The 230,686-nt window shown below is 42.7% G+C and carries 162 protein-coding genes, 1 tRNA gene, 13 pseudogenes and 1 riboswitch (2 of these 177 running past the window's edge); of the genes and pseudogenes, 80 read left to right on the top strand and 96 right to left on the bottom strand.

From position 1 onward, the window contains the following. Positions 1-71, top strand: partial view of a membrane protein gene (locus bslm_RS09790; RefSeq protein ID WP_004399414.1) — the 3' end only. It extends 235 nt beyond the left edge of the window; the window shows 71 of its 306 coding nt (coding positions 236-306); the start codon falls outside the window, past its left edge; the stop codon is at positions 69-71. Positions 72-411: 340 nt separating this feature from the next. On the opposite strand, the gene bslm_RS09785 is transcribed toward bslm_RS09790, so the two are convergent. Then, positions 412-1,095, bottom strand: coding sequence for an SOS response-associated peptidase (locus tag bslm_RS09785; protein ID WP_004399422.1), 684 nt, complete (start codon positions 1,093-1,095; stop codon positions 412-414). A 256-nt stretch (positions 1,096-1,351) separates the two neighbouring features. Next, on the bottom strand, positions 1,352-2,389 hold the full coding sequence (locus tag bslm_RS09780) for a polysaccharide lyase family 1 protein (protein WP_004399365.1): 1,038 nt from the start codon (positions 2,387-2,389) through the stop codon (positions 1,352-1,354). A 172-nt stretch (positions 2,390-2,561) separates the two neighbouring features. On the opposite strand from bslm_RS09780, the gene bslm_RS09775 reads away from it, so the two are divergent. Continuing rightward, a complete protein-coding gene (locus bslm_RS09775; protein WP_004399503.1) occupies positions 2,562-3,239 on the top strand; it encodes a YoaK family protein in 678 nt (225 codons plus the stop codon). 269 nt (positions 3,240-3,508) lie between these two features. After that, complete coding sequence (gene exlX, locus bslm_RS09770) at positions 3,509-4,207, top strand: expansin ExlX (RefSeq protein WP_003231419.1); 699 nt, start codon at positions 3,509-3,511, stop codon at positions 4,205-4,207. Positions 4,208-4,243: 36 nt separating this feature from the next. On the opposite strand, the gene hpaB is transcribed toward exlX, so the two are convergent. Then, on the bottom strand, positions 4,244-5,695 hold the full coding sequence (hpaB, locus tag bslm_RS09765) for a 4-hydroxyphenylacetate 3-monooxygenase, oxygenase component (protein ID WP_003231423.1): 1,452 nt from the start codon (positions 5,693-5,695) through the stop codon (positions 4,244-4,246). A 324-nt stretch (positions 5,696-6,019) separates the two neighbouring features. On the opposite strand from hpaB, the gene bslm_RS09760 reads away from it, so the two are divergent. Then, entirely contained in the window at positions 6,020-7,705 is a 1,686-nt protein-coding gene (locus bslm_RS09760; RefSeq protein WP_003231425.1) for a methyl-accepting chemotaxis protein, read from the top strand. Between the two features lie 115 nt (positions 7,706-7,820). Here bslm_RS09760 and bslm_RS09755 read toward each other — a convergent pair whose 3' ends face one another. Beyond that, the gene (locus bslm_RS09755; protein WP_003231427.1) at positions 7,821-8,114 is read right to left on the bottom strand and encodes a YozQ family protein; all 294 of its coding nucleotides are present in this window, start codon (positions 8,112-8,114) and stop codon (positions 7,821-7,823) included. 43 nt (positions 8,115-8,157) lie between these two features. After that, positions 8,158-8,280 (bottom strand): hypothetical protein, encoded by a 123-nt coding sequence (locus tag bslm_RS09750; RefSeq protein ID WP_003241887.1) that lies wholly within the window; start codon positions 8,278-8,280, stop codon positions 8,158-8,160. A 248-nt stretch (positions 8,281-8,528) separates the two neighbouring features. On the opposite strand from bslm_RS09750, the gene bslm_RS21775 reads away from it, so the two are divergent. The 5 genes from bslm_RS21775 (at position 8,529) to bslm_RS09725 (ending at position 14,055) form a co-directional block, all read left to right on the top strand. Then, positions 8,529-8,654, top strand: a complete 126-nt coding sequence (locus tag bslm_RS21775) for a hypothetical protein (RefSeq protein WP_257475318.1) — start codon at positions 8,529-8,531, stop codon at positions 8,652-8,654. A 317-nt stretch (positions 8,655-8,971) separates the two neighbouring features. Beyond that, positions 8,972-9,967: a LacI family DNA-binding transcriptional regulator gene (locus bslm_RS09740; protein WP_038829997.1), complete on the top strand. Its 996-nt coding sequence runs from the start codon at positions 8,972-8,974 to the stop codon at positions 9,965-9,967. A gap of 480 nt (positions 9,968-10,447) precedes the next feature. Further along, positions 10,448-11,377, top strand: coding sequence for a sugar phosphate isomerase/epimerase family protein (locus tag bslm_RS09735; RefSeq protein ID WP_038829981.1), 930 nt, complete (start codon positions 10,448-10,450; stop codon positions 11,375-11,377). Between the two features lie 17 nt (positions 11,378-11,394). Further along, complete coding sequence (locus bslm_RS09730; protein WP_038829982.1) at positions 11,395-12,561, top strand: Gfo/Idh/MocA family protein; 1,167 nt, start codon at positions 11,395-11,397, stop codon at positions 12,559-12,561. 39 nt (positions 12,562-12,600) lie between these two features. Next, the gene (locus tag bslm_RS09725; protein WP_080481020.1) at positions 12,601-14,055 is read left to right on the top strand and encodes a sugar porter family MFS transporter; all 1,455 of its coding nucleotides are present in this window, start codon (positions 12,601-12,603) and stop codon (positions 14,053-14,055) included. A 77-nt stretch (positions 14,056-14,132) separates the two neighbouring features. On the opposite strand, the gene bslm_RS09720 is transcribed toward bslm_RS09725, so the two are convergent. Together bslm_RS09720 and bslm_RS09715 are read right to left on the bottom strand one after the other, a co-directional pair. Continuing rightward, positions 14,133-14,453: a hypothetical protein gene (locus tag bslm_RS09720; RefSeq protein WP_003241898.1), complete on the bottom strand. Its 321-nt coding sequence runs from the start codon at positions 14,451-14,453 to the stop codon at positions 14,133-14,135. Between the two features lie 109 nt (positions 14,454-14,562). Continuing rightward, positions 14,563-16,605, bottom strand: a complete 2,043-nt coding sequence (locus bslm_RS09715) for a molybdopterin oxidoreductase family protein (protein ID WP_046381498.1) — start codon at positions 16,603-16,605, stop codon at positions 14,563-14,565. Between the two features lie 147 nt (positions 16,606-16,752). Further along, positions 16,753-16,844, top strand: a riboswitch (SAM riboswitch). 83 nt (positions 16,845-16,927) lie between these two features. On the opposite strand from bslm_RS09715, the gene bslm_RS09710 reads away from it, so the two are divergent. The 7 genes from bslm_RS09710 (at position 16,928) to bslm_RS09680 (ending at position 24,437) form a co-directional block, all read left to right on the top strand. Then, positions 16,928-17,962 carry a 2-hydroxyacid dehydrogenase gene (locus bslm_RS09710; RefSeq protein ID WP_003231435.1) on the top strand — a complete coding sequence of 345 codons (1,035 nt, stop codon included), beginning with the start codon at positions 16,928-16,930 and terminating at the stop codon, positions 17,960-17,962. A 17-nt stretch (positions 17,963-17,979) separates the two neighbouring features. Further along, positions 17,980-19,443: an FGGY-family carbohydrate kinase gene (locus tag bslm_RS09705; RefSeq protein WP_046381089.1), complete on the top strand. Its 1,464-nt coding sequence runs from the start codon at positions 17,980-17,982 to the stop codon at positions 19,441-19,443. Between the two features lie 96 nt (positions 19,444-19,539). Beyond that, positions 19,540-20,784, top strand: a complete 1,245-nt coding sequence (locus bslm_RS09700) for an MFS transporter (RefSeq protein ID WP_041335442.1) — start codon at positions 19,540-19,542, stop codon at positions 20,782-20,784. A gap of 405 nt (positions 20,785-21,189) precedes the next feature. Continuing rightward, entirely contained in the window at positions 21,190-21,741 is a 552-nt protein-coding gene (locus bslm_RS09695) for a MarR family winged helix-turn-helix transcriptional regulator (RefSeq protein WP_024571762.1), read from the top strand. A gap of 15 nt (positions 21,742-21,756) precedes the next feature. After that, positions 21,757-22,695: an ABC transporter ATP-binding protein gene (locus bslm_RS09690; RefSeq protein ID WP_046381088.1), complete on the top strand. Its 939-nt coding sequence runs from the start codon at positions 21,757-21,759 to the stop codon at positions 22,693-22,695. A gap of 9 nt (positions 22,696-22,704) precedes the next feature. Next, positions 22,705-23,451 (top strand): ABC transporter permease, encoded by a 747-nt coding sequence (locus tag bslm_RS09685; RefSeq protein ID WP_046381087.1) that lies wholly within the window; start codon positions 22,705-22,707, stop codon positions 23,449-23,451. Continuing rightward, the gene (locus bslm_RS09680; protein WP_052728187.1) at positions 23,445-24,437 is read left to right on the top strand and encodes an ABC transporter permease; all 993 of its coding nucleotides are present in this window, start codon (positions 23,445-23,447) and stop codon (positions 24,435-24,437) included. The genes bslm_RS09685 and bslm_RS09680 overlap by 7 nt, the downstream gene beginning before the upstream one ends. Positions 24,438-24,577: 140 nt before the next feature. Here bslm_RS09680 and bslm_RS09675 read toward each other — a convergent pair whose 3' ends face one another. From bslm_RS09675 to bslm_RS09665, 3 genes and pseudogenes are all read right to left on the bottom strand, one after another. Beyond that, positions 24,578-25,111: a GNAT family N-acetyltransferase gene (locus bslm_RS09675; RefSeq protein ID WP_046381085.1), complete on the bottom strand. Its 534-nt coding sequence runs from the start codon at positions 25,109-25,111 to the stop codon at positions 24,578-24,580. A 41-nt stretch (positions 25,112-25,152) separates the two neighbouring features. Beyond that, positions 25,153-25,925, bottom strand: a pseudogene (locus bslm_RS09670) (hypothetical protein). A gap of 70 nt (positions 25,926-25,995) precedes the next feature. Continuing rightward, positions 25,996-26,301 (bottom strand): DUF948 domain-containing protein, encoded by a 306-nt coding sequence (locus tag bslm_RS09665; RefSeq protein ID WP_032721975.1) that lies wholly within the window; start codon positions 26,299-26,301, stop codon positions 25,996-25,998. A gap of 152 nt (positions 26,302-26,453) precedes the next feature. On the opposite strand from bslm_RS09665, the gene bslm_RS09660 reads away from it, so the two are divergent. The 4 genes from bslm_RS09660 to proB all read left to right on the top strand — a co-directional run bounded on the left by bslm_RS09660 (position 26,454) and on the right by proB (position 29,990). After that, positions 26,454-27,170 carry a 3-ketoacyl-ACP reductase gene (locus bslm_RS09660; protein ID WP_046381083.1) on the top strand — a complete coding sequence of 239 codons (717 nt, stop codon included), beginning with the start codon at positions 26,454-26,456 and terminating at the stop codon, positions 27,168-27,170. Between the two features lie 298 nt (positions 27,171-27,468). Continuing rightward, positions 27,469-27,840, top strand: a complete 372-nt coding sequence (gene rtp / locus bslm_RS09655) for a replication termination protein (protein ID WP_046381082.1) — start codon at positions 27,469-27,471, stop codon at positions 27,838-27,840. Between the two features lie 144 nt (positions 27,841-27,984). Beyond that, on the top strand, positions 27,985-28,878 hold the full coding sequence (gene proC, locus bslm_RS09650) for a pyrroline-5-carboxylate reductase (protein WP_010886524.1): 894 nt from the start codon (positions 27,985-27,987) through the stop codon (positions 28,876-28,878). Beyond that, the gene (gene proB, locus bslm_RS09645; RefSeq protein ID WP_042975927.1) at positions 28,875-29,990 is read left to right on the top strand and encodes a glutamate 5-kinase; all 1,116 of its coding nucleotides are present in this window, start codon (positions 28,875-28,877) and stop codon (positions 29,988-29,990) included. Before proC ends, proB begins: the two co-directional genes overlap by 4 nt. Positions 29,991-30,040: 50 nt before the next feature. On the opposite strand, the gene gltC is transcribed toward proB, so the two are convergent. After that, the gene (gene gltC, locus bslm_RS09640; protein ID WP_046381081.1) at positions 30,041-30,943 is read right to left on the bottom strand and encodes a glutamate biosynthesis transcriptional regulator GltC; all 903 of its coding nucleotides are present in this window, start codon (positions 30,941-30,943) and stop codon (positions 30,041-30,043) included. A 146-nt stretch (positions 30,944-31,089) separates the two neighbouring features. Here gltC and gltB point away from each other — a divergent pair, with 146 nt between their 5' ends. Both gltB and gltD read left to right on the top strand, forming a co-directional pair. Continuing rightward, on the top strand, positions 31,090-35,652 hold the full coding sequence (gene gltB / locus bslm_RS09635) for a glutamate synthase large subunit (protein ID WP_046381080.1): 4,563 nt from the start codon (positions 31,090-31,092) through the stop codon (positions 35,650-35,652). A 16-nt stretch (positions 35,653-35,668) separates the two neighbouring features. Next, positions 35,669-37,150, top strand: coding sequence for a glutamate synthase small subunit (gene gltD, locus bslm_RS09630; protein ID WP_046381079.1), 1,482 nt, complete (start codon positions 35,669-35,671; stop codon positions 37,148-37,150). 56 nt (positions 37,151-37,206) lie between these two features. Here the strand turns inward: gltD and bslm_RS09625 are convergent, their stop codons facing one another. After that, positions 37,207-38,196: a zinc-binding dehydrogenase gene (locus bslm_RS09625; protein WP_046381078.1), complete on the bottom strand. Its 990-nt coding sequence runs from the start codon at positions 38,194-38,196 to the stop codon at positions 37,207-37,209. Between the two features lie 128 nt (positions 38,197-38,324). Here bslm_RS09625 and yofA point away from each other — a divergent pair, with 128 nt between their 5' ends. Next, positions 38,325-39,182 (top strand): LysR family transcriptional regulator YofA, encoded by an 858-nt coding sequence (gene yofA, locus bslm_RS09620; RefSeq protein WP_046381077.1) that lies wholly within the window; start codon positions 38,325-38,327, stop codon positions 39,180-39,182. Between the two features lie 181 nt (positions 39,183-39,363). Here yofA and ggt read toward each other — a convergent pair whose 3' ends face one another. Then, positions 39,364-41,127, bottom strand: coding sequence for a gamma-glutamyltransferase (ggt, locus tag bslm_RS09615; protein ID WP_046381076.1), 1,764 nt, complete (start codon positions 41,125-41,127; stop codon positions 39,364-39,366). Positions 41,128-41,311: 184 nt separating this feature from the next. Between ggt and bslm_RS09610 the strand changes: the two genes are divergently transcribed. The 3 genes from bslm_RS09610 to bslm_RS09600 all read left to right on the top strand — a co-directional run bounded on the left by bslm_RS09610 (position 41,312) and on the right by bslm_RS09600 (position 42,530). Next, entirely contained in the window at positions 41,312-41,542 is a 231-nt protein-coding gene (locus bslm_RS09610) for an excisionase family DNA-binding protein (RefSeq protein WP_003231472.1), read from the top strand. Between the two features lie 317 nt (positions 41,543-41,859). Further along, a complete protein-coding gene (locus bslm_RS09605) occupies positions 41,860-42,405 on the top strand; it encodes a site-specific integrase (protein ID WP_003231473.1) in 546 nt (181 codons plus the stop codon). Between the two features lie 52 nt (positions 42,406-42,457). Then, positions 42,458-42,530 (top strand) — tRNA-Arg (locus tag bslm_RS09600). 93 nt (positions 42,531-42,623) lie between these two features. Here the strand turns inward: bslm_RS09600 and iseA are convergent. After that, entirely contained in the window at positions 42,624-43,169 is a 546-nt protein-coding gene (gene iseA, locus bslm_RS09595) for a DL-endopeptidase inhibitor IseA (RefSeq protein WP_046381075.1), read from the bottom strand. A gap of 285 nt (positions 43,170-43,454) precedes the next feature. Between iseA and bslm_RS09590 the strand changes: the two genes are divergently transcribed. The 20 genes and pseudogenes from bslm_RS09590 (at position 43,455) to nrnB (ending at position 97,433) form a co-directional block, all read left to right on the top strand. Next, entirely contained in the window at positions 43,455-44,846 is a 1,392-nt protein-coding gene (locus tag bslm_RS09590; protein WP_004399508.1) for an MATE family efflux transporter, read from the top strand. A 133-nt stretch (positions 44,847-44,979) separates the two neighbouring features. After that, entirely contained in the window at positions 44,980-45,957 is a 978-nt protein-coding gene (gene galM / locus bslm_RS09585) for an aldose 1-epimerase (protein WP_046381074.1), read from the top strand. 33 nt (positions 45,958-45,990) lie between these two features. Continuing rightward, positions 45,991-47,466, top strand: coding sequence for a D-alanyl-D-alanine carboxypeptidase/D-alanyl-D-alanine endopeptidase (gene dacB, locus bslm_RS09580; protein ID WP_046381073.1), 1,476 nt, complete (start codon positions 45,991-45,993; stop codon positions 47,464-47,466). Positions 47,467-47,847: 381 nt separating this feature from the next. Next, positions 47,848-55,533, top strand: coding sequence for a plipastatin non-ribosomal peptide synthetase PpsA (gene ppsA / locus bslm_RS09575; RefSeq protein ID WP_046381072.1), 7,686 nt, complete (start codon positions 47,848-47,850; stop codon positions 55,531-55,533). A gap of 24 nt (positions 55,534-55,557) precedes the next feature. Continuing rightward, positions 55,558-63,240: a plipastatin non-ribosomal peptide synthetase PpsB gene (gene ppsB / locus bslm_RS09570; RefSeq protein ID WP_046381071.1), complete on the top strand. Its 7,683-nt coding sequence runs from the start codon at positions 55,558-55,560 to the stop codon at positions 63,238-63,240. 16 nt (positions 63,241-63,256) lie between these two features. After that, a complete protein-coding gene (gene ppsC, locus bslm_RS09565; protein ID WP_046381070.1) occupies positions 63,257-70,924 on the top strand; it encodes a plipastatin non-ribosomal peptide synthetase PpsC in 7,668 nt (2,555 codons plus the stop codon). A gap of 25 nt (positions 70,925-70,949) precedes the next feature. Further along, the gene (gene ppsD / locus bslm_RS09560) at positions 70,950-81,749 is read left to right on the top strand and encodes a plipastatin non-ribosomal peptide synthetase PpsD (protein WP_052728186.1); all 10,800 of its coding nucleotides are present in this window, start codon (positions 70,950-70,952) and stop codon (positions 81,747-81,749) included. A 7-nt stretch (positions 81,750-81,756) separates the two neighbouring features. Continuing rightward, on the top strand, positions 81,757-85,596 hold the full coding sequence (gene ppsE / locus bslm_RS09555; protein WP_082098079.1) for a plipastatin non-ribosomal peptide synthetase PpsE: 3,840 nt from the start codon (positions 81,757-81,759) through the stop codon (positions 85,594-85,596). A 107-nt stretch (positions 85,597-85,703) separates the two neighbouring features. After that, positions 85,704-86,096: a DUF1360 domain-containing protein gene (locus bslm_RS09550; protein WP_015251983.1), complete on the top strand. Its 393-nt coding sequence runs from the start codon at positions 85,704-85,706 to the stop codon at positions 86,094-86,096. Positions 86,097-86,231: 135 nt separating this feature from the next. Next, positions 86,232-87,764 (top strand): glycoside hydrolase family 10-like protein, encoded by a 1,533-nt coding sequence (locus tag bslm_RS09545; RefSeq protein WP_046381067.1) that lies wholly within the window; start codon positions 86,232-86,234, stop codon positions 87,762-87,764. 84 nt (positions 87,765-87,848) lie between these two features. After that, positions 87,849-88,001 carry a hypothetical protein gene (locus tag bslm_RS20680; RefSeq protein WP_128484044.1) on the top strand — a complete coding sequence of 51 codons (153 nt, stop codon included), beginning with the start codon at positions 87,849-87,851 and terminating at the stop codon, positions 87,999-88,001. Then, positions 87,991-88,295 (top strand): annotated as a pseudogene (locus bslm_RS09540) (DUF5367 family protein). The gene bslm_RS20680 and the pseudogene bslm_RS09540 overlap by 11 nt, the downstream one beginning before the upstream one ends. Before the next feature lie 90 nt (positions 88,296-88,385). Beyond that, positions 88,386-89,528 carry an acyl-CoA dehydrogenase family protein gene (locus bslm_RS09535; protein WP_046381066.1) on the top strand — a complete coding sequence of 381 codons (1,143 nt, stop codon included), beginning with the start codon at positions 88,386-88,388 and terminating at the stop codon, positions 89,526-89,528. A 43-nt stretch (positions 89,529-89,571) separates the two neighbouring features. Continuing rightward, complete coding sequence (locus tag bslm_RS09530; RefSeq protein ID WP_046381065.1) at positions 89,572-91,221, top strand: AMP-binding protein; 1,650 nt, start codon at positions 89,572-89,574, stop codon at positions 91,219-91,221. Between the two features lie 9 nt (positions 91,222-91,230). After that, positions 91,231-92,565, top strand: a complete 1,335-nt coding sequence (locus bslm_RS09525) for an acetyl-CoA carboxylase biotin carboxylase subunit (RefSeq protein ID WP_046381064.1) — start codon at positions 91,231-91,233, stop codon at positions 92,563-92,565. Positions 92,566-92,579: 14 nt separating this feature from the next. Beyond that, positions 92,580-92,801 (top strand): acetyl-CoA carboxylase biotin carboxyl carrier protein subunit, encoded by a 222-nt coding sequence (locus bslm_RS09520; RefSeq protein ID WP_046381063.1) that lies wholly within the window; start codon positions 92,580-92,582, stop codon positions 92,799-92,801. A gap of 14 nt (positions 92,802-92,815) precedes the next feature. Then, positions 92,816-93,715, top strand: coding sequence for a hydroxymethylglutaryl-CoA lyase (gene ldeG / locus bslm_RS09515; protein ID WP_046381062.1), 900 nt, complete (start codon positions 92,816-92,818; stop codon positions 93,713-93,715). A gap of 20 nt (positions 93,716-93,735) precedes the next feature. Continuing rightward, a complete protein-coding gene (locus bslm_RS09510; protein WP_046381061.1) occupies positions 93,736-94,518 on the top strand; it encodes an enoyl-CoA hydratase in 783 nt (260 codons plus the stop codon). Between the two features lie 10 nt (positions 94,519-94,528). Beyond that, entirely contained in the window at positions 94,529-96,064 is a 1,536-nt protein-coding gene (locus tag bslm_RS09505; RefSeq protein WP_080481021.1) for an acyl-CoA carboxylase subunit beta, read from the top strand. A gap of 169 nt (positions 96,065-96,233) precedes the next feature. Next, positions 96,234-97,433, top strand: coding sequence for an oligoribonuclease NrnB (gene nrnB, locus bslm_RS09500; protein WP_046381059.1), 1,200 nt, complete (start codon positions 96,234-96,236; stop codon positions 97,431-97,433). A gap of 48 nt (positions 97,434-97,481) precedes the next feature. Here the strand turns inward: nrnB and bslm_RS09495 are convergent, their stop codons facing one another. The 3 genes from bslm_RS09495 to bslm_RS09485 form a co-directional block, all read right to left on the bottom strand. Next, positions 97,482-98,078 carry an undecaprenyl phosphate transporter UptA gene (locus bslm_RS09495; RefSeq protein ID WP_003231529.1) on the bottom strand — a complete coding sequence of 199 codons (597 nt, stop codon included), beginning with the start codon at positions 98,076-98,078 and terminating at the stop codon, positions 97,482-97,484. Positions 98,079-98,150: 72 nt separating this feature from the next. Next, positions 98,151-99,044, bottom strand: a complete 894-nt coding sequence (gene galU / locus bslm_RS09490) for a UTP--glucose-1-phosphate uridylyltransferase GalU (RefSeq protein WP_014479952.1) — start codon at positions 99,042-99,044, stop codon at positions 98,151-98,153. 6 nt (positions 99,045-99,050) lie between these two features. After that, positions 99,051-99,497, bottom strand: a complete 447-nt coding sequence (locus bslm_RS09485) for a GtrA family protein (RefSeq protein ID WP_046381058.1) — start codon at positions 99,495-99,497, stop codon at positions 99,051-99,053. Positions 99,498-100,100: 603 nt separating this feature from the next. Here bslm_RS09485 and xynD point away from each other — a divergent pair. Both xynD and xynC read left to right on the top strand, forming a co-directional pair. Then, positions 100,101-101,642 (top strand): alpha-L-arabinofuranosidase, encoded by a 1,542-nt coding sequence (gene xynD, locus bslm_RS09480; RefSeq protein ID WP_046381057.1) that lies wholly within the window; start codon positions 100,101-100,103, stop codon positions 101,640-101,642. A 130-nt stretch (positions 101,643-101,772) separates the two neighbouring features. After that, positions 101,773-103,041 (top strand): glucuronoarabinoxylan endo-1,4-beta-xylanase XynC, encoded by a 1,269-nt coding sequence (xynC, locus tag bslm_RS09475; RefSeq protein WP_046381056.1) that lies wholly within the window; start codon positions 101,773-101,775, stop codon positions 103,039-103,041. A gap of 270 nt (positions 103,042-103,311) precedes the next feature. Here the strand turns inward: xynC and bslm_RS09470 are convergent, their stop codons facing one another. The 3 genes from bslm_RS09470 to bslm_RS09460 form a co-directional block, all read right to left on the bottom strand. Next, complete coding sequence (locus bslm_RS09470; RefSeq protein WP_033884057.1) at positions 103,312-103,575, bottom strand: YnfE family protein; 264 nt, start codon at positions 103,573-103,575, stop codon at positions 103,312-103,314. 66 nt (positions 103,576-103,641) lie between these two features. After that, a complete protein-coding gene (gene eglS, locus bslm_RS09465) occupies positions 103,642-105,141 on the bottom strand; it encodes an endo-1,4-beta-glucanase EglS (protein WP_046381055.1) in 1,500 nt (499 codons plus the stop codon). A gap of 302 nt (positions 105,142-105,443) precedes the next feature. After that, positions 105,444-106,841 carry an alanine/glycine:cation symporter family protein gene (locus bslm_RS09460; RefSeq protein WP_021479777.1) on the bottom strand — a complete coding sequence of 466 codons (1,398 nt, stop codon included), beginning with the start codon at positions 106,839-106,841 and terminating at the stop codon, positions 105,444-105,446. Between the two features lie 510 nt (positions 106,842-107,351). On the opposite strand from bslm_RS09460, the gene bslm_RS09455 reads away from it, so the two are divergent. Further along, on the top strand, positions 107,352-107,705 hold the full coding sequence (locus tag bslm_RS09455; RefSeq protein WP_003245190.1) for a hypothetical protein: 354 nt from the start codon (positions 107,352-107,354) through the stop codon (positions 107,703-107,705). A 25-nt stretch (positions 107,706-107,730) separates the two neighbouring features. Then, entirely contained in the window at positions 107,731-107,856 is a 126-nt protein-coding gene (locus tag bslm_RS21770; RefSeq protein WP_003231548.1) for a hypothetical protein, read from the top strand. A 45-nt stretch (positions 107,857-107,901) separates the two neighbouring features. Here bslm_RS21770 and parC read toward each other — a convergent pair whose 3' ends face one another. The 3 genes from parC to bslm_RS09440 all read right to left on the bottom strand — a co-directional run bounded on the left by parC (position 107,902) and on the right by bslm_RS09440 (position 113,099). Next, a complete protein-coding gene (gene parC, locus bslm_RS09450; protein WP_046381054.1) occupies positions 107,902-110,322 on the bottom strand; it encodes a DNA topoisomerase IV subunit A in 2,421 nt (806 codons plus the stop codon). A gap of 3 nt (positions 110,323-110,325) precedes the next feature. Further along, on the bottom strand, positions 110,326-112,293 hold the full coding sequence (parE, locus tag bslm_RS09445) for a DNA topoisomerase IV subunit B (protein ID WP_014479944.1): 1,968 nt from the start codon (positions 112,291-112,293) through the stop codon (positions 110,326-110,328). A gap of 398 nt (positions 112,294-112,691) precedes the next feature. Continuing rightward, positions 112,692-113,099: a CoA-binding protein gene (locus tag bslm_RS09440; RefSeq protein WP_014479943.1), complete on the bottom strand. Its 408-nt coding sequence runs from the start codon at positions 113,097-113,099 to the stop codon at positions 112,692-112,694. Positions 113,100-113,268: 169 nt separating this feature from the next. On the opposite strand from bslm_RS09440, the gene plsY reads away from it, so the two are divergent. Further along, positions 113,269-113,850: a glycerol-3-phosphate 1-O-acyltransferase PlsY gene (plsY, locus tag bslm_RS09435; RefSeq protein WP_003231560.1), complete on the top strand. Its 582-nt coding sequence runs from the start codon at positions 113,269-113,271 to the stop codon at positions 113,848-113,850. An 87-nt stretch (positions 113,851-113,937) separates the two neighbouring features. Then, positions 113,938-114,225, top strand: coding sequence for a HesB/YadR/YfhF family protein (locus bslm_RS09430; protein WP_003231562.1), 288 nt, complete (start codon positions 113,938-113,940; stop codon positions 114,223-114,225). 30 nt (positions 114,226-114,255) lie between these two features. Here bslm_RS09430 and bslm_RS09425 read toward each other — a convergent pair whose 3' ends face one another. The 7 genes from bslm_RS09425 to acnA all read right to left on the bottom strand — a co-directional run bounded on the left by bslm_RS09425 (position 114,256) and on the right by acnA (position 119,091). Then, the gene (locus bslm_RS09425; protein WP_014479941.1) at positions 114,256-114,555 is read right to left on the bottom strand and encodes a hypothetical protein; all 300 of its coding nucleotides are present in this window, start codon (positions 114,553-114,555) and stop codon (positions 114,256-114,258) included. Between the two features lie 15 nt (positions 114,556-114,570). Then, positions 114,571-114,987, bottom strand: coding sequence for a YbgC/FadM family acyl-CoA thioesterase (locus bslm_RS09420; RefSeq protein ID WP_014479940.1), 417 nt, complete (start codon positions 114,985-114,987; stop codon positions 114,571-114,573). Between the two features lie 84 nt (positions 114,988-115,071). Next, the gene (gene tlp, locus bslm_RS09415; protein ID WP_003231568.1) at positions 115,072-115,323 is read right to left on the bottom strand and encodes a small acid-soluble spore protein Tlp; all 252 of its coding nucleotides are present in this window, start codon (positions 115,321-115,323) and stop codon (positions 115,072-115,074) included. Between the two features lie 36 nt (positions 115,324-115,359). Beyond that, positions 115,360-115,506, bottom strand: coding sequence for an acid-soluble spore protein SspN (sspN, locus tag bslm_RS09410; protein ID WP_003231569.1), 147 nt, complete (start codon positions 115,504-115,506; stop codon positions 115,360-115,362). 64 nt (positions 115,507-115,570) lie between these two features. Further along, positions 115,571-115,696 carry an FbpB family small basic protein gene (locus tag bslm_RS20675; RefSeq protein ID WP_003244964.1) on the bottom strand — a complete coding sequence of 42 codons (126 nt, stop codon included), beginning with the start codon at positions 115,694-115,696 and terminating at the stop codon, positions 115,571-115,573. Between the two features lie 81 nt (positions 115,697-115,777). Then, positions 115,778-116,290, bottom strand: coding sequence for a redoxin domain-containing protein (locus bslm_RS09405; protein WP_003231571.1), 513 nt, complete (start codon positions 116,288-116,290; stop codon positions 115,778-115,780). Between the two features lie 71 nt (positions 116,291-116,361). Then, on the bottom strand, positions 116,362-119,091 hold the full coding sequence (acnA, locus tag bslm_RS09400; protein WP_003231573.1) for an aconitate hydratase AcnA: 2,730 nt from the start codon (positions 119,089-119,091) through the stop codon (positions 116,362-116,364). A gap of 227 nt (positions 119,092-119,318) precedes the next feature. Here acnA and sspO point away from each other — a divergent pair, with 227 nt between their 5' ends. From sspO to yneK, 4 genes are all read left to right on the top strand, one after another. Further along, positions 119,319-119,465 carry an acid-soluble spore protein SspO gene (gene sspO / locus bslm_RS09395; RefSeq protein ID WP_003244839.1) on the top strand — a complete coding sequence of 49 codons (147 nt, stop codon included), beginning with the start codon at positions 119,319-119,321 and terminating at the stop codon, positions 119,463-119,465. A 31-nt stretch (positions 119,466-119,496) separates the two neighbouring features. Then, positions 119,497-119,643 carry a small acid-soluble spore protein P gene (locus bslm_RS09390; protein ID WP_003221237.1) on the top strand — a complete coding sequence of 49 codons (147 nt, stop codon included), beginning with the start codon at positions 119,497-119,499 and terminating at the stop codon, positions 119,641-119,643. A gap of 80 nt (positions 119,644-119,723) precedes the next feature. Next, a complete protein-coding gene (cotM, locus tag bslm_RS09385) occupies positions 119,724-120,116 on the top strand; it encodes an outer spore coat protein CotM (protein ID WP_072592538.1) in 393 nt (130 codons plus the stop codon). 233 nt (positions 120,117-120,349) lie between these two features. After that, a complete protein-coding gene (gene yneK, locus bslm_RS09380; protein ID WP_003231580.1) occupies positions 120,350-120,778 on the top strand; it encodes a DynA interaction protein YneK in 429 nt (142 codons plus the stop codon). A 30-nt stretch (positions 120,779-120,808) separates the two neighbouring features. On the opposite strand, the gene bslm_RS09375 is transcribed toward yneK, so the two are convergent. The 3 genes from bslm_RS09375 to ccdA form a co-directional block, all read right to left on the bottom strand. Continuing rightward, positions 120,809-121,300 carry a CcdC family protein gene (locus bslm_RS09375; protein WP_010886519.1) on the bottom strand — a complete coding sequence of 164 codons (492 nt, stop codon included), beginning with the start codon at positions 121,298-121,300 and terminating at the stop codon, positions 120,809-120,811. Between the two features lie 78 nt (positions 121,301-121,378). Next, positions 121,379-121,741 carry a response regulator gene (locus bslm_RS09370; protein ID WP_003245707.1) on the bottom strand — a complete coding sequence of 121 codons (363 nt, stop codon included), beginning with the start codon at positions 121,739-121,741 and terminating at the stop codon, positions 121,379-121,381. Positions 121,742-121,829: 88 nt separating this feature from the next. Beyond that, positions 121,830-122,537: a cytochrome c-type biogenesis protein CcdA gene (gene ccdA / locus bslm_RS09365; RefSeq protein WP_003231585.1), complete on the bottom strand. Its 708-nt coding sequence runs from the start codon at positions 122,535-122,537 to the stop codon at positions 121,830-121,832. Positions 122,538-122,756: 219 nt separating this feature from the next. Here ccdA and ynzD point away from each other — a divergent pair, with 219 nt between their 5' ends. Beyond that, positions 122,757-122,930 carry an aspartyl-phosphate phosphatase YnzD gene (ynzD, locus tag bslm_RS09360; protein WP_010886518.1) on the top strand — a complete coding sequence of 58 codons (174 nt, stop codon included), beginning with the start codon at positions 122,757-122,759 and terminating at the stop codon, positions 122,928-122,930. Positions 122,931-123,003: 73 nt separating this feature from the next. Here the strand turns inward: ynzD and bslm_RS09355 are convergent, their stop codons facing one another. The 6 genes from bslm_RS09355 to yneA form a co-directional block, all read right to left on the bottom strand. Further along, positions 123,004-123,222 (bottom strand): YneF family protein, encoded by a 219-nt coding sequence (locus tag bslm_RS09355; RefSeq protein ID WP_003221221.1) that lies wholly within the window; start codon positions 123,220-123,222, stop codon positions 123,004-123,006. 85 nt (positions 123,223-123,307) lie between these two features. Continuing rightward, positions 123,308-123,754 (bottom strand): sporulation inhibitor of replication protein SirA, encoded by a 447-nt coding sequence (gene sirA, locus bslm_RS09350; protein WP_003231591.1) that lies wholly within the window; start codon positions 123,752-123,754, stop codon positions 123,308-123,310. Positions 123,755-123,906: 152 nt separating this feature from the next. Then, positions 123,907-125,910 (bottom strand): transketolase, encoded by a 2,004-nt coding sequence (gene tkt / locus bslm_RS09345; protein WP_014476936.1) that lies wholly within the window; start codon positions 125,908-125,910, stop codon positions 123,907-123,909. Positions 125,911-126,078: 168 nt separating this feature from the next. Continuing rightward, the gene (locus bslm_RS09340) at positions 126,079-126,312 is read right to left on the bottom strand and encodes a DUF896 domain-containing protein (protein WP_003231595.1); all 234 of its coding nucleotides are present in this window, start codon (positions 126,310-126,312) and stop codon (positions 126,079-126,081) included. Between the two features lie 63 nt (positions 126,313-126,375). Beyond that, on the bottom strand, positions 126,376-127,029 hold the full coding sequence (locus bslm_RS09335; RefSeq protein WP_014479938.1) for a YneB family resolvase-like protein: 654 nt from the start codon (positions 127,027-127,029) through the stop codon (positions 126,376-126,378). A gap of 18 nt (positions 127,030-127,047) precedes the next feature. Beyond that, positions 127,048-127,365, bottom strand: coding sequence for a cell division suppressor protein YneA (gene yneA, locus bslm_RS09330; protein ID WP_003231598.1), 318 nt, complete (start codon positions 127,363-127,365; stop codon positions 127,048-127,050). 149 nt (positions 127,366-127,514) lie between these two features. Here yneA and lexA point away from each other — a divergent pair, with 149 nt between their 5' ends. Then, a complete protein-coding gene (gene lexA, locus bslm_RS09325) occupies positions 127,515-128,132 on the top strand; it encodes a transcriptional repressor LexA (protein ID WP_003238209.1) in 618 nt (205 codons plus the stop codon). Positions 128,133-128,418: 286 nt separating this feature from the next. On the opposite strand, the pseudogene bslm_RS21650 reads toward lexA, so the two are convergent. Both bslm_RS21650 and fosB read right to left on the bottom strand, forming a co-directional pair. Beyond that, a pseudogene (locus bslm_RS21650) lies at positions 128,419-128,758 on the bottom strand (hypothetical protein). After that, a complete protein-coding gene (gene fosB, locus bslm_RS09320) occupies positions 128,682-129,101 on the bottom strand; it encodes a metallothiol transferase FosB (protein ID WP_046381053.1) in 420 nt (139 codons plus the stop codon). Before fosB ends, bslm_RS21650 begins: the two are co-directional and overlap by 77 nt. 207 nt (positions 129,102-129,308) lie before the next feature. On the opposite strand from fosB, the gene bslm_RS09315 reads away from it, so the two are divergent. Then, positions 129,309-129,758 (top strand): YndM family protein, encoded by a 450-nt coding sequence (locus bslm_RS09315; RefSeq protein WP_003245454.1) that lies wholly within the window; start codon positions 129,309-129,311, stop codon positions 129,756-129,758. Positions 129,759-129,784: 26 nt separating this feature from the next. Here the strand turns inward: bslm_RS09315 and pghL are convergent, their stop codons facing one another. The 8 genes and pseudogenes from pghL to bslm_RS09275 all read right to left on the bottom strand — a co-directional run bounded on the left by pghL (position 129,785) and on the right by bslm_RS09275 (position 137,085). Then, positions 129,785-130,543: a gamma-polyglutamate hydrolase PghL gene (gene pghL, locus bslm_RS09310; RefSeq protein ID WP_003245793.1), complete on the bottom strand. Its 759-nt coding sequence runs from the start codon at positions 130,541-130,543 to the stop codon at positions 129,785-129,787. Positions 130,544-130,768: 225 nt separating this feature from the next. Next, the gene (locus bslm_RS09305) at positions 130,769-131,083 is read right to left on the bottom strand and encodes a hypothetical protein (protein ID WP_003245621.1); all 315 of its coding nucleotides are present in this window, start codon (positions 131,081-131,083) and stop codon (positions 130,769-130,771) included. 87 nt (positions 131,084-131,170) lie between these two features. After that, entirely contained in the window at positions 131,171-132,811 is a 1,641-nt protein-coding gene (locus bslm_RS09300) for a YndJ family protein (protein WP_003231612.1), read from the bottom strand. Then, a complete protein-coding gene (locus bslm_RS09295; protein WP_003244960.1) occupies positions 132,808-133,425 on the bottom strand; it encodes a DUF4166 domain-containing protein in 618 nt (205 codons plus the stop codon). The genes bslm_RS09300 and bslm_RS09295 overlap by 4 nt, the downstream gene beginning before the upstream one ends. Before the next feature lie 4 nt (positions 133,426-133,429). After that, positions 133,430-134,236 (bottom strand): hypothetical protein, encoded by an 807-nt coding sequence (locus bslm_RS09290; protein ID WP_003231618.1) that lies wholly within the window; start codon positions 134,234-134,236, stop codon positions 133,430-133,432. A gap of 146 nt (positions 134,237-134,382) precedes the next feature. Beyond that, positions 134,383-134,964 (bottom strand): annotated as a pseudogene (locus bslm_RS09285) (Ger(x)C family spore germination C-terminal domain-containing protein); the annotation flags it as partial. 82 nt (positions 134,965-135,046) lie between these two features. Beyond that, positions 135,047-136,603: pseudogene (locus bslm_RS09280) on the bottom strand (spore germination protein). A 293-nt stretch (positions 136,604-136,896) separates the two neighbouring features. Continuing rightward, positions 136,897-137,085 carry a hypothetical protein gene (locus tag bslm_RS09275; protein WP_003231626.1) on the bottom strand — a complete coding sequence of 63 codons (189 nt, stop codon included), beginning with the start codon at positions 137,083-137,085 and terminating at the stop codon, positions 136,897-136,899. A 306-nt stretch (positions 137,086-137,391) separates the two neighbouring features. On the opposite strand from bslm_RS09275, the gene bslm_RS09270 reads away from it, so the two are divergent. After that, positions 137,392-137,826, top strand: coding sequence for an SRPBCC family protein (locus bslm_RS09270; protein ID WP_003231627.1), 435 nt, complete (start codon positions 137,392-137,394; stop codon positions 137,824-137,826). Between the two features lie 65 nt (positions 137,827-137,891). Here bslm_RS09270 and bslm_RS09265 read toward each other — a convergent pair whose 3' ends face one another. Continuing rightward, positions 137,892-138,290: a hypothetical protein gene (locus bslm_RS09265; RefSeq protein WP_009967329.1), complete on the bottom strand. Its 399-nt coding sequence runs from the start codon at positions 138,288-138,290 to the stop codon at positions 137,892-137,894. A gap of 16 nt (positions 138,291-138,306) precedes the next feature. Then, positions 138,307-138,465: pseudogene (locus tag bslm_RS21645) on the bottom strand (hypothetical protein). Between the two features lie 78 nt (positions 138,466-138,543). On the opposite strand from bslm_RS21645, the gene tatAC reads away from it, so the two are divergent. The 5 genes from tatAC to bslm_RS09240 all read left to right on the top strand — a co-directional run bounded on the left by tatAC (position 138,544) and on the right by bslm_RS09240 (position 140,918). Beyond that, positions 138,544-138,732: a twin-arginine translocase TatAC gene (gene tatAC / locus bslm_RS09260; RefSeq protein ID WP_003231634.1), complete on the top strand. Its 189-nt coding sequence runs from the start codon at positions 138,544-138,546 to the stop codon at positions 138,730-138,732. Between the two features lie 174 nt (positions 138,733-138,906). Beyond that, positions 138,907-139,107: a spore coat protein CotC gene (locus bslm_RS09255; RefSeq protein ID WP_014479921.1), complete on the top strand. Its 201-nt coding sequence runs from the start codon at positions 138,907-138,909 to the stop codon at positions 139,105-139,107. A 245-nt stretch (positions 139,108-139,352) separates the two neighbouring features. Then, positions 139,353-139,709, top strand: a complete 357-nt coding sequence (locus tag bslm_RS09250; RefSeq protein ID WP_014479920.1) for a YoqO family protein — start codon at positions 139,353-139,355, stop codon at positions 139,707-139,709. 159 nt (positions 139,710-139,868) lie between these two features. Continuing rightward, positions 139,869-140,588 carry a YrpD family protein gene (locus bslm_RS09245; protein ID WP_014479919.1) on the top strand — a complete coding sequence of 240 codons (720 nt, stop codon included), beginning with the start codon at positions 139,869-139,871 and terminating at the stop codon, positions 140,586-140,588. 42 nt (positions 140,589-140,630) lie between these two features. Beyond that, entirely contained in the window at positions 140,631-140,918 is a 288-nt protein-coding gene (locus tag bslm_RS09240) for a hypothetical protein (RefSeq protein WP_121509411.1), read from the top strand. A gap of 122 nt (positions 140,919-141,040) precedes the next feature. Here bslm_RS09240 and bslm_RS09235 read toward each other — a convergent pair whose 3' ends face one another. Both bslm_RS09235 and bslm_RS21300 read right to left on the bottom strand, forming a co-directional pair. After that, positions 141,041-141,880 carry a thymidylate synthase gene (locus bslm_RS09235; RefSeq protein WP_014479918.1) on the bottom strand — a complete coding sequence of 280 codons (840 nt, stop codon included), beginning with the start codon at positions 141,878-141,880 and terminating at the stop codon, positions 141,041-141,043. A gap of 274 nt (positions 141,881-142,154) precedes the next feature. After that, positions 142,155-142,319, bottom strand: a complete 165-nt coding sequence (locus bslm_RS21300) for a hypothetical protein (protein ID WP_003231643.1) — start codon at positions 142,317-142,319, stop codon at positions 142,155-142,157. Positions 142,320-142,725: 406 nt separating this feature from the next. Between bslm_RS21300 and cotU the strand changes: the two genes are divergently transcribed. Continuing rightward, positions 142,726-142,989 carry a spore coat protein CotU gene (gene cotU / locus bslm_RS09225; protein ID WP_033881937.1) on the top strand — a complete coding sequence of 88 codons (264 nt, stop codon included), beginning with the start codon at positions 142,726-142,728 and terminating at the stop codon, positions 142,987-142,989. A 600-nt stretch (positions 142,990-143,589) separates the two neighbouring features. On the opposite strand, the gene dutA is transcribed toward cotU, so the two are convergent. Both dutA and bslm_RS09215 read right to left on the bottom strand, forming a co-directional pair. After that, entirely contained in the window at positions 143,590-144,024 is a 435-nt protein-coding gene (gene dutA / locus bslm_RS09220; RefSeq protein ID WP_014479915.1) for a dUTP diphosphatase DutA, read from the bottom strand. Between the two features lie 29 nt (positions 144,025-144,053). Next, positions 144,054-144,514, bottom strand: a pseudogene (locus tag bslm_RS09215) (DUF2691 family protein). Between the two features lie 428 nt (positions 144,515-144,942). Between bslm_RS09215 and bslm_RS09210 the strand changes: the two are divergent. Beyond that, positions 144,943-145,368: a hypothetical protein gene (locus tag bslm_RS09210; RefSeq protein WP_014479913.1), complete on the top strand. Its 426-nt coding sequence runs from the start codon at positions 144,943-144,945 to the stop codon at positions 145,366-145,368. A gap of 410 nt (positions 145,369-145,778) precedes the next feature. After that, on the top strand, positions 145,779-146,963 hold the full coding sequence (alr, locus tag bslm_RS09205; protein WP_031600564.1) for an alanine racemase: 1,185 nt from the start codon (positions 145,779-145,781) through the stop codon (positions 146,961-146,963). A 101-nt stretch (positions 146,964-147,064) separates the two neighbouring features. Here alr and bslm_RS09200 read toward each other — a convergent pair whose 3' ends face one another. Continuing rightward, the gene (locus bslm_RS09200; protein WP_033881939.1) at positions 147,065-148,480 is read right to left on the bottom strand and encodes a sugar porter family MFS transporter; all 1,416 of its coding nucleotides are present in this window, start codon (positions 148,478-148,480) and stop codon (positions 147,065-147,067) included. A 412-nt stretch (positions 148,481-148,892) separates the two neighbouring features. On the opposite strand from bslm_RS09200, the gene yncB reads away from it, so the two are divergent. Beyond that, complete coding sequence (yncB, locus tag bslm_RS09195; RefSeq protein WP_014479910.1) at positions 148,893-149,528, top strand: endonuclease YncB; 636 nt, start codon at positions 148,893-148,895, stop codon at positions 149,526-149,528. Positions 149,529-149,742: 214 nt separating this feature from the next. Here yncB and bslm_RS20660 read toward each other — a convergent pair. The 3 genes and pseudogenes from bslm_RS20660 to xylA form a co-directional block, all read right to left on the bottom strand. After that, a pseudogene (locus bslm_RS20660) lies at positions 149,743-149,908 on the bottom strand (glycoside hydrolase family 11 protein); the annotation flags it as partial. Between the two features lie 104 nt (positions 149,909-150,012). Then, positions 150,013-151,512, bottom strand: coding sequence for a xylulokinase (gene xylB, locus bslm_RS09190; RefSeq protein ID WP_014479909.1), 1,500 nt, complete (start codon positions 151,510-151,512; stop codon positions 150,013-150,015). 150 nt (positions 151,513-151,662) lie between these two features. Next, positions 151,663-153,000 carry a xylose isomerase gene (gene xylA / locus bslm_RS09185; protein ID WP_014479908.1) on the bottom strand — a complete coding sequence of 446 codons (1,338 nt, stop codon included), beginning with the start codon at positions 152,998-153,000 and terminating at the stop codon, positions 151,663-151,665. 237 nt (positions 153,001-153,237) lie between these two features. Here xylA and xylR point away from each other — a divergent pair, with 237 nt between their 5' ends. Then, positions 153,238-154,392, top strand: coding sequence for a transcriptional repressor XylR (gene xylR, locus bslm_RS09180; RefSeq protein ID WP_046381052.1), 1,155 nt, complete (start codon positions 153,238-153,240; stop codon positions 154,390-154,392). Positions 154,393-154,529: 137 nt separating this feature from the next. Here the strand turns inward: xylR and xynB are convergent, their stop codons facing one another. Continuing rightward, positions 154,530-156,131 (bottom strand): xylan 1,4-beta-xylosidase, encoded by a 1,602-nt coding sequence (gene xynB / locus bslm_RS09175; RefSeq protein WP_014479906.1) that lies wholly within the window; start codon positions 156,129-156,131, stop codon positions 154,530-154,532. A 30-nt stretch (positions 156,132-156,161) separates the two neighbouring features. Beyond that, positions 156,162-157,553, bottom strand: coding sequence for an MFS transporter (locus bslm_RS09170; RefSeq protein WP_046381051.1), 1,392 nt, complete (start codon positions 157,551-157,553; stop codon positions 156,162-156,164). Positions 157,554-157,994: 441 nt separating this feature from the next. On the opposite strand from bslm_RS09170, the pseudogene bslm_RS21640 reads away from it, so the two are divergent. Continuing rightward, positions 157,995-158,264: pseudogene (locus bslm_RS21640) on the top strand (thermonuclease family protein); the annotation flags it as partial. Positions 158,265-158,349: 85 nt separating this feature from the next. On the opposite strand, the gene bslm_RS09165 reads toward bslm_RS21640, so the two are convergent. The 9 genes and pseudogenes from bslm_RS09165 to bslm_RS09130 form a co-directional block, all read right to left on the bottom strand. After that, positions 158,350-158,820, bottom strand: coding sequence for a hypothetical protein (locus tag bslm_RS09165; RefSeq protein WP_014479902.1), 471 nt, complete (start codon positions 158,818-158,820; stop codon positions 158,350-158,352). A gap of 139 nt (positions 158,821-158,959) precedes the next feature. After that, positions 158,960-159,124, bottom strand: coding sequence for a hypothetical protein (locus tag bslm_RS20655; RefSeq protein ID WP_014479901.1), 165 nt, complete (start codon positions 159,122-159,124; stop codon positions 158,960-158,962). A 110-nt stretch (positions 159,125-159,234) separates the two neighbouring features. Next, positions 159,235-159,508, bottom strand: a pseudogene (locus bslm_RS20650) (hypothetical protein). Positions 159,509-159,550: 42 nt separating this feature from the next. Next, positions 159,551-159,878: pseudogene (locus tag bslm_RS21295) on the bottom strand (hypothetical protein). Between the two features lie 109 nt (positions 159,879-159,987). Continuing rightward, a complete protein-coding gene (locus bslm_RS09150; RefSeq protein ID WP_046381050.1) occupies positions 159,988-160,629 on the bottom strand; it encodes a DUF3885 domain-containing protein in 642 nt (213 codons plus the stop codon). Further along, positions 160,626-160,856, bottom strand: a complete 231-nt coding sequence (locus bslm_RS09145; protein WP_014479898.1) for a helix-turn-helix domain-containing protein — start codon at positions 160,854-160,856, stop codon at positions 160,626-160,628. The genes bslm_RS09150 and bslm_RS09145 overlap by 4 nt, the downstream gene beginning before the upstream one ends. A 541-nt stretch (positions 160,857-161,397) precedes the next feature. After that, positions 161,398-161,778, bottom strand: coding sequence for a UPF0715 family protein (locus bslm_RS09140; RefSeq protein WP_029726895.1), 381 nt, complete (start codon positions 161,776-161,778; stop codon positions 161,398-161,400). A 77-nt stretch (positions 161,779-161,855) separates the two neighbouring features. Continuing rightward, positions 161,856-162,608 carry a CPBP family intramembrane glutamic endopeptidase gene (locus bslm_RS09135; protein ID WP_014479894.1) on the bottom strand — a complete coding sequence of 251 codons (753 nt, stop codon included), beginning with the start codon at positions 162,606-162,608 and terminating at the stop codon, positions 161,856-161,858. 227 nt (positions 162,609-162,835) lie between these two features. Beyond that, complete coding sequence (locus bslm_RS09130; RefSeq protein ID WP_046160431.1) at positions 162,836-163,372, bottom strand: GNAT family N-acetyltransferase; 537 nt, start codon at positions 163,370-163,372, stop codon at positions 162,836-162,838. Positions 163,373-163,558: 186 nt separating this feature from the next. Here bslm_RS09130 and bslm_RS09125 point away from each other — a divergent pair, with 186 nt between their 5' ends. Then, the gene (locus tag bslm_RS09125; RefSeq protein WP_224588665.1) at positions 163,559-163,762 is read left to right on the top strand and encodes a hypothetical protein; all 204 of its coding nucleotides are present in this window, start codon (positions 163,559-163,561) and stop codon (positions 163,760-163,762) included. A gap of 131 nt (positions 163,763-163,893) precedes the next feature. Here the strand turns inward: bslm_RS09125 and bslm_RS09120 are convergent. From bslm_RS09120 to spoVK, 10 genes and pseudogenes are all read right to left on the bottom strand, one after another. Beyond that, a pseudogene (locus bslm_RS09120) lies at positions 163,894-164,684 on the bottom strand (DUF7225 domain-containing protein). A gap of 70 nt (positions 164,685-164,754) precedes the next feature. Next, complete coding sequence (locus tag bslm_RS09115) at positions 164,755-165,189, bottom strand: SMI1/KNR4 family protein (RefSeq protein ID WP_080262658.1); 435 nt, start codon at positions 165,187-165,189, stop codon at positions 164,755-164,757. Positions 165,190-165,372: 183 nt separating this feature from the next. Further along, positions 165,373-165,625 (bottom strand): annotated as a pseudogene (locus bslm_RS09110) (SunI/YnzG family protein). A gap of 130 nt (positions 165,626-165,755) precedes the next feature. Then, positions 165,756-166,100 carry a hypothetical protein gene (locus bslm_RS09105; protein ID WP_042975843.1) on the bottom strand — a complete coding sequence of 115 codons (345 nt, stop codon included), beginning with the start codon at positions 166,098-166,100 and terminating at the stop codon, positions 165,756-165,758. 246 nt (positions 166,101-166,346) lie between these two features. Beyond that, entirely contained in the window at positions 166,347-166,640 is a 294-nt protein-coding gene (locus tag bslm_RS09100; RefSeq protein ID WP_046160430.1) for a hypothetical protein, read from the bottom strand. A 459-nt stretch (positions 166,641-167,099) separates the two neighbouring features. Beyond that, complete coding sequence (glnA, locus tag bslm_RS09095) at positions 167,100-168,434, bottom strand: type I glutamate--ammonia ligase (protein WP_003231737.1); 1,335 nt, start codon at positions 168,432-168,434, stop codon at positions 167,100-167,102. Positions 168,435-168,492: 58 nt separating this feature from the next. Continuing rightward, positions 168,493-168,900: a transcriptional repressor GlnR gene (gene glnR / locus bslm_RS09090; protein WP_003238341.1), complete on the bottom strand. Its 408-nt coding sequence runs from the start codon at positions 168,898-168,900 to the stop codon at positions 168,493-168,495. A 109-nt stretch (positions 168,901-169,009) separates the two neighbouring features. Continuing rightward, a complete protein-coding gene (locus tag bslm_RS09085) occupies positions 169,010-170,275 on the bottom strand; it encodes a methionine gamma-lyase family protein (RefSeq protein WP_046160429.1) in 1,266 nt (421 codons plus the stop codon). Between the two features lie 17 nt (positions 170,276-170,292). Then, positions 170,293-171,555 (bottom strand): GTPase HflX, encoded by a 1,263-nt coding sequence (gene hflX / locus bslm_RS09080; protein WP_015483254.1) that lies wholly within the window; start codon positions 171,553-171,555, stop codon positions 170,293-170,295. A 132-nt stretch (positions 171,556-171,687) separates the two neighbouring features. Beyond that, a complete protein-coding gene (gene spoVK / locus bslm_RS09075) occupies positions 171,688-172,656 on the bottom strand; it encodes a stage V sporulation protein K (RefSeq protein WP_003231746.1) in 969 nt (322 codons plus the stop codon). 623 nt (positions 172,657-173,279) lie between these two features. Here spoVK and cwlC point away from each other — a divergent pair. Continuing rightward, positions 173,280-174,047, top strand: a complete 768-nt coding sequence (gene cwlC / locus bslm_RS09070; protein WP_046381048.1) for a sporulation-specific N-acetylmuramoyl-L-alanine amidase — start codon at positions 173,280-173,282, stop codon at positions 174,045-174,047. Between the two features lie 63 nt (positions 174,048-174,110). On the opposite strand, the gene bslm_RS09065 is transcribed toward cwlC, so the two are convergent. The 9 genes from bslm_RS09065 to bslm_RS09025 all read right to left on the bottom strand — a co-directional run bounded on the left by bslm_RS09065 (position 174,111) and on the right by bslm_RS09025 (position 180,983). Then, positions 174,111-174,731 carry a hypothetical protein gene (locus tag bslm_RS09065; RefSeq protein ID WP_003245105.1) on the bottom strand — a complete coding sequence of 207 codons (621 nt, stop codon included), beginning with the start codon at positions 174,729-174,731 and terminating at the stop codon, positions 174,111-174,113. A 49-nt stretch (positions 174,732-174,780) separates the two neighbouring features. Next, a complete protein-coding gene (gene nrdF, locus bslm_RS09060) occupies positions 174,781-175,770 on the bottom strand; it encodes a class 1b ribonucleoside-diphosphate reductase subunit beta (protein ID WP_003231754.1) in 990 nt (329 codons plus the stop codon). A gap of 17 nt (positions 175,771-175,787) precedes the next feature. Then, complete coding sequence (nrdE, locus tag bslm_RS09055) at positions 175,788-177,890, bottom strand: class 1b ribonucleoside-diphosphate reductase subunit alpha (protein WP_014479842.1); 2,103 nt, start codon at positions 177,888-177,890, stop codon at positions 175,788-175,790. Beyond that, positions 177,850-178,242, bottom strand: a complete 393-nt coding sequence (gene nrdI, locus bslm_RS09050; protein WP_003231758.1) for a class Ib ribonucleoside-diphosphate reductase assembly flavoprotein NrdI — start codon at positions 178,240-178,242, stop codon at positions 177,850-177,852. The genes nrdE and nrdI overlap by 41 nt, the downstream gene beginning before the upstream one ends. Positions 178,243-178,484: 242 nt before the next feature. Beyond that, positions 178,485-178,715 carry a hypothetical protein gene (locus bslm_RS09045; protein WP_003245262.1) on the bottom strand — a complete coding sequence of 77 codons (231 nt, stop codon included), beginning with the start codon at positions 178,713-178,715 and terminating at the stop codon, positions 178,485-178,487. A gap of 81 nt (positions 178,716-178,796) precedes the next feature. After that, on the bottom strand, positions 178,797-179,069 hold the full coding sequence (locus bslm_RS09040) for a YmzC family protein (RefSeq protein WP_046381047.1): 273 nt from the start codon (positions 179,067-179,069) through the stop codon (positions 178,797-178,799). 195 nt (positions 179,070-179,264) lie between these two features. Then, a complete protein-coding gene (hfq, locus tag bslm_RS09035) occupies positions 179,265-179,486 on the bottom strand; it encodes an RNA chaperone Hfq (RefSeq protein ID WP_003221097.1) in 222 nt (73 codons plus the stop codon). 39 nt (positions 179,487-179,525) lie between these two features. Then, a complete protein-coding gene (gene miaA / locus bslm_RS09030) occupies positions 179,526-180,470 on the bottom strand; it encodes a tRNA (adenosine(37)-N6)-dimethylallyltransferase MiaA (protein WP_038429003.1) in 945 nt (314 codons plus the stop codon). A 99-nt stretch (positions 180,471-180,569) separates the two neighbouring features. Further along, positions 180,570-180,983: a YmaF family protein gene (locus tag bslm_RS09025; RefSeq protein WP_003231769.1), complete on the bottom strand. Its 414-nt coding sequence runs from the start codon at positions 180,981-180,983 to the stop codon at positions 180,570-180,572. 88 nt (positions 180,984-181,071) lie between these two features. On the opposite strand from bslm_RS09025, the gene bslm_RS09020 reads away from it, so the two are divergent. The 3 genes from bslm_RS09020 (at position 181,072) to ebrB (ending at position 182,167) form a co-directional block, all read left to right on the top strand. Then, a complete protein-coding gene (locus bslm_RS09020; protein WP_029317825.1) occupies positions 181,072-181,347 on the top strand; it encodes a hypothetical protein in 276 nt (91 codons plus the stop codon). Positions 181,348-181,482: 135 nt separating this feature from the next. After that, positions 181,483-181,800: a multidrug efflux SMR transporter subunit EbrA gene (gene ebrA, locus bslm_RS09015; RefSeq protein ID WP_015483253.1), complete on the top strand. Its 318-nt coding sequence runs from the start codon at positions 181,483-181,485 to the stop codon at positions 181,798-181,800. Positions 181,801-181,813: 13 nt separating this feature from the next. Beyond that, positions 181,814-182,167 (top strand): multidrug efflux SMR transporter subunit EbrB, encoded by a 354-nt coding sequence (gene ebrB / locus bslm_RS09010; RefSeq protein ID WP_046381046.1) that lies wholly within the window; start codon positions 181,814-181,816, stop codon positions 182,165-182,167. Positions 182,168-182,180: 13 nt separating this feature from the next. Here the strand turns inward: ebrB and bslm_RS09005 are convergent, their stop codons facing one another. The 3 genes from bslm_RS09005 to bslm_RS08995 form a co-directional block, all read right to left on the bottom strand. Beyond that, on the bottom strand, positions 182,181-182,633 hold the full coding sequence (locus bslm_RS09005) for an OsmC family protein (RefSeq protein WP_003231775.1): 453 nt from the start codon (positions 182,631-182,633) through the stop codon (positions 182,181-182,183). A gap of 69 nt (positions 182,634-182,702) precedes the next feature. Next, the gene (locus bslm_RS09000) at positions 182,703-183,410 is read right to left on the bottom strand and encodes a poly-gamma-glutamate hydrolase family protein (RefSeq protein ID WP_003245758.1); all 708 of its coding nucleotides are present in this window, start codon (positions 183,408-183,410) and stop codon (positions 182,703-182,705) included. Between the two features lie 279 nt (positions 183,411-183,689). Next, positions 183,690-183,923, bottom strand: a complete 234-nt coding sequence (locus bslm_RS08995) for a hypothetical protein (protein ID WP_014476869.1) — start codon at positions 183,921-183,923, stop codon at positions 183,690-183,692. Positions 183,924-184,147: 224 nt separating this feature from the next. On the opposite strand from bslm_RS08995, the gene aprX reads away from it, so the two are divergent. The 4 genes from aprX to bslm_RS08975 all read left to right on the top strand — a co-directional run bounded on the left by aprX (position 184,148) and on the right by bslm_RS08975 (position 188,295). After that, entirely contained in the window at positions 184,148-185,476 is a 1,329-nt protein-coding gene (gene aprX, locus bslm_RS08990) for a serine protease AprX (RefSeq protein ID WP_046381045.1), read from the top strand. Positions 185,477-185,587: 111 nt separating this feature from the next. Further along, positions 185,588-186,412, top strand: coding sequence for an MBL fold metallo-hydrolase (locus bslm_RS08985; RefSeq protein ID WP_080481022.1), 825 nt, complete (start codon positions 185,588-185,590; stop codon positions 186,410-186,412). 78 nt (positions 186,413-186,490) lie between these two features. Further along, positions 186,491-186,847, top strand: coding sequence for a protein YmzB (locus bslm_RS08980; RefSeq protein ID WP_029726464.1), 357 nt, complete (start codon positions 186,491-186,493; stop codon positions 186,845-186,847). Between the two features lie 230 nt (positions 186,848-187,077). After that, the gene (locus bslm_RS08975) at positions 187,078-188,295 is read left to right on the top strand and encodes a cytochrome P450 family protein (protein ID WP_046381043.1); all 1,218 of its coding nucleotides are present in this window, start codon (positions 187,078-187,080) and stop codon (positions 188,293-188,295) included. A 44-nt stretch (positions 188,296-188,339) separates the two neighbouring features. Here the strand turns inward: bslm_RS08975 and bslm_RS08970 are convergent, their stop codons facing one another. From bslm_RS08970 to pksL, 4 genes are all read right to left on the bottom strand, one after another. Then, the gene (locus bslm_RS08970) at positions 188,340-195,974 is read right to left on the bottom strand and encodes a beta-ketoacyl synthase N-terminal-like domain-containing protein (protein WP_046381042.1); all 7,635 of its coding nucleotides are present in this window, start codon (positions 195,972-195,974) and stop codon (positions 188,340-188,342) included. 14 nt (positions 195,975-195,988) lie between these two features. Then, positions 195,989-212,452 carry a non-ribosomal peptide synthetase gene (locus bslm_RS08965; protein ID WP_080481053.1) on the bottom strand — a complete coding sequence of 5,488 codons (16,464 nt, stop codon included), beginning with the start codon at positions 212,450-212,452 and terminating at the stop codon, positions 195,989-195,991. Positions 212,453-212,519: 67 nt separating this feature from the next. Continuing rightward, a complete protein-coding gene (gene pksM / locus bslm_RS08960; RefSeq protein ID WP_046381040.1) occupies positions 212,520-225,302 on the bottom strand; it encodes a polyketide synthase PksM in 12,783 nt (4,260 codons plus the stop codon). Between the two features lie 15 nt (positions 225,303-225,317). Beyond that, positions 225,318-230,686 carry the final stretch of a polyketide synthase PksL gene (gene pksL, locus bslm_RS08955; RefSeq protein WP_082098078.1) on the bottom strand. It continues 8,260 nt past the right edge of the window, so 5,369 of the gene's 13,629 nt are visible here — the last part of the coding sequence; the start codon falls outside the window, past its right edge — the gene reads right to left on this strand; the stop codon is at positions 225,318-225,320.

The following is a 230,686-nucleotide window of genomic DNA, read 5'->3' as shown; positions in this document are numbered from 1 at the left end:
CTGCATTCATCAACATATTATTAAGTATTACACTGGATAAACAAAAGAAAGAAGACCTTCATGTAAGATGAAAGAAATTTCATTTAATTCTTAGGAGGGAAAGTGTATGGATTTACCTCTATGGGCTTATATCATATTTGCAATCCACAGGTGCGGCAGGTTTCATAAGTTTAATGTGGTTCAGTTTTTTTGCTGACAAAATAGAAAAGTGAAGCGATTTTATAAAAATGTAAACTATTTTATATGAAAGGAATAACATTGCTTATTTAAGTTTACATAATAAAATTATTTCAAACTGATGCTAAAGATAACTAATTGATCTATGTACTAAATATTCATAATTACTAGAGGGATTGGCACCTAAGGAACAAAGCTATTTGACAAGTTCTTGCTAGAGAATTTTTTCAATCACTACATATGATTTTCTGCATCAAGAAGCTCAGCTGAATTATTTTTGGGTGAATTTACTAATGATGAAACCTGGTATGCTTCCATGTCATCAGCATCATAAGGCAGCAGCAAACTTTGCAGATAATCAGGGCTTGTATTTTTGGGGTTAAGCCACTCCTTTTCATGATCATGGGCCAATATAACCGGCATTCGGTCGTGTATATCTTTCATGAACTCATTAGGCTCAGTTGTTATGATGGTGCAGGTATAAAGAGGGTATCCTTGATGTGTGCTCCACTTTTCATATAAGCCAGCAAACGCAAAAAGAGCAGATGATTTCAATTTGATCCGCATTGGGATTTTGGTTTTGGAATCAAGCCGTTTCCATTCATAAAAACTGTCTGCTGGTATGATGCAGCGTTTGCTGACAAGCGGTCTTCGAAAGGCCGGTTTCTCGGTAATTGTTTCGGCTCGAGCATTGATCATTTTATAACCGATCTTTTCATCTTTTGCCCAAGGTGGAATAAGTCCCCATCTAAGCTTGCCTAAGCGATTATTTGATCCATCATTGATGATTGCAAGGATGTTTTGTGATGGTGCGACATTATAGCTTGGCTGGTATTCACCTTTAGGAAAAAATTGATCGATGTCAAACTGGTCAATAATATCATCAAATGCAGAGTACAAAGTAAACCTGCCGCACATATCCATCATCCTTTTTAGGGGTTTTTAAGTAGTTTGTGGGACGATCGTTCATTTAATACAGGTTCAGAACAATGATTTCTTTTCACTTGCGATAAACTGGTATAATAAGAAAGCCAGTTAAGAAGTTATTGTGGAAAAGAACATATGCTTTTTAGTTTGACCGACGCTGGATCTTGATGGAATTACAAGGATCGCTTAAAAATAGCCTATAGTATAAAAAGAGGCACAGCGTTTTTAACGCAGGGCCTCTTTTATATCAGTAGCCAAATACCAGAGTTGTACTTTGTGATCCGGCATATTTCGTGACAAATTCTTTTGTATATTCCGGCGTTTGGACACGATAGCTATAGTTTGACCCAGGATTCCAAGAAGTCAGCGGAGAGGTTTGCTTGTTGAGTGATGGATAGCTGCCTATGTCTTTGAAATAACCAGTGCCCTTGTCGTCAAGGATGCCGCCTTTTTCACTGCCTTTCCCAAAGTAATTATATTCGGAATATATTTTTGCTTTTGTAGCAATTGTAATCGCCTGGTTAAAATTATTGCTGTAATTGTTTTTAACATGAAAGTAACCGTATCTCATCAGACCTGGGCCTCTAACATACAAGTTCTCAAAATAATTATTGGCGATTGTCATGTGGGGGTAGCCGTCATATTGATGCTGAGAATCATCCGGGTATCCTAAAATCAAACCGTATTTATGATTCGCAAATTTTGAGTTGCTGATCGTGATATAATCTGCGGATTTTCCGATATACACGAGTTTGTCCAAATCGCTTCCGCTTGCATTATAGCTATGACCTGAGAATGTGACGTGATCAATCCAATAGTTCATACCGGAATCTAAATAAAGCTGGATATCATTATTTCCGTTAATCTGCGGACTGTGTTCAAACGTTAAATTTTGAAAAATGACATTTCCAGAAGCTGATGAAGTTGTTAAATAAATATTTTTCAGCGTTTTTTTCGCGTAAGAGCCCACGAGTGTTTTATTTGAGCCAATGGTAACTGTTGTTTTCGCAGATGCGGAAAGATCATTTTGAAGCACTAAAATTTTCGGAGTGGATCCTCCTAGATGGGTTTTTAAATCATTTACGCTTTGAATGTAAACAATCTGCCCGTTTTTTCCACCCGTTGTGCCCGTTTTAGAGATGCCTTTTTCATTTTTGGCATTTCCGGCAAAACCTAAAAGGCCATTTGTTGAGGTATTCGGAAAATCGACTGCACCTAATGCTTTTCCAGGCAAGAGAACCAAAAACAAGCTAAAGACGGTGAACCATAAACAAAGTCGTTTCATCACAATATGCTTCCTTTCAATTTTAATCATTTCCTTGCGGGGATTATTATTACAGTTAATGGAAAGGAATAATAGGTTCTATCTTCCTAATTAATGTTGGGTTACTTAAAAAATAGAGATTGCGCCAAAAGACATACTAACAATTGAAATAGAAGAAAGGATTGATACACCGTTGACTGCAGCAGCTTATCGAAACACCTTGCTATCACTTTTATGTTTAACAGCTGGAATCGTGGATGTAATCGGGTATTTAAGCCTGGGACATGTGTTCACAGCTAATATGACTGGAAACATTGTATTATTGGGGTTAGCTATCGGCAAATCCATTCAGGTCACTGTTTTTAATTCCTTGACTGCGCTAATCGGATTTATATGCGGCGTGATCATTGCTACATTGATGGTCGGAAAGGCGGAAAATACCCTTTGGCCTTCTGCTGTGACAAAAGCCCTCGCACTTGAAGCATTCATTTTGTTTGTCTTTGCTTGTCTTTCTTTTTACCGGGCATTTGTTCCTGTGCACATTCTAATTATACTCATGAGCATTTCTATGGGGATTCAAACTACAGCAGCAAAAAAACTGGGGATTGCAGGTATTTCTTCAACTGTGTTGACCGGCACTTTGGCTTCTCTTTTAGAGGATATATCCGGCCGTTTGTTTTTTAAGAAGCAAAAGAAGACTTTCTTAAGAGATACTGTGTTAAGAGCACTGGCTATTATTTTGTATTGTGTAGGGGCTATTATTGTTGCTCTGGCTGAGCCTGATTTTTATCACTTCATTATTTGGGTTCCGATTGTGCTGATCTTTGGCATCATGATGACAGCTAAGTTGAAACTGAGCGGGGAAAAATAGCTTTTCCTGTATAGCTGTTATCAGGCCAACAGCCTGTTTCATTTCGTTATTGAAATGCGAATTTTGAGAGGGAAAAATAAGACATTCGGCTGAAGTGCACATTCGTTCATTTGTATTGGCTTTTTCATAAGTACCTACATTTGATATATGAATGATAGTGAATTTGCCTTAAAATCAACTATGAATCTATTTCCTCTTTCAAACCAGATGGATTGAGTCTTATAATGATAATGATTCTCATTTGAAGTCTGGTTTGAGGAGGACCAAATATGAAAAAGATCATGAGTGCATTTGTTGGTATGGTTTTGTTGACGATCTTCTGTTTTTCCCCGCAAGCTTCGGCAGCATATGACGACCTGCATGAAGGTTATGCAACGTATACAGGGTCAGGCTATTCAGGAGGAGCTTTCCTGCTGGATCCCATTCCTTCCGATATGGAGATTACTGCAATAAATCCGGCGGATCTCAATTACGGAGGAGTAAAAGCGGCACTTGCCGGCTCTTATTTGGAAGTTGAAGGGCCAAAAGGGAAAACAACCGTATATGTTACTGATCTTTATCCCGAAGGCGCTCGGGGAGCTCTTGATCTGTCACCTAATGCCTTCCGTAAAATCGGCAATATGAAAGACGGAAAAATCAATATTAAATGGCGTGTTGTCAAAGCCCCAATCACCGGCAATTTCACGTACCGGATCAAAGAAGGCAGCAGCAGGTGGTGGGCAGCAATCCAAGTCAGAAATCACAAGTATCCTGTTATGAAAATGGAATATGAAAAGGATGGTAAGTGGATCAACATGGAGAAAATGGACTATAACCATTTTGTGAGTACGAATTTAGGTACTGGCTCTCTCAAAGTCAGAATGACTGACATCCGCGGAAAAGTTGTGAAAGACACCATTCCAAAGCTGCCTGAAAGCGGAACGTCCAAAGCCTATACAGTACCGGGCCATGTTCAGTTTCCTGAATAAAAAATACGAAACAGCGGATCTTTTCCCGCTGTTTTTTCAATGTTCTGTATCTGCATGTAAAAATGTTTTAATCATGTTCAACTGCTCCTGCTTTGGATAACTGGTATACAGCCTGCTTGAAATCCGAATAGGATCTCCGAAAAAATATCTTTCGTAGTGAGTTTGTCTAGTTCCGAATGAACTCATTGTTAAATCCCATGCCAAACGGAAAATTTTCACACGTTCTTCAGCATTTGTATTGGTTGCTTGAAGATATTGGTCAAGATCTTCCCGTATCTCTGAGTCAAATGCATTTTCGGTAGGCAGTGTCACCATTCCGCTAGCTCCAATTAATTGTATGATTTCAGTAAATCGAGGATATAGCTTAGGAATGATCGTACTGATGACTTGAAGAGGAATTAAACAGGGGCGCATATAGCCGAATTCATCTAACTGAGCATCATTTTCCGATTTGTCAATGAGGGCTTTGATTGTTTCCAATCCCACAATGATTTCTGAGAGCTTTTCTTGGATGTGCTGATATTCGGAAACATTAATGGTGTCGACAAGAAGCTGTGCAACACCTAATAGAAATTCAATTTTTATCATTTGCCTAATGACAACCTGGTGAAAGGTAAAGGCATGAAAAGAGCTTTTTGTCATAAAATCTTTAGCTGCTTCCACATTATCGTAAAAAAACACACGATTCCACGGCACTAACACATGATCAAAAACCACAATTGAATCCATTTCTTCATACCTTGAGCTTAAGGGATGATTAAAGGAAGAGTCGCTTAATACAAATGATTCTCTTGTGATGAATTTTACGCCTTTTGTATTAGAAGGGATTGAAAAAGCATAAGCTTCATCTGTTTCAAAGAAAAATTTAGGCGCTGAAAAAACCAAGATTTCATCGGTCAACCCGCCTTGTGTGGCAAGCAGTCGTGCGCCATGAATCATTAAACCTTTTTCGGTTCTATCAATGACTTTAGCAGATATCGGTTTTTCACTTAGCCCAAAATAGGACTGTGACCGGTTCACTTGCGGAGTAATGAATGTATGGGTAAAGGAAAGGTCATGCTTAGCAGCTTGTTCATACATATCTAGTATATGTTCAGGAAAGCAATTCTCTTTATCTTTTAGAAGCTCCGCTGACGAAGCAAAGCTCATCATAACCGTATTCATGTAATCCGGACTTCTCCCCATCATTCCATGAGTATGTCTAGCCCAATGTTCAATCATGGTCCTTCTTTTTTTCAAATCATTTTTTGTTTTAGGCTGGAGATAGGAAAGGCCGATTCGATTATGATCTCCAGGAAGGCAATAAGTCATTTCATGTATTAACTCATCCTTTGTTTGCAATTCATAAAGTGAGCTTTTTGTTTTGATTATTCCTTTAAATGCAGGATGCTCAGAAATGTTACCCTTTATTTTTTCGCCATCATACCATATTTCGTTTTCTAGTTTATTCAATCGGTCAATGAATTCTTTACCATTGATGATCCCCATTTAAGTTTCGCTCCTTCATATTATGCTGCGTATTGTATTATATTTTCGAGAAAACAGCCGGTTCAGCCAATTTGAGGTGGGAAAAGCCTTTTTTAGAAAAACGAATAAGAGTGACTTACATACCGCAAAAGACTGCAAATTTTACTTAAGGTTTTTCTGTAAGTTCAGAGACGTAAAGAATTTGCTTATTCATATAAGAATATCACTATAAAACTTGATAACACGTGTCGATATTATGGACATGAGCGTAAGCGAATTGGATTCAAACGCGCTTGAACATATTTTATTTCAGCCATTACATTGTGCGGAAAGGGAAAACGACACATGAAAGTGAAAACAAAATTGCTGGGGATTATATCAATATTAGTTGTTTCAATTATTGGAATTGGAGGCTCCTCAGTATTTATGATTTCTTCTACTGTGAAAAAGAATGAAGAACTTAAAGACAAAATGGAATTCCAAAAAGAGATAAAACACATCCAATATGAATTGACCGGGTTATCAAATGATGAAAGAGGCTTCTTGATTACCAGAGACAAAGAATACGACGAGGGTATGAAGGGAAAAGCAGACGATGTCTTAAAGAGCCTTGACCGGGTTAATGACTTGATTGATGAAGAGAAGTATCAATCCAATATTGAAGACATTAAGACAAGTTTTACTCAGTATAGAGCTTTGAATCAGCAAGTAGTAACAGCCTACTCTTCAAATCCTAAAAAAGCAGAAACCATCCATTTTGGAGAAGAAAGAACAATAAGAAAAGAAGGCGTAGCTCCGGCTGTCAATAAGCTGTCTGATCGCCTGGATCAAGAGGTAGAGGATCTAAAGGATGAAATACAGGGCAATGGGAAAATGAGTCAATCGCTCATTATCATTGTCACAGGGATATCAGTAATATTAGGCATTGTTCTAAGCATAATGCTGTTAAAGTCCATTATGGTGCCACTAAGAAGCATAAATAAGCAGCTGGAGGAAATTGCACACGGCGAGGCTGATTTAACCAAAAAAGTCATTGTGAAAAATAAAGATGAATTTGGCCAGCTTGCCCAATCTTTTAATTCTTTTACTCATTCATTAACTCAAATTGTGAAGCAGATCAGCAGCTCATCTGAACAAGTCGCCGCTTCCTCTGAAGAATTATCGGCAAGCGCGGAAGAATCGAAATCAACATCTGAACATATTTCACGAGCCATGCAGATGGCTGCCGACAGCAATGTGAAGCAAAGCTCAATGACAGAAAAGAGCGCAGAATCCATCACTGAATTATTAGACAGTATATCATCAGTCGCTTCAAATACAGGGAACATAGCGGATCTTTCTTCTTCGATGAGAGACAAGGCTGAAATAGGCTCTAAGTCCGTCAACAAGATGTTAGACCAGATGAAATTCATTGATAAATCTGTAGATTCAGCCGGCAATGGATTGCAAACATTGGTAGCGAGCACAGCAGAAATCAGCGATATCTCTTCGCTTATCACGACGATTTCAGAGCAGACAAATTTGTTGGCACTAAATGCAGCGATCGAGGCGGCCAGAGCCGGAGAGCAAGGAAAAGGATTTGCTGTGGTGGCAGAAGAAGTTCGGAAGTTGGCGGATGAAACAAATAAATCTGCAAACCACATCCAATCGGTGGTAGCGACCATCCAAAACGAATCGATAGAAACGGTAAATAATATTAAAGTTGTTCAAGAAAATGTGAGCTCAGGTATTGTTCTTTCTCAAGAGACAACAGGAAATTTCAATGAAATACTGAACCTGGTGGAACAGGTCACTTCTCAAATACAAGAAGTTGCAGCAGCAACTCAACAGCTTACTTCAGGCGTTGAAGTGATTCAGCACACAGTTCATACATTGGCTGCTGGTACAAAAGAAACGTCAGCAAATACAGAAGCGGTTGCAAATTCATCACAGGAACAGCTTCATTCAATGGGGGAAATCTCCTATGCCGCAGAATCTCTATCTCAGTTGGCAGAAGAACTTCAAACCGTCATTAATCGTTTTAAATATTAAACAGGCTACTTACGTGCAACCCCCATCTTATTCGGTGGGGGTTGGCTACTTTTACTGTGGTTGTTTCTAAAAACAGAGTTAACTGACTTCTTTTAAGTTAGTTCCGTTTGTATGGCTAGTCCAAATTTTGATCGATTGTCCCTTCAAAATAGTCATCGCTGACCTGTTCATGAGTTTCAGCCAATCCTTTTTCTAATTGCGTGCTTCCTTTATAATCTGAGGGCTCAAAGTATTTCCCGGCAACATCTGTTGTGTCATTTTTGTTTTCTTTGTTATGAGTTTGTGTTTCAGTGTTTACACTTTCTGTCTCAGTATTGCTGCGTATAGATTGCTGAAAATCATATTCCTTGTCTAATGAAGAAAATCTTTTATAATCATCAGGTCTGTCTGCACCGTTTTTTTGAGTCACTTTACTTCCTCCAGATTATTGATATTTTAGTGGGGGTAAGAACTTATTTCGTTCTTTTAGGATCGGAACCGTGTTTTTTAGGATCATCTGCTTTAAAAGCTGTTTCAGTCTCATGGTCATTTCTTATTTGTTCAATACTTGAATTTTGAATACCTTTCTTACTCATTGGTTTCACCCCTTTACGAAAAGTGTTGAAATATCAACTCTTCTTATTCTGTCTGTTGGGCAGGTATTCATTCGCTTTTTTTCGTTGACTCTTCCCCATTAGGAAAAGAGCCAGTTATGCCAGGCGTGCATTTGATTTTTGAAACCTTTTGTTAGTACATTGCGTATATGAAGAGGCTGTATAGAACTGGGAACAAATTTGTTAAGGTGAGTAACATTCTTTCTTATCATAAAGGGGAGATATGGGAGATGAGTCTGGTGAAAAATGGAGATTCGATAAAGGTTGTATTTGTGTTTCAAAAAAACGAACAGATTGAAGAAGTTGAGCTTAACTCAGCGCAGCTGTCTGCTTTATTACACTCAAAACAGGTATGAATCGAAACATTCAGCCAGAACCTCAAAATTGAAAACACCGTTTGGTCTTACGTCAATCGTCATGTATCTTTGCAAGTTTACTTAAAATAGAAAATGGTGTTTTGATTGAGAGGATTAGCAGCGATATTATTTGCTTAATGTGTCTTTATCCGTTAATGGGTTAGATAGGGGCTGGACAAGATATTGCAATGCTTCATAAAGTTAAAAAAGATTATTGAAATCTTCACAGTTATCTTTACAATAGCCTATATAGAGCGCTTTCCAAATCGTGCATTTTTTAGCTGGTTACTTGTATGGAGAAAGAGGTTTTTAGCAAAATGAAAACTACAATCTACGATGTTGCAGAAAAAGCCGGCGTGTCCATTTCAACAGTTTCAAAAGTGATCAATCATCAGCCGGTCGGGATGAAATCGAAACAAAAAGTGCTAGATGCCATGCAAGAGCTGAATTATAAGCCAAGTGTGCTCGCTTCAGCATTAACAGGGAAACGGACTTCGACAATAGGATTTCTTTTACCGGACATAGCTAATCCTCTGATTGCAGAAATGGCACGGAGAGTAGAGGATCGGGCACACGAATATGGATTCAATGTCGTCATTTGCAGTACGGATTTCAAGTCAGAGAAGGAAGAGAGATACGTCTCATTATTAAGGCAGAAGCGTGTTGACGGGTTTATTTTAGCTGGGGGGTTTAGGAATAAACAGGTTATTCATGAGTTAATCAGCGATAACATTCCTGTTATCCTTCTTTCGGAATCACAGCCATACTCATCTCTTACAACGGTTACAGTTGATAATTTCTTGGGAGGGTATGAATTAACAGCATATTTAATTTCGCTTGGCCACTCAAGGATTGCGGTGATTGCAGAAGACAATGCAAGCAGCAGAGAACGAATTCGCGGATATTCACAGGCATTACAAGAGTCTGATCTTGATATTCACGAAGATCTGATTGTTGTAACAGATTCAACGGCCGAGTCTGCACAGTCTTTGGCCTCTTCATTATTACAATCTTCAAATCCGCCCACAGCTATGATTTGTTGTAATGATATCTTAGCAATTGGTGCGCTCCTTGCAGCAAGGGAGGAACATGTGTTGGTTCCTGAAGAACTTTCTATCACAGGCTTTGATAATACACTGATATCAAAAAGTAGTGATCCCCCTTTGACAACAGTTGAAGTGCCTGTGCAAAGCATGTGTTCACAGGCAGTGGATTTACTAATTGATGAAATAGAAGGAAAAGCCTCTGAAAAACAAAAAATTTTAGTATTGCCGAAATTAATTGTCCGAAAATCAACAAGCCGTTTTCATTAAAGACGTGTGTTCCAAATCAATAATATTTGTTTAGCAGCTGGAAAGTCCCCGCTGCTTTTTTGTGTTTCATCATAGAATGACAAAAGGGAAGCAAGAAAAACTCAAAAAACAACATTGATAGGTCGGAATATCCTTTTTTAAAGTGGAAGGTGTATATATATTGGTATATTGTTGATTAATTTCTGAAAGTAATTTCAAAAAAACGTTTACAAAATATATTGAATATTATACAATCAACTCACAAAATATAAAGCGCTTTCTATATGCAGGGATATAATTAGTAAAAAAGAAATCTATTTGCTTTTAAAAACGGAGTGTAAAGCGCTTTATATGATTTGTTTCCGGTTTTAGATAAAGTGCACGATTAAGAAGAGAAGATCAACTCGGAGAACCGAAATGAACGTACTTTTAAATCCAGTTAAAAGAAAGCGCTTTATTTTTGGTTGCGATTCATAATTCATTTGATTAGAGGTGTCTTGGATGAGTATTCACATTGCTGGCGCGCCGTGCTGCTGGGGCGTTGACGATCCGAAAAATCCTTATCTTCCTCCATGGGAGAGAGTGCTGCAAGAAGCATCACAAGCTGGTTATAAAGGGATTGAGTTAGGTCCATACGGCTATATTCCGATGGATATCGAACGTGTCCAAGCAGAGCTTTTGAAAAACAATTTATCCATTATTGCCGGTACGATTTTTGATGATTTAGTATCAGAGTCGCACTTAGGAAATTTGCTGGAGCAAGTTGATGAGATTTGTTCTCTGATTACAAAACTACCTTTCTCTTTTCAGGATAAAGAGGAGCGCTTTCGCTTTTCACCTCCTTATTTGGTCCTGATTGACTGGGGGCATGACGAAAGAGATTATAAGGCGGGGCGTCCTGATCAAGCGAAACGGTTATCTAAAAAGGAATGGAACCGTATGATGTCTCATATTCGGACAATTGCGGAACGGGCGTGGAAGCAATATGGCGTACGAGCCGTCATCCATCCTCATGCAGGGGGATATATTGAATTCGAGGATGAGATTCAGCAATTACTAAAAGATATACCATACGATATTGCGGGGCTTTGTCTTGATACAGGACATTTATATTATTCAAAGATGGATCCGGAACAATGGCTGCGGGACTATGCGGACCGTGTAGACTATATCCATTTTAAAGACATTGATGAACATGTTTATCAACAAGTAATGGGTGAGCATATCCGCTTTTTTGATGCTTGCGCAAAGGGAGTCATGTGTCCGATAGGCCAAGGAATTATTGATTATGAAGCGATTTACAAGTTGCTAAAAGACATTCACTATCACGGCTATATTACGATTGAGCAAGAACGTGATCCGAGAAACTCTGATACTAGTTTAAGAGATGTCAGTCAAAGCCTTGCCTATTTAAAAAATGTTGGTTACTAGTGAGGGAGGAATTAAAAATGATTAATGGTGAAAAAAAGGTAGATAGACCGATACGCTGGGCAATGGTAGGAGGCGGCCGGGGAAGTCAAATTGGATACATTCATCGCTCGGCTGCCTTGCGTGATCATCACTTTCAGTTGGTTGCAGGGGCATTTGACATCAATCCGGAACGGGGAAAAGATTTTGGGATGAATCTTCATGTTACTCCGGAACGCTGCTACTTGGATTTCCAGCAAATGTTTGAAGAAGAAGCAAAACGAGAAGACGGTATTGAAGCTGTTTCTATCGCAACTCCAAACGGCACTCATTATGAAATTTGTAAGGCGGCCCTGAATGTCGGTTTGCATGTTGTATGTGAAAAGCCTCTTTGTTTCACGTTTGAAGAAGCAAAAGAGCTTGAGAATTTGGCAAAGAAAAAGAACAGAGTTGTCGGCATTACATATGGTTATTCTGGGCATCAAATGATTGAACAGGCGCGCCAGATGATCGCAAATGGAGAGTTGGGTGACATCAGAATTATTAATATGCAATTTGCACATGGTTTTCACTCAGATCCTGTAGAAATGAATAATCCAAGCACGAAATGGCGTGTAGACCCGAAATTTGCCGGTCCGAGCTACGTGTTAGGAGATTTAGGAACTCATCCGTTATTTTTATCGGAAATCATGATTCCGGAACTGAAAATAAACAAACTGTTATGTACTCGCCAGAGCTTTGTAAAAAGCAGAGCGCCTCTTGAAGATAATGCTTATACGATTATGGAATACGATAATGGGGCGGTCGGCACGGTGTGGTCTTCATGTGTAAATGCCGGATCAATGCATGGCCAGAAAATTCGTGTGATCGGTTCCAAAGCAAGTATTGAATGGTGGGATGAACAGCCTAACCAGCTGCGTTTTGAAATACAGGGAAAACCTGTACAGATTTTAGAGCGCGGAATGGGATATTTATACCCGGAAGCATTACAAGATGACCGTATTGGAGGCGGCCATCCAGAAGGTCTATTTGAAGCGTGGTCGAATCTTTATTCCCGATTCGCTGTTGCTATGGAAGCTGCTGATCGAGGGAAAGAATTGGAGCACATGTGGTATCCAGGAATTGAAGCGGGTGTGGGAGGTGTACGCTGGGTGGAAAACTGCGTTCGATCCGCGGATAAAGGCGCAGTATGGGTGGACTATCAATAACATGTAGCGATTGTAAGTCCTTTTAAAAGGAGGAGAAAAATGGACCAGCGTGAAAAAATGGATACTGCAGGCGGAAATACCTCGTGTAAACATAAAAAATTTTTCCGCAAGATTACCATCATTTCTACATTCGGAGGCCTTCTCTTTGGTTATGACACTGGAGTAATCAATGGAGCGTTGCCTTTTATGGCACAAAGAGATCAGCTTGATCTAACTCCCTTCACCGAAGGTCTCATCACAAGTTCCCTCCTTTTCGGAGCCGCATTTGGCTCCCTGGCTGGAGGACGGTTAGCAGATCGTATTGGCAGGCGGAAAACCATCTTAAATCTAGCTTTCTTGTTTTTTATTGCTACGATTGGTTGTTCGTTCGCACCAAACACATCTGTTATGATAATATGCCGAAGTTTACTTGGTCTTGCAGTAGGGGCAGCATCTGTCACGGTACCGGCCTTTTTAGCTGAAATGTCGCCAGCGGAACAGCGGGGCAAAACAATTACTCAGAACGATCTGATGATTATTTTAGGTCAGCTTCTTGCATTTACATGTAATGCAGTCATTGGTACATCAATGGGTGAATATGCGCACGTTTGGCGATTTATGCTTATCTTGGCAACACTGCCGGCCATTTTTCTGTGGTTCGGGATGCTTATTGTACCAGAGAGCCCGCGCTGGCTGGCATCGAAAGGGAAGGTGGGGGAGGCGTTCAGAGTTCTTAAGCATGTAAGGGAAGAAAATTGTGCCAAAGCTGAGCTGACTGAAATCAAAGCTTCAATCAATCGAGAGACTGAAATAAATCGGGCGACACTGAAAGACTTGTCAGTCCCATGGATTCGCCGACTTGTAGGTCTTGGAATAGGAATCGCTGTAGTGCAGCAAATAACCGGTGTTAACTCCATTATGTTCTATGGCACGCAAATTTTGCAGAAAGCTGGTTTTGCCAGAGACGCAGCACTTGTCGCAAACATTGGAAATGGCGTTATTTCAGTGATAGCCTGTACATTCGGCATCTGGATTGTAGGTAAAGTCGGGAGGCGGCCTCTTCTCCTTACAGGACTTGCAGGCACAACAGCTTCTATTTTGCTTATAGCGATTTGTTCCATCACACTTCAAGGAACTCCCGTGCTGCCGTTTATCGTGATTGGCCTGACAATTACGTTCCTGGCTTTTCAGCAGTCAGCGGTATCCGTGGTTACGTGGCTCATGATTTCAGAAATATTCCCGCTCAGATTGCGAGGGCTCGGAATGGGGATTTCAGTGTTTTTCCTTTGGATGATGAATTTTCTTATCGGCTTAACGTTTCCTGTGTTACTAGATCAATTGGGGATGTCGTCAACGTTCTTCGTCTTCGTTGTTCTGGGGGCTTCTGCGATTCTTTACGTGAAAAAGTATCTGCCGGAAACAAAAGGTCGTACTCTAGAAGAGCTTGAAAACGACTTTAGAAGCAATCAAGGTGTTCGAAAAGCATCATCGGGCAAAGGAGAAATAAATATGTAAACGCTCTCTTTTATTATGATTAAAAAGGCGTTGCTTTTGAAGCAAGCCTTTACTTTCAAATGTTTTCCATTAAACAACTAGCAAATCCCGTTTTTCTTAATACTAACTTCATCCTGTTGCTTTTTGACTAATGCAAATATCCATTCTATTAAACTTTGTTTTTGCACATACTTTTTCCCGTTGATTTTAATGTAAGGCAGGTCTGTCATGTCTCCGGCTAACTGTTTTGCCTCAGTTGTCGTTATTCCTAAAAAATGTCCGATGTAAAAGTAAATATCTCGTTCTTTTATAAGCAAGGTATCACTTTTTTCATATGCTTTTGGATGGTTCATTTGCTTTAAGCCTTCACCGATAAAATAGCCAGCCAAAGCAATACCGATTCCTAAAAAAACGTCCATATGCATGCCTCCATTATGTCGATGTTATGTTATACGGGCTTGGCATACTCCGGGTTTCATTATCAACCAAAAAAAAACCGCCAGAACATGTTCTGGGCGGTTTTTTCGTTTATGCTTTTTCAATCTGCACGCGTCCTGAAAAAAAGGTGGCGCCGCCGCCCATATCGGACAATCTGTCTGGGGTTAGCGCGTTTACAAGCTGTTTTTTTCCTTGTTCATCCGCCCATAATCCTTGGCTGACAACGACACCTGGCAGCACTTGTTCTCCAACTGCAGCGGTCAGCTCGCATTCTCCCCGGCTGTTCCAAATTCGTACAGGTGCCCCATCAACGATTCCGTGTTCTTCAGCATCTTTTGTGTTGATAAAGAGCTTTGGCGTCTTTTCAAGCTTGATGTGTTTTTCATTATTGGAAAATGTTGAGTTTAAGAAATTATGGTTTGGCCCCGGAACATACATAAACGGATGTTCATTATCGGTTACAAGAGGTGTATATGTCGGTAAAGCAGGGAAGCCGTCTTGTTTCATTTTTTCTGAATATAATTCTATTTTTCCGCTTGGCGTTGGAAGTTCGCCCGGAAACAGCGGCTTTTCACGTTTCGCTTTCATAAATGAATGCTTAGCAAGTGCATCGTAATCAATCTCTGCCATATGCGGATTATCTGGATGGTCAAGCGCCTGGCGGATTAATACTTCATCTGAATCTTTAAGCTCCTGGTCTGTGAATCCCATGGCTTCAGCCAGTAATCGGAACACCTCAGTGTTAGACTTGCTTTTCCCATATCTCTCAATCACCGGCTGCTGAAGCTGAATGTAATGATGCCAGTAGGAGGTGTAAAAATCAGTATTTTCAAAAGAGGATGTTGCAGGCAGTACAATGTCCGCATATGCAGCCGTTTCCGTTAAAAACAAATCATGAACCACAGTAAACAAGTCTTCCCGCAGCAAGCCCTGTCTGACTTTGTTTGCTTCGGGCGCGACGACGGCAGGGTTCGTTCCGTAAATAAATAGAGAGCGAATCGGCGGGTCTGTTTCCAAAAGCACCCTGCCAAGCTGATTCATATTAAACGACCTCGGGGTGCGCCCTTTCAATAAGTCGGGCCGCTGCAAGGCATTTGTGTTATATTCTAAAATTCCGCTGTTATGCTTAATTGCGCCGCCCCCTGTGTGCAGCCATTGGCCGGTGATCGCCGGAAGACAGGCAATCGTCCTTACAATCATCCCGCCGTTATCGTGATGCTGGGGTCCGTTTCCGATTCTGATAAAAGAAGGGGAGGTTTCCCCGTACATTTTTGCCAGTCGGTAAATATCTTCGGTACTGACACCGGTGATCGTCGATACCTTTTTAGGATCATATTGTTTCACGTGTTCACGGAGCTCTTCATAGCCAACCGTGTACTCAGACAGAAATGCTTCATCATGAAGGTTTTCTTTAAATAAAATGTGCATGACGCCAAGAGCAAGTGCACTGTCGGTTCCCGGCTTTATTGGAATAAACCAATCTGCGAGACGTCCTGTTTGATTTTTATGCACATCGATCACGACAATTTTGGCACCTTGTTTTCGCGCTTTTTGGGCGATCGTAATTTGGTGCATGTTTGTACTGACCGCGTTGATTCCCCAAAAAATAAATAGTTTTGTATGAATGGTTTCCTCAGGATCGATTCCCGCGCTTATGCCCATTGTATATTTATAGCCTTCAGATCCCGCTTTGCTGCAAATCGTCCGTTCAAGCTGGCTTGACCCCATGCGGTAAAAAAAGCGGCGGTCCATTCCTTCAGCTGTCAATTTCCCCATATTTCCGTAAAAGCTGTAAGGAAGTATGCTTTCAGCTCCCTCTTCATTAATCAGCTGTTTCCAGCGGGAGGTGATCGTATCGATTGCCTCTTTCCAGGAAATCGGTTCAAATATCGCTTGGCCTTTCGCACCTGTTCGTTTGAGCGGTGTAGTCAGCCGCTTTTCATCATAGATGCGCTCCGTCATATTCCGGACTTTGTTGCATATGTTTCCAGCTGTGACAGGATGATCAGGGTCTCCTTGCACTTTTACGATTTTCCCATCTTTTTTATGTATTAACAATCCGCACTGATCCGGGCAGTCCAGCGAGCAAACGGATTTGAAAATGCCGTTTTGTTGTGTGGCAAAAGATTTCATGGCCCAGTTCCTCTCTCTAGTTAGATATTTTGTAAGAATTATAACATTTCCGATGATAACGTCAATTCTGAAAAAAGAGATTGACATCAATCTGAGACTTCTTTATGATAAACGTATTCTTTATTCTGAAAATTACATACTCAACATTTTCTATCCAGAGAGGTGGAGGGACTGGCCCTATGAAACCTCGGCAACATTATTGTGCCAATTCCAGCAAGCGTCAGCTTGAAAGATAGGAAAGCAAGGTTTATACCGGCGTCTGCCTGTAACAGAGCGCGCCTATATATGAATCTCTTTCCATCTTCGGAAAGAGATTTTTTTTATGAAAAATACGATGAAAAGGATGTTTTGCACCATGACGGTTTTGGTTACAGCACCGTACAACGAAGAAGGACGAAAAGAGCTAGAAAACTTGTTTGGCTCAGTTGCTTATCAATCTTGGAAGGAACAAGGCCGGGCATATCGGGAAGATGAACTCATTCAGCTGCTAAAAGCAACAAATGCGACAGGCTTGATTACTGAGCTTGATCAGGTAACAGACAGCGTATTTGCTTCTGTTCCCGAATTTTCATTTGTCGGTGTTTGCAGGGGAATGCCCTCCAATGTGGATGTGGCAGCTGCCTCAAAAAGAGGCATACCTGTTTTTTATACACCAGGGCGGAATGCACAAGCCGTTGCTGAAATGTTTATTGGAAATGTGATTACCTTTCTCCGCCATACCAGCGTCTCGAATCAATGGCTGAAGGATGGAAAGTGGGACAGGGATTACTTACAGGCTTATGTCAAATTTAAAGGAAATGAATTATCAGGAAAAACGGTTGGCATGATTGGGTTCGGGGCGGTTGGCCAAAGGATTGCAAAACTGCTGACTGCGTTTGACTGTAAAATAAAGTATTACGATCCATACATTCAAGACGATCATCCGTTGTATGAAAAAGTATCTCTTAAAACGGTGTTTTCAGACAGTGATATCGTTTCTGTACATCTGCCTCGTACTGAGGAAACACTTGGACTTATTGATCGGAAGTATTTTGATCTGATGAAACAGAGTGCGATTTTCGTCAATACTTCAAGAGCAGTTGTTGTAAACCGTGAAGATCTTTTATCTGTATTAAAAGAACATAAAATCAGAGGTGCGATATTAGACGTTTTTTATCATGAACCTCCAGAGGAATCAGATTATGAATTGATTTCATTGCCTAATGTTCTGGCAACACCGCATCTCGCTGGAGCAACATTTGAAGTGGAGGATCATCACGTGACGATACTGAATAAAGCCCTCAAAAAGTGGAAGGGTGAAAAAACTCTTAATATTCCGACAATGTATAACAAGGACGAACTGAAAACAGGGGTATAAGAAAGGAGGCTAACAGAATGAAAAAACAAAAAGGCTATCTCGTTTTTGATATTGGCACAGGCAATGCGAGGGTAGCGGTCGTGAGTGTAACCGGCAGTGTTTTAACAGTTGAACGGGAGGACATCGTGTATTCCACAGAGACGCTTTACCCGGACAGCCGTTATTTTTCTCCTCAGGTGCTGTGGAAGCAGGTGATGAATTTGGCAAAACGTGTGCTATCCCGTTCGTGTGATATTGACATCATTGGTTTGACATCGACGAGCCAAAGACAGGGGATTGTTTTGATTGATCAAAACGGCAATCCTTTTCTCGGGCTGCCGAACATCGATAATCGCGGCCGAGAGTGGGAGGCGGGCATTCCCGATCGGGAAGAGATATACAGCAGCACAGGCCGCCTGCCAACTGCACTTTTTTCTGCGCTCAAGCTTTATGGATTAAAACAGCGCCAGCCCTCTTTATGGGAAAAGACTGCAAGCTTTACAAGCATCAGTGATTGGGTGACGTACCAACTGAGCGGAATATTAACATATGAACCATCACAGGCAACAGAAACCCTGCTATTTGATGTGAAGCAAAACACTTGGTCAGAAGAGATGTGCGACATTTTCGGCTTTTCTCCATCTATCCTTCCGCCTCTTGTAAGAGCGGGAACAGCAATTGGAACGATAGCAAATGAATATGCATCCGAATTAGGCCTTTCAATAAATGCTAAGGTTATAGCAGGGGGCGGGGATACACAGCTGGCTGTCAAAAGCACCGGAGCTGGACTTGAGGACATTGTCATTGTATCAGGGACAACAACGCCAATAACCAAAATTACTGCGGATCATGGCGACACAAAACATAAAGCCTGGCTGAACTGTCATGCAGATCAAGGGCATTGGCTTGTGGAAACGAATCCGGGAATTACCGGCTTGAATTATCAAAAATTAAAACAGATTTTTTATCCGAATGAAACGTACGAAGTAATGGAGGAGGAGATTTCTGCACTTGCAAAAGAAGACCATGCATGTGTAGCGGCTCTCGGCTCTTATTTATCGGATGAAAAGAATGCATTAACGAGAGGCGGTTTTCTTTTTGATGCCCCGCTGTCAGCACATTTAAAGAGGGCACATTTTGTACGTGCAGCGCTAGAAGAAATCGCATTTTCAATCAAATGGAACTTTGACATTTTAACAGAGGTTACTCCGTTTGAACGTGACTATGTTTGGGTGTGCGGAGGGGGATTCCAAAGCAAAGCGCTCACTCAATATATCGCGGATCTTCTTCAAAAAAAGGTCTATGTCCAAGAGGGATATCATCAGGCATCTGTCGTTGGTGCTGCAGTCATTTGCAATGAAACCTTTCAATCAACGGAGGAGATGTCAGCAAATGTCCGGGTGATTGAACCGAAGGACTGTCAGACAGAATTGGCTTTATATGAGAAATGGAAGCAAACACAGCGCTTTTTTTCAGGTTCAGAAAGCAAAGTATTGATTTAAGGCGGCAGCATTTTTGCTGTTTTGAGGAATCATTTAATTTTCAACTTTAATAAGGTAATACGGTAATGGATATAAGCATCTAAGGAGGAGACAGATATGTTGGATAAAATAGGAATACCGAAGCGGCTTGCCTGGGGATTTTTAGGGGTTGTTTTGTTTATGATGGGAGATGGCCTTGAACAAGGCTGGCTCAGTCCTTTTTTGATCGAAAACGGGCTCACCGTTCAGCAGTCCGCTTCTATTTTTAGTATATACGGAATTGCGCTTGCCATAGCTTCCTGGTTTTCGGGTGTATGTCTCGAAGCATTTGGCGCAAAACGAACGATGTTTATGGGGCTGTTGTTTTATGTGATCGGTACAGCTGCTTTTATCGTATTTGGATTTGAACAGCTGAACCTGCCAGTGATGTATGTGACTTACTTCGTAAAAGGGTTAGGTTACCCGCTTTTTGCTTATTCTTTCTTGACATGGGTCATTTACAGAACACCGCAAAGCAAACTGAGCACTGCTGTCGGCTGGTTTTGGATAGCATATTGCCTCGGCATGTTTGTGTTCGGCGCTTGGTACTCAAGCTACGCGATCAAAGCGTTCGGTTATTTGAATACGCTTTGGAGCTCTATTTTCTGGGTATGTCTCGGTGCATTCTTTGCATTGTTTATCAATAAAGACCGTTTTGAAAAGAAGAAAAGAAAAAGATCAGAAACAGCCGAGGAGCTTTTAAAAGGGGTTACGATTTTATTTACAAATCCGCGCGTGCTTACAGGCGGAATCATCAGAATCATCAACAGCATTGGTACATATGGTTTTCCAGTCTTTTTGCCGATGCACATGGCCCAGCATGGAATTTCAACCAATGTGTGGCTGCAAATTTGGGGAACGATTTTCCTGGGGAACATTGTGTTTAACCTTATCTTTGGTATTGTCGGCGATAAATTCGGCTGGAAAAATACTGTTATTTGGTTCGGCGGAGTCGGCTGCGGCATTTTCACCCTCTTATTATACTACGCACCTGTTTTCTCCGGCGGAAGCTTAGCGGTTGTCAGCGTGATCGGCTTTATTTGGGGCGGTTTGCTGGCAGGCTATGTGCCGATTGGTGCAATTGTGCCGACGGTGGCAGGAAAAGATAAAGGGGCAGCCATGTCTGTATTAAATTTGGCTGCAGGTTTATCAGCGTTTGTCGGCCCTGCACTCGCTTGGCTGTTCATCGGTCTCGTCGGCGCGCAAGGCGTCGTCTGGATCTTTGCGGTCCTTTACCTTGCAAGTGCGGTCTTGACGAAATGTATTCATATACCTGAGGAAAAAGCAGTTAAGGAGGAATCATCTCCTCAATATGCATCTTAATTAGAAAGCGCCCATTTTCCGGGGCGCTTTTTATCATTTGTTCAGCAATGTAAGGATTTCCGATACGGAATGACGCAAAAATGATTGATCTGGACGGGATTTCACCATAACAGTCAGCCGATAAGAAACAGAATATAAGTCTGAGCCGTTTGTTCCACGTTAATTTCACGTCTTAGCTCGCCCGAATGTTCTCTCAAAACAAATTCATAACGGTCTCCAATGCTTTATTCTTCATTGAATTCTCGATGACGAGCCATCAACATTACCTCTTTCTGAATCGATCAGTATATAACTATTCTATAAATTATCGAGGGAGTCTAAAGAAAAATAGACAACATATTGACAATGTAATGAGAAATGTTAAGATGTATAGACAATAAGTTGTCCATTCAAGGAGGGAACATCGTGGATTATTCTAAGGAACTGAAAGATTTATTTTTAATGCAACAGTCTTACGCTACATTTTTTTCCACTTTAAACAAAATCCAATCACGCGGAGACGATTATTATGAAAGCTTAACGTCGAGGCAATTTATGACGATGGTTGCCATACTGCATTTACCGGAAGAGGAAACGACATTCAACAACATTGCAAAAAAATTAGGCACTTCAAAACAAAACATCAACAGACTTGTCAGCGGTATTGAAAAAAGAGGTTATGTCATCACTGTACCAAGTAAACGCGACAAGCGTGCAGTTAATGTGAAGATTACTGATTCAGGAAAGCGTGTCATGGAGGAATGCGGTGAAAAAGCGGTGTATTTTATGGCCGATCTATTTAAAGGCTTTTCGACGGAAGAGCTGGAAACATTGTGGATTTTATTGAAGAAACTGTACAGTTTTGATGGAGAAGAACAGGATGGTTTTGAAGAAGACGCTGCTGATTTTGACATTGAACAAAATCGAGACAATTTGAAAACAAATTTATTGCAGGAATTCGCAAAACGGAGAAAGTAAAAAGGAGAACCAACTATGAACAACGTAGCAATAGTAGAAAACTTGAAAATGCAGTATAAAAACAAAACGGTAGTAGATGGGATTTCGTTCGAAGTGAGAGAGGGGGAAGTGCTTGGCTTACTAGGTCCAAATGGTGCAGGAAAAAGCACAACCATTCATATTTTATCAGGAGTATTGTCGGCCAGTTTCGGAAACGTTTCGATATTGGGCCATAGTGTGAAAAAAGGGTCAAAGGAAATGAAGAAAGGCATCGGGATTGTGCCTCAAGATATCGCGATTTATGAGGAGATTTCAGCTGAGAAAAATGTTCGTTTTTTTGCCAGTCTTTATTCTCTTAAAGGAGAAGAACTGAAAGCCCGAGTCAAAGAGGCTTTGGAGCTCGTACAGCTATATGAACGGAAAGATGACAAGCCAAAGACGTTTTCAGGCGGGATGAAAAGAAGATTAAACATTGCGTGCGCCATTGCCCATCAGCCGAAACTGATTATCATGGATGAGCCCACGGTAGGAATCGATCCGCAATCCCGGCATCACATTTTGGAATCGATAAAAGAGCTGAAAACAAAAGGCGCAAGCATCATTTACTCTACACATTATATGGAAGAAGTTGAGGCGATTTCAGATCGTATTATGATCATGAATGAAGGAAGAATTATTGCCAATGGAACAAAAGAAGAGCTGTACAGAGAAGTCAATAAAGAAATAACATACGCTTTTCAACTGGCGCATGTTCAGCGATTAAATAAAAACTCGATTAGAGAAATCATAGGAGTGACAGGAGTTGATTTCTCTGACCATCAACTAAATGTTACCGTTCAAAAGAACCAAGATCACCTGAGTGAAATCATATTAGAATTGAGTGCCCAAGGTTGCAGCATCCTAAACATGAACAAAAAAGAGGCATCGTTAGAAACGGTATTTTTAGAGCTGACGGGAAGAAATTTAAGAGATTAGGAGAGCAAAATGAGTTTGTTAAAATTGATAACATTTGATTTTATGAATATTTTAAGGAATCCGGTTCTTGTAATAGCCAATACGGCCTTTCCTTTCGTTCTCATTCTGGTCATGGGCTTTGTTACGAAAAGCAGCTTTGGAGCAGGCGGGGTAAGTTCTTATGATTATTACGGAGTGAATATGATGATTTTCACTGCAGCTCTGATTGCTATGACGAGCTCTAATACGTTTATGGAGGAAAAGGTGAAGAAAGCGAACCTTCGTATTGTGTATGCGCCGGTTTCGACAACTAGTATCTATCTTTCTAAATTACTATCAACCTTTATATTCAGTGGCATTATGTACAGCATGAATGTGTTGATAGCCCAAACGATTTTTCATTTGAACTTTGGAGGACAATATCTTACGTATTTCATGCTTTTATTGTATGTATTTTTATTTTTCGGTTGCTGTTTTGGCACAATGTTCTGCAGTTTGTTCAAGAATGAAGAACAGGCGAATGGGATTATGCAAATTCCGATAGCTTTTTTTGTTTTCTTTGGTGGCGTATTTTTCGGAATTCATAGATTTGGAGATACCGTCAATCAGATATCGATTCTTTCTCCGATTAAATGGGTAACAGAATGTTCATTTCGTCTCATTTATGATCATGATTTCAGTATGCTGCAGCCTGTTATGTCAGGACTAATATTGGCTTCAATCATTTGTATTGCCGTTTCTCATGTTGTATTTAAGCCGGAGGGATATATATGCTGAGTTTATTCCAAAACAGGTGGGAGCGAATCCTGACCAAAAAAGCCATTATTATCATTGCATTAATCATTATCCCTCTGATGATTGGTGTTGCGATTATGTTTTCCGGGAAGCCGGTTTTCAAAGAAACAATCGCTTTTGTTACAGAACTGGACGAAGTTCATCATTTGCCGAGTGATTCTGCATTTAGAGTGGTAACGGTAGATCAGAAGCCGAAGTTTTCTGATCTGATGTTAGGGAAATATGCAGCCATTGTAGAAAAAAATCAACTTGATTACAAAGTAACCACGTTGAAAAGTAAAGCGGATCAAAAAATGATTCAGCAATTTTTTGAGACTGGAGAAATGCCAGGCAGCTACCGGGGAGAGGATGAATTAAGGACTGAACGGGGAACGGGAACGAATATATTAGGCTTTATCATGATGCTTGTATTGATGCAAGGTGTGGCATTAGCTGCGTTATATCCAGAAGACCGGATGCTCAAAACCTTCAAAAGGATTTTAGTGTCTCCCGTGCATGTGGGGAAATATTTGTTGGTTCAGTTTATCTTTACTTTTTTATGTTTATACATACCCACTTACTTGGCCATCCTAATTACAAATGTACTCTTTCATGCTGAAATTGGTTTCCGTTTAAATATTCTTGCTGGGTTACTGGGTGTTCTTACAGTGCTTGCAACAGCATTCGCTATCTTTATGGCTTCTGTGATGGATCGAAACATCAGTTTGATGACGAGTGGTATCAGTGTGATCACGTGTGTATTGTCAGGCTGTTTTATTTCTTTTGCTCCACATCATCCAGTATTAAATGCCCTTTGTGCGATACTGCCACAAAAAGCGTATATGACTTTCATTCACGGGGTAGAAATGGGGGATTCAATGTGGGAATACAAAACTCAGGTTATTTATATTTTGATGTGGTCGGCTGCGTTTTGTTTCCTTGGGGATTTTATCACAAGAAGAAGAACCAATAAAGGGATTTATGAGTAGGGGAAAAAAGTTATTAGCATTGTTTTAAGAGATGAAAATCTTGTAGGGATTGATCAAGAATCAAAACGTCATAGCTGATGCAGGTCATGAATCGGACATTTTGAAGGAAAAGGGATGTGGCACAGACCAAGAGAATACCGTCATTCTCTTGGTTTCACAATAGAGTACACATTTGTATCATATGGAGTCCCATTTTGATACATGTACTGTCTTAAAACACCTTCTTTTTGAAAACCCATTTTTAGAAGCAGACGATTTGATGCTTCATTAGCAGTAAATACAACTGCGCCAATACGCGTCAGTCCAAGGGCAGAAAATCCGTAAGATACGACCTTTGAAAGCACTTCTGATGCAAATCCGTTTTGCCAATGCTCCGGGATGATTTCATAACCGATTTCCGCGCGCCTATGCTTTTGGGCCAGAGCGTGAAAGCCTATTGTTCCGATCAGTTCTTTAGTGTCCCGTCTTTCAATTCCCCACCGTATACCGCGTTTTTCTTGATAGAGGGCAGCAAACGTTTGAATCATTGAAATGGCCTGTTCTATAGATTCCAGGTTTTCAAGTCCGTAATAGCGTGTCACCTCATGGTTTGAGAAACAAGCAAAAATGGCTTCCGCGTCCTGATCTGTCATTTGTCTAAGTGTAAGCCGCTCCGTTTCTAAAACAGGAAACATTCAACCACTCCCCACGTTTGTTTCTGTTTATCATATCCCTTTTATTTCCTCTTTTCTATAGAAAATTCAAAACTGAGGAAGCAAAAGAATGAATTTGTCTTTCTAGTTGCTCTTTGTTTTTGGCGAATTGTTTTAAACGATGGCCGTTTGCGCCTGATGGGTGGGGAAAGCCGCTAAGGCAAATCAAATTCTGGAGTCTGTACTGTCTGATCAAGGTTTCACATACTGTTTCGGCGGCTTTTCCTAACGGAATAAGAAGAGCTGGCCCCACCACATGATTGAGCTCCACAGGGAAGTGATCAAAAGCATAGGTGCTTAGGATAGGAGAGCGAGTGATGGCCGGTTTGTATCCGGTATAGTTTTTTTGCTGGATAAAGACAGGATATTTAATAACGGAAGTTGTATGGAGCATATGCCGTAAGTCACCAAAAAGCTGCGCGGCGCTTTGAATGCCAAAAGCCTGTGGCAGCCCGCATAAATCCAGCATGGTAATAAGGTTATGTCTCATCGATCCGGAGAAACCCGCTGCTATTTTTGTGTCTACTACCATTTGCTCAAGAGTCCCGCCTTGCCGCAGGCTTTCGGCGGCTGTTTCGTACGCTGTCTTCATCTGGGAAAAACCAGGCGTGATCCCGGCAATCACAAGCGAGGCATCCCGATTGATAAATTCATTATGAGGTGAATAGTAGATGCCAAGTTCGTTTTCTTGATGGAGACGAAATGGATCAGTAAGTAAATCGGACTTTGTAAGTGAAGAGGGAAGAGAATGTAGTTTTTCTGCGAACTCTTTTAAGCAGCTGCGGTTTATAATCATGTGTAAGCCTCCTCGAAAAATGAGATCCCATTTGTCCATTCTGATCGTAACAACGGGATCTCATTCATCCTTATCTGCTATTAAAATGTCCTGCCTGCCACACCTCTTTGACTGCTTGGGGAACTTCTTTCACTTCAGCTGCTGTCTGCTGAAACGCGTATTTTTTCATTTGGACATCATGCTGAATCTTCTTTTGTTTTTGCGTCAGCAGCTCTGCTTCTGTTTTTAATCCCTCGATTTGTTTTTGCATAGCCTGCGTAACAGAAGTGAGCTCCTTTAGTGCGGGGTCTATTTTTTTCTTGTTTTGGATCACATTAAACCCTAAAAATATGATAGAAATAGCCAATACTGCCAGGCTGATATAAACAATAACCATATGTTCACTCCTTTTTTCTTTTGTCATTACCCTGTTTCCGCTTTTTTAATCCAAAGAAATGATGATTGCACAGTTCGTTTGATTTGCGTATTGGATTTATTCTACTTATAATGTGATATCGTACATAGGTAAACAAAGAAAGGGTGCTTCAATTGCAAAGTTTACAAAATAAAACCGCTTTAATCACAGGCGGAGGCAGAGGGATCGGCCGTGCTACAGCTCTTGCTCTTGCGAAAGAAGGCGTAAATATTGGGTTAATCGGCCGGACTGCCGCTAATGTTGAAAAAGTGGCAGAAGAAGTCAAAGCGCTTGGTGTAAAAGCTGCATTTGCTGCTGCAGATGTAAAAGCTGCCGATCAGGTTAACCAAGCTGTAGCTCAAGTGAAGGAACAGCTCGGTGATATCGATATTCTCATTAATAATGCCGGCATCAGCAAATTTGGCGGTTTCTTAGATCTGTCAGCCGATGAATGGGAAAATATTATACAAGTCAACCTAATGGGTGTGTACCATGTCACGCGCGCGGTGCTTCCGGAAATGATCGAACGCAAAGCCGGAGACATCATTAATATTTCATCTACAGCGGGCCAAAGAGGAGCAGCTGTAACAAGTGCTTACAGCGCTTCTAAATTTGCCGTTCTCGGGTTAACAGAGTCTCTTATGCAAGAAGTGAGAAAACATAATATCAGAGTCAGCGCGTTAACGCCGAGCACTGTCGCTAGTGATATGTCTATCGAATTGAACTTAACAGACGGTAACCCTGAAAAAGTTATGCAGCCTGAGGATCTTGCTGAGTACATGGTGGCACAATTGAAATTAGATCCACGCATTTTCATCAAAACAGCGGGATTATGGTCAACAAATCCTTAAAAATGAAAACCTGTCGAAAGACAGGTTTTTTTATTTGAATGAAATCCGTACCGGTAAAATGCGATATGTAAACCTGACAATCGTTTAAATTGAAGATAGCAGTGAATGCAGGCTATAATAGAACTAAGAAAACTATGTACCAAATGTTCAGTAAGAATTTATTTTCTCCGCTTCACCTATAATCAGTAAACATGAAATGACTGGACTATCAGTATTTAATATAAAGAAGGAAAACAATAAAAAAAAATTGAATATTTAGTACATAGTGTTGTCAGTGACAGAAGAAGGAGTGCATATGATGAAAGAAGAAAAAAGGAGTTCAACAGGCTTTTTAGTGAAACAGCGCGCATTTTTGAAGCTTTATATGATAACGATGACAGAGCAAGAGAGACTCTATGGGTTAAAGCTGCTTGAAGTACTTCGGTCTGAATTTAAAGAGATTGGTTTTAAACCAAATCATACAGAAGTATACCGGTCTTTGCATGAGCTTCTTGATGACGGGATATTAAAACAAATTAAAGTAAAAAAAGAAGGGGCTAAGCTCCAGGAAGTCGTCCTCTATCAATTTAAAGATTACGAAGCTGCCAAGCTATATAAAAAACAGCTGAAGGTAGAGCTGGATCGCTGTAAAAAACTGATTGAAAAAGCTCTCTCAGATAATTTTTATTAGAAACAAACACCCGGCGCAGCAGTATGAACCGGGTGTTTTCTGCTTTTCATTATACATATTTGTCGAAAAGAAACAATACAAATCAATGATGACCTTCAAACTTGACATCATTTCCTCACGTGGTAACATTTTAAACGTGTGAAAATGCGAACAAAAAAGCGAACAAAGGAGATGTTACCGATCTTTGATCAAAAGAAAGTAGCCTTTATAGGAGCAGGATCTATGGCGGAAGGAATGATATCAGGTATCGTTCGGGCCAACAAAATCCCGAAACAAAACATCTGCGTTACAAACCGCAGCAATACAGAGCGATTAACTGAACTTGAACTTCAATATGGAATCAAAGGCGCCTTGCCGAACCAGCTATGTATTGAAGACATGGATGTACTCATTTTGGCAATGAAGCCAAAAGACGCCGAAAACGCTCTGTCATCACTAAAATCACGTATTCAACCCCATCAATTAATATTGTCGGTCCTTGCCGGCATAACCACCTCTTTTATTGAACAATCATTGCTTAATGAACAGCCTGTTGTCAGAGTGATGCCCAACACTTCCAGTATGATTGGCGCTTCTGCAACAGCTATTGCCCTTGGCAAATATGTGTCGGAAGACTTGAAGAAGCTGGCCGAAGCATTGCTCGGATGCATGGGCGAAGTCTATACAATCCAAGAAAATCAAATGGATATATTCACCGGGATTGCAGGCAGCGGCCCCGCGTATTTTTATTATTTAATGGAATTCATTGAAAAGACAGGCGAGGAAGCGGGCCTCGATAAACAGTTATCTCGAAGCATCGGCGCACAGACACTTTTAGGTGCCGCAAAAATGCTCATGGAAACAGGAGAACATCCTGAGATCTTAAGAGATAATATCACGTCACCGAACGGAACGACAGCAGCGGGGCTGCAAGCCTTGAAAAAAAGCGGCGGCGGAGAAGCGATTTCTCAAGCAATAAAGCATGCGGCTAAGCGTTCAAAGGAAATCAGCGAAGATATCGAAAAAACTGCAGCGCCGCTATCAGGAGTGATAAAGTGACGCCTGATACAAGCATGAAAAGAGTCGTTGTGAAGATTGGAAGCAGTTCATTAACAAGCCTTCATGGAGAAATCAGCATTCGAAAATTAGAAGCGTTGGTCGACCAGGTCGTCAAACTCAAAGACGCCGGTTATGAAGTGATTTTGGTTTCCTCAGGCGCAGTGGCGGCAGGATATCGGAAGCTCGGATTTATCCAAAGGCCCGAGAAGCTTCCAGAAAAACAAGCATCAGCTTCAATCGGCCAGGGATTGCTGATGGAGGCTTATTCAAAGCTGTTCTTGGCACACGGCTATGTCGCATCCCAAATTTTAATTACGAGAAGCGATTTTTCTGATGAATATCGATACAACAATGTCAGGAATACAATGAATGTACTGCTCGAGCGCGGCATTATCCCGATCATAAACGAGAATGACACAGTTACTGTCAATCGGCTCAAGTTTGGCGACAATGATACGCTCGCGGCAAAAGTCGCAGGTTTGATTGATGCAGATATGCTTGTGATTTTATCAGATATAGACGGATTATATGACGGCAATCCGCGCACAAATCCAGAAGCGAAAAGGATACAGCGGGTAAGTGAAATAACACCTGACATCGAAGCATGCGCAGGTGACACTGGGAGCATCGTTGGCACCGGCGGCATGCGCTCTAAGCTTGATGCGTTTAAAATCGTAATGGCGTCTGGCATTAAAGGTTTCCTAGGTCAGGCAGATGCCGGCGATATTTTATACCACGCCGTTCATGAACAGGCGGAAGGCACCTATTTTGAAGCAGAAGGAACGCTTCCGTTGAATCAAAAGGAGCAATGGATCGCTTTTAATTCCGGCCCGGAAGGTGAAATGATTTTATCAGATGATTGTTCACGAAAAATAACAAACGGCCAATCGAGTTTATACCTGGACGGTGTACAGAAGATTAAAGGGAAATTTAAAAGCGGTTCAGTTGTTCGGCTGATGGATTCAAAAGGGACGGAAATCGGCCTTGGAATCGTCAATTACTCTTCTGTACAGCTTCAAGAACCGGAAAAGAAAAAGGAACTGACAAACAGAGCTCTAATTGATCAAGAAGCATTTGTTTGCCATGTGGATTTTTCTTTACCTGTAAATTAATTTGCAGAAAAAAACCCGAAGCTTCTATATAGAAGCTCGGGTTCATTTTTTTATTGATACTGCTCCAGCTTAGAGAAAAATTGAATGACAAACTCATAAAAATCATTCGCAGAAGGCGCAAGCTCTCTATTTTTCGGTTTAATGATTCCGACAGTCCGTTTTACTTGAGGGAACTCAATTGGAATTTTCACAGTAAAACGAGGTGTTGTTTCAGCAAAAGTACTTTCAGGCAGAAGGGTAACGCCCATTCCTGCGGACACTAACCCTTTGATAGCATCCAAATCCTCACCCTCCGTGGAAACGAGAGGAGCAAAGCCTGCTTGTTTGCAAGTATCAATTGCCATCTCTCTAAGTACAAATCCTTCCGGGAACAATACAAATTGGTCGTTGCGCAAATCGATTAAATGAACCTTTTTTTGTTTAGCAAGCGGATGATTTAATGGAACAAGCGCGTAAATTTTTTCAGTAAATAATATTTTTCCCGTTATGTCAGAGAAATTCGTCGGCACCGGCCCTAATAAGGCCAGATCAATATCGCGGTTTCTGACAGCTTCAATCAGAAACTTATAGGAGCCTTGGCGCAACAAAAATTCGACGTGCGGATATTCTTCTTTAAACGCTGAAATGACAGTCGGCAAAAGCTGGCTGGCGAGGCTTGTAGGAAAGCCGATCTTTACCGTTCCGCGATGCGGGTCAAGATACTCATCAATTTGTTCTTTCGCATAATCAATGGCTTTCATCGCCGTTTTCACATGAATCAAAAATTCTTTTCCGATTGGCGTGAGTTTGATATTTCTCCCTTCACGCTCAAATAAGGTCACATTTAATTCTTCTTCAAGATTGGCAATTTGTCTGCTGATTGCTGATTGGGCCACATGCAAATGATCAGCGGCTTCTGAAACGTGTTCTCTTTCAGCCACCTCCATAAAATATCGCAGTTGGCGCAGCTCCATGTTTGTCTCACATCCATCTATCTCATTTTGAGATTCTTTTGATCTAAATTATATATTGTTTATATCGTTTTGAAAACCTACAATGATTATAGAGTTGTTAGATTTTATGACCGGTATTATCGGAAATTGATCGGGGGAGAGGAATTATGACGTACAATCAAATGCCAAAAGCTCAAGGTCTCTACCGTCCTGAATTTGAACATGATGCATGCGGAATCGGCCTATATGCACACTTAAAGGGCAAGCAGACTCACGACATTGTCAAACAAGGACTTAAGATGCTTTGCCAGCTAGACCATAGAGGAGGGCAAGGCAGTGATCCGGATACAGGAGACGGAGCCGGCTTACTGGTTCAAATCCCTGATGCTTTCTTTAGAAAAGAGTGCAAAGACATCAATCTGCCAGAAAAAGAACGTTACGGGGTAGGAATGGTCTTTTTCTCACAGAAAGAAGATGAAAGAAAAAAAATTGAAAAGCAAATCAATGCACTGATTGAACAAGAAGGCCAAGTCGTTCTTGGATGGAGAACTGTACCTGTAAATGTCGGAAAAATCGGAACAGTGGCGCAAAAAAGCTGTCCGTTTGTCCGTCAGGTATTTATCGGCGCAAGTTCTGACCTAAAGGACAATTTATCTTTTGAACGAAAATTGTATGTCATTCGTAAACAGGCTGAAAATTGGGGAGTAACGGAAGGTCTTGATTTTTATTTTGCCAGTCTTTCAAGCCAGACCATTGTTTACAAAGGCCTTTTAACACCTGAACAGGTTGATGCATTTTATTCTGATCTGCAAGACGAAGCATTCGTTTCTGCTTTTGCGCTCGTTCATTCACGCTTCAGTACCAACACATTCCCTACATGGGAAAGAGCGCATCCTAACCGCTATTTGGTTCACAACGGTGAAATTAACACCCTTCGCGGAAATATCAACTGGATGAGAGCACGTGAGCAGCAATTTGTTTCTGAAAGCTTCGGTGAGGACTTAAACAAGATTTTGCCGATTCTCAATGCTGATGGCAGTGACTCTTCCATTTTGGATAACGCATTTGAGTTTTTTGTGATGGCTGGACGCAAACCGGCACATACGGCAATGATGCTCATTCCAGAGCCTTGGACGGAAAATACGCATATGTCCAAGGAAAAAAGGGCGTTCTACGAGTACCATAGCTCCCTGATGGAGCCTTGGGACGGACCGACAGCTATTTCATTTACTGACGGTAAACAAATCGGGGCGATCCTTGACCGGAACGGTCTCCGTCCGGCCCGTTATTATGTCACAAAAGATGATTATATTATTTTCTCATCTGAAGTAGGCGTTATTGAAGTTGAACAGGAGAACGTTTTATATAAAAACCGCCTTGAGCCTGGGAAAATGCTTTTAATCGACCTGGAAGAAGGCCGTATTATCTCCGATGAAGAAGTCAAAACACAAATTGCAACTGAGTATCCGTACCAAAAATGGCTTGAAGAAGAGCTTGTACAAGTAAATCCTGATCCGGAGTCAAGAGAAGAAGAACAATTTAGTGATCTTCTTACTCGCCAGAAGGCATTCGGATACACATATGAGGATATCCAAAAGTATCTAATTCCTGTTATTAAAGAAGGCAAAGATCCCCTTGGTTCAATGGGGAATGACGCTCCGCTTGCTGTACTTTCTGACCGAGCGCAATCGCTGTTTAACTACTTTAAACAGCTGTTTGCACAAGTAACGAACCCGCCAATCGACGCGATTCGTGAGCAGCTTGTCACTTCAACGATGACTTGGCTCGGTGCGGAAGGCGATCTTCTTCATCCAAGTGAACGAAATGTTCGCCGGATTAAACTGTATACACCTGTTTTATCCAATGAACAGTTTTACGCATTGAAAACGATTGTTCATCCTGATTTAAAAAGCCAAAAAATTGATGTGCTGTTTTCAGAGGATCTTGAACGCGGTTTAAAGGACATGTTCACACAGGCAGAGAAAGCCATCAGCCAAGGCGTAAGTTTGTTAATTTTATCAGACAAAAAGATGAACGAACGACTGACACCAATTCCGCCGCTTCTGGCAGTAAGCGCACTGCACCAGCACTTAATCCGCAAAGGGCTGCGTACGAAGGTCAGCATTATTGTGGAATCGGGAGAAGCACGTGAAGTGCATCACTTTGCAGCGTTAATCGGTTATGGCGCAGATGCGATTAACCCTTATCTCGCTTATGCGACCTACAAGCAGGAAATTGATGAAGGCCGTTTGGATATCAGCTATGAAGAAGCGGTTAGCAAATATGGAAAAAGCATTACTGAGGGCGTCGTAAAAGTGATGTCCAAGATGGGAATTTCAACTGTGCAAAGCTACAGAGGCGCACAAATCTTTGAGGCGGTAGGAATCAGCCGCGATGTGATCGACCGCTATTTCACAGGTACTGCATCACAGCTAGGCGGCATCGATTTACAAACAATTGCAGAAGAGGCACAGCGCCGCCACCGGGAAGCGTATCAGGATGATTACAGCAAAACGCTTGAACCGGGAAGTGACTTCCAATGGAGAAATGGCGGAGAGCATCATGCGTTTAATCCGAAAACGATTCATACTTTGCAATGGGCGTGCCGCAGAAATGATTACAATCTGTTTAAACAGTATACAAAAGCGGCTGATGAAGAACGCATCGGATTTTTGCGGAACTTGTTCGCATTTGACGGAAACCACAAGCCTTTGAAGTTGGAGGAGGTTGAATCCGCTGAATCGATTGTCAAACGTTTTAAAACGGGTGCGATGTCATTCGGGTCCTTGAGTAAGGAAGCGCACGAAGCTTTAGCAATCGCAATGAACCGTCTTGGAGGAAAAAGCAACAGCGGTGAAGGCGGAGAAGATCCCAAACGCTTTGTTCCAGATGAGAACGGCGATGATAGAAGAAGTGCGATTAAACAAATTGCATCCGGACGGTTTGGTGTCAAAAGCCATTACCTCGTCAATGCTGATGAGCTGCAGATTAAAATGGCTCAAGGTGCTAAGCCGGGTGAAGGCGGGCAGCTTCCTGGCAACAAGGTATATCCATGGGTTGCCGATGTCCGTGGGTCAACGCCAGGTGTCGGATTAATCTCACCTCCGCCACACCATGACATTTATTCGATTGAGGATTTAGCCCAGCTGATCCACGATTTGAAAAATGCCAACCGTGACGCAAGAATCAGCGTAAAGCTGGTGTCAAAAGCAGGTGTAGGAACAATCGCTGCAGGTGTTGCCAAAGCGACTGCAGATGTCATTGTGATCAGCGGCTATGACGGAGGTACAGGCGCTTCTCCGAAAACCAGTATTAAACATACAGGGCTTCCGTGGGAGCTTGGCCTTGCAGAAGCACATCAAACACTAATGCTGAACGGACTTCGTGACCGTGTTGTATTAGAAACAGACGGAAAGCTCATGACGGGCCGCGACGTTGTGATGGCTGCCTTGCTCGGCGCCGAAGAATTTGGTTTCGCAACGGCTCCGTTAGTTGTACTCGGCTGTGTCATGATGCGTGCCTGCCATTTGGATACATGCCCTGTCGGTGTAGCGACACAAAATCCAGAGCTTCGCAAAAAGTTCATGGGAGATCCTGACCATATTGTGAACTATATGCTGTTCATTGCCGAAGAAGTTCGTGAGTACATGGCTGCGTTAGGCTTCAAGACATTTGATGAAATGATCGGCCGCACTGATGTACTTCATGTAAGTGAACGGGCAAAGGAGCACTGGAAAGCAAGCCAGCTTGATTTGTCTACCCTTCTTTATCAGCCTGAAGGGGTGCGGACGTTCCAATCGCCGCAAAATCATAAAATTGATCAATCACTTGATATTACAACAATTCTCCCGGCCGTACAAGAAGCCATCGAATCTGGAAAAGAAGCTGATATTTCGATTGAAATCAATAATACAAATCGTGTAGCCGGAACGATAACCGGCAGTGAAATCTCAAAGCGTTACGGAGAAGAAGGTCTTCCTGAAGATACAATCAAGCTGCACTTTACCGGATCAGCCGGCCAAAGCTTTGGAGCTTTCGTTCCTAAAGGGATGACGCTTTATTTGGACGGAGACTCAAATGATTACGTCGGAAAAGGGCTTTCTGGCGGAAAAATCATCGTCAAGTCACCAGAAGGATTCAACTCTGCTTCGGATGACAATGTCATTATCGGCAACGTGGCTTTTTACGGTGCGACAAGCGGAGAAGCATATATTAACGGGCGTGCTGGTGAACGCTTTGCCGTTCGAAACAGCGGAGTGAACGTAGTTGTAGAAGGCATCGGCGACCACGGCTGTGAATACATGACTGGCGGCAGCGTTGTCGTTCTCGGTGATGTAGGCAAAAACTTTGCGGCAGGTATGTCCGGCGGAATCGCTTATGTACTGACCGAAGATGTCAAAGCGTTTAAACGCAAATGCAACCTTGAGATGATTTTATTTGAATCATTAGAGGATGAGAAAGAAATCCAGCAAATCAAAGCAATGCTTGAAAGACATACTGCGTATACAAACAGCCAAAAAGCAGAAGATCTGCTAGATCAATGGGAAGACAGTGTGAAAAAATTCGTCAAAGTCATTCCGAAAAACTATAAACAAATGCTCGCAAGCATCGAAGAGCAAAAAGCTGCAGGTTTATCAGATGAAGAAGCCATCATGTTCGCTTTTGAGGCCAACACGAAGCCAAAGCAGAATACAGCAGCATCGGGACAAAAACAAGCGGTAGTACAGTAAGGAAGGGGAGAGGAACATGGGGAAACCAACTGGATTTATGGAGATCAAACGAGAAAAACCTGCGGAGCGGGACCCTCTCACTCGCTTAAAGGATTGGAAAGAATATTCTGCTCCTTTTTCAGAAGAAGCATCGAAACGGCAAGGGGCGCGGTGTATGGATTGCGGTACACCGTTTTGCCAGATCGGTGCGGACATTAACGGATTTACATCCGGCTGTCCGATTTACAACTTAATTCCTGAATGGAATGATCTTGTCTACCGGGGCAGATGGAAGGAAGCATTGGAACGTCTGTTGAAAACAAACAACTTTCCTGAATTCACAGGGCGGGTATGTCCCGCTCCTTGTGAAGGATCATGCACTTTAGCGATTTCAGACCCGGCCGTATCAATTAAAAACATCGAGCGGACCATTATCGATAAAGGATTTGAGAACGGCTGGATTCAACCTAGAATTCCAAAAAAACGAACAGGCAAAAAAGTTGCTATCGTCGGGTCGGGCCCAGCCGGACTGGCGAGTGCTGACCAGCTGAATCAAGCGGGGCATTCTGTCACTGTTTTTGAGCGCTCAGACAGAGCGGGCGGCCTTTTAACATACGGCATTCCAAACATGAAGCTTGAGAAGGGCATTGTAGAACGCCGAATTAAATTGCTGACGCAAGAGGGAATTGATTTTGTCACGAACACAGAAATCGGTGTTGACATTACAGCTGATGAGCTAAAGAAGCAATTTGATGCTGTGGTCTTATGCACAGGCGCTCAAAAACAGCGGGACCTCTTAATTGAAGGACGCGACTCAAAAGGAGTCCATTACGCAATGGACTACCTCACACTTGCAACAAAAAGCTATTTAGATTCTAATTTTAAAGACAAGCAATTCATTGATGCCAAAGGGAAAGATGTCATCGTAATCGGAGGCGGAGATACAGGAGCTGACTGTGTGGCTACCGCTCTGCGTCAAAAAGCCAAAAGCGTGCACCAATTCGGCAAACACCCGAAACTTCCGCCAGCCCGCACGAATGACAATATGTGGCCTGAACAGCCACACGTCTTTACGCTTGAATATGCATACGAGGAAGCAGAAGCAAAATTCGGAAGAGATCCGAGAGAATACTCCATTCAAACGACAAAAATGGTCGCGGATAAAAACGGAAAGCTGAAAGAGCTTCATACCATCCAAATGGAAAAAGTGAAAAATGAGCATGGAAAATACGAGTTCCGCGAGCTGCCTGGAACGGAAAAAGTATGGCCTGCTCAGCTTGTCTTTATCGCTATCGGCTTTGAAGGCACAGAACAGCCGCTGTTGAAACAGTTCGGTGTTGATTCAGTAAATAACAAAATCAGTGCAGCATATGGGGATTATCAAACAAATATCGATGGTGTATTCGCCGCAGGGGATGCAAGAAGAGGGCAAAGCTTAATCGTATGGGCGATTAATGAAGGCCGTGAAGTGGCGCGTGAAGTGGATCGATATTTGATGGGGAGTTCAGTTCTTCCGTAAATAAAGGGGATTATCATATAAGAGAAACCGGTCTGGCTGCCAGCCGGTTTCTTTTTTTATTCCATTACGATCCCGATGTTTCCAAACTGTCTGCCTTCCTGCATTCTTTTATATGCTTCACATGCTTTTTCTAAAGGATATATCCGGTCAATTACAGGCCGCAGCTTATGTTTGTCAATGAAAGCGAGCATAGCTTGAAATTCCTCACCGCTTCCCATCGAGGTTCCCAAAACATTGACCTGAGGAAAGAATAGAGAACGCACCGGAAAACTGAGATTATCCCCTGAGCTTGCCCCAAAGCTGACAATACGGCCATTTGGTTTTACATGGCGGAAGTATTCCGAAAAGAGAGCAGGTCCTATGCTGTCAAGAACAACATCCGCCTTTTTTCCCTGCAACTGCTCATCCCAATTGCTGTAGCTGTCAAATGCGTAATCAGCACCTAATTGCAGCGCCTTTTTTCTTTTCTCCTCACTGCGGGAGGTCACGCTTACTGTTGCCCCAATCGCCTTAGCCATAAATAAAGCATAGGTTGCCACACCGCTGCCGATGCCGGGTATCAATAGATGCTCGCCTTTTTTTAATTGCCCCTTTGTAAACAGAGCCCGATATGCAGTTAAAGCGGATAAAGGTAAAACGCCCGCTTCTTCCCAAGATAAATAAGCAGGTTTTTTGATTGCATTTTGTGAAGGAATGATCACATATTCAGCAAGTGTTCCGTCCGAAGGACCTCCCAGAATCTCAGGTACAGGTGGTACATTCTCTGTTAAATCCCAGTTCAATGTCGGGAAAATGACTACTTCTGTCTGAACAGTAACATTTTTCACGCCTTCACCAATCTCTTCGATGATACCCGCGCCGTCAGAACCCAGTATCATGTGAGGATCTTGTTCCGATTTGTTTTTCATAAGAAACAAGTCACGATGATTCAGGCCCGCGGATTTTAATTTAACCTTTACCTCTCCGTATCCAGGCTTTGTTGATGGAACGTCCTCGACTGATAACCCCTGAAGGCCGGCTTTTCCGTTGTGAATTACAGCTTTCATGCTGTCTGCCTCCTCATTGAATTGTATTTTCATATCTTTACATATTTTACATAGCGGTTTTCTTCGAGTAAAATGAACAAATATGATAGCCAATATCACTTTTCATCATAGCAAGCAGGTGAGAGCGCGTGGAAAGCGGAGATTTAAAGATTTTTCAGGCTGTCGCCCGCGAAGGAAGCATAACGAAAGCAGCCCAAATGCTGAATTATGTTCAGTCGAATGTGACAGCCAGAGTGCATAACCTTGAGGAAGATTTGAATATCAGGCTTTTTCATCGAACGAATCGGGGGATGAAGCTGACTGCTGCAGGAGAAAATCTTTTACAATATGCAGATCAAGTATTATCGCTGTTAGACAAAGCTGAAAAATCGACCCGAATGAGCAGGCAACCAAAAGGGCCTTTGCGGATCGGATCACTGGAAACGACGGCGGTAACGCATCTGCCTGAGCATGCAGCATCCTTCCTCAGGCGTTTTCCTGAAGTGGATTTATCAGTGAACACAGCTGATACGCATCATTTGATTCAACAGGTTCTTGATCATAAAGTTGATGGCGCTTTTGTATATGGGCCGGTTGAACACGCTGCAGTTAGACAACTCCATGTTTCCCATGATGAATTAGTTTTGATTTCATCACGAGAAGGGACGGCAGAAGACATGCTTCAGCAGCCGATGCTCTTTTTTGGGGCTGGCTGTTCTCATCGTGACAGGGTCAAAAGATTACTAGAGGAAGCAGGCATACACAATCAAAAAATCATAGAGTTTGGCACATTGGAGGCTATTATAAAAGGTGTTTCCGCCGGGATGGGTACGGCGCTGCTCCCAAAGTCCGCTGTTGACGGCTCCGAGCATCGTACAAATGTATGGATTCATAAACTGCCGCCAGCATATCAAGACTTAGAGATCGTCTTTATATACAGGAAAGACTTTTTTATTACGAGTGCGTTTCAGACATTTCTTGATGAGATAAACGAAATGAAAAGATGAAGATAGACGTGCATTAGCAGAATAAAGACGTTTGTCAAAGAAGCAGTCATCATTCTGTCATTTTGGATTGCAATCAGGGATACAGAGCATCAGCAATGCCCGTTGCATCAGCAATGCCCGTTGTTATTAAAGATCTGCATGAAAAAACTGTACTCATTTGAAGCGAGTACAGTTTTTTTATTTATTTACGTTTTAAATTAATGCCGATCGCCGCGCCGTTTCTGCTTGAATCAGCTACACCTTTAAAGGTGCCGTTTTCATGGTCGATCGATATGCTTTGCACGTTTCCGATATCCACCGGACTTGTGCCGAATTTGTGGCCCATGCCGTTTAGCTTGCTGAGGACATCTTTAGGAACTCCGTCTTCGTAACGGTAAGAGCTCATGCTGTTTGTGTAAATTCTCGGCTCTTCAACAGCTTCTTTTAATTCCATACCATATTCAATGTGGTAGAGAATGGTTTGCAAAACGGATGAAATAATTGTCGCCCCGCCAGGAGATCCAACAGTGAGGACAGGCTTGTCATCCTTAAATAAAATCGTCGGGGTCATGCTGCTTAAAGGCCGTTTGTTTGGCTGTACTTCGTTAGCTCCGCCTGGTATCGCATCAAAATCCGTTAATTCATTGTTTAGGATGACACCGTAATCAGGGACCATAATACCCGTTCCGAATAGCTGTTCGATTGTTGTTGTATAGGAAACAACATTTCCCCAACGGTCAGCAACTGTAAAGTGGGTTGTTTGGCCTTCTACTTTGTCTTTCGGCTGTTCAACTTGTTTATAGTTTGCTGATCCTTCTTGGTATTTCCAAGGGTCACCGGCTTTCGGTTCTTTATTCACTTGATCTAGGTTGATTAATTGCTGGCGTTCTTTAATATAATCGGGGTGAAGCAAGCCTTTGAGAGGAACATTTACAAATTCGGGATCACCTGCGTAAGACGCACGGTCGGCATAAGACAAATGCATCGTTTCAGCAAGCAGCTGATATTTTTCCCATGAGCGGACATCGTATTGTGAAAGGTTAAAATCATCAAGGATTTTCAGCATTTGCAATAAGAAAATACCGCCGGAGCTTGGAGGAGGAGTAGTAGCGATTTGATAGCCTTGATAGTCTCCCCAAATCGGTTCATCAATTGTAATGTCGTAATTTTCTAAATCTTTTTCTGTCATTGATCCGCCGAAATCCTGGACAGTGTCAGAAAGCGTCTTGGCGAATTTTCCTTTATAAAAAGCGTTAGTGCCTTTGGAGCGAATAAGCTTAAATGTTTTAGCCAAATCCTTTTGAATAAGGGTATCTCCTTCTTTAAGCGGTTCGCCATTTGGTAAAAATACATCTTTTGCGGCAGTCCGTGAAAGTTTTTCCTGATAATCAGAAATGGCATCTGCCAACACAGAATCAATCGGAAAGCCTTTTTCAGCGAGTTTAATAGAAGGGGTAATTAATTGCTTCATCGAACGGGTTCCCCATTTATCCAAGGCTTCTTCCAGCCCTTTCAGAGTGCCTGGAACACCAACGGCAGTACCTTTTGTTACACGTTCAGAGAAAGGTATTGCTTTTCCGTTTTCGTCCAGAAACATATCAGGAGTTGCGCCTGCTGGAGCACGCTCACGGCTGTCGATTATCGTTGTATCCTTCGTTTTTCCGTCATACACCATCATAAAACCGCCGCCGCCAATACCTGACATCATCGGCTCTGTTACATTGAGTGCAAATTGAATGGCAACCGCTGCGTCAATAGCATTTCCTCCTTTTTTCAGCACATCAGCACCGATTTCAGAAGCAAGAGGATGTGCGGTCGCAACCATGCCGTCTTTTCCAACATCTACTTGTTTGTACTCATCGTAGCTTTTGGGCGGTTTTTTAGCTTCCGCGTGAAAAGGGACACTTCCAGCGACTAACAGAACACTAAGCAGAGCTGTTAAACAGACGTTCCACGTTCTTTTCATGTTCTCCCTCCTATATGAAGCTGTATTGTTACAATCTTAGCGTAAAAAAATTACAGCGTTTTCACAAGTGACAAATGGTATATTATATAGTGCATAAAGCCGTTTTTCTGTGCAAAATTGATTATATTGATATGAGCCATGTGCTATATTAGAATCAGCATACGGATTAAGAAGGGACTGCTATATGTATTTAACGATTGAAGAAACAGCAGAATATACAAATCTTTCAGAGGATTATATTAAAAGCTTGGTGCTCGAAGGGAAAATCAGAGCCGTTCATGACGGGGAGCAATTTTTGATTTATAAGGAGCAGTTCAAAACGCATCTTGAACAGCTGGAGAATTACAAAGCACTTGTGCAGGAAATATTAAATGAACCAATCCCGGAAGATATTGATGTAAAGGATGAGGATTAGGACACAATTTGAAATTGTGTCTTTTTTTGTATGTTTTTTTGCGGAAGCTCCTGAAAATTGGGAGCTTCAGATTTCGTTTTAAGAGGTTTTTTTATGATTGGCAGGGGGATAAGTATCCAAGAGGTTAAAAGCTTTATAAGAGGCTTTAAAGCTTATTTTATAGGGTGAAGGTTTGAAGAAGCTTTTTTAAAAGCTTATGTAACACTATGTATATTATGTTACATAAATGCCGCCGCACTTTGACATTCAACGTTTTCCAGCTATAATAGTAACATAAACCTCAAAATGTTACATAACGGTTTTTAAGGAGTTTTTTGATGCATATTGTACAGCCGATTCGCAGTCTAGAGAAAATCCAAGAAGTCAAACAGTATTTGCTTAACAAAAACAAGCGGGATTATTTTCTGTTTATTTTCGGCATCAACAGCGCGCTCCGCATTTCTGATATTCTGCCGCTGCAAGTGAAGGACGTTCAAAATAAAGATCATTTATGGGCGACTGAAAGCAAAACGAAAAAGAAAAGAAAGATTCTTATTTTAGAATCGCTGAAACAGGAAATATACGAGTATACGAAAGACATGAAGGAAAACGAATATCTTTTTAAATCAGTGCGGACCAGGAAGCCGATTTCCCGCATACAGGCCTACAGAATTTTAAGAGAGGCCGCTGCGGCGTGCGGACTTGAGGAGATAGGAACGCATACACTCCGGAAAACGTTTGGCTATCATTTTTATCAGCGAACGAAAGACATCGCCGAGCTGCAGAGAATACTGAATCATTCATCACCATCAATTACAATGCGGTATATCGGTATTGATGAAGATACGACAAGAGCCGCATATAAGGTTTTTGGAGGGCTTTAATACAAATCGCTTGAAAATATTGATCATCAGAGCTACTATATAAATACCAAAAGCTCTAGTAGCACAGCGGATAGTGCAGCAGTTTCCTAAACTGCAGGTCGGGAGTTCGAATCTCTCCTAGAGCGTTATATTCACAAAAAGACAACAGGCACTTTTCGCCTGTTGTCTTTCTTTATGCAAACCAAATAAAAAACGCCCGCTTATACCGGGCGTTTTTCTTATATAACTGCGTCAAATTGATTGACTTTCCATTTTTTATTTTCTTTCACAAATGTCACTTTCCGTTTTGCAGAAGGGGATCCGTCTAATGTAGGGACGGTAAATTCGTATGTGATTGTGCTGTCTTTTTTAGAGATCAGTTTAGCAGTTGATTTTTTCCAATTCAAAAGATTGTCTCCGTCACCGATTGGAACAGCAAGTTTTCCTTTTGAAACAGTGAAATGATAATCTTTAAAGCCTTTTTCGATTGCTGTTTTTGTAAAAATAGGAGTTAAATAATTCACCGCTTTTGCTTTAGTGCCTAGATCACTGCACATGTATACATATTGAAGATTTTGATACTCGAATGTGCCTGATGGGCAAACTGCTTTTTTCGCCTTCGGATTGTGGCCGCTCATGGTGTTCCAAAAATGTTCTCTAGCGGATAATGCCAACTGTAATGCTTGTTTTTGTGATAAATCGCCTGATGTATTTTTCGCAAATGCATTTGTGCTTAATGACAGAATAAGTGCAATGGTTGTTAGAAATAGAAGACATTTTTTCATTATCGCTCTCTCCTTCAAAATCTCTTTCTCTTATGTTACAAATGTTACAATAATTACGTATAGATTACAATACTTTTGCATAAATTATTTTTTATTCTTTTACTCACAAAAAATACGGCATTACTTGCTAGTTTATTCTTCATAAGCTAAAAAGATGTGTAAAATTAGAAGAATCGGGAAGGGTTTCATATGTGCAGTGATGAATAATAACATGTTACATATCCTGTTTTTGTCAAAAAATGAGGACATGTTTAAAAACGATTTCAAATAAAGGAGTCCTTTAATATGGAAACATCACAAGAACCTCTTGTAACTCAAAAGAAAAGCAAACCATCAGTTTGGCGGTCGATGTCACTCTTTTTGGTGCCGCTTCTGCTGAGCAATGTGCTGCAATCGGTCGGCCAGCTAGTCGGGATGATGGCTGTAGGCAGATGGCTCGGTGTTGATGCAGTGGCAGCTGTATCATCCTTTTTCCCGTTATTTTTTCTTTTAATCTCATTTACAATTGGGATCGGTTCAGGAAGTTCGATTCTGATAGGACAAGCTTACGGAGCGAAAAATGAGGAACGGCTAAAGGCTGTTGTCGGGACGACGCTCACGTTTACATTTTTATTAGGCGTTGTGTTAGCCGTTATCGGCAGTATTTTCACCCTGGATATCCTTCGTTTAATGGGAACACCTGAAAATGTCATTCATGTCAGCGCTAACTATGCACGTATTTTATTTTATGCTATGCCATTTATGTTTTTATATTTTGCATATACTACCTTTTTGCGCGGAACAGGAGATTCCAAGACACCGTTTTATACGCTGATTGTGAGCACGGTCATCAACATCGCGCTTTTGCCTGTTTTAATCCTTGGCATGTTTGGTTTTCCGAAACTGGGCATATACGGCTCGGCATATGCAACTGTCATTTCCACGATTGCGACTTTTCTCGTGTTAATGGTGTATTTACGAAAGCGAAAACACCCGCTGCAATTTGATAAAACAGTGCGTCGTTATTTGAAAATGGATAAGGAACTGCTGGTTCTTCTGCTGCGTCTTGGGGTCCCAGCAAGCATCAATATGATTCTTGTCTCATTATCAGAGATAGCGGTTATTTCATTCGTCAATCATTACGGCTCTAATGCAACAGCTGCATACGGAGTGGTCAACCAGGTGGCCAGCTATGTACAGATGCCGGCCGTCAGCCTTGGTATTGCGGTTTCTATTTTCGCTGCGCAATCGATCGGAGCAAACGAGTTTGACCGCTTAAAGCAGGTCATTCGCGTTGGGATTTGGCTGAATTATATCATTGGCGGCGTACTGATCATTCTGATCTATGTTTTTTCACATCAGATTTTATCGTTATTTTTAACCGAGCAAGAGACGCTTTACATTGCGCACCGTCTTTTGATGATTACATTGTGGAGCTATTTGCTGTTTGGAAATGCCCAAATTATTTCTGCAACGATGCGGGCAAGCGGAACGGTTTTATGGCCGACCGTCATCAGTATTTTTGCAATCTGGGGAGTAGAGGTGCCTGTCGCTTTCGTCCTTTCTCACTATACAAAGCTTGAAATACTCGGCGTCTGGGTTGGTTATCCAGCTGCGTTTGCCGTCAGCTTGCTGTTGATTTATGGGTATTATCAATTCGTCTGGAAAAAGAAACAAATCACACGTCTCATCCAATAGCCTCCGAATCACACCGTTCATAAGTTTGAACGGTGTTTTTTTATTTGATAGGGGAAAATATAAAATGGAGGAAATATGGTACAGTACATTGAATTCTTATACTAGCAATGAATCAAGGAGAGGTTGAGTAAACATGGCAAACTTTATTGAAAAAATGACTTATTTGGGAACACCGGCCATCAAAGCGGGCAACGAACATCTAGAAATGATTGTTGTCCCTGAGTGGGGGAGCAACGTCATTTCTCTCGTGGATAAAACAACAAATGTCCAGCTTTTGCGTGAACCGGAAACAGCAGAAAGTTTTCACGACACACCAACATTGTATGGCATTCCAATCCTGTTCCCGCCTAACCGCATAAGTGACGGTACATTCAGTTTCCGGGGCAGAACGTATCATTTTGATATCAACGACAAGGATAAACACAACCATCTTCACGGGTTTCTTTACCATGAAAAGTGGAATGTCGTGACCACGAAGCAAACTGATGAAGAAGTGATTGTTGAAACAGAAATTGATCTTTCTGAGCTTCCCCATGTGCAGAAGCAATTTCCTCATCATGCCGTCGTTCGGATGACATACACAATCAAGGAGAATACCCTATTTAAACATGCGACGGTCATGAACAAAGGAAAGGAAGCGTTTCCTTGGGGAATTGGTTATCATACTACATTTATATTTCCGGCAGAAAGCTCATTATTTTCCCTGACAGCAGATCAGCAATGGGAGTTGGATGAACGCCTGCTGCCGACCGGGAAGCTGATGGATGTCCCGTATAAAGAAGCTTTGCATGAAGGAATGGATTTGCGCCACAAGCAGCTGGATGATGTCTTTTTATCTTCTTATCAGAAGAGGGGCGGAGAAAACCAGGCAGTCATTTATCATCAGCATGCACATATCAGCATTATTTATAAGGCAGATGAACAGTTTAAACATTGGGTTGTATACAATGCGGACGGAAAACAAGGGTATTTATGCCCTGAGCCTTACACATGGGTGACAAACGCAGTGAATCTTGATTTACCTTCGTCACTCACTGGTTTACAAGTGCTGGAGCCGGGAGAAGAAACGACAGCTAAAAGCAGTATCACCATTGAACTGAATCATCAATAGCCAATGATGAAGCGCAGAGAGGCGGGGAAATTAATGAAAAAAAGCATAAAGCTTTATGTTGCTGTTTTACTGCTTTTCGTCGTTGCTTCGGTGCCTTATATGCATCAGGCTGCGCTTGCCGCTGAAAAACAAGATGCACTTTCCGGGCAGATCGATAAGATTTTAGCTGATCATCCTGCCCTCGAAGGCGCAATGGCCGGCATCACCGTTCGCTCTGCGGAAACAGGTGCTGTTCTATATGAACATTCAGGAGACACCCGAATGAGGCCTGCCTCTTCTCTAAAGCTTTTGACAGCGGCCGCGGCACTTTCTGTCCTTGGCGAGAACTATTCTTTTACAACCGAGGTCCGGACGGATGGAACACTGAAAGGGAAAAAGCTGAATGGTAACCTTTATTTGAAAGGGAAAGGCGATCCGACACTTTTACCATCTGATTTTGACAAAATGGCTGAGAAATTGAAACATTCCGGCGTAAAAGTAATTAAAGGCAATCTGATCGGTGATGATACGTGGCATGATGACATGCGATTATCACCTGATATGCCTTGGAGCGATGAATACACATATTATGGCGCGCCAATCTCCGCTCTAACAGCGTCTCCAAACGAAGACTATGATGCAGGCACTGTGATTGTTGAGGTCACCCCAAATCAAAAAGAAGGGGAAGAGCCTGCCGTGTCTGTCTCTCCGAAAACCGATTATATAACGATAAAGAACGATGCTGAAACGACTGCTGCCGGTTCAGAGAAAGACCTCACAATCGAAAGAGAGCATGGAACAAACACGATTACAATTGAAGGGAGCGTACCGGTTGACGCAAACAAGACAAAGGAATGGATTTCTGTCTGGGAGCCTGCCGGATATGCCTTAGATTTATTTAAGCAGTCACTAAAAAAACAAGGTATTACTGTGAAAGGGGACATCAAGACGGGTGAAGCACCTAGTTCTTCAGATGTGCTGCTCTCTCATCGCTCAATGCCTTTATCGAAACTTTTTGTGCCGTTCATGAAATTAAGTAATAACGGACATGCCGAAGTGCTCGTAAAAGAGATGGGGAAAGTGAAAAAAGGAGAAGGGAGCTGGGAAAAGGGGCTCGAAGTGTTAAACAGTACGCTTCCGGAATTTGGTGTTGATTCTAAATCACTCGTCTTAAGGGACGGATCAGGAATCTCACATATTGATGCTGTATCCTCAGATCAACTTTCACAGCTGTTATATGACATTCAGGATCAGAGTTGGTTCTCGGCTTATCTAAATTCTTTACCTGTTGCGGGCAATCCTGACAGAATGGTGGGCGGAACGCTGAGAAACCGCATGAAAGGCACTCCTGCACAAGGAAAAGTAAGAGCAAAAACCGGATCGCTCAGTACGGTAAGCTCTCTATCGGGGTACGCAGAAACAAAGAGCGGAAAAAAACTTGTTTTCTCTATTCTTCTAAATGGATTGATTGATGAAGAGGATGGAAAAGATATTGAGGATCAAATCGCTGTCATTTTGGCGAATCAATAATAGCGGCAGACCTGTTTTCCAAGAGAAAACAGGTTTTTTTATGTCTGTAATAATGCTTTGTCGAACCTTCCAACAATTAGAAGAATGATGCACAAAAGCAAATTAGTCCGATTAAAAAGTAGTGTATAAGACCTTATGTAAAACAATACTTTTATCACTTTATATCCGGAAATTTGATAAAAAAAGAAACGAAAAATAAAGAAATAATACTATATTCAAAAAAATGTTATAAAAATTTAATGTTTTTTATTGTACTTTAAAAAATATCCGTTAATATAGTGCATATATGGATTATATAGTCATATAATTTCTTTTATTGTCATTTTTCTGCTTTTTTCTACATTTTCTTATCCTCTTATTATGAGAACTGGAGGGAATCCGTTGAGCGAACATACTTATTCTTTAACCCATGCCCAAAGGAGAGTGTGGTTTACCGAACTGCTGGAGCCAGATACCAGCATTTGCAATCTTACAGCTTGTGTGAAATTCAAAGGCAATATTGAGCTTGATACTCTAGAGGGAGCGCTGAATCATTCCATCTCCCGCAACGACGCCATCAGATTTCAGCTGTTAGAAGGAGAAGAGCTTGAGCCGCGATTGCACCTTACTGAATATAAATATTATCCACTTAGAATAATTGATTTTTCAAATGTTGAAATGATAGAAATAGAGCAATGGATTCAGGATCAAGCGAGCATTCCATTTAAACTGTTCAACTCGCCTCTTTTTCAATTTTACCTCCTTAGAATTGACTCTCATGAAGTTTGGCTATTTGCGAAATTCCATCATATCATAATGGATGGAATCTCTTTAAATGTGATGGGAAATCAAATTATAGATCTTTATCAAAAAATGAAAAAGAAAGATCCTTTACCTGATCAGCCGGAACCTTCTTACTTGAGCTACATCGAAAAAGAGAGTCAATATCTACAATCTCCGCGGTTTGCAAAGGACCGTTTATTTTGGACACAAACCTTTGAGCACCCGTTGGAATACCACTCGTTAGCCGACCAGACGTCCTTACAAAAACAGAGCACATCTGCATCCAGAGACACCATCATTCTTTCACCTGATCTAGAGCAAACGATTCGAATCTTCTGCGAAGAACACAAGATCAATATCATATCCTTATTTATGGCTTCATTTTACATATGCATCAGCCGAATCACTTCTAAAAAAGATCTTGCCATTGGCACCTACTATGGCAACAGAGGGTCAAAGGCTGAAAAAGAAATGCTCGGCATGTTCGTTAGTTCTCTTCCAATCAGAATAACGGTTGATCCTGACACAGATTTTCTTTCCTTTGTCCGCACAATAGGCAGGGAACAGCTTTCTGTTATGCGTCATCAACGGTTTCCTTATAATTTGCTTGTAAATGAATTAAGAAATGAACAGAAGGATTTACACAACCTTATCGGTATATCTATGCAGTATCAGCCACTTCAGTGGCATAATGCAGATGATTTTGACTATGAAACAGCGCTTTATTTCAGCGGATACACCGCGAACGAACTTTCAGTTCAAATACAAGAACGGATAGACAATGGAACCATTCAATTAAATTTCGACTATCAAAATACCTTGTTTTCTCTTGAGGATATAAAACGAATACAATCTCATCTGCTTACCATACTGGAAAACGCCCTTCACCATCCGCACAGCTTTATAAGAGAATTAGATATGACGAATACAAGAGAAAAGCAAAAATTGTTGTATGAGTTTAACAAGACGGAAGCTGTTTCGCCTAAAGCTAACACCCTGCATGGGCTGTTTGAGCGACAGGCAGCTTTCACACCGGAGCGGCTGGCCATTCGCTTTTCAGGCGGTTCGCTGACATACGCTGAGCTTGATATGTACGCCAGCCGGCTGGCTGCGCACCTTGCGGCACGCGGCGTCACAAACGAAAGTATCGTCGGTGTCCTGTCTGAACGCTCACCTGACATGCTGATCGCTGTCCTTGCTGTATTGAAGGCCGGCGGGGCGTATTTGCCGCTTGATCCTGCGTATCCAAAGGAGCGGCTGAGCTACATGCTGAAAGACAGCGGGGCATCGCTCTTGCTGACACAGCCGGGATGCTCCGCACCGAACTTTTCTGGCGAAACGCTTGAAGTGGACATGACATCTCTTGCGAGCGAAAAAGCAGAAAACCATCTGTTTACTCCTGCTGACGGCGGATCTCTCGCCTATGTCATCTATACATCGGGCTCTACCGGGCAGCCGAAAGGAGTGGCCGTTGAGCACCGTCAGGCTGTTTCCTTTCTGACCGGTATGCAGCACCAGTTTCCGCTTTCGGAAGATGACATTGTCATGGTGAAAACCTCTTTTTCCTTTGATGCGTCTGTGTGGCAGCTGTTTTGGTGGTCGCTTTCCGGTGCTTCGGCGTATCTGCTTCCGCCCGGCTGGGAGAAAGATCCGGCATTGATCGTAAAAGCCATTCATCAGGAAAACGTGACAACGGCTCATTTTATTCCGGCTATGCTGAACAGCTTTCTCGATCAAGCGGAAATCGAAAGGTTGCGTGACAGCACAAGCCTGAAGCGTGTATTCGCCGGAGGTGAACCGCTTGCGCCGCGTACGGCAGCCCGTTTTGCTTCTATCTTGCCACAGGTATCATTAATCCATGGTTACGGGCCGACAGAAGCAACGGTAGACGCGGCATTTTACGTATTGGATCCAGAACGGGACAGAGATCATTTGCGGATTCCGATTGGGAAGCCCGTACCCGGTGCGCGTTTGTATGTTTTAGATCCGCATTTAGCCGTACAGCCTTCCGGTGTCGCCGGCGAACTGTACATTGCCGGAGCGGGTCTTGCCAGAGGTTATTTGAATCGGCCGGCATTAACGGAGGAGCGTTTTCTTGAGGACCCGTTTTACCCGGGGGAACGCATGTACAAAACAGGAGACGTGGCGCGCTGGCTCCCTGACGGGAATATTGAATTCCTGGGACGGTTGGATGATCAGGTGAAAATTCGCGGCTACCGGATTGAACCGGGAGAAATTGAAGCGGCACTAAGAAGTATAGAAGGTGTAAGAGAGGCGGCCGTTACCGTACGGACAGACAGCGGCGAGCCGGAATTATGCGCTTATGTAGAAGGGCTCCAAAGAAACGAAGTCCGAGCGCAGCTTGAGAGCCTGTTGCCGGGCTACATGGTCCCAGCCTATATGATAGAAATGGAACAGTGGCCGGTTACACCAAGCGGAAAGCTCGACCGAAACGCCCTGCCAGCTCTTAACGGAGCGGCAGATGCGGAGACCTACACGGCGCCGAGAAACGTGACTGAGATGAAGCTTTCTCAGCTGTGGGAGGACGTGCTGAAAAATGGCCCTGTCGGGATTCACGATAACTTTTTTGACCGCGGGGGGCATTCCTTAAAAGCAACAGCGCTTGTCTCACGGATCGCCAAAGAATTCGATGTACAGGTGCCGCTAAAAGATGTGTTTGCCCATCCGACGGTAGAAGGGCTGGCTACCGTTATCCGTGAAGGAACGGACAGTCCATATGAAGCGATTAAGCCCGCTGAAAAACAGGAAACCTATCCGGTTTCCTCTGCCCAAAAGCGGATTTATGTCCTTCAGCAGCTGGAAGACGGAGGGACAGGCTACAATATGCCGGCTGTGTTAGAGCTCGAAGGGAAGCTCAACCCTGAAAGGATGGACAGAGCTTTCAAAGAGCTGATCAAGCGCCACGAGTCGCTTCGAACCGCCTTCGAACAGGACGAAGGAGGCGATCCGGTGCAGCGCATCCATGACGAGGTGCCGTTTACGTTACAGACTACAGTTCTCGGCGAACGAACCGAACAGGAGGCCGCAGCCGCATTTATCAAACCGTTTGATCTCAGCCAAGCACCGCTGTTCCGTGCCCAAATCGTAAAGGTATCAGATGAGCGGCACCTGTTGCTGGTTGATATGCATCACATCATTTCAGACGGTGTTTCCGTCAACATTCTGATTCGGGAATTCGGCGAGCTGTACAATAATCGGAAGCTTCCGGCACTGCGCATTCAATATAAAGATTATGCCGTATGGCAAGAAGGATTTAAAACAGGGGACGCGTACAAAACGCAAGAGGCGTACTGGCTGAAGCAGCTCGAGGGCGAGCTGCCTGTGCTGGATCTTCCGGCTGATCATACCCGCCCGCCGGTGCGAAGCTTCGCGGGTGACAAGGTCTCATTTACGCTGGAACCAGAGGTTGCATCAGGCCTTCACAAGCTGGCACGAGAAAACGGAAGCACCCTGTACATGGTGCTCCTTGCGGCTTACACCGCGTTCTTGTCACGCTTAAGCGGACAGGAAGATATCATCGTCGGCTCGCCAATTGCCGGCCGGCCGCACAAGGATCTTGAGCCGATACTCGGCATGTTTGTGAACACGCTGGCGCTTCGGACGCGCCCGGAGGGCGGGAAGCCATTCGTACAGTATTTGCAGGAAGTGCGTGAGACAGCATTGGAAGCCTTTGAGCATCAAGATTACCCGTTCGAAGAGCTTGTCGATAAGCTTGAATTGACACGAGATATGAGCCGGAACCCAGTGTTTGATGCGATGTTTATCCTTCAAAATGTGGAAAAACAAGACATAGATCTGAGAGAAATAAAAGTCCGGCCTGCCAATTTCGCACATCACATTTCCTTATTTGATATCACATTAATAGCTACGGAAATAAGTGGATCTATTTGCTGCGAAATGGAATTTAGTACAGAAGTATTCCTGAAAGCTACGATTGAACGCTGGGCCGATCATTTTACCGAATTTCTGCATGCGGCACTTTCAACCCCTGAAACAAGCCTTGCACAAATAAACATACTTAGTGATAAAGAAAAACAAAAAATAGTCTTTGAATTTAACAAAACTCAGGTTGAATTTGCTCAAAAAGATGTTCCTTTTCATCGCATATTTGAAGCGAAAGCTGAAGAAATTCCAGAACATATAGCTGTTATTGATAACGAAATAGAGATTAGCTATCGACTTCTAAATGAAAGAGCCAATCGTCTGGCACGAACATTGCAAAAGAGAAAAGGACCGAAGCCAACTGTGGCTGTATTAGCCAAGCGGTCCATTGATGCAATTGTTGGAGTGCTGGCAGTGATGAAAGCTGGCGGAGTGTATATCCCAATCGATTCACATTATCCAAAAGCCCGTATTGAATATATTCTTCGTGATAGCGGGGCAGATATTCTACTTTCACAGCAGGAATTGAAGCATTTGATTTCAAACTTGCCTGAATCTGAGATGTCTCATATCTGCCTTGACGATGAAAGCACTTATGAAGAAAGTAACTGCAACCTTAACTTATCTCCTGCTCCTGAAGAGCCGGTATATATCATTTATACGTCAGGAACGACGGGTGCGCCTAAAGGTGTTATTGTCACCTATCAGAACTTTACTCATGCTGCTCTTGCTTGGCGTCAAATTTATGAACTGGATCGGAAGCCTGTCAGACTGCTTCAAATCGCGAGCTTTTCATTCGATGTCTTCTCAGGAGATTTGGCGAGAACATTGACCAACGGCGGGACTCTAATCGTTTGCCCAGATGAAACACGGCTGGAACCTGCTGAAATATATAAAATCATGAACTCTCAGAGAATCACGGTGATGGAGTCGACACCGGCTCTCATTATCCCGGTGATGGAGTATGTATACCGTAATCAGTTCAAGCTTCCTGACTTAGACATACTGATCCTTGGTTCCGACATGGTGAAGGCTCAAGATTTCAAAACATTGACAGATCGCTTTGACCAAAGCATGCGCATCATTAATAGCTATGGTGTCACAGAGGCAACCATTGATTCGAGTTTCTATGAAACCAGTATGGGTGGAGAGTGTACGGGAGATAACGTACCAATCGGCAGCCCGCTGCCGAATGTACACATGTACGTACTCAGCCAGACTGATCAAATTCAGCCGATCGGTGTTGCCGGCGAGCTGTGCATCGGCGGGGCAGGTGTTGCGAAAGGCTATCATCATAAACCTGACTTAACGCAAATGAAATTTACAGAAAATCCATTTGTCTCTGGAGAAAGGCTGTACAGAACCGGTGATCGAGCATGCTGGCTTCCAAACGGAACGATCCGGCTTCTTGGCCGAATGGATTATCAAGTAAAGATAAATGGATACAGAATTGAAACAGAAGAAATTGAAAGTGTTCTGCTTCAAACGGGGCTTGTCAGAGAAGCTGCTGTTGCCGTTCAGCATGATAAAAATGGACAGGCTGGTTTGGCAGCATATATTGTGCCTTCAGACGTCAATACGAATGCTCTCCGGGCTGCTTTAACAAAGGAGCTGCCAGCGTATATGATTCCTGCACATCTGATTCCTTTAGTAAACATGCCGCTGACCCTAAACGGAAAGCTGGACAGAAATGCCTTGCCGGCTCCAAATAATGTGTTATCGCGTCCATATACCGCACCAGTTAACGACTTACAAAAAACGATGGCGTATATATGGGAAGATGTACTGAGCATGTCACGAGTCGGCATTCACGATTCCTTTTTTGAGCTTGGCGGAGACTCAATTAAAGCATTACAAGTGGCAGCACGTCTGGCAGCTGAAGGCTGGAGCATGACAATACGCGACTTATTCCGTTATTCAACGATTCAGGAACTATGCGGACATATCACACCATTGGCATCTCAAGCGGACCAGGGACCTGCGGAAGGTGAAGCTGAACTCACCCCGATTCAGCGAAGATTTTTCGGACAGGTACATGCTTTTCACTATCATTACAACCAGTCCGTCATGCTTTTCAGTGAAAAAGGATTCAATGCTAACGCGCTTCATCTAGCGCTGCGTAAAATAACCGAGCATCATGATGCCATTCGCATGATTTTCCAACGTGACCAAAACGGCCATGTCATTCAGTTTAATCGCGGAATCAATCACAAGGATCATGAACTGTTTGGCCTTTATATTTCAGATTGGACAAAAGCATCCCTGGAAAGGGCTCATCTTGATGAAAAACTTGCCGCTGAGGAAACCGGCATTCAAAGCAAAATGAATGTAGAAAAAGGGCCTTTGCTGCAAGCAGGTTTGTTTAAAACGGCAGAAGGGGATCATTTGCTGATTGCACTTCATCATCTTGTGATAGATGGTGTTTCTTGGAGAATTCTGCTTGAAGATTTAGCTGCAGCATATCAACAGGCCTTAGAAAAGAAAGAAATCCAATTACCGCCAAAAACGGATTCTTATTTATCCTACGCCGATGGTCTTACCCAAATAGCTGAAAGTAAACAATTGCATTCAGAGAAAACGTATTGGCAAACGATTTTAGACGCTCACACTGCTTTTCTTCCTAAGGACATAGAAAATGTGCCGGACAGACTCCAAAAGAACAGCGACGCAGCAGCGTTTGTACTATCCGGGGACTGGACTGAAAAATTGCTGTTTGAAACCCAGCAAGCCTATGGTACTGATGCCAACGAACTTTTGCTTACGGCTTTAGGAATGGCGCTTTCTGAATGGACTGGGCATGACCAAATCGTGATCAGCACTGAGGGACACGGTAGAGAAGGGCATGTGCCAAACATTGATATTTCAAGGACAGTTGGATGGTTTACTTCCATTTATCCTATTCTGCTAGACATGGGTATTCCCGAGCCTTTCGAGGATCAGCTCGCATACCGAATTAAGATGACAAAAGATATGCTGAGAAGAGTACCGAACAAAGGAACTGGATACGGATTGTTAACACACATAGGAGAACTGCGGCATAAAGAGCCTGAGGTCAGCTTTAATTATCTCGGTCAATTTAGCGAAGAGAAGGAAGCTGAAACGTTTCAATTATCATATTACAAGCCCCGTTACGAAATAGCGGGTGAGAGAGAACGAGAGTATGAGCTGGACATCAACGCTCTCATTACGGACGGACGGCTTCAAGTAAAAGCGGTATACACCCAGGCGTTCAGCAAACACTCAATTGAGTGCTTTATGGATCGTTTTCACAGGCATCTTATCGAGACGATTGAGCATTGTTCGCAGAAAAAAGCACGCGAAAAAACATTGAGCGATTTCAGCAATAAAGAATTAACGTTGTCTGCATTATCTAGCATCGAAGATCTCGTGAAAGATCTTTAACTTTTGAAAAGGTGTGTGGAATTGATGGCACAATCGGCACAAATTCAAGATATTTATCCGTTATCGCACATGCAGGAAGGAATGCTGTTTCATTCACTAATGGATTTCAGCTCGAAAGCATATATCGAACAGACCTCGTTTACGATCACAGGGAATCTATGCGTCGACTCGTTTCAAAAGAGCTTAAACCTTCTTGTTTCTAGATATGATATTTTCAGAACGATTTTCATTAAAGAAGTACCAGATCTTACAGGTCCGCAGCAGGTAGTTCTATCAAACCGTGAATTGACAGTATATAGAGAAGATATTTCTCGCCTGGCTGATCAAGAACAGCAGACGCTGATTGATGCTTTTATGACTAAGGATCGGGAAAAAGGATTTGATTTGCAAAAAGATCCTTTAATGCGTCTTGCCCTTTTTGATAGAGGAGACAGCCAATATACATGTGTCTGGACACATCACCATATCATCATGGATGGGTGGTGTCTCGGCATTATTCTTAAAGAGTTTTTCAGCATGTATGATTCGCTCAAAAATAACTCACCTGTACAGCTTGGCAGCACGGTGCCGTACAGCCGTTATATTGAATGGCTCGGAGAACAAGATCAAGAAGAGACTGCTGCCTACTGGAGCGAATATTTGAAGGAGTACGGCAATACTGCTTCTATTCCCCGAATAAAGCGCCGCACGGCAGACGGGGATTATAAAGCCGACCAGGTCAGCTTTTCATTAGCGCAGGAAATGGTTGAGAAACTGACAGAGGCTGCCCAAAACTGGGGAGTGACATTAAACACGTTGTTTATGAGTATTTGGGGCGTGCTGCTCCATCGATATAATGCTGCAGATGATGCCGTTTTTGGCTCCGTCATTTCGGGACGCCCGTCAGCGATTGACGGGATTGAATCAATGGTCGGCTTGTTTATCAATACTGTTCCAGTGCGAATCCGATCTGCGGAAGGCATAACGTTTTCTTCGCTGGTCAAAGCCGTGCAGGAGGATATTTTATCATCTGAACAGCATGGGTATTATCCGCTTTATGAGATTCAAAACCATAGTCCATTGAAGCAAGGGTTGATCGATCATATTTTTGTTTTTGAAAATTACCCTGTACAGCTTCATCAGGCGTTAAGCGTGGAGAGTGAAAATGATGAAGGCGCTCTGAAGCTGAGTGACATTTCAATGTCGGAACAAACCAATTACGACTTTAATATCGTTATCGTTCCGGGAGAATCATTTTATATCAAATTCAGCTACAACGCAGACGTTTACGAGCGGGAGGAGATGCTGAGGATTCAGGGGCATCTAAAGCAAGCACTGGATTGCATTTTGACAAATCCCGATGTTGCCGTCAGTGACATCAATATCGTGCCGCCGGAGGAGCAACAGGTTATCCAATTGTTTAACGAAACTGAGCGTCCTTATGTGAACAAAACGATACCCCAATTGTTCGAGGAACAAGCTCACAAAACACCTGAAGCTGCTGCATTGAAAATGGGAGACGAATGCTGGACCTATCGCCAGTTACAAGTAAGAGCCAATCAGATTGCGCACGCTCTGATAGAAAAAGGCGTTGGATCTGGAGATATCGTTGCTGTAATGATGGGCCGGTCAATGGAAATGCCTGCAGCTCTGCTTGGGATTTGGAAAGCAGGCGGCGCTTATATGCCGCTTGATCCACATTTTCCAGCAGAACGTCTTTCTTTCCTGCTGAAGGACAGTCAAGCGGCTCAATTGCTGATAGAAGAAGACCTTATTTCCTTGATCCCTCCGTCCTATGAAGGAAATACGATAACGATAGAACATACAGAAAGTTACCAAACAGAAGCTCCAAATATGTCGCCAGGTGATCTAGCCTACTTGATCTATACGTCGGGAACGACGGGGCGCCCTAAAGGCGTTTTAGTTGATCATCACGGTATTGCCAATACATTGCAATGGAGACGGGAAGAGTATGGCATGGCCGAACAGGATATATCCCTCCATTTGTTTTCGTACGTGTTTGACGGCTGTGTAACGAGCTTATTTACCCCGCTTTTGTCTGGTGCGTGTGTGCTGCTGACAACAGATGACGAAGCGAAGGATGTGCTGGCCCTTAAGCGAAAAATAGCCCGTTATAAGGTCAGCCACATGATCATTGTTCCTTCCCTGTACCGGGTATTATTGGAAGTGATGACTGCTGACGATGCAAAAAGTCTTCGTATTGTGACATTTGCGGGTGAAGCGGTCACGCCTGATCTGCTTGAGTTGAGTCAAATGATTTGTCCTTCTGCTGAACTGGCAAATGAATACGGGCCCACAGAAAACAGTGTGGCAACAACAATATTGCGGCATCTGAATGAAAAAGAGAGGATCACGATCGGACACCCGATCAGAAACACAAAAGTATTTGTTTTGCACGGAAATCAAATGCAACCGATCGGCGCTTCGGGTGAACTGTGTATTTCCGGCGCGGGTCTTGCGAGAGGATACTACAAACAGCAAGAGCTGACACAGAAAGCATTCTCCGATCATCCATTCCTTGAAGGGGAGCGTTTATACCGAACAGGTGATGCAGGCCGCTTTTTGCCTGATGGAACGATTGAATATATTGGGCGTTTTGATGATCAAGTAAAAATTAGGGGTTACCGTATTGAACTGAGAGAGATTGAAACAGTTCTTCGACAAGCACCGGGGGTAAAGGAAGCCGCGGTACTGGCCCGTGATGTTTCTGCTGAGGAAAAGGAGCTCGTTGCTTATATCGTTCCAGAAAAGGGAAACAGCCTCCCAGATTTGTATCAGCATCTTGCCGGGACATTGCCGTCCTATATGATCCCAGCAAGTATTATCAACATCAGCCGGATGCCATTAACATCCAGCGGCAAGCTTGACAGGTTTGCGCTTCCTGAACCAGAAAACAATAAGAGTGTCACATATATGGCGCCCCGAACCTTAATCGAAGCTGATCTCGCACATATTTGGGAAGATGTGCTGAATAAACAGCACATCGCCATTCGTGATGATTTCTTTCAGTTAGGCGGACAGTCCTTAAAAGCGGCCGCACTAGTATCAAGAATACATAAAAAGCTTAATGTCGAGCTGCCGCTCAGTGAGGTGTTTTCATATCCGACGGTTGAAAGCATGGCGGTCAAATTGATGAGCTTAAAAGAACACGCTTTTACACAGATTGAACCTGCGGATCAAAGAGATGTCTATCCGCTGTCTTTCTCGCAAAAACGATTATATGCTCTTCATCAGCTGGCAGATGACAGCACAGGCTACAACATGCCAGCTGTACTTGAATTACGCGGAAATCTGAATCGCCAGCGGTTGAGAAGCGTTCTCACAGAACTTGTGAATCGGCATGAAGCATTACGGACTGTTTTTGTGCTTAACAGAGACGAGCCTGTGCAGATCATTTATCCAGAGATGGCTTTTGATCTAAAAGAGCTTGAAATGGAGTCAGAACAAATGCTTGAGTCTGCAATCGAGACCTTTATCAAACCGTTTGATCTATCATCCGGTCCGCTTTTTAGAGCATGTGTCATTACAATGGGCAATAATCGCGGATTTTTGCTGCTCGATATGCACCATATTATTGCCGACGGTGTCTCGATGAGCACTCTTGTCCAAGAATTTACTGACTTATATTGCGGAAAAGAGCTGCCAGCTTTAAACCTGCATTATAAGGATTTTGCTGTTTGGCAGCAAGAGAACTACCCGAAAGAGCTATACAAAAAACAGGAGGCCTACTGGCTCGGTCAGCTTGGCGGGAGTCTTCCTACACTAGAATTACCGCTTGATAAAACAAGGCCGCGTCTCCCTGATTTCAGCGGTGGAACAATTGAAGTCAACATTGATAAAGACATGGCTGATGAGCTGCACCGTTTAATGGCTGAAACGGGAACAACATTGTATATGATTCTTCTGGCTGTCTATTCTATTTTGTTATCTAAGCTAAGCGGGCAAGAGGATATTGTTGTCGGTTCGCCTGCTGCCGGAAGACCGCACGCTGATCTGGAGCGCGTCATCGGAATGTTCGTCAATACATTGGCGATGCGCAGCAAGCCCCAGGGCCACAAAACGTTCAGCTCCTATTTGCATGACATTCGCCACCTGGCTCTGACCGCTTACGAGCATCAGGATTATCCTTTTGAGGAGCTGGCAGATAAGCTCGATACAAATCGAGAGGTAAATCGCAACCCGCTGTTCGATGCGATGCTTGTGCTTCAAAGCAGTGAAGATTTCCGGTTCGAAGTGCCTGGTCTGTCGATTTCGTCTGTCACTCCTAAACATGATATATCTAAATTCGATTTAACATTACATGCTGAGGAGCATCTGAGTGGAATACGCTGCCGTTTTGAATACAGCACTGCTCTTTTTGAAGAAGAAACCATTACGCAGTGGGCATCCTATTTTATTGAATTGGTAAAAGGAGTAACGGCGGATACTGAGATGAGAATTTCGAACATGCAATTGCTTCCTGCTGCAGAGCGTAGGTTACTCCTTGAAAAAATGGGGCAGTATGCAGCTTATCCGAGAAATGAAAACATAGTAAGCTTATTTGAAAAGCAAGTAGCTCAGTATCCGGAGCATATCGCAGTGGTGTGCGGCCATTCTCAGCTTACGTATCGAGACCTGAATGAAAAAGCCGAGCGGGCAGCTGCTATGCTGATCAAACAAGGGGTCAGAACTGGCGATATCGTCGGTCTGATGCTCGATCGGTCACCTGATATGGTCATTGGCGTTTTATCGATTTTAAAAGCTGGCGGGGCCTATTTGCCGATTGATCCTGAATATCCCAAGGAGCGTATTAGCTTTATGCTCAATGACAGCGGAGCAAAACTGCTGCTGACAGAGCGCGGTCTAAACAAACCTGCAGACTACACCGGGCATATTTTGTATATCGATGAATGTGAAAACAACTCAATTCCGGCTGATGTAAACATTGAAGAAATAGTAACGGATCAGCCCGCATACGTGATATACACATCTGGAACGACTGGTCAGCCAAAGGGAGTCATTGTCGAGCACCGCAATGTGATCAGTCTCTTGAAGCATCAAAACCTGCCTTTTGAATTTAACCATGAAGACGTCTGGACGTTATTTCATTCTTATTGCTTTGATTTCTCTGTATGGGAGATGTTCGGTGCGTTATTGAACGGAAGTACATTAGTCGTGGTCTCTAAAGAAACAGCCCGTGACCCCCAAGCATTCCGATTATTGTTAAAAAAAGAGCGCGTCACTGTACTCAATCAGACCCCGACTGCTTTTTACGGCTTGATGCTTGAAGACCAAAATCATACAGATCATTTAAACATCCGCTACGTGATTTTTGGCGGCGAAGCCTTACAGCCCGGCATGCTTCAAAGCTGGAATAAAAAATATCCTCATACTGATTTGATTAATATGTACGGTATTACAGAAACAACAGTCCATGTAACATTCAAAAAATTGTCCGCAGCAGACATTGTAAAAAATAAAAGCAATATCGGACGGCCGCTTTCAACTCTGCAGGCTTATGTGATGGATGCTCATATGAATCTGCAGCCGATCGGAGTTCCAGGGGAGCTGTATATAGGCGGCGAAGGTGTGGCACGGGGATATCTCAACAGAGATGAGCTGACCGCTGACCGTTTTGTATCCAATCCTTATCTTCCGGGAGACAGATTATACCGAACAGGAGATCTTGCTAAGCGCCTGTCAAATGGCGAGCTGGAATACTTAGGCCGCATTGATGAGCAGGTGAAAGTCAGAGGGCACCGTATTGAGTTAGGCGAAATCCAAGCGGCACTTCTTCAGTATCCAATGATTAAAGAGGCGGCTGTCATTACCAGAGCAGACGAGCAAGGGCAAACAGCTATATATGCATATATGGTGATAAAAGATCAACAGGCTGCGAATATATCAGACATCCGAACTTACCTAAAAAACGCCTTGCCTGACTTTATGCTGCCTGCCCGTATGATACAAATTGACAGCATCCCGGTGACTGTTAATGGAAAGCTCGATCAGAAAGCCCTGCCAGAGCCTGAAAAACACGCTTATACAGCTGATGATATCAGTCCTAGAAATGAGATTGAAACGGTGATGGCTGAAATTTGGGAGGAGCTTCTTAATGTAGATGAGCTGGGTGTAAGCGCCAATTTCTTTGAGCTTGGCGGAGACTCTATTAAAGCGCTGCAGGTTTGTGCCAGACTGAAGCAGCGCGGATTTGAAACGACAGTACGTGAGATGTTTGAACATCAGACTCTTGGTGAACTGTCCGCCCGGGTTCGAAAAGACGTACGCGCCATTGACCAAGGCCCGGTCGAAGGCGAGATTACTTGGACACCTATCCAGCAGTGGTTTTTCTCGCAATCTCTGGAAAGCCATCATTTTAACCAGTCCGTTATGATCTACCGGGCTGAACGATTTGATGAGGCTGCGCTTAGAAAAGTACTAAAAAGCCTTGTGACTCATCATGATGCACTGAGAATCGTATGCCGGCATGAAGATGGCAGGCAGGTGCAGATAAACAGAGGGATAGATCTTTCAGATGAGGAGCTATATGCACTTGAACTGTTTGATGTAAAGGATAGCCTAACAGAAGCACGGTACACGATTGAGGAAGCAGCCAGCCGGATGCAAGAACATATTCGTTTGGAAACCGGCCCCTTACTTCACGCTGGATTGTTTAGAACCGAGAATGGTGACCATTTATTTCTGACGATTCATCACTTAGTTGTTGATGCGGTTTCCTGGCGCATTTTGTTCGAGGATTTTTCAGCTGCTTACAAACAGGCAGTCTCAGGAGAATCTATTAAACTGCCGCAAAAAACAGATTCATATTTAACGTATTCACAAAGAATAGTTGACTACTCTAAAAGCCGCCAGGTGCAGCGCGAAGCAGCGTACTGGGATGAGTGCGAGAGCCGTCACATCCAGCCTATTCCAAAAGACAATGACGCAGCATCTAACACATTCAAAGATACAGAAGTGATTGATTTTGAGCTATCTCGCCATCACACAGAATTACTACTAACGGCTGCACATAAAGCTTACAGTACGGAGATGAATGATATCCTTCTGACAGCTTTAGGTTTTGCTTTGCAGAAATGGACGGGAAATAACCAATTTAAAATCAGCATGGAGGGCCATGGAAGGGAATCATATCTTGAGGACATCGATATTAGCAGAACTGTTGGCTGGTTCACCTCCATTTATCCTGTGTGGCTTGATATGAGAGATTCCGATCATAAGGACAAAGAAGAGCGGCTGGGCCACCTTATTAAACAGACAAAAGATATGCTGCACCGTATACCGCATAAAGGCGCGGGCTACGGCGTGCTGAAATATATCAGCAAAAGATGGGGCTCTGAGAAAAACAGCCCAGAAATCAGCTTTAATTATTTAGGCCAGTTTGATCAGGATATTCAATCAAATGCCTTTGAGGTGTCTGACATCAAGCCAGGAAATGAGATCAGCCCGAACTGGGAGCGTCCTTATGCACTGGATATCAGCGGCGCCGTTTCTTCGGGGTGCCTGAACATGCACATCATCTATAACAGGGTTCAATTTGAGGAAAAAACAATCCAAACATTTTCCAGGCATTTTAAACAGACTCTGGAAAACATCATTGAGCATTGTACCGGCAAAGAAAACCGAGAGTGGAGCGCATCTGATTTCACTGATGAAGACTTAACGCTTGATGAATTGAGTGAGATCATGGGAGCCGTCAACAAACTATAGGAGAGGAGATTCACTGATGCCGCAGCAACCTGAAATACAGGATATATACCCTTTGTCATTTATGCAGGAAGGGATGCTTTTTCACTCATTGTATGATGAGCAGTCGAGAGCTTATTTTGAACAGGCTTCTTTTACGATCAATGGACAGCTTGACTTGGAGCGTTTCCAGAAAAGTATGGATGCTGTTTTTGACAGGTACGATATCTTTCGAACAGCATTCATCTATAAAAATGTAGCCAAACCTCGTCAAGTCGTGCTCAAGCAACGTCATTGCCATGTTCATGTTGAAGATATTTCTCATCTCAATGAAAAAGATAAAGAACATTGTACAGAGGCATTCAAAGAACAGGACAAATCAAAAGGCTTTGATCTCCAAACGGATGTACTGATGAGAATATCTATTTTAAAATGGGCGCCTGATCATTATGTCTGTATCTGGAGCCACCATCATATTTTAATGGATGGCTGGTGTTTAGGCATCGTCATTAAAGACTTTCTCCATATTTATCAAGCGCTTGGAAAAGGGCAATTTCCTGATTTGCCTCCCGTACAGCCGTACGGGACGTATATTAAATGGCTGATGCAGCAAGAGCGTGAAGAAGCAGCTGAGTATTGGAAAAAAAGGCTTCAGCATTTCGAAAAAGCTTCGCCTCTGCCAAAAAGAACAGATCAAATGTCGGACGGGACATTACAGCAGATCACGTTTACCATTCCTGAAAAAGAAACCTCCGAATTACAGAAAATCGCTGCAGCATGTGGTGCGACGCTTAACACTGTTTTCCAAGCTTTATGGGGAATCATGCTCCAAAAGTTCAATCGTCGCGACGATGCTGTGTTCGGATCAGTTATATCAGGCAGACCTTCTGAGCTAAAAGATGTGGAAAACATGGTCGGACTTTTTATCAATACCATTCCTATTCGAGTCCAAAGTGATTTTCTGTCTTTTTCTGACCTAGTCAGCGGAATGCAAAAGGACATGACTGAAGCAGAAGCGTATAGTTACTTCCCTTTATATGACATTCAGGCGCAGAGCGCTCTTAAACAAGAGCTGATTGATCATATTATCGTCTTTGAAAATACACCTACTCAACAAGAGATTGAAGAGCTGAATCAAGCTGGATCATTTGATTTCTCCGTGAAAGATTTTGAGATGGAAGAGGTAACTAATTATAGATGCAGTGTCAAAGTGATCCCAGGGCGTACTTTGTACGTTCGGATTCATTTTCATACAGGCGCTTATCAACCAAATATGATGTCTGAGATAAAAGATTATTTACAGCACATGATCTCTGACGTCATCTCTGATCCATCTCTTCCTGTGTCAAAGATGACATTGCTAGATGAGGACAAAACACGGAAAATCGTTTCTCAAAATAACAGGACAGTATCTGTTTCACCTGAAGCCCCAACCCTGCATGGGCTGTTTGAGCGACAGGCGGCAGTCACACCGGAGCGGCCAGCGATTCGCTTTTCAGGCGGTTCGCTGACATACGCTGAGCTTGATATGTACGCCAGCCGGCTGGCTGCTCACCTTGCGGCACGCGGCGTCACAAACGAAAGTATCGTCGGGATCCTGTCTGAACGCTCACCTGACATGCTGATCGCTGTCCTTGCTGTACTGAAGGCCGGCGGGGCGTATTTGCCGCTTGATCCTGCGTATCCAAAGGAGCGGCTGAGCTACATGCTGAAAGACAGCGGGGCATCGCTCTTGCTGACACAGCCGGGATGCTCCGCACCGAACTTTTCTGGCGAAACGCTTGAAGTGGACATGACATCTCTTGCGAGCGAAAAAGCAGAAAACCATCTGTTTACTCCTGCTGACGGCGGTTCTCTCGCCTATGTCATCTATACATCGGGGTCTACCGGGCAGCCGAAAGGAGTGGCCGTTGAGCACCGCCAGGCTGTTTCCTTTCTGACCGGCATGCAGCACCAGTTTCCGCTTTCAGAAGATGACATTGTCATGGTGAAAACCTCTTTTTCCTTTGATGCGTCTGTGTGGCAGCTGTTTTGGTGGGCTCTTTCCGGTGCTTCGGCGTATCTGCTTCCGCCCGGCTGGGAAAAAGACTCCGCATTGATCGTAAAAGCCATTCATCAGGAAAACGTGACAACGGCTCATTTTATTCCGGCTATGCTGAATAGCTTTCTGGATCAAGCAGAAATGTTAGCGCTTGGTGACGGGACAAACCTAAAGCGTGTATTCGCCGGAGGTGAACCGCTTGCGCCGCGTACGGCAGCCCGTTTTGCTTCTGTATTGCCGCAGGTATCATTAATCCATGGCTACGGGCCGACAGAAGCAACGGTAGACGCGGCATTTTACGTGTTAGATCCAGAACGGGACAGAGACCGTTTGCGGATTCCGATTGGGAAGCCCGTACCTGGTGCGCGTTTGTATGTTTTAGATCCGCATTTAGCCGTACAGCCTTCCGGTGTCGCCGGCGAACTGTACATTGCCGGAGCGGGTGTTGCCAGAGGTTATTTGAATCGGCCGGCATTAACGGAGGAGCGTTTTCTTGAGGACCCGTTTTACCCGGGGGAACGCATGTACAAAACCGGGGATGTGGCGCGCTGGCTCCCTGACGGGAATGTTGAATTCCTCGGGCGCACGGATGATCAGGTAAAAATCCGCGGCTACCGGATTGAGCCGGGAGAGATTGAAGCGGCACTAAGAAGTATAGAAGGTGTAAGGGAGGCGGCCGTTACCGTACGGACAGACAGCGGGGAGCCAGAATTATGCGCTTATATAGAAGGGCTCCAAAGAAACAAAGTGCGGGCACAGCTTGAGAGACTGTTGCCGGGCTACATGATCCCAGCCTATATGATAGAGATGGAACAGTGGCCTGTTACGCCAAGCGGAAAGCTTGACCGAAACGCCCTGCCAGCTCCTGGCGGAGCGGCAGATGCTGAGACCTACACAGCGCCGAGAAACGTGACTGAGATGAAGCTTTCTCAGCTGTGGGAGGACGTGCTGAAAAATGGCCCTGTCGGGATTCACGACAACTTTTTTGACCGCGGGGGACATTCCTTAAAAGCAACGGCGCTTGTCTCACGGATCTCAAAAGAATTCGATGTACAGGTGCCGCTAAAAGAGGTGTTTGCCCATCCGACAGTAGAAGGGCTGGCTACCGTTATCCGTGAAGGAACGGACAGTCCATATGAAGCGATTAAGCCCGCTGAAAAACAGGAAACCTATCCGGTTTCCTCTGCCCAAAAGCGGATTTATGTCCTTCAGCAGCTGGAGGACGGAGGGACAGGCTACAATATGCCGGCTGTGTTAGAGCTCGAAGGGAAGCTCAACCCTGAAAGGATGGACAGAGCTTTCAAAGAGCTGATCAAGCGCCACGAGTCGCTTCGTACCTCCTTCGAACAGGACGCAGGAGGCGATCCGGTGCAGCGCATCCATGACGAGGTGCCGTTTACGTTACAGACTACAGTTCTCGGCGAACGAACCGAACAGGAGGCCGCAGCCGCATTTATCAAACCGTTTGATCTCAGCCAAGCGCCGCTGTTCCGTGCCCAAATCGTAAAGGTATCAGATGGGCGGCACCTGTTGCTGGTTGATATGCATCACATCATTTCAGACGGTGTTTCCGTCAACATTCTGATTCGGGAATTCGGCGAGCTGTACAATAATCGGAAGCTTCCGGCGCTGCGCATTCAATATAAAGATTATGCCGTATGGCAAGAAGGATTCAAAACAGGAGACGCGTACACAACGCCAGAGGCGTACTGGCTGAAGCAGCTCGAGGGCGAGCTGCCTGTGCTGGATCTTCCGGCTGATCATGCCCGCCCGCCGGTGCGAAGCTTCGCGGGTGACAAGGTCTTATTTACGCTGGATCAAGAGGTTGCATCAGGCCTTCACAAGCTGGCACGAGAAAACGGAAGCACACTGTACATGGTGCTCCTTGCGGCTTACACCGCGTTCTTGTCACGCTTAAGCGGACAGGAAGATATCATCGTCGGCTCGCCAATTGCCGGCCGACCGCACAAGGATCTTGAGCCGATACTCGGCATGTTTGTGAACACGCTGGCGCTTCGGATGCGCCCGGAGGGCGGGAAGCCATTCGTACAGTATTTGCAGGAAGTGCGTGAGACAGCATTGGAAGCCTTTGAGCACCAGGATTACCCGTTCGAAGAGCTTGTTGATAAGCTTGAATTGACACGAGATATGAGCAGAAATCCGCTGTTTGACGTAATGTTTGTTCTTCAAAACATGGATCAGGAATCGTTGGAGCTGGATGAACTTTGTCTCAAACCTGCAGCAAACAATGGGCATCAAACGTCCAAATTTGATTTAACCCTATATGCCCAGGAACAGCCCCGCGGTTTGCTGATGTTCCAAATGGAGTTTAGTACTGACTTATATAAGAAAAAAACGATAGAAAAGTGGCTTCAATACTTCATCAATATGTTACTCGCCATCATCAAAGACAACAAAGCCGCTCTCGGAACAATAAATATCCTGAATGAGGATGAGACCCATTACCTTATCCACGAGCTCAATCGTACAAAAATAGATTATCCAAGAAATGAAACCATCAGCAGACTCTTTGAAATGCAGGCTGAACAAACGCCTAATGCTGTAGCAATTGTCAGCGACACCCAAGTATTCACTTACGAGGACCTGAACAGCTGGTCAAATCAAATTGCCTCAGTTCTACAGATAAAGGGCGTAGGGCCTGATAGTGTTGTAGCCTTGTTGACAGGCAGAACACCAGAACTCATTGCAGGAATGCTGGGCATTCTAAAAGCCGGGGGAGCCTATCTGCCTATTGCTTCTGATCTGCCTGTTGAACGAATAGCTTATATGCTGTCAGACAGCGGGGCGGCATTACTCCTTCAATCTGAAAAAACAGAAAAACAGCTATTAGACATTGAATGTGAACAAATCATAATCGAAGATATTCAAAAGCAAGGAGAAACGAAGAACGTTGATTCTTCAGCAGGGCCACATTCACTTGCATATATCATTTATACCTCTGGATCAACCGGTAAACCAAAGGGTGTCATGATTGAGCAGCGAAGTGTAATTCGTCTTGTTAAAAATAGCAATTATATTACATTTACACCTGAAGACCGCCTTCTTATGACATCATCAATCGGTTTCGACGTTGGGTCATTTGAAATTTTCGGACCGCTGCTAAATGGTGCCGCTTTGCATCTGTCCGATCAACAAACATTTCTCGATTCCCATCAGCTTAAGAGGTACATAGAACATCAAGGAATCACAACGATTTGGCTGACATCTTCTCTATTCAATCATTTGACAGAGCAAAATGAACAAACATTTTCACAGCTGAAACATTTGATTATAGGCGGAGAAGCTTTGTCGCCGAGCCACGTCAATCGAATCAGAAATGTCTGCCCTGAAGTATCGATATGGAATGGATATGGCCCTACCGAAAATACAACTTTTTCGACATGCCTTCACATTCAAAAAACATATGAACTTTCCATTCCGATCGGGCGGCCGGTTGGTAATTCCACCGCTTATATCTTAAATCAATGGGGAGTGCTGCAGCCGGTCGGAGCTGTCGGTGAACTTTGTGTCGGCGGAGATGGCGTCGCCAGAGGATATTTGGGCCGTCCTGATTTAACGAAAGAGAAATTTGTCCCACATCCATTTGCACCTGGCGATCGACTGTATCGCACAGGTGATCTGGCGCGCTGGCTTCCTGATGGCACAATTGAGTACGTTGGCCGTATTGATGATCAAGTAAAAGTCAGAGGCTATCGTGTGGAGCTGGGTGAGATCGAATCAGCACTTCGCCAAATAGACGGAGTCAAAGAAGCGGCGGTGTTGGCACGTACAGGACAGTCAGGGAGCAAAGAGCTGTTTGGCTATATCAGCGTAAAAGCAGGCACGAATGCTGAACAAGTGCGTTCTCTTCTTGCGCGTTCGCTGCCAAACTATATGATCCCGGCGTACATTATTGAAATGGAGACTCTTCCGCTCACATCAAACGGCAAATTGAACCGAAAAGCACTTCCTGAACCAAATTTCACATCTAAACAAACGTACGCTCCACCTCGAAATGACCTTGAAGACCAACTTGTGTTGATCTGGCAGGAAGTTCTCGGCATCCAGAGGATCGGAATAGAGGATTCGTTTTTTGAATTGGGCGGAGATTCAATCAAAGCCCTTCAAGTTTCTGCACGCCTTGGGCGCTATGGACTAAGCTTGCAGGTAAGTGATTTATTCCGTCATCCAAAGATAAAGGACTTATCACCATTTATCCGTAAGTCAGAGAGAATCATAGAGCAAGGACCCGTTCAGGGAGACGTTCCTTGGACGCCTGTTCAGCAATGGTTTTTTTCACAAGATATTGAAGAAAGACACCATTTCAATCAGTCTGTCATGCTATTTCATTCTGGACGTTTGTCTGAAAACGCCCTTAGACCAGCCTTGAAAAAACTGGCGGAGCATCATGATGCGCTTCGGATGGTTTATCGCAACGATGATAGGCGATGGATTCAAATCAACCAAGGCATTCATGAGTCACAGCTATACAGCTTAAGAATCTCTGATCTTTCACAGTCAGAAAGCGGCTGGGAGACGAAAATCAAACAAGAAGTTGCAGATCTTCAGCAAAGCATCAATTTGCAGGAAGGACCATTGTTGCACGCCGCTTTGTTTAAAACACTGACCGGAGATTACTTGTTCCTTGCGATCCATCACCTTGTCGTTGATGGTGTCTCATGGCGGATTTTGCTGGAGGATTTGTCAGCCGGATATCAACAAGCTGCTGCAGGCCAGACGATCCAGCTTCCACCTAAAACGGATTCCTACCAGGAATACGCAAGATGCATACAGGAATATGCCCAAAGCAGTAAGCTGATTCGCGAAGAGGCGTATTGGCGAAGTGTAGAAGAACAGCAAGCCGCAGAACTGCCATATGAAATACCGCATCATGTGAACATCGACTTCAGCAAAAGGGACTCATTAAGCTTTTCACTGACTGAAGCAGACACCGCCGTCTTGCTGCAAAACGTCAATCACGCCTATGGCACAGATACACAAGATATTCTGTTAACCGCAGCATCCTTGGCGATTTGTGAATGGACAGGAGGAAGCAAGCTCCGTATCGCTATGGAAGGACACGGGAGAGAACACATTCTGCCAGAGTTAGATATCAGCAGGACGGTCGGCTGGTTTACATCCATGTACCCGGCCCTCATAAGCTTTGAAAATCATAGGGATGAGCTCGGAACCTCAGTAAAAACCGTTAAAGATACACTGGGCCGGATACCAAACAAAGGGGTAGGTTACGGTATGCTGAAATACCTTACACACCCTGAAAATAAAATTATTACGTTTTCAAAAACACCTGAAATCAGCTTTAACTATTTGGGCCAGTTCAACGACATCGAAAGACAGGACACCTTCCGCCCATCAAGCCTTGGTAGCGGAAAGGATATCACTCATACATGGAAGCGTGAGCAAATCATCGAGATGAGCGCAATGGCAGCAGACAAAAAGCTCCATTTCAATCTTAGTTATCCGCCAGCCCGCTTTCACAAAAACACAATGGAGCAGCTTATTAACAGGATTGAACACTTTTTGCTGGACATTATGAAACACTGCGCCGGTCAACAGAAAGCAGAAAAGACACTGAGCGATTTCAGCAGTCAATCATTAACGGCAGAGGACTTGGACAGCATATCCAGCTTGGTAGAAGAATTGTAGAAAATCGTGACAGGGAGACATGAACATGACAAAAGCGAATTCAATTCAGGATATTTATCCGCTGTCTTACATGCAGGAAGGGATGCTTTTCCATTCCCTCCTGCAAAAAGATTCACAGGCGTATGTTGAGCAAGCTTCTTTTACAATAGAAGGAAAAGTCAACCCGCAGTTTTTTCAAAACAGCATCAACGCTCTTGTAGAAAGACATGATATTTTCAGAACGATTTTTATCAGCCAAAATGTTTCCTCCCCCCAGCAGGTTGTTCTGAGAGAACGAAATATCATCGTCCTGGAAGAAGACATTACTCATTTAAACGAGGCGGAGCAATCACAGTTTATCGAGCAATGGAAAGAAAAGGACCGGGACCGGGGGTTTCATTTGCAAAAGGATGTGCTCATGCGCATCGCTCTGATTCAAACAGGAGAGAGCCAGTACTCTTGCATTTGGACCTTTCATCATATCATGATGGACGGTTGGTGCCTCAGCATTGTGCTAAAGGAGTTTCTGCATATTTACGCATCTTATGTAAATGCATCCCCTATAACATTGGAGCCGGTCCAGCCATACGGAAAGTATATCAAATGGCTGATGGAGCAAGACAAAGAGCAGGCGGTTTCTTATTGGGACCATTATCTTTCCGGCCATGAACAGCAAACCGTGCTCCCGAAGCAGAAAAAAACAAAGGGAAGAAGCAGGCAGGAACACGTTACATTTTCATTCTCTAAGGAAGAAAGCAGCAGGCTTTCAGAGCTTGCTGCTAGAGAAGAAGTGACACTCAGTACGATTTTTCATACCATTTGGGGCATTCTGCTACAAAAATATAATAATAACGATGACGCCGTATTCGGTTCTGTCATTTCAGGAAGACCCGCAGAAATCGAAGGCATTGAACATATGGTAGGTCTTTTCATTAATACGATGCCGATTCGGGTGCAGGGGGCAAAAACGCCATTTCTTCAACTTATAAAAGATATGCAAAAAGACCGTCTTGCCGCTGAAGCGTACAGCTACCACCCTTTGTATGAGATTCAATCCCGCTCAGCTGTTAAGCAAGGGCTGATTGATCATATTCTCGTATTTGAAAACTATCCGGTGCAGCAAGAGATTCAAATGCTGAACAAACAGGAACATGCTTCTGATCTTTTTCAAATTCATAATTTCACTGTCGCAGATGAAACCAACTACAGCTTTTATCTTATGGTGGCGCCAGGGGAAGAAATTCATATCAAAATGAACTATGATGCGGAGCAGCACGATCGGTCTTTTGTGCTCTCTGTCAAAGAGCATCTTCTGAATGCTGTATCACAAATCTTAAATAATCCGAATCTTCCACCTGAAGAAATCGATATCACGACAGATACTGAAAAGCGGCAGCTGATTGGAGAAATCACAGATCAAACACCAGTTTACGAAACCATCCATGCCATGTTTGAAAAGCAAGCGGAAAAGACACCAGATGCTCATGCTGTAATTGATCAAGCCTGCTCATTAACATACAGAGAACTGAATAAAGCGGCTAACAGATTGGCACGGCATTTACGAATGAAAGGCGTTGTGAGACAGGAACCCGTTGCGATTATGATGGAACGCTCAGCGGCGTTTATCACAGGTGTTCTTGGTATCTTAAAGGCAGGCGGCGCCATTGTTCCGGTTGATCCGCATTACCCGGCTGACAGAATCCGTTATATTCTGCATGATTGCGGCTGTTCGCATGTTGTTTCACAAGCGCATCTTTCCTCATCGTTAGAAGACAATTACATTATCACTCATCCAGAAGATATCGAAAGCAAAGTAGACGGCAGTAACATAAAGTCAGTCAACAATGCTGACGAGCTGCTGTATATGATTTATACATCAGGCACAACAGGTAAACCAAAGGGTGTTCAATTTGAGCATCGAAACATGGCTAACTTGCTGAAGTTCGAATATACTCACTCCGGCATTGACTTTGAAGCAGATGTTCTGCAATTTGCGACGCCTTCCTTTGACGTCTGCTATCAAGAAATATTTTCTGCGCTTCTAAAAGGCGGCACACTGCACATCGTGCCAGAAGCCATAAAAAGAGATGTGCCTCAGCTGTTTGCATTTATAAACAAGCATCAGACGAATATTGTGTTTCTCCCAACTGCTTTTATCAAAATGATTTTCAGCGAGCGAGAACTTGCGAACTCGTTTCCTGATGGCGTCAAACACCTGATCGCAGCCGGGGAACAATTAATGATTTCAGACCTTTTCCAAGATGTGTTGCGTGAACGCGGCATACACCTGCACAATCATTACGGACCTTCAGAAACTCATGTGGTATCTACGTATACCATTCATCCTGGAGACCCTATTCCTGAGCTTCCGCCAATCGGTAAACCGATAGGCTGTACTGATCTATATATTTTGAATCATCAAAAACAGCTTCAGCCATGCGGCGTACCAGGCGAACTCTATATTTCCGGCGCAAGTGTTGCCAGAGGATATGTCAATCACGATAAACTGACAAGCGACAAATTTTCATCCGATCCATTCAAGCCTGATGTGATCATGTACCGGACAGGTGATTTGGCCAGACGGCTTGAAGACGGCAACATCGAATATATCGGACGGGCAGACAATCAAGTGAAAATCAGAGGTTATCGAATTGAGCCGCAAGAAATCGAAGTCACGTTAATGAATCATCCGGACATTAGTGAGGCTGCCATTCTCATCTGGCAAGATCAAAACGGTGAACATGAATTATGCGCTTACTATTGCAGTGTACAAAAGCTGAATGCAATAGATTTACGCAGTTATATGGCTAGTGAGCTCCCAGAATACATGATTCCGGCGAAATGGATATGGGTTGACAGCATACCTCTTACCCCAAACGGAAAAGTAGATCGCGCAGCACTTCCGGAGCCAGATGCTTCAATCAGCGGAAACCCATATACTGCCCCTCGAAATCTGTTAGAGGCAAAGCTTTCGCAACTATTTGAAGATGTGCTAAAGAATGGACATATAGGCATCCAAGACAACTTTTTTGACAATGGCGGTCACTCGTTAAAAGCAACAGTGCTTATGTCACGGATCGCAAAGGAATTCCATGTGCAAGTTTCACTTAAGGACATCTTTGCTCATCCGACTGTTGAAGAATTAGCTTTAATTATTCGAGAGGCAGAACAAAATCTGTATGCAGCAATTGAACCAGCAGAAAAAAGGGATACATATCCTGTATCTTCGGCCCAAAAACGAATCTATGTGCTTCAACAGCTTGATGAGGGTGTCGCCTATAACATGCCTGCGGTCTTAGAACTGGAAGGTGCACTGGATGTCGCCAAACTGTCTGCTGTATGCAAAGAACTGATCAGTCGGCATGAGCCGCTTCGAACTTCCTTTGTATCCGGAGCTGATGACGAGCCGGTTCAGCGTATCCACACCGAAGTGCCGTTTACGTTAAGTAAAGAGACCACTATCGAGGGATTTGTCCGTCCCTTTGATCTCAGCCAGGCGCCATTATTTAGAGCAGGCCTTATAGAAGTGTCAAACGAGAAGCATGTATTGCTGGTGGATATGCACCATATCATTTCAGATGGTGTATCCGTTCAGCTCCTAATCCGAGAATTTACCGATCTTTATGCAAACCGGCAGCTTAAGCCATTGCGGATCCAATATAAAGATTACGCCGTATGGCAGCAGAAATTTAAAAAGGGAGACTCGTACCAAAAGCAGGAGACTTACTGGCAGCAGCAGTTTAGCGGGGATCTTCTTATACTGGAGCTTCCAACAGATAAACGACGTCCGGCAGAACGGCAATTCATAGGCGGAAAAGTAACCTTTCAATTGGACAAAGAGATCACGGCCCGCATAAAGCGGCTCGCCCATAAAAACAGAAGCACGCTTTATATGACGCTTCTCGCTTTGTATTCAGCCTTTTTGTCTCGGTTAAGCGGTCAGGATGATATCGTGATTGGTTCACCAATCGCCGGACGGCCCCATGCCGACCTTGAAGCTGTTCTTGGGATGTTCGTCAATACACTGGCTCTCCGCACACGCCCAGCGGGTAATAAGACATTTGAGGAATTTCTGAAAGAAGTCAGACAGACGGCATTAGAAGCGTATGAGCATCAGGATTACCCGTTTGAAGAGCTTGTGGACAAACTCGGTGTGCAGCGGGAAATGAGCCGGAATCCTTTGTTTGACACAACGCTAGTCCTTCAGAATATGGAACAGCAAAAGCTAAAAATGAATGATGTACAGCTTCAGTGGAACGACTTGGAGCACCCAATATCAAAATTTGATATTTCCCTATACGTTACAGAACATGATTCCGAGCTTTTCTGTCAGTTTGAATACAGTACAGCTTTGTTTGAGAAAGAAACCATCCAAAGGTGGGCCAGCCTTTTCACCACGCTTGTGGAACATACAGCTGCCAGTCCTGAAACAGAATTGGACGATATTCCAATCTTAACAAAAGAAGAAGAGAGAGATTTCATTGAATCATGCCATCCGTTTGAGGAGACGGGCTATTCAATGAATCAAACGCTCCACTATGCACTCGAACAGCAGGCAGCAAAAACGCCTGATCAGGCGGCCGTTATCTTCGAAGATGGAGTGATGACCTATAAAGAATTGAACGAACAGGCTAACCGTATCGCCTGGGAGCTAATTGGACGGGGGGTAAAACCCGAAACGACTGTTGCCATTATAGGAAAGCGTTCACCTGAAATGCTGCTTGGCATTTATGGCATTCTTAAAGCTGGCGGCGCTTATCTGCCCATCGACCCGGATTATCCGGAAGAACGAATCAGCTTTCTGCTGGAGGACAGCGGTACAAACATTCTCCTGCTTCAGTCTGCCAGCCTTCATATTCCGGCATTTACAGGAGAGATTGTCTATCTCAATCAGACAAATAGCGGACTGGCACATCGTTTGTCCAATCCGAATGTGGATGTTCTCCCGCAATCTTTAGCCTATGTCATCTATACATCCGGCTCTACCGGGATGCCTAAGGGTGTTGAAATTGAACATCGATCAGCGGTGAATTTTTTGAATTCCCTACAGTCCCGCTATCAGCTAAAGCATTCAGATATGATTATGCACAAAACATCATATTCATTCGATGCTTCAATATGGGAGCTGTTTTGGTGGCCTTATGCCGGAGCTTCTGTTTATCTGCTTCCTCAGGGAGGCGAAAAAGAACCTGAAGTGATCGCGAAGGCCATAGAAGAACAAAAGATCACAGCTATGCATTTTGTGCCTTCAATGCTCCATGCATTTTTAGAACATATAAAATATCGCTCTGTACTGATTAAGACAAACAGACTCAAGCGAGTGTTTTCTGGGGGAGAACAGCTGGGGACCCATCTTGTCTCCCGATTTTACGAGTTGCTTCCAAATGTTTCAATAACCAATTCCTATGGGCCAACGGAAGCAACCGTAGAAGCTGCATTCTTTGATTGTCCGCCACATGAAAAACTTGAACGGATTCCAATTGGAAAACCTGTTCATCATGTCAGATTATATATCCTGAATCAGAATCAGCGGATGCTGCCTGTTGGATGTATCGGCGAACTATACATTGCCGGAGCGGGTGTTGCCAGAGGTTATTTGAATCGGCCGGCATTAACGGAGGAGCGTTTTCTTGAAGACCCGTTTTACCCGGGGGAACGCATGTACAAAACAGGAGACGTTGCGCGCTGGCTCCCTGACGGGAATATTGAATTCCTCGGGCGGTTGGATGATCAGGTGAAAATCCGCGGCTACCGGATTGAACCGGGAGAAATTGAAGCAGCACTAAGAAGCATAGAAGGCGTAAGAGAGGCGGCTGTTACCGTACGGACAGACAGCGGGGAGCCGGAATTATGCGCTTATATAGAAGGGCTCCAAAGAAACGAAGTGCGGGCACAGCTTGAGAGACTGTTGCCGGGCTACATGGTCCCAGCCTATATGATAGAGATGGAACAGTGGCCAGTTACGCCAAGCGGAAAGCTCGACCGAAACGCCCTGCCAGCTCCTGGCGGAGCGGCAGATGCGGAGACCTACACAGCGCCGAGAAACGTGACTGAGATGAAGCTTTCTCAGCTGTGGGAGGACGTGCTGAAAAATGGCCCTGTCGGGATTCACGACAACTTTTTTGACCGCGGGGGGCATTCCTTAAAAGCAACGGCGCTTGTCTCACGGATCGCCAAAGAATTCGATGTACAGGTGCCGCTAAAAGATGTGTTTGCCCATCCGACAGTAGAAGGACTGGCTGCCGTTATCCGTGAAGGAACGGACAGTCCATATGAAGCGATTAAGCCCGCTGAAAAACAGGAAACCTATCCGGTTTCCTCTGCCCAAAAGCGGATTTATGTCCTTCAGCAGCTGGAGGACGGAGGGACAGGCTACAATATGCCGGCTGTGTTAGAGCTCGAAGGGAAGCTCAACCCTGAAAGGATGGACAGAGCTTTCCAAGAGCTGATCAAGCGCCACGAGTCGCTTCGAACCGCCTTCGAACAGGACGAAGGAGGCGATCCGGTGCAGCGCATCCATGACGAGGTGCCGTTTACGTTACAGACTACAGTTCTCGGCGAACGAACCGAACAGGAGGCCGCAGCCGCATTTATCAAACCGTTTGATCTCAGCCAAACGCCGCTGTTCCGTGCCCAAATCGTAAAGGTATCAGATGAGCGGCACCTGTTGCTGGTTGATATGCATCACATCATTTCAGACGGTGTTTCCGTCAACATTCTGATTCAAGAATTCGGCGAGCTGTACAATAATCGGAAGCTTCCGGCGCTGCGCATTCAATATAAAGATTATGCCGTATGGCAAGAAGGATTCAAAACAGGAGACGCGTACAAAACGCAGGAGGCGTACTGGCTGAAGCAGCTCGAGGGCGAGCTGCCTGTGCTGGATCTTCCGGCTGATCATGCCCGCCCGCCGGTGCGAAGCTTCGCGGGTGACAAGGTCTCATTTACGCTGGATCAAGAGGTTACATCAGGCCTTCATAAGCTGGCACGAGAAAACGGAAGCACACTGTACATGGTGCTCCTTGCGGCTTACACCGCGTTCTTGTCACGCTTAAGCGGACAGGAAGATATCATCGTCGGCTCGCCAATTGCCGGCCGGCCGCACAAGGATCTTGAGCCGATACTCGGCATGTTTGTGAACACGCTGGCGCTTCGGACGCGCCCGGAGGGCGGGAAGCCATTCGTACAGTATTTGCAGGAAGTGCGTGAGACAGCATTGGAAGCCTTTGAGCATCAGGATTACCCGTTCGAAGAGCTTGTCGATAAGCTTGAATTGACACGGGATATGAGCCGAAATCCAGTGTTTGATGCGATGTTAGTTGTTCAAAATAATGATTACGAGCGATTGCATCTTCATGATTTGCAAATGAAGCCGGCACAAGTTTCTCATCTCGTTTCTAAATTCGATTTGACACTACAGGCATCTGAGGGCGACGGAAACATTCATTTCCTTTTTGAATATTCAACCGCATTGTTCGAGAAAACCACCATTGAACGCTGGGCATCGCATTTAACAAATGTACTTAGCATCATCGGCAAAAACCCGAAGGTGACACTCAACCATATCGACATCCTGACCCAAGAAGAGCGGCACCAGCTACTTAATGAGTTTAACACCGGGCAAGCGAATCAATACGGAGTTCAAACAATCAGTCAATTGTTTGAGCAGCAAGCTGCACGAACACCAAAAGCTTCTGCACTTGTCAGCGGAGACAAAACACTCACTTATCAGGAGCTTGACGAGTGGTCCAATGGAATCGCACGTGCATTGCGCAGCCGTGGTGTTAAGCCGGACACACCAGTAGGCATCATGATGCATCGTTCGTTCAGTATGATAGCATCCATACTTGGTGTGTGGAAAGCCGGAGGCTGTTACGTTCCCATTGATCCTGAATACCCGAAAGAACGGAAACGCTATATCCTCAGCGACAGCGGAACGAAACTGCTGATGACAATAAATGAAGCGGATCTGGGAGTACTTGCTGACTTTGAAGGAGAGATCTTGACGATAGAAAGCGCGGAGGCATATGACAAATCGCCGCTGCCGCAAATGTCGTCTGCTCATCATTTGGCCTATATCATTTATACCTCTGGAACGACGGGCCGTCCAAAAGGGGTAATGGTCGAGCATAAAGGGATTGCCAACACTCTTCAGTGGCGGCGAAACGCTTATGCATTCAACGAGACAGATACCATTCTGCAGCTCTTTTCTTTCTCATTTGACGGCTTTATAACTAGTATGTTTACACCGCTTTTGTCAGGTGCAAAAGCCGTTTTGCTTCATGAAGAGGAAGCGAAGGATATTCTGGCCATTAAGCATCAGCTGTCTCGTCAACGGATTACACATATGATTATTGTGCCTGTTTTATATCGAGCGCTTTTGGACGTAGTGCAGCCGGAAGATGTAAAGACGCTTAGAGTCGTCACACTGGCGGGAGAAGCGGCTGACCGCGAATTGATCGACCGCAGCTTAGCTATATGTCCGCATACCGAACTCGCCAACGAATATGGACCGACAGAAAACAGCGTGGCGACTACCGTCATGAGACATATGGAAAAGCAGGCATACGTAAGCATCGGCCAGCCGATTGACGGGACTCAAGTGCTGATTTTAAATAGCAATCATCAGCTTCAGCCAATCGGTGTTGCGGGAGAGCTTTGTATAGCAGGAACAGGGCTTGCAAGAGGGTACGTCAATCTTCCAGAACTGACAGAGAGAGCATTCACGCAGAATCCATTTAAACCCGAAACACGAATGTACCGAACAGGAGACGCCGCCAGATGGATGGCCGACGGTACACTCGAATATCTCGGAAGAATCGATGATCAAGTCAAAATCAGAGGATACCGTGTAGAAACGAAAGAAATTGAATCGGTCATCCGGTGTATAAATGGTGTAAAAGACGCCGCAGTAGTTGCTCATGAAACAGCGTCAGGACAAACCGAATTAAGTGCTTATGTGGTGACAAAACCAGAGTTGAGCACAAATGCTGTACGCTCAGAATTACAAAACAAGCTGCCGGTGTTTATGCACCCTGCGTTTATTGAAAAACTGGACTCACTTCCATTGTCACCAAACGGCAAGCTGGATCGCGGAGCACTTCCAAAACCTGTATACAACCACGAAGGTGAACGTCCATTCCTCCCGCCAGCCAGCAAAATGGAACAAATACTGGCAGATATATGGAAAGAAGTACTGGGGGCAGAAAAGATCGGAACAGCTGATTCGTTCTTTGAACTTGGCGGAGATTCAATCAAAGCGTTACAGGTATCTGCGCGGCTTCACCGGATAGGCAAGCAAATGGCAGTGAAAGATTTGTTTAGCCATCCGACCATTCAAGAATTGGCAGCTTATATCCGTGATTCAGATACAAGTTCCAGCCAAGCTGCGGTTGAGGGAGACGTACAATGGTCGCCTGTTCAAAAATGGTTTCTTTCTCAAGATATAAAAGAAAAACACCATTTTAATCAGTCCGTAATGCTGCATCGAAGCACCTCTGTACAAGAAGACGCACTGCGAAAAACGTTAAAAGCAATAACGTGTCATCATGATGCGCTGCGAATGGTGTTTACACAGAATGAACAAGAAAAGTGGGATCAATATAATCGGCCGCTCAGTCATTCGGACGACGCGTTGTACGGCCTTCAGATGATTGATTTATGCACTGATGGAAATAGAGCGTATGAGCCTATTATCAAACGCCATGTACTTGATATTCAGCAGAAAATGGATTTGAAGAATGGTCCGCTGCTGCAAGCCGGTCTTTTCCACACAATTGACGGTGATTTCTTATTTTTATCGGCTCATCACCTTGTCGTTGACGGCATCTCATGGCGGGTTCTGCTTGAAGATTTGGCTTTAGGGTATCGACAAGCTGCTGGCGGGGAGGATATCAAACTGCCGCCTAAAACAAGCTCATTTAAAGCGTATACGAAAAAGCTCTCTGACTACGCTGAAAGCCAGCAGCTCATGAAACAGCTCAAGTATTGGCGCGAAGCCGAAGAGTATCAAACAGAGGCATTGCCTTTTGATCACATTGATGGAACTAGAGCACACGAGGGACAACGGTCCACGATTTCGTTTACCTTAAACGAGAAAGAGACAGCAGCACTCTTAAAAGACGCCAACAGCGCATATAACACTGATACGCAGGACATGCTGCTCGCTTCTGTCATTCTTGCGCTGCGCCATTGGACCAATCAATCCGCCTTCAAACTATCATTAGAGGGCCACGGGCGAGAGGATGTATTAGAAGGAATAGATGTGAGCCGAACGGTTGGATGGTTTACCGCCATTTATCCGTTATTGGTTAAATTGAACGCAGACTTGCCAGATTCGGAAGAATACATGGTTCATGTGCTAAAAACAACAAAAGATACACTGAGACGTGTACCTGACAAAGGATTCGGCTACGGTGTCATCAAATATTTGACGCCTCCTGGCAAAAAAGACATTAATTTCACAGGTGCACCAGAAATCAGCTTTAATTATCTTGGTCAATTTGAAAGCGGCCGCTCAGCTGAAGTACCTGAGGAGGACGCCTTCTCATTCTCTCCGCTTGGTGCCGGAGGTGATATCAGCACAACATGGAACCGTGAACAGTCGCTGGATATCAGTGCAATCGCTGCAGAAGGGAAAATAACTGTCAATATGACTTATGACACTACCCGTTTTCAGCACAAAACCATCGAACAGCTTAGCGAAACATGCCGTCAATTTTTATTACAGATGATCGAACACTGCCAGAACAAAAGCGAAACAGAAAAAACGATCAGCGATTATGATGATCAAGAACTGACCGAGGACGCCCTGCAAGAGATTGCTGATATGCTCAGTTTTCACTAATGAAACCGTGAAGAAAGGTGCAGACACTATGGATACCATTAAAAAAATCAAGAACATTTATCCTCTGAGTCACATGCAGGAGGGAATGCTCTTTCATTCCTTCCTCCGTAAAGAGGAGGGGGCATACGTTGAGCAGTCGCTCTTCACCATTAAAGGAAGCCTCAGCTATAAATGGTTTCAGCGCAGCATTCAAGCCATTATCGACCGCCATGATATTTTCAGAACCGTGTTTTTGCCGCACGTCCCGCATTTGTCGGGACCTCGGCAAGTCGTGATGACAGAACGTGAATTCCATTTGTACAGCGAAGACATTTCTCATCTGCCAACAAACGACCAGAATGAGTATATTGAACGCTTTAAGGAGAAGGACAAGCAAAAAGGCTTTGATCTGCAAAAAGACATGCTGATGCGGATTTCTCTATTCAAGACAGCTAAAGATGAGCATGTCTGTATCTGGAGTCACCATCATATTTTAATGGACGGATGGTGCCTAGGTATCGTTATGCAGGAATTTATGCAAATTTATCAATCGATTCATGCAGGAAAACCGCTTTCATTAGACCCTGTCCGTCCGTACAGCACCTATATTTCCTGGCTGACAAACCGAGACAAAGAAAAAGCAGCGGCCTACTGGGATACCTATTTAAAAAACTACGGCACTCCATCACCTCTGCCTCGTGTGTCTGATAAAGAAACAAAAGAAGGTTATCACCGTGAAGATTTGATATTTTCATTAAATAAACCACTGACAGACAAGCTGAAAGAGACTGCCAAACAACACGGCGTCACGCTCGCTACCCTTATTCAGGCAGTCTGGGGTGTGATGCTGCAGCAATATAACCGCACAGACGACGTTGTGTTTGGCGCAGTTGTATCAGGAAGACCGTCAGAAATCCCAGGCGTGGAGCAAATGATAGGGTTGTTTATCAATACCATACCGATTCGAATTAAAACACACCAAGACGAAACGTTTCACGAGCTGCTCATACGCTGCCAGAAAGAAATGCTGGAAGCTGAGCCGTTTACCTGCCAGCCTTTATTTGATATTCAGGCAAACACCGCATTAAAACAGGAACTGATTGATCACATTATCGTCTTTGAAAACTATCCGTTACAGCAGAAAATCGCCGATTCCGCTGATCAAACCGATTCACCGCTGCAAATCGATCAAGTTCAAGTATCCGAGCAATCAGGATATAACTTTAATCTTGTCGTTGCTCCCGGCGAAGAGCTTGTCATCAAGTTCAGCTATAATGCATTCGTTTACGATGCTGCCTGGATCAGCTGTATCAAGAGGCAATTTACGCAAGCGCTTAGCACAGCTGCACAGCACCCTCATATGCCAATTGCTGATTTTTCTTTTCTTGATGCAACAGAAAAAGAGCAGATTGTCACACAGTTCAACAATACAAAAACGGAGTATCCAAAGAATCATACAATTATTGATTTATTTCGCGAACAAGCAGAAAAGACGCCAGACCATACCGCACTTGTGTATGGCAATATGTCTATTTCGTATAAAGAGCTTGATAAACGCTCTAATGCGCTCGCCAGAGAGTTAATTCAAAAGGGATTTCGGAAAAACGAGACAGCCGGAATATTGGCTGCACATTCTCCCGAATTCATGATCAGTGTGCTTGCCGTATTAAAAGCAGGGGGAGCATACCTCCCGCTTGATGCGGAGCTTCCGCCTGAACGAGTCAGCTTTATGCTTGAGGAAACGCAGGCAAAAATGCTGATTGTTCAAAAGGGATTGGAGCAAAACGCTGCGTTCTCAGGAACATGTATCATTTCAGATGCGCAGGGATTGATGGAAGAGAACGATATCCCTATTAATATCAGCTCCAGCCCGGATGATCTTGCGTACATCATGTATACCTCAGGATCAACAGGCCGGCCGAAAGGGGTCATGATCACGAATCGCAATGTCGTGTCCCTTGTCAGAAACAGCAATTACACGTCTGCGTCCGGTGATGACCGGTTTATTATGACTGGATCTATCAGCTTTGACGCCGTCACCTTTGAAATGTTCGGGGCACTTTTAAATGGCGCAAGCCTTCATATCATTGATAAATCGACAATGCTGACACCTGATCGGTTTGGAGCGTATTTGCTTGAAAATGACATTACAGTGCTATTTTTAACGACAGCTCTTTTTAATCAGCTGGCACAGGTACGAGCTGACATGTTTCGCGGACTCCATACGTTATATGTCGGAGGAGAAGCACTCTCTCCTGCCCTGATGAATGCCGTCAGACACGCCTGTCCAGATCTCGCGCTTCATAATATTTACGGGCCAACGGAAAACACGACTTTTTCAACCTTTTTTGAAATGAAGAGAGACTATGCGGGGCCGATTCCGATTGGAAAACCAATCAGTAATAGCACCGCTTACATCTTAGATACAAAAGGACGTCTTTTGCCAATAGGCGTTCCCGGCGAGCTTTGTGTTGGCGGTGATGGAGTCGCTAAAGGCTATTTGAACAGAGTAGATCTGACAAATGCTGTGTTTTCTCCTCATCCTTTCTTGCCTGGAGAAAGAATATACCGTACCGGTGATTTGGCGCGCTGGCTGCCTGATGGAAACTTAGAATACATCAGCAGAATTGACAGGCAAATGAAAATCCGCGGAAAACGAATTGAGCCTGCCGAAATAGAAGCGCGCCTGTTAGAAATGGAAGGCGTTCAAGAAGCAGCAGTGACATTGAGAGAAAAAGATGGAGAGGCGCAGCTGTACACTCATTACGTCGGTGATCACAAAAAAACAGATACGGATTTTCGCGCCGATTTGGCGCGTGTGCTTCCAGACTATATGATCCCGCAGCACTGGGTGCGTGTGGAGCGGATGCCGCTTACCGGAAACGGAAAAATAGACCGCAGCGCGCTGCCTATTCCAGAAAATAAGCCTGCCAAACGACAGAACATCATATTGCCAAGAAACTTGGTTGAAGAAGAATTGGCGAACATTTGGAAGCAAGTCCTCGGTGTTAACACAATCAGTATTGATGATGACTTCTTTGCTATTGGCGGACATTCACTAAAAGCACTGCAAGTCATACATACACTAAAACATCAGCAGAACATTGATATACCGATTGATTTCTTGTTCGAACATCCGACAATCGCTCAGCTTGCCGAAAAACTTTATTCTAAACAGCTGAGAGCGGCAGATGAACAGCATGTGATCAAACTGAACCAGCACGGCGCGCAAAATCTTTTCTGCTTCCCGCCGATATCGGGATTTGGCATTTATTTCAAAGACCTTGCTTTATTGCTGAATGAGAAGGCAGCCGTATACGGGTTTCACTTTATTGAACAAGACACCCGCATTGAACAATATGTTAATTGCATGACGGACATACAGCCTGAGGGCCCATACGTTTTATTAGGCTACTCTGCAGGCGGAAACCTGGCTTTTGAAGTGGCACAGGCTATGGAGCGCAAAGGATTAGAAGTCAGCGACTTCATTATCGTGGACGCTTATCTAAAAGAACAGCCTTTGCCTATCGATACCGGTAATGACGAATCTGCAGCATATCTGCCTGAAGCAGTCAGAGAAAAGGTGATGAAGAAAAAAAGAAACTATCAGGAATATTGGGCACAATTGCTGAATGAAGGGCACATCAAAGCAAGCATTCATTTCATCGAAGCTGGAATCCATCCCGAAACCAGCAAGAATACAGGCTTAACGAAATGGGAAGGCGCCTGCGGAAACTATAGTGAGTACACGGGTTTTGGCGCTCATAAAGACATGCTGGAAGGAACATATGCTGAAAAGAATGCTGACATCATCCTCGACATTTTAGAAAAGATCACTTCAAATAAAGCAATCCCGCACAAACAATAGAGCGGATTCGCGGACAGAGGCATTCTCTGTCCGCTTCTTTTTGTATCAAAGAATGGATCGATGACACTAGGGAATGATAACATCATCCTTTTTCTTGGAGGCTTGTCATGGAGCATTTATCTTTTCTTACGTTTATCATGCTGATTCTAGCCAGTTACAGGCTGACACATTTGATTGTATTCGACAAAATCACAGAATTTATCCGAAAACCTTTTATGAAAAAGAAAAGGATTGTTGATCAAAACGGGCATGTAGATGAAAAAAGCGTGCCGGCTTCTAACTTTGGATACATGCTCAATTGCTACTGGTGTGCCGGTGTTTGGTGTGCCATCTTGATCGGACTTGGCTATCTTTTTTTGCCTCGTATTGCAATACCGCTGATCTTTATTTTAGCCATTGCCGGAGCACAAGCGATCCTTGAAACGGCTGTCGGTGTCGGCGTAAAACTTATTGATGTGTTAAAAAGTCTGCAAACCATGATGAATGATAAAAAGTCCTAAAAGCGGTTCACAACATGCTTTAGGACTTTTTTCGTTTATTTAGTGAGATAGACATTCTGTTAATCACCCTTTTAAAGCCCGGGAATACCGTAATAGCGAATAGTGAAAGTGATGTAATGGGGGAGAAGAAACAGAATGAAGGTTTGCCAAAAGTCGATTGTCCGTTTCCTTGTCAGCTTGATCATCGGAACGTTTGTCATTTCCGTTCCGTTTATGGCCAATGCGCAGTCTGACAGGGAGCTGAGAGCCGTATGGATTGCTTCCGTATTAAATATTGATTGGCCGTCCAAAAAAGGGTTATCTGTGAAAGAGCAAAAACAGGAGTATATCAAACTGCTGGACGATGTGCAAAAAATGGGAATGAATGCCGTTATCGTTCAGATTAAACCGACGGCTGATGCCTTTTATCCGTCAGCTTACGGACCTTGGTCGGAATACTTAACCGGTGTCCAAGGGAAGGACCCGGGCTATGATCCTCTTGCATTTATGATTGAAGAAACCCATAAACGAAATTTGGAATTTCACGCGTGGTTTAATCCTTACCGTATTACAATGAATCATACAGATCTTAATAAATTGTCTGAGGATCACCCGGCAAGAAAACATCCAGATTGGGTTGCCGCCTACGGAAAACAGCTGTATTATCACCCAGGCATTCCAGAAGCGAGAGATTTTATCGTCAAAGGCATTGAAGAAGTCGTAAAACATTATGATATCGATGCTGTTCATATGGATGATTATTTTTACCCTTATAAAATAGCAGCACAGGAATTTCCTGATCAAGCACAGTACGAACAATACGGAAAAGACGCTTTTTCTAATATCGATGACTGGCGGCGGGACAATGTGAACCAGCTTGTCAAACAAATCAACCAAACAATTAAAGCTGCAAAACCGTATGTCAAATTCGGCATCAGTCCCTTTGGAGTATGGAGAAACGCAGCAGATGACCCGACCGGATCGAATACAAAAGCAGGCGTCAGAAATTATGACGATCTATATGCAGACACAAGACATTGGATCCAAGAAGGCGACATCGATTATATTGCTCCGCAAATTTATTGGAGTATCGGCTTTAACGCAGCGGCTTACGACGTGCTGGCTGATTGGTGGAGCAATGAAGTCAAAAATAGGCCTGTTCACTTATATATTGGCCAGGCAGCATATAAAATCAATAACAATTTTGATCCGCCTTGGTCCGACCCTGAGGAATATGTGCGGCAAATCACTTTGAACCGCCAGCTTGAACTGGTGAAAGGAAGCATGCATTTCAGCCTCAAGGACCTCAACAAAAATCCGCTTGGCATCAAAGAAAGGCTCAGCACTGATCTTTACAGCAAGCCTGCACTGGTTCCGCAAATGCCTTGGCTGGACAGTACCGCCCCAAAAAAACCGAAGCTTACGAAAGTCACCGAAGACAAAAACGGCAATCTTCTGCATATTAAAGATCACCCATCAAATCAAAAAACGAAAGAAACAGCCTATTATGCGATATACAGAGCCGAAGGGAAAAAGCAGAGAACATTGCTGGCAACGCAAAGAAAAACACATGAGCAGCAAACCTTCTTAGATAACACGGCAGATCCTAACAAGAAATATACGTATTATGTCACTTCAGCAGACCGGCTTCATAACGAAAGCAAGGCTTCCAAACGAACAACAAAATAAGAAATGAGAAGGACGGCTTTCTAAGTCGTCTTTTTTAAAAAAGTGATTTTGGAGACAGGAAACGATAGTAAGCCGCTGTAGGCGGTGTTTGGACATTTTCCATTATTGGAATCTGAGAAACTAGTACTAAGTAAAATCGAAGAGAAACACGTACAGGACGTGTTTTACGTTTTCATTTCTCGTCTGGTTAGGTGCCACATTATTTTTTGTGCTGTTCGAAGATGCTGTGTTGACTGATCCGGCTGAAGAAGCCTTTTTGACGAACTTTCTTCTCTTGGAAGCGGGCACCGCTCTTGTTTTATGCCTTGTGTTCTTTCTCTATCAAAAACTCGATCAATCACAGTTCGCGGTGATCAAGCTAGGTATATGGGGATCAGCGGTCGGTTTATTGATTGATACGATTTCCCTTTGGAATCTCCCCTCATCTTCCCGGCTTTATCAAAGGGCCAAGTTTTTGCGTTTGCGATATGGATGGTATGCGCTTACTGCATGTATTTGCTCATTCCGCTGAAATTATCACATAAAAAATGATCCAGTTTTAATTTTCAGACTTTTCTTGTCAGGGAATGATTATAGAACTCGCCTAATAGGATGTTACAAAGATGTGAAGGAGGAAACGATGTGAATTTTGAGCTGACAAAAGAACAACAAATGGTGCGTGAAATGGTAAAAGATTTTGCGAAAAAAGAAATTGCTCCTCACGCTGAACATGTAGATCAAACAGGCGAGTTCCCGATACAAACATTTGAAAAAATGGGTGAACTCGGTCTGATGGGTATTCCATTTTCAGAAGAATACGGCGGATCTGGCGGTGATACGATTTCATATGCCTTAGCGGTTGAAGAAGTCGGCAAAGCCTGCGGCAGTACTGGATTAAGCTATGCTGCAGCGGTCTCGCTAGGTGCAAGCCCTCTTTACTACTTCGGAACAGAAGAGCAAAAACAGACGCATTTGACGCCGCTGGCTTCAGGCACAGCACTCGGATCATTCGGCCTGACGGAGCCAAATGCCGGCTCAGATGCAGGAGGCACTCAAACAAAAGCGATTTCAAATGGTGACGAGTATGTAATCAACGGCGAAAAGTGCTGGATCACTAATGCAAGCTACGCACGCACAGTTATTGTAACCGCCGTAACAGGCAAAAACAAAGACGGAAAAAACATCATCTCCGCATTAATCGTGCCAACTGACACACCAGGACTTACGATTACGAGCCCGTACGATAAAATGGGCGTCCGCGGATCGAATACAGCGGAAATTTTGCTTGAGGATGTAAGAGTGCCTGCGGCCAACTTACTTGGCGATCCAACAAAAGGGTTTAAACAGTTTCTATATACGCTGGACGGAGGGCGAATCTCCATCGCTGCTCTTGCAGTCGGCATTGCCCGAGCGGCCCTTGACGCATCATTGGCATATGCGAAAGAACGAAAGCAGTTTGGACAGCCGATTTCTTCCTTTCAAGCGATTCAATTTAAGCTTGCTGACATGGCGATGGAAATTGATCTGGCACGGCAAATGGTGTTAAAAGCCGCCTGGCTGAAAGACCATAACCGCCCGTTCACCAAAGAAGCGGCGTACGCCAAGCTATTCGCATCTGAAATGGCGACAAGAGCTTGCAATCAAGCCATTCAAATCCATGGAGGTTCAGGCTATATGAAAGAGTATGGGGTGGAACGGATGCTGCGGGACGCAAAATTAATGGAAATCGGTGAAGGCACATCTGAAATTCAGCGTCTCGTGATCGCCAGACAGCTTTTAAAATAAAAATGTAAACGCTTTCCTATCATTAAGAAAGGAGGAACAATGAATGGCTGAACTCATCCATTCCACAATCGGCAGGCTGCTGGAACAAACAGCTGATGCGTATCCCGATCGAGATGCTGTTGTGTATCCAGACCGAAATATCCGCTATACGTACGCTCAATTTGACAGTCTGTGCCGTCAAACCGCTAAAGGTCTCATGCGGATGGGGATTGGAAAAGGAGACCACGTCGCCATATGGGCTTCTAATATCTCTGAATGGCTTGCCGTCCAGTTCGCAACTGCGAAGATCGGAGCCGTGCTCGTGACCGTCAATACCAATTATCAAGCACACGAGCTTGATTACTTGTTAAAGCAATCGGATGCCGCGGCGCTTATTATCATGGATTCATACAGGGGCACTTCTTATCCAGACATCGTGAACAGTTTAATTCCAGAACTGCAAGAAGCAAAGCCCGGCCAACTGAAATCTGAACGCTATCCCTTTTTAAAAACGCTGATCTATATTGGCAATAAACGATTGTCTGGCATGTATCATTGGGACGATACAGAGATATTGGCGAAAACAGTGACAGATGCTGAGCTTGAAGAGAGAATGAACAGCCTGGATAAAGACAATGTGATTAATATGCAATACACATCAGGAACGACAGGGTTTCCAAAAGGCGTGATGCTGACCCATTTCAATGTCATCAATAACGCTGCTAATATCGCTGAATGTATGGCTTTAACCTCTCAAGACCGCATGTGCATCCCTGTTCCGTTTTTTCACTGCTTTGGATGCGTCCTTGGGGTTTTGGCATGTGTATCCGTCGGGGCAGCCATGATACCCGTGCAAGAATTTGATCCCGTTACCGTCCTTAAAACGGTAGAAAAAGAGAAATGCACAGCGCTCCATGGTGTGCCTACCATGTTTATCGCCGAGCTGCATCATCCGGATTTTGATGCATATGATCTATCGACGCTCCGAACAGGAATCATGGCCGGCTCTCCCTGTCCAAGTGAAGTGATGAAAGCTGTGATTGAAAGGATGGGCATGAAAGACATTACGATCGCCTATGGACAAACCGAAGCCTCGCCAGTCATTACACAAACGAGAGCAAATGATTCCTTCATAAGAAGAGTCGAAACAACCGGCCGTGCCCTGCCACATACTGAGGTGAAAATTGTAGAACCCGGGACATGTCAAGAAGTTCAAAGAGGCATGCAGGGAGAACTGTGCACCCGTGGCTATCACGTCATGAAAGGCTATTATAAAGACAAAGAAGCGACCAGAAAAGCAATCAATCATGACGGATGGCTGTTTACAGGAGATCTTGCTGTCATGGATGAAGACGGGTACTGCCGCATCACTGGAAGATTAAAAGATATGCTCATCAGAGGCGGCGAGAACATTTATCCGCGGGAAATTGAAGAATTTTTATACCGGCATCCCGCTATTTTAGATGTACAGGTCGTTGGTGTGCCTGACGCCAAATTCGGGGAGGAAGCTGCAGCCTGGATTAAACTGAAAGACGGGAAAAGCGTTTCACCTGATGAGCTTAAAGCCTATTGCAAAGGGAAAATCGCCCGCCACAAAATTCCGCGTTATGTTATTTTTACGGATGACTATCCGATGACGGCCTCAGGCAAAATTCAAAAATATAAACTGCGAGAAAAAACGATTGAAATGTTCAACCTATCATCAAGTCAATGAGGTGAAATCATGTTTACAAAAGTACTGATCGCCAACCGCGGAGAAATTGCAATGAGAATTATCCGAACATGCAGCCGTCTCGGCATTAAAACGGTCGCTGTTTATTCAGAAGCAGACAAGGACGCGCCCCATACAAAAGCCGCTACAGAGGCATATTTGATCGGGGAATCGAGAGTCAGTGAAAGTTATTTAAATATAGAGAGAATCATAAAGACGGCGAAAAAAGCAAAAGCCGACGCGATCCACCCGGGATATGGATTGTTATCAGAAAACAGCCGGTTCGCTGAACGCTGCAAGCAAGAAAACATCGTGTTTATCGGACCTTCCCCTGATATCATCGCAAAGATGGGCAGCAAAATTGAAGCGCGAAAAGCAATGGAGGCTGCTGGTGTCCCTGTGGTGCCGGGCGTTTCTGAATCCCTCGGAGATATAGAGGCAGCCTGCCGCACCGCAGGTCAAATCGGCTATCCTGTCATGCTGAAAGCTTCAGCGGGCGGAGGGGGCATCGGAATGCAGCGTGTTGAAAATGAAGAAGCATTAAAAAAAGCGTACGAGGGAAACAAAAAACGCGCAGCAGATTTTTTCGGTGACGGGTCGATGTATATAGAAAAAGTTATTGAACATGCGCGCCACATCGAGGTTCAGCTTTTGGCCGATCAACACGGCCATACAGTACATCTGTTTGAACGTGATTGCTCTGTTCAGAGGCGCCACCAAAAAGTCATTGAAGAGGCACCGTCTCCATTTGTAGACGATGAACTAAGAATGAAGATCGGGCAAACAGCGGTAAAAGCAGCGAAGGCAATCGGCTATACGAACGCAGGCACCATCGAATTTATAGTTGACCAGAAGCAAAATTTTTATTTCCTCGAAATGAATACGAGACTGCAAGTTGAACACCCCGTGACTGAAGAAATAACAGGCCTGGACTTAGTTGAGCAGCAGCTGCGGATTGCTGCGGGCCATACACTCACATTCTCCCAAAAAGACATCAAACGGAACGGGCATGCGATAGAGGTTCGAATATACGCGGAAGATCCCAAGACCTTCTTCCCGTCACCAGGTACGATCACTGCGTTTTCACTTCCTGACCAAAAAGGAGTCAGACACGAATGTGCGGTAGCAAAAGACAGCACCGTTACCCCTTTTTATGACCCGATGATCGCTAAGATGATTGTCAAAGGCCAAACCAGAACAGAAGCAATTGAAAAACTAGAGACAGCGCTTCGCGACTATCGTGTAGAGGGAATCAAAACAAATCTTCCGCTTCTCATACAGGCTGCGGCAACAAAGGCATTTAAAGAAGGGGATGTCACGACTGACTTTTTGAAACAACACCTATAAAGGAGGCAGTTGTCATGACGGTTAGCATACAAATGGCAGGAAACCTGTGGAAAGTCCACGTCAAAGCCGGCGACCAAATCGAAAAGGGCCAGGAGGTAGCCATTTTGGAATCGATGAAAATGGAAATCCCGATCGTTGCAGATAGAAGCGGAATCGTAAAAGAAGTCAAAAAAAATGAAGGCGACTTTGTAAATGAAGGAGACGTACTGCTCGAACTGAGCGATTCCAGTCAATAATTTGGAGGAAGACCATGTCATATCCTAAAAAAGTGACAATCAAAGAAGTCGGCCCGCGTGACGGCTTACAAAACGAGCCCGTATGGATCGCAACAGAGGATAAAATAACCTGGATCAACCAGCTTTCCCGGACAGGGCTTTCGTATATTGAAATCACATCCTTCGTTCACCCGAAATGGATTCCGGCGCTTCGAGATGCTATCGACGTAGCAAAAGGCATCGACCGTGAAAAAGGGGTAACGTACGCGGCACTTGTCCCGAATCAAAGAGGACTGGAGAATGCGCTTGAAGGAGGCATTAACGAAGCTTGCGTTTTTATGTCCGCCAGCGAGACGCACAACAGAAAAAACATCAATAAATCCACTTCTGAGTCCCTTCATATACTCAAACAAGTAAACAACGACGCAAAAAAAGCAAACCTCACAACAAGAGCCTACCTCTCGACTGTTTTCGGCTGTCCGTACGAAAAAGATGTCCCCATTGAACAAGTCATTCGCCTTTCAGAAGCTCTATTTGAATTCGGGATTTCTGAACTGTCGCTTGGAGATACGATTGGAGCGGCTAATCCCGCCCAAGTGGAAACTGTACTTGAAGCTCTTTTGGCACGATTCCCGGCTAATCAAATTGCCCTGCATTTTCATGATACGAGAGGAACCGCTCTGGCCAACATGGTCACAGCACTCCAAATGGGCATCACGGTGTTCGACGGCTCGGCAGGCGGGCTTGGGGGATGCCCATATGCGCCAGGTTCATCAGGAAACGCCGCAACTGAGGATATCGTGTACATGCTTGAACAGATGGATATCAAAACAAATGTAAAGCTCGAAAAACTGCTATCTGCGGCAAAATGGATTGAAGAAAAGATGGGCAAACTGCTGCCGAGCAGAAATTTACAGGTGTTTAAATCATCTTGATAAAAGGGAGGACGCATACAATGGGAGACTCTATTCTTTTTACTGTTAAAAATGAACATATGGCGTTGATCACCTTAAACAGGCCTCAGGCAGCAAATGCTCTTTCAGCGGAAATGCTTAGAAACCTGCAAATGATTCTTCAGGAAATTGAATTCAACTCAAACATCCGCTGCGTCATCCTCACAGGCACCGGTGAAAAAGCGTTTTGTGCAGGGGCAGACCTAAAGGAACGGATAAAACTGAAAGAAGATCAGGTTCTGGAAAGTGTATCTCTCATTCAAAGAACGGCGGCTTTACTTGATGCCTTGCCGCAGCCGGTCATAGCTGCGATAAATGGAAGCGCATTAGGCGGCGGACTAGAATTGGCATTGGCATGCGACCTTCGAATCGCAACTGAATCAGCTGTGCTGGGACTTCCGGAAACAGGGTTAGCTATTATCCCGGGCGCTGGAGGGACCCAAAGGCTGCCCCGGCTGATTGGCAGAGGAAAAGCAAAAGAATTCATTTATACAGGCAGACGCGTGACCGCACACGAAGCAAAAGAAATCGGTCTTGTAGAGCATGTCACGGCTCCTTGTGACCTTATGCCAAAAGCAGAGGAACTGGCCGCAGCTATTTCTGCCAACGGGCCGATCGCTGTCCGTCAGGCTAAATTTGCAATCAATAAAGGATTGGAGACAGATCTCGCTACAGGCCTTGCGATTGAACAAAAAGCGTATGAACAAACCATCCCGACAAAAGACAGGAGAGAAGGGCTTCAGGCCTTTCAAGAAAAAAGACGGGCCGTATACAAGGGAATATAAAAGGGAGGCAATGCTCATGGATTATGAAAAGGAACGAACAGAACGGGCTGAACGGATTCGAAAAGGCGGAGCGGAAAAGTATCATCAAAGCAATCGGGAAAAAGGCAAGCGCTTTGTCAGAGAGCGGCTTTCCCTTCTCTTTGACGATGACATTGAGCTAGAAGACGCTTTTTTTGCGGAATGTATGTCAGACGGGCTCCCCGCTGACGGAGTTGTAACCGCTATCGGCAAAATCGGCGGCCATACCGTTTGCGTCATGGCGAATGATTCAACAGTGAAAGCGGGGTCATGGGGAGCAAAAACAGTTGAAAAAATCATCAGAATTCAAGAAACCGCCGAAAAATTAAACTGTCCGCTCATTTATTTAGTCGATTCGGCAGGCGCCCGAATTACCGACCAAATCAATGTCTTTCCAGGGAGACGCGGTGCAGGAAGAATTTTTTACAATCAAGTCAAATTATCGGGACGCATTCCGCAAATCTGTCTGCTTTTCGGACCATCTGCAGCAGGTGGCGCTTATATTCCGGCCTTCTGTGATATCGTCGTTATGGTAGACGGTAACGCCTCCATGTATTTAGGCTCGCCAAGGATGGCGGAAATGGTTATTGGCGAAAAAGTGTCTCTTGAAGAAATGGGTGGCGCCCGTATGCATTGCTCAATCTCCGGCTGCGGAGATATTCTTGCAGAAACTGAAGAAGAAGCCATACAGCTGGCGCGGGCTTATTTGTCTTACTTTCCGGCAAATTTTCAAGAAAAAGCGCCCATTCATAAGAAACGCCCGCCAAAACACTTCGACACTCCGCTTGCCGACGTCATTCCGCAAAATCAAAACGCACCTTTTGATATGCATGAGCTGATTGAGCGGGTCATAGATGAAGACTCATTTTTTGAGATCAAAGCCTTATTTGCACCGGAATTATTGACGGGCCTCGCACGAATCCACGGACAGCCTGTCGGCATTGTTGCAAACCAGCCGAAGGTAAAAGGAGGCGTCTTATTCCACGATTCAGCTGACAAAGCGGCTAAGTTCATTACCTTATGTGACGCTTTTCATATCCCATTGCTGTTCTTAGCCGATATCCCCGGTTTTATGATTGGCACAAAAGTAGAACAGGCTGGGATTATCAGACACGGAGCGAAAATGATTTCTGCGATGTCGGAGGCAACTGTTCCAAAACTCTCTGTCATTGTCCGAAAAGCTTACGGGGCGGGGTTGTATGCAATGGCAGGGCCGGCATTTGAACCGGATTGCTGTCTAGCGCTCCCAACCGCCCAAATCGCCGTCATGGGCCCTGAGGCCGCTGTAAACGCTGTCTACGCTAAAAAAATCGCCGAGCTGCCAGAAGAAGAGAGAGCCGCATTTATCAGCAGCAAACGGGAGGAATACAAAGAGGACATCAATATCTACCGTCTGGCTTCAGAAATGATCATTGATGCTGTTATCCCAGCCAATTCGCTGCGTGATGAGCTGGCCAAACGGCTCAAGGCATACATGACAAAGGAAATGACATTTACCAATCGAAAGCATCCGGTTTATCCGGTGTAAAAGAAAGAACTTAGGAGCGCAAAAAAAGCGCTCCTTTATATATTTACAATAACAACATTATGTCAACTAATTACCATTGCATAAAACGCTTGGTTTTTTAGAATAGTAAATAAAGGCTGCCGCACCTCTAGCGGCAATTGTCAGTTTATCATAAAAAGGGGCCTACATTATGTATCATTTATATTCACATAACGACTTGGACGGAGTAGGGTGCGGAATCATAGCAAAATTTGCGTTCGGAAAAGACGTAGAGGTCCGGTATAACTCTGTCAACGGCTTAAACGCACAGGTGCAGTACTTTTTAGAAAAAGCGAAGGAGAGCAACAGACAGGACGCGTTATTCATCACCGATCTCGCCGTCAATGAAGAAAACGAAGAGAGATTGAATGAGTATGTTCATGCAGGGGGCAAAGTGAAGCTCATTGACCATCATAAAACAGCCCTTCATTTGAATGAGCATGAATGGGGATTTGTCCAGGTGGAATACGATGATGGAAGGCTCACATCCGCGACATCGCTTTTATATGGCTATCTAGTTGAAAATGGCTTCATGAAACAGACAAACGTCTTAGATCAATTCACAGAGCTCGTCCGCCAATACGATACATGGGAGTGGGAGCGGTACGATCAAAAACAGGCGAAGCGGCTTAATGATCTTTTCTTTTTGCTGTCAATCGATGAATTTGAAGCAAAAATGATCCAGCGCCTTTCCGCGCATGACGAATTTTTCTTCGATGATTTTGAAGAAAAACTGCTTGATTTAGAAGACGAAAAAATCGAGCGCTACCTCCGCAGAAAGAAAAGGGAAATGGTACAAACCTTTGTTCACGAACACTGTGTAGGCATCGTTCACGCTGAATCGTACCATTCAGAGCTGGGGAACAGGCTAGGGAAAGATAATCCGCACCTCGATTACATTGCGATTTTGAGCATGGGGTCAAAACGAGTCAGTCTCCGCACCATTCATGATTACATCGATGTGTCAGAAATCGCCGGCCGATATGGCGGCGGAGGGCATGCAAAAGCGTCCGGCTGTTCAATAACCGATGAAGTATACGAGTTGTTTGTAGCTGAAGCTTTCCGTATTGATCCTGTACGGCCGGATGCCTTCCGTAACATCTATAATCTAAAGGGATCTGCGAATGGATCATTATATGAAAATCGCGCACAAATGAGATTTTTTCTTTTCCCTTTAGACAACGAATGGAATATTCAAATTAACGGAGAAACCCAAGACGAAACATTCGCAGCGTTTGAAGAGGCAGAATGGTTTATTAAGAGAAATTATGCTGCATCGCTCGTGCGGGATGAAGTGTTTGTCGCATTTTTAGCGGAGAATCTGAAGCTGGCAAATCAACATCGGAAGTAAAAAAATATGCATAGGGGAGCGTCAGTCACCCCTATGCATATCTGCTAGCTATCGTTTAAATATGGCTGTACGTTTCTTAATCACAAAATAAAGGGCTATCACGACAACAGCCAATATCATAATCGGTGTTGTATAAGTGCCTGCTATATTCTCAACATCATCCCACTGGCTTCCTAGCTGTATGCCTAAATAAACAAACAGAATAGACCATGGAATGATAGCAAGCACAGTCAGTACCACAAATTTGAGAAAAGGCATTCTGGCAATACCTGCCGGAATAGATATGGCATGTCTGACAACCGGTATAAAACGAGCCGAGAAGACAACTCCGGCGCCGTATTTCTGAAACCAGTTTTCCGACATGTCGATATGATGCTTTTTAATCAATAAATACTTCCCGTATTTGTCCAGAAATGGCCTGCCGCCATAGCGACCGATCCAGTAAATAAAGATCTGGGCAATGGTACCCCCGATAACACCCGCAATAATTGCGCCAATAAATCCAATCGTGCCTTCCGATACCATATAGCCGCCATAAGCTAATACAATCTCACTCGGAATGATTTCAATCATTAACCCAATCGCAATACCCGCATATCCCATGTTCGTCAGCCATGTTAAAATTTCGCTTATCAAACTGCCCACATTCTTCACAACCTGTCCTAATCTTTTTCACTATTATATGACTGATTGACGAGCAAGATGGTTACAATTTTTTTACCGCAGCATTTCTTTCGTTTCCCGTTTGATCACATCTTCTAAATAGGCCAAAAGCTGAGATCTCATTTCGGAACGCATTAAGCCGATTTCGGTGCTCGCTTTAAAACAGCCTAGCTTATCGCCAATGTCATATCGATTTCCTTCCAGCAGCCGGGCGTGGATCGGCTCCTTACGGCAAACCTCACGAAGCGCATCTGTCAGCTGAATTTCGTTGCCCGCGCCTCTGCCAATTGTCTTCAAAACGGAGAAGATCGAAGAATTCAGCACATAACGTCCCATCACTGCGATTTCCGAAGGTGCTTCTTCAGGAGAAGGCTTTTCCACTAAATCGTTCACTTCGTATACATGCCCTTGAGACCCTGATGTATTTATAATACCATATTTGCTGACATCCTCAGGGAGAACTGACTGTACACCGACAACCTCTGTGCCATAAACGTCATATACATCCATTAATTGCCGAAGAGCCGGTGTTTCAGACACCATAATATCATCACCTAAGAGAACGGCAAAAGGCTCATCTCCGATAAAATGCTCCGCACACAGCACCGCATGGCCTAATCCGAGCGGTTCTTTCTGGCGGATGTAATGAATGTTGGCCAAATCGGCAATCTGCTGCATTTCCTTAAGTGTCTCCGTCTTGCCTTTTTCCCGGAGATTGAATTCCAATTCCGCCGACCGATCAAAATGATCTTCAATCGAGCGTTTGTTTCTCCCTGTAATAATCAGTATATCTTCAATTCCTGACTCTGCGGCCTCTTCTACAATATATTGGATTGCTGGTTTGTCGACGATTGGGAGCATTTCTTTAGGCTGCGCCTTTGTCGCCGGCAGAAATCTCGTTCCTAAACCCGCTGCGGGTATAACCGCTTTTCTCACTTTTTTTCTCATTCATCTTCACTCCTGATCCTGTATGTTTTTCAGCGAATCTCCAAATACCCAGATTCGGTTTCCGATAAAATTCATCATCATTCCGCCGATAGTGGCGGCGAGCTTACTCACCAAAAGCGAGCAGCCGCAATTTTGAAACAAATAAAGCAGCAAAAAGGTGATCCCCGACGCGGCAATATTAATCATGAGAAAACGCACGATCTCTTTCCCGTCAGCCTTACCTTTCACACAAAACGTCCAATTCCGGTTCCACACATAGCTGTTGACGATACCTGCAGTATAGGAGCAGATCTGCGCCGGCAGATAAGAGACATGACAAGCGGTAAGAAGAAAGAAGACACCAAAATCTATCAGCGTATTGCCGACGCCTACGGTGCAAAAACGGCCTAATGTCTTTATTTTTTCTTTCAGCGTAACGAACCTCCCTTCATAAAAGATGCGAGTGGCAGTCATATTTGTTGATATGGATTACTATAGCGGACAGTGTTGAATAAACAATTAATAAAATATGAACAAAACATGAAAAAGCGGGTATACCGCTCAATAGTTCTTATACTCTTGAAAAAACAGCCGCATTGACGGCTGTTTTTTTGTGTCTGAAAACTATCTTTACATAAAAATATAAAAGGAGTGTTAGCCCCATCTTATCAATGAATAAATGTATCCAGTTCCTTTGTAGAATCGAACACTAACTCCTCCAAAAGTTTCTATACACAATTTTTTTAATGATGTAGGATGTTAGATAAAGGGATATATTGGATAATGATGTAATCTCCGTTCAATGTGATTAGTGGGAGGCCATGAACAATCCTGTCTTTTTATTTTCTGGACAATGGTCGCTAGGAATGGGGAAGTTTTTTTGAACAATTTTGAAGGAGTGGTGCGATCTCCTCGAAGAAAAGAGAGAATGGAGACACATGAAGATGAGCTTTCAGAACAACTGGGAACATTGCTAAACAGCTTCCGGCTACTTTATGCGTGCAATCTTCGTGACCTGTTGTCATCAAATTCCAAAAGAAAATCCCCCATTTTAAGGAAAAAGGAGGATGTGAAGTGATGAGGAAAAAGTGTAGCGTATGTTTATGGATTCTAGTTTTATTATTGAGCTGCTTATCTGGGAAGTCTGCGTATGCTGCCACAAGTACTACAATTGCAAAACATATAGGGAATTCAAACCCGCTTATCGACCATCATTTAGGAGCAGATCCGATTGCGCTGACCTATAACGGAAGAGTCTACATTTATATGTCAAGTGATGACTATGAATATAATAGCAACGGAACGATTAAAGATAATTCATTTGCCAATTTGAATAGAGTATTCGTCATATCTTCAGCGGATATGGTGAACTGGACAGACCACGGAGCCATTCCGGTAGCAGGTGCCAATGGAGCTAATGGAGGCCGTGGAATTGCAAAATGGGCAGGTGCGTCATGGGCACCGTCAATCGCAGTTAAAAAAATCAATGGCAAGGATAAATTCTTCCTTTATTTCGCAAACAGCGGCGGAGGTATCGGGGTTCTCACCGCAGACAGCCCGATTGGTCCATGGACCGACCCAATCGGAAAACCGCTCGTAACGCCAAGTACGCCAGGAATGTCTGGTGTTGTATGGCTTTTTGATCCGGCAGTATTTGTAGATGATGACGGAACCGGTTACCTGTATGCAGGGGGAGGCGTTCCTGGCGGTTCAAATCCAACGCAGGCACAATGGGCCAATCCTAAAACGGCTAGAGTCATAAAATTAGGGCCTGATATGACGAGTGTTGTTGGAAGTGCATCTACAATTGATGCGCCTTTCATGTTTGAAGATTCGGGATTGCACAAGTATAACGGAACATATTACTATTCCTATTGCATCAATTTCGGCGGCACGCATCCGGCCGATAAACCCCCGGGTGAGATCGGCTACATGACAAGTTCAAGTCCCATGGGCCCCTTTACATATAGAGGGCATTTCCTGAAAAATCCGGGTGCATTTTTCGGAGGCGGCGGAAACAACCATCATGCTGTTTTCAATTTTAAAAACGAGTGGTATGTGGTGTACCACGCGCAAACTGTCAGTTCCGCTCTGTTCGGGGCCGGCAAAGGATACCGTTCTCCCCATATTAATAAGCTGGTGCATAACCCAGATGGATCCATCCAAGAGGTAGCAGCAAATTATGCAGGTGTAACACAGCTTTCCAATTTGAATCCTTATAACCGGGTAGAAGCTGAAACGTTTGCTTGGAATGGACGCATTTTGACAGAGAAGTCCACAGCACCCGGCGGGCCAGTAAATAATCAGCATGTAACAAGCATTCAAAATGGAGACTGGATTGCTGTAGGAAATGCAGACTTCGGAGCGGGCGGTGCCAGGTCATTTAAAGCAAATGTAGCATCCACTTCAGGCGGGAAAATAGAAGTGCGCCTCGACAGTGCAGACGGTAAGCTTGTTGGAACTCTGAATGTACCTTCCACAGGCGGAGCGCAAACGTGGAGAGAAATAGAAACTGCAGTAAGCGGGGCAACCGGTGTGCACAAAGTATTCTTTGTATTTACTGGAACAGGTACAGGAAACTTGTTTAATTTTGATTACTGGCAGTTTACGCAAAGATAGGACTCGTAATGGGACCGCTTAAAAACGAGGCGGGTGAAGTACGGGCCAGCACCGGAACAGCCCGCCATTATGGATATGCCATGCAGATTTTTTAATACCGTAAAAGACACATGACGAAGGAGAGGAATAAATGATTCCACGCATAAAAAAAACAATTTGTGTACTATTAGTATGTTTCACTATGCTGTCAGTCATGTTAGGGCCAGGCGCTACTGAAGTTTTGGCAGCAAGTGATGTAACAGTTAATGTATCTGCAGAGAAACAAGTGATTCGCGGTTTTGGAGGGATGAATCATCCGGCTTGGGCTGGGGATCTTACAGCAGCTCAAAGAGAAACTGCTTTTGGCAATGGACAGAACCAGTTAGGATTTTCAATCTTAAGAATTCATGTAGATGAAAATCGAAATAATTGGTATAAAGAGGTGGAGACTGCCAAGAGTGCGGTCAAACATGGGGCAATCGTTTTTGCATCTCCCTGGAATCCTCCAAGTGATATGGTTGAGACCTTCAATCGGAATGGTGACACATCAGCTAAGCGGCTGAAATACAACAAGTACGCAGCATACGCGCAGCATCTTAACGATTTTGTTACCTTCATGAAGAATAATGGTGTGAATCTTTACGCGATTTCGGTCCAAAACGAGCCTGATTACGCTCACGAGTGGACGTGGTGGACGCCGCAAGAAATACTTCGCTTTATGAGAGAAAACGCCGGCTCGATCAATGCCCGCGTCATTGCGCCTGAGTCATTTCAATACTTGAAGAATTTGTCGGACCCGATCTTGAACGATCCGCAGGCTCTTGCCAATATGGATATTCTCGGAACTCACCTGTACGGCACCCAGGTCAGCCAATTCCCTTATCCTCTTTTCAAACAAAAAGGAGCGGGGAAGGACCTTTGGATGACGGAAGTATACTATCCAAACAGTGATACCAACTCGGCGGATCGATGGCCTGAGGCATTGGATGTTTCACAGCATATTCACAATGCGATGGTAGAGGGGGACTTTCAAGCTTATGTATGGTGGTACATCCGAAGATCATATGGACCTATGAAAGAAGATGGTACGATCAGCAAACGCGGCTACAATATGGCTCATTTCTCAAAGTTTGTGCGTCCCGGCTATGTAAGGATTGATGCAACGAAAAACCCTAATGCGAACGTTTACGTGTCAGCCTATAAAGGTGACAACAAGGTCGTTATTGTTGCTATCAATAAAAGCAACACAGGGGTCAACCAAAACTTTGTTTTGCAGAATGGATCTGCTTCAAACGTATCTAGATGGATCACGAGCAGCAGCAGCAATCTACAACCTGGAACGAATCTCACTGTAACAGGCAATCATTTTTGGGCCCATCTTCCAGCTCAAAGCGTAACAACATTTGTTGTAAATCGTTAAGAGCACAAAGACACACATAAATAATAGAGTGTCTGAATTGGCGATTTTCCGATTGGGAAATCGCTTTTTTATTTTGTTGCTGAATTACAGGAAGGAAGAAGAAAGGATGTACACAAAAACAGCAAAGCTTTAATCTTCATCTTTTCTAGTTTACATAATATATATTCTAGGAAGTAAACAAAATAAATAAATTTCTGTCTCAATATCAAAGTATACTTAAGTTAGTGAGACAGAAATTGAAATTTTGAAATTTTACTGCTGAATGACAAATCAAAAAAATGGTGTTGTCAATCCATAATAAACTGCTTCTAAATCTTCCAGCGTCATATCGCCATATGCGCATTTGATAACAGAATCAGCAAACACATCATAGTCATAATCTGTAGAAAATCCTTGCTGCAGCTGTTTTTCGTAAACTTCGATCTGATCTTTTTGATGCTGGATGTCTTTTTCCTTACCTGGATAGTCGGGACCATTTATCATATTACTCATTTCTTTGTACAGCACCATATACTGTTTCAGTATTTCATCCACAACGCAAACCTCCTATTAGATGATAAAAACGGACATCGTTACTGATGTCCGCCAAAAAAAGCTTAACTAATTTGGTTCTGTTCCCCAAATCAGTTTTCCTTGATCATATAATGTGATTTTTTTCGTTGTTTTAAACGTATTTGATTTAAAAAAGGAATAATCGCCGCTTTGTGCATAATTGCTCCAGTCATCATTGTGAAGACGGAGCTGAATATTCCCTGTGCTTGCTCCCGGTGCCAGCGTTCCGTTTTTAAACCCAAGTTCCAGATAGGTATCTGCACCTTGCTTTGGTTTATGCAACGTCACAAACTTGTGTGTCACATTGCCGCATCCAATCTGCGCGTAGTCACAGTCAAAATTTTGGCCTTTGTTTTTCGCTTTATACCAGTAACGGGCAGTGACATCTTTTAAATCAACCGTGGTATTGCCGTTATTTTTTATTTGAAGCTGCGGACGGATTTGGTTGCTGTTCATACTCCCATCCCCTGCTCTGTATTGTACAGAAATACCGTTTTCCTGTGTGGGTTTATCTTTTGCTGGCGTTTCAGGAATGTCCTTCGTCGAATCTTTGGTGCCGAGAATGTTTTCTCTAACGAATGTTCCTGAAGCAGATAAATCTGACAACTGCCAGCCGCCTGTTTTAGATGCCCCCGGCTTTAAAGCTGAGGATGATTCCTGCTTATCAGAAAGATTCCAGTTCACCCAGCTAATGGTCTTGCTATCGAGATATTTCAGCCATTCCCGCGATTGATCAAGGAATACACCGCCATTTCCGGAAGCATCACTTGTCCCCCATTCTGTCACAAAAATAGGCGCTCCTTTGCTGAGTGCATAGTTTGCTTTATCCCGTAAAAACTGGCCGTGTGTGCCGGCATAAAAATGAAGTGCGTACATAACGTTTGCATCTTTTAGCTGGTCATCGGCAGCATCATTTACATCCTGGCTCCATGTACCGGTTCCGACAATGATGATGTTGTCTGGATCATTTTTGCGGATAACGGAAATCACTTCTTCCGCATAGGGTTTAATATCACGCTTCCAGTTCACATCACCGTTTGGTTCGTTTGCAATTTCATAAATGACGTTTGGCGTGTTTCCGTAAAGACTTGACATTTCCTTGAAGAATTCTTTTGCCTTCTCTTTATTATGGTTTGGATTACCGTCATTTAAGATATGCCAGTCAATGATGACATATATCCCAAGCTCTTTTGCCGCTTCAACCGCTTCTTTTACTTTATTTTTCACGGACGGGTTGTCAATATAACCGCCATCTGCTGTATACATCGCTGCACGGAAAACGGTGATACCCCAATCGTCCCTCAGCCATTTTAAGCTGTCTTTATTGACATATTCTCCATACCATTGCAATCCGTGTGAACTGATCCCCTTCAGCTGTACCGCTTTACCGTCTCGGTTAACGAGCTGTGTACCTTTTATGCTAAGCTGGCCATTCTTGGCTACTGGCGTTTTTGTCCCTGCTGCTGATGCCGGCGAAGCCAGCATGCCGCCCATTGTCAATAACGTAATCAATAAACACGTAATAAAAATCGAGATTGACCGTTTCATATCTGATCTTTTCCTCCTTCGCATCATTTTGGCTCTCCACTTCTTATGAGCACGAACTCATTGTAAAAATCTTTCTCATGATTGTCTATCAACCTAATTTCTTGTTTTTGGGAGGTTTAAAAGCCTGTCAATTTACTCTATCTCCATTGAATAAGACACACATGACACATATAGAACAAAGAAAACTGGACTGAATTGGGACTTTACACGTCATTTTTCATTCGAGTCGAAAAATTAAATTTATTTCCAATAATGAAAAAGCTGCATTCAACTATTGAATGCAGCTTTGTTTTATATTTATATTATGCTTCTTGTTTCTCATCTTCCCATGTTTCAGCGTTTTTCAGCCCTGGGATGTTTTTCGCTTTAAACACAGGATCAAGTCCTTGCTTACGCTGTTTCGCGTAATCTTTATACACTTTGTAAGCAACGTTTGACAGCAGCGTAATCACAATTAAGTTGATCAGCGCCATGATACCCATAAAGAGGTCCGCCATATCCCAAACGATTTGGAAGCCTGATAAAGATCCATACACAACCATAGCAATTACAGCGATACGGTAAATGTTCAGCCATGTTTTGCTTGTTTTAATAAATTCAATGTTTGTCTCGCCATAATAATAGTTGCCGACAACTGAACTGAATGCAAACAAGAACATTGCGACTGCGATGAAAGTCGGCGCCCAGCCTCCAATATGATGGTTAAGAGCAGCCTGTGTGACTTGGATGCCGTCGCCTTTTGGCGTTACACTGTACAGCAAAATAATAAATGCTGTGGACGTACATATGATAAATGTATCGAAAAATACGCCTAATGTTTGAATAAAGCCTTGCTTTGCCGGATGGGATACATGAGCCGTCGCAGCCGCGTTTGGTGCGCTCCCCATTCCTGCTTCGTTTGAAAAAAGTCCGCGTTGCGCACCGATAACGATGATGCCGCCTATTCCGCCGCCGACGACTTGTTCAAAACCTAAAGCATTTTTAACAATTGTAGCGATAACGCCAGGGAAAGCCGTAATATTCGTGATGACAACAAATAAAGCGATAAGAATATAAATGCCTGCCATAACCGGCACAATTAGCTGTGAAACAGCGACAACACGTTTTAAACCGCCGAAAATGATAAACGCAGTTAAAACCGCCAGAACTATGGCTACAACTATTTTATTCACATGGAATGCGCCATCCAATGCTCCAGCAATTGTATTTGTTTGAACAGCGTTAAAAATCAAGCCGAATGAGACGGTAATTAAGATTGCAAAAACGATGCCAAGCCATCTGGCTCCAAGACCCTTTTGAATGTAGTAAGCCGGGCCTCCGCGGAAATCCTCCCCGTCTCTCACCTTATAAAGCTGCGCTAACGTACTCTCAACAAAGCTTGAAGCCATACCTACTGCAGCTACTACCCACATCCAAAATACAGCGCCTGGTCCGCCTGTCGCAATTGCTAAGGCTACACCAGTCAAATTCCCTGTACCGACTCGGGATGCGGCCGAAATAAAGAATGCCTGCATAGATGAAACACCTTTATTTCCTTCCGGCTTCTCCCCTACTATTCTGAACATTTCAATAAAATAACGGAATTGGATAAAACCAAAACGTATGGTAAAAAATAATCCAAGCCCTATTAAAATATAAAATAGGTATTTCCAGATGAAATCACTTGGAATATTAATCAAACTATTGAAAAAAGACTCCATATTTACCTCCCGTTTTCATCAATTCAATACGAATTCGATTTTGATGTTAGATTTTTTAACATAACGAGTTTTATTATATCACAATATGACGAATTAGGAAGTTTTTTCGAGAAGAATATTGTCATAGCCAGATGTTACTCTGTCGACCCCTTCTCTATTATTTTCCTACGAATAAAAACATTCCTTGCAAGCTGGCTTTTAAAAAAGAGTGCCCTATTAACAATGTAATCATTTCTTCCCATTCTCTTGCCTTTCTCTTTGATTTAGCACATAAATAAAGTAATAAACCCTAAACAACAAACATATCATTTAAAATATGTTTTTATTCACACCATAAACCGGGTATACATACGCTAATAAAAGAAGTTTTCTCTTTCAAAAATAAGCAAAAAGATATATACTTAACAAGGTTAAATTTATTTTTAAATTTAATAAATCACGTTTACTTTTAGGATGGATTGGGGTATTATTATAAAAATATTCAGTAATATTAAAGGAGGGGGAGATCATTTGAAAAAAGTAACGATATTGAAAGCGTCCATCTTATTCTTGGCGATTGCCAGTTTTCATTTGTTCTCAATTCCCCACGCCTTTGATATCGGCCATCATTATAAAGCCGTAGCCGACCAGCAGGAAATGCATGAGATGAAAGCCGGCCAAAATGCTGATGATGAGAAGAAATCCATCACAGGGGCATTTACGCTGACCGCTTTATGGGCAATGGCTGTTCTGCTGCTGACCGCTGAAAGCAAAAGTACGGGATACTCCCGCAGACGTCAGCGGAAAAAAAGCTTTATACTGGCCAAATTTTATCAATCGTCTTATTTCGGCAAACTTCATGTTCAACATCACCCGATTATGTAACGAAAATATGAGGAGGCTGTTAAACATGTTGTTTATCTTAAGAATGGTGATTTTAGGCTTATTTTCTTTCACAGCGCTGAATTTATTTGTATGGCAGGGGATTGAAGTCATTCATGCTGTAACAGATCTATTCACCAACCATGAAAGCTGATAAAAACAAACGAAACCCGCTCATATAGTATGAGCGGGTTTTTTATTATTGTTCTGTATGAAGGCGCCAAACAGCTGTAACCTTGCCTGATTCCTCTTCATCAAAAAAGAAAGAGCCATTGCTGTATCTGTCGTTTGTCCGCAACTCTTTTGTCTGCAGTTCTTTTCTGTCGCCTTTTTCTGTTTCTGCCATTAGTCGCTGTTCAAGACCGCAAGCGAACAGTGCTACAACACGGTGAGGATTCTTTTTCAGTTCCCTTAGCATTACGACACCGCGTTTTGCACGGGATGTCTTCTCGAACTCAGAAAGACTCATGCGTTTAACCGCTCCCCGCTGTGTGAACAAGACAATTGAATCAGATTGCTGAAGAATCTCACCGGAGACAACAAAGTCATCCTCTTTTAAGTTAATCCCTTTGACACCTGCCGCACGCGCGCCAACTACATTCACTTCGTCTTCTCCAAACCATAGACCATACCCTAAGTGAGTGGCCATAAAGATCTGGCTTTCCCCATTTGTTACATGTACATCAATCAGTTCATCTTCACCCTTCAGATTTAAGGCTACAAGTGCCTTAGAATAACGCTGTGCTTTATAATGAGTGAGCTCTGTCTTTTTCACCATACCGTTTTTCGTAAAGAATAGAAGATATGCCGACGGATCAAATTCTTTTATCGGTATAGCCTTTACAATCGTTTCATCACGGTCAATAGTGATTAGATTTGAAAAATGCTGGCCCATGTCCTTCCATCTGATATCAGGCAGCTGGTGAACAGGACAATAGATGTAGCTTCCTTTGTTCGTAAAGAGCAGCAGCACGTCTGTCGTATTCATTTCAAACTGATGCAGCATCCTGTCCGTATCTTTCATTCCGAAGTCCTGACCGTTGGAAGCGGCAAATGAGCGCTGGCTCGTCCGTTTTAGGTAACCATCCTTCGTAACGGTTACATATACATCCTCAGATGCAACCATGACTTCGAGATTGATTTTAATTTCTTCAATTTTTTCTTCAATCACGGAGCGTCTCGTATCTGCATATTTCTTTTTCAGTGCTTTTAAGCTGTTTGTAATCACTTTTAGCAGTTTTTTATCATTGCTCAGAATAGATTCGAGCTCTTCAATTTTTTTACCGAGCTCTTCTGCCTCTTCCTTAAGCGCTGTGATATCGGTATTGGTTAAACGATATAGCTGCAATGACACGATGGCTTCAGCCTGAGGCTCTGTAAATTCATATTTCGCGATCAAATTGTTTTTAGCGTCACGTTTATCGCTAGAAGAACGGATTGTTGCAATCACTTCATCCAAAATAGACAAAGCTTTCATGAGCCCTTCTACGATATGATGTCTGTCTTTTGCTTTTTGAAGCTCGTAAATGGACCGGTTTGTGACAACTTCCTTTTGGTGTCCGATATATGCATCCAAAATAGACGGCAGGCTCATCAGCATCGGACGGCGGTTATGGATAGCCACCATATTGAAGTTATATGTGATCTGCAAATCAGTATTTTTATATAAGAAATTCAAAATGCCTTTGGCATCAGCTTCTTTTTTCAGTTCAATGACCACTCTCAGCCCTGTTCGATCCGTTTCATCACGAACCTCTGAGATGCCTTCAACCTTTTTATCAATACGGAACTCGTCCATTTTTTTTACAAGGTTTGCTTTATTTACTTCAAATGGAATTTCAGTAATGACAATTTGTTCTCGTCCGCCTCTGATTGTTTCAATTTCAGCCTTTCCGCGGATAATGATTTTTCCTTTTCCGGTTTCGTAAGCTTTTCTTATCCCGTCAACGCCCTGAATAATACCGCCTGTCGGAAAATCAGGCCCTTTAATAACTTCCATGAGTTCGTCAACAGAGCAAGAAGGCATTTGAATACGCTTAATGACAGCATCAATGACTTCTCCCAGATGATGAGGGGGAATGTCGGTCGCGTATCCTGCTGAAATCCCGGTAGATCCGTTGACCAATAGGTTAGGAAACATCGCCGGGAGTACGACAGGCTCCTTGCTTGTATCATCGAAGTTCGGCACAAATTCAACCGTGTTTTTGTCAATATCCCGAAGAAGCTCAGATGCAATCGGAGATAATCGTGCCTCTGTATAACGCATGGCTGCCGGGGGATCTCCGTCGATGCTTCCATTGTTTCCATGCATTTCGATTAACACATTACGAACTTTCCAATCCTGGCTCATCCGCACCATTGCTTCATAAACCGAGCTGTCACCGTGCGGATGATAGTTACCGATGACGTTACCGACCGTTTTGGCCGCTTTTCTGAAGTTTTTATCAAACGTGTTTCCATCTGTATGCATCGCATACAGAATTCTGCGCTGTACCGGCTTTAATCCGTCTCTTGCATCGGGCAGCGCCCTGTCTTGAATAATATATTTACTGTAGCGTCCAAAACGGTCGCCGATCACCTCTTCTAATGGTAAATCATGAAATAATTCTGGCTGTGACAATCATTAAACCTCCTCAGCGACCGATAAGTTTTCATTTTCTAAGATATTGCTTTCTTCATCTAAGCCAAAAGCGACGTTTTTCTCAATCCACTTTCTGCGCGGCTCTACTTTGTCTCCCATTAACGTCGTCACACGTCTTTCTACACGTGCCGCATCGTCAATTTTGACCCTAACAAGTGTGCGGGACTCCGGATTCATCGTCGTTTCCCACAACTGGTCTGCGTTCATCTCTCCAAGACCCTTATATCGTTGAATGGTATAGCCTTTGCCGACTTTTTTCAGGACATCACCCATCTCTTCATCAGACCATGCATATTCAATGATTTCCTTCTTCCCGCTTCCTTTACTGACCTTATATAAAGGTGGCAGCGCAATGAACACCTTGCCATGCTCAATGAGCGGTTTCATATAGCGATAGAAAAAGGTAAGAAGCAGCACTTGAATATGGGCGCCGTCAGTATCGGCATCGGTCATAATGATGATTTTGTCGTAGTTGATGTCATCGATTGAGAAATCTGCCCCGACTCCCCCGCCGATCGCATGAATGATCGTATTGATCTCTTCATTTTTAAAGATATCAGCAAGCTTAGCTTTTTCTGTATTAATGACTTTACCGCGTAAAGGCAGAACCGCCTGGAATCTGCGGTCTCGTCCCTGCTTGGCTGACCCGCCTGCTGAATCTCCCTCAACGAGATACAATTCATTTTTTGCCGGGTTTCTTGAACCCGCAGGCGTCAGCTTTCCGCTTAAAGTCGCTTCTGATTTTTTTCGTTTTTTGCCGCTTCTTGCTTCTTCACGGGCTTTGCGTGCCGCTTCGCGCGCCTGGCTCGCCTTGATTGCTTTTTTGACAAGAAGCGTTGCGGTGTCCCGATTTTCCTCTAAAAAGTAAGCAAGCTGCTCTGAAACAATCGCATCCACCGCTGATCTTGCTTCACTGGTACCGAGCTTTCCTTTTGTTTGTCCCTCAAATTGAAGAAGCTCCTCAGGTATGCGGACAGAAATAATGGCTGAAAGCCCTTCCCTTATATCGGTGCCTTCAAGGTTCTTATCCTTTTCTTTCAGCAAAGCCACTTTTCGCGCATATTCATTAAAAGCACGCGTCATCGCAGTTTTTGCACCTGACTCATGTGTCCCGCCGTCTTTTGTTCTGACATTGTTGACAAACGACAAAATATTTTCAGAATAACCATCGTTAAACTGGAACGCAAAGTCCACTTCTATAGAATGATGCTCACCCTCAAACGAGACCACTTCAGACAAGACGTCTTTTTCTTCATTTAAATAAGCAACAAACGCTTCTATGCCGTTTTCATAATAAAAGACCTCATGCTGGTCATTGCGTTCATCAATCAGCTCAATTTTCAATCCTTTTAACAAAAACGCAGACTCTCTTAAGCGCTCAGAGAGCGTTTCAAAATTATAAGTGGTTGTGCTGAACATCGTTGGATCTGGCTTAAAGTGTGTAAGAGTTCCCGTCTTTTTTGTTTTGCCGATCTTTTCGAGAGATGTAACCGGTTTTCCTCCATTTTCAAATCGCTGCTGATAGACAAAACCGTCCCGCTCAATGGTAACCGTCAGCCATTCAGATAAAGCATTCACGACTGATGCACCAACTCCGTGGAGCCCGCCGCTTGTCTTATAGCCGCCTTGGCCGAATTTTCCTCCGGCATGAAGCACCGTTAAAATCACTTCAGGGGTTGGTTTGCCGAGCTTATGCATTCCGGTCGGCATGCCGCGGCCTCTATCCTGTACAGAAATACTATTGTCTTTATGTATTTTGACGATTATGTGATCTCCATGGCCGGCAAGCACCTCGTCGACAGAGTTATCTACAATTTCATAAACCAAGTGGTGCAAACCCCGCGCGTCAGTAGAGCCAATATACATACCCGGCCTTTTCCTGACAGCCTCAAGGCCTTCGAGCACCTGTATGGCATCTTCGTTGTAATCAAATTGCTGTTTTCTAGCCAAACGTACAAACCCCTTTCAAAAACTAACATTGTCTTTCTCTTTTCAGTGTTACACATCATTTGTATATAAGATATTTTTTATAAACCTCGCCTCGAGCCAGTACTGCCTTGGACTCCTCATTATAACCAATATGTTTGCAATCGCAACATAGAGCTAACGAATCAGTTCTTCTCAAAACATCGGCTAGTGCTGTTTTTACACTATGAGAACGTATGTTTGTTTATTATATATAAAGCAGCAGACCTTCGCAAATCGAACGGCCGAAACCCAGCTGGACAAGGTATTCAAAAAAAGCTGTTCAAGCTTTATTGTATCTGTTTCACCGTAATACGCAAACAATATCTTAAAATTAAAAAGCAAAAATCCTTGAATTTACAAGGATTTTTGCAGTTCTGCACCTATTTTGTTACAGCGTGTGCCACTTTTATGCACAGATCCATGATAACCGTTCTGCCTTTTTCTTTTAGCATCTGGTATGCTTCCTCATTAACTAGCCCTTGCTGTGCCCAAAATACTGGCGCATCTGTCTCTAAAAACTCTTCCGCCACTCCAGGAAGCTGTTCTGATCGCCGGAATACATTTACGATGTCAATCGGACCGTCTATCTCTTTTAAAGATGAAACGGCTTTGATACCTAGCGCCTCATCAATTGTAGGGTTCACAGGGATAATTTCATAACCCGCGTCCTGCATTGCTTTTGAAACCATATGTGACGTTCTATCCGGACGGTCTGAAAGCCCTACTACCGCTATACGTTTGCTTCTTTGAAGAATCTCTTTAATTTCCGCTTTAGAAGGATTTTGCATCGTGTGTCACTCCTTTTCCACTTATTTTACACGATCAAAACAGGAGAAATCAAAATATGATGCATGTTTGATTGGATTTGTAAGCAAACTTTACAAAAAAACTTATCATCAGATCATGACATCTCATGTTAAAATAAAAAGAAGGGAATTTGAAAAAGGAGAAATGTAGATGTTAATTGCTTTATTGATTATTTTGGCCTACTTGATAGGCAGCATTCCGTCTGGCTTAATTGTGGGCAAGCTTGCCAAGGGAATTGATATTCGGGAGCACGGAAGCGGCAACTTAGGCGCTACCAATGCATTCCGTACATTGGGTGTAAAAGCTGGTTCGGTCGTCATAGCCGGAGATATTTTGAAAGGGACACTGGCAACTGCATTGCCTTTTCTCATGCATGTTGATATTCACCCGCTTCTTGCAGGAGTCTTTGCGGTTTTAGGCCACGTGTTTCCCATCTTCGCCAAATTTAAAGGCGGTAAAGCCGTGGCGACATCAGGAGGCGTTTTGCTATTTTACGCACCCCTGTTATTTATCACGATGGTTGCGGTATTCTTCATCTTTTTATACTTGACTAAATTTGTTTCTCTCTCATCGATGTTAACAGGGATCTATACTGTTATATATAGTTTCTTTGTCCATGATACGTATTTATTGATTGTCGTTACCCTGCTCACTATTTTTGTGATATACAGACACCGAGCGAACATTAAACGAATTATCAATAAAACAGAACCTAAAGTAAAATGGTTATAAGCTTAAAAAACTTCTCTTTTGACACAGAATAGCCTAATACGTTTATAATAGAGAAAATTCAAATGAAGAACAAAGGGGTGTTCTGTTATGAATATGACAATTAACGAAGACGCATTGAACTGGTATAAAGAAGAACTCGATTTGGAAAGCGGAGACCAGGTTCGCTTTTTCGTCCGCTATGGAGGCTGCAGCAACGTTCAAAAGGGTTTTTCTCTCGGTGTAGCGAAAGATGCCCCACAAGAGGCTGGAGTCACTGCAGAAGCTGACGGCATTACCTTCTTTATTGAAGAAAGTGATTTATGGTACTTCGATAACCACGACCTTCTCGTCAGCTATTCAGAAGACGCTGATGAACCGGTTTTTGAATACCAATAAAAAAGAACGCACTTCATGTGCGTTCTTTTTTTACAAATGAAATCGTATAAGATGATCGGTTAGGTTTTCTTGTTCCAAAACATATTTTTGTGTTTCACCCAGCAGATCAAAGTGAGGAAATTCACTTTTCTTATGGATCCATTCTTTTTTTAACCCGTACGCCGCTCCCCACTGAACCAGCTTATCAATGTCTGCACATCCGGCTTTTGTCACAGTCTTTGCTTCTGGAAATCGGTCATCCAGCCAGTAATGTGTTAAAAATGCGATTTCTCCTCTTTTCACTGCTTGTTTCCACCGGTTAAGTTCCTCCCGTTTCACACCAAACGCCATATCCCATTCACTTCCCTATTTTTTGGCCTTTTCATATGATGTGTGCCAATCAGGAAAAGCTTTGCGGAATTGAATTGGCTTAAAGCTTTCTTTATCCACACAAATATGAGATGAGGTGGCTTTGATGGAAAGCTCACCGGCCGGATTATAAATGTGATAACCATAGACGGTTTTAAAGCCGTTATATTCCTCTATCCATGTATGTACAACCGCGGTTTCTCCGTAATGAAGCGGCTTTTTATAGGAAATATTGATATCAACGACTGGGGACAGAATGCCTTTTTTTTCCATATCACTATATAAAAAGCCTAAGTCCTTAATCAAGGCCGTTCTGCCGACCTCCATCCACACAAGATAATTTGCGTGATAGACAATCCCCATTTGATCTGTTTCTGCATAACGCACTTCTATTTCTTTTTTTGATACATGCAAGATTACTCTGCTCCCTTAACGTCAATTTAGCCCCATTTTACCATAATCAAATCAGAAAGAAAAAAACCAGGTTTCCCTGGTTTTTTAAGAACGGTATCCGTTTTGTCTCGCTGCAGATTCGTCCTGTATTTCATTACGAAACGCTTCAATGCTCTGTTCGCGCCTTGCATTTTTTTCTTTGATACGCTGTTTATCTTCTCCTGAAGCAAACTCCATTGATGCTTCTGCTTCTTCTATATTTTCAATTGTATTTTGAACCATATCCTGCAATTTTTCCACATTGTCAGAACGATCATCAGGATTAGGCTGCTGATATTGATTTTGGTTCTTTGTCATTCGGATGTACCTCCTAGAAATAAACTCGAATTTTCGCTACTCGCCTTTTGTCTGCATGATAATCGGCCGCTGTCCTGAAGTATCATGCATTTTTTCCCCTTTATTGGCTTTATATTTTACAGGCTTTGTACCCAAGTGGCTTGGAGCATATTGAGGCTGACCGTTTTTCTTGTTGTTTCCCATGTTTATCCCTCCTCAACAGATAGGTTTCTCAAAAGGAGGGGTAAACATGAATACAAATTAAAGGTTATTTTTGCTTAAATCGCTGTTCAAGCTTTTCCTCAAGCTGATTTAAATACTCTGTATTGGTCATCAGCTCTTTTTTGTTTTCCATGACGAGCTCATGAAAAGAACGTTTTCTCATCTTCTTCACGCTTCTCACCTCCGCATATTCTTTTATTTTTTCCAATTCTGAAAACTTGTAAGCATATCTGAGCATAAAAAAAAACTGAATCTAATCAAGATCCAGTTTTTGTTCCATTTCTTTTTTTGTCATGGTGCCAACATGTATGTCTTGGATAACACCTTTTTCATCTAAGATATATGTCGTTGGATATGACATCACGTTATAGTCAGCATTGATCCCTTTTTTATCAATCAGAATGGGGAACGTTAAATCATACGTATCAGCAAACGCACGGACCTGTTTCTCACTTTTCTCAGCTGAAGTGAAATTTACCGCAACAACCGCAAGTTTGTCGGCGTACTCTTTTTGCAGCTTTTCCATCGCAGGCATTTCCTGACGGCACGGCTTACACCAAGTTGCCCAAAAATTGAGCAGCACTTTTTTGCCTTTTGCATCCTGTAAAGAGCTTTTCTCTCCTGACAGCGTTTTCAAAGAAAAATCAGGTGCTTGTTTCCCCTCTTGAATTCCGACTTCTTTTTTGCTGTATGTTTGATATAAATTCCATCCCGTATAACCAGCAAGCATGATAAGCAGGATCCCTGCGAGCCATTTTTTCAGCATATGCCACCTCCGCAGCACATTGTGTCATAAAAAGAAGAGAAAGCGAAATGCCTTCTCTTCCTATTGATTCATCAGGACTGCTTCATTTTTTCACGAAGCACCATTTGAAGGATGCCGCCATGGCGGTAGTAATCAATTTCAACTTCACTATCAAAGCGGACGACTGCTTCAAAAGTTGTTACATTGCCGTCTTCATTGATTGCTCTTACAGTCACAAGGTCACGAGGACGAACTGTTTCATCAACATCTACCTCAATGACTTCTTTACCCGTTAAGCCGAGTGTATCCGCATTTTCACCTTGTTTAAACTGAAGCGGCAGCACACCCATGAATACAAGATTGCTTCTGTGAATTCTTTCGAAGCTCTCTGCAATGACCGTTCTGATGCCGAGAAGGTTTGTTCCTTTTGCAGCCCAGTCACGTGAAGATCCCATACCATAGTCTTTTCCTGCTAATACGACAAGACCAGTTTTATCTTCTTTGTATTTCATGCACGCATCATAGATGGATGTTACTTCACCAGTCGGCCAGTACGTTGTAAATCCGCCTTCTGTACCCGGTGCAATTTGGTTTTTGATGCGAATGTTTGCAAATGTTCCTCTCATCATGACTTCATGGTTTCCGCGGCGGGAACCGTAGGAGTTAAAGTCACGAGGAGAAACACCTTTTTCTTGCAAATACTTTCCGGCAGGCGTATCTTTTCCGATTGCCCCCGCAGGAGAAATATGGTCAGTTGTGACTGAATCGCCGAATTTACCGACAACACGCAAACCTTTTAATGGTTCAACCTTGCCTGGCTCAACAGACATTTCTTCGAAGAATGGCGGATTTTGAATGTAAGTTGACTCGCTATCCCATTTATATAATGCTTCATCTGTTGTTTCAATTTCGTTCCAGCGCTTGTTGTCATCAAATACTGTTTCATACTCTTTGCGGAATAGCTCTGGCGTAACAGTTTGCTTAACAAGTGCATTGATTTCGTCCATTGACGGCCAAATATCATTAAAGTATACGTTTTGACCATCCTTGCCCACACCGATTGGATCGGTTTTCAAGTTAATGTTTACCGTTCCAGCCAGCGCATATGCCACAACAAGCGGCGGTGAAGCAAGATAGTTGCCTTTAACAAGCGGGTGAATACGTCCTTCAAAGTTACGGTTTCCGGAAAGGACAGACGTAATCAGAAGATCATTTTTCGCAACCGCTTCTTCGATTTCCGGTGAAAGCGGACCTGAGTTCCCGATACATGTTGTACAACCGTAGCCAACGAGGTTAAAGCCAAGCTCTTTCATGTATGGAAGAAGGCCTGAATTCACAAGATATCCTGTAACAACTTTAGAACCCGGTGCAAGTGACGTTTTCACGTAATTAGGCACCTTAAGCCCTAACTCAACCGCTTTTTTCGCTACCAGTCCGGCGCCGATCAGAACGTATGGGTTTGATGTATTTGTACAGCTTGTAATCGCAGCAATGGCGATCGCACCCGTTTTCATAACTGTTTCTTCGCCGTTAAGGAGTTTAAACTTAATTTCTTTATTTTCTTCCTCAGCATTTAAACCGAATCCTTGGTTACCTGCAGGGCTGACTAATTGCTTTTTAAACGTTTCCTGCATAGCAGATAGCGGGATCAAATCCTGAGGACGCTTTGGACCCGATAAGTTTGCTTCAATTTGAGACAGGTCAATTTCAACCACATCAGTAAATTGAGGGTCTTCCGCATCTGGAGTGTAGAACAAGCCATTGCTTCTGCAGTATGCTTCAACAACATCAATATGTTCAGGATCACGGCCAGTCAGGCGCAGGTAGTTAAGCGCTTCTTCATCTACTGGGAAGAATCCGCATGTAGCACCGTATTCCGGAGCCATATTCGCAATTGTTGCGCGATCTGCAAGCGGCAGTTCAGCAATTCCCGGTCCGAAGAATTCAACAAATTTACCGACAACGCCTTTTTCACGCAGCACTTGTGTTACTTTTAACGCCAAGTCAGTAGCTGTTGTTCCGTTTGGAAGCTTGCCGACAAGTTTCGCGCCGATTACCTCTGGAACTGGGAAGTAAGAAGGCTGTCCAAGCATTCCCGCTTCAGCTTCAATTCCACCGACACCCCAGCCGAGAACACCGATACCGTTAATCATTGTTGTGTGTGAGTCTGTTCCGACAAGCGTATCAGGATACGTTACAAGCTCGCCGTCTTCTTCAATGGCATGGACAACACTTGCCAAGAACTCAAGGTTGACCTGGTGCACAATACCTGTTGCAGGCGGCACTGCCTGATAATTATTAAACGCTTTCTTTGCCCAGCTTAAAAATTTGTAGCGCTCTGCATTTCTTTCGAATTCCAAGTCCATATTTACTGCTAATGCATCTTCTGTACCCGCTTTATCTACCTGTACAGAGTGGTCGATAACGAGATCAACAGGAATTTCAGGGTTGATTTTATCAGGATCTCCGCCGACAGCTGCCATTGCTTTACGCAGTGAAGCCAGATCTACTACTGCCGGAACCCCTGTGAAGTCTTGTAAAATAACTCGAGACGGTTTGAACGGAACGTCGATATCCTTTAATTCGGCAGTTCCCCATTTTGCCAAATTTTCCACGTGTTCTTTTTTGATAACGAAGCCGTCAACTTGACGCAATACTGATTCTAAAAGAACTTTGATGGAATAAGGAAGCTTCGAAACCTTTCCTATACCTGAATCTTCTAACGCTTTTAAAGAGTAGTAATGATATGTTTTCCCATTTGTAGTAAACGTTTTTCTCGCTTGGAAAACGTCTTTTGCTGCAGTTTTTTGCTCGTTTGCCATTCTCCAAAATCCCCCTTCAGATCAGATCATTCTCAGATGAACATTACATTCCATCACAATTTTCTCACAATTTCATATTAAAACAAAATCATACATAAGTAAATATCAATGTTTTTATTAAATACAATAAGTTCGACTTATGAGAAAAATGTACCGGTAATTTTTACTGTTTACGCTCTCTCATATAACACAATAAAAGAAGCCATATTATGATTGAGGTGATAATGATGGTCAAAAGAAAAGCGAATCACGTCATTAACGGAATGAATGACGCAAAAAGCCAAGGCAAAGGCGCCGGCTATATTGAAAACGACCAGCTTGTACTGACTGAAGCAGAACGCCAAAATAACAAAAAAAGAAAAACCAATCAATAACACCGAACTCTTTTAAGGAGGTTCTCATTTTATGACCAATAAGAATACAAGTAAAGATATGCATAAAAACGCCCCTAAAGGACACAATCCCGGCCAACCTGAGCCTCTAAGCGGAAGCAAAAAAGTAAAGAACCGAAACCATACAAGACAAAAGCACAACTCAAGCCATGATATGTAAGAAAAGCAGACCTTAGTGTCTGTTTTTTTATGCGTTCACCCATTTATAATCCACCGCATATGATGTAAAGCAAGGTTGATATGTGGAGGAATGCTTCCATGAACCATTCAAAACGCAACGATGCGAATGATTTCGATAGTATGGATGAATGGCTTCGGCAATTTTTTGAAGACCCCTTCGCCTGGTACGACGAAACATTGCCTATTGATTTATATGAAACAAGTCAGCAGTATATTATAGAAGCGGATCTGACTTTTTTACAGCCTACACAAGTAACAGTTACCCTTTCTGGATGCGAGTTCATCTTAACTGTCAAATCGTCAGGACAGACTTTTGAAAAACAAATGATGCTTCCTTTTTATTTTAATGACAAAAACATTCAAGCCGAATGCGAAAATCAAATACTCACAGTCGCCGTCAATAAAGAAACAGAAGATGGCTCTTCTTTTTCTCTTCAATTTCCTCTCAGCTAAACATAAAAAGTCACTTTCATCCCCTATTATGAAAGTGACTTTTTTTCCGTCCATTTATCGTCAAATACCCTCTAGTGACTCTCCCATGGCCAAATAGCAGATTCACTATACAATAGAATATGATCTACTATCTCTTTTGACTAGACGTCTATCACTTTTTTCTATTCTTTTTTTACTGTGTTCTTCTAATCTCTCTTCGTATACAATATGGTTAGAATAAGGGGGAATGATTGATGCTGGAAGGATGGTTTTTATGGTTTATTCTGTTTTGGGTGATCATGATGGTAGTCTTATTATCAATCGGCGGTTTTTTCATGTTTCGAAAGTTTTTAAAGCGTTTACCAAAAGAGGACGGCAGATCAGAGCTTGATTGGCAGGATTACTATATTGAAAACAGCAGACATTTATGGAACGATGAAAACAAACAGTTTCTAGATGAATTGACTGCGCCCGTGCCAGAGCTGTTCAGAGATGCAGCAAAAGCTAAAATCGCAGGCAAAATCGGTGAGCTTGCATTAAAAGAAAAGGTAGCAAAGATTGATCAGCAACTTATGATCAAAGGCTATATTCTCGCAACTCCTAAAAGAGACCATACCTTCTTAAAAAGGCATCTGCGGGACAAAAAAATCGATTTGGAACCTTATCAGACCCTTCTCAAATAAAAAACCTTTCCTGACAAGAGGAAAGGTTTTTTAATTCATTTGAATATTAGATGACTGCAGCTCGTTATGAAGTTTTCGATATGATAAATACATGGCGATTCTCCAAGGCACAATCATACCGAAAGCCAGAATCCAAAACATTCCGCTCAGTGCACCATAATCAATTGATGTGCTCAAGATCGATTTCATCACGATTCTGATCACCAAAAGACCGACTAATATAAAAACAAATGCTTTAGAGCGTTTCATGTAAATTTCATTATTTTTAATTTCGAACTTAGAAGTTTTGATTAGAAAAATAGAGAAAATCACACCTAAAGTGAATGCTTCCAAAAACTCTGCTCCAGTTACCCAAAATACCGGAAATAAAAACATTAACGCTCCCGTACTCATAAAAATCGGCGGAAGAATGATTTTTTTTGGTGAAACAGGCTTGTCAGAGGACTTTATTCTGACCACCATCACAGCTACAGCCATTAACACAGCAATAATCGATGAAACTATAATCATCATACTTATCATTCCTTTGTTTCTCGGAGTGTTGATACTATATACTATACTCCAAAACAATAAAAAAAACCATTTTGAAAAGAAATGACTTTAATGTCCCATAACGCGGCTTACAGCTTCCAGCACTTTTGTTTCCTCAAACGGCTTAACAATAAAATCCTTTGCCCCCAGCTCAATTGCTTCCGTTACAATTCTTTGCTGGCGCATGGCGGTGCACATGATGACCTTCGCTTTAGGATCAAAGGTTAAGATATCACGAAGCGCTTTTATGCCGTTTTTCACCGGCATTGTAATATCCATTGTCACAAGGTCCGGGCGCAGTTTTTTATACAGGTCAGCTGCTTGTTCACCGTCCGCCGCTTCGCCTGCGATTATGTAATTTGCCTCTTCCAAGATCTCTCTGATTTTCACTCTCATGAACTTGGCGTCGTCTACAACTAAAACTCTTGTCATATTCCCCTCCAACAATCGATTTCCACAGATAATAGTCTTATTGTACCAAAAACAAAAGGATTAGTAGTAGTACGAAAGTAATTTACCGTCAAAAACCAGTAAAGCCTCCAAAAAGATCTGACAGCAAAATAATGATCAGGCTCATCCAATTAAAGAATAACAGCACACCAATCACAATCATCAAAACGCCACCAGCTTTCATAATGAAAAGCTGGTTCTTCCTTATCCACTTCAGCTTTGTGATAAAAAAAGACAATAAAAGAAACGGTACCGCAAAACCGAGTACATATAACATCATGTATGGCACCGCTGAGCCCGGATTGGTGCCTGCAAGTGTGATAACAGCAGCTAATATCGGACCGGTACATGGTGTCCATCCAGCTGCAAATGCCATTCCGATTAAGACCGACCCTAAAAACCCGCTTGGTTTATGCTTAAAATGGATTCTCCGCTCTTTCATCATAGCCTCAGGCCGGAACACACCGAGTGTAATGAAACCGAACAAAATAATAAGCAACGCGCCAATTTGCCGAATCGCATCGTGATAATCCCTAAACAGGCTGCCAATAAAAGATGTTCCATAGCCTAAAGCAATAAAAATGACTGAAAAGCCAAGCAAAAAACACAAAGTATGAAACAAGCTTCTTTTCTGCAGCAGCAGCTTTTCAGTTTTTACATCGTCCATGCTGACCCCTGTAATATATGACAAAAAAGCTGGGTAAAGCGGCAGGCAGCAAGGCGAAATAAAGGATAAAAACCCCGCTCCGAATGTCAAAAAATAATTCACGTCTCCCATGTCATCATCCCTTCATGATTTGACATTCCTTCAAGTTATGACAAAATCATTTCATTTTTTTAACACTTTCACTTGAAGGATTTCTATTTTCAGAAAAAACTTATATAATTTAATTTGACATTGAGACATTATACTCCTTCTCATTTGAAAATTAGTATAAATATGGATATAATATAAACATTCACTTTGAAGATCTAATGTATGAAAGGATACATCCCTGTGATTAGAGAGCATCTATTAAAAGAAATTGAAAAAAAAAGAGCAGAGCTGCTGCAAATTGTCATGGCGAACGGAATGACATCTCATATTACGATAGAGCTCAGTCAGGAGCTTGACCATCTTCTCATACAATATCAAAAGCAGCGCCTTCGAGCAGTAGCGGGTGATGAATGATTGCAAAATAAAAAACCCGTATAAGGGTTTTTTATTTTATAACCATGTTTCTCTATATCATAATCTTTACGTATTATTTCGTTTGATTATTCATGGCTTTCATCATTTGATTGATTTTCTTTTGAGAAGGTTTCATTCCCATTTGCATCATCATCATGCGTAACATTTGTTCATTAATAGGCGGATTCTTTTTCAGGTAGCTCATCATATATTTACGAGCAATAAAAAACCCGAGTGCAACACCTATGAGCAATGCAACAACGCCCACTAGGATGCCAACCCATAAAGTCATTTTATTTCCTCCTTCATGTTGTCTAGTTTAAAGTGTACTAAACCAAAAGCTATTATACAACATTTACATCTCTTTTTCTTCGGTTTTAGACAAAATTTCTTTCTTTCACCGGATTTAGCCATCCGTAACGCTTCGAATTGAAATCCATTGCTAAAAAGCAAGGGCTTACTTTTCTTAACACTTCAAAGAATATCGTTTCTGCCTCGTAATCTCCCGAAGCCACAATTTCTATCATGTGCTCCTTCATCATAAACGTCGCGTGGCCTTTTGCTTTCGGCAAAGCTATTCTATAAATATAATCCAGCTGCCTGTAATCCGTCTTGTTTAAATTCATTTTTAACCGCTGATGCATATGTAAAATCGGGATTGGTTGTGTAATATATTGAATCTGTTTCTCTGTCATTTCATACTGCTGCTTTTCAAGGCTTGTCCAATGATAGTCTTGAAACAGCTCAAACATAACCGATTCCCGGCCGAAATAGTGATTGGCAAATTCCTCTTTGATCAGGTACGTATAGTAGTGACGTTCCATCTTTTCATCCCCTTTTCCAGCAGCATTTCATTTGCTCTCTATTATACAAAAGAAGAAAAGAAAGAATTGTCTATTACTGTTAAACAGCCAATACTATTTTTGTCGGATAAACAAGAAAAAGAGGATGATTTGACTCATCCTCTTTCAAAAGCTTACTTATTGATTAATGCCTTAACTCGATTCACTACGTTCGGAACTGAGAAGCCGTATTCGTTAATGATGGTTTCACCTGGAGCAGATGCACCGAATCGGTCTATGCCGAGAACGTCACCTTCAAGCCCCGTGTATTTGCCCCATCCAAATGATGAGCCCATTTCAATTGCAAGACGTTTTTTCACATCTGCAGGAAGGACTTCGTTTTTGTATTCATCAGATTGTTTCTCAAAACGGTCCATTGAAGGCATGCTGACAACAGAAACATCGATATTTTCTTTTGCCAATTCAGCCTGCGCTTCAATTGCAAGACCTACCTCTGATCCGGAAGCGATGAGAAGAGCGTCAGGTGTTTCGTTTTTAGATTTAGAAACGACATATGCACCTTTTTCTACTCCTGCCAATGCTTCTTCAGCTGTTTGATCGATGGTAGGAAGGTTTTGACGTGTAAGCACTAGCGCTGTTGGGTGGTCAGTGCTTTGCACTGCAAGCTTCCATGCTGCTGCTGTCTCATTGCCGTCTGCTGGACGGATCAAAGAAAGGTTAGGCATCGCACGGAGTGAAGCAAGCTGTTCAACAGGCTCGTGCGTCGGACCGTCTTCACCAACCGCAATACTGTCATGTGTGAAGACATATGTCACAGGAAGGCCCATTAACGCTGCAAGGCGAATCGCAGGACGCAGGTAATCAGAGAAGACAAAGAAAGTTCCGCCGAATACACGAAGACCGCCATGAAGCGCCATACCGTTTAAGGCTGCACCCATCGCAAATTCACGTACACCAAACCAGAAGTTTTTGCCTGAGTAATCAACCGCTGTAAAATCACCGGCATTTTTAATAGTCGTTTTGTTCGATCCCGCTAGGTCAGCAGAACCTCCGACAAAGAAAGGAATTTTTTTCGCAAGTCCGTTGAGAACTTCACCGGAAGATGCACGGGATGCCAGGCTGCTTCCTTTTTCATACACAGGAACCTCTTGATCCCAGTCCTTCGGAAGCTCTCCTTTGATTGCCAGTTCAAGCTGTTCAGCAAGTTCAGGATAAACTTCTTTATATTTAGCGAATTGAGCATTCCATTCTTGTTCTTTTTTCTCACCTGATTCTTTAACAGCTGCAGCGAAATGCTCATAAACTTCTGACGGAACGTAGAAGTCTTCTTCATATGTCCACGCGTAAGCTTCTTTTGTTAATTTGCTTTCCTCTTTACCAAGCGGCGCACCGTGAACACCGGATGTACCGGCACGGTTAGGTGAACCGAATCCGATTGTCGTTTTCACTTCAATTAATGTAGGTTTCTTTTCATTTTGGCGTGCTTTTTCGATAGCCGCTGTTAATTCTTCAATATTGTTTCCATCCTCAACATAAAGAACTTCCCAATTCATTGCTTCAAAACGCTGTTTCACGTTTTCAGAGAATGAACGGTCGAGGTCTCCATCAAGAGAGATGTCATTAGAATCGTATAGTACGATCAGACGGCCAAGCTGAAGATGGCCTGCGAGTGAAGCGGCTTCAGAAGAAATACCTTCCATTAAATCACCATCACCGCAAATACTGTATGTATAATGATCGACTACGTTAAATGAATCGCGGTTGTATGTTTCCGCTAAATGGCGTTCAGCAATTGCCATACCGACTGCCATGGCAATTCCTTGGCCAAGCGGACCTGTTGTAGCATCAACACCGGCAGTATGTCCGAATTCCGGATGTCCTGGTGTTTTGCTGCCCCACTGGCGGAATCCCTTAAGATCTTCAATACTAAGATCAAACCCGCTTAAATGAAGCATGCTGTATAATAGTGCTGACCCGTGTCCAGCAGATAAAACAAAACGGTCACGGTTAAACCAGCCAGGGTTTGCCGGACTTACGTTCATAAATTTTGTCCACAGCGTGTATGCCATTGGAGCGGCTCCCATCGGCATCCCTGGGTGACCAGAATTTGCTTTTTCAATAGCGTCTATTGACAGTGTGCGAATGGTAGCAACTGATTTCTTTTCAATTGTATCCATAAAAATCCCCTTCCTTATGTGTTGTACCCTTACATCATAAATGTCTGACGACTTTTTCTCAACTGTTTCAGCTTAAATTTGAGAGAAACTTGTTGAATTTTGTCACATAAGAGTTTTGATTATAGTATATGCAAAAGAGGAATACGATATTGCCGTATTCCTCTTATATTAGTGAAGTTTGTTATTTCTTTGTTCTCTTTTTAGCTTTTCTGGTGTAACATCATTGCCTTCTGGGTCAATGATTTTCACACTTTTTAACGTGTTCTTCATAGAAGAACGAAAACCTTTCAAGTACTCTTGACGGAGCTTTTGCTGTTCGGCTTTTTCTTCTTCTGTAATAACGCCAGCTTTAGCTTTGGCAGCAAGTTCATTAATTCTGGCAATTTTCGCGTTTGAAATCATGTTAAACTCCTTTATTGCATTTTGTCTATATAGTACTAGATCAAAAAAAGTTTTACAACTGATTCACTCTGCTGTCTCTTCATTCTCTATGTATTCCTGAAAACGCCGGTGAACGGTTGCTTTAGAGACATCATAGCCAAACCCTCTTAGGGTAGCCGCGATTTCAGCAAACGTCAGTTTATTCGCTCTTAGGCGGACGATCTCAGAGATTGGCACCTCTATTTTTTCTTTTCCACTGTTCCCATGTTGGTTTTTTAAGTTTTTTTGCGGTTTAAAACCGTTTTTTACTGCACGTTTCATTCCCCGTCTGATTTTCATGTTGTGAATCTTTCGCTGATACTCTTCCACAATGCTGACGATTTCCAAGACCATTGAGTCAGCCTCCGATAACTCCAGTTCACCTCTATGAGCCGTTGTATAGACTTTCACACCTTCTCTATAAATGCAATGAAGCAGTGCGATTTTTGCGTTTCCCCGTCCGAGCCTTGTCTCATCCTGAACCAAAATGACATCAATTCCAGCGTTCTTAATCTCATCAAGCAGCTCAAATACACCATCCCGATCCATTTCATATCCGCTGGCTTTTTCTGAAATCACTTTGACCACTTCCATGTCGTTCTCCGCTGCAATGGCCGTAAGCTCCTCCTCCTGCCGCTTTAATGACGTTTCCTGCTGTTCTTTATTTGTGCTTACACGGGCATAAATGAGTGCTTTCATTTTATCTCTCTTTCCTCTCTATCTTACAGTTGCCAATTCATATGCATCCTGATGCTTCTTTTTCAATGGGATCACTAACTCATCACCCGGCTGGATATCAGAGGTTTGAAGTTGATTTTTATCAGCTACCCATTCAATAAAATCATTTTTGTTTATCTTTTTTGTATCTGCTACCTGATCAGCAATTGACCAAAGTGTGTCGCCTTGCTGGACTTCTATTTTAACATACTGATTAAGCTCTTGGCCGCTGCTTGTATATGACAGCATAAGGATAACCGCGCTCAAAATCACTGTGAACAGACCGACAAAAATAATAGATTCTTTACTCATGATCATAACCTCCAACAGGAATGTTTGTTCGCATTTTTATAATTTCAGTATATACGAACAAACGTTTCTGTCAATTGTTTTTTCGAACCTATGTTTGTACTGTAAGGAAAATCATGCTATAATCTTCTTAAAATCGACGTTTTGAGGTGCGAAAAATGACGAAGCTATCAAAAAGGCAACTTGATATCCTCCGTTTTATTAAAGCAGAGGTTAAATCAAAAGGATATCCGCCTTCCGTGAGAGAGATCGGAGAGGCTGTCGGGCTTGCGTCCAGCTCTACTGTCCACGGCCATTTGGCCCGCTTGGAAACAAAAGGGCTGATCAGACGAGATCCGACAAAACCAAGAGCAATAGAAATTCTTGATGAAGAAGTAGACATTCCGCAAAGCCAGGTCGTTAATGTACCGGTCATCGGGAAAGTCACGGCGGGATCTCCTATTACAGCAGTAGAAAATATTGAAGAATATTTTCCGCTCCCAGACCGCATGGTTCCTCCAGACGAGCATGTATTTATGCTGGAGATTATGGGAGACAGTATGATAGATGCTGGTATTCTCGATAAGGACTATGTCATCGTTAAACAGCAAAACACAGCGAACAATGGGGAAATTGTAGTTGCAATGACAGAAGATGATGAAGCAACTGTAAAACGATTCTATAAAGAGGATACCCACATTCGCTTGCAGCCTGAGAACCCAACGATGGAACCTATCATTTTGCAGAATGTCAGCATTCTAGGGAAAGTGATTGGCGTGTTCAGAACCGTCCATTAATCTATTGATCTATCAGATGCATAAAATAACCCCCTCTTCCTTTACGGAGAGGGGGTTTGTTGTTCAAAAAAAGCAGGCTCGCCCTGACTTTTGGGTGCGAGCCTGAATAGGAGGAAAAAGAACATCATGTTTACACCATAATTATCCACCAAAAGATTGTTGAAGTCAAGAAATTTTCTTTCCTTTAGGAAACTTTTATCAAAATATGAACATTTAAAATATTAGACGCCATCTTCTTAAAAACGTTTCATTTTTTAGGTCGTGGAAGGATACGGTTTCATATTTATTAAGGGGCGAAGCAATTGAAATATACTGAAAATTTAGTACATAGTTTAATTAGTTCAACATTCTGATAAAACAGCTCGCTTTCTTCATATAAAATGTAATATGTATTTCAATTTCACCTTCACCCAATCACTTGTCCAGTTCAAAAGATATGGCATCGTTGAACAAGTCGGGTAGAAACCTTCCCCAAACATAAAGTCTCCACCAACACCCTTCTTTAAATTTAACCTTATATGAAATATGGTTGTGATATCAAAAGTTTCATCATAAAAAGTGCATATGCGTTTTTTCTTGTTTGTAATATCGAAGCCTGTCTTGAAGGGTTCCGGTATGAAATTCAAATTTGTGGCCGTCAGGGTCGGTAAAATAAATTGATTTTCGATCGCGTTCATCTCGTTCTCTGCCAGGCAGAATATTGACATGAAGTCTTTTTAATTTAGCTGACATCTCCTCAAATTCATGATCTTCAATTGTAAAAGCAATATGGGTATAAGAAAGCTTAATGTCATTTCTCGGGATGTCTGGTTCTTCATTAAGCGCTAGCCAGATGCCGTTCATATCAAAATATGCAGTTGTTCTTCCCTTTACCAAAAGCTTTGCACCAAACACTTTTTGATAAAAATCAATCGATGTATCCAAATGCGAAACTGAAAATAGCAAGTGATTGATTCCTTTTATCTCCACAAATCATTCCCCCCTTGAAAGCTGATCATCCACATATACGACTTTTTTCATAAGAAAGTTTCATACAGCTGAAAAAAATACCAGTGTAAACAAAAACGGACTGTTTAAAATAGTAACATGACCATTATGAATGGTTTTGAATTGCATTATTTATCATTTGTTTACGCCCAAGAATTTTCTTCAAAAAATAACAATTTAGGTGGTCAAATGAAACATATCATTGCGCTTGCTTCAAAGATTGCTTTCACTCTCGCCCTTTTATATGTGATTTTGGACAGAGTCTATCACGCATCCTTTTTAAGTGTGATGTTTATTGCACTTTTCTTAGGTTTTGTTTCCTATCTTTCTGGTGACATGCTCGTCTTACCCAGAACAAACAATATTACAGCTTCATTGGCTGACTTTGGCCTTTCATTCGTTATTCTTTGGGTATTTGTTTTAACCCAAACAAGAAACGATTTCTCACCATTTGGAGCGGCTCTCCTTTCCGCTGCCTGTCTTACTGTTTTTGAATACTTTTTTCATCGGTATTTACTGAAAAATGTGCTTGATGAAAATTTCCGAAATGAACTGTCAGCGAGAGATAACACGTTGCAGTATCAAACGGAAGCCGCGGACGAGCTGTTTCCCGAAACGAAAGAGAAGCATAAGGAATAGGAGGCTGTCTTATCGCCTCCTATTTTTCAGTAGCTATTTTTGAGAAAACGGAACATCACTTCTGTAAACTCATAAAACCTCTCATTTTGAGTAACAGCTCTGCTTTTTAAAGAAAAGATGCCGAACAAAGACTTTCGAAACCCTGTGCTCATTTCTATCTGAATACTTAAACCTGTTTTTGATTTATTTGCAATGTTATTCGGACTAACGCCCGCATGCGGATGGTCCATATTGAGCAATACAGCAGGAAAACCGGCATGCTGCAATTTCTCAACTAAATCTGCCGCTCTTACGCGATCTGTACCGCCGACTTCGATCTGCTGATCTTCTTCTGCGTACCCGTGTAATGAAATGACATATTCATGATTTCCCGTCATTTTAAGGGCCCGAGGTTCATCAAAGTGTGTGCTCGTAATGTGCAGGACTGAGTTTCCTGCCGATTTTAAGCCTTCAAATAAATACATCGAGTACTCTTTGCTGAGCTCTCTCGCTACTTCACTTGTCCCGCCTTCAATACCTCCTCCGTGAATAGCTAAAACAAGAACAGGGCTTCCGGTTTCTTTCGTAACAACGCCATAATCAGAAGGATCTTCATTGTTTTTTAATTCCTCAAAATTCTGATATACATCTTCAGCATAAATTGAAGAAATCGGAGTAAACACCATAAAAATCATCAATAATTTTACAATTTTAATAGTTGATGGAAAACGTTTGGCTATGTTACAATCAACATGCTTCAAGGAATGGAGCAAACGGCGGAGCAGGGATACTTTGGCCGGTTTCATCTACTCCGCCTCTAAGTCCAAATCAACAGAATGTAGGTCTCTTTGAGGCTTTAGCACGAATTCTCTCGTCCTCCTTGTTAAATTTTTGTTAAATTCACAATATTATATACCATTAGCCCGGGCGCTGTTCTTCTCATTTTTGAATTTATGAAAAGTAAGCTGGCACCACCTCCCCCATTTTCCATACAAAACAAAAATGCACCTGCCCTTTGGCCTGTGCACTTTTTATTTTCTCTTCATTCTTCGTTTTTTTGCTTGATTTAATTTCATGATGTTTTTTTCAATTTTTCTTATGTTTCGCCTTTGCGGGATTGTTTTCATTTCATAATAAACAGAAATAAACCCGCTTACTGTCACTGCTGCAATATAAAGGACGCGCTGTTTGATCATCCGGTCAGCATGTCCATGATCATTCGCTTCTTTTTCCAGTCTTTCGATCACAGCTTTATCAAACAGCTGATCGACATACACTTGTTTCATTCCCACTGCAAACCCAGCAGCCAGCCAAAGAATCAGAAATAAACTGATATAAAACACCATAAACCCTTCCTTTCCTGTCTTGATGCGGTGCAGAATTTTAAAACAGTTCATCTCATTACAACTGGCAGACGAAGCTTCTTCTTTGTGTTAGGTTCTTTCAATAGGCTGGTTAATATGTGTAATGCTGTAATGAACAGTTAGAAATTTTATTCCAAACAGCCACATATGATGAACAGCGGTTAATTTGTTGTCATGTACAGCTTCTATCAGAAAGGTTTCAGATAAAGGAAGCGGACAAGTTCCCGCTCTTGTTTGCAGATAAATCCCCTCATCCCCCGCTCTGCTTTTTCTCCGCCTGCTTGTTAAAACCAGCTTCTCCTGATGATGATATGGTTTTAAAATACCTGTCATGCTGCTGAATGGAAGCGGTAAAGAAATATTCATATACCCCTCTCCATTTGAACGATACACTGAATAAAGAGCGGTAAAAATGGTTTCGTTTTTTTCATTTGTTCTAATCCAGGCACGTACTCTTTCCCTTCCGTCTTTTTTCGAATGAACACCTTTTATCTTGCTGTACATCCTATACCAGTCAGGGTTCGTCGAAAGATGTATTTGGCCGATTCTTCTGCTGAACCATTCGTAAATAATTGCAAGCGGCCGAAACCACGTGCTCCATGTTACTTTTGCTTTAATATTGTATTCGATGGTTTGTTCATAAAACGAAAGAATGAGCGGCGCCAGTTTTTCTGGTGAAAAATCTTTTGAACGCAGGCTGCCCATATCATCCACAAGTCCGCTGTACCGAGCGTTATTTTCAGCTTGAATGTTAGCTAAAAATTCTTCTCCAATCTTTCTTTTTCCGTAGATACGGCTGAATGTCTTTACACTGTCTGCATCAAAAGGTTTCGCATCCTCTATTCTCCACCCTATGAGAGCGGGCAAGATAACACCAAACGCGTTGACAAAACCGTGAATCCAAATCATCTGATTGATGGTCAATGTAACTTCTTGCCGAAAGACACCAAATGAATAAATCATCGAGAAAGCAATCGTTATCATTAAAACAGCGGAAGAAAGCCGAATAAGAAATGTCCCCGTCTTGGTGCGAAAAGCTGCCGTGAACACCAAAAATGCATGAAGATAAATCGCCGCCATATAAATGCTAACCGCAATGACATCAAGTGTTTTTGAATATGTGATGCCCAGTGCGATAAGAAGGGGCGAAAGCAAAATCACCCATGTTATCCAACTGTACAACATCCGATGTTTTCTAATGGTTCTGCCGAGTAAACCGTTGAAGATCGGGATCAGAAAAGCAGAATAGTGAAAGTGGACAGCAGTCAGCAAAATGATGAGAGGGCCAAATTGCATGATCTGCAAATGGGCAGCATAAGCAAAAAACCAAAATCCTCCTCCCGCCAAATAAATAAGACCGAACAAAACTGATGTCTCTTCGATTCTATGTATCTTTGTTTCCCAAAGGCGGAGGATCGCATACAATGCATTAAAAACTGTGTACATCCACCAGATAAGTGCGAAACCCCCAACCTCCGTCACTAGAGCCAGCACCGCAAAGAATGCGGCTACAGGATAGCACTGGATTAGCCCGTTTTCCATAAACTGAGCAGCACGAACCGGAGATTGACGAAAAACAAAAGGAAAAATTCCCGGCACGAAAAATAGAATGGATAACAAAACGAGTGCCTCTGCCACTGAAATATCCGGTGCTTCTGCTGCAAGAAATCCAATAAAACAAAGCGCACTGACTATGCCATTTCGTTTCATGATTCTCTCTCTTCCTCCTGAAACGTTCCCTTATAAAAGAAAAGAGTGCCAAGAATTGTATTTTGCACATGCACTTCAATGGTGAAACAATTCTTTTTTTCATCAAACGTTTCGCAAACTTCGGATGTACCGGTCAGCCATTTCGGCAGCGGGATTCTTTTTCCGCATATCAATAGCCATTGCTTTCCCGATGTGATCGTAAGAGAGCCGTCAAGAGATGCCTCAAACGTCAAAACAGACAGCAGCAGATGAGGTTTGCCGAAGAAATCAAGTATTCTATTTTCTTTCTCGTCATATATCATTAACGCATCAAAGAAACGTTTTTTGCCTTTAAAGAAAAATGTACGATTCCATTCTATTCCTGTATGTTGCGATTTCAAAAGACAAGTTCTATTTTGTATTGTAAATGGAATGTCTTTGCCTCTTTCTGAAAAGAAGCATCTGAAAAAAACACCCAGCTTTAACAGCATTCTAACCAGAAAAGAGCCTCCGCTTATTTCTGACATCGTTCCCGTCCCGCTGAATGTATGAGACCCGTCTAATTGGTACCGTTTCTGCAGCTTGGGATGCAGCAAATGATAGTTAATAATTGATTTTTCATAAATCGAACTCACAATGTCACTTCTTTCTCTTTCGTTTTGTGCGCCTGGCACTGGGGAGCTGCAGGCTAAGAGCGCCGCTTGCAGCGGAAAACACACTCAATAGAACCCACATGAATATTTCGGAACCTAGACAAGCAAACCCAGCAAAAATACAAGCCTGGACACCATGAATGATCCATTTTCTTTTTAAAGGAAGCAGCCACAAAATAGCTAAGCCTATCTCCGCTGTTCCTGTCAATATGCTTGTCTTAACACCTGCAAAGCCTTGATAGAACCAAAACAGGCTGAAAAACAGACACATGAACACATAGATGATAGCAGATCGAATGAAGCGCTTCGGATGTTTATTTTGCTCTACCCAAAGCCTTAATGCATCAAAGCTCCAGGCAGTCGCCCAGCCAAGCAGCGGCCGAAATAATAAACGATCAATCCATCTTCCCAGCAGTCCGTAGGCTGTTTTGTATTGGTACTGTGTTAAAAACGTCATTTTCCCATTTTCTCTCTGTATATACTTCCAGTAGCCGCTTCCATGCCGAATCAGAGATAATGGATGATCAGAGCCAAAAGCCAGTGAAGAAGACCTTTCAGATGAACATTTGTTGAAAACACCGACGGTTTCTCCTGTACCTGACACCTTTAATCCAAAGCCTACCCTTGTTTCGTAAAGAAACTTCTGTTTTTCGCATGGCTGACTATTCAAATACGTAATATTTGAAAACCGGAGATCCCATTCCTTATGCAGTGATGGGTTTTGTGTATATTCCCAGAGTGTATCCAGATCAGATTTCATTTCGATTTCTACATAAATCGGTTTCTGCCTCACAGCCCCTTCTCCCTTCTATTTCAAGCAATTCCTATATTAGCATATTGGTCGATTTGAAAAGTGTATATCTCTCCAAAAAAAGTATCTTTATCCTAATAAATGCATAAAAAAGAGAAGAGAGGTTTCCTTCTCTTCCTTGGGATTCATTACTGAGTTTTAACCGTGCCGAAATGAGTAATTGTGACGTTCACACTGTATGTGATGTCGGCTTTACTGAAGGTGTCATCCCAGTTATTTTTCACCCTTTTCCATAAGTGAGGATATGTAAGTCTAAAAGATTCATCAAAACCCGCAACATCTGCTTTATAATCATGCTGAATTTTTTTTAATACCTGACCAACTATTTTCTTTACCTCGTTTTCAATAGTCGTTTCGAGACGATCTATAAACTGGGTGTCCAACGCCTCTTTTGTGTTCCAGTTTTCAACCAAATCGCCTTCTGATTCAATATCGACATGGAATGAAATATCTTTCCCTTTTACGATTGGCTGAATTCTGCTTTTGATTTTATTGATATCGTACGCTAACGTCTGTTGGCTCTTTTTATCATGACTTTTGACAACTCCGCCTTTCCCTTCTCCTCTAATCCATGTAATCCCCTCAGTTTCATATTCATTTAAGGTGCCTATCATTTTTTTCGATTTTCCGTTGATTACAGCTGCTCCGGAATACTTGACCGCTCCATTCGCCGCAACCACATTTTGCAGTAAAAAGCTGCTGCCAGAATAATGATGATAATCGTTGCCTGAGCGGTTGTGATTTTACTGGTTGGGCTGAACATGAGACTTTATCACCATCCTGTCGAGTTCATCACTTCACCCGTTTTGTATTATCTGTATTCATCATTTTAGGCCGGCGCTTCATGACTAAAAGAGGCATTCTGATAACAAAGTCTTTCCAATCTTTTAAGTGATAGGGCACTGCCGGACTTGCGTATGGCACACCAAAGCTCTTTAACTTTACGACATGGCTGCTTAGCAGCAGATAATACATAATGACTCCAAACAATCCAAACACCGCCGCACAAAACATCGCGCCAAACCGAAGCATCCGAAGTGCTATACCTGTGCTATAATGCGGGATGGCAAATGAAGAAATTGCTGTGAGCGCAACAACAATGACCATGATTGGACTGACAATCCCCGCCTGCACAGCTGCTTCCCGATGATTAATCCGCCAACTATGCCAATTGCGGGTCCAATCGGTTTTGGCAGACGAAGCCCCGCTTCTCTTAAAATTTCGATCGCGACTTCCATAAATAAGGCTTCAATGAGGGATGGGAACGGAACACCTTGGCGCGTCCCGGAAATTGAAATTGCCAGCTTGGTCGGAATTAACCCCGGATGAAAAGAAATAAATGATATATATAAAGCGGGTGCGAATAATGTTATCATTGCTGCGATGAACCTCAGCAATCTGATGAGCGAGCTCGGGAACCACCGTTCATAATAATCTTCAGGCGATTGAAGCATCATGCTGAAAGTGACTGGAACAATCAAAGCAAACGGAGTGCCGTCTAGCAGAATAGCTACTCTTCCTTCCATTAATTCGCTTATGACGCGATCAGGACGTTCTGTACTCTGTACTTGCGGGAACGGGCTCAAATAATTATCCTCAATTAACTGTTCAACGTAGCCTGACTCCGGCAAATGATCGATCTCAATCCCTCTCACTCTTTTTCTTACTTCCTCGACTACTTTTGGGTCTGCAATGTCATTCATATAAGCGATAATTAAATCCTTTTTTAATCGTGTTCCTACTTCAAATCTCTGCAATGTTAATTGATCATTTTTTCCTTGCTGTCTCAAAAGAGCTGTATTCGTACTCAACTCTTCTGTAAAGCCTGTGCGCGGTCCTCTGACAAGCGCTTCTGAAAGCGGCTCCTTGATACTTCGATTTTGTTTTTTTACAGTTCCCAGAAGAAACGCCTGCGGTATTCCATCGATGAGAAGCGCTGTCGAACCCATGAACACATTCAACACGATATCACTGATTTTCTCTGATTCTATGACATCACCGATTGATTTGATTTTTTATCTGTTTCGAAGTTAAAGTACCTTTGCCGGATTGAGAAATTTCATCGCTTACCTGATTAGGTTGATTCATAACTAACACTGATAGACCTTTATTAATCAATTCCTGATCAGACAGTCCTTCAACAAAGATCAATGCCGCTTTTACATGTAAATGAGTGATTTCAAACTCACTGAAGTGAACGTCCCCGTTATGTCCTATTTTTCTTTTTACATTTTCTAAATCGTATCCGATGTTACCGGTTAACACATCCTGATCCTGCTTTTCAGCTGTCAAATAATCTGATTTATGCTGCTTCTGTGTTTTGTATTGATTGTTCCGCCACCTCATCATTGCACCTTCTTATACATGAATCCAAGTAAACACTTTATAGATTACATATGGAACGAGAAATACTACTAACGCTTGAAACCACACATTCCAGTCAGTAAGTGTTGATATCATGTTATCCATCTGTCATTTCCCCTCTCTCTAATAGGATTATTTTTCCCGTATACCTATTTTTTATGTTCGTCTTTTTTCTCAATAAAAAAAGCATGATGAACATTTCATCATGCTTTTAAAGAAATCAACCTGACCATTTTGCATAATTAACACAAAATGAGCCTTTTAGCAGTCTGGGAAAACTAAAATTCCAGCTTGAAGCTTTCTGCCTGATCTGAAACTTCCACAGGAATCCCCATTATCGTTTTCGGTTTGGAAACGTAAACAAAGCGCATTTCCTCCTCTAATTGCTGAAACGCTTTTTCACTAACTAAAATTCTGGCCGGCTTCCCTGGACTGTTATCAATGGCTGCTTTGATTTTTCCAAGCATAAAAAACCTCCTGTTTTAGAAAATGGATCATTTACTATTAAAACAAAAATCGCAAAATAAATTGCCTGAACAGGAATTCCGGTTCAAACATAGCAGTTGCGGCTGCAAACAAGAATGAACGAAATGACAACATACACCTCTCTCTCTTTTTCGCGCATGCAGAATTCTCCCATTCACAGATCAGACTGGCGACTGACACGCTGTTCAACAGCAGCTCTAGCATAAATAATGCACGCTATGGACATGATCTTATTAGTTATTATATGATTGAATTGAAAAAACATCATATGTCAAGAGGTAAACGAAATGGCTCAAAACAACGAAAATGCATTACCGGATATTACAAAAAGCATTACTCTGGAGGCTCCCATTCAGAAAGTCTGGGAGACAGTCTCTACTTCAGAAGGCATTGCCAAGTGGTTTATGCCCAATGACTTTCAGCTCAAAGAAGGACAAGAATTTCACTTACAATCGCCGTTTGGGCCGTCCCCTTGTAAAGTTTTGGCTGTTCAAGCTCCAACTGAACTTTCTTTTGAATGGGATACAGAAGGATGGGTCGTTACCTTTCAATTAGAAGACTTGGGGGAAAAGACAGGGTTTACCCTTATTCACAGCGGCTGGAAAGAGCCGAATGAAGTGATCGGCAAAGCAAACGAGAAAAGCTCCGTCGTTCGCGGTAAGATGGATGGCGGCTGGACTGGCATTGTAAATGAACGGCTTCGTAAGGCTGTCGAAGAATAAAAAAAGAGAGAGGTATCTCTCTTTTTTGTTCTTTCCCAAGGGTTATACTTCACAATTTGAGTCCATCAATCATAAAACGTAACAGTTTTAGATTTACCAGAGTAATCGGTAACAAAGAACTCGGCCTTGTTATTGCTCCCATCTACAAATTTTCCAATACTGCCAAATGTGTGGCATTCTCCGGGTGAAAAATAGTTTGCCCCTACATAATCATCAGGATTGTCACCGGGATCATCCTCATATAAGTGCAGTGAAACAGAAAAAGGAGTGCTTCCTGAAAGGCAAACTCTAAAATCTCCTCCGGTCGAGTATACCGTCGGACTTGAGTAAGTATATGTGTAAGTCCCCAACTTATCCCACTCTCCAGCCCCCGCAGTTCCGGCTTTTTCTGCTTGTGCCGTTAATGGAAAAACCGCAGCCAACCCTAAAACAGACAAAAATCCAACTACCTTAGTGAATCTCATCAACTACACCACTCCTCTATTTCAATGATAGCCGCAGATACGTTTGTATCATTTCCGGCAGAGCTACATAATTGATCCAGCCTGCCTCCCTGCTTCTTAGGCAGGTGGCATTGGACATTATATTCAGCAGCAGCCGTTTTATGAATCCGTCTTTGTCTGGTTTTAAAATGTTCAAAATAAATGCATTCCCATTTGTACTGCTATCTCTTATAATTTGTTTAAAAGGTTGTACTTCAATCAGGGGGAAAAGGATATGGAATTAAGCTTCACAAAAATACTCGTTATTTTGTTTGTAGGTTTTTTAGTATTTGGGCCTGATAAACTGCCGGCGCTTGGCCGTGCAGCAGGAAAAGCCTTATCAGAATTTAAACAAGCAACAAGCGGACTGACTCAGGATATCAGAAAAAATGACTCAGAAAACAAAGAAGACAAACAAATGTAGGATAAATCGTTTGGGCCGATGAAAAATCGGCTCTTTATTTTGATTTGTTTTTGTGTCATCTGTCTTTTTCTATCATTTGGACAGCCCTTTTTTCCTTCTATGATTTTAACTGTCCAAGCCGCAAAATCTACTCGCCGTATAATAAAGCGTAGTAAAAATAAAGGAGGAGTATATATGGGTTATTACAAAAAATACAAAGAAGAGTATTATACGGTCAAAAAAACGTATTATAAGAAGTATTACGAATATGATAAAAAATATGATGACTGTGATTACGACAAAAAATACGATGACTATGATAAAAAATATTATGATCACGATAAAAAAGACTATGATTATGTTGTAGAGTATAAAAAGCATAAAAAACACTACTAAACGCCATTAACATCTCCTCGTTTTTACTTTCCCCCGGCTATTGCCGGGTCTTTTTTGTTTGTGCACTATATGTATATTTCTGAAGCTTCCCTTTATATGAAAACCTTGGTGACTGAATCTGAAAAAGAATAGTGAATATTTAGTACATAGTTTAGTTAGTTCATAAGTGAGCGCATTCAGTTTATTGCAGTTACAAAGAAACTTTTATAAACTCTTTGAGGATCATACATAAAAGGAGAGGTTTTTTGTATAGAAACATCGTATTTTATCTCATTTTACTTTGTCTATTTATATCAGTTGTCATGAAAAGCTTTGAGGTGATAAGCACAATAGCCAATGTTATCTGCTTTGTTTTCGTATTGCTGTATTTTAAAGATGAAATGAAAACATACTCACGTAAAGCGTTAGCAATCCTAAGTATTTGTTTTCTTTTCTTAGTCGGTATCTGTGCTTTTATCATTTTACAAGGACAGACATTGATGAAACGTCACCTCTTTTTTACAGGCAGGGAAACGATAGCGGGCATTCTTTTAATAATCGTTTCTTTAAGCATTTGTACTTTTATTTTGAGGAGAATTTCAAATCGGTTAAAACGATTGTGATCTCATTCTTTCCTCTGATAAAGGTATATAGCTTTCAGATTGGCGAAGCGTTTCGTCCCTTACTTCACTCAAAATGAAATATTTTGTCGATTATATACATCAATACAGTTCCAAAATAAGGTATAATAAATGGCCAAACCACTATCAAAAGGGGGAATTTTGGTGAAAAAAGTATTGATTGCAGGTGCAGTAGGAACAGCGGTTCTTTTCGGAACCCTTTCATCAGGTATACCAGGCTTACCCGCGGCAGATGCTCAAGTCGCAAAAGCAGCATCACAGCTGCCTAAGGGAATCGGCGGCCGCGCCTATCTGAATAGTACAGGCGCCGTTTTTACAGCTAAAATCAATCTTCCTGACACTGTAAAATATGATACGGTCTCTACTCCTTATATTTATTCAGGATTTAGGGCAACAAGCGGAACTGAGGCCGATATCGGGCTTCAGTACAGCAAACAATACAACGTCTGGAAGCCCCTCATGAAGGTTGGGTCCAAAAATGAAGAAACGTACATCGAAGGAAAAGACAAATTCACATACAATAAAGGCTTCCGCCCTGGAAGCACAGTCCAAATGACAATCCATAAAAATTTAAGCGGCAATACGCGCATGACCCTTTGGGGAACGAACAATGACGGCTACACCGGACGGATTATCACAGAAATTCAAGGAACCAACATCGGCACGATTTCAAAATGGAAAACCCTTGCTACCGCGGCTGTTTCGTATGAAAGCCAGCGTGATGCGATCAAAGCAACCTTTTCGACATCTTTTAACAACATCACAATCGACAATAAAGCCGTCACTCCTGTGGTAGATACACAGGATTTCGCAAAGGTTTCTGTTGCAGGAAATAACGTTACGATCTCTGTTAATAAATAAACGAAGCAGCAAAAATCCGCCAGCATTGTCTGGCGGTTTTCATTGGAGCATACTGGTCATAGTTCGTTTCTTCAGCTCTTTTGTTTAAACCTAACTTTAATAAGGGTGGAAATTGGTATGAAATATGAAAAAACAAGTCTTTTTGGAATGATTTTAGTTATTGTAGCACTTCTAATATCTATATATTTTATGTGTAATACAAATGCGTTAGTACCTGCTGGATATGATCTAGCTATTCATGGAATTGTAATATCTAGAACTATAATGATTGCTTTTACTTTGTATTTAGTTTCAAAGTTAGGATATTTTCTTCTGAATAAAAAAGATTAACTGTAGAGTTAATCTTTTTTATGTATTATACGTGTTTGTCCTTCGATTTTTATTCATCTTCCAGATTGCTTAATGAAATTAGGATACCTGCTATCCATTCACTGCACAATAAAAAGGCAGCATTAAACCGCTACCTCAAATAAAAGCTTGTCCCCATGTTTATAGTTGATTAACTTGAAATCATCAATGGTAAAGTTATAAAAATCTTTCACTTCAGGATTGATCCATAGTTCAGGTGCTTCAAACTGTTCTCTTTCCATTTGAATTTTCAAATTGTCTATATGACGTGTGTACACATGGCAATCCCCAATGTTAAAGATATATTCACCAAGCTCATAACCAGTCACTTGAGCAATCATGCGCTGCAACACATTGTACTGGAATACATTGAAGGGATTTCCTAATGCCATATCATTGCTCCGTGCTCTTACCTCAAGGTGGAGTTTCCCATGTTTAACGTACCATTGTGTCTCGTATACACATGGCGTTAAGGACATTGCGTCTAAATCATCAGGATTCCACAGCATTGTAATATGTCTGCGTGAAGACGGGTTGTTCTTCAATTGATGAAGAAGATAGTCTACCTGATCCACTTTTTCTCCGTTTAGACTTCTGTTTTTCTTCCCCAGCTGAAATCCATATGCATGTCCGATGGTGCCGTCTTCTTGTTTCCACTGATCCCAAATATGTACGCCCATCTTGTTTAAATCATTAACATCATTAGATTTCAGCTGCCAAATCCAGAGCAACTCTTTAATGGCTGTTTTCCAGGCAACCTTTTTTGTCGTTAAAATCGGAACCTCTGAGTTGTCGAATCTCATTTGCTTACTCATTACACTTAGAGTATGTGCCGGTGTTCCATCTGAGTCCCACTTGGTTCTTACATCAAACTCTTCGTCTGAGATTCCATTATTGATAATATCCTTTATAATTGAATTGTATTGTTTATCGAATTGCGTCATGACTATTCATATCCTTCTTTCATTTTCAGTTGCTAAGCATAATTTATTACGAATGCAATATTATCGCAAATACTAAGCACTTGCAGATAAAGTGAGGATCTTATTCCACTCACTGTGTGTTTAAAGAGGAGTTAATCCCCCCTCTTTTACACCTGTATTTCTCCATAACATAGTCTGTCACATAGCTCATAGTTACCGCCAGTTTGGTACATACACCGTTGATAACATTGTTGAGGATTATAAGAAATGGTTTGATATTGCGGCACATAAAAATTCAAATAGTTAGGTGTTTGTGTATACCAAATTGGAAATTGTCTAAACACATTAAATCCTCCAATAGCTTTTTCTGATTTAATGCATTGTATTTTACCTCAATATCAATTGTCATTTGTCCATGTGCAATTGGGCTTTCTTTAAAATAAATTCTCTCTAATTTCATTCATTTGATCATTAACAACTTTTTTATGATATTTGGCAGCGGTTCATTCCTTATATGATCTGTTTCTGACCGGTTTTGCTGTTTGTTTTTGATGTCTAACTTTAAATCCTTCAAAAGCAGTGTTAAAAAATCACATCATAGAGCTCTGAATCTTAACCATAACGTTCAAATATTCTTCAATTAGAGAAAGTCCCTCTTTACGTATATTAATCTTCTCTATACACTTTACTATTATTTTACAGTGGTTGAGTGCTTTCTCTCGCTTTTGTTTTAATAAACAGCTATCCGTTTTGTTTTTCAGAAAGTGTTTTAAACAGCCTCTTTTTACTATTCTTATTTCATTTGACCATACCATATCATTTAAACTTCATAAATTAAATTCGAATAACATAAAGGAGGAATTTAATTGGGTTATTATAAAAAATATAAAGAAGAGTATTACACTTGGAAAAAAACATATTACAAAAAGTATTACGACAATGATAAGAAGCATTATGATTGCGACAAGTATTATGATCATGATAAAAAACATTATGATTACGACAAAAAGTATGATGACCATGATAAAAAGTATTACGATGATCACGATTATCATTACGAAAAAAAGTATTATGATGACGATGATCATTATTATTATGATTTTGTCGAATCATATAAAAAACATCACTAAATCTCTTAAACGTCTATTTATTCCCCGGCGACATACCGGGGGCTTTTTTATGATATTTATCGACGATACTCAGATTTTTTTGTGCTCATGGCTGCTGTAAATTCAATTATTAATGAACACAAGTCATTTAACTTGGCTTATTATTAGTGGCATTACTAGTTTTTAGTTGCCTTCCCCTACTTATAAAAATTTAGATAAAAGTATTTCTTTATAGAGATGCTTGTTTCATCGACAACTCAATCCTAAAGTGGTAAAATCAATAAAATGTAAAAACTGTAAATATAATAAAAGGAGCATCTATATGTATATAAGTATTATAATTTTAGCATCCATGCTTTTATGGGGCGCAGTTATCCACGAGCTAAGTAAACCTTCAAAAAAGCAAAGCACCAGAAAAATTGTTTCTTTGACATCTTTAGGTTCTTTATCGACTTTAGTTATTACTATTTCACTTTTTCAAAACTTCCCTTTTTAAAATTTGTTTTTAATTAAATCCTTCGTATTAAAATATTCATTTTATACATAATATTTATATGTACCTTGGCTGAAACCTCCATTGATCAATCACACAGCATGAAGACAGCCAAGGATTTATTTTGTTTACTTCGTACCTGTTGAACCGAGTCCTCCTCTATCCTCGTTTCCCAAATGCTCGACTTCAACCAATTCAACCGCCGGCATTTTCTTCATGATTCTAAACTGGCAGATACGATCACCCTTCTTAATTTCAGTATCACGCAATGCATAAGCAGGAAAGAACCAGAAATCGTTGTCTCCCTTATATGACTCATCGATAACACCCATTGAATTTGTTTGAATAACGCCAAAGTTCTTATATGTACTTGAACGAGGGACGACATGTGCTTCGTAACCTTCAGGCAGTTCCATTGCAACACCTAATGGGACAAGCTTAAATTCATCTTTTTTGATTGTTACATCTTCAGCTGCCCGAAGATCAATCCAGTCTCCCTGCTCAATTTTGCTGATTCTTGTTTGTGTTTCATCTAGATACTTGATTTTAATTTTCATTGTCATGTACTAGCTCCTTTAATTTTTATTGACTATCATACAGTAAGGCTTGTTCTTGTGTCATTTTCATCAGTGATAAATTGAACGTCTTCAAAATCATTCTGTAAAGCATTGAAGTAAAGTTTTTCAATGAATTTTTTGTTTTTACAGTAAATCGAAACGTAGCTATTATCTGCTATCAACAGGACAAGTTCGCAATCACTGTCAGCAAACTCTTCATATGTATTGACTTGATTAACCATTTTTCCATATGGAAATGCTTTCAGTTCAACGAAAATGGTATAGTACTGATTCGTTTTTAATTGTTGCTCAAAAACTGCCCCTTCAACAATTGCGTAGTCATGAAAAAGCTCCTCATCATCGAGCTCTCCTTCTACAACAAAATAAGATTCCCCACTCGTTTGCCACCTATAATTAGCTATTTCTACCGGCCGCAGTATTCTCCATAGAAAATTTCCATATTCATTCGGTATTTAAAACTAACTCCCCTATTCATGTATACCCCTTACTTAAACGATTTTTGTGAATACGAGTTTAATTATATACTCTGATGTTAGGTTTATGGAACAAGGAATCGACTGCCTTTTCAACCGATTATCTTTTACAGAATTTCCTCAGCCCTCCTCATTTAAAAGGTTCTTCAATGTTCATAACAATAGACGCCCTCTTGTTCTCTTGTCTTTGTCGAGAAAAGTTAGCCAGTCAGTGCCTTCATATGTAGTGTCCTGCTTGTCTCAGACCGTACTTGATTACGCTTTAATCATCCTGATGTTATGACATGTTTACTCCGTCATAAATATTCACCAGAAATAAACATACCCTTTTTGTATTTCTTGTGAATTATAGGATTTCCCAAAGGTCTTTCCAACTCTTTACCGAATGTATAAATTTGTAATTTATTTCTTATATAGGAGATGAAGAAAAGTGTTTAAGAAAATTGTGGTAGGTTCGATTTTAGTTAGTTCAATTACAGGATTAAGCTCTACTTATGCTTCAGCTGCATCAATTGACCACACACCTAAAAAAGTCACTGCGTTTGCCGCACAATCCGATATTATACTAGAAGAGGAAGAAACGTTTAGAGGTGACGGAAAATTTTATTTTGATTATTATGGAAGTGAAGATGGCGAAATCAGAGTTTTTGTTGAGAATACAGGAAGCAATCCATTTGAATTCAAAATTGTAAAACCAGGTGGTGGAACAATCGCTTCCGGCTATACAGTTAAACCTGGCAAAAGTGTAACTCTAACTCTTGACGTATCACACTATAAAACCGGAACATATTATATTCGCTGTCAAAATGATGATGGAGCTAAGATAAAAGCTTTTGCAAAAGTGCGTGCTCTCTAATAGGAATACAATGGAGCAAGGAAGCTTGTTGTTACTTCCTTGATTTTTTCTGTGCTTCTATACTGCAAACATCACTAATTCTAACCTGTATCCTTTGTATTGATGAACGGTAAGTTTTTCCTGATTAGATTTCTCGTTATCATCTACCCTTAGAAAAAAATGTCCCGAAACAAATAATCATTTTTGTAATCCTCGGTCGCCGTACCCATTAACACCCCACTTACAAGCCTCATGTATCCCGTACTTGCTTTTATTCGAACATTGATAGGCACCTTCTCGTATCACATGGATTTGCTGTTGAATGATTTCAAATAAAGTTGAATAAAATAAGATCGAATCATCCAACAATTAACATTTATTCTTGCGGCAATAGGTGGTATTTATAATCCATAAGAAGGAAGGAAGCGTTGATGATAAAGCTTTGCCGAGAAGTTTGGATCGAAGTCAATCTTGATGCCGTTAAAAAGAATTTGCGAGCGATCCGCCGTCATATTCCACATAAGAGCAAAATTATGGCTGTCGTAAAAGCGAACGGTTATGGTCACGGGTCTATAGAAGTGGCACGCCATGCACTGGAACACGGGGCGAGTGAGCTTGCTGTTGCCAGTGTGGAGGAAGGAATCGTTTTACGTAAAGCTGGGATTACAGCACCTATCCTTGTGCTTGGTTTTACATCCCTTAGTTGTGTAAAGAAGTCAGCAGCTTGGAATATAACATTATCAGCATTCCAGGTTGATTGGATGAAAGAAGCAAACGAGATATTGGAAAAAGAAGCGAGTGCTAACCGGCTGGCCATTCATATTAACGTGGATACCGGCATGGGACGATTAGGTGTACGCACAAAGGAAGAACTTTTAGAAGTAGTGAAAGCCTTAAAGGCAAGTAAATTCCTCAGATGGACAGGGATTTTCACACATTTTTCGACAGCTGATGAACCGGACACAACACTCACAAAGCTGCAGCACGAAAAATTCATCAGTTTTCTCAGCTTTTTAAAAAAACAGGGGATTGAGCTGCCCACCGTGCATATGTGCAACACGGCTGCAGCTATCGCTTTTCCGGAATTTAGCGCTGATATGATCCGTTTAGGTATCGGCTTATATGGTTTATATCCTTCAGCCTATATTAAACAACTAAATCTCGTTAAGCTTGAACCTGCGTTAAGTTTAAAGGCGCGCATCGCTTATGTGAAAACCATGCGGACAGAACCCCGAACCGTTAGCTATGGTGCTACATACGTCGCAGAGCCTAATGAAGTAATTGCTACACTCCCGATTGGCTATGCTGACGGCTATTCTCGTGCCCTTTCCAATCGCGGGTTTGTTCTTCATCGCGGAAAACGAGTGCCAGTGGCAGGAAGAGTAACAATGGATATGATCATGGTCAGTTTAGGAGAAAACGGTGAAGGTAAACAAGGAGATGAAGTCGTGATTTACGGTAAGCAAAAAGGAGCCGAGATTTCCGTTGATGAAGTGGCTGAAATGCTCAATACGATTAACTATGAAGTCGTGTCTACATTAAGCCGCCGCATCCCTCGTTTTTATATAAGAGATGGCGAGATTTTTAAAGTATCAACTCCAGTATTATACGTATAGAACATCTTAAAATGCTGAATCAAGATCCCTCTACCAGGGGGATTTTGTTTTTTCTGAAACTAAAAAAATCCCTCCTATAAGAAGAGAGATTTTCAACATATTTATACCTCAATAACTGATTGTTCAGGAGTATTATGATCGTGTCGAGAACGAAAATGCTCTTCTAATTCTTCAAGTGTACGCCCTTTTGTTTCCGGCATGAATTTGTATACAAAACCGATTGCCAATACACCTAAAGCCACAAATATAAAGAATGTAAAAGACAAACCTACAGAGCTAAGCAAGATCGGGAAAGCAAAACCGATCACAAAGTTTAATATCCAAAGGAAAAAAACACTTATCCCAGAACCAAGTCCTCTTAACCTTTGAGGGAATATTTCCGCTATGACAAGCCAAGTCACAGGTCCTACACACCCTTGCATAAAGGCAAGAAATAAAACGGTCAAAGAAAGCACTACATAAGGAAGTGCCATAGATCCATCAAGCACAATTGAGAAAATCGCAATCAATAGGAGAGCTGTAGTCGTCCCCGCCAAACCAATCAATAATATTGGACGCCGTCTCACTTTTCCGACCAGCCAAATCCCAAATATAACTGCAATAACTGATATCAGCCCATTTCCAATATTAGCGATTAAAGCCGCTTTTGTACCAAAACCAGATTCTTTAAGGATTTGTGTGCCATAATACATAATCGAGTTCACACCTGTAATTTGATTCACTATGGCAACACCGATTCCAATCCATAAAAGACGGCGCAGCCATGGTGTAGAAAAGTCCTTGAGTGATGCCTTTTCTAGTGCTGTATCTTTTTCTACCGCTTCTTGAATTTCTCTACATTCAGCTTCTGCACGTTTATCTTCTCGAATTTGTTTAAGAACTCGCAGCGCCTCACTGTTTTTGCCTTTGGAGATTAGCCATCGGGGGCTTTCTGGTACCTTAAGCATACTGGCAAATAACATGATAGCCGGTACAGCACAAATGACAAGCATGTATCTCCAAACATGTCCCGTATTTGCCATTGTTACACCGAGGATCGCATTAAAAACATATGCTAAAAATTGCCCGCCAACAATCATTAGTTCATTTTGGCTTACCATACGCCCTCTCTTCTCATGCGGTGCCATTTCTGCTAAAAAGGCCGGCACCATCGCCGAGGCTCCTCCAACAGCCAGCCCCAGTAAAAAACGAAAGGCCACCATGATGAAAACATTAGGTGCTAACGCTGTTCCCAGTGATGCCAGGAAAAATAAAAAGGAAAGATTAAGGATCATTTTACGGCGGCCATAACGATCAGCCAATCTTCCGCATAACAACGCTCCAAACGCGGCTCCTAATAAAAGAATACTCGTAACAAGCCCTTCTGTAACCGGTGTTAAATCAAGCTGATCTGGCCTTGCCATAAAAGGTAAAGCTCCATTTATAACTCCGGTGTCATATCCAAAGAGAAGCCCTCCAAAAGTTGCTGAAATCATTATTAATTTCAACCTTCGATTTCGATGTTCATTCATATCCATTTCCCCTGCCTTTATTAAGAATACTTAATAAGCTCTTTCAGTGTGGATATTGAGTCAAAACTAAAGTCATCTCTATCTTAGATTTTCGCCTCTGGATTTGTAACCGTTTACATTTTAGCCAATAGAATAAACCTAAGCTATTAGTTGTTATGTTGTAGTAATGTTTTTGTCACATTATTGTCATTTCTCATATTATCATAATTCTAAAAGCATTTTCAGTCAATATTATTTTCAGGATTATTTATTTCCGCTATGTGATGGTGATGTTTTGATCATCTCGTTGTGAAGTTAACTATTGGCAATTTGGAGTGTTATAAGTTCCCTTGAAGTTTTCCATTCACAAAAAATGTCCATATCGTTATAATGATGATGTTTAATCGCAAAAAGAGAAAATGATAAAGAGGGAATCAATATGAAGAAGATTTTGATCAGTATGATCGCAATCGTTTTAAGTATTACTTTGGCAGCTTGCGGATCAAATCACGCAGCCAAAAACCATTCAGATTCTAATGGGACGGAGCAAGTCTCTCAAGATACTCAATCTAATGAATATAGTCAGACAGAACAAAAGGCTGGCACGCCTCATTCAAAAAATCATAAGAAATTGATCGATGTTACATTAGATAGAGCAATAGATGGAGATACGATTAAGGTTATTTACAACGGAAAGAAAGACACAGTTCGCTACTTGCTCGTTGATACACCTGAGACGAAGAAACCAAATTCTTGTGTTCAACCATACGGTGAGGATGCGTCGAAACGAAATAAAGAATTGGTCAACAGCGGTAAGCTACAGCTGGAATTTGATAAAGGCGATCGCAGAGATAAGTATGGAAGACTGTTAGCATACGTTTATGTTGACGGCAAATCTGTTCAAGAGACATTATTGAAAGAGGGATTGGCCAGAGTAGCATATGTATATGAGCCTAACACAAAATACATAGACCAATTCAGACTAGATGAGCAAGAAGCAAAGTCAGATAAACTGTCAATTTGGAGTAAGAGCGGTTATGTGACGAACAGAGGATTTAATGGCTGTGTGAAATAGAAAAACACTGTTTGTTAAAAAAAGCAGCAAACCTAGCAGAATGCAGTTTCCAAAGAATTAGAAAGAGATGATGGCGTGTCTAGTTTCCATTCTGCTTATCAAGCTAAAATCATGCAACTAGCCTGTAAAATTTCCACTGTATAGTAACAATAAAAAACACCCCTTCACGTCAATGTGAGGGGGTTATTTGTGTGTAAACATCCTTCCTATTTCATCATAAATCAAGAGATCCCTCTACCGTCGTTAGCACAGTTTCATATATCTTACCCATTGGCATTCCTAAGCTTTCTCACTTCTTGAAGTGTTCGCTGACAGAATACGGTTCCGCTCGTTCGTTTTGTCTGCTGGACACTCCAATACTGTTTAAAGGTTGCGATACCTTATTCTCACCATCTTTTCAAAAGAAGGCAGCCATGTCATCAAAGGCCTTTGATGATGATTGATCATTAATTGTTCTTCGGTTGATCTCCAGACAATAACATCATTAGTTTTTTCGAAAGCTCTTCAAAGCTTGATTGAGATCCTTTGTGTGAGTATAAATGTTCTTATACAAATCAAATAGTGTTTTATATTTTTGAACATTTTGCGCCTTTGGATAAAATGCAGCAGCCTCACGAATGAACTGCTCTGCACATTCTTCAAGGGATTCAAACCATCCGCTTCCAAAGGCAGCCAGCATTGCAGCCCCCATAGCTGGCCCTTGTTCATTTTCTAACTTAATTACCCTCGTATTGAAAATATCAGCTTGCATTTGCAGCCACGTATCATTTTTAGCTCCCCCACCAATAGAAACAACAGTATGAACTGATTTTCCCGCTTCGCGGAATAGCTCAATTGATTCATGTAAAGAGAATGTGATACCTTCCATTATTGCCCTCAAAAAGTGCTTTCTATTGTGGGCTCCATCCATTCCGATCAAGCTTCCCCGAATAGAAGAATCAGCATGCGGCGTTCTTTCACCAACCAAATAAGGAGTGTATAGCAGTCCATTGGCTCCTATCGGAATAGCTTCCACCCCCTGCAATAATTGCTCAAACGATTCGTTTGGTGCAAACGTTCTTTTAAACCAGTCCAAGCTGTATCCTGCAGCGAGCGTGACGCCCATCGTATAAAAAGAATCCTTTTTTCCATGATTAAAAAAGTGGACTTTGCCTTTAAAGTCTCTTTCTTTTTCTTCTTCGTAGGAAAGTATGACCCCTGAGGTCCCAATACTGCATAAAGTTTTTCCGGAAGAAAGGATACCTGCTCCAATAGCGCCGCAAGCATTATCTGCTCCCCCAGCGTACACTTTTGTTTTTTCTAATAGTCCGGTCTTGGCGGCAACGTGCGGAAGCAGCGACCCTACACAATCATGAGATTCAACAAGCGGAGGACAAATATCTGCAGAAATACCAATTTGATTGCAAATATCATTGCTCCACTCCTTGCGAGTAATATGTAAAAGTAAAGTTCCTGCTGCATCGGAGTATTCCGTGTGAATGGCACCGGTCATACGGAATCTCACATAGTCTTTCGGAAGCAAAAACACAGCAGTTTTTTTAAAAAGTTCAGGTTCATGTTCCTTCACCCATAACATTTTAGGTAATGTAAACCCTTCTAAAACACGGTTTTTTGTGATGTCAAGAAGATGATCGCCAAATTTCTCGGTCATCCTTATACATTGAGGCGTTGTTCTGGTATCATTCCAAAGAATTGCATTACGTAACACCTGACAATCTTTATCAAGCAGTACTAATCCATGCATTTGTCCCGAATAGCTTATCCCGTCAATATCCTTGGCTTGAACATTGGATATAGAAACCAATTCAGCCAATGCTTCAATTGTTTGCTGCACCCAGTCTTCAGGATTTTGCTCACTATATCCCGCCTTCTCTTGGATAAGCGGATACCTTTTGGACGTTTCTGCACAAACCTTGCCGTTTTGGTTAACTAAAATGGTTTTAACAGCACTCGTTCCAAGATCTATTCCAATGACATACTTCATTTTTTCACTCCTTGCCCTTTTAAAAAACCATTCACTCTAAATAAATCCTAATTATAGAAGTTACCCGTCATAACAACAAGCAATAGGAAAGGAATCATGACGGGTAATTCAGTGACTTGGTATTGATAGCAGGATCTGGAGCTTATCCTGTTATACTTCTAAAATGTATTGGTTCAATATCGCTTTTAATTTCTCCTGTCTTCCAGATTCGTTTTTAATTAATTTATGATTTAGCGCATATTGCTCAAGTGTGTGAAAATTAGCTCTTCCTTCTATAATTTCAAGACCAATCCCTTCAGTAAAGCTGCGGTAACGATGTTGAATCACATCTTCAAACACACGATCTTCGATTAATTTGTGGGCAACTTTCAATCCTCTTGCAAATGCATCCATCCCTGCAATATGGGCATATATTAGATCATCAGGCTCAAAAGAAGATCTTCTGACCTTCGCATCAAAGTTTAATCCGCCGCTTCCTAGGCCGCCATTTTGCAGGATTTCGTACATTGCTAATGTCGTAGAATATAAATCCGTCGGAAATTCATCCGTGTCCCAGCCTAAAAGAGGATGACCCTGGTTTGCGTCAACAGAGCCAAGCAGACCATGTACTCTTGCCATGCGTAATTCATGTTCGAATGTATGCCCGGCTAATGTGGCATGATTGGCTTCAAGATTTAATTTAAAATGATTGTCTAAGCCATATTGCTTCAAAAAGGCAATGGTTGTTGCTGCATCTGTATCGTATTGATGGGTGGTCGGCTCTTTTGGTTTTGGCTCAATCAAAAACTGCCCTGTGTACCCGATTTCCTTCGCATAATCCACTGCCATATGCATAAATCTAGCCAAATTATCAAGCTCAAATTTTAAATCGGTATTTAACAATGTTTCATATCCTTCACGGCCGCCCCAAAATACATAGTTCTCAGCGCCAAGCTCTTTTGCTGTTTCTAACCCTTTTTTCACTTGTGCTGCAGCATACGCAAACACATCTGCATTGCAAGAAGTCGCGGCACCATGGACGAAACGGGGATTCGTAAACATGTTTGCGGTATTCCATAATAGCTTAACGCCGCTATTTCTCATGTAATCTTTAATCATGCCCACGATCATATCTAAATTTTGGTTTGTCTCTTTTAGCGTACTGCCTTCTGGTGCAATATCCCGGTCATGAAAAGCAAAGAATGGTGCATCTAGTATTTCAAACATCTCAAATGCTGCTTCTACTCTCATCTTCGCTAGATCCATGCCTTTATAGTGATCCCATGGTCTTTGCATCGTAGCTGATCCAAAAACGTCCGTACCATCAGCAGTAAATGTATGCCAATAGGCAATAGAAAATCGCAAATGCTCTTTCATCGTTTTTCCGCCGATTACTTCTTGAGGATTATAATATTTAAATGCTAAAGGATTAGTCGAATCTTTCCCTTCGTAAACCACTTTGTTTGCGCTTCCAAAATAGTTAATTGAACTGGAATGAGATTGAGCCATGTGATTTCCCCCTTAAAAATAAATTCATTCAAATACAAATTCATTTTATTTCATCTTGTAAGTTACCTATTAGTTTGTTGTTTAAACAAACTAACTTATTTTCATCTTATATAACCTCATCAGTATTTTCAATATTTTTTTTAGTTTTTTATGAACACATTAGATATAATAAAGGGAAGATTCGCTATGTACTATGTTCATACTTAATTTAAAGATTAAACAAATGGAGTGGATGAAGTGGATATCGCTGATCAAACCTTTGTCAAAAAAGTAAATCAAAAGTTATTATTAAAAGAAATCCTTAAAAATTCACCTATTTCAAGAGCAAAATTATCTGAAATGACTGGATTAAATAAATCAACTGTTTCATCACAGGTAAACACGTTAATGAAAGAAAATCTGGTATTTGAAATAGGTCAAGGACAATCAAGTGGCGGAAGAAGACCTGTCATGCTTGTTTTTAATAAAAAGGCAGGATACTCCGTAGGAATAGATGTTGGTGTGGATTATATCAATGGCATTTTAACAGACCTTGAAGGAACGATCGTTCTTGATCAATACTGCCATTTGGAATCCAATTCTCCAGAAATAACGAAAGACATTTTGATTGATATGATTCATCACTTTATTACGCATATGCCCCAATCTCCGTACGGGCTTATTGGTATAGGTATTTGCGTGCCTGGACTCATTGATAAAGATCAAAAAATTGTTTTCACTCCGAACTCCAACTGGAGAGATATTGACTTAAAATCTTCGATACAAGAGAAGTACAATGTGCCTGTTTTTATTGAAAATGAGGCAAATGCTGGCGCATATGGAGAGAAAGTATTTGGAGCTGCAAAAAATCACGATAACATTATTTACGTAAGTATCAGCACAGGGATAGGGATCGGTGTTATTATCAACAATCATTTATATAGAGGAGTAAGCGGCTTCTCTGGAGAAATGGGACATATGACAATAGACTTTAATGGTCCTAAATGCAGTTGCGGAAACCGAGGCTGCTGGGAATTGTATGCTTCAGAGAAGGCTTTATTAACATCTCTTCAGACTAAAGCGAAAAAACTGTCCTATCAAGATATCATAGACCTCGCCCATCTGAATGATATCGGAACCTTAAACGCATTACAGAATTTTGGATTCTATTTAGGAATAGGCCTTACCAATATTTTGAATACTTTCAACCCACAGGCCGTAATTTTAAGAAATAGCATAATTGAATCGCATCCTATGGTTTTAAATTCAATGAGAAGTGAAGTGTCGTCAAGGGTTTATTCCCAATTAGGCAATAGCTATGAATTATTGCCATCTTCCTTAGGACAGAATGCACCGGCATTAGGAATGTCCTCCATTGTGATTGATCATTTTCTGGACATGATTACAATGTAATTTTTTATGGAATGTACAGCTCATCTTTAAAGATGAGCTTTTTTATTCTAGGGGTATTTCTGAAGCAATAGTGACATAGGCACCTTCTCATATGAAAAAAGAGTTCTAAAATAGAAATCTCCTTTTTCATGTGCAAATTATTTTTCTTTATAACGAAAATATCTAAAGTCGGCCGGAATATGATTACCACTGGTATCTTGGCATTGCATCCCTACAAAGGCCCCTGTGAAGAATCCTCCCCCACGGATGTAATCATCTGATAATTTTTTCGATTCCAGTGCTATGTCAATTTTGTGCCAATCTTCTTTGTTAAAAGAATAAAAATAATAATATTTGTCTTTTTCAATATTTACTCTTAAATATACATACTTTACTTCACGAGGAATAACAATTTTATTATTTAATGGCTGTGAAAAAGAAAAGTTGTCACATATTGTTAATTCAAGAATGCGGCCAAGTTCTTCATCATGCGTGACTTGAAGAGCCGTCCAGTTCTCTGTATTGTAGTAATTCACCAATCCAGCGGCTTGTTGAAAATTTTCCGGATAAAACTCAACAGCAGTTTCGGCTTCAAAATGGAGACTTTGCCAGCGTCTGGCTACAAATGCCTGAGTAAATGTCGAGGTCAATGATTCATGACCGAATAATCGTAAATGATTTGGCGCTTGAGTCAATGAACCTAATTCATTCGTGAATGGAATCCTTAAAGTTTGAAAATTTATATTTAATGTTGAATCCTCAAATTCATCAACTTCCGGGTACGTTGCTTCAAATATTGTTTCGGGTATAGAAGGTGCATCTACCTCCAAGCTTCCTTCTTTTCCACCTACTACATAGGGCCATTCATCTTTCCAGTAAAGTTTTTGAATAGCTGTTTCTCTGCCCAAAGGACAGTATCCTCTCTGCTGAAAAATTGAATCATCGTCAGGATGAATAGGACGTCCCGTTAAATGAGCTAAATACCACTCATCTGTATGTGTTTGAACAATGGATGCATGACCACATTTTTGCAATGGATTTCCTGGGTCATGCCATGACGTTAAGATTGGATTATCGGGATGAACTTCATATGGCCCCTCAATATTTGCAGAACGGGCAATTGTAGCAGCATGTTCGTACCGTGTTCCTCCTTCTGCAGTTAATAAATAATAATAGTTCCCGATATGATAAAGATGCGGAGCTTCTGTCAGTTTTCTATCCGTTCCTTCAAATATAACTTTTGGTTTACCGATTAATTTTTGCTCTTTATCAGAATATTCCTGTATAACAATTCCTCCAAATGAGTGCCGATCAATACGGTGATCCCATAACATATTTAATAAATACTTTTTTCCATCCTTATCATGGAACAAAGAAGCATCAAATCCCGAGCTATTTAATGTAATCGGCTCACTCCAATCACCATTAATCGTTTCACAAGTAACTAAATAATTGTGACAATCTTTCCATGCGCCATCTACTACCTTAACATCCGTATAGATAAGCCAAAACTTCCCATCACTATAGCTTAAACATGGTGCCCAAACCCCACCTGAATTTGGATTTCCTTTCATGTCTAATTGTGAAACTCTCTGTAATGGATGTGCAACTAAGTGCCAATTTACTAAATCTTTTGAGTGGTGTATCTGGACTCCCGGAAACCACTCAAATGTAGATACAGCGATATAATAATCCTCTCCTGCCCTACAAATACTTGGATCGGGATTGAATCCTTTAAGTACGGGATTGGTAATCTTCATTTGGGACTCCTCCTCAGTTAATTTTCTTTTTTAAGCTTTGAAATCATCAATATGATCCAAATAAACTTTGTCTCTATTCTCTAATTCTCGAACCATGTTTTTATATTTTTTCTCATCTAAGTTATAGAAATTAATATCAATTAAAGCTAGAACAAGCAAGAACACGGGAATAATCGTTGTTGTAATTAAAATCCCCATTAATGCCGCCGGGGTTTGTGCCTGATTTGCTACATATCCAAACTTATCAAGAACCAGACCCGGAACAACTCCTCCTAAGGCCATACCAAACTTAAAGAAAAATCCGATGATAGCGTAAATGAGCCCACCCATTCTTTTCCCAGTCCTGTACTCTCCATATTCAATTGTTTCAGGAATAAGCGCCCACATATATCCCCCGGCAGTGAGACTTCCAGCAGCAGCGATTAATCGACAGACAAGTATGAGGTATACATTACTTGGCGGAGCAAACAGTAAAGCTAAGAGGCCGATAATATTCAGTAATAATGCATAGTTTAGTAATTTCTTCTTCCCCAAAAATTGATGAAGCCTTGGAATAAACGGTAAAATGACCAAAGCGGGCAAACTTCCTATCAAACCGTACCACTTCACCAAATCCTCTCTTTCTAAGTTATATGTTACGTAATAAATGCCAACCGAATTACTGATGGAATTCACTCCAAAAATAATAATAAAGAAAATACTTAATACAACAAGTGGACGATTAACACGAAACTGCTCAAATATATCCGTAAATTTAATTTTTTCTTCGGATTTTTGAAGAGTGACCCGCTCTTTTGTGCTTTTAAAACAAAAGATTAAAAGGCACCCGCCTATCATTCCCAAAATACCCATGGTTAGTTGCCAGCCAAGAGACTCGTTGCCGGAAGTATCGCTTAAATAAGCAGCCAGTAAGGGAACAAAAAATGCAACGACAAGTCCCCCAAGATTCGCAAATAACATGCGAACAGAAGTTATACTAACAACTTCTTGATTATTTCTAGTCATTGCAGAAGTTAACGCGCCATATGGAACGTTTATCGTTGTGTATGTAAGCGACAAGCCAACATAGGTTATATAGGCATATACTAATTTCCCCATATCCGAAAAGTCTGGTGTTGTAAAACAGAGTATTGCCAGTATGACAAATGGAAAAGCTCCGAATAAAAGATACGGTCTAAAGCGTCCAAATCTGCTGTTCGTTCTGTCAACTATTGTTCCGATAAAAGGATCAGCGAGAGCGTCGATTATTCTAACCACTAAAAACATAGTACCGGCTGCTGCTGCCGATAAACCAAAAACATCTGTATAGAAGAACAAAAGATACGTAGACACTGTTGCATAAATTAAATTACAAGCAAAATCTCCAGACGCATATCCAACTTTTTCAACCATGCTAATCTTCTTTACATTTTCACTGAGCATGATTTCTCCCCTTTTCGATCCTTTAATATGGAACAGTGTGAAACGGTATAACAATTTCTCCAATTTACGGTCAGTAAACTTTTATAAAAGCGCTTTCAAAACAGTGCAAAAAAATATGGTGATCAGCAAGCAAAAAATTCATCTTTTTTCGTCATACCTTATATACCTGGAAAAGGATAAAAGCCTCATTCTTTCGTTTCTTATATTGTTTAGCTCCATTAAATCGATCCTCTTATCCCCCTTCCATCCATATTCAGTAAGACCTTATCTTTGTGGACAATGAAAGTTCATCTTGTTAGTTTGTTGACCGAACAAACTAACTTGTTTTAATATTATAAAATCCTTTCAACTTTTTCAACATCTTTTTCAGAAAGTTTAAGCATTGTCTCGAATAATATTTAAGAATGCACGTATCAATTAATGACACCCAGTCTTTTTGTTACAGTTTGTTACTTACTCATAATCATTCCAAAGACTAAGGAAACAGGATTCTTATGTTCAATCATATGGCAACAATGTGAACTATGCGAAACAAGGAAGTGGTTAGCAGCGGTAAGCTGCAATTAGAGTTTGATAAAGTTGATCACAGATAATTATAGAAGACTGTTAGCCGTGCGTTTTGGTTAATGACAAGTCTGGTCTTGAAACATAATTGAAAGAAGGATTGGCCAGAGTGGCTTATGTTATGAGCCAAACACTATTTATCTAAATATTAAATTAAGAATCCAAGCAAATTCCATGTTGTCTTTTGATGCGACTTTGTTATTGAAATTGGAACAAAAGAGGAATACAGAAATCAGTTCTGTATTAGTTTATTCAATATATTGATTTTCCTTTGGTCTTTATAGTTCTTCTTTGTTCTTCTATAGCCATCTAATAAAGACTTTTTATAAACCTTGAGGTAATCATCAATCGTTAGCAAATGATATTTCGCTCCACCATCCTCAAATACCTCTAAGTTATTATAGTCTACATCTGCAAATGGTTTTAAATCCTCGATGTAAGCAATGCCTATTTTAGTATTAGTTTTCTTAAATTCATGCTCATGTAAATCAACCATTTTGTATCCATGCAGTTCCATCACTTTTTTTAGTTTTTCCCACTTTTCCTCTAAAAAAATTAAAGGAATAAGGAGATCAATATCTTCTGGAGAAAAGTCTAACCCAGTTACCTTTTCAAGACCTAAAGATCCATATAATAATGGAATTATGTCTAACTCTTTATTAAACGTTTTAGCTATATTGATAAATTCATTATACAATTTCATTTTTCATCCCCATTATTTGGTGATTAATTATTAAGATTCAACTGGCTCTTGAATTTTCATAAGTCCTTCAATACTTTCATGTGGTATATATCTCAAAGGGTAATTTTTTCAAACATCCTGAAAGTCATCTGTACAATATCTAAAAAGCCTTGAAAACTGAATTAAAGAAAAACATCAAAATGATAATGGCTAGCACAACAACAATTTCAAAAGTATGTGAACTGCCATCTTCTTTTTCTCGTTCTTTCTTCTCCCTCATTTGTTCCCTATATTTTCTTTGTATTTCATTCTTTTTCCTATCCACCTTACTCGACCCCTTTCAACATAAAGTAAAGGCAAGCAATTCTGAAATTTTTTTATTCCTTCTTTTGACAAGTTCGAAAATACCAATGTATAAGCGTAATGCCTAATGGATTAAACTCCAAATAACAAAGCCCCTCCGATAAACCAAAAAAAGGAAATGGAAACATAATTGCATTTAAGACAATCCCATATAAAGCACACCGTTTATTTGTCTTTATTGAAACGAACGCTAAAATGATTCCTATAGGAGAAAGTAATAATGGAAAAAACACCGGCATTCCTTGCCATGGAATTGACATAACTCCCGTAAAAAAATTAATAATTAGGATAGCTGAGATAATTGGAATCGTGATTGAAAAAACAGCTGCAGTTTTTTAACATTCATATTGAAAGCAAGTCTCCGTTCTCTTTAAAATCGTAGTTTTATTTAATCTTGAGAAAGTTTGTCAAAATCTCTTTCTTTCATTTCAGGCAGAGTTATATCAATCCCTAACATTTTTATTAATTCTTGTACATAGCTTTTTATTGCAAGCATATTAAATGGGAAATCGAAATCAAATTCCTCTTTAGCGCTTAGAATATCCATTGCATACGAACAGTTATGCTTCATACCCAAAAGAATACGATTGATCAGATAACTCAAAGTGAGTAACTAAATAAACACTAATAAGGTTTCCACCTTGAGAATCAAAATCCACTAATCTTTTATCAACTACTAATAAAAATGCAGATCTCTCATCATCACATAATACCAACTGAAAAAATTCTAAGTTTCTCAGTTTCAATAACCGTTTACATCTTGTATGTAAGGCCCTCATAATCTAATTCTGCCTTTCCTGATATAAATCGTTTTATAAAAGAGTATTACATGCACTTATACTCTTCTACCCAGTCGTGATATTTTTCATAAAGTGGACGTATTCGTTTGAAATCAAGAGCTATGACTTCACATCCACGATCATCATAGATAAAGAAAATAATGTCTTTTGTAATGTTCACAAAGAAAACATCAGGGTAATCAATAGAGTAACCTCCGAATTTCGGTTTTAATGGAAAATCCTCGTTACTGGCTGCTTTAAGTAATTCAGTTACACGTAAGTCTCGAGGTTTGCATAACAAGGAAAATTGTTGCATCTCGTATTCTTCAGCTTTATTGATTTCGAAAGGATAGGGATATGTCTTCACCATAATTTGATTCAAATGATTTTTACATTTTAGAAACGGTTGATACACCTTTAATTTTCTTATACATTTCTCTTTCTTTTTGTGCTTATACATATTCGTCACAAGGAATATGTCATCATTTTGTTCAAATAATTCATTAAAAATGATTGAGGTTTGTTCATATACAATCCGAAACATCTTTAAATTCAATTCTTCATTTGCTTTGAGTTGATAGATATTTTCCCCAAGACAAAAATGGATTCCTATGCCCCATTGATTATAGATGCTAGGAATGAATTCGAGGTTTTGAAACCTTTCCTCCATATACTCCATTATCTTCATTTAGACATTCTCACTTTAGAAATATGATCTTTTTGGAATATCAACAACTCATGCAGTTCGATGTTTTGATAGGGACAGACTTTATCAAACAGCTCTCTCGGATACCGCTCCATTTCGTCATTATATAGCTTTCTGACAGTTGGATACTCATGATCAATATCTCTGGAAAGTTTCCGGATACTGATCTTTCTTTGGTCTATAATCGTTTTTAACTTTGATTTAATCATATTCTCACCTTTTAGTTATTTTTGATCACTTAAAATGATCATTAAGTTTATAATGGATCCTTGACCTCGCTGAATTTAATAATCCCGCTCTTCATGTTCAAATCCATAAGTACCTTTTATCCACACATCGCCGCAGTCTGGACTTTTTGTTATTTCCAACTGATCACCTTCTACTCGGTCTGCTGCACTGTAGTCCAAATAACTTCCTGTGAATTCTTTCTCGCTCCTTGATAATATCCATCAGTTAGAGCTATTCTGCTAAGTTTCATATTTAGAGTACAGTCTTTATTATTGTGTATTGTGAATTTAACCAAGTGAGGTCAAAATTCCGGTCGATCAAAACAAAGTCTACATTTGTTTAATCCACCGTTAGCTTTGCTTCAGCATTCGGAAGAGTAAAACTTGAGACTAAGCCTAAGCAAACCAAAGTTAAACGATTAACCCTTTTCATCCCTCTCTCCCTTACCCATTTATGGCATAATTCGGTAAATAAAAGGGGCTTTTTGACCGTGCATAAGGAAAAGGATTGTGATGATTTAAGCTACGCTGCTACCCTCCCAATGTTTTGCAGAAAAACCGAGTCCCAGATCCAAAATATTACGGCAAATGAGACGCTAAACAAGTAAATTTCATATCCCATCAGAAAGTTTAAGGTGTTTTTTGGATCAGTAATGAAAGCGAAGAATAACCATACTAAGAAGGAAAAGAATATGTATATGAGTAAATATTTCGCGTTAAACCTTTTTGGATTGCGATTTAAGAAATATTGAACAGGTGCAGCAAAGATTAAATAAAAGATAAAGAGAAGAACACTTATTAGGAAGTATGGTATGTAGCCGTCATAACCAATGCCAAAAACATAAACAACAGCAGCTGATAACGCGGACAAGACATGAACAAATATGATCCTTAAAACTTGCATGTTTATAACCTCTTTCTTAATGAATGCTTCTTAAACATTGTCTAGATCCTCCTTAAAACTACTGTTCTACTTAGAAATTAAACATCTTGGTCGCATTTCTCATTCTTCCGCCATTGAATAGTATTTCGGCGAGTTATTGCAACAGTTATTAATAGTAGAGTACCGACAATAAGCAACATAAAAAAGATCACAAACAGCGAACCTGTTCCCGGAACAATTTCTTCATAGGTAATAAAGCGCTCCTCCCCCTGCAGGACGAAGAACCGAGAATTTTCAAGAAAGGCTAGATGAAAAGCGATAGACGTCCATAAGCTTCCTGTTACAATACGGAGGAGTTGAAGGATGAATCCAAAACCCAACAATAAAACAATGTAATCTAATGTGATAGCAGATGATTCAACTCCAGCTATATATTGTAAACCACTTACAATTATTGGTGCAAGCACAAACAGGATTGGCTGTAGGAGTAAGGCCATAAAACAGTTCCAACGCTTATTTAGAGCATAGTACACCGTCCCCCGAAAAGTTAATTCCTCTGGAAAAGCTTCATAAAAGAAAGCGATAATCATATTTAAGAGCAATACTGTCACTAAATGGACAGAGAAGTGAAATTGTGTAATTTTGATCCAGCCTAATAAATGGGCGATAGCGAAACCAGACCCGGATAATACAATCACATATATTGCTCCTATTATGGCATTCGGAATGGCTTGCCGCCACCCAGACAGTCCTATAGAATAAAAGGGTCTACTAGACATCCGTTTAAGAAGAATGTAGAGCAACGGGACAGTTATTAATGTGACTAAACCTGCTTGGATGCCTTGCTTCAAAAGCTTGGAAGCTCCTGCTTGGCTAGCCATTGAACCGACTAAAGTAGCAAAAAACAAAGCAAATACGAATGTTCCCCAACTGAGCAAGACAGTTCCTAACCATTTATGATGATTGTCTTGTTTTCCGCTTTTGGTGAGATGAATTTGATTTGGATACCCCTCTCACATCATTCATATTAAGCACTATAAGCCCTACTATCACTATACGTTCTATAGCTGTTATGGTTTCAATTTCCTGCATTCCCCCTCTTACAATTCCACTCTTCCTCTAAAATAGCGTAATAATATTCATCCCACCATTCATTGCCTTTTGGAATACATTTTTTAAAAAAGCCTTCTCTTCTCATTCCAATCTTCTCCATAACTCGGTATGAGGGAATATTCTCAGGTTGACACGTAGCTATAATCCTATGTAAGTTGATTTCTTTAAATCCATATTCCAAGATAGCTTGGGCTGCCTCAGAAGCATACCCTTTATTTTGATAATTGGGATTAAACACCCACCCAATTTCATATGTATGTTCACCAAAATACTTATAAAAAACAATATGGCCTATAAGACAGTCTTCATCTCTTAGTATGACAGGGAATTTTTCAGCGTTATCACCTTTGTTTTTATTTACAAATGCCTTTGCATCTTCTTCAGTAAAAACCCCTTCAGGTATATACTTCATTACATTACTATCAGATGTATACTCATATACAGCCTGCCAATCTGTGAATGCAAATTCACGTATCAATAACCTTTTTGTTGTGATATGCATTAAAGTAACTCCCCTCTAATATACTTAGTCTTTATTTCAATATGAAGACAACAATAACCTCTTTAAAACTATTCTTATTCAACAATATTGCCTCTTGCTAGAACAACTCAAGGATTACTGACTGTGAACAAGCAATGGAATATGATTCTCCAAAATAATCCCCCTACCTTTCCCTGAGGGATAATTATGAAGGAACAATACAACAAAAAAATGGAAGTCCAAGTAGCTCTGCAAAAAGAAGAGTTGTATTCATTGGCTAATGACTGGCTTGGCTTTATTAAAACAAACGATAAAGATATTGAATCAATTGATTACGATTACACTGATGATTATGAGGTTAACCCAATGAGCGGCATTGAAATCAATGGTTATCTCAATAGAAAAAAGTAACACGGGGAAAAGACGAAGTAAGATCATTTACTGCGGATGCAACTCGTAAGCCAGATTGCGAAGATAAAATAAGGATTAAACAAACATCCCCTTACAATAAGTAAGAGGATGTTTGTTATCAACAAGATTGTTTAATTTAATTGGTATTCCTTATTAAGCTTTTTAAGAAGTGAAATTTCAACTTCGTATTGGCTTCCATAAACTCTGCTAATTTTTTGCACTTCTTCCTTTGAGCTGAAGAAAATAACTTTAAAATCATCATTTACGTATTGAACTACAAAAAAACATCAAAATCATCAAATGTATTTTTATTTATCGAAATAAAACCACTTGATTGAGCTGTTGTTTTTACACTAATCCGCCTGCCATCATTCACAACATCAAATCCATGCTGATTAGTTTGACGTGCCAGAGTGCCGTTGGTTTGGATTGCACAAATGAATTCACCGATTCTGCCAATTAAATGCCTCAATTCTGTGGGCTTACAGTTCAATACATTCATTTCATATCTCAGGATTTGGTTATATTCATTATAAAGGTTTACAAGTTGTTCTTTACTAATGATTTCAGCTTGATCATGTATTTGGTTATTAGTAATAGGTACTTCTCGGAGTGATTTAACACCGTTTACCCATTCGCCTACGATAACTTCCTTATCTTCCCCTTTTGATTTTCTGAAAATAAGTCCTGTATAAAGAGAGTTTTCACCTAAGTATTTGTAAGAACTTCTATTCACATATTCAAAGAGGTGCTTATTAAAAGAAATCCCCTTATTATACCGGTTATAACAATAATCTGATAAAATAATGCTATCCGGATTAGTTCCGTATTTTTCTTGAAGGGTTTTCTTTACTTCTTGAGGTGAAACCAACTCATTGATCTTATTTTTTAAAGCATCTTTAATTTGCTCGTAAATTGTCATTATACTTCCCTCAAATTTGCAGTTTCTTTGGTTGTTAAAATAAGTCATAATTTTTTCTTTTGCCGAAGTGTTATTCTGAAACCAGTTTATAATACTCTTGGAGATTCGGATTTACTTCCCAATATTTCGTTCCATTAGAAGACACTAGCATATCAAACCATATCTCAAAATTAGAATTTAAGTTAATCGCATCTTCAATATCGTCAATTGAGTCTAGATATAACATATAACCTAATCCTTTTTTTGATTTGTTTGTGTCTATGACATACCTTCCATCAAAATGATATCCTATTAATAAGTATCCCTCTGGGAAATCTTGAACCTCATTATATTCAACGATTCCCTCTAAGCTAAGTATTTCAATGCCATCAAACATTTCCATCCCATTGTGTTGTAACAAAAACTCTTTAAAGTCATTAGGAAAAGTAACACCTAATTTCTTTTCTAAGCCGCTAATTTCTTGAGGAGTTGCTGGATTTTTGAAATGAAAAGTAGCATCTTCCAAGACATAACCCCCATGATGGAACACAGGAAATGTACCATATTTAGTAACTGCTTTCTTAATACCATCTAATGTCATGTGAACTAACTTTCCTTCTTCCATAAATGCTCCTCCTCCTTAAATCATCTCACTAAATTTTACCACACAGAACATTAAGATAAATTTAAAAGGGACATAAACTGTTTATTAAGAAACAATTTTACTCATAATTAAAGCAGGATTAGTGGTGAACAAAATGTAAGTGTTATATGCTGTTTTAATTACTACCCTATCTGTTGAGCCATAAGGAAACCCAATCCTTACTGCCTCTTTTCTCCTCTCCCCCATAGTTTGGATCAAGAAATACATCATTGATTTCTTTGATTGGAATTTCAATTTTGGATAGCTGCCAATTGATAATTAAGTTTTCATTTGATTTTTCAACGTTGATTCCAAGCATAAAAACATTCCCCTTTTGACTATGAATTCAGTGAAACAAACACGCTTTAAAATTTAATAAATCCAAAAAGTAATACTTACGGGAAATATGACTATAAGCAAAAGAGCCCTTTCAGGCCCTTATTTTTCTTTTACCCTTGGTATGAATTTGTTACAAACTCTTTTGCTTTATTAGCAACAGTTTCCCAAGTGGCGGCAGCATGATCAAGATCCGCAGAAAGCTTATTGATATCCTCATTCTCAAACCCTTGGGCGAGTGAATAAAATTGATTTGCTATAGAATGCCAGATGCCTTCGATTTGTCCTATAAACTCCTTAGACTTTTCTGCTTGAGCTATTAAATTAACCAAGTCTATATTGATACTGTGAAGCATCCCCAAAACTTTTACTTCTAATTCTGGAATCTGTATATAATCTTCATCGCTTGGACTTTGATTTTTCTGTTTCTTGAGTAATTGACTTAAAGCTTTCCACACAGTATTGTCCTCCTATGATAGCTTCTTTAGACGTGCCTCTATGAAAATGGTCATTTGGTGATCGGCTTCACGAAATGTCTCAGCAAATGTTTCAATTCCGGTATCCTAGAAACATGGCGTTCGATAATCATGCCCACGGAAGCCCCAGCTGTGTGGACCAGTTGCAAGCATAAGCATTCTGCGATTCATTACCGACCTTGTCAAAGAAATACTAAATAAAAAAAGAACCTTTATTTTACCATTGGCTTACTTTTGGCTTACTTTTGAAAATTTATAAATTATTATTATATTGAACAGTGTTGGTATGATGTATACAAGACCAGTTCCAAGTAGACCTATTACTGAACTAGTAATTAATAATATGCTGAAGACTGGTTTATTATTTGTATGGATTGAAGCAAGCATGGTTATAATCCCCGCCAAAGCACCTAAAAACCATAAGTTCCCCAAAGTGTAAGAGTCATCTAAAACCGCAAACAGTTGAGCCAGTACAGAAAAAACCGCTCCTAATCCCCCGGAGAAGATAGTCAATTTTTTCATAGAAATCTCCTTTTTGAAAATTGATTTAGATTTCAACGTAATTATGGATTTATTTGGTTATGATGTCAATGATAAACATCCACCTTACTCATCTTATTATTGCTGGTAGAAGTATTGAACAATGGAATTATCATAGAGTTTGTCGAATTATTTATGCGTATTACTTCCTTAAGCGTGGAATTATTTCCCTGATTGAAAATTTAGTACAAAGAAAAAGACTTATCCATTTCGATAAGTCTTGAAATTCATTCTTTACTGGCAACACTTTTTTAAATTCATTTGTGACAGACGGTGTACTTTGCTGTAAATTGTGATCTTTGTTTAAAAATTATCTGGCACCTGTAAGAGATGTCTCCCCAATTATTATTGATTTTTTGTGGATGTTTTGTGGGGTCGCACATGATTTATATTATAAATCAAAAAATCCCCTGACACCAATAGTGCCAAGGGATTGAGAGATTAATATTGAGACATATATTGTTCGCGCTCCCAAGGGTGAACTTGTGTGCGGAACATATCCCATTCGATTTCTTTTGCTTCGATGAAGTGTTCGAATAGGTGCTCGCCCAGCGCTTTGACCATGACTTCGTTTGATTTGAATTCTTCTAGTGCTTCCGCAAGTGTTGCTGGAAGGTCAACGATTCCGTTTTCCATGCGCTCTTCTTTGCTCATCACATAGATGTTGCGGTCGATTGGAGCCGGCGCTTCCAGTTTGTTTTTGATTCCGTCTAATCCTGCAGCAAGCAATACGCTAAGTGCAAGGTACGGGTTTGCAGCTGGGTCTACGCTGCGTACTTCAACACGTGTGCTGATGCCGCGGGAAGCCGGGATACGGATAAGCGGGCTTCTGTTTTGCGCGCTCCATGCTACATAGCAAGGTGCTTCATAGCCAGGAACAAGACGTTTGTAAGAGTTTACTGTCGGGTTTGTTACTGCTGTAAAGCTTGTTGCGTGCTTCACGATACCTGCAATAAAGTGTTTCGCTGTTTCACTTAACTGAAGATCTGCGTTTTCGTCAAAGAATGCGTTAACACCATTTTTGAAGAGTGATAGATTGCAGTGCATACCTGAACCGTTCACACCGAACAATGGTTTTGGCATAAATGTCGCATGCAGGCCGTGTTTGCGGGCAATTGTTTTGACAACTAGTTTAAATGTTTGGATGTCATCACAAGAGCGGACTGCTCCAGCATATTTAAAGTCGATTTCATGCTGACCAGGTGCTACTTCGTGGTGAGACGCTTCGATTTCAAAGCCCATCTCTTCAAGCTCAAGTACGATATCGCGGCGGCAGTTTTCTCCTAAATCAGTTGGAGCTAAGTCGAAATATCCGCCTTTGTCGTTTAGTTCAAGCGTTGGCTCGCCTTTTTCGTCCAATTTGAATAAGAAGAATTCAGGCTCAGGTCCAAGGTTAAAATCACTGAAGCCGAGGTCTTCCATTTCTTTCAGAATCCGTTTTAAGTTGTTTCGCGGGTCACCTTCAAAAGGTGTGCCATCCGGATTGTAAATATCACAGATGAAACGTGCTACTTTACCTTTTTCAGCTGTCCATGGGAAGATAACAAATGTATTTAGATCTGGATACAGGTACATGTCTGACTCCTCGATACGAACGAATCCCTCAATAGAAGAACCGTCAAACATGACTTTATTATCAAGCGCTTTTCCAAGCTGGCTTACAGGAATCTCAACATTCTTGATTGTTCCAAGAATGTCAGTAAATTGAAGGCGGATATACTTCACGTTTTCTTCTTTTACTAATTTTTCGATATCTTCTCTAGTGTACTTTGCCATTTGGTAAAATTCCTCCTCTTAAAAGGTAAATGTATATAGCAAAACAGTTGCTAACGGATTAATGAAAGAAGCGGGACATGTCGCCTTGACGGAATGTATTCCCTCTTTGAAAACGGCCGGCTTGCATGAGCTCGTTTTTCAGGAGCTGTCTCAGTTCGTCATCGGACAGATCATGTTTCATTGGTTTTTTCGTCTTCTCGTTTTGTTTTTGTTCTGGCTCGGCTTCGGCTTTCGCCAGAATCTGTTTAATTCCTGCCATGTTTACACCTTGTTCTATCAGGTGCTTGATTTCTAACAGTTTATCTACATCATGAAATGAAAATAATCGTCTATTCCCTTCACTTCTGGCTGGAAATATCAGTCCATTTTCCTCATAATATCGAATTTGTCTTGCTGATAACTCAGTTAACTGCATGACAATTCCTATTGGAAATAAAGGCATTGAGCGGCGAATATTATCACTCATCTCAATTTCCTCCTTTTCTTAACTTAGTTTCATTATAGGTGATGTTATATTATGTGTCAATACGATGTAAGGATTCTTAACATCAAATCCAGAGAAATTTTTAAAAAATTTAAATTAATTGCTTTTCCATCAATGAATCCACTGCACTGCATATGGCATTCTTCACATGCGAATAGGTTAATCCTCCCTGAACATACGCTACATACGGCGGGCGGATAGGGCCATCAGCTGATAATTCGATGCTTGCTCCTTGAATAAACGTGCCTGCTGCCATAATGACATCATCCTCGTATCCCGGCATGTAGGCTGGATACGGCGTCACATGAGCATTGATTGGCGATGCATATTGAATAGCCTGGCAAAAAGCAATCATCTTTTCTCTGTCAGAAAACTCAACGGATTGTATCAAATCCGTTCTTTTCGCATCCCATTTCGGGTTTGAAGTGAAGCCCAGTTTTTCAAGGAATCTCGCTGTAAACACCGCTCCCTTTAAACTTTGAGACACAACGTGAGGCGCCAAAAAGAAGCCTTGGTACATTTCTTGGAGCGAGTAAAGAGATGCCCCCGCTTCTCTGCCGATACCGGGTGACGTCATACGGTATGAGCAAGCTTCAATCCATTTCGCTTTTCCGACGAGGTAGCCGCCTGTTTTCGCAAGGCCGCCGCCGGGATTTTTAATGAGAGATCCCGCCATCAGATCGGCTCCGACATGGCAAGGCTCAAGCTCTTCCACAAATTCTCCGTAACAGTTGTCCACAAAGACGATCAGGTTTTCATTGATTTCTTTTACAAAACGGATCATTTCTTTTATTTCACTAATTAAGAAAGAAGGGCGATTCGCATATCCTTTTGAGCGCTGAATGCCTATTACTTTTGTCTTCGGATTGATCGCAGCGGCGACTGCATCATAGTCTATCTTTCCGTCTTTCGTCAGTTCAACCGCATTATAGCCGATTTGAAAATCCTTTAACGATCCAGCGTTTTCTCCACCCCTGACGCCCACAATTTCCTCTAGCGTATCATACGGCTTGCCCGTGATATAAAGGAGCTCGTCCCCCGGTCTGAGGACACCGAACAAAGCAATTGAAATGGCATGTGTGCCTGAAATGATTTGCGGCCTTACAAGCCCCGCTTCTCCGCCAAACACATCCGCATATATGCTTTCAAGCGTGTCTCTTCCGATATCATCATAGCCGTATCCAGTAGACGGCGTGAAATGAGTGTCGCTTACTTTGTGTTTTCTATAGCTTTGAAGCACTCTCCACTCATTTCGCTCGCTGATTTCTTCTATTTGTTTATGAATGCCGGCAATGTCCGCTTCCACTTCCATTGCCGTTTTCTTCAATAATTCTCCGTGTGTTAATGTGTCAAACATGTCTTTATATTTCCTTCCTACATATACTTCTTTAATTCACCGATGATACTTTGCTCTTCTTGGACATAGCCGGATATGTCATACTGTTCATTTTCTTCATTAAAATAGAAGCGGTCTACCATCGTTTCCGATTTGATTCTGGAAAGGAGCTTCCCTTCACTTGCCGGCACATGTGCTTCAAAAGACGTTAACAGTTCTTGGCGCAAATAGCGCTGAATCGCTTCTTTAAAGGCTGCAGCGTCGTCCTCAAATTTCGCACTGACCATAATGTGATCCCTTCCGGCGGACGGTATAAAATCAGGCAGTTTTTGATCACGTTTATTGTAAGCCGTCAGCATCGGGATATCATCTGCTTCAAGCTCCTCGAGAAGCCGAAGCACTGTTTTTTCATGTCCCGCATAATCCTCATTTGAAGAATCAATTAAATGCAGGATCAAATCCGCTTCTTTTACTTCCTCAAGCGTTGAGCGGAATGCAGCAATCAATGTCGTCGGAAGATCCTGAATAAATCCTACTGTATCTGAAAGAAGAACACTGTAGCCGCTTGGCAGGACCATTTTTCTGGTCATCGGGTCCAGCGTGGCAAACAGGAGATCTTCTTCATAGCTGTCAGCACTCGTCAGGCGGTTGAACCATGTTGATTTCCCTGCGTTTGTATAGCCGACAAGCGCAATTTGAAGCACACCGTTTTTCTTTCTTCTTTCACGGTATCGGCTTCTATGGCGAATGACAGTGGAAAGCTGTGTGTTGATTTCATGAATGCGATTTCTGATATGGCGGCGGTCGGTTTCCAGTTTCGTTTCCCCGGGACCTCTTGCCCCAATTCCTCCGCCTTGCCGGGAGAGATTGATCCCTTGTCCCGTCAGACGCGGCAGTGCATATTGCAGCTGAGCCAGCTCAATTTGAAGTTTGCCTTCTCTCGTTCTCGCCCGCTTTGCAAAAATATCTAATATCAATTGCGTGCGGTCAATCATCTTCACTTCAATTGCTGTTGCCAATGACTTCAGCTGACTTGGCGACAGTTCATCATTAAAGATGAGGAGATCAGCTTCAAGCTCTTCCACCAGTGCCTTCAGCTCTTCTACCTTCCCTTTTCCTATATATGTAGCGGCGTCAGCCCTGTTCCGTTTTTGTGTGACGCTGGTCAGTACTTTTCCGTCTGCTGTTTTCGTCAGAGATGCTAGCTCTTCCATAGAATTTTCAAAATGCTCATCCGTGATATGCGGCAGCTGACATCCGACTAAAATGGCTTTCTCCTGAATCGTTTCTTGTTCGTTCAAATGGATGTTCCTTTCTTTTGCATATTGGGCAGTAGTATTATCATACCAAACCCTGCATGTGTATACCACAAATCGATTGCTTTGAAAAGCGGAAATACGAGCAAAAAACAGACCTCTCAAAAACTGAGAGGTCTATGCAGATCCAGATGCTTCTTCTTTAATGGAAAGATCTTGGCTTTTGATGGTCATCAAGTCGCTTTTTAAGTATTGGTCTCCCATTAAAAGCCTCATGGCTTGTGCTCTGATCGATTTTTCGATCACATTTCTGACAAAACGTCCATTGCTGAATTTAATGGGGCTTGTCGTGCTTTTCACTGTCATTAAGTAATCTTTCAATTTCCATTCCGCTTCTTGACTGAGCTGGTATTCCCTTTCATCGATCATTCGTTTCGCAATCTCCATGAGCTGGGTCACAGAGTAATCCGGAAAATCAATGGAGATGGGAAATCTTGATTGGAGTCCGGGATTTAACGAGAGAAAATGATCCATTTCCCGTGAATATCCGGCGAGTATCAAAATAAACTCATGCTGTTTGTCTTCCATATGCTTTACAAGTGTGTCGATCGCTTCTTTCCCAAAGTCCTTTTCGCCGCCTCTTGCCAGCGAGTAGGCTTCGTCTATAAACAAAATGCCACCTAATGACTTTTTGATTAAATCTCTCGTCTTTTGGGCGGTGTGTCCGATATACTCCCCGACCAGGTCAGCCCGCTCCGCTTCTATTAAGTGGCCTTTTGACAGGACATTCATTTCAAAGAACAGCTTGCCGATGAGCCGTGCAACCGTCGTTTTTCCCGTTCCCGGATTTCCTTTAAACATCATGTGCAACGCTTGCTTTCCAACCTTCAAGCCTTGCTCCGCGCGTTTTTGGTTCACAAAAATCCAGGCGTATATTTCCTTGATGTTGCGTTTCATTTCCTCCATCCCAACTAATGCGCTCATCTCTTTTTCGATTTCCTTCAAAATGCCGTGCTTTGCTTCGTTTTTTTGCAATGCAGCCTGATATTCCGCCTCTGCCTCAGCATTCGTCAGCACCTGCTTTTGCCCGTTCAGAATAATGTTGATCTGTCCGTTGTTTTTATAAGTCACAGCGCGCTCCAACATCTTCACCTCTCTGTTCTCTCTATATGATATTCAAGCGGATGCCGATTGTGACAAACGCCTATCATGTGTCGAAACAATTGCTTTTTTCGGGAACAATAAGGAATCCTGCGCTTTCCCGAGAAATACTTTATTTCTTATTGTATTCACGGACATGGAGTGGACAAACCATGAGATTTTGTTTTTAATCATTTTGTCAGAGTATTATAGTGAGCTTCTTTCTCATTATTTCTTTTTCATACAACGGGCTGTTTTTTGTACGAAGCGTATTACCCGCCCTAAGATACCTGAAGTGTTTTTCTTTTTTTCGATTTATAAAGCGGTGTCTTTAATGAAAGGAGCTTTCCTCATCAATTTACGTTTTAAATGCTTGATTTAATATGAACGCAAAGCTTAAAACCAGCAGGAATCAGTGCAGGTTAACCGAACCCATAGTACATACAAACATATGGCGTATGCACAGATTTCATGTCGGACCGTATCTGTTGTCGCTTCATGTTGAATTGTGCGCTTTCCCGAGAAATAATTTCTGGATGTGAAAGGGTTATTTCCTCATTTTTCAGTTGAATGATAATCGTACAAGCAGAAGCCGTGTTTTTTCATATCCTGTAATGAGGTGATGAAAAATGGTTAAAATTTTTATTGATCCTGGCCATGGCGGGTCTGATCCAGGCGCAACAGGTAATGGCCTTCAGGAAAAAACGTTAACCCTGCAAATCGCTTTAGCCTTACGTACGATATTAACTAATGAATATGAAGGCGTTTCTCTGCTGCTGAGCCGGACAAGCGACCAATATGTCAGCTTAAACGACCGGACAAATGCCGCAAATAACTGGGGAGCAGATTTCTTTTTGTCCATTCACGTTAATTCAGGGGGAGGCACAGGTTTTGAAAGCTATATTTATCCAGATGTAGGAGCCCCGACGACGACTTATCAATCGGCAATTCACTCTGAAGTGATACAAGCTGTCGACTTTGCCGATCGCGGCAAAAAAACAGCGAACTTCCACGTCCTAAGGGAGTCGGCAATGCCTGCCCTCTTGACCGAGAACGGCTTCATTGATACCGTTGCCGATGCAAATAAGCTGAAAACGAGCAGTTTTATTCAAAGCTTAGCGAGAGGACATGCAAAGGGGCTGGAGCAAGCCTTTAACCTTAAAAAGACTTCTAGCTCAGGGTTATATAAGGTTCAAATCGGCGCATTTAAAGTCAAAGCGAATGCCGACTCGCTCGCAAGTAATGCCGAAGCCAAAGGTTTTGACTCGATTGTCCTTTTAAAGGACGGATTATACAAAGTGCAGATTGGCGCATTTTCATCCAAAGACAATGCAGACACCCTCGCTGCCAGAGCGAAAAATGCCGGCTTTGATGCTATTGTGATCCTAGAATCATAGCCGAGACGGGGACGAGCGTCTCATAAAAAAACCCGGCTCCTCATCGCGAGAAACCGGGTTTTTTTATTCAAGAATATCAACAACAAACTGTGACCATGTTTCCAGACGGTTGTAGATGTCATCCTGTTTTAATTCAGAAACTTTCATCCATTTACCCGCAATTTGTTCTTTCTCCTTCACTTCCACTTGTGCGCCAGGCTTTAATTGAAGCGCAGAAAGAATACCGATATGCACTTTACCAACACTGTTTTCATCATCATTGATCAATCCCAGTGTGACAATCGCCTGTTTATCTTCTTCATTTATTTGCAGTTCTTCCTCAAGCTCACGGTCTGTGTTCAGCTTTAAGACTTCAGCAAATGAAGCTGCCCCTTCGATGGCGTTCATATGACCGCCAAAGCCGAGAGAAAGCTTGTTGTGTAGTCGTGATTCACCGCCGCCAGCCAGCCGCTCGTAAAGAAAAACTTCATCTTCACGCTTAATGACGACATAAGGTATCGGCTGCTTGAAACGCGGATCTTCTTCTGCGTCCCCTCTTCTCATTTCACGATAGGCCGCTTCAATCTGAGCCATGATTTCGGCTACTCTGCTATCTTCACTGTACACGCCCTGGAAGGTTAAGCTTTCTTTCTTAAACACATCATCGCGCGGGGCAACTAAAATCATTTCGTCCATTTTTCCCATGGGTACTGCGTCCTCCTCATTTGAACCTTCAAGCCGAAAAGAGCAGATATTATATCTGCTCTTTTTCATCTTCAAAATAAAAGTCATCATCTTTGAGCGGCTCAACTGTCGCTTTTTTATAACCATTCCCCTTCATAGAGAAGAAGTCATGCGATTTTGTTTTTGTGTTTAATCCGTTTAAAACGATCGGATTAATGTCTTCCTCTTCGAAGTATGGATCAAATCCAAGGTTCATCAGCGCTTTATTCGCATTATAGCGGATGAATTTCTTTACATCATGTGAGAGCCCGACTTGATCGTACAAGTCCTCTGTATACTCAAGCTCATTTTCATATAACTGATTCAGGAGGTCGATCGCAAATTCACGAAGCTCTGCTTTTTTCTCTTCTGTCTGTTTATTATAAATTTCCTGAGCAAGGAGACCGACATACACGCCGTGAATCGCTTCGTCACGAAGGATCAGGTTAATGATCTCACCGCTTTGCATCAGTTTTCCTTGTCCGTAGAAATATAACGGATAATAGAAACCGCTGTAGAAAAGGAAGCTTTCCAGATAGACGGAAGCAACCATCGCTTTGAACAGTGAAATTTCATCATCTTTTTGAATGGCTTTGTAAAGCCCGACAATCATTTGCGCTTTTTTCTGCAAATATTTATTTTGTTTAACCCATTCAAATACTTCATTGATCGTTTCAGTCGGTGCAAGGGTCATGAAAATATTAGAGTACGACTTCGCATGGACAGCGTTCTCCATCATCGCCATAAAGTTCAGCACCGCTTTCCGCTGGTGGCCGTCTACGTGTTCAGCCACGATCGGCATCCCCGTATTCCCCTGCTCTGTATCAAGAAGCGTAAGTCCGGCCAGTACCTTCATATAAGTGTCCTGCTCATTTTTTCCGAGGTACTTCCATGTGAGGAGATCGCCGTTTAAAGCAATCTCTTCCGGAAGCCAGAACTGTTTCACGTTTTGGTTATAGAACATTTGGGTAAAATCGTCTTCATGCTTTGACCAGTTTGCTGCGTCATAAATTTTTGTCACTATAAACTCTCCTTTAATCAAACAACACAAGAAAGGCAGCTGTCTTGCCCAGTATCTTTCGTTCTTGCATAGTAAATGGTTTTAATACCTCTATGATGTGCATACAGATCGATTCGGTTTAAATCACGGGTCGTCATTGTGTCTTTTAAGAACAATGTAAAGCTGATTCCCTGATCAATGTGCTGCTGGATAGTGGCGATCATATCCACAACCTTGAACATGTCCATATCGTAGGCTTCTTTATAGAAGAACCAGTTATTAGATGCAAGCCCAGGCATTGGGTAGTACGTTTTTGAGTTGCCGTATGTTCGTTCTTCAATGCGTTCCATAATCGGCATAACAGACGCCGTACTTGATTGAACGTATGAGATAGAGCCTGTCGGCGCAATGCATAATCTGTAGCTGTGATACATACCGTGTTCAGCCACAAATGCTTTTAGCTTTTTCCAGTCCTCTGTCGTCGGGATATGCATACCTTCAAACAGATTAGCTATTTTTTCATATTTCGGTGAGAAATCAGTAGAAACGTATTTGTCAAAGTATTCACCTGTCGCATAGGTTGAGCCTTCATATTGATCAAACGTTTCACCCTTCTCTTTTGCGATTTCCGCAGAACGCTGGATGGAGTAGAAGTTCACCATCATAAAGAACGTGTTTGCAAAGTCACGCGCTTCCGGACTTTCATACGCAATGCCGTTTTGCGCAAGGTAGCCGTGAAGGTTCATAGCACCGAGGCCGATTGATTTCATCGCTTTGTTTGCCCGTCTTACAGCAGGCGCATTACGGATGTCAGTTGTTTCAGACACGTGTGTTAAAGAGTCTGTCGCAAGCTTGACTGTCTTTTCGATTGATTTATGCTCCATGACATTTAGAATGTTAAGCGAACCCAGGTTGCAGGAAATATCCAGACCGATTTCATCTTCTTCATCATAGTCTGTGTATGAAGAAACTTGAGATGCCTGCAGCACTTCAGAGCAAAGGTTAGAAAATTTGACCTTGGAAATATGGTTATTCGCATGCACTTTATTGACGTTATCTTGGAACATGATGTATGGATAGCCTGATTCAGAACGAAGCATCGCCAATTTTTCAAGCAGTTTCCGCGGGTTGATTTTTTCCTTTTTCACCCGAGGATTGTCGACAAACTTGTCGTACATTTCGTTCATGTCCATCTCATCCATGTGCTGGCCGTACTCTTTATAAATCGTGTGCGGGTAGAATACATAAGCCGCTTTGTCCTCGCGTGCAAGCTCAACGAACTTATCCGGAATGACAACACCGATCGAAAGCGTTTTGACACGCACATCTTCATCCGCAGAAATCTTTTTCGTATCAAGAAAATCATTGATATCGCGGTGGAAAATGTTTAAATACGCCGCGCCGGACCCTTGTCTTTGTCCCATTTGGTCAGCGTAACGGAACGCGTTATCAAGAAGCTTCATGACGCCTACAACGCCTTTTGTCGCATTCTCAACATCTTTAATGGCTTCACCTTTCGCGCGAAGCTTGGACAGGTTAAGAGAAACCCCGCCGCCAAGCTTAGAAAGCTGCATGGAGATATCGATCGCTCTTGAAATGTCATTTAAGGAATCATTGACTTCCAGCAAGAAGCAGCTCACAAGTTCACCGCGGCGTTTTCTGCCGGCGTTCAGAAATGTCGGTGTGCTCGGCTGATATTCTTGATTGATCATCAGGTTTACATATTCTTTTGCTTTCTCAGTGTCGCCGTTAGCGAAGAACAGCGCAACAATTGAGATCCGGTCCTCATAACGCTCGAGGATTTTTTTCTTGTCATTCGTTTTCAAAGCATAGTCATTATAGAATTTAAACGCACTCATGAAGGAAGGAAAACGAAACTTCTTAGCGTAAGCTGTCTTAAACACTTCTTTAATGTCTTCAAAAGAATAAAGGCTTAAGAATTCCTCTTCGTAGTATTGGTTTTCAACCAAATAATCCAGCTTCTCTTTTAAATCGTGAAAGAAGACTGTGTTTTGATTGATATAATCTACAAAATAGCTATGTACAGCCTCTTTATCCTTATCAAACTGGAATTTTCCATCTTTTTGGATCATGATTTCGTTATTTAACTGGATCCATTTTGGCACTTGATTTTGTGACAACTCTTTCTACCTCCTGAGTAAACAATTCAACGTCTTTAGATGTGCCGCTGAGTTCAAATTTGTGCAAGATCGGCACCTGATATTGTCTTGAAATGGTATCGGCGCTTTTTGCAAAGTTATCGCCCCATACTTTGTTGCCGCTCGCAGCGACTCCTAATAAGAGATGGGCGTATTTTTCGAGAAATGATTGTGTTGATGCCGGTACCTGGCCGAAGTTTGTCGTGTAGGTGACCAAAACAAACGGAGTGTCCACGTGGTCCATTTCGTCCACCTTGCGTATCTGCTGAAAGCCTGTTTTATTCACAAACCGCTGAACATTCCCTGTTTTCGAATCAAATATGATTTGTACCACGTTTTATCACGACCTATCAAAAAATATGAATCTCTCATCACTAACACTATATATAGTATACTACCCTCTAGCAAAAACACAATATATAGATTCGTTTTTATGAAAAATTCATATTTTGATCAAATCAGGCAAATGGACAGACTCATTAGGGCCCAAAAAAGAGAGCAGAACGAGAATCATCTCTCGTCCTACTCGAGGTGTCGTTTTTAGCCGATGTATATCATAACATGAAAAAAAACTGCTTAGTAGTCTAGATTTTTTTTTCTTAAGCTATCACAGCATTTTTCGCTCTCTACTGTTTCTTCTATTTCAACATCCGCGCCGATCTCTTCTAAAACCGCCTTCAAAGCAGTGATAATTGACGCTTCTCTGATTAATTCTTTTCCGTTCACAATGATACTTGTTCCGTATTCATAGCAAGAATCATCTTCGCAAATTTCTTCCCAATGATTCACGATCACTTTATGCTTCATGTTTTCACCCTCTGTTTGATCTGTGTCTGTATTTAGTTTAGCGGCTGGCATCCGCTTTGTAAATTCGAATGCTTGTGAATTTTATTCAAGCTCATCATCCGCGTATTCTTTCTTCAGCTTTACCTCATTGCGGGACTCATTATACTCATAAATTTTGATATAGCCGTCCTCCATCACGCCAAAATGGTTATATTCAAGTGGAAACGAGGTGGGCTGAGGCGTTTCATAGTCTGAATTGCCGCTGTCTGTTTCAATAATGGTATCTTGATTCCCGCACGCCCCGAACAGTAAAAAGACAGCTATCCATACAAGTGCAATCCTGATTCGTCTCAGTTCTGCTTCACTTTCAAACAAGGTCGATCACCCCCAAATTCATTTTATACATAATATACCATTTTTACTTCCGTATGTTGTTCTCATAAAAAAAGACCGTGCCTTGGCATGGTCAGCTTACACAAAAAGCTTGGAGCAAAAGTGGATTCATGTTAAAAATGGCCGCCGGGAACCCCCGGCAGCCTTTCCTCATGTCTTGACATGGCATTTTTTGATCTATTCGAGTTCAAGCTGGACGTTTTTTTGCGGCGCAAACGTTGAGATCGCATGTTTATATATAAGCTGCTGCTTACCTTCCGATTCCAACAATACGGTAAAGTTATCAAAGCCTTTCACCTGGCCCCGCAACTGAAAGCCGTTCAGCAAAAAAACAGTGACATACGTATTTTCTTTCCGGATTTGATTCAAAAACTGATCCTGAATATTAATCGGTTTCATGTTTCGTCCTCCTTGATTCTCTATATCATACAGTTTCGATTAAAGTTCGAGTTTTCCTGCTATATGTGTGAAAATTTCCTTTTTTTTCAGCTCCATATCAACAGGCGGTGTCATATCGAACCATGTGACCTGCATTTTGTTGCGAAACCACGTCAGCTGGCGTTTCGCATACCGCCTCGAGTTTTGCTTTAGCTGTTCGACAGCATCGGAAAGTGTCACAAAACCGTCAAAATATGCATACAGCTCTTTATAGCCTATCGCCTGTATTGATTGACAGTCTCTCACGTTCTTGTCGTATAAGCGTTTCACTTCCGGAAGAAGGCCTGACTCCATCATCAAATCGACCCGCTGATTAATTCTTTCGTAAAGCGTGTCTCTATCCATTGTCAGGCCAATTAACACTGCATTGTACAGAAGTTCTCGTTTTTGTTCCTTCAAATGCTGGGACATCGTTTTTCCGGACGTATGTAAAATTTCCAGTGCGCGAATGACTCTTCTTGTATTATTCGGATGAATCGCAGCTGCTGCCTCGGGATCTGCTGCAGCAAGTTTGGCATGAAGAAAGTCAGCGCCTTCCCGCTCAGCGGCCATTTGCATGCTCTCTCGAAACACGGGATCATTTGCCTCTTCCGTAAATGTATAATCGTAAAGCACAGATTGTATATAAAGCCCTGTACCGCCGACAATCATCGGAAGCTTTCCTCTATTTGCAATCTCGCTGATTTTATTTCTTACTAAGCTTTGATAATCGGCAGTAGAGAAAGAGTCTTGGGGATCTAAAATGTCAATCAGATGATGGGGCACTCCCTCCATCTCCTGTTCGGTAATTTTAGCTGTTCCAATATCCATCCCTTTATAAATCTGCATCGAATCTCCGCTGATAATTTCTGCGTTTAAGGATTTGGCTAGCTGAATACTTAAATTGGTTTTCCCCACTGCCGTCGGTCCGACTAAAATGACAACGGGCTGCTTCGTATTATTCAATATGTATCACTCTCTTTTATAAATCTCCCCCCATTATAGCATTCAACATGGACAACCACCTATCCATTTTGCCCTTTTTTTGCATCGGTAAACATCCTTCTACCAGCCGAGCGGCTCATTGCCGACAATTTCCCTTGTCTTTCCTTTCAGGGTATGACGATGCGTTTTTCTTCTGTCATCTCCGGGATCGTACACAACCCCTCCGTACTGGATCTCAATCGGCTCGTTATAGGCCAGATATGTCGTTTCTTCGATTTCATGATAATGTGTGCCATCTGCTAAGGGAATCGCCGGCCCTGAGATTCCGTAATACCGATGAAAATGGCCGTTTTCAAATGAAGTGATCCCTGTATAGTAATGTGTATGCTGATCGGTATTTGATCCGTTTGCCGGCTGAGTAAACCCTTCAATGAGATGATAATGGCCCTGTTCTCTCGTTGTTTTGACATGATAGGCATGTGCGTGGGGCGGTGCTTTTGACCAGTCAGACTGATACAGGCCCAATGTGTTCACATCCTCCTTTTCCTCGATTCGCCCAATCAAATCCGGGCAGGGTGAATACACTGCATCATCTACACTTTATTACAGGAGGAAAGAAAACATGAACGAGTTAGAGCATTTCAGCCCTGAAGATACAAGAATATTTGGAAGACCGTTCGGATTCGGGAGACCATTTGGGTTTGGAAGACCGTTCGGGTTCGGTTACGGATTTGGAAGACCCGGATTTGGTTATGGGTTTGGCCGGCCATTCGGATTTTTTGGAGGACCGTTTATCGGCGGCCTTGCAGGCGGGCTTATAGGAAGCGCTTTATTTAATCCTTATTTTTATGGCGGATACCCCTATTATCCGTATGCCCCGTTCCCTTATTATTATTAAACGCAAAAGACCCCTTAAAAAGGGGTCTTTTTAAGTGTGTGAAAATGAATCTCTTGACTCATACATAGGCATACACTAATATTTTTCTAGCTGAAGTTTTTTTCTAATCTAAAAATATAGTGAGGAGAATTCATGATGTTGATAGGATATATATTCCTCACGATTGCCATATGTTCGGAATCGATAGGAGCAGCCATGCTGAAAGTATCTGATGGCTTCAAAAAGTGGAAGCCAAGTGCTTTGGTCGTTATTGGCTATTCCCTCGCCTTTTATATGCTGTCCCTGACTTTAAACCATATTCCCCTGAGCCTCTCCTATGCGACTTGGAGCGGGGCAGGCACGGTGCTGACGACAGTGATCGGAGTAAAATGGTTCAAGGAAGATCTGAATGCCAAAGGGCTTATCGGGATTCTTTTATTACTATCAGGGGTCGTGTTACTTAATTGGCAGTAAAGGAGTGATGAAGATGAGAGGATTGCTTTATTTGGCTCTCGCCATTGTATCTGAAGTGTTTGGGAGCACGATGCTGAAGCTTTCAGAAGGATTTACACAAGCCTGGCCCATTGCCGGAGTCATAGTCGGATTTCTTTCTGCTTTTACGTTTCTAAGCTTTTCTTTAAAAACAATTGACTTATCAAGCGCGTATGCAACATGGTCGGGCGTTGGTACCGCGCTTACAGCAATTGTCGGGTTTTTGCTTTTTGGCGAAACCATCAGTTTAAAAGGTGTAATAGGTCTCACGCTTGTCATTGCAGGCGTGGTCGTGCTAAATCAATCGAAAGCCCACGCTGAAGATAAAAAACAGACGGTCTGTGAGTGACCGTCTGTTTTCTTTATTCTCCACCCAGTTTCACAGAGGCTTCAAGCTGCAGTTCGACATTTCCTTGAATTGCACGCGAAATCATGCATGACGACTCCGCTTTTTTACAAAGCTTGTGCGCCAATGCGACGTCGTCTTGTGAAGCATCATGTTTAAGCACGACAGAGGGACGGTGAATGATCTTTTTGTATGTAAAGACTCCTTTTGTGACGTCGACAATGCCTTCTGACTCCATCTGTAAGTCTTCTTTTTCCAGCCCGCTTCTCTCCATCATCGCTGCAAGTGTAATAATGTAACAGGTCGCTGCCGCCCCGAGAAGCATTTCATCTGGGTTGGTCCCTTCTCCCGGGCCATCCATTTCTTTAGGAATGGAAATCGATGTGATCAGGTTTCCGCTTTCGATCGTACCGACATCATTGCGGTTACCCGGCCAATTCGCTTTTAAATAAAAATGATGATCTGCCATTGTTTTGCCTCCTTTTTTATCCTATTTCAGTCTACTGATCTTCTCTTATTTTGTCTTCTGATCTGCTTGTTACGAATACTCTTTTTCCAGGACACCTTTGATCGCACTGACATAAGCATAAAATTCACTGTTCTTTGTGTATTTTCTATTTTTATAATAAAAATCATCAAAAAATGCTTCTCTCTGCTCACGGCTGATTTCCAGCTGGATACTTAGCCCCGTTTCCCCTTGGTTATTAATGTTTTCGGCATTCAATCCAGCAAGACCGCTTTTAGACGACGCTAACTCAGCGGAAAACCCTCTCCGCTCAAGGGCTCTCACAATCATTTTCGCCCGCTTTCGGTCTGTTCCCCCTACAAGCGTATTCTTGTTCTCTCCTTTATATCCGTGAAAAGCCACCACATATTGATGCTCCTTGATTTTCTTTTTAGCCAATGGCTCATCAAAGTTGGTGCTTGTAATGTGCAGCGTTTGGTTATCGTGGGACTTCAACCCTTCAAACAGGTATGTAGAGTATTCATTATTGAAATAACGCACAAGCTCACTTACTCCGCCTTCAATTCTTCCACCATGCGGAGACATAATTAAGACTTTGCTTCCTTTTTTCTCATTATATGAAATATCGTAATCGGCTGGGCTCTCATTCTCTGCCAAGCTGCTGAAATTTGAATATGTATCAGGCTGATTTGATGGTTCAGGTTCCAATGAGTAATGAACATATCTCAAGAACAAGACAATGGCTAAGACTAATATGACATTTAGTAAAAATCTTCTCATGTTTAACTCCTTTCATAAGAATGGCGCGGTTCATTATATGAGGTTTAGCCAATAGGTTTTATCTTACCATTGTATACACAATATCATCAGTGAAAAAGTTCCCGGTTTCAAAAAATCAATTGATTGTCACGGTTATTAGCGGTTCATTTCAAATAAGAGTGAAAAAAGGTTGAGAGGAAAGACAAAAAAGGTAGGAACAACCTCACTTGGCAAATAAATGTATATAGGTTTAAGGAGGGTTTTAGTAACAGGCTGCCCGGTTGCTGAGACGGACAGCTGTTACCGGCCTGCAGAATAGAGATTTTGCTTATTTGTTCTCACAAAATCACAGGAGAGGATAGAGTCCAATAAAAATGTTCTGATCTGTTGTTTCGAAAAACAAAATGCTTTGATTTTCGTTTTGCTTTTCTGTCTCACAATAATCGTTCTTTTACTAATCGTTCCGTCTTTCTTCATATATATAATGCTGATTGGCATTTGGCTTTCCAAAGATCGGTGCAAGTAGAAATTCATACGGTTGCTCTCCCCTTCCCAGTTTGATATGATCACATTATAATACGAACAAATGTTCTTTTTCAATCCCCAATGATTTCCTCAGCTTCTGAATCTATCGTATCTAATGCGAAAGATTCAGAAAAACAAACTCTTGTCTGTCTCTTACAGAGGACAAACAAACTTACCAAACCTATCATCTGTTCATAGAGTATACAGAGAACCTTATAATAGGAGGAAAATACATGTTTGGGTACTCTATGGTACAAATGGTGAGAGCAAATGCTCACAAGCTAGATTGGCCGTTACGGGAAACCGTATTGCAGCTTTACAAGCCCTTCAAATGGACTCCTTGCTTCTTGCATAAATTTTTCGAAACCAAATTGCAAAACAGAAAAAAAATGTCAGTCATTATCGAATTTGAGGAAGGCTGTCACGAGACCGGCTTTCAAATGGCTGGAGAGGTGCTGCAAAAAGAAAAACGCAGCAAGCTAAAAAGCCGCTTCAACAAAATCAACTGCTGCAGCGCCGAGGTTACTCCTTCAGCATTACATTCCCTTCTCTCTGAATGCAGCAATATCCGTAAAGTGTATTTAAACCGCGAAGTCAAAGCGCTTTTAGACACGGCAACCGAAGCAAGCCATGCGAAGGAAGTCGTCAGAAACGGGCAAACCCTGACAGGAAAAGGCGTTACTGTCGCTGTTGTCGATACAGGAATCTACCCGCATCCTGATCTAGAAGGCAGAATTATCAGATTCGCGGACATGGTCAATCAAAAAACAGAGCCGTACGATGATAATGGTCATGGCACACACTGTGCAGGTGATGTCGCAAGCAGCGGCGCATCCTCTTCCGGTCAATACCGCGGCCCTGCACCGGAAGCCAATCTCATCGGCGTAAAGGTATTAAACAAGCAGGGTTCAGGAACGTTAGCAGATATTATAGAGGGTGTTGAGTGGTGTATTCAATACAATGAGGACAACCCCGATGAACCGATTGATATTATTAGTATGTCGCTCGGGGGCGATGCCCTTAGATATGATCATGAACAGGAAGATCCGTTAGTCAGAGCGGTTGAGGAAGCGTGGAGCGCAGGGATTGTCGTCTGTGTCGCTGCCGGAAACTCAGGCCCTGATTCGCAGACCATTGCAAGCCCGGGCGTGAGCGAAAAGGTGATTACAGTAGGTGCGCTTGACGATAACAATACTGCAAGCAGCGATGATGATACTGTCGCTTCCTTCTCAAGCCGCGGCCCGACAGTATATGGGAAAGAAAAGCCCGATATTTTAGCGCCGGGTGTTAATATTATTTCCCTTCGCTCTCCGAATTCTTATATTGATAAGCTCCAAAAGTCAAGCCGTGTAGGGTCTCAGTACTTTACAATGTCAGGAACCTCGATGGCAACACCGATTTGCGCAGGAATCGCAGCTTTAATTCTTCAGCAAAACCCGGATCTTACCCCTGATGAAGTAAAAGAGCTTTTGAAAAACGGCACGGACAAATGGAAAGATGAAGATCCGAATATCTACGGAGCGGGCGCTGTCAACGCAGAAAATTCCGTTCCCGGCCAATAGAAAGCACCAAAAAACCGGCAATTCTCTCTCAGCAGAACTGCCGGTTTTTTCGTTTGAATATTCATAATCATAAGGTAAAATAATGGAAAATAGATGAAGGAAGTGAAGAAAGTGCCATATTATATCTGCAATACATGCGGTGTGCAACATGCACAGACTGTAGATCCGCCCAACTCGTGTCTGATTTGCGAGGATGAAAGACAGTATATTCATCCCGATGGACAAACTTGGACAACCCTTGAAGACATGCGTGAGAAAGGAAACCTTCAAAACATCCTTAAAAAGGAAGAAGAGCATCTTTACAGCATCAAAACTGAACCAGAGTTTGCGATTGGACAAACAGCCCATCTTATCCAGCATAAGGGCTTCAATGTGCTGTGGGATTGCATGACATATCTTGACCAAAAGACAATTGACCAAATCAACGAATTAGGCGGTATTCAAGCCATCGCCTTGTCTCATCCACATTATTACTCTACTCAAGTTGAGTGGGCTGAAGCGTTTCAGGCGCCGATCTATATCCATGAGGATGATAAAGAATGGGTGACAAGGCCAAGCAATCACATTCACTTCTGGTCAGGGGAAACGCTCAACGTGAAGCCGGGACTGGACCTTTACCGACTGGGCGGACATTTTAAAGGCGGTGCTGTTTTGCATTGGAGCAAGGGAAATGAAGGGAAAGGCTGTCTATTGACCGGAGATATCATTACGGTTGCGGCGGACCGAAACTGGGTCAGCTTTATGTACAGCTACCCAAACCTCATTCCCCTTCCCGCCTCCAAAGTAGAAGAAATAGCAGCCAAAGTAAAACCGCTTCAATTCAACCGGCTTTACAATGCTTTTTCTAAAGTTGTCAAAGAAAATGCCGGCGAAGCGGTCCAGCGTTCTGCCGTACGCTATATCAAGGCTCTCAACAGGGAATTGTTTCATACATAAAGAGTGAGGCGGCTCTTTTCCGTGTAAAAGATGCAGCAATTGGGAATAGTATCGTGTAGATCAAAAGGAGGAATATTGATGGCACACACGAATACACAGCTTTCTCAATGGCTGGAATCAAAAGTCGGCCAGACGCTTGATATTAGAAAAGGTGAATTGACCCATGATGAAGAGATATCAGACTTGGATCAGATTGTTCTCCACCTTCAAAAAGTGGCTATACGCAGTACGAATCATCCTGATGATTATGTTGCGAAAGAAGAGCTTGTTTTAGAAGGCGAAGGAACAACATTCACTGAGGACGGAAACGTACCGCTTCCGCAAAATGCCTATGAGATTCCTTTATTAGGTGAAATTCATATTCACCAAGAAAACGAAGGATTGAAGGTCGTAACAGATCGTGCAGTATATACAATTGATATCCAGCACAGCTGACAGCCACTTTCATCAAAATAATACAGCGTAGCGCCTTTGAGCTTTCGTTCAAAGGCGCTGCTTTATATCGAGCCGTTTTTTCACTTTTTTCGTTCTTCTCCCTATTGAATGACGCCTAAGATAGATATATAGTTTTAGAGACAGGATTACATTTCAAATCATTCTGTTTTTTGTAAACTAATTCAGCAATTTGATTCATCTATTTACCCTATTAGGCGAGGAGAATGCAAATGGAAAAATTGATGTTTCATCCGCATGGTAAAGAGTTTCATCACAATCCTTTTTCAGTTTTAGGACGATTTAGAGAGGAAGAGCCCATTCACCGATTTGAATTAAAACGGTTCGGAGCCACATATCCGGCCTGGTTAATTACCCGATACGATGATTGTATGGCCTTTTTAAAAGACAATCGAATTACAAGAGACGTAAAAAATGTGATGAACCAAGAACAAATCAAAATGCTCAACGTTAGTGAAGATATCGATTTTGTATCCGATCATATGCTGGCAAAAGACACACCTGACCATACCCGCCTGAGATCACTTGTTCATCAAGCATTTACTCCCCGAACCATTGAAAATCTGCGCGGCAGCATTGAACAAATTGCTGAACAGCTTTTAGATGAAATGGAAAAAGAAAATAAAGCGGATATCATGAAATCCTTCGCTTCCCCTTTGCCTTTTATTGTTATATCTAAATTGATGGGAATCCCAAAAGAAGATCGGTCACAGTTTCAAATCTGGACCAATGCGATGGTTGATACCTCTGAAGGTAATAGAGAGCTGACAAATCAGGCCCTTCGTGAATTTAAAGATTATATCGCTAAGCTGATCCATGACAGAAGAATAAAGCCAAAAGACGATTTAATCAGCAAACTTGTGCATGCTGAGGAAAACGGCAGCAAGTTAAGCGAAAAAGAGCTCTATTCGATGCTGTTCTTGCTCGTTGTAGCCGGCCTTGAGACGACTGTTAACTTACTCGGCTCAGGCACCCTCGCATTGCTGCAGCACAAGAAGGAATGTGAGAAGCTCAAGCAGCATCCTGAAATGATCGCTACAGCGGTTGAAGAATTGCTGCGATACACCTCACCTGTCGTTATGATGGCAAATCGGTGGGCCATCGAAGACTTTACATATAAGGGGCATTCGATCAAAAGAGGAGACATGATTTTTATAGGGATCGGATCTGCCAATCGCGACCCGAATTTTTTTGAGAACCCCGAAATATTAAATATAAACCGGTCGCCTAACAGACATATTTCTTTCGGTTTTGGCATTCATTTCTGCTTAGGAGCGCCTCTTGCCAGGCTGGAAGGCCACATTGCATTTAACGCACTTCTGAAGAGATTTCCTGATATTGAACTTGCGGTTGCACCTGATGACATTCAATGGAGAAAAAATGTCTTTTTAAGAGGATTAGAAAGTCTCCCTGTTTCACTTTCAAAATAACATTCAAAACGCCCCCTTTTAAAAGAGGGGGCGTTTGTGTTTTCTCAGCGCTTCACCAATTCATCTGTTTCTTTTTCTTCCCTCGCTTCATGTTTCTTCCGGAAAGCCTTAAGGAAATTCGCATTCACTACTCCCCTGTTTGAATAAAGCTTTTCACAAAATTCTAACATGGCTGTTGACGCTTTCGGTTCGGTTAATATCATGAAGTGGTTGCTAGAATCGACATCCACCAGGTGGAAATGGGGAATTTGCCGCTCCCATTCCTCCCAATAAGCAGCTTGATCAAACGGTCCTTTTTCATTTGATAAAGTGAAATAAGTGTCTAAATCACCAAAGAAAGACTTGCTTTTGTTGCGGAAATAATAACATTTTACCGTCTCAGGATCGGGGAGAGGCTTAACAGTGTACGACTCCAAATCATAGGCGCGCTGTGTTTTCATCATTTGCTGAGCCTGCGCACGTATTTGCTTATTTGGTTTGTTTAGCCCTCGTTCTTTTGCCAAGTCAATCAACTCAGACAGGAATTCTTCATCCTCTAAGCTTATGTCCACCTCTTCACGGCTGATGAGAACATCCGTAAACTTTTCCCGTTTCGCAATCGATGCCAGCATCGTATTAATTGTTTGCAGCATTGACGTTTTCATAGATGCCTCATTCTCTTTTGTCTCAGAACGATATGGGGAGTCAATCATCACCATGCTTTTGACAGCAAGGCCTTGGCTTTGCAGCTGGCGAGTGACTTCATATGCAATCATCCCGCCTAAGGAATATCCGCCTACATCATAAGGACCTTCAGGCTGTATGGATCGAATGATCTCTATATAATAGGAAGCCATTTGTTCAATTCCGTGCAAAGGAGCAGAATCAGTCATGAATCCTCTGGCTTGAATGCCGTAAAAAGGGCGCTGGCTCTTTTGTGCAAATTGCTGATAGATTTCAACTCCTCCTACTCCGCCATGGAACCAAAAGACAGGGCGCCCCCGCTTGCCGTCATTTAACGGTATCAATTCCGGAAACGTGCGAGCTTGATCATTTTGTAAGGATGTATCCTCCTGTTTCTTTGCGATCAAGTCCATCACGTCCTGAACAGTATGGCATGCTTGAAGCTCCGTCAAGGCAATGAGAGGGTCCACCTTTGATTGCAATTGCTGTAATAACTGTATGCAAGAAATTGAATCAAATCCATACTGCTGCAATGGCTTATAAGGCTGCAGTTCATCCGGAGCCATCCCTAGTACATTTGCTAATATGTGATGATCGCTGCTGTTGTTGATACGCTCATCCTGTGAAACAGAAGGCGTATTCTCTACTGCTTGAAAGCCGTTCCAGCAGCTTCTCTTTTCAAATGGATAGGTTGGCAACGGTATTCTGCGGGCACCTTTTCCTTGATAAAGCTTTTCCCATGGGATTTGCACCCCTTTTGTCCAGCAAAACGCGATCTTTTCAAGGTTGTTTTCAGACAACAAAGTCTCGATCACCATTTCTCTTAATGGACCATCCAGCAAGGCTTCGAGATCTGACGAGCCATTTTCTGCATTTCCGCTAAAGACAGGTACAGAACTCTTCGGCTTATCGCCTTTTTCCGCAGCTAAGCAGGCTTGCAAGCCGATTACCAGTTCTTCTTTACTGCGGACGACGAGCGCCAGGCGGTCTTCCATTTCCTCTCGGCCGGTTTGGAGTGTATAAGCATAATCTTGTAATGACAGTTCTTGTTGTTTATTCAGATAGTCAAGCTGCTGTTGAACAATTGCTTTTAGCCTGTCTTGATTCTTTGCAGAAAGAACTACAATGTGGGCACCATTCTCACTCATACTAACCGGTGGTTTTGGTAAAGGAATATATTCTTCTAAAATGACGTGCGCATTTACGCCTCCAAAGCTATAGCTGTTGATACTCGCTCTGCGCGGAATTTTTTTGCCTGCATCGTCACTTAAATCCCCCCATTGCTGATTTTCGGCAGTCACTCGGAAACGGGTGCCCTTTATTGACACCTGGTCATTCAAAGACGAAAATCCGGATATGCCTGGTATTGTTTGATGCTTCATCGCCATGCTGACCTTCATAAGAGCAGCCATACCGGAGACGAGTTCACCGTGTCCGATGCTCGGCTTTAAGCTGCTGATATAACATGGCGCTTCCTCCCGTACTTCCTGTGGAAGGTCCAATTCGAGCTGACTGCAGCCAGACTTTAACGCTTCTATTTCTATCGCGTCTGCCAATGGAGAGGCGATCCCATGCGCTTCTATATAGGTCACCGTTTTGGGATCAATTTGCGCTCCTTGATAAGCCTTCAGCATTGCATCCTTCATGCCGGCCGGATTTGGCGCGTGAAGTGACATTCCCCTGCCGCCATGCGATACCCCTGAACCTTTAATAACCGAATAAATATGATCAGAATCTTCAATGGCTTTTTGCAATGGTTTAATGATGAGAACTCCTGCTCCTTCACTTCTGACAAAGCCATTTGCATCTGCTTGAAAGGATTTGGCCTGTCCTTTCTCACTCAAATAGCCCATTGAGTCGAAGCCAATAAAGCCTTTTGGTGAAAGCAGCAAATTCACAGCCCCGACAATGGCTTGCTCACATTCGCCGTTTCGAATGGATTGTATAGCTCTGTGCAAAGCCACTAGAGCTGAGGAACAGGCAGCTTCATAATATTCACTTGGCCCTTTTACATCAAGTGCATAGGATATACGGTTTGGAATTAGGGAAGGAACTACAGCTGTATCCGTATTGCCGGCTGCGACAAATACTCCTGTCGGGCGGCTGGATACAACCTGCCCTGTTAAGCCTGCATCTTCCATCGCCTTCCATGCATGTATCAAGAGCAGAAACTCCTGTGGGTCCATATTCGCCGCTTCTTTAGGCGATATGCCAAAAAACAGGGGATCAAACTCACCTATTCCTTCTATAAAACCGCCCCATTGAAGGCTTGATTGCCCTTCCTTATCGGCTGCGGCATATTTGCGCCAGTCCCAGCGTTCTTTCGGCACTTCAGAGACACAGTTCTTTCCTTGGACAAGGTTATCCCAAAATTCCGTTACGCTGTTTGCTTTCGGAAACTGTCCCGACATGCCGATAATGGCTATGCCGTCTGCCGCGTGTTCGATTGTTTTATCCGTGTTCGTCTCGTATGCCGGAATCTGTTTCATTTGGTTTTCGATTTGAGCTGGGCGTTCTTCCTGCTGATGAGCTTCACCAAACAGCTGAGCAAAAGATGCTTCATGTTTGTCCGCAAAAAAGTCGATTAACTCTTGAATAGTCGGATATTCAAAAAACAGAGTCGGATTTAATTCGATCTTTGTCTCTGCTTCCATCTCCCTTGTCAGTGCAACCAATTGAGAAGAATCAATTCCAAAATCCATGATATGCGCTTTTGCAATTGACAATTTTGACGGATCGGCCATGTTTACTGCCAGTTTATCTGTTACATAGCTTCTGATACGATCTTTCAGATTGCTGGCTTTGATGGCCTTATTTTGATTTCCTCTTTGATTCGAAATACGAAGCTGTTTAAGCGAGTAGCCCGAGTAGTGCAGCACTGTTTCTGACGACTCATTGATCACATCTACATCAAACAGCAGCATGTCACCTGTATTCTTAACCAATGTAATCAAAAGCCAGCAATCCCCTTTTATCGTTTGCTTTGTAAACTGGATATCATTGATTCCAAACGGCAGGAAGCCGCCTGTCATGTCAAACTGCTCTAAGAAACTGAGGATAGCCAAGTACGCGCTGTTTGTCATCAATGGGCTTACAGTGTAATGGTGCCCGTTTGCCAGCCCGCTTTGGGGCAGGCGAATTTTTGCCAGTATAGACTTGTGATCTCTGTAGAGATGAGTAATTGTCTTAAATAACTCTCCCCATTCAGGACCGTTTCCGGTTTTATACATCTGATCGATGTGATGAAGCTTAGTTAATAAATGCTTAACGTTCTCGATATTGACTTTTTTCGGCTCAAAAGAACCGATTCCGCATTGTCCGATTGCGGCAGGCTTCCACAAACCAGAGGACGGCTCGCGATACATGATTTGCAGTTCTATGACTTGATCTTTTTGCAGCGGCTTTGCCTGAAGTTCAATGGTCTCGCCTTGTTTGATGACAATTGGACTGGTATAACTTAATTTGCTGATACGGCCGCTGTTTTCCTCAGGGAACAGGTTAAAAAATGCTTCAATGGCCAGACTGCCATATGTGGCACCGACAAGCACCCGTTCATTGTTGAAGACGTGTCCTTGAACGTAAGGCTCATCATAAGTGAATTGATCTTGAATGACCGGCTGATTAATATTGTCTTCAACATCTGACGATTTCTCATTGATAGACGATACATCGAAATGAAATGATGTATTATGGTCAAATGCATAGTGAGGCAGATGAACCCAGCCTGTTCGGTTCCCTATATCAGCTTCTTTAAAAGCAATCGATGCCCCTTGTACCCATTGCTCTGCTGCGTTTATTTCTCTATCCCTAGATGCTGATTCCGCACATGGCTGTAAATCGAATGATGTATAGATGCCTTGCTGGAGTGAGCTTTCTCTTGATGTTCGGAACACCTTTAGTTTTTCGATCAGCTCTTGAGTTGATGTCACTGTAAATGCAGCCCTATGCTCTAAATTATGGTTTCTCCTGTGTAAAGCCTGTACAACGGGTTCAATATCCAGAGAAGCTTCCTTCTCTAAAAACAATTGCATATTTTCTAGATAGCTAAGCAGGCTCCATTTTGTTTTGGCTGAAAAAACGGCAGTGAATTCCTGCTGGCGGAGAGCGATATGTTCTTTCTCAGGGGCCGTCTCCATATATTCTTCTATAATAAGATTGGAATAGGCTCCCCCCGCTCCGAAGGAATTGATCATGCTTCTGCGAGGCAATTGTTTTCCAGTTTCAGGATCATTCAAGCGATGCCATGGCTTTGTTTGTTCCTGAAGATAGAAAGCCGTGTGCTCCAGCTTAATATTTGGATTGACAGGCAGCGCGTTAATTGTCGGCACCAGCGTCCCTTTCTTCATCTGCAGCAGCACTTTTGTCAGCTGAGAAATGCCGGAAGCCGCCTCTAAATGCCCCAGATTGGATTTGACAGAGCCTATCGCACAAAACTGTTTCTTGTTTGTATATTGTTGAAACGCGTTTGTTAAGGCAATTACTTCAATAGGATCGCCCAGCGCCGAACCATTTGCCGCCGATTCAATATAGCCGATAGTCTCTGGATCAATGCCCGACTGCTGAATCGACTTGACAATTAACTTTGCTTGCTGTTTCGGGTCCGGAGCTGTATACATCTGTCTTCCGCCGCTATGGTTGGCAAAACTGCTTTTGATCACAGCGTAAATATGATCCTTATCTTCCATTGCCTTCGAAAGCGGTTTTAACAGGACAGCTCCAATGCCTTCCCCGGGAATAAGCCCGTTTCCTGTGCCAAAACTTTTGCTTTGATTGCCGCTTCCCAGCAGATTGGCACGCTCCAAAGAATCATATTTAGAGAGATCGAGTGTTAAATTGACACCCCCAGCAATCGCCATTGAGCAGTTTTTCAATTTCAGGCTTTCACACGCAAGATGTATGGCGTTTAATGAACTAGAGCATGCTGAGCTGACAGCGATACTCGGTCCGGTCAGGTTAAAAAAGTGGGAAACGCGATTTGCAATGTGCCAGTCTCCCCCATTTGAGCTGAGGACTGCCTGCTCTAAAGATGGGATATTCCAAAAATACTGGTTATACATATTCCCTATAAAAACACCTACTCCGTCATCATCCCGCAATTTATCCAGCCGGGTTCGCGTATAGCCGCCGTCCTCAAACGTTTCCCAGACGGTTTCTAAACATAAACGGAGTTCCGGTGTCATTTCCATCACCCGGTTTTGCTCCACCTCAAAAAGCTGATGGTCAAATGCCTCTATATCTTGTAAAAATCCGCCATAGCGTTTCTTATTTGCCGGCTTTTTTGGATCTTTTGATAATGTTTTCAATAAAGATGTGCGCCATCTTGATTCCGGTGCCTCTGTAATACAATTGTCTCCGGCGATTAAATGCCCCCAAAGCTCTTCTAAACTGTTAGACATCGGATAGCGCCCACTTACCCCGATTATTGCGATATCTTCTGTACTAGAATCATTAAAATGTGTTCCTTGCAAATTACTTGTCTTTTCTTTTTTTGGTGGTTCGGTATTTGCTAGCTGAGTTTCAGTGACTTCCTGCTCTGTAACAAAGCGGCGTGTATGAAAAGTAAATGGCTTATTAGGATCTGTACGCTCTGTTTGAAGTGGAGCTTCATTTTTTGCAGGCTTCGTTTTTTCCTTTAACAATGCTGTCCGGAGCTTATTTTCATGCCCCTTTACTAAATATTCGACGAGTTCTTTTGTGTTGTTATGTTCAAATAAAATGGTTTTTGGAAGCTCTCCCGTCACTTTTTCTAATTCACGAATGAAATTCACCTGCAAAATCGAATCAATTCCATACTTCTCAAATGTCGTATCTTCGTGAATACGTTCTGGTGATAGTTTGATTGATTTTGCCAGCGTATGCTTCACAAATTGTGCCGTTTGTTCGATGAGAGAATCGCTTTCCTGTGAATGATCGATTTCAGCATTCATTTGTATATGGCTTGGATCTTCTTCTGCCCCCGTTCTCTTCTTTTGACGGACGACTCCGTTACTTTCAGCGGCAATGATCTGCTGGCCGAGCTGATGCGATTGTTCAGCCATAAAGGAAACATAGCGAAATCCTTCACTCTCAAGCACCGTTTTCCAAGTATCCGGATACAGGCCCGGGCAGCCCGGAATGCGGAGATCAGGATCCTCATACAGCCACCAGCCCTCTAAAAGGCCGAACGTCAAATGCGAATATATATTATGATCACTTATTTCATTTAAAAGGAGCAGCCCGTTTTTTTTCAAAACTGCTTTTGCATTTCGCAATGTCTGCCGGATATTTTTTGTGGCATGAAGCACATTTGCCGCGATGACCGCGTCGTAGCCTCCCGCATCAATATGCTGTTCAGACGCCGGCTCCTCGACATTAAATCGTTTATATGTCAAATATGGATTGTCAGGACCATACTTATTTTCTGCATGCATTAAAAAAGCTTTAGACAGATCTGTATAACAATATTCTTTTATATGTGTCTGCCATGCTTTCAATTTTTGAAAAACAGCCGCGCTTGTCCCGCCGGTCCCGGCTCCGATTTCTAATATTCGAATCTTCGCCTCAGGCTCTTGCTTCAGACGTTCTTGCAGATAGGCTGTTAACGTATCTGCAAGAACATCATTAAAATAGTCTGCGACTTGATTGTTTTTATAGACCCCTTCTACTAAATCCATAGATGAATTCGGAAACAGGATATCGGTGGCTGACGCCTTGCCGGTCAGAATCTCCGGCAAGGCTTTAAGTGCTGTCTCCACCAATGTCACCATGGCCTTCATATTATTGTCTTGAAGCAGGTCAGATTTTTGTTCATTCCATTCTTTCCACAGCTCGCTCATGGTGCCTATTGAGCGTGTTGGAACATATCCGTTCTCCGTTCGCTTCAAAAATTGCTGCCGTTCTAAAATTGATTGGCTTTCTTCGAACCATCTGCCATAGAAATTCTCCAATACCGGCTGGGATTTACTTTCTGTGAAAAACCCTATGGACTGTAATTGTGCGAAAAGCATTTTACAGAGAATGTCTTCTGTGTTCAGCATTGGCGCTTCCCCTCCTATAACAGTTGTTGAATCTTTGTGCTGTCACCCGGGTGATAGCTTCGCAGCTTTTGAATGGCGGAGCCGTGAGTTTCCGGGTACACTTCAATCGTTTCGTCTGCCTGTTCCGCTTCATCATTCGTTTCGTTTGCCATTTTCATCATTACTAGCTGCTTCAACGGTCCCCCGAGCAGCAATTCCAAAGCTTCCATTGCTTCAGGGGCTTCAATTGAGCCTATGCCTGCCTGAGCCATTCTCTTCTGGTAATCCGGTGATGAAACAACACCAATGCTTCCCCAATAACTCCAATTCATCACGGCCACTGTACAAGGCCATACGTGAGACAACCGCTGTGCAAAAGCATCCTTAAAACTGCAGCCCGCAGCGTAGTTGCTTTGTCCGGAAGCTCTTGCAAACGATTGTACGGAAGAGAAAAACAAAACAAAATCCAGTGGTTCATGCCGGAAAACTTGGGCCATTCGCACGCTTACATCAACCTTTGCAGCAAGAACGTTTCTGAAACATTCCTCACTCATATTCATCAGGCTTCGATCTTGTAAGACAATCGCAGAATGGATGATGCCGTTGATTTCACGATGCGTTTGTTTCATTGTTTCATACGCGCGTTCAAATTCCTCTCGGTTAGCCGCATCTGCTTGAATGTAATACGGGGCTGGCCCTAGACGTGCAAGTCTGTCCAGCTTGCTTTGAATGGCTGCATCCTTTTTCCTTCTGCCAATCCAAACGATCTGCGCCTGATATGTTCTGATCATATATTCACTCCACGCCTCACCAATACCGCCAGCTCCGCCTATGACAACATAAACACCTCCGTGCTTATACTTCGTGTGCACCGGTTGATTGTTGTGTACTGGAATTAGACGAAGCTTATGCCAAATCTTGTTTCGATAGGCCCACGTATTCCCTTCTTGATCGGCAGGCAAGGAAAGGAGTTGAGATAACGGCAGGTCTTCGTATTTTTTAACATCGATCAGCTTTGTCTGCCAATTTGGATATTCTTTTGTCATTGAACCAATCAGGCCGTGCACCCCGGCATCGACCGGGTCGACAATATCATGCTGATCAACATATTGTGTGTTCACCGTCACGACCGTCCAGCTTATCTCCTTCTGTCCATAGCCTAAAGAAAGCATTGCCTTAATGAGCCTATACATTTGAATGACGCCTTGATCTTGGGCTTCAATCATTTCATCGCCGACTTCGCACTCTGTCACACGAGAAGGAGACATCCACACGATGTGGTCAAACGATCCGAGTGCTTCAAGCTGGCCTGTAATTCTATGAATTGATGCGTTCGGCTCAATGTACAGCTCCTTGGCAAACGGAAACTCCCTTTGAACAGCTTTTCTGCTGTTGTCATCCCCTCCGAGGATGACAACACGCTCATCAGCAGGCGAAATGCTCCTCTTCTCCAGCTGCACTCGATCCCATATCGGCGCCATAAGAAGCGCTCCGTTAAGAGTTGCTTTGGAGTTTCCTAGTGATGTCGGCCCGTCTGGCGGTTGTATGCCTTCTTCCAGCAGCCTTGAGGTAATCCCCTTGATTCTTACACACACTCGGCCTTGTTCATCACACAAATCAATATCCAGTCTCTGTATTTTGTCCTCATTAGGACGAGATGTCACAGACACCCACATTTTATTTGTACACGGGCTGAATATTTCTAGCTCTTGCAGCGCAAAAGGCAGAGAAAGCTGCTCGTCACCGGAATTCAGCTTTAGCCCGATCGACGCTTGTAAAGCAGAGTCGGCCATACTTGGATGAAGAACGAATTCATTCAGTGTGTGAGTTACACCAGCAGGCAGAGAAAGCTCTGCCAAGGCTTGATTGCGGCCGATGTAAAGCCGATCTATCCCTTGAAAACCAGGTCCGTAGTCAATGCCGATCGCCTTAAACAATTCATAACACTGGTCGTGTGAGAGTGTGCTTAAACTGCATTGGTCTTGAAGCGCGCTGATATCCTGGACTGGAATGTCTCCTGCCCCACGGATTGAAGCACTGCCTTGACAATGTATCTTTCGATCATTGTGTGCAGCCTCTGTATAGACATTAAAAGCAATCTCGCCGTCCTGCTGGGGATTTAGACTGATATCCACTTGAACAGGCTGGCCATCCGCCACAATCGGCTGCACCCACACAACATTTTTGATGTGAATAACAGATTGTTGATCTTCGGTTCTTCTCACTGCTCTTGTAACGGCAGCATGAACCATCTCAAGATATGCCACGCCCGGCATAACCGGTTTTCCCTTCACCTTATGATCGGCGAAAAAGAACTCAGCACCTGTAAAGGCCGAGCTGAAACGCTGCTCTGACAAATCAGATGTGTTGACATGTATCAATGGATGCAAAGCTGCTGATTCGACTGTTTTTAAAGCTGTTTGATGGGCGGCTGCCTCCTCTTTCGTATCCGTTATCCAGTAGCGTTCTTTCGCAAATGGATAGGTAGGGAGGCTGATGCGTTTCGGCTGTTTGCCGTCATACAGTTTACTCCAGCCTATTTCCATGCCTTTTACCCATAAATCAAGCAGTCGTTCATATATGTGAGGCTCCCAGCTATTGTTGAGCGTTTTCTGTACTTCGTCATCTGATCTCAATGTTTGTGCGGTACCTTTTTCTGCTCTGCCTCTGTACATGTACTTCGCATTGGTGCCCCCTTCTATAAAGAGGTTCAGTTTTTCCAGCAAGTCCCCAGTCGAGACAGCGATGATCCCTAATCTCTCCTCCATTGCATCACGCCCCTCTTGGAGTGTATAAGCAATATCAGTGAGGTCACGAGCAGTGATAGATCGCTTGCTGATAAAGTCTGCTAATTGCCGGGCTTGGTCTTTCAGACGATCTTCATCCTTTGCCGACAAAATAAAGATGCCCGGGTGCTGTGCTGTCACAGCTGGTGCTGTTGCAGGATGGGTTGTTTCTTTCGGGATATATTCCTCAATGACCACGTGGGCATTGACGCCGCCTATCCCGAACGAACTGATGCCTGCGCGGCGCGGCAGCTCTCGGCCGGCTTCATCCCGAAGCGCCTGCCACTCTCTCGATTCCTGCACAATATAAAACGGGCTGTCATCCAGTCTGATATACGGATTAACAGTTTCACTGTACAGACTTTTGACAAGCGTTTTATGCTTGAGCTGCAATAACACTTTAATGACACCCGCCACACCGGCCGCCAGCGATAAGTGACCGATGTTTGTTTTCGCTGATCCAAGTCCGCAATGGCTGCCATGAACAGCCGGGTCCCCCGTTTTTTCATACAGCTCTTTAAATGCCGCTTTTAAGCCGTTGATTTCTACTGGATCGCCCAGCTCGGTTCCAGTCCCATGCGCTTCAATATAAGTTACGGTTCTTGGATCAATTCCCGCTTTTTCATATGCTGTTTTTACGACATCCGCCTGAGCTTTCGGATTAGGAGTCGTTAGAGAATTTGCGCGGCCACCGTGGTTTACCGCACTTCCTTTAATGACACCGTAAATATGATCACCGTCTCGTTCAGCCGCTGTCAGCTTTTTCAGAAAGAGAATGCCGGCACCTTCACTGACTGCGAATCCATCGGCTTTGTCAGAAAATGTTTTGCATCTTCCTTCTTTGCTCAGCGCCCCGGCCTTATCATAGGCGATATGGCCTTGCGGAGTTACGACCGTGTTGACCCCTCCCGCAATCGCCATTTCACAGTTTCCATTTTCAATGGCGCAAACCGCATGATGAATGGCGACCAAAGAGCTTGAGCACGCAGTGTCGATCGGTTCACTCGGTCCATGAATGTTCAGGAAATAACTGACTCTATTCGGTCCTGCAGAAGGACTCATATTCGCAGCCGCTGAGCCTTCGATGTCTACATTTGACAGAAGTGAACTGTACCCTGTGTTTCCTGTCCCGATGAAGATGCCCGTTTTAGTTCCTGCCAGGCTTCTCGCTGAGTGTCCCGCTTCTTCTATCGCCTTCCACGCATAGGTCATTAACAGGCGCTGCTGAGGCTCCATCTGCTCAGCCTCCAGCGGAGATATGCCGAAGAACAATGGATCAAAGTCAGCTACTTCATCAATAAAACCGCCCCATTTGACGTTTGTTTTATTCGCTTCTTTCAGAGGGTCTCCGTAATACTCCTGCCAATCCCAGCGGTCTTTTGGAACCTCTGTAATACAATCTGTGCCCGATGACAGGTTCTTCCAATATTCCTCAACGTCTTTTGCCTTTGGGAAAACGCCGCTCATTCCCACAATCGCAATAGGCTCAGGCTTGTGATCAGCTTCCTTTTGCATTGGTGTTACCGAAGGTTTTACAAAGCGGTTTTCAGTCGAAAACGTCATATTTTTTATATTCTGTTCGACAGGCTGCATCAGCACCTCAGCTTTGGCAGGCGTTTGAGCTGTAAAAGCATTTGGATATTCTTCTGACAGATACCCTGCAAATGCATAAACAGTTGCGTGCTCAAAGAAGATCGTAGGCGTAAGATCCAGCTTGTACTTCTCATTCAGTGTATTTGCGAATTCAGTTAACGTAATCGAATCAAATCCATATTGATTAAACTCCATGTCCTGGTCAATCTCTTCAGGTTTGATTTTGAGCAATTGAGAGATTGTTTGCTTTAAAACTTCTTGAATGTGATCGAACATATTCCCTTGATCCATTCTTGCTTCAGATGTCACCGGTACTTGCACTGTTTTCATTGGTACATCATCAGAAGACGGCTTTTGAGTCAGCTTTTCCCTCATCATGTCTTTGAATCCTTCCATGACGATGACTTGATCTTTGCCAAATGCCAAACCTTTATACAGCGCTTGAATGCCGGTCTCGGTCCGCATTGGAGTCACACCTGTGTTTTTCAACGTCATGTTTTCAATTTCTTTATTCGCGCGCATGCCGCCTTCTTTCCAGAGCGGCCAATTGATTGACAACGTTTGTCCGTGCCTGTACATGGCGGTTACAAGCGCATTCCGATAAGCAGCATAACTGTCCATAAATGCATTAGCCATTGCATAATCGGCCTGTCCCGCACTGCCGGCAACACTTGATATTGAAGAAAAGAGGATAAAGAAATCTAACGCAAGATGCTCGGTTGCCTCATCCACATTCACAAGCCCTTTCACCTTAGGAGCGAGAACTTGTGTCAGCTCTTCATTGGTTTTGCTCATAAGATAGTTATCTTTAATCAGCCCAGCGCTGTGAATGACACCATTCAAGTCTTCGTAATCAGACGTAATGCTTGTGATAAGCTCGGAGGCTGCTTCCGTTTGTGTCACGTCAATCTGCCTGTATTCTGCGCGAGCCCCTAATTGCTGAAGTTCGTTAAGCTCCGCCTGCTGATCCGCATTCAACGCGGATCTGCCTGTCAGAATGAGCACAGGCTGTTCGGCTTGACGAGCAATCTCTTTTGCAAAAATAAACCCAAGTCCTCCTGCACCGCCCGTGATGAGGTATACACCTTTATCTCTCCAAGGCATGCTTATTTCCCGATCATCTATTTGCATCTCATCCAGATCATTGATGTACCGTTTGCCTTTTTCATATTTGATGTGCTGATCTTCTGTGTGCCTTTTATTCTCTTTCAGTTTTTCTATTACACTTTCAATATTTTCATGTGAATCGATTTCAATCGTCTGGCCGATTAGTTTTTTATTCTCCAGGCCGGCGGTTTTAAGGAGCGCCGATAGCCCTGAGAATGAGTACTGCTTTCTTTGTGCAGAGGTAAGCAGCTGGATCAGAACATTGCCCTGAGGTCTGCTTTTGAGAAGACCCTGGACCGTCTCAAGCGCTTGTTCGGCATAATCTTGGAACCTCTCTGCAAGTCCTTCGCGGAATGACTCCAAAACGATGCATTCCGCTCCTGTCATTCTTGATTCAACGCGATCTTTTGAGAGGCCATTCATGTCGCAAAGCATGACAATGTGCCGTTCGTAATGAGGCTCAGGACTATCTTTTTTAAAATCCTTAGGCACCCATTTTTCTTCAAACATCAGGGTTGCCAGCGTTTGATCAGATTCCGCCGATCCAGAGCCGCCTTCTGCTGCTCTGAAAGATAATCCTTTCATCCGTACGCAAACATTGCCGCTCTCATCTAAAATATCAATATCGCGCTTTTGCACCTTATCAGTTGCCTTGCTGCCTTGGCTGTATCTTGCGTATACCCACATTTCTGACGAACATGCTCCGAAGACTTCAAGCTCCTGGACCGCAAAAGGCAGTGTCAGCTGGTTATCCCCGGCGCCTGTCAAAATGCTTGACGCCTGCAAAGCAGAATCCATCAGCCCAGGGTGCATTTTGTATTGGCTGAGCGTATCTGCAGCTGACGGATGCAATGACAATTTTGCCAAAACAAATTGTTCAGCTGTATAGATTTTTTCCACTCCGCGATAAGCAGGACCATATTCAAATCCAATCATTCGATAGGTGTCGTATACTTCGTTTACGCTGAAATGACTTTCCTGACACTGCTCCCGCAGAGATTGCAAATCAACCGCCGGCAGATTTTCAGCAGGATTCAATACCGCGCTGCCTTGACTGTAGACGATTGACTGTTCGCCAGTAACGTCTGAATGACCATAGATTTCATAAGATATCTCACCATTTTCTCCCGGTAAAAGCCTAATGTGTACTTGCTGCGGCTGATCCTCTACAACAATAGGCCGCACCCACACCGCATTCTTTAGCTTCATGATGCGCGGTACATCTTGTACCTCTGCGGCCTGCTCAACAGCTGCCCGCGCCAATTCAAGATGAGCCACTCCCGGCAAAATCCGTTGGCCTTTCACAACATGATCAGCAAGGAAAAACTCTTCTCCCGTATAAATAGAGCTAAACCTTTGTTCCGAGAGATTGGATGTGTTTTGATGCATTAATGGATGCAGCATGGCTCCGCCAAGGCGGGAGGCTGCTTGATTTGCATCAATGCTGCTTTTTTCAATATGATCAGAGATCCAATAACGGTCTTTTGCGAAAGGATACGTCGGCAAGCTGATGCGCTTTGGCAGATTCTCGCCATACAATTTCGTCCAGTCTACATCAAGCCCTTTTACCCATAATTCAAGCAATTTTGCATACTTTCCCCGTTCCATCCATTTCTCGACGGCTTCTTGAATCTCTTCGTCCTCTGTCAGCATTTGGAGTGTGCCTTTATCAATCCTGCCTTTAAATACATCCTCCACACCGCTTTTCTCCGCTGCAAAGTCTTTTAACTTTTGCTGTAAATCCTCAATGGAACCGGAAATAATCCCGAGACGTTCTTCCATCGCATCCCGTCCGGCTTGCAGTGTATAAGCGATTCGGGCGAGATTTACGTCACTATATGTTTGCTTATCAAGCGCATCTGCCAGCTGCTGTGCATGTTCTTTTAGCCGCGCTTTATTTTTAGCCGATAAAACGAAGATACCCGGATGTTCCGGCGTGATGGATGGTATATTCTCATCGGATGCTTCCGGAATATATTCCTCGATAATCACATGGGCGTTTACCCCACCGATTCCAAATGAACTGACACCTGCCCGGCGAGGAAGCTCTTCTCCCCGTTCATTTTTCAGCGCTTTCCATTCTTCCGTTTCCCGTACGATATAGAACGGACTGTTTTTCAGCTGAATGTATGGATTCACGGTTTCGCAATGCAGACTTTTCACTAAGGTTTTATGCTTAAGCTGCAATAATATTTTAATAACTCCTGCTGCACCGGCTGCCAGCGATAAGTGGCCGATGTTTGTCTTTACAGAACCTAAACCGCAGTAAGGATTGGCTGATGTGTCTCCTTCATTTACACCCAATGCTTTAAAAGCTGATTTCAAACCGTTAATTTCAACCGGGTCTCCAAGCTCCGTCCCGGTTCCGTGGGCTTCAATGTAGGTCACGGTTTTCGGATCGATTCCCGCTTTTTGATATGCCGACTGAATAACATCTGCCTGCGCCTTCGGATTGGGAGTCGTTAAAGAGGCTGCACGGCCGCCGTGATTGATTGCACTGCCTTTTATGACTCCGTAAATGTGGTCTCCCGCTTCTTCAGCCGCTTTTAATTTTTTCAGGAACAGTATGCCGGCACCTTCCCCATGTGCAAAACCATCGGCTTGATTTGAAAACGTCTTGCATTTTCCTTCTTTGCTCAGTGCTCCCGCCTTATCAAAGCTGATATACACCTCAGGAAGGATAATCGTATTTACACCGCCGGCTAATGCCATGTCACAAGTGCCTTCCTCAATTGAAGAGATGGCATGGTGGATCGCCACTAGTGAACTTGAGCACGCTGTATCAATCGGTTCGCTCGGCCCGTGCAGATTAAGGAAATAACTGACCCGGTTCGGACCGACCGATGGGCTCGTATTGGCTGCCGCTGATCCTTCTATTGCCGAATTCGCTTTAGATAGAAGAGAGCTGTATCCTGTATTTCCCGTTCCGATGAAGACGCCGGTCTTTGTGCCTGACAACCTTTTCGCCGAATATCCTGCATCTTCGATCGCTTTCCAGGCGTAAGTCAGCAGTAAGCGCTGCTGAGGTTCCATTTGTTCAGCTTCACGCGGGGAAATGCCAAAGAATAATGGATCAAAATCTGCAATACCGTCAATAAAACCGCCCCATTTCACGTTCGTTTTATTGACTTCCTTCGCCGGATCACCTTCATATTCACGCCAATCCCAGCGATCTTTCGGGATTTCCGTCATGCAGTCTTTGCCCTCTTTTAAGATGTTCCAGTACGCCTCAACGTCTTTCGCCATAGGGAAAATCCCGCTTATGCCCACAATGGCAATTGGCTCAGGCCCAGCATCACTCTGTATGGCGTTTGGCAGCATGACTTGCTGCTTTCTGCGTCTTTTAGCTTTGGCACGCACGGCTTGTTCCTGTTTCGGAGCAGGCTGAATCTGAGCCGATACAGCGCGCACAGCAAATGTCTTCGCAAATACCGATTGATATTCTTCTGACAAATGCTTGCCAAACGCATGAATCGTCGGGTGGTCAAAAAATACGGTTGGCGTCAGCTCTAACTGATAGGCGCGATTGATATGGTTGGTGAATTCAGTCATGGAGATAGAATCAAAACCATACACCGTCATCTCGGCGTGATCATCAATCGTTTCAAGCTTGACCTTTAACAGCTTGGCGATCTCTCGCTTTAACATCGCCTTTACTTTATCCAGCAAACTGTCTGTATCAATGCTATTTATTTGTTCAGTCATGTGTTCTGCTTCCTTCTTTTCCATAGGTGCTGAGGCGTTTTTGGCCAGCATGTTTTGTTTTATTTTCTGCACATCGCCTTCGATTACCATTACTTGGTTTGCCTCTGAATGAAGTGCTTGATATAATGCCTGAATTCCTTTTTCCGCCCTCATAGGAACAATACCGGCCAGTTGCACAAGCCTATTCTCAGTTTCTTGATCGACCTGCATGCCTCCATCTCTCCATAAAGGCCAGTTTACAGAAAGCGTCTTCCCATGCCGCTGGCTGAGGTCGGCAAGCCTATTTCGATAGCCTGCATACATATCCATAAATACATTGGCTGCCGCATAGTCAGACTGGCCAATGCTCCCTAAACTTCCTGAAAGAGATGAAAAGAGAATAAAGAAGTCTAAAGGCAAATCCTTGCTCGCTTCGTCTAGATAAACAAGCCCTTTTACTTTAGGCGCCAGTACATCGTGCAGATCTTTTACCTGTTTATTAACCAGGTAGCTGTCCTTGATGATTCCGGCACTATGAAGAATACCGTTCAGACGGCCATATCTTTTTTGAATGTCGTCAATGAGCTTATAGACTTCAATTTTATTGGTAACATCTGTTTGCCGGTAGGTGATGTCAGCCCCCTTACTATGAAGCTCTTCCAGCTTTTTGCTTTTGCTTTCGCTAAGAGGTGAGCGGCCTGCCAGAATGACTGTCGCATTTTTCGTTTGTTCCGCAATTTCCTTTGCAAAAATATGACCTAGTCCGCCGGCACCTCCTGTAATGAGATAAACGCCATTGTCTTTCCACGGTTTGCTGCCGTCTCCTTTTGCCTGTTTGATTTCACGCCAATCAGCAATATACCGTGTCCCGTTTTGATATTTGACATATGAATCGCCGCTCATTTGATTTTCTAACAGTTTGCCAGCGATGCTTTCTCCACTTTCTTCACCGCTGACTTCAATCATTTGGCCGGTTAGTTTGGCATTTTCCTGACAAGCTGTTTTCAGCAGTCCTGTCAACCCTGAAAACAATTGCTGTTCTCCCTCTGCAGAGGTTACGATCTGAACGAGAATGCCGTCCTTCGGTTTCTTACGAATGATCTCTTGTACCTTTTTAAACACTTGTTCTGTATAAGAATGGAAACGCCCATCTACTGAAGAAGGCCTTGCTTCCAGGCTGTATACATGGACATCCTCGATGGCTGCTTCAATCTGTTCTCTCGTCTCATGATCATATTCACATAGGAATACGAGATGCTCTGCATATTTTTTTGCTGCCGCGCCTTCAGCTGCCTTTTGTTCTTGCCAAACGGGCTGAAGCAATAAAGTTTCAGCGTTGATTTTTGATGGTTCGGTTTGTATATCTGCCTCCATCACTCTCGTCGAAAATCCTTTCATCCGCACGCAAATCGTGCCATGCTCATCGCATAGATCAATATCGACTTTCTGTATCAAATCTCCCGGTTTGTTTTTCGAGTTGAATTGAACATAAACCCACATGTCAGAAACGCACTGACCAAAGACCTCAAGTTCCTCCAGAGCAAATGGCAGTGCTGCCTTAAAGTCTTCAGTGTCTGAAAGTTCCGCTCTGACGACATTTTGCAAATATTCAGCCGCCTGTAACGCTCCGTCCATTACACTTGGATGAAGAACATAATCGCCCAACGTATGTGAAACAGATTCCGGCAGTGATAATTTGGCAAGCAGCTGGCCGTCGCCTTTATATACGGCCTCTACACTCTTGTAACCTGGACCGTAATCGGCGCCAATCATCCCTTCATAAAACGAGGCAGCATCCATTCTGCTTTGATCACATTGTTTCTTGATCTTAGAAAGATCCAGTGCTTTTTCTCGCTTTAACTGAATCAATTCCGCTTTACCTTGGTTATATACAACTGGTTCTGCATCAGCGGATTCCGGATCACCATACATCCGATAAGCAATGTGTCCGCCATCTTCATCGTAAAGTCCGATATTTACCTGAACCGGCTCACTTCCTGCTACAACCGGGCGAACCCACACGACATTTTTCAGCCTGATTCCAGTTTCATGATCCTCCAATCCGCCAATTCCTTGTTCTATAGCGGCTCTTGCCATTTCAAGCGTGACCGCCGCCGGCAAAATCGCCATGCCTTTAATGATATGCTCGGCAATAAAATACTCTTGTCCTGTGAAAATGGAGCTGAAACGCTGCTCTGACAGAACCGATGTATTATGGTGCACCAAAGGATGCAAACGAGATGGTTCAACTGTTGTGATAGCGCCGGTGCTGCTTTCAGGCCAGTATCGTTCTTCGGCAAAAGGGTATGTCGGCAAGCTGATGCGGCGTGGCTTTGTATTTGGATAGAGCCTGCGCCATTCAACGTGAAAGCCATTTGCCCACATCTCGGCAAGCTTTCTCAATTCTTCTTTTGATATCCGTGATGAAGCCATATCATCTGCTTCAGCATTTCCAAGCAGCTGTTCAGCGGATGTCATTCTCGTTTTTTCTCCTTGAATACAGCCTTCTGTGAGCGGCTTTCCAGTCACAAAAACTTCCAGCTGATGTTTCCATTCTTCCAGATCGTTCACTATAAAAACGATCCTGTTATCCATTGCTTCACGGCCGACTTGGAAGGTATATGCAATATCTCTTAAAGAGAAATGCCTTTGCTCGTCTTGACTGATATAGGACAGCATTTCCTTCGCGTATACTTGGAGCCGTTCACTATTTTTAGCTGATATAGGAATGATGTAAGGCTGATTGCCTTCGTTTTCGGTACCTGCATCAGAAATGTTTTCATATTGCTCAAATATTGCATGGGCGTTAGTTCCGCCAAGGCCGAATGAGCTCAGAGCCGCCCGATGGACACCTGCGTGTTTCTCTAACGATTTTCGTTCACGGACAACATAAAAAGGAGAGCTTTCAAACTTTATATCCGGATTCGGCTCCGTACAATTGATGGTCGGTGCAAGTTCATTATGGTATAAACTCATCGCAACTTTAATGCATCCGGCTAACCCCGCAGCTGTATCCAAATGGCCGATATTCGTTTTCACTGAACCGATTCCGCAAAATTGTGTTTTGTCTGTGTATTGCTTGTACACTTTATTTAGAGCAGACATTTCAATAGGATCGCCTAATTTTGTTCCAGTCCCGTGTGCTTCAATATAACTGACCGTTTCAGGATGGATCTTGGTTGTATCCAATACATGCTGTATCACTTCTGTTTGGCCTTTTACACTAGGCGCATAGAAGCCTGCCTTCTCTGCCCCATCATTATTGATACCTATTCCGCGCATAATGGCATAAATATGGTCTCCGTCTTTTACGGCATCCACAGCTTTTTTCAGCAGGATGACTGCTACGCCTTCACCTCCGGCCATTCCGTCCGCCGAAGCATCGAACGCCTTCACATGCCCGTCGCTTGAAAAATTCAACCCGTTTTGGTGCACGTAGCCGATCGCTGATTGTGCGTGCAATGTTGCGCCCCCGACAAGCGCATATTGTGATTCGCCCGATGTCAGGCTTTTGTATGCCTGATATAAACCGACTAGTGATGAAGAACAGTTTGAATGAACAAAATAGCTTGGCCCTTTTAATCCGAGCTTATGTGAGATCATTGTGGGAATGGTTCCGCTTTGGGCTAAAACCCATGAGACATAGCCATCCGGTGATTCATGTCCTTCTGTTGTCTCCTTCGGCAATAACGTTCTATATGAATTGCTGCTTGCAGACATATATACACTTGTTGCCGGAATCTCCTTAGCCACATATCCTGCATCTTCAATCGCTTTCCAGGAGTGCAGCAATAAGAGGCGGAGCTGAGGGTCCATATACTCAGCATCTTTTGGCGAGATTTGAAAGAAACCGGGATCGAATAAGTCTTTCCCTTCGATCACAGATTGTACAGGCACATAGTCAGGATGCTGTATCAATTCTTCGGGAACTCCATTTGCGCGAAGCTCTTCTTCAGAAAAGAATCGTATGCTTTCTTTGCCTTCTTTGATGTGGTTCCAGAAGTCATGATGATTTTTCGCACCCGGGAACTGGCAAGATATCCCCACAATCGCAACACTGTCGCCAAAATAAGGGGGAATCTTCTGTTTCGGGTATTTTCCATCTTTTTTGTCATCATGATCATCTTCATTTTGTGTCCCGGCTAGATCTGAGTTTTTCATCTCCAAAATGTATTCACTGATTGCACGGATCGTGGAATACTCAAACAGCTCAGTAACATGAAACTCACAATCGAATTCTTTTTTGATTCGTTCAGCCACAGCTACAGCCAGAAGCGAATCGCCGCCCGCATCGAAAAATCCGTCTTCCGGCCCAAATCCGCTGACCTTGAGCGTTTCCTCCCAAATGCGCAGCACCTGATCCTCTATTTCCGTTAATTGCAAGTGATTTGGTTTCCTTCTGTTGAACACGATCTCGCGTTTTTCTAATTCTTTACGGTTCACTTTTCCGCTGGGCGATAATGGAAGCTCATCTAAGCGGATAAAGTGTGAAGGTATCATATATTCAGGCAGACTCGATTTTAGATGAAGGCGCAAATCTTTTGGATTGGCAGAGGCATGTCCGCTTTCCTCTGTATAATAAGCAGCGAGCTGTTGATGGCCCTCCAGCTGCTTCACCACTACCGCCTGATCTAAAATGCCCGGAAATTCACTCAGCTTTGTTTCTATTGCGCCCAGCTCGACGCGAAAACCGCGTATTTTGACTTGGCTGTCAATCCGTCCCAAGTATTCTATGTTGCCGTCAGAAAGCCACCTTGCTGAATCACCCGATTTATATAGCTTCGTCCCTGGTTCAAAGGGATTATCAATAAATTTTTCAGCCGTAAGCCCCGGCTTTTTAAAATAGCCTCTTGCTAAGCCGGCTCCAGCGATGCAAAGCTCACCAGGCTTTCCGATCGGGACAGGCTTCAAATGCTGGTCCACAATATAAATTTTCGTGTTGGAAACAGGCTTTCCAATCGGTGTATGGTGACTTGCGATATCTCCTTTTCCGCATCCGAAATACGCAGCGTAAATGGAGGCTTCCGTCGGTCCGTATATATTTTCAACACGGCAGTTTGTAAAGAGCGATACCGCCTTTTTCACTAATTCTTTAGGGAAGGCTTCACCTGCAACCATCATATACTTCAGCGGACCGTCCTCTGTGAATCGCTTGTTGTCTTTCGCCATTTCTAAAAAAACATGCAGCATGGCCGGCACAAAATTAATGTGAGTCACTTTATATGTTTCAATATAATCCATGCAAAGCTGCGGTGATTTCTCCCCATTAGGCGGAAGAATCACTAGACGGCCATCTCCAATAAACCATCCGAATAATTCTGAGATCGATACATCAAACACATAGTTCGTCTTCAATAAATATGCATCCTCAGCCGTTACAGGATAGTGAGATTCAAGAAAATTCAGGGTATTCATAATGCTCCGATGCTCTACCATAACCCCTTTAGGCTCTCCGGTGCTTCCCGATGTATAAATAATATAAGCGAGGTGTTCCGGTTTTACTTCCCGCTTTAAACCGCTGCTTTGCTGGTCTGTATAACCGTCTCGGCAAGTTAACTCGATATTGATCGCTTTTACATGGCTGCCAGTTAATCCGATGATCCTATCATGAACGTTAGGTTGGGTGAGGACAATGGATGCCTGACTGTCTTTGAGCATGTACTCTAATCGTTCTTGCGGAAAACTTGGATCTAACGGCACATACGCTCCGCCAGCTTTCAGTATTCCTAAAATTCCGATGATCATATCAAACGAACGCTCTGCACAAATGCCAACGGGCTGTTCAGGTCCAACACCCTGATGTTGAAGGTAGACTGCCACAGATGTGCTTTTTTCATCTACTTCTTTATATGTAAGTGATCTGTCTTCAAACATCAAAGCAACCGCATCGGGGGTTTGTTTCGCTTTTTCCTCAAACACCTCATGTATACACTTTTCATTTGCGATGTTTGTCCCTGTCGCATTCCATTGTTCCAGCAAACTAGTTTGTTCTTGATTTAATTGCAAAGAGTAAGCTTCAAGCGGCAAAGACGGGTCCTCCATCATGTGCTGCGCGAGCTTCATATAGTTCTCCATCATGCTTTCAATGGAGGACAGTTCGTACAAATCAGGGTTGTACAGAAGATGAAGCACTGTTTCATTTTCTTGCTCATATATTTCGAGCGCCAGCTCAAATTCACCCTCTTGCCGAATGTCTTCAATATATTCGATGCCAAGCGTTTGATACGGTTCGAGCACTTTTTGCAAGCCTGTTGCCTGAAAAAAGTTTTGGTACAGAAAAGCTGTTTGAAAAACCGGAGAATCCGCGGCCGAGCGGTCTACATTCAGCTCTCTTACCAATGCAGGGAACGGAAACGCCGCATGATCCAGGCCGTCAGCCACTGTCAGCTGCAGTTCCCGAATAAATGCTGTTAATGGCTGAGATCCGATATTCTTGCTCCGAACAGCCATCATATTGATAAAATAACCGATTAGGGTTTCAAATCTGTCTTCTTGCCGACCCATTGTCGGAACGCCAACAATGATATCCTTTTGTTTTGTATAATGATGCAGCAACACTTTGTAAATGGAGAGAAACACAACCGATTCATTCACATGATTGGTGCGGGCAAACGATTTAATTTGATTTTTCAGGTGATGGGGGAGCAAGCTTTTATAAGCTTGCCCCTTGAATTTTCGTGATGAAGACCGCGGACGGTCAGCAGGCAAATCAAGAACTGGCAGACTCCCAGACAACTGTTCTTTCCAGTAAGCGAGATGCTCTTCCCCTTCTCTGCCAGTCAGCATCCGTTTTTCCCAATCGACAAAATCGTAATAATCAGCTGTTAATGGCTGCTGCAAGGGCTCAATCCCATTCAGCAATTGTTGATACGCTTCGAATAGCGCCGATATCAATGTCAGCATCGACACACCATCAAATATGATATGGTGAATTGTTATAAGAACAATGCATTCTTCTAACCGATGAAAAAGGTGTGTGCGCCATAACGGACCAGCTTCCAACTGGAAAGGTTCTTTTGCTTTTTCTTTTAGAAAAGGAAAGATATCTGCTGATTTCATTGCTGATATATCCTCTTCCACAAAATAAAGATCCTTTGATAACTGAACCGATTGAAATGGAATGCCATTTTCTTCTTGAATCACACTGGCTAAGATCGGATATTGTCTCTGTACAAACAGAAGGGCTTTCTTGAACGTCTCTGCATGTATTGGTTTGCTGAAGCGAAAGCATAAAGGAATATTATATGCACTCATCCCAGGAGACATTTTTTGAAGCATCCACAGCCCTTTTTGCCCTTCTGAAAGCGGGCTTTTCAACTGCCGCTTCATGCCTTTAAGATGTTCTTCCACCTCAGAAATGGTTAATTCTCCTGATCTGAAGGCATCGAGAATTTCTTTATGATTCATACGATTTACTCCCTTCTATGATGTTTTGCACACTCTTAAAATCCAATTTCCCTAGCGCCACCTCTTGCATTAATCCGATGATTTGCTCGTCTGTATACGTGTCCTTTATTTGATGTGCTGCTGCGCTATGATTTTGTTTTTCCGCTTTTAAGGCCAAATGGTCAGATAGAGCTTGGACTGTCTGACATTCAAGGATTTCCCGACCGGCCATCTTCAGCTGCGTGGTTTTTTCGATATGCCGCATCAATTTTCGGCCAAGAATTGAATCCATCCCATAATCCAAAAAGTTTCTTTTGAAATTGATTCGATCCTCAGATATGCCCAATTCTCGTGCTAAAAATTGAACAATGATCTTTTGAATATGGGTTTTGCCATTCGGCTCGTCAATCTCTGTTTTCATATCTTGTGAATGCTGTTTAACGGCCACTGATTGCTGGGTGCCTGACGAAACCCAATACCGCTCCCTTGCAAATGGATAACCAGGTAAAGAAACCATTCGAACGTGATCGCCATCATGAAGGAGTTCCCAAGGAATCTGATATCCTTTCACCCAGCATTCCGCGATGTTTTCCAAATTTCTTTCTTTTGCGAGAGCCTGCAGAACTGCTTCATCTTGTTCTTCTAATATCCCTTCTGTATATCCTGTATAAAGGGATCTCTGTTGGCCCGATATCCCACCATTCTTCATTGCTTCCACATATTCCTTCAATTTTCGCACCAATTGCTCCTGATTGTTTGCAACGATCGCTAGCCTTGCTTCCATGGCTTTTCTCCCAACCTGAAGCGTATATGCCACATCAGGTAAAGAAAAGTTATGATTCTGCTCCAGATACGCAATCATGCGGCAGGCAGCATCCTGAAGCCGATCGTCATTTTGGGCTGAAAGCACGATGACCTGCGGTGACCCTTGATGCCGCTGTGTGGACGGCTGATCATCCGGAATGTATTCTTCAATGACTGCATGTGCATTGGTGCCGCTGATTCCAGTCGTGCTGATCGTTCCCATCCTCGGCTTCTGATTTTTCCTGATCCACGAACGGTTTTCTTTGCAAAGCACAAATGGGCTTTCTTTAAACGGAATATACGGGTTTTCCGATTCACAGTGATGAGTGGCCGGAATGATCTGGTTTTTCATAGCCATCAGCATACTGATTAAAGCAACCGTTCCTGACGCTGCAAATGTGTGTCCGATTAAAGGTTTAATTGAGCTGATCATACAGAATTGCTTCTGCTTCGTATATTTGCTGAACACGCTCGTTAACGCTTGGACCTCAAGCGGATCACCAAGATTCGAGCCGGTACTGTGCGCCATCACATATTGAATATCGAGCGGATTGATTTCATTTTTTTCATAAATGTTTTCGATCAATTCTGCCTGGCTAAAAGGATTTGGAGCAGTAATGCCGTTGGTTTTGCCATCGTAATTCACGCCGCTGGCTTTGATGCAGCCATAAATATGATCTTTATCTTCAATTGCCTTTGATAATGGTTTCAAGAGAACAGCAGCCACCGCTTCACCTGGCACAAGACCATTGGCATCCTGGTCAAACACTTTGCATTGTCCGTTCGGAGACAGCATTTCGGCCCTTGTCAGCGCCTCAAAAGACATGTGAGAAATATTCAAGCTGACGCCGCCGGCTAAAGCCATTTCACAATCCCCCTGACGCAGAGCTGAACATGCCTGGTGAATCGCCACAAGTCCAGATGAACATGCTGCTGTCAAAGCCATATTAGGCCCTTTTAAATCCAATGCGTATGCGATTCTCGCAGACAATGTGGCGTTTTGTGTTCCATTAATGTAATCCGTATCTCCGGTTAGATGCGCATATTCCCCTTCTTCCACACCTACATAAACACCGCAGGATTTTCCTTTTATCCGATCTCCCATATAGCCGGCGTCTTCAAACGTGTGCCATGCTTCCTCTAGAAAAATGCGCTGGCGCGGATCCATGCTTTTGGCTTCTTTAGGCGATATTTGAAAAAACAGCGGATCAAACCGGTCTATGTCCTTCAAAAATGCACCCCACCTTGGCACTGCTTTTTCTGGATCTCTGTTAGCTCTCCCCCAGTCCCGGCGTTCGCCCGGAATGTCAGAGATACACGATTTACCGTTTTTCAGATTATCCCACAGCTCATGGACCGAATCAGCTTGAGGGAACCTGCCGCTCATGCCGATAATGGCAATAGGCTCATCGTGAACCTGCCGAATGCTTTGTTTACTGGTTTCCGGTTCTGGAGCTACAGGAATTGCTGCATAAGCTTCAGGGGGCTTTTGCGCCTCTGATGCATCATCCCGGTAAAATGCTTCAATCAGCTCTTTATGATCGGTTAAGAAAAAGCCGATCAATTCTTGTAAAGTCGAATAGCCGAAAAATAAAGCCGGTGTCACTTCGATGTTGAAATGCTTTGATAACACATTCGAGAATTTAGCCAAATAGATTGAATCAAATCCGAAGTCGGCCCAATTTTTGTTCAAATTCAGCTTGTCCTTTGAAATCTTAAGTAATGTGTGAATATGCTCTTTCAAGTCGTGTTCTAAACGCTTTTCAATGCTTAGTGTTTTTACCTCATCCTTGTTTTCTTGTGCTAGAGGGGCTTGAGTGGCCGGTTCTGGAATAGCTGGTTCAGTCATTCCTAAAAATCGGCTGACACGGCTGGGCTGACCGGCTATCACGAGATGCTGAGCATCCTGCTGAGCTAGGATGTGCTCAAACATACGGATGCCTTCCTCGGCTTCTAGGAAGCGTTGGCCGCTTGATTTCAGGTACATATCCGTTGTTTCCTCATCACCGATCTTCATTCCGCCATCCTTCCATACAGGCCAGTTGATGACAAACGTTTTACCGTTATGCAGCTCATTTCTGTATTGTGCGTAAGCCATCTGAAACCTATTGCCAATCGCATAATCACAACATCCAAAATCCCCTAAAACCGCAGAAGAAGAAGAAAAATAACACATAAAATCAAGGTCTTCATTTTTAAGCCATTCATCAAGCGCTATCGTGCCGTTGATTTTCGGTTCAATGATGCGCTGGAAGCTTTCGATCTTTTTGTCAAAAATAGCAGAGTCGCTTTCGATTCCGGCTGCATGAATGACACCGTTGATGGCACCGAATCGGTCTTTCCCTCTTTTTACGCAGTCTCCCATTGCGATAGGATCAGACACATCTGCTTCTGCATACATCGCTTCGCCGCCTAGATCCTTTAATTCTTTTATTTGCTTTTGCTTCTCATCATTAAAAGGCGACCGCCCTGTCAAAATCAGGTTTGCGGCATAGTTTTTGGCCAAATGCTTGGCAAATAAATAACCAAGCCCTCCTACACCGCCTGTAATCAGGTAAGTACCGCCAGACTTCAATTTGCTGTCGTCCGGTTGTATCGTTGTCTGTTCAATGTGATTTACATATCGTTTCAGATTCTGATACAAAACCGTTTGTTCAGCTGAAGCCTGTAATTCTGCCCATATTTTACGTGTCCAATCATCCATCGATCCTTGTTCCGCCGGCTGAAAGATTCCAGTCACTTTTGTGTGCGGGAGGACAAGCCCGAGTGAACGTTCGAAGCCAATCCATGATTCCAGATAGCTTCGGTCAAGACCATCTTCAAAACATCCTGCCAGCAGCAGCCGTGAAGGATGAAGCTTTGCTGCGGACATACCTTGTAATAGGTAAACAATACAGGAATGGTCCTTTATACAGCTCTTGTCTTCCATAGGCCACATATAGAGGATTGCATCTGGCTCTCCAAGTTCTTCTTTAATGCTCTGGAAGGCCTTTTCAAAAGTAACGGGTTCTTGCCGCACAATCTGGTAGCTATATTCAGACTGTTTGCTGTACACTTCGCCCTGTGATATAAAAATGACCTCGGTGTCTTGATCAACGTTTTTCAAGGCTGAAGCAAATGCGTTTTGCTTTTCTCTTTCAGTCAGAAAACAGATGAGCGTTTTGATACGTTTCGATGTGAAAGTCGCCGGCTCTTCTTTCCACACTTCTTGAAAAGTCATAACCTTGAAAGGTTCTTCTGTTTGCTGATCATGATCCTGTTCTATAGACGCCGGAGCCTTTGCCGCGCCTGGTGCCCAGTAACGTTCTTTTGCAAATGGATATGCCGGAAGACTGATCCGGACAGGCGTTTGGGTGCCGTACAGCATGCCCCAGTCGAAAGACAAGCCTTTCACCCAAAGATCCAGCAGTTTCGTGTATTTCCCTTTGCTCATCCATGCATCTATGATTTTTTCCGTATCCTCATCCGCTGATAAGACTGCTAACGCTTTTTTGTTATCATCGATGCGATCCAGATACAGGCTGTCTGCTTTGTTTTCGATAAAATCGTTCAGCTTTCTCTCAAGATCCTCTAGTGATTCCGCTATAAAGGCCAGCCGTTCCTCCATTGCTTCACGGCCTGTTTGCAAGGTATAGGCGATCCTGATCAGGTCTGTTTCGCAGTACCTTTTTTGTTTGATGGCTGTAAGCAGCTGTTCCGCTTTTTCTTGCAAACGTTCCATGTTTTTGGCCGACAGCACAATCAGCGCTGGAGGATGGTCTTTCGGCGTTTGCGCCCCCGTTCTTGGAATATATTCTTCCAGGATGATATGGGCATTGGACCCTCCGGCGCCAAAACTGCTCAAGCCAGCGCGCCTAGGCACCTCTTGCCCGCCAATCACCGGGCGTTTCCATTCACCAAGTTGCTGCTGAACGACAAATGGCGTATGGCTGAACTCGATGTTCGGATTCAACCGCTGAGCATGCAATGATGGCGCAATTTGGCCATATTTAAACTGAAAAAGTATTTTTGTCAGCCCTGCAATTCCGGCTGCACTTTCACAATGGCCGATATTTGATTTGCTGGAGCCGATCGCACAAAACTGTTTCTCCTGCGTATCTTTCTCGAATGCTTTTGTTAACCCCGCTATCTCAATCGGATCTCCTAATGCAGTGCCTGTTCCATGCGCCTCTAAATAACTGATGGTTCGGGCAGGAATGTCGGCGCGCTCAATTGCTTCTTTAATCACCTGTGCCTGTGCATGAGGATTTGGAACCGTGTATCCATTTGTTTTTCCTCCGCTATTAATGGCACTTGCCTTTATCACACCGTAAATATGGTCACCGTCCGCTATTGCTTGCTGCAGCGGCTTTAACACAATGGCGCCTACGCCTTCACCGTCGACAAATCCATCTGCATCATCGCCGAATGATTTACATGTATCACTAGCAGAGAGCATATTCATGACAGATAAATTCTGATAGTGAACCGGGTCGACAACTAAATTGACACCGCCGGCAATGGCACAATCACTCGATCCGCTATAGATGCTTTCCAGCGCTAAATGAATCGCTGTCAGGGAGGATGAGCAGGCTGTATCGACTGCAAGACTCGGGCCTTGGAAATTCAGTAAATAGGATATTCTGTTGGCGATAGACCAATAGCCGTAGCCAGTCGGATAATTTTTGTTCATGACTCCGGCAAAGACGCCGATTTTTCTGCTTGAACAGAGCGAGTCAGGCGTGTATCCCGCGTCTTCAATACTTGCATAAGCGGTTTGCAGAAATAATCGCTCCTGAGGGTCCATTCTTTCTGCCTCAAGCGGAGAAATCTGAAAGAATAATGGGTCAAACTTGTCCATATCCTTGATAAATCCGCCCCATTTCGTATAAATTGATCCTTCTTTTCCTTTTTCTTTATCGTAATAAGCTTTCCAATCCCAGCGATCTTTCGGAATTTCCTCAATACAATTTCTTCCTTCTTTTAGGTTGTTCCAAAAGTCTTCTGCTGTTTCCGCCTGAGGATAGCGTCCAGAAATGCCGATAACGGCAACGTCACGGCTTGCAAGAGTGTTTGTCGGTGTTTCTTTCTCCCCGCTGAAGCCAAGCTTGCGAAAGCGCCGTGTTCTTTTAGCGGCCTGATCAGGTTTCTGTGAAGATTGGGTTCTGCTTTCGGCCGGTGTATGTTGTTGAACTTGACGGTCAAGACCTGTTAATTTCATCAGAGCTTCTGTTTTTGTTTTGATGAAATGCTCCACTAATGCGTCAATGGTCTGGTACTCGAAAAATAAAGTGCTGCTTACATGGTCAAATTCTTTACGCAATGTATTCGTCAGCTGGACAACAACGATAGAATCAATACCGTACTTTTCAAGAGGTTCAGATGACTCAATCTTTCCTGCAGGAATTTTCAACGTTTCCCCGATTAGTTTTTTCATATATTCTGTGCTTTTTTCTCTTAGGAGAGCATGTTTCGATTGTCCAGCTTCCTCTGAATCTATGGTATGAATGTAGGCTGGCTCCTGATTAGACGCTTGTGAAACAACCTTCTCCGGCAAGATCACATTTTTCATCATACGTCGAACCAGCCCGTTGCTTGAGGCTGCGACGATTTGGTGACTCAGATCATGTGCCGCCTCGGCCGGGAAAAAGACAGATTCAAAGCCTTCGCTTTCAAGTGCCGCTTTCCAGCTGTCAGGATGTAAGCCTGGACAGCCGGGAATCCGCACTGCAGGATCTTCATACAGCCACCAGCCTTCCAAAAGACCAAAGGTGATGTGAGGGAACAGGCTGTTTCCCGCCATTTCATTCAGCAGCAGCATTCCGTTGTTTTTCATTACCGCTTTTGTATGCCGCAGTGTTTGACGGATATTTTTTGTTGCGTGAAGGACATTAGCGGCAATGACGACATCATAGCCTCCCGCTTCAAATTCCTGCTGATCAATCGGTTTTTCCACATCAAAAAGCTGATATGTCAGGTACGGATTTTCCGCCCCATATTCCTTTTCTGCATGCAGCAAAAATGCTTTAGACAGATCTGTATAGCAATATTCATTGATGTGCTTTTGATATGGTTTCAGTTTTTCAAAGATTCCGGCACTCGTGCCGCCTGTGCCTGCGCCTATTTCCATAATGCGAATCGATGCCTCAGGGTCGTGCTTCAGACGTTCATCCAGATAAGCTAATAATGTATCGGCAAGCACTTTATTAAAATAGTCTGCCACTTGGTTATGCTTATAAATGCCTTCCACCAGTTCCATCGAGGAATGCGGGAACATGATATCTGTTGCAGGGACTTTCCCTGTCAAAATATCCGGTAATGCTTGCAGCATGGCCTCTGCTAATACAACCATCGCCTTTGTCTCGCTGTCTTTAAGCCACTTTTCTTTTTTCGCGTTCCATTCTTGCCAAAGCAGCTCGATATCCTCTGCTTGGTCCTTCCTCACCAATGAATCTCCAACTTTCTTAAGATAGCCATGCTGCAAGAGAAATTCGCTGCTTTGCCGAATCCATTTTCCATAAAATTCACGAGTCTTATATTGTTGAAGACGTTCAACCGATAATGTATAACCATCAAACAGCCCGGCTGTTTGCAGCTGTCCTAACAACAGCCTGTAAAGAAGATCATCAAGCTCTTCATGTGTCACTCTTTGAAATCGTCCCGTAGTCGGCAGACGCTCCATCAGGCTCTCTGCATCTGCTGAAGGTTGCTCTGGATAAAGAGTGATGAATTCATTCTGATTCACGCCTTCGACTGCTACAGGCTTTGTCGTATGAATGAAAGCTGTTTGGCTGACCGGCCCAGAAAGCAGTGCTTCCAGCGCCTTCATAGCCTCCGCGGACTCAATTAAACCTAAGCCGATTTGATTCATGAGCTGTACATAATGTTCATCCTCAGCCGCTTCACTATTCCCCCAATATCCCCAGTTCATGACTTTTACAGGGCATGCCCAGCTCTGAGAAAGCTGGTGAGCAAAAGCATCTGCAAATGTACAGCCAGAGGCATAATGGCTTTGCTTCACATTTTTGATATGGGCTACAAGCGAAGAGAAGAATAAAACAAAATCTACATTCTCCTGGCGGAACACTTGGGCCATCCGAATACTGACATCGATCTTCGCCGCCAGTCCAGCGGTGAATTCTTCCGGCTTCATTTTTTCCAGGCTTTGCTCAAATAAAACCATCGCAGAGTGAACAATCCCGTGAATATGAGGATGGCGTTTTTTCACTTGATCATAAGCCTGCTGCAATGAATGCTTATCGGCTGCATCGGCTGCAATGTAGAAAGGCTCAGGGCCAAGCGCCGAAAGTCGGTCTATTTTTGACTGGATGGCAGCATTAAGTTGACTTCGCCCAATCCAAACGATTTGCGCTTGGTAGCGGCGGATCATGTACTCACTCCACGCCTCTCCGATATACCCGGCTCCTCCGATGACCACATAGACTCCGCCTTTCCTATACAGCGTGTCGCCTGACAGTGAGTGCCGATATGGGATCAATTGCTGCTGATGCCATTGCTGATTACGATAGGCCCAAGCATGGCCAAGGCGGTCAGCTGGGAGCGCAAACATGTGATTTACCGGCCATGTGCAGCCTTTTTCAAGATCGAGAAGACGGATTTTCCAGTGTGGATATTCCTTTGCCATTGTGCCGGCAAGCCCATGAATGCTTGCATGAGCGGGTTGTACTGCTTCATGTTGCGTAACCGGCTGCGCTTGGACGGTCACAAGAGACCATTCAAGTTGTTTCTCGCCATAGCCTAATTGCAGGCAAGCTTTCACGAACTTAAATAAGTGAAGAACAGCTTCTCCTTGTTTATCACTATTCTCCAGGTCTGACGGGGCAATCCACAAGAAATGGTCAATGCTTCCGTACGCTTGCAGTTTGTCCGCTATTGCCTCAATGTCATCTGCAGGGCGGATATCGACAAAGGAAATTTGCGGATAATGATGCTTTATGAAAGTCCGATCAGCTTCAGCAGCTCCGCATAAAACAGCTCTTTTACCAGCAAACGAAGCATTATCCTCCGCTTCTAGAGAGACTGGTTCCCAGACAGGGATCATCATCGTATGCCCGGTCAGCTGAGAATCAGTTAATAGTTTCGGCATTGAATGCTGCTCTCCATCAAGTGCCCGCATCGAGGCACCCTTCATTCTCACACAAACGTGTCCGTTCTCATCACATAAATCAATATCATACTTTCTGACTTTGTCCTCCGCTTTACTGTCTGAACTGTATCGAATATAAGACCATATCTTCTCTGGACATGGGATGAAAATATCAACCTCCTGCAACGCAAATGGAAGAGACAGCGTCTGAGCTTGTCCAGTGGCATTGACTGAGCTAACGATAAAACCGACTGTGGCATGGAACGCGGAATCCATCAAACTCGGGTGGAGCGCAAAATGCTGCTTGTCGTTTTTTAGAAAAGCGGGTAACGAGATTTTTGCAAGCAATTGATCTTTGCCGACATAGACTTTTTCAATCCCTTGATAGCCCTCTCCATAGTCAAGCCCAATCTTTCGAAACGCTGCATAGCATTGTTCTGACGTCACTGTGTCCAAACTGCATTCTGTCTGTATTGATGAAAGGTTTAAAATAGAAGTGTCCGCTTCATCTGAAATGACAGCGCGGCCTTGGCAGTGTATCGTCAGGGCTTCTTCTTTATGTTCAGAGCTGCTATAAATGTCAAAGGAGATGTCCCCGTTATCCTCAGGAAAAAGGCCAATATGTATTTCTTTTGGTTCACTTTCAATCGTGATAGGACGCACCCACACAATGTCTTTTAGCGACACCACTCTTTGTTCGCCGTCCAGATCGCCTGCAGCTTTTTCCGCTGCTTCCCTTGCCATTTCTAAATAGGCAACGCCCGGCAAAATCTTCTGTCCCTGTACAACATGATCAGAAAGGAAAAATTCCGTGCCTGTAAATACAGAGCTAAAGCGCTGCTCAGTAAAGTCTGATGTATTGCGGTGCACCAGCGGATGTAAGATATGATTCACAGTGCTGGTTTTCATTTCAGGAACCGGGATCCAGTAGCGCTCCCTTGCAAACGGATAGGTCGGAACACTGATCTTAAGCGGCTTGCGATCGCCGTATAGGTCGTCCCAGGTGACCCGCTTTCCTTTAACCCATGCTTTCGCCATTTCCATCATTTCACTGTCTGTTATCAAATTGTTATTCAGCGCATTTACCGATGCTAGCCCAGCCGCCTCCTGATTCTCCTTGGCTCGTCCGGTCCAGCAGCCCTCGATCTCTTCTTCGCCATTGGCAAACGCCCGAAGTTTAGCCGTTAAATCTTTTATGTCTTTTACAATGAAGGCCGCACGCTCCTCCATTTCAACCCGTCCTGCCTGCATGGTATAAGCTAACGCCAAAAGATTGACGTCCTCGCTAAGAAAATCAAGAAGTTTAAGAGCGTAAGCCTGCAGACGATCTTTGTTTCTCGCAGACAAAGGTATAACTATTTCTTCATTTTTCGTTAAAATCGTCTCTGAATGGCTCTCTGCCGGAATATATTCTTCCAAAATAAGATGCGCATTTGATCCTGAAGCGCCAAACGAACTTAAACCGGCACGGCGGGGATATGTGACGTCCACCCCGTTTTCTGTAAAAGATGGCTGCTCCCATTCCTTTGTGTCATGCTGGACAAAAAATGGGGTTTGATCGAGCTTCAAATAAGGATTCAGCTCTTCTGAATGTAATGAGGGCACCAAGGTTTTATGATGCAACTGCAGGACAGTCTTCGTTAAGCCGCTAATGCCGGCTGCAGCTTCAGCATGGCCAATATTCGATTTAACAGAACCGATTGAACAGAATTGCTTGTCCTGCGTATTGCGGCTGAAAGCTTTTACTAACCCCTGTATTTCAATCGGATCTCCCAATGAGGTGCCAGTGCCATGGGCTTCAACATAGCTGATGGTGCGCGGATCAATTCCTGTTTTTTCTAGACACGCTTCGATAACATCAGCTTGAGCTACGGGGCTCGGTACTGTAATTCCGCTTACTTTCCCTACATGATTTATCGCACTGCCTTTGATGACAGCATAGATTCGGTCACCGTCCTGTTCAGCTTTTCGCAGCGGTTTTAGCAATACTGTGCCGACACCTTCTCCAGATACGTAGCCATCTCCGCCTTTGCCGAAAGTATGGCAATAGCCGTCACTTGAGTGCATTCCTACACTGCCATAGCTGATATATTTAGCCGGATGCAATGACAAATTGACGCCTCCGGCAAGCGCGGCCTCGCATTCTCCATTCCGGATGCTCTCTATTGCCAGATGAACCGCAGTTAATGAGGAAGAGCAGACCGTGTCCACCGCCATGCTTGGGCCGTGGAAATTACAATAGTAAGAGACCCTGTTGGCGATTTGCGCATAATTCAGCGATAAAGGAAATGGATTGTGTTCTGATAGAGCTTCAGCCCCTATAAGGGAATAGTCCTTATGCATTACGCCGGCAAACACACCGACATGCTGTCTTTTATTTTCTCCCTGCGGTGAAGCAATTGTCTCTGGTGTATAACCCGCATCTTCAATAGCTTCCCAGCATGTCTCTAAAAATAACCGTTCCTGAGGGTCCATGATTTCCGCTTCACGCGGAGAGATTCTGAAAAATTGAGGATCAAAGCAATCAGCCTCCTCGATAAACCCGCCCCATTTCGAGAGTGGCTTGCCTGCAGGTGAATCCAGTCCATTGTTTTCTTTCCATTCCCAGCGTGAGTTTGGAATCTCTGTGATGCAGTCGGTACCCGCTTTAAGCTGTTCCCAAAATTCCTGTATATTTTTCGCCTTAGGATAGCGTCCAGCCATTCCGATAATGGCTATGTCCTCCCCGATCTCTGGTGAAGAGGTAACACCATCAATTGGTGAAGGAGATTGGCGGACAGCATCGTCCGCCTCTCCAATTGAATAGTGATCAGCAAGATGAGCAGCTAGTTCTGCAATTGTTGTAAATTCAAACAGCAGTGTCGGAGCAAGATCCGCTCCAACCTTATCTCCAATTTCCTGAACCACGGTAAGCAATGACGGAGAATCCAAGCCTAGCTCATAGTACCCAGCGTGGATATCCATTTGTTCTGCCGGCCTTTCAAGCTGCTTAGCAAGCAACTGACGCAAATACATTTCAAATGCGGGATAGTCCCGACTGATGTTCTGAGAGACAGCAGCTCTTTTTTCTTGAATTTCTTTTGGAGAATGAAAGGCTGACATATTCCGTACAGACTTGCCTGCAAATTGTTTCAGCTCGGCCACTTTTTGTCCTGATGAATTAAAATATTCAATCGTCATATAAGTGAGCTCTTTCTTTTGGCGCACAGATGAGGAGAGGATCCGTGCTGTACATCCTTTTTGCAATCGTTCTGAAGCAGAAAACGATTCATAATACAATGGCAGGTACATCGTTTGATCTGAGATCAGGCAGCTTGAACCTATGCCGCTGCCGTCAATAAGCGTCGGATGAAACAGAAAAGCTTCAGAATGGCGCAGGGCTTCCTGTCCAACTGCTAAATCAATTAAAGCACCCTCTTTGGTTTCATAAATCCGCCCTTTTGCCTTCATCATGCCGGTATGGACTAACTCCTTAGAACGGCATTGTTCATAGATTTCATCTAAATTCAGAATCCTGTCAGCTGTACTTTTCCACTGATTAAGGTCTATTGATTCGGCAAAAGCGGTTTGCTCTTTACGATGCATGTCAGCAGTCACATATTGTCTCTTGTCAGATAGTGATTCTCCATGCTGTTTTTGTCCGTCGATGATGATGGACCATGTCCCTTCCTTTCTTTCAGACACGTGAATGGTCAGGGCAATGTCATATGACTCATCTGCGATCAAAGGGTAAAAAATGGTCAGGTTTTTTAATTCAAGCTCTTGGTATGCATAACCATGTTCCTGGAATACTTGGTAGATTAAATCTATATAAGCAAGGCCGGGTAATAACGCTTGTCCATATACCTTGTGGTTGGACATGATTGGATTATTTAATGAAATGTGCAGTTGTTCAGTTATCATTTTCCCACTCCTCTCTTATTTGAAAGTTTTCCAAAACATATCTTTAGAAGCCCCTGTGTCTGAATGCACTTTTTCCTGCACGTTTTGAGCTGATGGTTTGATTAAAACGGGCTGCCTATTTAATTCCGGCAAAGGCAGAGGTTTTCTTCTAATTGGACGAGCAACCGATTCATTCCAGGCTTCTATAATGAGATGGGCGTTCGTTCCGCCATCTGCAAAACAATTAATTGCCGCAGCCGGCGTTGTCTCCTTCCACTCGGCTTGCGATCTGCTGAAATACAAATCTGTTTTTTCTATATCAAAATACGGCATATTTTCATTACCTGACAGGAATGGAACCAATTGTCTATGCTTCAGCATTAAAGCTACTTTAATCAGGCTCGCAATCCCCTCTGCACATAATGGATGGCCGATGTTAGGTTTCACCGATCCCAGCCCTAACGGAGCCTTTGATTCAGAACGGTAAATGGATTGGATTGCCTTTAATTCAAGTAAATCTGTTACTGCCGATCCCGAGCCGTTCGCTTCGAGATAGCTGATCTCTTCAGTCTTTTTGCCGCTTTTTTCAAGCGCTGACAGCATGACGTCCTTTTGTGCCTCGAGATTTGGAGATGATGGACCAGCCGTTCTTCCGTCATTATTAATCGCAGCGGCTTTAATGACTGCATATATGGAATCTCCGTCTTCAAGCGCTTGGCTGACGGTTTTGACGAGAACCATGCCCACGCCTTCTCCTAAAATGACACCGTCTGCCCGCTTATCAAAAATATGGAATGACGGTTTGTCACATAAAAGTCCGCGCTCATAAAACATTCGATGCGCATCAGCATCAAGCAAACTGACGCCGCCTACAACCGCTGCCTCAATATCTCTGCTTCGCAGAGCCTGAATGGCCATATTCAGCCCCACCAGCGCAGAGGAACAAGCGGTATCCAGGACAATACTCGGTCCCTTCAAGTCAAAAAATTGTGAGATGTTAGCTGCTAAATAGTTTTGTCCGCCAGCGACTATCGGATTTCTTGCTTTTGAAAGACTGGCCGGATCAGGCTTGTGCTGGCTGCGGCCTCCTATATAAACACCAGCCCTCATGCCTTTCACTTCTTTCTCTGTATAACCGGCGTGATACCACAGCTTCAAGCTTTCCTCCAATACAGCCAAAGCTTGAGGGTCCATCGCTCTGACATCGTTTTCGGACATCATGAAGAAATCATGATCAAATCGGTTCATTTCATCAATGAGGCCCGCGTAATTTGAGCTGGAGTTCCCGAATCGTTCAGGCGGAACAGGCGCAATCGCAGACCGTCCATCACGTATTAGTTCCCAGTATTCCTCTAGGGTTTCTGCTCCTGGGAACCTGCAACTAAGACCGATGATAGCGATGTCCTCAGCAAGAAGTGCCGTTTTTTCATGGCTTATCTGTTGCGGCCGCTGTTCTGGCACCAGCTTCTGTTTCATTGCTGATTGCGGCTTGAGAGGTGTCTGTTTCTCAGGAACAGATGGCTGTAAAACAGCTGATATGTCATATTTCGAAATGAGCCAGTGTGCAAAGGATTCTATTGTCGGGTATTCAAACAAAATTGACGGATCAATATCTCCATTTAATTGTTGGTTCATCTGCTGTACCAGCTGGGCCAATATAATCGAGTCGATTCCGTATTCTTGGAAAGGTTCATCCGTTTCAAAGTCTTCTGCAGCTATTTTCAGTTCATCTGAAAAAAGAGTTACGAGCCAGTCGACTGTTTCAGGGAACAGGTTGCGAGTGCTGGTTTGCTCTTTCGTCTCAGGATGCGAGAGAGCTTCGACAGGCAATGACGGCTGCATCAGCTTATCCGGCTTCCAAACGTTTGTATCTGGTACTGCCGGCAGCACGACAGCATACTGTCTGTCTGATAGAATCTGGTCAAGCAGCTGTAATCCCTCGTCGTTTGTCAAACTGATCAATCCAGTTTGTTCTAAAGCTTTGCTTCGAACCTCGCCTAAACCGGTCTCCTTCCAGTTAGGCCACTGAATGCTTACAATGGGACATTTATCTTGATGAGCCTCCGCAAAATAATCCATAAAAGCATTTGCCATCGCGTAATCAGCTTGTCCTGCTGCTAGTGCAGGGATGGCCGCTGATACTGATGAAAACAAGGTGAAAAACGCCAATGGTTCATCTTGAAGCAGGTCAAACAACGTTTGCAGACCTTCGACTTTCGGTTCAAGCACCTGTTCGATCTCTTCTAGTGATTTTCTGATAAAAGCCGGGTTTTGTTTGTTCACCATCCCGGCACAATGGATGACTCCGCCAATCGCCCCCATTGTTTCGTGTATGGTCTTCAGGCTCTGTTCGACAGCAACCCTGTCTGTGAGATCCAGAGACAGCACCTGAACTTGCGCACCCATGTCTTCTAGCTCTTGAACAGCTTTTATTTTCTCGGCAAGCGAGGCCATTTTTACCGAATTCCACTGGTCACGCGGCGGAAGCTCTTCACGGCCGATAAGGACCAGCCGCTTAACGCCGTATGTTTTCACAAAATGCCGCGCACACAGCAAGCCGAGACCTCTTGTCCCGCCTGTAATAAGCAGGACTTTGTCTGTTGAAAACGATACTTGCTTATGACTAAGAGCGGCTTCTGCTGGCTGCTCTGTCAAATATGCGCGATATCGCTGTCCGTTTCGATAACAGACTTCTGATTCTGTGCTCTTGGCATAATATTCAACTGCAATCAGTCTGGCCAGCTCCTCAAAAGAGGCTTCGCATTCCATATCTGCATGTCTTGAAGTAAGATGGCTGTACTCACTTTGAAGCATGCGGTATAAACCGGCCCGTGAAGCACCAGACAAAAGAACACCCTCATTTGCGTAGGCCTCCAGCCCCTTTGTTACACCCAAGACCGTCAAATGATGCTTGCTTGTACGTCCTTGCTCGATCAGCTTTTGGAGCCAGTTTATCCAGCCCATAGAATGCTCATGGCTCGTTCCGCACCCGATCAGATCGATTGCTCCAGCAACGTGTTCATAGTCAGCAGCAGATACCCGCTCCAGCTCTTGGCTGTCAAATATACGGTATGTCGAGAAATACGTCGAAAGCTCTTCCGCTAATGCCATTGTCTCCTCATTTGCCAAAATGGCGACGGTTTGATTCGTCATTTCTGCCGGTTCAATCGGACAAGGCTGCCACTGTTTACGCAGAAAGCAGCGCTTTGGCATCAGTTCGGAAAGAGGGAGTGCTGTAGCAATGGTTTCGGGTTCACCTTCTTGAGTTGGCAGCCAGTAATACTCTTCCGCGAACGGATAAGCAGGCAGGCTGATTCGGCGAGGCGTGTATTCCCCATGAAGCTTGTTCCAATCTATCTGCAGCCCTTTCACCCATAGCTCTGCTACTTTCTCCAGCCTTTTTTTCTCTATCCATGTTTGCAGCAATGCTTTGGCATCATGATCCGTTTCAAACAGCTTGATTTCGCTCTTCTTCGTTTTCACGTGAGCAGCAAATATGCTGCTGTTCGGCTTCTCAGCCAAATAATCATCTAAAGTTTTGATCAGCATTTCTCTCGAATCCGCCAAAAACGCAAGCCGATAATCCATTGCTTCCCGGCCCGTCTGAAGTGTGTATGCCATATCCTCCAGATCGATATCTTCATTGGAAGTTACGAAATCTTTCATTGCTTCCGCATAGGCCTTCAATTGCTTCTCTTTTTTCGCTGAGAGTGCAAATAATGCTGAGCGGTGCTGCTTTGTTAATCGATCGTTCCTCTTGTCAGGCTGATATTCCTCTATCACAATATGGGCATTCGTTCCGCTATATCCGAAAGAGCTCACACATGCTCTCCGCGGTTTTCCATCAGTCGTTTCCCAAGGCTTAAGCTCCGTATTTACGTATAAAGGAGAATGCTCAAATTCAAAATGCTCATTCGGTGTCGTGAAGTTCAATGTCGGCACAAGTGTTTTATGATTCATGCACAATAACACTTTTTGAACCCCGGCTACTCCTGCCGCCGCGGATGTATGGCCAATATTGCTTTTGACGGAACCGATTGCGCAAAACTGCTTTTTGTCTGTTTTTTCTTGAAATACGGTGGACAGAGCTTCTAATTCAATTGGATCGCCTTGTTTTGTTCCTGTGCCATGCATCTCGACATAACTGATACTCTCAGGATGTATGCCGTATGTTTCATATATGTCTCTTTCCAGGTCCATTTGGCTTTTCGCACTCGGTGCCGTGATTCCGTTTGTTTTCCCGTCCTGATTAATACCCGAGCCAATGATGATGCCATAAATATGGTCACGGTCCGCTTCTGCATCTTTCAGCCTTTTCAATACCAGCGCACCCGCACCCTCGCCGGGCACAAAACCATTCGCTCCATTGTCAAATGCTTTACATTGTCCATCAGGTGAAAGCATGCCGGCCTCACACATACTGATGTAAGATTCCGGCGTCAGGTATAAGCTGACCCCGCCGACCAGCGCCATATCAATTTCTTTGTTTATAAGTGCCTGCCGCGCTAAATGTGTGCCGACCAATGAAGATGAACAAGCGGTGTCAATAGGAATCGCAGGCCCTTTTAAATTAAGAAAATACGGAATACGCGCCGCAGCGATCGCAAAGCTGTTCCCGGTGGCATTTGCTCTTGCCTGCCGGTTCAGCATGACCCCGTATTCATTGCTCATAATGCCGAGATATACACCGCATTTTTTCTCATTTAAAGTTCGGGCGTTGTACCCAGCGTCCTCAAAGGCTTTATAGCCTTCCTGCAAAAAGATTCGATGCTGCGGGTCCATCAGTTCAGCTTCTGACGGCGGAATATTAAAAAACAACGGATCAAAATGTTCAATATCATCAAGCATCCCCATTGATTTGCAGTAGACTTTCCCTTTTTTGTTGAGGACAGGATCATAGTATTTGTCAACATCCCACCGTGATGTTGGAATGTCCCGAATGGCATTTCTCGCATGAACCAGGTTATCCCAGTACTCTCTTACATTACGAGCGCCCGGGTATCTTCCCGACATCCCGACAATCGCTATCGCATCCTCCGAGCGGTCTTGATGAACAGGAACCGTTTTCTTCTCATGTTCTTTCTTTATTGGATGTTGAACAGGCTGTAGGGGCCGTTCTGCCGGCTTTGGATTAGATGGTGCTGCTGGCTTTTGCTGGACTGCTTCGATAGGAACAGTATGCTCTATCTTTCTATCATGATGAGTTCCAAGCTCGGACTTTAGCATTTCGGCAAAATCACGTATCGTTGGATAATCATATACTCTGGTTACCGTAAAAGACGTTCCGTATTGCTTGTTCACCGCTTTTATCCATTCGAGTCCGGTAATCGAGTCCATTCCGATATCTATGAACGCTTCGTCAATATCCACCTCGTATGGCTCCATGTATAACACGTCTGCTATGC

This window comes from Bacillus sp. LM 4-2, assembly GCF_000978495.1.
Taxonomy (GTDB): domain Bacteria; phylum Bacillota; class Bacilli; order Bacillales; family Bacillaceae; genus Bacillus; species Bacillus subtilis.
The sequence above is the reverse complement of the archived record's forward strand: the minus strand, read 5'-3'. Positions and strand labels throughout refer to the sequence as shown.

Bases quoted from the DNA above. Each gene is read 5' to 3' on its own strand.
- nrnB (WP_046381059.1), top strand. From the start codon at position 96,234: ATGTATCATTTATATTCACATAACGACTTGGACGGAGTAGGGTGCGGA.
- bslm_RS09045 (WP_003245262.1), bottom strand. From the start codon at position 178,715: ATGAAGCATAAAGTGATCGTGAATCATTGGGAAGAAATTTGCGAAGAT.
- xylB (WP_014479909.1), bottom strand. From the start codon at position 151,512: ATGAAGTATGTCATTGGAATAGATCTTGGAACGAGTGCTGTTAAAACC.
- pghL (WP_003245793.1), bottom strand. From the start codon at position 130,543: ATGAAACCGGCCAAAGTATCCCTGCTCCGCCGTTTGCTCCATTCCTTG.
- bslm_RS09255 (WP_014479921.1), top strand. From the start codon at position 138,907: ATGGGTTATTACAAAAAATACAAAGAAGAGTATTATACGGTCAAAAAA.
- bslm_RS09690 (WP_046381088.1), top strand. From the start codon at position 21,757: ATGAACAACGTAGCAATAGTAGAAAACTTGAAAATGCAGTATAAAAAC.
- alr (WP_031600564.1), top strand. From the start codon at position 145,779: ATGATAAAGCTTTGCCGAGAAGTTTGGATCGAAGTCAATCTTGATGCC.
- ldeG (WP_046381062.1), top strand. From the start codon at position 92,816: ATGTCATATCCTAAAAAAGTGACAATCAAAGAAGTCGGCCCGCGTGAC.
- eglS (WP_046381055.1), bottom strand. From the start codon at position 105,141: ATGAAACGGTCAATCTCGATTTTTATTACGTGTTTATTGATTACGTTA.
- spoVK (WP_003231746.1), bottom strand. From the start codon at position 172,656: ATGTTGGAGCGCGCTGTGACTTATAAAAACAACGGACAGATCAACATT.
- pksM (WP_046381040.1), bottom strand. From the start codon at position 225,302: ATGATAACTGAACAACTGCACATTTCATTAAATAATCCAATCATGTCC.
- bslm_RS09305 (WP_003245621.1), bottom strand. From the start codon at position 131,083: ATGGTGTTTTATATCAGTTTATTTCTGATTCTTTGGCTGGCTGCTGGG.
- bslm_RS09355 (WP_003221221.1), bottom strand. From the start codon at position 123,222: ATGACTTTATGGGTTGGCATCCTAGTGGGCGTTGTTGCATTGCTCATA.
- aprX (WP_046381045.1), top strand. From the start codon at position 184,148: ATGTTTGGGTACTCTATGGTACAAATGGTGAGAGCAAATGCTCACAAG.
- bslm_RS09705 (WP_046381089.1), top strand. From the start codon at position 17,980: ATGAAAAAACAAAAAGGCTATCTCGTTTTTGATATTGGCACAGGCAAT.
- glnA (WP_003231737.1), bottom strand. From the start codon at position 168,434: ATGGCAAAGTACACTAGAGAAGATATCGAAAAATTAGTAAAAGAAGAA.
- bslm_RS09005 (WP_003231775.1), bottom strand. From the start codon at position 182,633: ATGGCAGATCATCATTTTTATTTAAAAGCGAATTGGCCGGGTAACCGC.
- bslm_RS09000 (WP_003245758.1), bottom strand. From the start codon at position 183,410: ATGAGAAGATTTTTACTAAATGTCATATTAGTCTTAGCCATTGTCTTG.
- bslm_RS09680 (WP_052728187.1), top strand. From the start codon at position 23,445: ATGCTGAGTTTATTCCAAAACAGGTGGGAGCGAATCCTGACCAAAAAA.
- bslm_RS09720 (WP_003241898.1), bottom strand. From the start codon at position 14,453: ATGGACGTTTTTTTAGGAATCGGTATTGCTTTGGCTGGCTATTTTATC.
- bslm_RS09605 (WP_003231473.1), top strand. From the start codon at position 41,860: ATGCATATTGTACAGCCGATTCGCAGTCTAGAGAAAATCCAAGAAGTC.
- rtp (WP_046381082.1), top strand. From the start codon at position 27,469: ATGAAAGAAGAAAAAAGGAGTTCAACAGGCTTTTTAGTGAAACAGCGC.
- tlp (WP_003231568.1), bottom strand. From the start codon at position 115,323: ATGACAAAGAACCAAAATCAATATCAGCAGCCTAATCCTGATGATCGT.
- yneA (WP_003231598.1), bottom strand. From the start codon at position 127,365: ATGATCATGAGTAAAGAATCTATTATTTTTGTCGGTCTGTTCACAGTG.
- bslm_RS09675 (WP_046381085.1), bottom strand. From the start codon at position 25,111: ATGTTTCCTGTTTTAGAAACGGAGCGGCTTACACTTAGACAAATGACA.
- gltD (WP_046381079.1), top strand. From the start codon at position 35,669: ATGGGGAAACCAACTGGATTTATGGAGATCAAACGAGAAAAACCTGCG.
- proC (WP_010886524.1), top strand. From the start codon at position 27,985: ATGCGAACAAAAAAGCGAACAAAGGAGATGTTACCGATCTTTGATCAA.
- bslm_RS08975 (WP_046381043.1), top strand. From the start codon at position 187,078: ATGGAAAAATTGATGTTTCATCCGCATGGTAAAGAGTTTCATCACAAT.
- iseA (WP_046381075.1), bottom strand. From the start codon at position 43,169: ATGAAAAAATGTCTTCTATTTCTAACAACCATTGCACTTATTCTGTCA.
- gltC (WP_046381081.1), bottom strand. From the start codon at position 30,943: ATGGAGCTGCGCCAACTGCGATATTTTATGGAGGTGGCTGAAAGAGAA.
- bslm_RS09730 (WP_038829982.1), top strand. From the start codon at position 11,395: ATGATTAATGGTGAAAAAAAGGTAGATAGACCGATACGCTGGGCAATG.
- bslm_RS09200 (WP_033881939.1), bottom strand. From the start codon at position 148,480: ATGGATATGAATGAACATCGAAATCGAAGGTTGAAATTAATAATGATT.
- bslm_RS09265 (WP_009967329.1), bottom strand. From the start codon at position 138,290: ATGAGATTCACTAAGGTAGTTGGATTTTTGTCTGTTTTAGGGTTGGCT.
- bslm_RS09165 (WP_014479902.1), bottom strand. From the start codon at position 158,820: ATGAAATTGTATAATGAATTTATCAATATAGCTAAAACGTTTAATAAA.
- exlX (WP_003231419.1), top strand. From the start codon at position 3,509: ATGAAAAAGATCATGAGTGCATTTGTTGGTATGGTTTTGTTGACGATC.
- glnR (WP_003238341.1), bottom strand. From the start codon at position 168,900: ATGAGTGATAATATTCGCCGCTCAATGCCTTTATTTCCAATAGGAATT.
- yneK (WP_003231580.1), top strand. From the start codon at position 120,350: ATGCTGGAAGGATGGTTTTTATGGTTTATTCTGTTTTGGGTGATCATG.
- bslm_RS08970 (WP_046381042.1), bottom strand. From the start codon at position 195,974: ATGCTGAACACAGAAGACATTCTCTGTAAAATGCTTTTCGCACAATTA.
- bslm_RS09430 (WP_003231562.1), top strand. From the start codon at position 113,938: ATGAATATGACAATTAACGAAGACGCATTGAACTGGTATAAAGAAGAA.
- galM (WP_046381074.1), top strand. From the start codon at position 44,980: ATGGCAAACTTTATTGAAAAAATGACTTATTTGGGAACACCGGCCATC.
- xynC (WP_046381056.1), top strand. From the start codon at position 101,773: ATGATTCCACGCATAAAAAAAACAATTTGTGTACTATTAGTATGTTTC.
- bslm_RS09700 (WP_041335442.1), top strand. From the start codon at position 19,540: ATGTTGGATAAAATAGGAATACCGAAGCGGCTTGCCTGGGGATTTTTA.
- bslm_RS09505 (WP_080481021.1), top strand. From the start codon at position 94,529: ATGCTCATGGATTATGAAAAGGAACGAACAGAACGGGCTGAACGGATT.
- sspN (WP_003231569.1), bottom strand. From the start codon at position 115,506: ATGGGAAACAACAAGAAAAACGGTCAGCCTCAATATGCTCCAAGCCAC.
- bslm_RS09710 (WP_003231435.1), top strand. From the start codon at position 16,928: ATGAAAAATACGATGAAAAGGATGTTTTGCACCATGACGGTTTTGGTT.
- bslm_RS09725 (WP_080481020.1), top strand. From the start codon at position 12,601: ATGGACCAGCGTGAAAAAATGGATACTGCAGGCGGAAATACCTCGTGT.
- ebrA (WP_015483253.1), top strand. From the start codon at position 181,483: ATGTTGATAGGATATATATTCCTCACGATTGCCATATGTTCGGAATCG.
- tatAC (WP_003231634.1), top strand. From the start codon at position 138,544: ATGGAATTAAGCTTCACAAAAATACTCGTTATTTTGTTTGTAGGTTTT.
- ccdA (WP_003231585.1), bottom strand. From the start codon at position 122,537: ATGGGAGACGTGAATTATTTTTTGACATTCGGAGCGGGGTTTTTATCC.
- tkt (WP_014476936.1), bottom strand. From the start codon at position 125,910: ATGGATACAATTGAAAAGAAATCAGTTGCTACCATTCGCACACTGTCA.
- bslm_RS09125 (WP_224588665.1), top strand. From the start codon at position 163,559: ATGAAGGAACAATACAACAAAAAAATGGAAGTCCAAGTAGCTCTGCAA.
- bslm_RS09625 (WP_046381078.1), bottom strand. From the start codon at position 38,196: ATGAAAGCTGTAATTCACAACGGAAAAGCCGGCCTTCAGGGGTTATCA.
- bslm_RS21775 (WP_257475318.1), top strand. From the start codon at position 8,529: ATGAGTCTGGTGAAAAATGGAGATTCGATAAAGGTTGTATTTGTGTTT.
- bslm_RS09150 (WP_046381050.1), bottom strand. From the start codon at position 160,629: ATGAAGATAATGGAGTATATGGAGGAAAGGTTTCAAAACCTCGAATTC.
- bslm_RS09375 (WP_010886519.1), bottom strand. From the start codon at position 121,300: ATGATAAGTATGATGATTATAGTTTCATCGATTATTGCTGTGTTAATG.
- bslm_RS08965 (WP_080481053.1), bottom strand. From the start codon at position 212,452: ATGAAGCGGCAGTTGAAAAGCCCGCTTTCAGAAGGGCAAAAAGGGCTG.
- xylA (WP_014479908.1), bottom strand. From the start codon at position 153,000: ATGGCTCAATCTCATTCCAGTTCAATTAACTATTTTGGAAGCGCAAAC.
- bslm_RS09485 (WP_046381058.1), bottom strand. From the start codon at position 99,497: ATGACTGCCACTCGCATCTTTTATGAAGGGAGGTTCGTTACGCTGAAA.
- bslm_RS09610 (WP_003231472.1), top strand. From the start codon at position 41,312: ATGTATTTAACGATTGAAGAAACAGCAGAATATACAAATCTTTCAGAG.
- bslm_RS09315 (WP_003245454.1), top strand. From the start codon at position 129,309: ATGAAACATATCATTGCGCTTGCTTCAAAGATTGCTTTCACTCTCGCC.
- ggt (WP_046381076.1), bottom strand. From the start codon at position 41,127: ATGAAAAGAACGTGGAACGTCTGTTTAACAGCTCTGCTTAGTGTTCTG.
- bslm_RS09300 (WP_003231612.1), bottom strand. From the start codon at position 132,811: ATGAAACGAAATGGCATAGTCAGTGCGCTTTGTTTTATTGGATTTCTT.
- plsY (WP_003231560.1), top strand. From the start codon at position 113,269: ATGTTAATTGCTTTATTGATTATTTTGGCCTACTTGATAGGCAGCATT.
- bslm_RS09530 (WP_046381065.1), top strand. From the start codon at position 89,572: ATGGCTGAACTCATCCATTCCACAATCGGCAGGCTGCTGGAACAAACA.
- cotM (WP_072592538.1), top strand. From the start codon at position 119,724: ATGTGGAGGAATGCTTCCATGAACCATTCAAAACGCAACGATGCGAAT.
- bslm_RS09335 (WP_014479938.1), bottom strand. From the start codon at position 127,029: ATGAAAGCACTCATTTATGCCCGTGTAAGCACAAATAAAGAACAGCAG.
- yncB (WP_014479910.1), top strand. From the start codon at position 148,893: ATGAAGAAGATTTTGATCAGTATGATCGCAATCGTTTTAAGTATTACT.
- bslm_RS09065 (WP_003245105.1), bottom strand. From the start codon at position 174,731: ATGGGAAAAATGGACGAAATGATTTTAGTTGCCCCGCGCGATGATGTG.
- dacB (WP_046381073.1), top strand. From the start codon at position 45,991: ATGAAAAAAAGCATAAAGCTTTATGTTGCTGTTTTACTGCTTTTCGTC.
- hfq (WP_003221097.1), bottom strand. From the start codon at position 179,486: ATGAAACCGATTAATATTCAGGATCAGTTTTTGAATCAAATCCGGAAA.
- bslm_RS09145 (WP_014479898.1), bottom strand. From the start codon at position 160,856: ATGATTAAATCAAAGTTAAAAACGATTATAGACCAAAGAAAGATCAGT.
- xynB (WP_014479906.1), bottom strand. From the start codon at position 156,131: ATGAAGATTACCAATCCCGTACTTAAAGGATTCAATCCCGATCCAAGT.
- bslm_RS09100 (WP_046160430.1), bottom strand. From the start codon at position 166,640: ATGAAAAAATTGACTATCTTCTCCGGGGGATTAGGAGCGGTTTTTTCT.
- xynD (WP_046381057.1), top strand. From the start codon at position 100,101: ATGAGGAAAAAGTGTAGCGTATGTTTATGGATTCTAGTTTTATTATTG.
- bslm_RS09735 (WP_038829981.1), top strand. From the start codon at position 10,448: ATGAGTATTCACATTGCTGGCGCGCCGTGCTGCTGGGGCGTTGACGAT.
- lexA (WP_003238209.1), top strand. From the start codon at position 127,515: ATGACGAAGCTATCAAAAAGGCAACTTGATATCCTCCGTTTTATTAAA.
- bslm_RS09525 (WP_046381064.1), top strand. From the start codon at position 91,231: ATGTTTACAAAAGTACTGATCGCCAACCGCGGAGAAATTGCAATGAGA.
- bslm_RS09740 (WP_038829997.1), top strand. From the start codon at position 8,972: ATGAAAACTACAATCTACGATGTTGCAGAAAAAGCCGGCGTGTCCATT.
- bslm_RS09550 (WP_015251983.1), top strand. From the start codon at position 85,704: ATGGAGCATTTATCTTTTCTTACGTTTATCATGCTGATTCTAGCCAGT.
- gltB (WP_046381080.1), top strand. From the start codon at position 31,090: ATGACGTACAATCAAATGCCAAAAGCTCAAGGTCTCTACCGTCCTGAA.
- bslm_RS09140 (WP_029726895.1), bottom strand. From the start codon at position 161,778: ATGCAAGTTTTAAGGATCATATTTGTTCATGTCTTGTCCGCGTTATCA.
- bslm_RS09685 (WP_046381087.1), top strand. From the start codon at position 22,705: ATGAGTTTGTTAAAATTGATAACATTTGATTTTATGAATATTTTAAGG.
- bslm_RS09235 (WP_014479918.1), bottom strand. From the start codon at position 141,880: ATGACGCAATTCGATAAACAATACAATTCAATTATAAAGGATATTATC.
- bslm_RS09370 (WP_003245707.1), bottom strand. From the start codon at position 121,741: ATGACAAGAGTTTTAGTTGTAGACGACGCCAAGTTCATGAGAGTGAAA.
- sspO (WP_003244839.1), top strand. From the start codon at position 119,319: ATGGTCAAAAGAAAAGCGAATCACGTCATTAACGGAATGAATGACGCA.
- bslm_RS09545 (WP_046381067.1), top strand. From the start codon at position 86,232: ATGAAGGTTTGCCAAAAGTCGATTGTCCGTTTCCTTGTCAGCTTGATC.
- bslm_RS21300 (WP_003231643.1), bottom strand. From the start codon at position 142,319: ATGAAATTAGAGAGAATTTATTTTAAAGAAAGCCCAATTGCACATGGA.
- ppsD (WP_052728186.1), top strand. From the start codon at position 70,950: ATGACAAAAGCGAATTCAATTCAGGATATTTATCCGCTGTCTTACATG.
- bslm_RS09130 (WP_046160431.1), bottom strand. From the start codon at position 163,372: ATGCATATCACAACAAAAAGGTTATTGATACGTGAATTTGCATTCACA.
- bslm_RS09520 (WP_046381063.1), top strand. From the start codon at position 92,580: ATGACGGTTAGCATACAAATGGCAGGAAACCTGTGGAAAGTCCACGTC.
- bslm_RS08980 (WP_029726464.1), top strand. From the start codon at position 186,491: ATGGCACACACGAATACACAGCTTTCTCAATGGCTGGAATCAAAAGTC.
- bslm_RS09170 (WP_046381051.1), bottom strand. From the start codon at position 157,553: ATGCTCAGTGAAAATGTAAAGAAGATTAGCATGGTTGAAAAAGTTGGA.
- acnA (WP_003231573.1), bottom strand. From the start codon at position 119,091: ATGGCAAACGAGCAAAAAACTGCAGCAAAAGACGTTTTCCAAGCGAGA.
- bslm_RS09390 (WP_003221237.1), top strand. From the start codon at position 119,497: ATGACCAATAAGAATACAAGTAAAGATATGCATAAAAACGCCCCTAAA.
- ppsB (WP_046381071.1), top strand. From the start codon at position 55,558: ATGGCACAATCGGCACAAATTCAAGATATTTATCCGTTATCGCACATG.
- bslm_RS09760 (WP_003231425.1), top strand. From the start codon at position 6,020: ATGAAAGTGAAAACAAAATTGCTGGGGATTATATCAATATTAGTTGTT.
- hpaB (WP_003231423.1), bottom strand. From the start codon at position 5,695: ATGGGGATCATCAATGGTAAAGAATTCATTGACCGATTGAATAAACTA.
- cwlC (WP_046381048.1), top strand. From the start codon at position 173,280: ATGGTTAAAATTTTTATTGATCCTGGCCATGGCGGGTCTGATCCAGGC.
- bslm_RS09020 (WP_029317825.1), top strand. From the start codon at position 181,072: ATGAACGAGTTAGAGCATTTCAGCCCTGAAGATACAAGAATATTTGGA.
- bslm_RS09460 (WP_021479777.1), bottom strand. From the start codon at position 106,841: ATGGAGTCTTTTTTCAATAGTTTGATTAATATTCCAAGTGATTTCATC.
- sirA (WP_003231591.1), bottom strand. From the start codon at position 123,754: ATGGAACGTCACTACTATACGTACCTGATCAAAGAGGAATTTGCCAAT.
- ppsC (WP_046381070.1), top strand. From the start codon at position 63,257: ATGCCGCAGCAACCTGAAATACAGGATATATACCCTTTGTCATTTATG.
- dutA (WP_014479915.1), bottom strand. From the start codon at position 144,024: ATGACAATGAAAATTAAAATCAAGTATCTAGATGAAACACAAACAAGA.
- bslm_RS09715 (WP_046381498.1), bottom strand. From the start codon at position 16,605: ATGAAATCTTTTGCCACACAACAAAACGGCATTTTCAAATCCGTTTGC.
- bslm_RS09510 (WP_046381061.1), top strand. From the start codon at position 93,736: ATGGGAGACTCTATTCTTTTTACTGTTAAAAATGAACATATGGCGTTG.
- bslm_RS08995 (WP_014476869.1), bottom strand. From the start codon at position 183,923: ATGAATTTCTACTTGCACCGATCTTTGGAAAGCCAAATGCCAATCAGC.
- galU (WP_014479952.1), bottom strand. From the start codon at position 99,044: ATGAGAAAAAAAGTGAGAAAAGCGGTTATACCCGCAGCGGGTTTAGGA.
- bslm_RS09340 (WP_003231595.1), bottom strand. From the start codon at position 126,312: ATGATTTCAAACGCGAAAATTGCCAGAATTAATGAACTTGCTGCCAAA.
- bslm_RS21770 (WP_003231548.1), top strand. From the start codon at position 107,731: ATGTTGTTTATCTTAAGAATGGTGATTTTAGGCTTATTTTCTTTCACA.
- bslm_RS09425 (WP_014479941.1), bottom strand. From the start codon at position 114,555: ATGGCGTTTGGTGTGAAACGGGAGGAACTTAACCGGTGGAAACAAGCA.
- bslm_RS09275 (WP_003231626.1), bottom strand. From the start codon at position 137,085: ATGCTTGGAAAAATCAAAGCAGCCATTGATAACAGTCCAGGGAAGCCG.
- bslm_RS09270 (WP_003231627.1), top strand. From the start codon at position 137,392: ATGGCTCAAAACAACGAAAATGCATTACCGGATATTACAAAAAGCATT.
- bslm_RS09590 (WP_004399508.1), top strand. From the start codon at position 43,455: ATGGAAACATCACAAGAACCTCTTGTAACTCAAAAGAAAAGCAAACCA.
- bslm_RS09085 (WP_046160429.1), bottom strand. From the start codon at position 170,275: ATGTTTGACACATTAACACACGGAGAATTATTGAAGAAAACGGCAATG.
- bslm_RS09750 (WP_003241887.1), bottom strand. From the start codon at position 8,280: ATGAGTAAGAAAGGTATTCAAAATTCAAGTATTGAACAAATAAGAAAT.
- bslm_RS09780 (WP_004399365.1), bottom strand. From the start codon at position 2,389: ATGAAACGACTTTGTTTATGGTTCACCGTCTTTAGCTTGTTTTTGGTT.
- bslm_RS09405 (WP_003231571.1), bottom strand. From the start codon at position 116,290: ATGCTGAAAAAATGGCTCGCAGGGATCCTGCTTATCATGCTTGCTGGT.
- bslm_RS09665 (WP_032721975.1), bottom strand. From the start codon at position 26,301: ATGGTTATTGTTTATATCAGCCTGGCAGTATTGGCTATTTCTATCATA.
- bslm_RS09440 (WP_014479943.1), bottom strand. From the start codon at position 113,099: ATGCAAAATCCTTCTAAAGCGGAAATTAAAGAGATTCTTCAAAGAAGC.
- ebrB (WP_046381046.1), top strand. From the start codon at position 181,814: ATGAGAGGATTGCTTTATTTGGCTCTCGCCATTGTATCTGAAGTGTTT.
- bslm_RS09785 (WP_004399422.1), bottom strand. From the start codon at position 1,095: ATGTGCGGCAGGTTTACTTTGTACTCTGCATTTGATGATATTATTGAC.